Below are 223,114 nucleotides of genomic sequence, written 5' to 3'. Positions count from 1 at the left end.
GGGCTTGCCCGATGTTTCGATCGCCTATTGCCCCGAGCGCGTGCTGCCGGGCCGAATCCTCGAGGAACTGACCAACAACGACCGGTCGATCGGGGGGATCACCCCGCGCTGCGCGCGCAAGGCGCTGGCGTTCTACAAGCTGTTCGTGCGGGGCACTTGCGTCACGACAGACGCGAAGAGTGCCGAGATGACCAAGCTGGTCGAGAACGCCTATCGCGACGTCAATATCGCCTTCGCCAACGAGCTCTCCATGATCGCCGACCGCATGGGGCTGGACGTCTGGGAAGTGATCCGCCTCGCCAATCGCCATCCGCGCGTGAATATCCTCCAGCCGGGGCCTGGTGTTGGCGGCCACTGCATTGCGGTCGACCCCTGGTTCATCGTGCATGGCGCGCCCGAGGAGTCACAGGTGATCCGCACCGCGCGCGCGGTCAACGATGCCAAGATGCATCACGTGCTCGCCCGAGCGACTGCGCTGGTCGAGGCCAATCCGCATGTGCCGGTGGCCTGTCTCGGCCTCGCCTTCAAGGCAAACATCGACGACTTCCGCGAGAGCCCGGCGCGTTTCATCGCCGCCAGCCTGGCGCGCAAGTTCGCCGACCGGGTGCGCGTCGTCGAGCCCTATGCGCAGCAGCTGCCGATCGAGTTCACAGAGACCGGTGCGACCCTCGTGGACATCGATACCGCCCTCGAAACCTGCGGGGTGCTGATCGTTCTCGTCGATCACGACGTGTTCCGCGTCATCCCGATCGAGGAGCGATCGGACGCAGTCGTATATGACACGCGAGGAATCTGGCCGGATGCCGTCAGCGGCGTGGCGCAGACCCCGCTTCGGCTGGCGAGCTGAGCATCATGCGCGCGCGTCGACCAATGCGCGCGGTGTCTCGACGGCAGGAATTCCGATCAGGGTGACGGCGTCGCCGCACGATCGGGTAACCACCGCGTTGGCGCCGACGACGACGTCATCGCCCAGCGAAATTGGCCCGATCACTTTCGCGCCCGAGGCGATGAAGGCCCGATCGCCGACGACCGGCCGATGTTCATGCGCGGGCTCGACCTCTTTCGCGCCGAGGGTGACCTGGTGATAGATGACCGCGTAAGCACCGATGCGGTTGGCGCCGATCACCGTGCCGGACACGTGCGGCATGAAAAAGTGCGGACCGATCTCGCACGCCGAACTGATCTCCACCCCGTGGACATAGAAATTGAGCCAGGTGAGCACCTTTGCAGTGCCTCGCCATCCCCGGACGTAGGCAGCGTGCGCAAGGCGGTACCAGGCGACGGGGGCGCACCTCGGCACTGCAAAACAGCGCCATAGGTCGCGGCTGCGGACCGTCCGGCCAGGCTGCCCGTAATAATGGAAATAGCGTTCTAGGTCGGACGCAAGAAGTGCTCGCAGCGATCGATGTTCGCTCATGTCGTCACCCCCGCCAAAGTCCGGGCTTCAGGTGGATCGCCGATTGATCCTGTTCCGTCAGCAATTCGTCGATCCATCCCGCGATGCTGTAACGATAGCGGATGTCGTCGGCCAGAGCGGGCGTCGGCGCCTCAAGAAACCCGTCGGCGATGCGCGGCCGGGCGCGATCGATCACCTCGATCCGCGCAGGGTCGTAGAACGAATAGGCCCGGATGTCGGCGTTGGTTGTGACGAGCTTCTTGCCTGCGCCAAGGACCTCGAGCGTGCGCATCGTCAGCCCCGTCTGCCGGGCGTGCTCGATGTCGAGGATGGCGCGGCTCGATTCGAATACGCGCTGGCTTTCCTGGCGCGACAGCGGTTCAAACCGGAACGTCCCGGCCTTGGCATCGCGGAAGCTGGGGTTGGTGATGCGATATGCGGAAAGCACCCAGCGCGCCTTCAGGTAAAGGTACCAGAATCGCCGGGCGCCCGCGGGGAGCGTCGCATCGAGTCGCTCGACGACCTTGTGTCGGTCAGTATGCGCGGTGCCGACGAAAGAGATGTCGAATGTGTCCTCGGCGTCCGCGCCACCCGCGTGGTCGTCAAAGAACAATGGGCGGAACCGCATCCCGTGGCGCGCCGCTGTCTCCCGCTCGAACGTGAAGGCGCGGTCGAACATCGGCACCAGGTCGAGGGCACCCGAGCGGTTGGCGAGCGAATCCCACAAGTAGAAGATGAATTGCGCGCGTGCGTTGTCGCGCCGCAACTCACCGAGCAGTCTTGGCGAAAGTGTCTGGCCATTCACGACGATGACGTAGTCGTAAGCTTTACTTCCGAAGTCGGCCAGCAGGCGGCGATAGTGGCGCTCGGTCGCACGCTGGACTTGTCGCGGGAAGAAACGCGCGGCTGCATGATACGAGGGCGAATCGAACGGCCTGTCCGCCATCGCATCGACATGAGCGCCGCGGCGGGCGAGCTCGCGCGCCATCGCCTCGTCGTACCCGAAGAAGCGCGGCGCGATCAGCAGGACACGGGCGCCGTCGAGGGAGGGTACCATAGTTATTCGAACCCGATTACTAGGGCGAAGTCAGCCGGCGGAGGCGAGCTTGCGTTCGCGAAGTTCCGCCATCGCCCTTTCCGAGCGGTCCTCGAACGCCGGCTGGCTCTCTGCCCATGCGCAGAACCGTGCGAGGCCATCCGCCAGCGAGACTTGCGGGGAGTAGCCCAGATACCGGCGGGCCCGGTCGATATCGGCATAGCAGTGCCGGATATCTCCGACCCGGTATTCGCCCGTCACATTCGTCTGAACCGCGTGACCGCTGGCTTCGACCAAGGCTTCCGCCAACTGGGCGACAGTTGTCGGTTCGCCCGCCCCCAGATTGATGGCTTCTTCGTCCGGAACGTCGGCGAAGAGCGAGGCGACGAGGCCGCCGACGATATCGTCGATGTGCACGAAATCCCGGCTTTCGAGTCCGTCCTCGAACAGGGCGATCGGCAGGCCCTGTCGTGCTCGATTGAAGAAGATGGATATGATGCCGGTGTACGGATTCTGCAGAGACTGACCTTCGCCGAAGACGTTTTGGAAGCGCAATACTACGGGCGTGATGCCCAGTGCCGGCGCGGCGGATCGGATGAGCAGCTCCTGTGCGGCCTTGGTCGCTGCGTAGACGGAACCGGGTGCGAACGACAGGTTCTCGGGCGTGGCCACCGGCTGGAGCGGGTGGCCGTCTGTCGCAAGCAATTCCCAGTTACCTGCCGCAAGTTGTTCCGGGGTGCGACTGGTGGGCTGGATAATCCGAGCAGGTTCCCGCGGATCGATGTACGCCCCTTCGCCGTAGACGCTGCGGCTCGAGGCGAGGACCAGCTTTGCGGGCCGACGCTCGCATTTCGCCAGCGCTTCGAGCAGCGCCCCCGTACCCAGTTCGTTCACCGAAACGTAGTGGCGGATCCGGTACATCGACTGCGCGGTGCCGGTTTCAGCGGCCAGATGGTAGACGGCGTCACACCCATCGATCAGTGTGTGATCATCGACGATTTCTTTGATGTCGAGGCGGCGGAGTGAGGCGCCCTCTGGTGTCGTCGCCCGAGGTATGTCCCCGTGGATCTGCGGAGAAAGATTGTCGATCAGAAGGACGTCGTGCCCTCCGCGCAGCAAATTGCGCGCAAGCGCTTGGCCGATGAAGCCCATTCCGCCTGTTATTGCGATACGCACCCTGGAATCCTTGTATTGGCTGCTGCTAGCCGGCCTGCATACCCGCCTGGGGGTAATTCTCCGCCAGTTTCCGCCGGCCACGCATCCTGCGGCCCCATCCGAGCCTCTCGCCCGCTGCTACCTTGCGGGCCAGCACAGCGCCATAGATCAGGCCGAAGCCTGGTGTCGAAATCATGTATTGCGAGAAGAAGACAAAGACGACCGAGCAGACCAGAAGTGTTTCGATGTGCGAACGGAGCCGCGTCATCATGCGCCAGAGCATGAAACCCAAGATTAGCAGCCCGAAGATGCCGAGTTGGTAGATGGCGATCAGAATGCCTGAAGGAATTCCGGTGAGACTGATGAAGATCAACCATCCATTCTCAGACATGATTGGTCCAACTCGCGCAAACCAGGTTTCGTGACTGAGGCCAGCCGGGAAGAAATAATTTGAAACGATCTCCTTGGCGCCAACGTAGATGCCCCCCAAGCGAGCGTTCGCGCTCGCGTCACTCGTGAGCAGGTAAAACGGGTCGTACCAAAACTCGGTCATTAGGCGGGTGATCCGCCACTCGGCGGGCAACATACCTCCGTCAACGAGAAGGCCCACTAAATAGTAGAGCGGAATGATCAGGACCAGCGCGAGACGTGCTCGGCCACCGAAAATGAGGAAATAGATAAGCGCGCCCAAAATCAGGGCGAGCAGCGCGCTCGACGAGCGGGCGATGAGCACCGCCGTGGCGATGCACACTAGCGCCATGACATTGCGCCCCCCCACCAATACCAGCAATGCGGCCATGATAATCATGTGAAAGCCGAAGTGCGTGGGTTCGGGCGCCAAGCCTAGCACACCACGACCCGAATCGATCAGGTCGTCTGCTGCATCGCCAAACTCGCCGACGAGCTGGGTAGCGAAGTCGGGAGCGACCGTCGCCTGCACGATGCCCACCAACACCCAGATGAATGCGCTCAGGGTTATGACCTTGTCGGCAAGGGCGGGGAAAGAGTGAATCGTGGCAAAGCCCGCCATCGCGAACAGGATGGGCGACAGGTAAATGAGCAGGTACTTCACCTCCTGCGGCTTGGGGCTCGGGAAGCAGGTCGCGGCAAAGGCGAACAGGCCAAGCACTGCAAGGGCACCCAGAGCTACCGCGTCCGGGAACGGGAAGCGCGCGGAAATGACCGGCCACATCGCCAGGAGCGCTGCTGCCGAGAAGACAGCTGCATACGGCTGGTTATAGGATTCGAGCGGGATGATCTGCGTGTAGGGAAACATGCAGAACAGCAGCGCCACGATGCAGATGAGTGGCCTCACTTATCCATGGTTCCCGTAATTGCATCGACCTGAGCGAGCCCGGTCGGCACGCGCTTAGTCTGTCCCTTATTGCGGGACGGAGGTGAACGCAACGCGACCAGCAGCAAGGCCGCATATATCAGGCGACATCCCGCCAGCGCCCACAGCATGGCGTAGAGGCCCTGACCGGTCAGGGCGATGGCCATTGCCGCCATCAGGACCAACGCGAGAAACCCCAACGCCGCCCGCAGCAAAGCCGCCTCCCGATCGAGGGCAATGATCAGGAATTCAAGCAGGCCCACGTTCAACAGGACGCCGGAAACCGCGATGGGCGCGAGCAAATCCGGCTCGATGGCGTAGCGCGCGATTCCCTCGGGAAGGCCCTCCCAGGAAAACAGGGTGGCGGCTCCACCAATTGCAAGGAGCCAGACGGCAGAAGCCAAGCCGATCCACAGCGCCATGTGCCGGGCCGCGCTGCGGGAATGACGCTCGCGGTGGACCAGGCGAATGGCATCGGGCCCGACGCGCTGCGCGAGAATTCCGACGAGCAGTGCAGCGAACATGAGGAACAGCGCAAGCACCGCGTAACGGCCGGCCACTTCGCGCCCCATGACCGCGCTCACGTAGAGTCGATCGAGGTAGTACGGAACGTTGACCGCGCCGTAGGCCAGGAACACGGTCACGCCGCTGCGATCGCCTGTCGCCGGGGCTTCGGTCTCGGGTTCCCGGTCGGCACTCTGCGAGGAGCGCGGAACGAAGAGAAATACCGACAACAGGCACACGAACCCTGTCGCGCCGATCTCGGCCGCCAGGATCGCGTCGACACCTGCCACCCAGGCAGCCGCGACGACGCAGGCAAAGACGACCGCAGTTCGCAGAACCGTTCCCAGCGCAAGCTTGCGGGTGTCGTGCATGGCGCGCTGAAGCGAGGCGACGAGCGCCATGCCGGCTGTGACCAGTGCATAGGCGGCGGAGATCGCGAGGTCGGACGCCCATTCGACGTCGAACGCCAGGCCGACCGCGAGCGCGGGAAGACCGACCATGACCGAGCGTTTGGCGAGCACGGCGAAGATCGCGCCTGAACGCCCACGCAACAGGCCCTCCTGCCCGTCTTCGACAAGCCGGGGGAACGCCTTGATCGTCTGCTCGACGGCCCCGAAACTGATGATTGTCGCCAGGTACGCGCCAGTTGCAATTATCGTCGCGTATCGGGCAAAGTCACTCGGGAGGAGCAGGCCCGCGACTACTGCCATCCGCGCCATCGTCAGGGCGGAAGCGCCGAGCATGACGATCAGGAACGCGGCACTTGCCCAACCGGGACGCATGATGTCGCCGCGCGAAGCCATGGGCGCCCGTTCGGCGAGCGGTTCGGGCGATGGGGGCATGGCTCGTGGCCATAATCCATTTTGAAATCGAGGCAATTGCCTTACCTGAATGCGGTGACTAGGCGGGCCGCCGGACGAGACAGCGAGCTTCAATATGAACACGGCACCTACCGCTCTCGCGGTCATCCCCGCCCGGGGCGGCAGCAAGCGCATTCCGCGCAAGAACATCCGGCCGTTCGGCGATCGCCCGATGATTTCCTATGCGATCGGTGCGGCGCTGGAATCGGGCCTGTTCCAGCGCGTGGTCGTCTCCACCGACGACGCCGAAATCGCCGCCATCGCGCGGGCCGAGGGCGCGGACGTGCCCTTCGAGCGACCGGCAGACCTGTCCGACGATTTCACACCCACCGTGCCGGTTATCCAGCACGCGATCACAGCATGCCGCGAAGACGGGTGGTCCGGTGCGATGGTCTGCTGCATCTATCCAGGCGTGCCCTTCATCCGCTCGAGCGACATTGCCGAAGCGCTGGCCCTGCTCGAAAATGCGGGAGGCGCGGGCTATGCCTTTCCAGTCACCCATTTCCCGTCTCCCATCCAGCGGGCCCTTCGTCGCGACGCCGGCGGAGGGGTGGCGCCGTTCGCGCCCGAGCATGTCGCGACGCGCACGCAGGACCTCGAGCCTGCGTATTTCGATGCAGGCCAGTTCTACTGGGGTTCAGCCGAAACGTGGCTCGCCGGTCTGAATATCCACGCCAACGGCCGCGCCATCGTGCTGCCCGAATGGCGGGTGGTCGATATCGACACCCCGGAAGATTGGGATCGGGCCGAGGCGCTGTTTCGTGCGATTGGCAGCGGCTCGCGGAACTAGCCGGTGAGGTGCAACGAGCCGCCGAGAATCGCGATCAGGGCCGATGCCGGCCCGTCGATCGGCATCGGGCACCTCCGCCGCTGTCTCTCGCTCGCGCAGGCGCTTCGCGATCTCGGGGTCCAGGTTCGCTTCGTGACGAGGGTGGATGGCTATCCGAGCGCCGAGGTGATCGAAGGTGCCGGATTTGCCGTCTCATGCCTGCCCGCTGACGGTGACGATGCAGCCGAAACCATCGCTGTGCTTTCCGAATGGAGGCCCGACTGGATCATCGTCGATTCCTACCGGCTCGACGCCGAGTGGCACAGCACGATGCGCGATCGCCTGGGGTGCCGCGTAGCAGCGATAGACGATGTAGCCGATCGCGAATTCGACGTCGAAGTGCTGATCGACCACAACCTCGCGCCCGATGCGCGCGCGAAATATGCCGGGTTGCTCCTTCGCGGATCGCGAATTCTCGCGGGGCCGCGCTTCGCCTTGCTGGGGCGGGTTTACGCCGATGCACGACCTGTCGAGATCGTCGAGAAAGTGCGCAGCATCGGAATTTTCGTGGGCGGATTCGATCAGTCCGGACTCGCCAAGCGAGCTCTCGGTGCGGTGCGCGATGCCGGGTTTTGTGGCCGGGTGGAGGTGGTCGCAGCAAGCGCGGATCCGCGACTGCCCGCGCTCGAAGAGGCAATCGCGGCTGACGAAAACGCCACGCTTTCCCTGGACCTTCCCAACCTTGCCGACTTCTTCGCGCGGCACGACCTGCAGATCGGCGCCGGCGGAGGGGCCACTTGGGAACGCTGCTGTCTGGGTGTACCGAGCGTCCTGGCGGTCGTCGCCGAGAACCAACTCGCCGTTGTCCCCCATCTCGAAGCGGCAGGTGTGATACTTGCCAGCGCCCCCGACCGTGAAAGCCTGGCGGCAGCCGTCGCGAGACTGATCGGCGATGTGTCGTTGCGCCAGGAGATGGCGCGGGCTGCGCGCTCCCTCGTCGATGGTGCGGGATCTGACCGCGTTGCGGTTGCGCTTCTCGCCGACCGGCTCCGGGTGCGCGAGGCGACCGAAGAGGATTGCGAGCTGGCCTATCGCTGGCGAAACGACTCTGCGACGCGGGCCGTTTCGCGCGAGCGATCGGAAATTCCCTTAGACGACCATCGCGACTGGTTTGCGCGGACCCTTGCCGATCCCGCGCGCAGCCTGCTCATCGGCATGATCGGGTCTCGTCCGGTGGGCGTAATCCGCTTCGACCGGGTCGACGAGGCAAGCGTGGAAGTATCGCTCTATCTCGATCCAGACCTCCACGGCATCGGTATCGGCCCGCACCTGCTTGCCGCAGGTGAGCGCCGGGCCGCGGCGGGATTGGACATTGTCGCCGAAGTGCTAGAAGGCAACCGCGGGTCCGCGCGGCTGTTCGAATCGAGCGGCTACTTTCGCGTGAGTCCCGGACATTACCGTAAACCCGGCGTGTTGCCGGCAGGAGACGACTGACGCCATGATGATCGGCAACCGCGAGGTCGGGCGAAACGCGCGCCCCTACCTGATCGCCGAGATGTCGGGCAATCACAACCGGTCGCTCGACCGTGCCCTGGCCATCGTCGACGCAGCCGCTGCCAGCGGAGCGGACGCGATCAAGTTGCAGACCTACACCGCGGAAACGATGACGCTGAACGTGAGCGCGCCCGGATTCGTGATCGAAGATCCGGACAGCCTCTGGGCTGGGCGGCAACTCTATGACCTGTATGACGAAGCGCACACGCCATGGGACTGGCACGGTCCGATCATGGAGCGGGCGGTGCAGCACGGGATCGACTGCTTTTCCACCCCCTTCGACGAGACGGCCGTCGATTTCCTCGAAAGCCTCGGCGCACCGGCCTACAAGATTGCCAGCTTCGAAGTGACCGACCTGCCCCTCATCCGCAAGGTTGCGGCGACGGGCAAGCCGATGATCGTTTCGACCGGCATGGCGACCGTGGCGGAGATCGACGAAGCCGTGCGTACGGCGCGCGATGCCGGGAACGACGACATCGTCATCCTCAAGTGCACCAGCACGTATCCCGCCACTCCGGAGAACACGAATATCTCGACCATTCCCAACATGCGCGAGGCATTCGGGGTCGAAGTGGGCTTGAGCGACCATACGATGGGCTGCGGCGTCGCGGTCGCCGCCGTCGGAATGGGCGCTGTTCTGGTCGAAAAGCATTTCACGCTTGCGCGCGCAGATGGGGGAGTCGATTCGACCTTCAGCCTCGAGCCGGCGGAATTCCGGACATTGCGCGAGGAAACCGAACGCGCCTGGCAGGCCATCGGCAAGGTCACTTACGGCGGTACCAAGGCCGAGGAGAAGTCGCGGGCCTTTCGTCGTTCGCTCTATATCGCGCGGGATATGGCCGCAGGCGACGAGCTGACTTCGGACACGTTGCGCATCGTGCGACCCGGGTTCGGCCTCCCGCCCAAGTTCTACGACCAGATGCTCGGCAAGCGGGTCACGCGCGCGGTAACGGCGGGCACTCCGCTCGACTGGGACCTGGTCGCCTGAGGCCGAATTGCACAGCGCTCTGATAATCGGCTGCGGCCGGATCGCGGGAGGCTTCGACGAGGGCCGCCCGTCCACCGCCCTGGCGCGGACCCATGCCGGAGCGTACCGCGCGCATGGCGGGTTCTCGATCGAAGCATGCGTCGATCCCGACGCAGCGCGCCGCGAGGAATTTGCCCGCAACTGGGGCGTACCCCGGTCGGCTGCGACCCTGGGCGAACTCGGCCCTGCAGCCTATGATGTCGTGTCGATCTGCTCTCCCACCAGCGCCCATCCCGCGGACATCGCTGCGGCGCTGGATCTGGGGCCGAAGCTGATCTTCTGCGAAAAGCCGGTAAGCGGCGACGCCGAACAGACCGCAGAACTTGCAGATCGGTGTGCCGAGCGCGGCATTCTGCTCGCCGTCAACTACACCCGTCGCTGGGCCCCCGACGTGGTCGAACTGGCGCACGACCTTGCAGCCGGTTGTTGGGGAAGCGTGCGCTCGGCCTACGGCATCTATACTAAGGGCGCCGTCCACAACGGCGGTCACATGATCGATCTGCTCCACATGCTGCTCGGCCCGATAGACCTGATGGCGGCCGGGTACCCGGTGTTCGATCATTGGGATGACGACCCGTCGGTGCCAGCGCTGCTTCGTAGTGAGGCCGGCGTTCCGATCACGCTGTCGGTGGGTGATGCCCGCGATTACGCGGTGTTCGAATTGTCGATCGTGACCGAACGGGGCGAGATGGTCATGCGCGACGGGGGACTCTCCTGGACGTACCGATGGGCCGACGAGAGCACCCAGTTCGCCGGTTACCGGTCGCTTGGCCCGTTCGAGCATGTCGCAGGCCGCTACGACGAGGCCATGCCTGCTGCGATCGCCAACATTGCCGCCGCACTGGATGCGGGCGCGGCGCTTGCATCGACGGGGAAAACCGCTCTTGCGGCGCAGCGCGTGTGCGAGCAGATGCGCCGCGCAGCACTCGCGCATGATCACTGATGGAAAGCATTGCATGACCGATACCCTCGCCATCCACGGCGGCACCCCGACGGTCGAGACGCCGCTCGCGCTGTTCAAGGCGATGAGCGAAGACGAGGTCGAGGCAGCCTCGAGGGTCGTCCGCTCGGGCGTGCTTTCGGCCTTTATCGGAGCGCCCGGGGAATTTTTCCTTGGTGGACCGGAAGTGCGCGCGTTCGAAGCGAAGGCCGCCGACTACTTCGGCGTGCGCCACGCGATCAGCGTCAATTCGTGGACGTCGGGCCTCATCGCAGCGGTGGGGGCCGCCGGGATAGCGCCCGGTGACGAGGTGATCACGACGCCGTGGACGATGTCGGCCACCGCGATGGCGATCCTCCACTGGAACGCGATCCCCGTCTTCGCCGACATCGATCCGGAAACCTTCAATCTCGACCCGGACAGCGTCGAAGCACTCGTGGGTCCCCGGACGAAGGCGATCATGGCGGTCGACATCTTCGGCCAGTCCGCGGACATGACCGCGCTGCGGGGCATCGCCGACCGTCACGGGTTGGCGCTTCTGACCGACACCGCGCAGGCGCCCGGCGCCAAGACCGGCAACCGTTTCACAGGCACCTTGGCCGACATCGGGGGCTTCAGCCTCAATTATCACAAGCACATCCATTGTGGCGAAGGGGGCATCCTCGTCACTGACGATGACCGTTTGGCGGAGCGGCTCCAGCTCATCCGCAATCACGCCGAGTCCGTGCTGAAGAGCGAGGACCCGGCCGACTACGTCAACATGATCGGCTACAACTTCCGCATGGGCGAGATCGAGGCGGCAATCGCCTCGGTCCAGCTCGACAAGCTCAAGGAGCGGGTCGAGAGCCGCCAGCGCGCCGCGCGCCAGCTGGACGAAGGCCTCGCCGGCCTCGCCGGCCTGACGACTCCGAAGGTCGAGGCGGACGGGACGCACGTCTATTACGTCTACGGGATGACGCTCGATACCGAGGCTCTCGGCGTGCCGCGCGCCAACATCGTCGCCGCGCTCCAGGTCGAAGGCGTGCCGGGTCTTTTCGCCGGGTACCAGAACCTGCACCTGCTGCCGATCTTCCGCCACCGCATTGCTTACGGCCGGGACCACTTCCCCTTCAGCCTGGCCGAGCGCGAAATCCCGTACGGCCCCGGCACTTGCCCGATCGCCGAAAAGCTTCATGGCGAGACATTCATGGGCCTGAACCTGTGCATGTGCGACTACCCGCCCGAGGACGTCGACGCCGTGGTCGCTGCATTCCGCAAGGTGTGGGCCGGAATGGATGCGTTACGCAAGGGGACGGGCGAGGTCGAAGGAGACTAAAAGATGGAAAGGTTCCTTGTTGGCAAGCGCATATCGCTTCACGGACTAACGCCTGATCAGATGACGCCGGACACGCCATACTATGGCTGGCTCGACGACCTTTCGCTCGACGAGTACACCGAGAGAAGTCATTTTCCCAATAACCCACAGCGAATGCTGGACTATTACACTACTGCGTGTGCAAACCGTTCTCTCGTTCTGCTGGGCATTTTCGACAACGAGTCCGGCGACCACGTCGGGAACATCTCCTTCTCGGACATCAACTGGCTGAACCGGCGTGCATTCATCGGCTATCTTCTGGGCGATGCGAATTATGCCGGGAAGGGGTATGTAACCGAAGCGTGCCTCATGATGATGTACTATGGGTTCAACCGGCTGAACCTGAACCGCATCTGGGGCGGCGTGTCCGCGTTGCACGGAGCATCTCGCAAGGTCTGTGCAAAGGTGGGACTGAAAGAGGAAGGCATTCAGCGCCAGACCCTCCTGCGCAACGGCGAATTCTCGGACAGCATCATGGTTGGAGCGCTGCGCGACGAATGGATGCCCGAGTTCGGCGAAAAGGCGCGTGGCTTCTTCGCCGTGCCTCCGACCTATGACATGCCTTGAACTTTGCCTGCGCTCGACGATCTCTTTGCAATCGGATCCGCGCCGCTTGTCGTAGCGCACGACGCGGGCGCAGCGAACATTGCCCTTTTCTGGCTTCGAGAGTGTACGCGCCAACCCGCCCTTTGCTGCGATGGACCTGCGACCGCTATTGCCGCAAGGTATGGCCTGATCTCCCGCGGTGCCCAGGACCTCGAGTGCATGCTTGGCGAAACCGATTGCCTGCTCACCGGCACCGGCTGGGCGAGCGATCTTGAGCACGATGCGCGGGCATGGGCCAAGGCCAGGGGTGTGCCTGCCATTGCACTTTTGGATCATTGGACGAATTACCGCTCTCGCTTCCGGCGGGGAGGGGTAGAGATACTGCCGGACGAGATCTGGGTGACCGATCCCGCGGCGCTCGAGATTGCCCGTGCCGAATTTCCGGAATTGCCTGTCCGTCTGCAACGGAACGATTATCACCTGGCGCAAGTGAAGGCGGCGGGCCCCACGCCGCCCGACGGGGACCTGCTGTTCATCGGCGAGCCTGCGCGCTCTGGCTGGGGCCTAGATGTCCCGGGTGAAATCCAGGCGCTGGACTATCTCGTGGCGAGCGCTCGGGATGTCGGGATACCGGAGAGTACGCGCCTCCGGATACGCCCCCACCCGGCCGACGAGCCTGGAAAGTACGACGACTGGATCGCATCGCATCCGGTGGCCGCGCTCGACGAAGCGCCGGACCTGTCGACAGCGTTGTCGCGTGCGAGATATGTCGCCGGATTGAACTCGGCCGCTCTGGCGATCGCACTCGATGCCGGACGGACCACGATATCCGCTCTGCCACCCAATGCGCCGCCTTGCGTGTTGCCGCTGAGCCGCCTCATTCACCTGCGCGAGGCGGCGGCCGGTAGTTCACCCGCTTTTCCCTAGCAATCGCCGACGCCTTTCGCCAAAGCCCGCGCCGATGAAGTACTGCTCTCGCTGCCTCCAGCCGGACACGCGACCGAATACGAAGTTCACGTCCGAGGGTATCTGTCCCGCGTGCGACTATTTCGCGCGGTTGCAGGATGTCGACTGGCAGGAACGCTACGAGATTCTTCAGGACCTGCTCGCCGGGTACCGCAAGAAGCCCGGCCAGCACTGGGATTGCATCATCGGCGTATCGGGGGGCAAGGATTCGACCAGGCAGGCGCTCTGGGTTCGCGACAAGCTGGGCATGAACCCGCTCCTGGTATGTCTGACATATCCTCCCGAACAGGTTACCGAGCGCGGCACCGAGAACCTGTCCGCCTTGATCGAGCACGGATTCGATCTCGTCATGAGCGCGCCGGCTCCGCAGACATGGCGCAAGCTAATGCGCGAGGCTTTCGACCGCTTCACCAACTTCGGACGCTCGACCGAAATGGCGCTGTTCAGCTCGGTCCCGCAGCTCGCCATCCGCTATCAGATTCCCCTCATCCTCTGGGGTGAGAACCCGGGTCTCCAGCTTGGCGATCTCAAGACGCTGGGCCGCACTGGATACGACGGCAACAACCTCAGAAACATGAACACCCTCGCGGGCGGGGCGATGGACTGGATGCTCGACGTCGCCGACATGAAGTCGATGATCCCCTACCAGTACCCGAGCCCCGAAGACTTCGAGAAGCACGACCTCCAGATCGTCTATCTCGGCTGGTTCCTGGGCGACTGGTCCCTGACCAATAACGGCATGTATGCCGCCAGCGAAGGACTGCAGCTACGCACCGACACGGTCGAGAACACCGGCGACTTGCGCGGGGTCACCTCGCTCGACGAGGACTGGGTCACCCTCAACCAGATGATCAAGTTCTACAAGTTCGGTTTTGGCCGGGTGACCGATTACGTGAACGAGGAAATTCGCCTCGGCCGGCTGACCCGCGACGAGGGCATCGACCTCGTCACCCGCTACGACGACAGCTGCTCACCCGAATATATCGCGGCCTTCTGCGACTACATCGGGATCTCGGTCGATGCGTTCTGGCAGCAGGTTCACGGCTCCGTGAACAAGGATCTGTTCGATGTGCGGCCCAACGGGCTGATCGAACGCAAGTACACGGTCGGGGTGGGGCTGTGAGGCGCATCCTGATCAAGGTCACGCGGCGCACCGTCGGGATCGTCGACTATGGTGTCGGCAATCATGCCTCGGTGCGGCAGACGCTGCACGCGATCGGGCACCGCTGCCGGATATCGTCCGATCCTGCGGTGCTCGCCGCATCAGATGTCATCTTCCTGCCTGGCGTTGGCGCCTTCGGCGCGGCGATGGAAGCGCTCCGCAATACCGGCCTTGCGGAGTTTCTGCAGGAGCGCGGGCGCGCAGGGCAGCCGTTCGTCGGTCTATGCCTCGGGATGCAGCTCCTCGCCGACGCGGGGCACGAATATGGGTACAATGCCGGGCTGGGGCTGATCCCGGGCGAAGTGATCAGGCTGGACCAGACTCCGTGCCACATCGGCTGGAACGCGGTCGACGCGGTCACCGCCGACTCCATGTTCGCCCCGACCGACGGGCGGGCGATGTATTTCAACCACAGCTTCGTCTTCGACACTCCTCCCGACTACCGCGCCCTGACTGCGCGTATCGATCGGCCGTTCACCGTCGGCGTGCGCCGCGAAAACCTCGTCGGGCTGCAGTTCCATCCGGAAAAGAGCCAGGAAGACGGTCGCGAACTGCTCCGCAACGTCATCAAGGGATTGTGCGGATGATCGCGAAGCGCCTTGTCGGGGTCGTGACGGTCAAGGACGGATGGGCAGTCCAGTCGTTCGGATACTCCCGTTATCTGCCGCTGGGGCGGCCCGAAGTGCTGGTCGAGAATCTCGATCGCTGGGGGGCGGACGAGATCCTGCTCCAGTGCATCGATCGCACGCGCCTTGGCCTCGGGCCCGATTTCGCTTTGCTCGAGCGGATCGCGCGACAGGGCGTGTCGACGCCGATGATCTATGCCGGCGGCATCCGCAGCGACCAGGACGCGGTCGACGCAGTCGGCGCGGCGGCCGACCGGATCGCGGTCGATGCGCTTCTTCGCGACGATCTGGACGCCGTGGCGCGCGCCAGTGCGCGACTGGGCAACCAGGCCATGGTCGCCGCACTGCCGATGTCGCGGACCGGCTGGCTCGATTACCGAACCGGCATTTCCGAGAAACCGGGGCCGGCGCTGATCGAGGCGCTGGCAGACGGCGTTCTGTCCGAAGCGATGGTGATCGACCCGGCGCACGAGGGTCATCCCGGCGCGTTCGACGATGCCCTGCTCGACATTGTGCCGGGCGAGTGCCCCCTTATCGCCTTCGGTGGCATCTCGGAGGGGGAACAGGTGCAAGCGCTGCTGTCCCGTCCGCGTGTCGTCGCCGTGGGAGTCGGGAATTTCCTCGCCTACCGCGAGCACGCGATCCAGGCGCTCAAGGAAGCAGCGGAAGGCGCGCCGACCCGGCCGGCCGCCTATCACGAGACCCGGTACGCATGACCAACCTCGAACAACAGTCCGTGCAGTCGTGCCGCCGCTGCCTGTACACCACCGCACATGCGCTGGGCCTGACGATCGACGCGGACGGTATCTGCTCGGGATGCCGCATCCACGAGGAAAAGGACCGCCTCGATTTCGGCGAACGCTGGCAGAAGCTTCTGGCCATCGTCGAGCCATACCGGGCGAAGTCCGGCACGACTTACGACTGCATCGTGCCGGTGACCGGCGCAAACGACAGCCACTGGATCGTCCACATCGTCAAGGAGCGACTGGGGCTCAACCCGCTCCTCGTGACCTATAACAAGTACTTCAACACGCCGCTCGGGATCCGCAACCTGGCGAACCTGCGGATTCGCTTCGACTGCGATATCCTCGTCCAGAACGTGAACCCCGTTTCGGTGAAGAAGATCACCCGCACCACGTTGCGGATGCTCGGTTCGATGTACTGGCCGTGCCTTGCTGGACAGACTGTATTTCCGGTCCAGACGGCAGTCCGATTCAAGGTTCCGCTGATAGTATGGGGCGCGCATCAGGGCCTCGAGCAGGTCGGGATGTTCAGCCACGAGCACGAGGTCGAAATGACCCGCCGGTACCGCAAGGACCACGACCTGATGGGGCACGAAGCGGACGACCTCACCTCGATCTTCGATACGCTGACGGAACAGGACGTGTGGCAGTATCGCTACCCCGACGATTCCGACCTCAACGCGGTCGGTGTGCGGGGAATCTATCTCGGTAACTATGTGCGCTGGGACCCAAAGGCACAGCACGAGGCCATGGTCGCAACCCATGGATATAAGGGGGCTCGCTTCGCGCGGACCTTCGACACTTATGACTACGTCGACTGCTTCAACTACATGGATCTGCACGATCGGCTGAAGCTGGCGAAGCACGGCTATTCCAAGGTGACCGACCACGCCTGCCGCGAGATTCGCCACGGACGGCTGACGCGGGACGAAGGGCTGGCGCTGGTCCAGCGGTACGAGGATGCCGCCCCGCGCTATCTCGACCTTTTCATGGATTGGCTGGGGCTCGACCGAAGCGGGCTCGAGTTCCTGATCAACGAACACCGCAACCCGCGTTTCTGGCACGAGACCAAGCCCGGCCGCTGGGAGCGGGCGCGGATCCTGCCGGAAGGCGATCCAAGCGCATGCGCCGCGATAGAGGCGCGGTTGGGATTCGCGGCGCAAAGCGACCTCGATTATACCGGACGGGGTGGCTACATCACCATCGGCAAGGGCTATCCGCTTTAGTCCGCAGGAGCTACGCCCCCCCCGGCGCCCCATTCGAAATTCTCTGGAGACCATGTGCATGAATCGCGAGCAGGAAAAATTCTGGGCTGATACGTATTCGAAGGAATACATGGAGAAGAATGCCGCGTTCGATCGCGATCGCGGGGAAGAGGGCTGGTCGAAGATGCTCGCTTCGGCCGGTCCGATCGGCAGCATCCTCGAATGCGGTTCGAACATCGGGCGCAACATCGGCTTCCTCGAAGCCGTGCGGCCGGATGCGCAGAAGTCGATCATCGAGATCTCGAAGGGCGCATACGAAACGGTCACGAACCGCTACCCGCTCGCGTCGTCGTTCAACGGGCCGATCCTCGCGTCCGATTTCCCGCCGGCGAGCTTCGATCTCGTCTTCACGATCGGCGTGCTGATTCACATCAACCCCGACGACCTTGTCGCCACCATGGGCAAGATGTTCGATTATTCGAAGCGCTACGTGCTGATGGGCGAGTACTTCAACCGTACGCCGGTGATGATCGAGTACCAGGGCGAAAAGGACAAGCTTTTCAAGCGCGACTTCGGCAAGCTGTTCCTCGAGAACTTCGACGTCGAGCTCGTCGATTACGGCTTCCTCTGGGGCCACATCTACGACGACGCCGGGTTCGACGACATTACCTGGTGGCTGTTCGAGAAGCGCTGATGGCGGACGCCGCCGGACCGACGATCCTCTGCCTGTCCCGGTCGTACCTTTCGCGGCTCCTTCCGGCGATGGAGGCGCGTCACGATGGTGCGCGCTATCTCCACGTCGTGCAGAACGAACGCGAGCGTGCGTACATCGAAGGCATCGGCGGCAGAGTCGTCATGTCGATCGAGAGCGTGGTGCGCGATGCATTGCGGGACGATCGCGACCGGTGGGAAGAGCCCGCGGATTTTCGCGAGGTTACGGGCTATCCGTGGTCGCCGATCGCGTCGGACCGTTATTTGCCGACGTTCCCACCCGAGATGCAGGGCCGAATCGCCGGCGCTTTATATCACGGTCTCGCCCGCGTGTTCGCAGAGCACCGGATCGACGCGTTCCTGTCTGAGCCGGTCGCGCTATTCGTAACGCATTGCGCCTTCTACCTTTCGCGAAAGCACGGTGCGCGCCGCCTGATGTGGGGCAATGCGTGGTTTCCCGACTGGTTCTTCTTCGCGGACGGGATTCATATCTCCCGGCCCGTGCGCTCGGCGCCATTTCCGGACGGAGAGCGCGAGCCTCTGAAAGCGTCGATCGAGAGCTATTTCGACGGGGTCGTCGCCGACCGCAGAGGCCCTGCGTACCACCCCTCGTTCTTCAAGGGGAAGCTCTCCCCGCTGGCAATCCTGAGGCAGCGACGGGGCGAGCAGGCGCTGATCGTTCAGCCAGGCCTGATGGCCCGCGCAGTGCAGCGGGCCCGCCTCGCGCGGGTCCAGCTGGCGCGGCTTGGCTTTCCCCGGTTCAGCGATGTCCTGACCGCCGGCGCGGTCGACGAACATCGGATGTACCTGCGCGCGCTTTCCACGAAGCCGAGCTGCTACGACTCCGTTCCGACGAGCCATGATCCGCTGCGGGTCGTCTATCCCCTGCAGTACGAGCCCGAGGCCTCGCTGCTCTATTTCGCGCCCGACTTTCGCGACCAGACGGTCCTTGTCGAGAACGCGCTTCGAGCCTTGCCGCATGGGGCAACTCTCTGGGTCAAGGAGCATCCGAACCAGTTCGGCGCGCTGGGGGCGAAACCATGGCAACTCTTGAAGCGAAAGTACGGCGCGTTGCGCTTCGTGCACGGGCGACAGAGCGGCCGCGATCTCATCCGCAATTCGGCGCTCGTCGTGAGCGTGTCGAGCAGCGCGGGGATGGATGCCCTCGCGATCGGGCGCCAAGTCCTGGTCGTCGGTGAGGTCTACTATCGCGATTGGCCCGGGGCGACGGCCATTCGTTCCTATGCCGAGCTTGCCGAGGCGCTCAACTATCCCGCGTACTATCGCCCGGTAGAGAATCGCGAAAGCCTGATCGATGCGCTCGTCGAGCAGGGTACGCGCTGTTACCCGGGCGATCCCCAGCCCCGCAGCGACTTGTTTTCGCCGGAGAATCTCAATCGGCTCGTCGCTGCTGTTGCGGCGGAATGCGCCGCTCCCGTACCGACTTCCTAGCCGAGCGCCTGGCGCAGGACCTCGACGACATAATCCTGCTGCTCATCGGTCAATCGGGGATGGAGCGGGAGCGAGATCGCACTGGCGTAATAGGCCTCGGCTGCGGGGAACTGTCCCTCGCCGAAGCCCAGCCGGCGATAATCCGGTTGCAGGTGGATCGGGATGTAGTGGACGTTCGCTCCGATCCCCGCATCGCGAAGGGCGGCGAAGACCGTGGCGCGGGTGGCGGAGGTCTTCGCTGCGTCGACTTCGATCACGTAAAGGTGGAGCGCGGACACGAGGCCCTCTGCCGTCTGCAACAGTTTGACGGGGAGCGGCGCAAGCAGTCGATCGTAACGCGCGGCAAGCTCGGCACGGCGCGCGTGCATGGCAGGCAGCCGCGCGAGCTGCGAACGGCCCAGCGCAGCCTGCAGGTCGGTCATGCGGTAGTTGTAGCCCAGCGCGACCTGCTCGTAATACCAGCCGCCCTCGGGTTGGCTTTCCATCAACGCGGGGTCGCGCGTGATCCCGTGGCTCGACAGTAGCCGGATGCGCTGCGCGAGCGCGGGGTCCCGCGTCGCGCACAGACCACCTTCGGCCGTCGTGACGACCTTCACGGCGTGGAAGCTGAATACCGTGATGTCCGCCCAGCGGCTGCCGACCATCACCCCGTCGCGCGATGCGGCCACCGCGTGGGAGGCGTCCTCGACGATGTAGAATCCGTACTCGTCGGCCAGCGCGCGGATTGCCGGCAGGTCGGCGGGCAGTCCGGCGAAATCCACGGGAATGACGACCTTGGGCAGCGTACCGTCTGCCTTGGCCGCAGCGAGCTTTTCGGCCAGTCGCTCGACGCTCATGACCCTGGTTGCCGGATCGATGTCGACGAAATCGACCTCCGCGCCGCAATAGCGGATGCAATTGGCCGAAGCGACGAAGCTGTTCGGTACGGTCCACCCGCGATCGCCGGGGCCGAGACCGAGGGCAAGGCATGCGAGGTGCAGCGCCGCCGTGGCGTTGGCGACGGCGATGCAGTGCTCGACCTGATGAAGCGAAGCGAACGCAGCCTCGAACGCCGGGATTTCCGGTCCTTGCGTCAGGAACGGGCTTCGGAGGGCCGTGACCACCGCCTCGACGTCGGCGTCCTCGATCGACTGGCACGAGTAGGGAATGAATTCCATTGCGCCGCCTTTCCGCGACCTAGGGCGTCAATCGCCGCCGAAATCGCCCTCGACATGCCGGGCGATCAGGTCGCGGATCTGCTCGACCGATAGGAAGTCCGGGTTGTCGCCGCTGTTGTAGGAGAAACCCGGATCGACAAGCTGCGCACCGTGGCGATCGCAGTAGTCGGACACGATCCGTTCGTCGCCGGGGGGAAGAATGGCGTAGTAGCGGCCGAGGTCGACCGTGTTCGGGCTGTCCGAACTGGTGATCATTTCCTCGTGAATCTTCTCGCCGGGCCGAATGCCCACGATGTCGTGGCGGGCATCGGCATCGACGGCAGTCGCCACATCGGTGATCCGGTACGACGGGATCTTCGGCACGAGTATCTCGCCGCCGCTGGCCTGCTCGATCGCCCACAGGACCATGTCGACGCCCTCTTCGAGCGAGATATTGAAGCGGGTCATCGCCGGGTCCGTGATCGGCAAAACGCCGCCGCCGCGCCGGGCGATGAAGAACGGGATGACCGAGCCGCGGCTGCCCATGACGTTTCCGTATCGAACGACCGAGAACCGGATGTCCCGGTTGCCGCGTATGTTGTTCGCCGCAATGAACAGCTTGTCCGAGCACAGCTTGGTCGCGCCGTAGAGATTGACAGGGGCGGCCGCCTTGTCGGTGCTCAACGCGACGACGCGCTGGACCCCGGCATCGAGTGCCGCCTCGATCACGTTTTGCGCGCCCATGACGTTGGTCTTAATGCACTCGAACGGGTTGTACTCGGCCGCGGGCACCTGTTTCAGTGCGGCGGCGTGTACGACGATGTCGATCCCTTCAAGCGCGCGGCGCACCCGCGCCTCGTCGCGCACATCGCCGATGAAAAACCGGAGTCCGGGATAGCGGTCTATCGGAAAGACCTGTTGCATTTCGAACTGTTTCAGCTCGTCACGCGAATAGATCACCAGGCGCCGAACATTCGGGTTGGCGTCGAGCACGCGCCGCACGAATGCCTTGCCGAAGGAGCCGGTTCCGCCGGTTACGAGGATCGATTTACCGTTGAGGCCGTCAGTCACGAGGGGGTCTTTTCCAGTGTCGTCGCGCGCGATGATCGCGCAGGCGAGAGATTAGGGATTGGGGGTTTGCCGGGGGCTTGCGGGCACGATTTCGATGTCCCGAACCGATAAGTCAATCGCCGGTTGCCCGAACGGCACGCGCACGACCAGATCGAGGCGCTGTGCAGGGCAGTTTCCGGGAATGACGATCGGACCGAGGCTATCCGGGGCCCGCTCCAGCAGGTTGCCGCTGCGCCACAGGTCGCGCAGTCCAAGGCAGGCTATGCGCCAATAGGCTTCAGCGCCAGCGGTCTCGCCCGACTTGGTGAATTCCTGCCGGATCCGCCAGGTGCCTGGCCGAAGCAGGAGTGTCTTGCTGGCGAGCGCGTCGTTGGCGTTGCCGGCAGCGTAGATCGACAGCGTCCTGGCGCCATCGCCCATGTCCACCGCGCTGGCCGAGCCGGTCGCATCGCTGATCAGGTTCCATGCCGCCGCGCCGAATTGTGGATCGAGATTGCCAGGGCTCAGCGTGAGGCTGGTGAACATGTCCGCACTTGCACCGGGCACCCGCTCGATAAGCTGCGACGCCAGGCGATACTCGCCGGCCTCGAAGGCGCGAGTCACGAACTGGCCGCCGTAGGTCGTCCAGATTCCCGGGCTCACGCGGGCACCGGCGTCGAGCATGATGCGCGCCACATGCCCCGCGTTTTCTTTCTTGGCGCTCGCCTCAGAGAGAAACGAGAGCACCCACGGCGAACGATCCGCGAGCAGGTCAGCCAGGCTTTCGCGCATCTCCGCCTGCCCCAGGGCCTGCTGCAGCCGCGGGAAGAACAGCTGCGCCGAGTCCGGTCGCGCGCGCAGGATCGCATCGAAGTGACGCATGGCTTGCTGCACGTCGCCGGCCTGGAGGGTCGAATAGGACATGACCAGCTGCGAGAACGTCACACGCGGAGACACGCGCGTGGCGACCGAAGCGTACTTGGCGGCTTTCGGCGAACGGCCTTCTGGGTCGGCCACGTAGGCCATCAGGTTGAGCGCATTGGCATCGAGCGGGGCTTCGCGCAGACGATCGCGCGCCGCGCGCATCGCTGCGGCGTCCGACGGCATCTTGTCGGGTTGGCCGAGAAACTGGCTGTATGCCGCGACCTGCGCCTTGGTGGCACCGGGAAGGCTGGCAGCGGCCGCCGGGCTGACCGGTATCAGTGCCGCCCGCGCCGCGTCGAACGCGACGTAGCCGGCCAGAGCCAAGGCGCCTGCAGCCGCGAGCGCAGTGAAGATCGGGGAACGCTTGCCACTCATGCTTCGTCTCAGGCGGCGGCGCGCTCATCGCTGCCGTCACCGGCGTCGCGACGACCGTAGCCGTAGCCGTAGCCGTACCCGTACCCGTAGCCGTAGCCGAAGCGATCCAGCGACAGCTTGGTCAGAACGACGCCGACCACGGTGGCGTGCGCCGCCTTGAGGCGGGCGAGCGCGGACTGCAGACCGCGAACCGGCACGCCCGCCGCTTCGACGACGAACACGGTGGCCTCCGCAGCACGGGCGATCATGGGCGAGTCCGCAAAGCCGAGCAGCGGTGGCGCGTCGATCACGACATGGTCGAAATCCTGGAGCGCTTCATCGAGGACAGTCGCGAAGCGTGCCCCGCTGAGCAGCTCGGCCGCGCTGGGCGGGGTCGGTCCCGCGGTAAGGATGGCGAAGCGCTCCGTGCGGTTCGGCCGGATGTGCGTTTTCCAGTCGGCGTCGCCGGCCAGTGCGTTGCTGAGACCACGCTTGTTGACCGAGCGATCGAGCTCCTGGATCGACGGCGACCGCATGTCGCCGTCCACGAGGAGGACCTTCTTGCCGGTCCGCGCCAGCACGCTCGCCAGCGCATAGGACGTGATGCTCTTGCCTTCGTTGGGCCGCGAACTGGTGACCATGATCGACCGCGGGACGCCGTGATCGGTCGCGAAGGCAAGGCTCGTATGGACGCTGAGATACGCTTCCGACAGCTCGGATTTGGGATCGTCGAGCTGCTCGACGGGCTCCTCCTCGGTCGACATCGGGATCGCCCCGAGCAGCGGATGCTGCAGCAGGCGCTGCACGTCCGACGGCTCGCGGAGGCTCTCGTCGATCTGTTCGAGCACGACCACCACGAAGAAGGCAGCGAGCGCGCCGAAGAACAGGGCGATCAGGAGGTTTACGAGAAGGACGGGCGAGGAGGGGGAAGTCGGCACATCCGCGCGATCGACGATTGAAATATTGTTCGCAGCGATCCCGGCGACACCGATCTCCTTGTAGCTCTGGAGCAGGCTGTCGTAGAGTTGCCGGGTCGTGTCGGCATCGCGCTGGTAGATGTTGTACTGGATCTCGTCGCGGTTTTCCTGGCTCAGGCGCCCGGAGAGCGTAGCGACCTGCGAGCGCAGCGCCGCCTCCCGGCGAGCCGCTTCCGCAAATCCGGTGGACCGCGCACGGTTGACCCGCGATTCCTCCGCCGCGATCGCCTTGTCGAGCGTATCGAGCTTGTTCTGCAATGCGCGGGCGGCCGGGTAGCCCGGTTCGAACTTCTGCATGAGCGCGGCGTAATCGGCTGCGGCTTCCGCGCGCTGCTGGCGAAGCTGCGCCACGGTCGAATTCTCGACCACCGACGAATTGATCGTGTTGCCGGTGCGGGCTTCCGCCGCGATGCGGTCGGCGGTGGCGCGCGCGAGTTCGTTGCTCAGCGCCTCGAGCTGGGCGCCCGCCAGCGTCTGCTGCGTCTGGGTCATGCCATCGGAATTCGAACCGCGGCTGAGCGGAACGATGCCCTTGTTCGACGCAAACTCGGCGGCCTTGCGCTCGGCCTCTTCAAGACGCACCCCAAGGTCGGCGAGTCGTCCTTCGAGGAACTGGCGCGCGCCGACGGTCGACGCATAACGGCGGTCCGCCGTCGCCTGAATGAAGTTTTCGACCCAGGCATTGGCGATGCGCGCCGAAAGCTCCGGATTGGCGCTGGTGTAGCGCACATTGACGAGCCGCGACCGGCTGATCGGAATGATCTCGACATTGGCCAGCAGCAGGGTGCCCGCGCTGCGGACGCGGCTGCGCGCGTCGGCTCCGGCGGCGGGCGGATCGAACCCGTGCGCCGCATAGAAATCGGGGTTGGAAGCCAGGTTCAACTGACGCGCCACGCGCTCTGCGAGCGAGCGTGACTTAAGCAGCGAATACTGCGTTTCGTAGAATTCGGCGTCCTGCATCGCGGTATCGCCTTCGATACCTTCGATCTTGGTCGGGTTGCGCTCGTCGCGACTGATCTCGATCTGGGCGATCGCCTCGTACTGCGGCGTCGCCAGCAAGGTGACCGCCACGCCCACGGCGAGCGCAAGCAGCATGATCGCCAGGATCAGCCATTTGCGGCGAAGCGCCGCACCCCAGTACTGCAGGAGCAGCGGGGCGGCGTTGGGGGATTCGTCGGGCGTCGAAGGCCCCGAGGGGACCTGTGCCGGTCCCTGGAGGTCGGTGATGCTTTGCGAGAGAAGGGTCTTGGCCATGGAGCTGGAATGCCCGTTAGGGAAGGAGTGCCACGAGCGGATAGCTCAGGGTGGAGAAGATCGTGATGGCGTCACGGAAGTACCGCTGGGCCACGTTCTCGTCGACCACGACGATGTCGTTCGGATACAGCGCGGGATCGGCATAGACCCCGCGGCGGATGGCGGTCAGGTTGTAGAGCGCCGCCATCTTCTGGCCGTTCACCGTGCGCAGGACGACCACGGACGAAGGCTTCGCGGTTTCCGTGAGTCCCTTGGCCTTGGCGATTGTCTCGATCAGGGTGGTGCCGCCGATGACGGGATACTGCCCGGGCTCGCGCACCTGGCCATCCACGGTGACGACCTGCGTGGTCGTCTGGACGAGGTTCACCGTGACCTGGGGATCGCGGATGTAGTTCTGCCGCAGCCGCTGCTGAAGGAGGCCCTCGACCTCGGCCGGAGTCAAGCCGACAACCGCGACTTCGCCGGCAACGGGGTACTTGAGAATGCCGTCGGCACCGACCTGCACGCTTTCCAGGCTGAGCGCCGGGAGGTCGTATACATCGACGCGAAGCTTATCGAGCGGCGCGACGCGGTACGTGCGCACGCCCATCGTGTCGGCCGCGGTGGGTTCGGGCAGTTCGGTCAGCGTCTGCGCGACCGAGCCGGCAGACCCGAACTTGGGCCCGCCCCCACACCCGGCGAGAAATGCCGCCAAGAAAGCGGCCAACATTACAGCACGACGCATTGGACCCTCCAGAGAAAACCGTCGCTAGCCCAGTCGGTTGGGAAACGCCATAGCGCTTCGCGCGGCCCCGCCGGACGCGGCACGGGGCTGGGCCAGCCAGACCGCCAGGATCACCACGAAGGCGGCGATCGACGGTACCCGCACGGGGTAGTCGACGGCACTGGCGAGCGCGATGATGCCCAGCGCGAGTGAAGCCGCGCGCGCCAGGTACACGTTGCGCCGCTTCTCCGGCGGAGTCCGCCAGACCGCGAGCGCGCGAAGCGCAAGAAACAAGAGGATCGCGAGCAGTAGCAGCACGCCCGGGACGCCCGTAGTCAACGCCACTTCGAGATAGTCGTTGTGCGCATGGTTGATGTACTGCGGGCCCACCGTGTCTTCGGGCTGGCCCACCTGATACGCCTCGACGAACGATCCTGCTCCCGATCCCAGCGGCAGATAGTCCGGCGTTAGATCCAGCGTCCGCTGCCAGAAACCAATGCGGAATTCGTCGGTACTTGACGCGCCGATGCGATCGATCGCATCCCCCGAGCCTCCGCCGCCGTTCTCGCTCGATCGCACGACATAGGCGACGCCCGCTGCGGCGCCCACGACGAATGCCGCCACCAGGCCGATCAGGACGGGCTTGGTCCACCGGGCCAGGCGCGGGGACTTGGGCGTGATCGCGGAGAGCGGCACCAGGAGGGCCGTGCCCGCCAGCGCCAGCCCAAGCGCGATGAGTCCCGCGCGCGATCCCGCGACGATGATCGCCACGACGATCAACAGGGTCAGCCCTGCGGCCACCGCCTTGCGCATGGCGGCCCGCCGCGCGTGTTCGGCATCGAACGCCCAGACGGTGAGGAGGAGGGGCAGGCACGCGAGGAAAACCGAATTGTGGTTCCTGTTGGCGAATAGACCGACCGGATCCCCCGAATTGGTCACGCGATGGAACCAGAGCGCCGTCGCGCCGGGGGCCGCGTCCTGGGCCAGGGTCAGCATCAGGGACACGGTCGCGATGCCGATTAGGACGGGAAGCAAGGCCCGCCGCTCGTCTCGCGTCAGGTGCAGGAGTCCCAGTCCTACGGCGATCGGTACCGAAAGCGAGAACAGGGCGTTCCATGTGGCGTCGGGTGCGATCGACAGCGGGCGCCACATGCCGGCTATGCCTGCGGCGCGATCGACGTCCACCACGATGTCGTGACCGGGCAATGCCTGCCAGACCGCGGGAGGCAGGGGGACGAGATGCGCGCCCACCAGCAGCGCAACGGCGCCCGCGATGACGATCAGCCAGCGAAACCCCTGAAGTTGCTCGGCACCCAGTCGAAGCGCCCACCAGGCAGCCAGCAAAACAGCGATGGGGCGGATGATGACCAGCGACATCATGTCGGCCCGGGAGCCACCACCGGCGACGAAAACGAACGCCACGAAGATCGAGAGCACGATGAAGTCGGCGCTGAAATGCGTCGTCAGCGAGGGCAGCGCGGCCCCTGTCGCAGGACGTTTTGCGCGGCGATTTCCCGTAAGCGATTGCCAAAAAGCCATTACGCCTGCCTCTGCCCCAACCTCTGACCGGCATAAGTGCCCGAACGGATCGGTTCCCACCACCAGCGATTGTCGAGATACCAGTCGATCGTCTTGCCGAGCCCGCTGTCGAACGTTTCTTCCGGTGTCCAGCCCAGATCGCTCTCGATCTTGCTGGCGTCGATTGCGTAGCGCCGGTCGTGGCCCGGCCGGTCCGCGACGAACGTGATCAGGTCGCGTCGCGAGCCGCCGCTTTCCAGCGGCAGGCGGGCATCGAGCGCGTCGCAGATCGCCTCGACCACTTCGAGATTGGTGCGTTCCTGGTTGCCGCCCACGTTGTAGCTTTCGCCCACGGCTCCGCGGGTGAGCACGGCTTCGAGCGCGGCGGCGTGATCGTCCACATAGAGCCAGTCGCGCACGTTATCGCCCTTGCCGTAGACCGGCAGCGGCTTGCCTTCGAGCGCGTTGAGCAGCACGAGCGGGATCAGCTTTTCCGGGAAATGGTAGGGCCCGTAGTTGTTGGAGCAATTGGAGAGCACGACCGGCAGGCCGTAGGTTTCGTGCCAGGCGCGAACGAAGTGGTCGCTGGCCGCCTTCGAGGCTGAATACGGGCTGGAGGGCGCGTAGGGCGTCCGTTCGGTGAACTTGCTGTCGTCGAACGGAAGGTCGCCGAAAACCTCGTCGGTCGAGATGTGATGAAAGCGGAAGGTCGCCTTGCGATCGGCTTCGAGCTCGCGCCAGTACTCGAGCGCAGCCGACAGCAGGCGGAACGTGCCGACCACGTTCGTTTCGACGAATGCGCCAGGACCGTCGATCGACCGATCGACATGGCTTTCGGCGGCGAGATGCATGATCGCGTCGACATCGTGTTCGCGCAGAAGCGAAAGGACCAGGTCGGTGTCGGCGATGTCGCCCTGAACGAGACGGTGGTTCGGCGCGTTCTCGATCACCTTCAGCGAGGCAGGGTTGCCTGCATAGGTAAGCTTGTCGAGATTGATGACGGTGCGGCCCTGGCGCACCAGGCGGCGGACCACGGCCGAACCGATGAAGCCGGCGCCTCCCGTGACGAGAATGGTCTGCATCGCTATCGGCTCTCGTAGACGAACGGGCTGTCGAAGTCCGCGAGCAAGGGAGCGTCGCGATCCTTGTCGGACAGGGTCGGCGGGACGTCGAGGACAGGCCAGTCGATCCCGATCGACGGGTCGTCCCAGCGGATTGCGCCTTCGTGGTCCTTCGACCAGGGCGCGCTCACCTTGTAGAGCACATGGGTGTCGGGCACGAGCGTCATGAAGCAATGCGCGAAACCGACCGGGACCAGCAACTGGTTGCCGGCTTCGGCCGTCAGTTCGCGGCCCACCCATTTCCCGTAGGTGGGCGACCCGCGCCGCAAGTCGACCGCAACGTCGAATACGGCACCGCTGAGCACCCGCACGAGCTTGTCCTGCGCAACCGGCGGCACCTGGAAGTGAAGGCCGCGCACGGTGCCGGCGGGCGCGGAGAACGACTGGTTGTCCTGCATCCAGTCGATGGCATAGCCGGCCTGCGCGTGTTCGGGGCGCTTGTACACCTCGGAGAACCAGCCGCGGTGATCACCGAACCGTTGCGGCACGATCTCCACGACCGCGGGAATTTCGGTAGGCTTGAACGAGGTCACCCGCGCACCCCGGCAAGCTTTTTCAGATAGTCGGCATAGCCGGTCTTGCCGAGCGTTGCCGCGCGGCGGAGCACGGCTTCGGCATCGAGCCAGCCTTGCTCTAGCGCTACTTCCTCCGGACAGGCGATCTTGATGCCCGTACGGTGTTCGATCGTGCGCACGAAGCTTGCCGCCTCGTGCAGTGAATCGTGGGTGCCAGTGTCGAGCCAGGCGTAACCGCGGCCAAGCCGGGTAATGTGAAGGTCGCCGCGCTCGAGGTAGGTGCGATTGACGTCGGTGATTTCCAGCTCGCCGCGATGCGACGGTTTGATCGACTTCGCGATGTCGACGACGTCGGAATCGTAGAAGTAGAGCCCGGTTACCGCCCAGTTGCTGCGCGGATCGGCGGGCTTTTCCTCGATCGACAGCGCCTTGCCGGTGGCGGGATCGAATTCGGCGACCCCGTACCGCTGCGGATCGTCGACATGGTAGGCGAAAACGTTCGCACCGCCGTTCGCGGCCTCGGCAGCGGCGGCGGCGCACTTCTCGCCCATCTTCTCGCCGTGGTAGATGTTGTCGCCCAGGATCAGCGCGCTCGGGCCGCCGCGCACGAAGTCCGCGCCGATGATGAAGGCTTCGGCGAGACCGTTGGGCGCGGGTTGCACCGCATAATCGAGAGCGATCCCGAAATCGCTGCCGTCGCCCAGCAGGTCGCGGAACATCGGCACGTCTCGCGGCGTGCTGATGACGAGGATCTCGCGAATCCCGGCAAGCATCAGCACCGACAGCGGATAATAGATCATCGGCTTGTCGTAGACTGGCAGCAATTGCTTGGAGACGCTGAGCGTCGCCGGATAAAGCCGGGTGCCGCTGCCCCCGGCCAGAATGATGCCTTTCACGAATCCACGACCGTACTGCCTGTCCGAGTAGCCGGACGCGCGGCGCTTTAGGCAGAGTGCGACGCAGTGACAACCCGTCGCGATGACGTCATTTCGTCAGAAGGCGGTCGAGAACCGTTCCGATGCGGTCGAATTCGACGTCACGCGCGACCGCGTTGGCCGTATCCGACAGGACGCTTGGCCGAAACAGGCTTGCATGGATTCCGGGCTGGAGGCGCTCGACCGCAGCCAGCGCAGGCCGAGGGACGCGCACCACGCGCGCGGCGATACCGGCCCGGCGCGCGTGTTCGGCCAGAAGCGCCGGGGTAAAGGGAATGGGATCGGCAGCCATCAACGTGCCGCCCTTCTCTCCAACGATAATATCGATGATCGTTGCCGCGAGGCCATCGTAACTGAGCATCGATCGCGGCGTCGGCCAGGGAGCGGCCGGGATAACGCGCCACCGACGGGCGAGACCCACGAGCTGCGCAAGCTTGTCCGCTCCGCCTCCGATCAGGATCGGGACCCGCAAGATGGTGAGCCGTCCACCTAGGCCGGTTCCGGCAAGGTCTCGTTCGGCGGCTAGCTTTGAGCGGCCGTAATCCGACGAAGGAGACAGCGGGGTCGTGCCATCCACCGCTTCGGCCGGACCGAATACCGAGAATGACGATATCTGGACGAACCGCCCGGCATCCTGCTCGGCGGCCGCCCGCGCCCACGCGAGCGGCACTGCTCGATTGGCGCGGTCGAGCACCTCGACGCTCCCGAAGGGGGTCCCCGCGCAGTTCACGATCGTGGCGCCGTGGAGGGGAAGATCGCCGGGGCCGTCTTCGTAAGCCGCGACGACGTGCTCGCCGGGAAGTCCCGATGGGGCGCGCACAACCGGGACAACAGGCTGGGCAACGCGGCGCGCCAACGCGCGCCCCGCCTGACTGCTGCCCCCGATAATGACGACGGGTTTGATGGGGCGCGGGCTCGACATGGAGCGACGCCCAACCCAAGTTTTCCGGCAGTGTCAATCCGGCCGGCAAAGGTGGCCGGGTCTAGCGACTTCGAGGGTGGACCTTGTCGAGCGGAGTGCTAAAGGCGGGCCGCTCGATCTGATAGGGACTAGGTCCAATGGTCCGCCCCGATCGTCTCGGTCGGCCATTTGGATAGGGTAATCAATGAATTGTCATCATGCCCCCGACCTTTCGATAGGCGCATTCAGCGATCGGTCTGCACGATGAAGCCGGCAGTCAACCTCGTCGTCGCGGCGCATCCAGACGATGAAATTCTCGGCTTCGGTGCGACCGGAGCCAAGCTCGCAGCCCGGGGCGAAACGATTCAGCCCGTGCTTCTGTGCGGTCATGTCGATGCAAGAACGCAGCGGCCGAGCGATGCCGAACTCGCCGCTGACATCGTAGATGCTTGCAGGACTGTAGGGTTCGCCCAGCCCGTACTTGGCGATTTCCCGAATATTCGCCTTAACACCGTGCCGCACATCGAGCTGGTTCAGTTTCTCGAGACGCAGATCGCTGCGTTCGCACCCGACCGCATCTTTACCCACCATCCAGGTGACCTCAATGACGACCATCGTCAGGTCGCCGCCGCGTGTTTTGCAGCGACGCGACTATTTCAGCGCCGCTCGGACTTGGCCCGTGTGCGATCGTTGCACTGTATGGAGATCCCTTCTGCAACCGACTGGAGTTTTCCGACGTTAGGCCCCGCGTTCGAGGCAAACGAGTATGTCGGGATCGACGATACGCTCGACACGAAGTTGGCGGCGCTGGCCTGCTATCGCAAGGTAATGCGCCCGTTTCCCCATCCGCGCAGTGAGGAGGCGATCCGCGGACTTGCGGCAGTGCGCGGGGCGGAATGCGGCCTAGGCCACGCCGAAGCTTTCCAAACCGTGTTCAGCACCTGGATGGATTGATCGCCCGTGTATCGGGAATTCGGCAAACGGTTGGTCGACATCGTTGTCGCAGGGTCGGCGCTGATCGTCCTTTCGCCGGTCATGCTTTTCTGTGCGGTCGGCGCCAAACTATCGAGCCCGGGCCCTGCGATTTTTCGACAAATGCGCGTCGGGCGCGGGGGAGCGGTCTTTGAGTTCTACAAGTTCCGCAGCATGCCTGCCGATACTCGCGACGTTGCTTCTGACGAACTGGGCGAAGTGCAGCTACGTCCCTTCGGATGGTTCCTTCGCCGCAGCAACCTCGACGAGCTTCCACAGCTCGTTAATATTTTGAAAGGAGATATGTCGCTCGTCGGGCCGCGTCCACCAATCCCCACGCAGTCCGAATTGATCGTGCTGCGCCGGGAAAACGGCGCTCTCGACTGCAGGCCTGGATTGACCGGTCTTGCCCAGATCAACAGCTTTGATGGGATGAGCGCAGCTGAGAAAGCCGCTTTCGACGGGGTTTATGCGCAGCGGATGTCACTCTTGAGCGATATCGCGATCGTCCTGCGCACGTTCGGCTATCTAAAGCGCACGCCGCCGAAGTACTAAGCGCAGGTGACTGAGGAGAAGATTGGTGCGTTTCGGTTTTGTCACCTGCGTTCAACTGGGCCTCTCCTGCATGGAGGCCATTTACGATGTGGGCGGTAAGCTTGACCTCGCCATCACGCTGGAAGACGACATGGCGCAGGCAAAGTCCGGCCGAATCTATCTCGACGATTTTTGCGGGCAAAACGGCGTTGATCTCCTCAAGGTACGCAATATCAACAACCAGACTGCCGTTGCTGCAATTCAAGAGCGCTCAATCGATTGGCTGTTCATCATTGGCTGGTCGCAGATCGCGCGAGCCGAATTGCTGGCATCGCCGACGCAGGGCGTGATCGGCATTCATCCGACGCTTTTGCCGGTCGGTCGCGGAAGGGCGGCGATTCCGTGGGCCATCATCAAGGGCTTGGACCAGACCGGGGTTACCATGTTCAAACTAGACGATGGGGTGGACACCGGACCCATAATCGCTCAGCGGGTGATACCGCTCGCAGCCGATTGCGACGCCGGCAAATTGTATGCTGCAGTGAATGATGCGCACGTCGACCTCATTCGGGAAGTCTTTCCCCGGCTACGCGACGGGACAATCGAGCCGCGGGCGCAAGACGATCGGTTTGCGACAGAATGGCCTGGCCGTACTCCGCAAGACGGCAGCATCGATCTAGCTGGGAGCGTCTTCGAGGCAGAACGCCTCGTGCGCGCAACTACCAGACCCTATCCTGGCGCCTTCGTCGACCGGGCGAACGGTCGACTTGTGATCTGGCGTGCGCATCGCGCCGACCGTATAGCTGACACAACGGAAATGACGGGTGCGCAACCGCCTGTCATACACTTTTCTGACGGCATGCTGGTCGTCGACGAATGGGAATGGCAAGAGAAATCGAATTGATCGTCTGCTGCGCTCATATGACAACTTGCATTCCGAGAACGGTGGTATGAACGGCTGGCAAAGCATTGCCGATGCGGTCCTGCTGATCCCTCGCAGCGTGAAGCGCGCAATCGCGCTCGCGGGCGACGTGGTGATGTGCGCGCTGTCCGTCTGGCTCGCGTTCTACCTGCGGATCGGTTTCTTTCCGCCGATCGACGATGGCCCGCTGCAGCCGATGATCGTTTCGATCTCGCTCGCGCTGCCCATCTTCGTATCGTTCGGCCTCTACCGGGCGATTTTCCGCCATACCGGGCCAGAAGCGCTGATCTCGATCTTCCGCGCCGTGGCGGTCTACACGCTACCGTTCGCCACGGTGTATACCCTGATCGGGGTCACCAACGTGCCCCGCACGCTCGGCCTCATCCAGCCCATCCTGCTCGCCCTGATGGTCAGCGGCACACGGATCGCGGCCCGCGTCATGTTTGCCGAGAACTACACTGCGCGATGGAGCAAGGATTCCGGCCGCCGGGTGGCGATATACGGGGCCGGCAACGCCGGGCTCGAACTTGCGGCGGCGATCGCCGCATCACGCACGATGCGGGTGAAGGCGTTCGTCGACGACGACGCGGCGCTCTGGGGTTCCACCCTGCGCGGGCTCCCCATCCTGCCGCCAAGTCGGATGATGCGGCTCATCGAGCAACACGGAATCGACGACATCCTGCTGGCGATTCCCTCGGCATCGCGCCGGCGGCGGATCGAGATTCTCGAATCGCTGCGCGGCCTTCCCGTCCATGTGCGGACATTGCCCAGTTTCACGGATATCGCGAAAGGGACGATCTCGGTCGGTGACCTGCGTGAGCTCGACATCGAGGACCTTCTCGGCCGCGCTCCGATTCCCCCGGACGAAGCGCTGCTGCGCAGGAACGTCAGCGGCAAGGTGGTGATGGTCAGCGGGGCCGGGGGCTCGATCGGCAGCGAATTGTGCCGCCAGATCCTGCGCCTGCAACCGACCGCGCTGCTGCTCGTCGACCATTCCGAATACAACCTCTACGCGATCCACCAGGAGCTCTCGGCAGCGCTCGCGGAACGGGGCGACGATCCGGAGGCGAGCGTTCCGGTGCTGGTCCCGCTGCTGGCATCGGTCGCCGATGGGCGGCGCATGGCCGAAGTGCTCGCCGCCTGGCGTCCCTCGCTGGTCGTCCACGCGGCCGCCTACAAGCACGTCCCGCTGGTTGAGCAGAACGTGCTCGAGGGGATCCGCAACAACGTCGTGGGCACCCGGACCCTGGCGGAAGCGGCGCACGCCGCGGGCGTCGAGCGCTTCCTGCTCATCTCGACCGACAAGGCGGTTCGGCCGACCAATGTCATGGGCGCGACCAAGCGGCTGGCCGAACTGGTGCTCCAGGCGCTGCAGGCCGAATACCCCGACATGGTCTTCTCGATGGTCCGCTTCGGCAATGTGCTCGGTTCGAGCGGATCGGTGATCCCCCTGTTCCGCAAGCAGATCGCCGAGGGCGGGCCGGTCACGATCACCCATCCAGAGGTTACCCGGTATTTCATGACCGTGCCCGAGGCGGCCCAGCTGGTCCTGCAAGCCGGCGCGATGGCCGAGGGCGGCGACGTGTTTCTGCTGGACATGGGCGAGCCGGTGCGAATCGTCGATCTGGCGCGCAATATGATCGAATTGTCCGGCCTGACGGTGTGCGACGAGGCCAATCCGGAAGGCGATATCGAGATCGCGTTCACCGGGCTGAGGCCGGGCGAGAAACTCTACGAGGAACTGCTGATCGGCGATGGCGGGCGGCCGTCCGACCATCCCCGGATCGTGCGCGCCAACGAGGACATGATGACCTGGCGCGACCTGCAGCCGCATCTCGTGGCGATCGAGCGGGCGATCGAGACGGGAGATTCCCCAGCGGCGCGGGAGATTCTCGGGCGACTGGTCGCCGGATACAAGCCCAGCGGTCGCGGGGTCGACCTGACCCTCGTCCACGACCGCGACGCTGCCGCGGGCTGACCCGTTCCTCTTATCCCAGCGCGATGTCGGGGGCGTCTTCCTGCTTCATGCCGACGACATGGTACCCTGCGTCGACGTGGTGGACTTCGCCGGTCACGCCGCTCGACAGGTCGGACAGGAAGTAGAGACCCGATCCGCCGACGTCCTCGATGGTCACGTTGCGGCGCAGCGGGGAGTTCAGTTCGTTCCACTTGAGGATGTAGCGGAAGTCGCCGATCCCGCTCGCGGCCAGCGTCTTGATCGGGCCGGCGCTGACCGCGTTCACCCGCACGCCCACCGGACCAAGATCGTTGGCGAGGTACTGCACGCTTGTCTCGAGCGCCGCCTTGGCGACGCCCATGACGTTGTAGTGCGGGATGACCTTCTCCGCGCCGTAGTAGCTCAATGTGAGGATCGAGCCTCCCCCGCTGCCGTCCTCGGCGAGCGGCGGCATCATCGCGGCCGCCCGCTTGGCCACCGCGACCAGGCTGTAGGCGCTGATGTTCATCGTCATCAGGAAATTCTCGAGGCTGGTGTCGAGGTATTTCCCGCGCAGCTCGTTCTTGTCGGAAAAGCCGATCGCGTGGACCACGAAATCGAGCGTGTCCCAGCGCGCCTTCAGCGTCTCGAACGCTGCGTCGAGCGCGCCCATCTCCGACACGTCGCAATCGAAGCAGAAGTCGCTGCCGAGCTGCTCGGCCAGCGGGATCACGCGCTTGGCCAGCGCTTCGCCCTGGTACGAGAACGCCAGCTCGGCGCCGTGCTCGGCCAGCTTCTTGGCGATACCCCAGGCCAGCGACTTGTCGTTGGCGAGGCCCATGATGAGGCCGCGCTTTCCCGCCATGAGCTTGGTCATTCGATTCCCTCGTACTCGGCCTTCTGGGCCTCGATCTGTTCGCGCGACCGACCGGCCGCTGCCCGTGCCCGGTCGTCGGCCTGACCGATGCGGTTCTCCGCCTCCTCCGGCGTTTCCGCCAGGGCCGCGTTGAGCTCCGCGCCGATGACCATTCCTAGTCCGACGAGATAGAAAAAGAAAAGCGCGATCATGATGCCGGCCAGGCTGCCGTAGGTCAGGTCGTAGCTGAAGAAGCTGCGGATCGCCGGGGGCAAAGCGACTGTCACGCCGATCCACCAGAGCGTCGTTGCCAGCGCGCCGGGCCACTTGGGATAGCGCCGCTTGCGATAGGCGCTGGGTGTCAGCGTGTAGAACAGCAGGTAGAGCGAGCCGAAAAGGCCGACAGCGGGCACTATCCGGCTGAAGCGCAGCGCATCGATCGCGTTCCCGAGCCGCGGGAGGTAGGCGTCGATGATCTCCTGCGCCGTACCGATCATCACTTGCGCCAGCAGGCTGACGATGAGCAGGATCACTGCCGCGAAGATCACCCCTGCGGACCACATGCGGTATTTCCAGAACGCGTGGGTCGCTCTGGTGCCATAGGCGCGGCGCAGGATGTCGCGGATCGTCTCGATCAGGCTCGACACGGTCCACAGGCCGACCAGCCCACCAAGCCACAGCAGCCAACCGCTCCGTGCCTCGACGACCGACCGCGCAACCGGTTCGATCACGTTGGCGACGATCGGAGGCAGGGCATAGATCACCGCGTTGACGGTCGCCGCACGCTCCCCTTCCTCGCCGATCGCGGAGAACACCGCAGCTCCCAGGATGAAGAACGGGAAGATCGCGATGATCGCCATGTAGGCGAGGTTGCCGGCGTGGATGAACCCGTCGTTCCAGGCACCGATCGACACGCGCTTGACGATCTCGAACACGCGGCTGCCGGGACCCAGGGTGCTGACCGCTCGGCTGCGGAAGCCCGGGCGGTGGCGGATCGCATCCTTGCGGCGCTCCTCCGGGGAAAGCGTGTGTATTTCGCGTTCCGGAGGCTCGGGGATGTCCTCTTCGACCATGGTCTCCCCGGGTTGCGGGATGCTCAAACCCCCATCTTCGCGCGGAGATTGCGGTTGTCCTGCCAACCATCGAGCCGCTTGGCCAGTTCCGTGACATCTTCGGGCAGGTCGATCTCGAGCGTGACGAGCTGGTCGCCCCGCTTGCCGTCCTTCCTGCCGAAACCCTTGCCCCCGAGCCGCATCGTCGTGCCACTCGAAGTGCCGGGCTTGATCGTCAGCATGACCGGTCCGTCCACCGTCGGGACCTTGACCTTGCCTCCGCCAACCGCCTCGGCAAGCGTGATCGGCAGGTCGAGCCGGATGTTGTCGCCTTCGCGGCGGAAGAACGCGTGCTTGTCGATCGAGATCGTCACGATGCCGTCTCCCGCGCCGCCGGGGCCGTGCTGGCCCTTGCCCTTGAGGCGCATCTGGGTGCCGTCCTCGACCCCAGCGGGAAGCTTGAGGTCGATCGTCTTGCCGTCGGCAAGGGTGATTCGCTGGTCCTTGCGCGTCGCCGCGTCGACGAACGGGACGCGCAGCTTGTAGGCGATGTCACCGCCCTTTTGCGGCGGTGGAGGCCGCCGTTGCTGGCCGGCGAAACCGCCTCCGCCACCGAACGGTCCCTGCGTGCGTGCCGAACGTGCCCCGCCGCCGCCGAACAGTCCTTCGAACAGGTCGCCGAGGTCGATACCCTCGGCTCCGGCGCCGCCGGTGCCGAAGGGGTTCTGGCCGCGCAGGTCTTCGGGACGGAAGCCGCCACCCCCGCCGAATCCGCCCCCGAACCCGCCACCGAACGGATTGGCCGGATTGCCCTCGGCGTCGATCTCGCCGCGATCGAACTGCGCGCGCTTCGTCGCGTCGGACAGCAGGTCGTACGCGCGGGTCACTTCCGAGAACCGCTCTGCGGCCTTCGTATTGTCCTTGTTGCGGTCGGGGTGCAGCTCCTTGGCGAGCTTGCGGTATGCGGACTTGATGTCCTTTTCGCTCGCGCTGCGCGGCACTCCGAGGGTTGCATAGGGATCGGCCATGGCGTGTTAGCTAGGTGACACGCTCCGGGTGCGCAAGAAGCGAGACTTTCCTACAGAATGCCGGGGGAGTAGGGCCGCGGCATGGCTTGCACGATCCAGGTCGCCATTCGCCGCTGCACTCGCGGGTGCGAAGGGCGCATGTTTTGCTCCAGGACAGTGTGACAGGTGTGACAGGGATGAGAACTTGACGATGGATGCCGACCGCTCAGCGCTTCCCGATTCCGATCCTCTCGGCCTGTTCGGCACATGGTTCGCCGATGCGCGCGACGCCGAACCCAACGATGCGAACGCGATGGCGCTGGCCACCGCTACGCCCGACGGCGCCCCGTCGGTTCGCATGGTGCTGCTCAAGGAATGGGGTGCGGAAGGCTTCACGTTCTACACCAACGCGCAAAGCCGGAAGGGCGGCGAGATCCTCGCCAATCCGCAGGCCGCGCTGCTGTTTCACTGGAAGAGCCTGCGCCGCCAGATTCGCATCGAAGGACCCTTGACCGAAGTCACGCCCGAACAGGCCGATGCCTACTTCCACAGCCGCGCCTATTCCAGCCAGGTCGGTAGCGCCGCGAGCGACCAGTCGCGCCCGCTCGACGACCGCGCGACCTACATCGCCCGCGTCGAGGAACTCGAAAGCGCCTGCAAGGCCGCAGGGGAAGTGCCGCGCCCGCCCTACTGGACCGGGTTCACGCTCGACCCGCAGGCAATCGAATTCTGGCTGGACCGGCCCAACCGGCTCCATGACCGGCGCCGCTTCGTGCGCACCGCGGACGGCGGCTGGACCAGCACGCTGCTCTATCCATGACCGCGACAGGTCTCACTCCGGCGGATCGCGCGCGGCTCACCCGCGGTGCCGCCTATGCGTCGATCGCGATGGCGACATTCCTGGTCGGTTCGAAGGCGTGGGCGGTGTTGCAGACCGGATCGACCGCGATGCTCGGCAGTCTCGCGGATACCGGGCTCGATCTGGTGGCCAGCATCGCGACGCTCGTCGGCGTGTGGATTGCCGCCATGCCCGCCGACGAAAACCATCGCTTCGGTCACGGCAAAGCCGAGGCACTCGCGGCGATGTTTCAGGTCGTACTGATCACGCTGTCCGCAGTGGGCATTGCGACGCGCGCCATCGGCCAGCTCGTCGCCGGAGGGCGCGTGGAATCGGCGAACGAGGGCATTGCCGTTTCCCTCGTGGCGATCGCGGCGACCTTCGCCTTGCTTGCCTGGCAGCGCTACGTCATCCGGCGAACGGGCTCGCTCGCGATCAAGACCGACAACGTTCACTACAAATCGGACCTTTTCCTCAACCTGTCGGTGATCGCCGCGCTGGTGCTCGACCGGTTGATCGGCGTCGCCGGGGCCGATGCGGCCTTCGGCCTCGGCATCGCGCTGTGGCTCGCCTGGGGCGCGTGGCGCGCGTCCTCCGAAGCGATCGACCATCTGATGGACAAAGAATGGCCCGAGGAAAGGCGCGAGGCCTTCGTTGCGGTGATTGCCTCGCACCCCGAGCTTCGCGGTGTCCACGACCTGCGCACCCGGACCAGCGGAGCGCACGACTTCGCCCAGTTCCACGCCGCGGTCGATCCCGCCATGACCGTCGCCGAAGCGCATCGGGTGATGGACGAGCTCGAGGCGCAGATCGAGGCCGAGTTTCCCGGGGTCGAGGTGCTGATTCATCCCGATCCCGAGGGCCTCGTCGACGAAACCGGCTCCGCAGCCGAGGAACTGCTGCCCGATGCGGGTTCGGCGCCGGCGCGGTGAAGCTGGCGTTCTGGCACGTCGATGCGTTCGCCGACCGGGCGTACGCCGGCAATCCGGCCGGGGTCGTCCAGCTCGATGACTGGCTGCCCGACGCTGCGCTCGCGGCGATCGCCGACGAGCTGCAGCTGCCCGCGACGGCGTTCCTCGTTCCCCGTGCGGATGAGTGGGAGGTCCGCTGGCGGACGCCGTGGGCCGAGCTCATGCTGTGCGGCCACGCCAGCCTTGCGTGCGGACACGTTCTCCTCGGCCGCGATGGCGCCGATCGGGTCACGCTCCTTACGAGGGCAGGAGACGCGGTCGAGGTTCGCCGCGCGTCAGGCGGCTACGAACTGGCGCTCCGGGCGATTCGCACTCAGCCGCGCGAACGGCCCGACGCCGAAGCACTGCTCGGCGCGCGACCGCTCGAAACTTGGCGCAACGCGGACCGCTACGGGATCTACCTCTTCGCCAGCGAGGCTGAGGTCCACGCCCTCTCGCCCGACTTCGAAGCCCTGTCGCACATCGGCAACGACCAGTTCGCGTGCACCGCGCGCGGTTCGGCAAGCGACGTCGTCAGCCGGGTATTCGTCGGCGGGCCGGGTGCGCGGGAGGACGCCGTAACAGGGTCGGCCCACGCGGCGCTTGCGCCGTTCTGGGCGGAAAGGCTCGGGCGCGGCAGCTTCACCGCGCACCAGGCCTCGGATCGCGGCGGCGACCTCACCTGCCGGATGGAGGGAGATCGCGTCTGGCTCGGGGGCCGGTGTACGACGGTTGTGGAGGGCGCGCTCTACGTACCGGGGTAGAGGGCGACCACGTCGGCCAGCTCCTGCAGCATCGGTGGGCGTTCCTCCCGGTCGGAATGCCCGAGCCGGACCACGGTGAGCTTCCGGTCCGGCGCGACGAGGACGTACTGGCCCATGTGCCCGATCATCGCGAAGAGGCTCTTCGGCCCGCGATCGGCGAACAGGGGATCGTTTCCTTCGGGCGGATCGCGGTTGAGCCAGGTCTGGGCACCGTAGTGACCGCTGCGGGGCGATGGAGTGGTCATGAACTCGACCCAGCGGCGCGGGACGACCTGCGTGCCGCGATAGCTACCCTTGTTGCGCAGGAACTCTCCGAACCGCGCCCAGTCGCGCGCCGTGCCGTGCATCAGGCTCCCGCCGACCAGCGTGCCCGCGCGGTCGAATTCGGGGACCATCGACGTCATCCCCAGGGGCCCGAACAGGCGCGTCTGGAGATAGTCCGCCACCGCCTTGCGCCGCACGTCGGGGTCGGTGCTGCGGGTCAGGACCCGCGCGGCGATGTCGGCGAGGATGACCGTCGTGTTGCTGGAATACTCGAACTCGCGGCCCGGTTCGGCTTCGAGCGGCTGCGATTCGGCAAAGGTTGCCATGTCGTCGCGCCCGTCGAGGAAAAGCATCCGCACTTCGCTCGATTCGTAGGGCGGGTCGCCCGATTCGGTGTGGCGCAGGCCGCTGCGCATCTGAAGCAGCTGGCGCAGCGTGATCTCTCCGCGCGGATCGCCGGCCCGGCGCCAGCGCGGGATCGGCGGCGTCTCGTCGAGCGTCAGCCGCCCGTCCGCGACCAGCAGGCCGATCATCGTCGCGGTGACCGTTTTGGCCATCGACCAGCTGACGAAACGGGTCTCGGGCCCGTAGCCTGCTGCATAGCGTTCGGCGGCGAGTTCGCCCGCGTGCATGACGACGACCGCGCGGGTTTCGCCGAGGCCCTCGTTGGCGAATAGGTCGTCGATTTCCCGAGCGAGTTGTTCGGTCGGCGCGCCCGGATCGGCCCGCACTGCCGCAAGCGCTTCCTTGGTCAGCGGATCGGGTGCGGGCGGCTGCGACGAGCAGGCAGCCAACAGGAGGAGCGGGGCTGGCAGCGCGGCCAGTGCGGCGATAAGGGAGGCGGGATGGCGCATCGGACACCGCGGGCAATCGCACGGGAGGAATCGGGTTGGCAACGGTAAAGGCAGGCAAGGCCAATCGTCTTGTCTGGATCGGGGCAACGGTGGTCGCGCTGCTTGCGCTGTGGCTGGCGTTCGGCTCGGCCGCGACCGGTTATGCCAACGCCGCCACCGCCTACAGCGCGCGCGTCGCCTGTTCGTGCCGATATGTCGCCGGACGCCCGCTCGAGGATTGCGCGAAGGACAAGATCGGCGGGATGGAACTCGTCACGCTGTCGGAGGATCCCGATGACAAGAGCGTGACCGCACGCATGCTGCTGTTCAGCGACACCGCGCGGATGAAGCCGGGATACGGTTGCGTGCTGGATCCCTGGAACGGCTAGGCGGGGCCTTCCGTCGAATCGATCCACCCTCCGCCGACGACCCGCTCTCCTGCGTAGATCACCGCCGCCTGCCCGGGTGCCACGCCGAATTCCGGTTGAGCGAAGCGAATGGTGGTCGCGGCATCATCGCCGAGTGGGCCTTCGAGTGTAACGGGCACGGGCTTGGCCAGGCTGCGGACCTTGGCAGTGAGGCCGTGCGAGGGCAGCGGCCCGATACGGTTGGTCTCGACCAGGTGTGCGGCCGTCACCGCCAGCATCGCCTTGGGCCCGACGCGCACCTCGGCCATCTTCGCGTCCAGTCCGATAACGTAGAGCGGCTCGGGCTGGCCGCCTATGTCGAGCCCGCGACGCTGACCGACGGTGTAGTGGATCACTCCGCCGTGCTGACCGAGCATCTCGCCGGTGGCAGCGTGGACGATGCGACCGGGCCGCGCGCCTTCGGGTCGCAGCTTCCTCACGATCTTCGCGTAATCGCCGTCGGGAACGAAGCAGATGTCCTGGCTGTCGGGCTTCGAGGCATTACGCAGGCCGGCGGCTTCGGCGAGCTGGCGCACTTCGCTCTTCGGCAGGCCGCCGAGCGGAAAGCGCAGGAAATCGAGCTGTGCCTCGGTCGTCGCATAGAGGAAGTAGGACTGGTCGCGCGCAGGATCGACCGCGCGGTGCAGTTCCGTCCCCGTCGGCGCCGCCACACGCTGCACGTAGTGCCCGGTCGCGAGACAATCCGCGCCCAGTTCACGCGCCATGCGAAGAAGGTCGGTAAACTTGGGGCCCATGTTGCAGCGGATGCACGGGACAGGGGTGCGCCCTTCAAGGTAGTCATCCGCGAAGCGGTCGATCACCTCTTCGCGGAACTGACTCTCGTGGTCGAAGACGTAATGCGCGATGCCGAGCCGGTCGGCGACAGCGCGCGCGTCGCGGATGTCGTCGCCTGCGCAGCACGCCCCCTTGCGACCGGTGGCGGCGCCGTAGTCATAAAGCTGGAGCGTTACCCCGATGGTCTCGGCCCCGCTGGCGGCGGCAAGTGCCGCCACGACCGACGAATCGACCCCGCCCGACATCGCGACCACGATCCGGCAGGCCTGCGCCGCGCGCGGAAGGTCGAACAGCGCGGCGGCTGCGTCCGGGGTCAGCATGGGCGAAAGGGCGGTGGGTGCATTCACGTCGGCGGCGGCGCATACACTTACCGGGCCAACGAAGCCAGTTTGCACCCTTTCAAACGGTTAGGACCTCCTAACCGGCAGTAAATGGCGGCTTTACCGGTTCTTGACCGGTCGTCGCATATCACACGCTTCATGTTCGAAGCTGCAATCCATTCAAGCGTCCCCGTGAATGGCGCGATTCTGCGCCCGCTAGAGTGGGGCGAACTCGTCGCGCGATTCGGCGCGGCCCGCGATCTGCGCGCACTGACGGCCCGCGCCCCCGGGAACGGGGGCAGCTTCATCATCCACGCTGCGGACGGGCTCGGCTACGACACCGACCATTGCGCAGGTCAGGACCAACCGGGTGTTAACCTTGCTGCTTTAGGGGGCGTGAAACCGCTCGAGGCAATAACCGCCGGCACCACCAATGCCATGGCCGAGAGCGACCAGGGAACGCGATGATCGAGAACCAGAAAATCAGGCCCGCACAGGTAATCGGCCCGCTCGGCGAGCCGCTGACTGTCGCCGACCTGCCGCCGCCCGACACCAAGCGCTGGGTCGTGCGCCGCAAGGCAGAGGTGGTCGCCGCCGTCAATGGCGGCCTGCTGACCATCGACGAGGTGCTGGAGCGCTATGGCCTCACGCTCGAAGAGTTCGCCTCGTGGCAGCGCGCGGTCGACCGCTCGGGCATGCAAGGCCTGCGCGTTACGCGCATCCAGCACTACCGCGATCTCTACGAACGCCAGCTGAAGTACTGATTCGCACGGTCGGCAACCCCGGCGAAATCGCTCGGTAATTATCCCGAAACGGGATAGCTTCCTCCTCCCGGCTCAACGAGGCCGGGGAACGCCTTGGCGCACCCGCCGTTCATAGCGGCATACGGAGCGCAAGAATTGGGCGCATCAACAGGAGGAGTGCCGGAAAATGGGTTGGATTATCGCTATCATCGTCGGCGGCGTCGCCGGCTGGCTTGCAAGCATGGTCATGGCGCGCGATGCGTCGATGGGCATCATCATGAACATCATCGTCGGTATCGTCGGCGCGATCCTCGGCAATCTGCTGGCGGGCCCGCTGCTCGGCATCGACACCACGATTCAGACGTTCAACCTCCCGGGGTTCCTCGTCGCGATCGTCGGCGCCATCATCCTGCTCGCCATCGCCAATCTCGTGCAGCGCAAGCGTATCCGCTAAGCGACGAAGCACAAAGAAAGGGCGGCGAGGCTTCGGCTTCGCCGCCTTTTTCGTGCCTGCGGTTAATTAGCGGTTGCGAAGCACAGCCGAAGGCTGAACCGGTAGCGCATCGAGATCAGGCAGGCCGGAAAGTCATGGCGCCGCCGTTCATGCAATAACGCTTGCCGGTCGGCTTGGGCCCGTCGTCGAACACGTGACCCAGATGCCCCCCGCAATCGGCGCACAGCACCTCGGTCCGCGGGTACCCGATCTTGTAGTCGGTATCGGTCGCGATGGCGCCGGGGAGGGGCTTCCAGAAACTCGGCCAGCCGGTTCCGCTGTCGTACTTGGTGGTCGACGAATAGAGTTCGTTCGCGCAGCCGGCGCACAGGAAGGTGCCAGCGCGCTTTTCCTTGTCCAGCGGATGCGAGAACGGGCGCTCGGTGCCCGCCTCTCGCAGAATCCAGTACTGGTTCTTGGTCAGTTTCGCTTTCCATTGGGCGTCGCTGAGGCCCTTAGGCCACGACTTGGCCTCGGCGGGCGTTCCGCCACAAGCGGCCAGAACGGGGACGGCCACCCCGGCCGACAGCCAGGAAAAGAACGAACGGCGAGACGTCTGCATTTTCATGCCTCCTCTTTCGCGCATCGCCGCCGAACGGTTACTGAACCAGTTTGTACGTCCGCTATCGCGCTTTGCGCTACTTGAGCGCGGATCAGAACTCGGTGATCTCGACTTCCATCTTGCGGAAGCCGTGGACGAAATTCGCCCGCACCCGCTCGACGTTGCCGGCCACGTGCACGCGCATCCGGCGCTTGTGCATTTCCTCGAGCAGCACCTTGAGCTGTAGTTCGGCCAGACGGGCGCCGACGCAGCGGTGGATGCCATACCCGAAGGCCAGGTGACGCCGCGCGTTCTCGCGGGTGATGTCGAGCTTGTCGGGGTTCTCGAACACCGTTTCGTCGCGGTTGGCCGACAGGTACCACAGGATGAGCTTTTCGCCGGCCTTGACGGTCTGCCCGAAAATCTCGCTGTCCTCCGTCGCCTGCCGGCGCATGTGGGCCAGCGGGGTCTGGTAACGGATGCACTCCTGGACCGCGTTGGGGATCAGGTCGGGCTGCTCCTCGAACAGCTTGCGCTGGTCGGGGAACTTGTCGAACGCGTGGACGATGCCGCTCATCGTGTTGCGGGTCGTGTCGTTGCCGCCGACGATGAGGAGGATCAGGTTGCCCATGTACTCCTCGGGGCTCATCTGGTTCATCGCAGGCGAGTGGATCATCATCGAGATGAGATCGGGCGTCGGTTCCTTCTGCGCGCGCTCCATCCACAGCCTGGTGAAATAGGCCCCCATCTCGCGAATGATGCCCTGACGCTGCAGGTCGAGGTCGCGAATCAGGCCGATCTCGGTATCGCCGGCCCAGTCGGACCAGAAGGTCAGCAGGCGGCGATCTTCCCACGGGAAGTCGAACAGGATCGCAAGCATGCCGGTGGTGAGCTCGATCGAGACCTTGTCCACCCAGTCGAACACTTCGCGCCGGGGCAGCGAATCCAGCAACTCACCGGTGCGCTGGCGGATTTCCGTGTCCATGTCGGCCATGTTCGACGGCGTGAACTTCGGCGCGACGGTCCGCCGCTGGCCGGTGTGCTTGGGCCGGTCCATCGCGATGAACATCGGCAGCTCGAACCGGTCGCGTCCGAGTTCGGCAAGCTGTTCGTCGGTCAACCGGTCGAGAATCGTGATCCCCTCGGCAGAGGAATAGAGGTCAGGGAGCGCCTCGATATGCTGGATCGCCCGGTGGCTGACCACGTTCCAGTGTGGGCCGAATGGGCTGTTCTCGACCTTGTGGAGGTCGCCTGCGGCGCGCATTTCGCGGAAGATCGGCTGCCAGCGGTCCTCGAAATAGATGTCCGACCGGCTGACGTCCCACTTTTCCTTGTGCTCGCGGAGGGCCTGCGGATTCTCCTTGAGCGCACGTTCGAGCGCTTCGGTCGCGGTCGGCGAAGTGGTCCAGGTCTTCGGCATTTCGAGTGGCTGCGTCGCCATCGATTCTCTCCTGCTTGGGCGACTCCGTCGAGTGCCGCCTCTTTCAACGCCCATCCTGCCCTTGCTTACCGTGGTGTCAATAGCAGGTTGCGAATTGCGACCGATCAGGCGTTCGCTTTGGCTCTCGCGGGGCGCATTCGCTTCAGGAAACCTTTCGCGCGGGGCTGATGCGGCCCCGACTTCATCACGCGGCGGCGGAACAATTGCGCGCCGAAGCGCACGAACAGCGCGACCCACAAGGCCTGCCAGGACAGCGCGAGCAGATGCGGCCAGATCGCCGCTTCCTGCGCCGCACGGGAGACCATCGCATAGGGGCTGCTCAAGGGGAAAGCGAGTGCCGACATCTCCACCGGCGACCCGAGATCGCTCGTCGCATACGTCGCCAGAAAGAACACGCCGAGCTGCAGCATTGTGGCGGGCATCGACAGCGTCTGCACGTCGCGCACCGTGGGTGCCATCGCGCCGATGGTGAGAAAGATCGAGCCGATGAGGAGATAGGCCATCGCGAAATAGACGAGGAACAGCGCGATGAATGTCGGCCATCCGACCGCCGGGACGGGGAAGGAACCGAGCTGAGCCTGACCCGCCAGGATGCCGAGCAGGCCCACTCCACCCCAGACGGCGAGGCCGACGAAGCTGACCGCGAGCATAGCGAACAGCTTGCCGACGAAGACGGCGTCCATCGGGATCGCCGCCGCAAGAATCTCGATGATCTTGTTCGCCTTTTCCTCGACCAGATTGGACATGACCATGCCCGCGAGCAGCATGGTGAGCAGGAACATCAGGGTGACCGATGCGGTCGCCGTGCCGGTGCGCGCCCGCTTCACGGTCGACTGGCTGCTCGCCGTGGGTGACAGGGCGACCGGCGGATAGGGGCCGGGCGTATCGAGCGCGCTCGCTGCAAGCAACGATACCGGTCCTTGCCAGCGCCCGATCCGCTCGCTGGTCCCTGTCAGCCGCGGCTGTGCGAGAGTGCCCGAGAGCACCGCTCCGTAATTGCGGCCGCTCTCCCGCAGCACTGCCTCCGGGGATGTTGCCTCGCCGGCAGGCACGACTTCGATCGCGGGCAGGTCGACGAGAGGTGATACGCGCGCATGGGCCGCTTCGATCGCCCCTGCGGCTTCTGGCGCCAGCATGACGGCCAACACCGGCGGGTCGCTGTTCTCCGCCGCCTTGCGTCCGACCGAGGCGGCGCCGACGCTGATGAGACCGAAGAATACCGGGCCCAGCAGAAAGAACAGGAAGGCCTTCGAAAACAGGATGGCCGTGAAGTCGCGGCGGGCGATGACGAATGCGGCCGTCACGAGCGGCAATCGACTCATCGGCGCGATATGCGTTTCGGTGCTCATCGGACCTGCTCCGCCGGGCTGTCTTCTTCCAGCGCGCGAGCAGCAGCTTCGCCCGCGATGTGGACGAAGGCGTCGTGCAGGCCGGCGCGCTCGATCGAGAGCGACAGGATTCCCGCGTCGCCTTCGATAAGGGCGCGCAGCAGCGGCTCGATGCCGCTTTCGGGAAGGGAAAACAGCCAGTACCGCCCTTCGTGGCGGGCATCCGTGGGCAGTGCGGCCCGCCATGGCCCGTCCTCGGCGGCGGTCTCGAGCCGCACCTGGGCAGGAATGCGGTCGCGCGCCGAATCGACGCTCCCGGCATAGGGCACCTTGCCGCCGGCAATGATCGCCACGCCTTCGCACAGCCGTTCGGCGTGCGCGATGACGTGGGTCGAGAAGATGACCGTCGTGCCATCGGCCGCGAGGGCGCGGATCATCCGCTCGAGCTTGCCCTGGTTGAGCGCGTCGAGGCCGCTGAACGGCTCGTCGAGGACCACCAGGCGCGGACGATGGACCAGGGTGCCGAGCAGCTGCACTGTTTGCGCCATGCCCTTCGACAGCTGGCGAATCTGCCGGTCGGCCGCGTGGCCGAGCCCGTGCTCCTCTAGCAGTTCGCGCCCGCGTTGCTTCGCTTCGGCAAGCGGCATGCCGCGCAGTGCGCCGAGAAATCCGATAGCCTCGAAGGCCTTCATGGATGGATATAGGCCTCTCTCTTCGGGCAGGTAGCCGATCAGCCGGGCGATATCGTGGGGTCGTTCGTGACCGAATACCCGGCGCACGCCCTCGTCCGGGTCAATGATGCCCAGCAGCATGCGAAGAGTAGTGGTCTTGCCCGCACCGTTGGGTCCGAGCACCCCGTAGATCGCCCCTTCGGGCACGGACAGGTCGACGCCGTCGACCGCGGTCGTCCCGTCGAACTTCTTGACCAGGCCGCGAGCCTCGATCGCGAGCGGACGGTCGTTGCTCGCCGGGGTCCTAGCGCTTAGCGGTGCATGCATCGCAGCGGGTTAACCGTGGCACGTGAACGGGAGCAACCCCAAGATTGGTTAACGCGCTGGTTTCGAGTGATTTGCGCCCGCGACTGATCGAGCGGGCCCGGGCCGAGGGGTTCGTTGCGGTCGGCGTTGCTCCCGCTTCGCTCGATCGGGGCGATGCCTTGCGCGCGTGGCTCGCCGAGGGCGCCCACGGATCGATGGAGTGGATGGAGCAGCGCGTGGCCGAGCGGGCCTCGCCCCAAGGTCTCTGGCCTGCAGCCCGAAGCGTGATCGCGCTGGGCATGAGCTACACACCGGAGAACGACCCGCTCGCGCTCGAAGGACAAACCGACCGGGGCCGCATTTCGGTCTATGCGCAGGCGCGCGACTATCACGACACGGTCAAGAAGGCGCTGAAGCGCCTTGCCAGGTGGCTCGTGGCCGAGGCACCTGGGGCCGAAGTCAAGGTCTTCGTCGATACCGCGCCGGTCATGGAAAAGCCGCTAGGCGAAGCGGCGGGGATTGGCTGGCAAGGCAAGCATACCAACCTCGTCAGCCGGGACCACGGGTCGTGGCTGTTCCTCGGCGCGATCTACACGACGATAGAATTCGCGCCCGATGCGCCTCACGGCGACCGATGCGGATCGTGCGATGCGTGCCAGCGCGCCTGCCCCACCGACGCCTTCCCTTCACCTTACCGCCTCGATGCCCGGCGGTGCATATCGTATCTTACCATCGAACACGCGGGACCCATCCCGGTCGAATTCCGCAAGGCGATCGGCAACCGCGTCTACGGCTGCGACGATTGCCTGGCGGTATGCCCGTGGAACAAGTTTGCCGACGCAGCGGCCGCCAATCGCGCGTTTCTGCCCCGCGCCGAGCTTGCAGCGCCGAGACTCGAAGAACTGCTCGCGCTCGACGATGCGGGCTTTCGAGCACTGTTCTCTGGAAGTCCGATCAAACGGATCGGGCGAGGACGGTTCGTGCGAAACTGCCTGATCGCGGCGGGCAATTCGGCCGACGGGCGCCTCCTGCCACAAGTGCGGACGCTTACTCAGGATGCCGATCCCGTCGTCGCGGAAGCGGCGCAATGGGCGGTGAAGGAACTTACAGCAGCTCCTTGAGCGGCTTGTCGGGATCGGCGAGTTCATCCGGGGCAGGCGCCGCCCTCGCTTCGATGAGCTTGCGGCCCTGGACGTAATCCTTGGTCGAGTTGACGCAGTCGAGAGCGACGACCCGGCCTTCCTTGAGGTAGACAACTGAGAACTTCGCCTCGTCCGGGTTGCCACGAACCACAGTCGCATCGTGGCCGAGCGACAGGCCGGCGGTCTGCAGCTTGAGATCGAACTGGTTCGACCAGAACCACGGGAAGGCGCGGTAGGGTTCCTCCGTGCCGGTAATGTGCTTGGCTACCGTCGTCGCCATGTCAGTCGCGTTCTGGACCGATTCCAGGCGGATCACGGCGCCATCCGCCCAGGCGCTGGCATGGGCCGCGCAATCGCCGATCGCGTAGATATCGGGCAGGACGGTGCGGCAGAATTCGTCGACGTCGACCCCGTTCGCGCCGGCCGCGCCTGCGGCGATGAGGGGGCCTGCCGCGGGAACGATGCCGATCCCCACCACCACCATGTCGCAATCAATGGTGTCCCCGTCGGCGAGCACGACCCTGCGCACCCAGCCGTTCTCGCCTTCGAGTTTTTCGACTGTGGTGTCGAGGCGAACGTCGATCCCGTGCTCGCGGTGATAGGACTGGTAGAAAGTGCTGAGGGCTTCGCCCGCCACGCGGGCGAGGACGCGAGGCAGGGCTTCCAGCAGCGTGACGGTACAGCCGAGTTTGGTCAGCACCGCTGCCGCTTCCAGCCCGATATAGCCGCCGCCGACAACGACCACCCGCTTCGCGCCGTTGTCGAGTTCGGCCATGATGCGATCGGCATCGGCCTTGTCGCGCACCGCGTGGACCCCGGACAGGTCGGCGCCGCCGCAAGACAGTCGCCGGGGATCGCCCCCGGCCGCCCAGATCAGCTTGCCGTAACCCACCTCGCTACCGTCCGATAGCTTGACGGTGTGTGCCGAGGGATCGACGCCGGTGACCGCCGCGCCCGTGCGCAAGGCAACCTCCCGCTCGTCCCAGAATGCGGCCGGACGGATCAGGATGCGCTCGAATGGTTTCTCGCGCGCGAGGTATTCCTTCGACAGCGGGGGCCGCTCGTACGGCAACTCGGGGTCGCGCCCCAGCATGAGGATCGAGCCTTCGAACCCCTGTTGGCGCAAGGCGATCGCCGCCTGCGCTCCACCGTGGCCCGATCCGACGATGACGACATCCGCGCTGTCCATGCGCGGCGGACTTGCCGCAATCTCGACGGTCGTCAAGCGCGCATGCTACCGGGCGAGCAGGTTGCGCGCCTGGCTGGCGATCTGCGCCAGCATCGCGGGGGCGACCGGTGTATGCGCCTGTGCCCGCCCGATCATCGCGCGGAACTGGCGCACCGCGGGCGCGTGCTCCTCGGACCAATTTGCTACGGCAGACGAAGGGTCGTCCTTTGCGCCCTTGCGCCGGGACAGTCGGCGCAGGAACTCGAGCCGCATCTGCTGGAAGTCGCGCGAGAGGCCGGCCACGAGCAGGCGCTCCCACACGTCGGACGGATTCATCATCGCCGAGGTGCTCTGTGCCCAGTCGAGGCCCATCCGCTGCCCGAGGTCGGTAAATGCGGCCGTGAGCGCGCGGGCATCGATCTCCGCGTCCTTCGACAGCTGCGCGAGCCCGATCGAACCATCGAGGTCGTAGAGGTGCGCCACCTTGGTCGCGAGCTTCTCAGGCGCGCCCATCGCGACAAATTCGGCCACGAGCCGGCCTGACTGGTCTCGCGATGCCGTCGTGAGCAAATCCCCGGTGGCATCGGACAAGTCCTGCACGCGCTTGCCGAGCGCGGCGATAAGCGTGCTTGGCGCGGTCGTTCCGGCGCCCGCGCGGATCAGGTCTGCCATCTGGCTGCGCAAGGCACCCGCAGCGTGCCGGAACAGATAAATGCGCGCGTCTTCGGGAATCCTGGCGTTCTCGATTTCGGCCCACAGTTCGCCCGCGCCGAACAGCTTCTCGGCCGCGACGAAGGCGGAACAGATATCGGCGAGACCGGCTCCCTCTTCCTCCGACAGTTCGAACGGATGGATCAGGCCCATCCGGTTGACGATCAGGTTGGCGAGCTGCGTGGCGACAATCGCCCGGCGAAGCTGGTGCCCTTCGATCTGGCGCCTGTAGTCCTTGCGCATTGCTGACGGGAAATAGCTGACAAGCAAATCCAGCAGCGCGGGATCGTCGGCCAGCGGGGATTCCTCGATCGCGTCCTGCAGGACGAGCTTGGTCGAGGACAGGAGCACGGCGAGCTCAGGCCGCGTCAGACCGAAACCGTCTGCCGCGCGGCGATTCAGCGCCTCGCCCGAAGCGAGTCCCTCGGTCCGGCGGTCGAGGGCCCCGCGTGCCTCAAGCCCTTCGATCAGATGGAGCTGCGCGGCCACGGCGGGCGCACCCCCAGCCTTGGCGATCGACAGCGCGAGCGCCTGCAGGCGGTTGTTCTCGAGCACGAGATGCGCGACCTCGTCGGTCATCGATTCGAGCAGCTTGACGCGCTTCGCCTCGCTGAGCTTGCCTGCGCGCTTTGCCGCGGCCAGCGCGATCTTGATGTTCACCTCGTTGTCCGAGCAGTTCACGCCGGCCGAATTATCGATGAAATCGGTGTTGATCCGTCCGCCGCCCAGCGCGAATTCGATCCGTGCGGCCTGGGTGATGCCGAGATTGGCGCCTTCACCGATGACCTTGGCGCGCAATTCGCTGGCATCGACCCGCAGCGCGTCGTTTGCCGGATCGCCGACCTGCGCGGTCGCTTCGTGGCTGGCCTTCACATACGTGCCGATACCGCCGAACCAGATGAGGTCGACCGGGGCCTTGAGGATCGCCGAGATGAGCGCTTCGGGCTCGATCTCGCTCACCTCGAGGTCGAGCGCCTTGCGCACTTCCTTCGACAGCGGGATGCGCTTGAGCGAGCGTGCGAACACGCCCCCGCCCTTGCTGATCAGCGCCTTATCGTAATCTTCCCAGCTCGACCGGGCGAGCCCGAACATCCGCTTGCGCTCCTTCCAGCTCGCGGCGGCGTCCGGGTCGGGATCGAGGAAGATGTGCCGGTGGTCGAACGCGGCGACGAGCTTGATCGCCTTGGACAGCAGCATGCCGTTGCCGAACACGTCGCCCGACATGTCGCCGCAACCGACGACACGTGTCGTGTCGGTCTGCACATCGACGCCCATTTCCAGGAAATGCCGCTGGACCGAGACCCACGCACCCTTGGCGGTGATGCCCATCGCCTTGTGGTCGTATCCGTTCGACCCGCCGCTGGCGAAGGCATCGTCGAGCCAAAAGTCGCGGGATTCCGCGATGCCGTTGGCGATGTCGGAGAACGTCGCGGTGCCCTTGTCCGCGGCGACCACGAAGTACGGGTCCTCGCCATCGTGGATCACGACCGAATCCGGGTGCACAACCTTGTCGTTCACTATGTTGTCGGTGATCGACAGCAGCGTGCGAATGAAGACCTCGTAGCTCGCGCGGCCCTCGGCCGCCCAAGCCTCGCGGTCGCGCGCCGGGTCGGGAAGCTGTTTGGGATAGAAGCCGCCCTTCGCACCCGTAGGCACGATGACCGCGTTCTTGACCCGCTGCGCCTTCATGAGGCCGAGAATTTCCGTGCGGAAGTCGTCTCGCCGGTCGGACCAGCGCAGGCCCCCGCGGGCGACCGGCCCCGCCCGCAGGTGGATGCCCTCGACCCGGCGGGAATAGACGAAGACCTCGCGCCAAGGCACCGGCTTGGGCAATCCCGGCACGAGCGCGGAATCGATCTTGAAGGCGAGCGCTTCGCGGGCGGCAGGGGCAAAGGCGTTGGTGCGCAGGACGGCGCCGATCGCTGCATGGTAGAGCCGCAGGAGGCGATCGTCGTTGATCGCGGCAACCTTCGAGAGGCCGCGCCGGATCGCTTCGTCGTGTTTCGCGGCTTCCGCTTCGCGATCGCCCTTGAAGTCCGGATCATGCCGAGCCGCGAACAGCGCGACGAGTGGAAGGGTGACCTGCGGCGCGCGCTTGAGCGCATCGACCACGGTGTAGATGGTAAAGCCCATCCCGGCCTGTCGCAGGTAGCGGTAGAATGCCCTGAGCCAATCCGCTTCCCTCGCGGACAACCCGGTGCCGACGACCAGCCGGTTAAAGGGATCGTCCTCGGCAAGGCCGTTGAGAACCTCGGCAATGGCTTCCTCGATCTGGGTGCAGCGGTCGAGCAGGCGCTCGACCTCTTCGCCTTCACCGAGGGCCAGGGTGAAGTCGTGGATCGTGCCGCTCCTCGCGATCCCGTCCTCGCCGACGCTGAGGGGCGTGGGGACCTCTTCGAGGACGCGGAACCCGAAGTTTTCGAGCGCAGGCACGGCATCGGACAATGCCAGCGTGCCCGCTAGCTGGTACACTTTGAGCCGCAGCCGCCCATCGGCATCGCCTGGAAGGCGATAAAGCCGCGCGTCACGCAGAGGGAGCAGGCCAACGCCCTCGGTTTCATGGGCGGAAAGGCGACGCAGGCGACGAATGTCCTGCGCCGCTTCGGCAGGACCATAGGCGGTCCGATAAGCGGTCGGGAAACTGTCGGCAAAACGGGCGGCCAAAGCCGCAGCGCGCGATGCTTCCTCGCCGGTCGCGACAAGCTCACTCTCAACGGCCTCGCTCCACCCGCGCAGGAGAACCTGTATCGCTGCCTCGATCGCTTCCGCGTCGGGCGAGCCGGTGCTTTCGCGGTAGTCGAGCACATAGCGCAGCATGGCGAGGTTTCCGCCCTCGACTTGCAGGCTCCAGTCGAGTGCCTTGGCACCGGCTCCTTCTTCGAGCAGGTCCTCTATCCGCATGCGCACCTGCGTCGAAAGCATGTCGCGGGGAAGCCAGACGAAGGCGAACAGGTGGCGCGACAGCGGCGCCTCCACCAGGGCCAGCCGTGGCCGCGGCCGATCGACGAGGCTCATCATCGTCGTCGCGACGCGTTCGATGTCGGCATCGGAAAAGCCGATGACGAGGTCGTGCGGCAGCGCGGTCAGCGCGTGGACGAGCGCCTTGCCGGCGTGACCATGCGGGTCGAAGCCGAACCGGGCGTTGAGGTCTGCAAGCTGGGTCCTGAGCCGTGGTACCTGGGCGGGGGGCGTCGCGAGCGAGGCACTTGTCCACACGCCCGCGTGGATCGACAGGCCTGCCACGGATCCGTCCTCGATGACCGGGACGATGAACAGGTCGAGAGGCACGCGGCGGTGCACATTCGACATGCGGTTGGCCTTGATGATCAAGGGTGCACGACCACCTCCAGCTTTCGGGTCGTTGAACCAGGCGAACGCGCGATCGTAGCTCGGGTCGGCGAGGATGGCCTTGGTGCTCTTGCGGCAGATGCCCAGCACGTTGCTGTGGCTCCCGTCGCGCCAGCGGGTCAGGTGGCCCAACTGCGTGAGCATTCCGCCTTCGAGCCAGCGCAGCAGCGCCGCGCCCTCTCCGTCGGTCAGGCGCGCCGCGTCCTCGAGCATCGCCTCGCGCATTTTCGACCAGTCGGCGACCGCCGCCCGCACATCACTCAGCGTGGTGCGCAGGTCACGCTCGAGATCGCGGCGCTGACGGGCGTCGGTGCGCGGAGTTTCGATGTAGATCATCGATTCGCGGGCCTCGCCGGCCGCCCCGTCGCCTTCCGGAAGACCGGTCAACTTGCCTTTGGCGTTCCGCTGGACAGGGACCACCGGGTGGAGCAGCCGATCGATCGAGAGGCCGTGCGCGGCAACGGTGGCGGCAACCGAGTCGACAAGGAATGGCATGTCGTCGTTGACGAGGGCGATCCGCATGAAGCGCCGCTCCTCGCTCGCCGAAGCAATCACGATCACTGCCTCGCCGGCTTCCCGCTGCGACGCCGCATCGGCCAGGAAATGTGCAGCTTCGGTCAGCTTGCGCGGTTCAAACGTGACGTCGCCTGGAAGAAGCGAGTCGCGCATGCGAACCGACAGTGCACGCTCGATCGCGGTTCCGGCCTTGCGGCGAGACTTCTCGGCAGTGGAAACGGGCTTTTTGGCGGCCATCCTGCGTGCTCCGTCAGCCCGTCGGTGCCTCGCGGGCTGTTATTATATTGTTGCTGCAATTAGCAGCAATCTGACGCGCGTTACGCGCATGCGCGAAGGCTAGCAACCCCGCATCGCGAGCGTCCATACATCACTACGCACGAGGTGCGGCGATTATCCGGCAAGCGCTTCGATTGTCAGCTCGAGCGAGCGTTCTCGGGCGGCCGGATCGTAAGTCGCGCCGGAGACGATAATCTCGTCGGCACCGGTGCGCTCGACGAACCGGCCCATCGCTTCGCGTACCGTCGAGCGAGAGCCGATCGCGCTCGCCTGGCCGATGTGTGCAAGCAGCCCCTGCGCGGGCGCGGGCAGGCTGTCGCGATAGCCTGGGATCGGCGGGGGCAGCATTCCGGGCCGGCCAGTGCGCAGCCGCACGAAGCTCTGTTGCTGGCTGGAGGCAATCAGCTCGGCTTCGCTGTCGGTTTCCGCGGCGAACACCGTCATCGCGGCCATCGCGTATGGCTTCTCGAGCCATAGCGACGGCCGAAACCGTTCGCGATAGACGGCCAGCGCGGCATCAAGGTGGTCGGGCGCGAAGTGGCTTGCGAAGGCGTAGGGCATGCCGAGTTCAGCGGCGAGCTGCGCACCGAACAGGCTGGAGCCGAGCATCCACATTTCGATATTCGCGCCGCGTCCGGGCGTCGCGTGGATGGGCAGATCGGGATCGCCAGCCAAGAGGGCGCGCAACTCGACGACGTCCTGCGGGAAGAACTCGGCCGCTTGGTGCAGGTTCTTGCGCAGCGCCCGCTGTAGCTCGGGACCGGCGCCCGGCGCGCGGCCGAGACCGAGATCGATGCGCCCCGGAAAGAGCGCATCGAGCGTGCCGAACTGCTCGGCGATCACGAATGGATTGTGATTGGGCAGCATGATCCCGCCCGACCCGATCCGGATGGTTGACGTCGCATAGCCGACGTGCCCGATCACCACGGAGGTGGCCGCACCCGCGATTCCTTCCATCGTGTGGTGCTCGGCGATCCAGAAACGCCTGTAGCCGTGTCGTTCGGCCACCTGCGCGAGGCTGGCGGTCGCGGCATAGGCTTCGCCCAGGGTACCGCCCTCGCGCACGGGAACGAGATCGAGGACCGAAAGAGGGATCATTCGCCGAGTTGCCCTAGATAAGTGCGCGCCGTGGCAGCCTGTGGGCTCTCCGGCGCAGTCGCCACGACCGATTCGAATGAGCGGCGGGCTGCATCGGTCCGTCCGCCCAAGGCAGCGATAACCCCCGCTTCGAGACCTATTGCGGGATCGCGTGGGTCGAGCACTGCCGCCCTCTCGATATGCGCCTGCGCCGCGTCGAGCTGGTTCAGCCGCCGTGCAAGCGTTGCGGACAGCAACCATGCGTGCGGATCGTCTGGCACGAGCCGCCGCGCCTCCGCGAGCGCGTCGCTCGCTTCCGGAAGCCGATCGAGCGCCACGAGTGCCGCTGCCCGGTCCTGCGCAACCGACCCGCCCAGAAACGCATCGCCGGTCGCCTCGTCGCGGGCCGCGTCGAGAATATTCAGCGCTTCGCCGGTCTTGCCTTGCGATAAAAGAGCACTTCCCGCGAGCGCGCCCATCCGGGCGCGGAACTGCGGATCGGTCGCTTCTTCGCGTGCGGCGAGAAAGGCATCTGCGGCCGCGCTCCAGTCTCCCAGGTTACCGGCCGCGACGCCCAGGCAATGGTGCCCGGTGGCGCGCTGCAGGCCCGCAGTCCGGGAAACCCACTCGGCGGCGAAGGACCGGGCCCGCGCTGGTTCGGTGCGCGCGGTATCGAGGCACAGCTCGATTGCAGGGCGGTTTGCATCGCGGTCGAGCATCGGGGCGGTGCGCACGCCATTTCGAGGGGGACGGTTCTGCAGTTCGGGGGGCACCGCGGTGATGGGCGATGTCGTCGGCGCGGGGCCGACTTGCATCAGCGCGAGAGGGAGAAGGGCAAGGGTTGCGATCATGGGCCTCTAAAGAGCTTCGATGGTCCGCAGCAGCAGGTCGATGTCCGCTTCGCGGCTCAGCCGGTGATCGCCATCCTTGACCAGCGTCAGGTGAACGTCGGGCGAACGCAGCATCGCGGAGAGCCGCTGCGAGATCGCGTAGGGCACGTCCTCGTCACGCATGCCGTGGATCAGCCGCACCGGGCAGTCGAACGGTATCTCGGCGTTGAGTTGACGCTGGGCCTGGCCGTCGGCCCAGAAGCCGGGATGGGTCGGGGTGGGATCGGGGCCATAGGGGTTGTCCTCGAACACCACGTGATCGTTCGCCAAAGCCGCTTTTTGCGCTGTGTCGTAGCCCCAGTCGGTGAAGTCGGGCGCTGCCGCGATGCCCACCAGCGCCTTCAGACGATCGCTGAGCGCTCGGCCCACGAGCAGCATGAGCCAGCCCCCCATCGACGATCCGACGAGGATCACCGGGCCGTCGACGAGATCCTCGACCAGCGCAAGCACCTCGTCGCGCCAACGCGACAGCGTGCCATCCGCGAAGTCACCAGCCGATTCGCCGCAGCCCGAATAGTCGAGCAGCAAGCAGGTGCGCCCGTTCCGGACCGCCCAATCGAACACTGCGGTCGCCTTTCCGCCCGCCATGTCGGACATGTAACCGGGCAGGAACACGATCGCCGGTCCCTCTCCCGCGCTGTAGCGAAAGGCGATCCGTCGACCATCGATGTCATGAAACTGCAGATCGGCCATGGCAGGCTTCTTGGGCCTGCTGGCTCGGGATGGTCAATCCGCGCGTGACTTCGATTGCGGTTCGGCGCAGCTTGCGATCCAAAGGAGAGACCGTCGATGACCACCCGCATGCCGCCGCCCGCCGTTGGTATTCCTGCTCTGAGCAGGCGGGCTTTGCTGGGGGGCGGTCTGCTGGGGTTCGGCCTTGCGGCGGCCCCGCTGGCCGCACAGGTCGGCGCCGGATTTACCCACGGGGTCGCCAGCGGCGAACCGTCGGCAAAATCCGTGCTGCTGTGGACCCGATTCGTCGGCAGGCGTGCTGCCCGACTGCGGTGGGAGGTGTCCGAAAGCGCCGAGTTCACGCGCATTGCCAGCGGCGGGACCGTCCGCGCGACGCCGGCGAACGACTGGTGCGCCAAGGCCGTCGCGACCGGTCTGGCCCCGGGACGCTGGTATCACTACCGCTTCGTCGCGCCCGACGGGACCATGTCTGCGACCGGGCGCACGCGAACGCTGCCGGACGGGCCGACCGCACGCTTTCGCATGGCCGTCTTCAGTTGCTCCAACATCGGGTTCGGTCACTTCAACGGCTATGCCCACGCGGCTGCCGCCGACGAATTCGAACTCGCCGTCCACCTCGGCGACTATCTCTACGAATACGAACGCAACCAGTACCCGATCGAAAAGGAAATCGTCGACGGCCGGGTCCCCGACCCGACGGGCGAGATCGTCGCCCTGGCGGATTACCGGATGCGCTACGCCAGCTATCGCCGCGATCCCGATCTCGTCCGGCTGCATCAGCTCTATCCGATGATCTCGGTCTACGACGATCACGAATCTGCCAACGATTCCTGGAAGGGTGGGGCTGAGAACCACGACCCGGCTACCGAGGGCCCATGGTCCGCCCGGAAGCGGGCGGCGATGAAGGCGCGCAGCGAATGGCTGCCCGTGTCCGACGATCCGTGGGCACGCTACGATATCGGGGACCTGGCTTCGATCTTCCGGATCGAGACCCGTCTCACCGCGCGCGACAAGCCGCTCGACCTGGCAGGAGCGACGAAGGGACTGTCGCCCGAAGATGCCGATGCCGCACTGCGCGCACTGCGCGAAGGCACGTGGGCCGACCCGAAGCGCACCCTCATGGGCAGGGCCCAGGAGCAATGGCTGTCGGCGGGCCTGAGGTCCTCGGTCCGCTCGGGCCGCAAGTGGCAGGTGCTTGCGCAGCAGGTCATCATGGGCGGCCTTTCGACGCCATCCGACATTGCCGAGCGGGTAGGCAACACGGTGCCCGACTACGTGAAGCGCCGCCTGGTGGCAGCAGTCGCCGCCAGCCGTGCGGGCCTGCCCGCGAGCATGGATACATGGGATGGGTACCCGGCTGCGCGATCGCGCCTGCTCGCCTCCGCGCTCGATGCGGGTGCCAACCTCGTCACGCTCACGGGCGATTCGCACAACGCGTGGGCGTTCGATCTTGCCCATGGAGGCGACGCGGCAGGGGTCGAGTTTGCCGGGCAGTCGGTCACTTCGCCCGGCTTCGAATCATCCTTCCGCCAAACCGCGCCAAAGGACCTTGCCGCCTTGCTCGTCGGTCACAACCCGGGGCTCAAGTGGTGCGACACCAGCAATCGCGGATACATGGCGGTCGAACTGACCCCGCAGGCGGCGACCTGCGAGTGGCGGTTCAGTGATCCCGTGCGCAATCGTTCGGCGGCGCTTGCCGGCGCCCACCGCCTGGTCGCAGCACACGGAGCACGTCGCCTGACCTCCGTCTAATCACCTGTTAAGAGATACAAATTAGGTATCCCTCCGCAATCCGGGGGGACGCAAATGCGCGAGATCGTTATTGGACTGGCCGCACTGACGGGCCTGGGGACTGCCGGCTACATGACCGGCAGTTTTGGTAGTGGAGAATACTACGAGATATCGCCCGCGCAGGTCTCGTCAGATCTGGCCGGAATGCAAATCCCGGCCGAGTTCAGCGAGAAATCCGCCGGGGTTCGTATCGAGGCGATTTCCGCGGACAACGAGCAGGTGCACTGGGAACTGTCGATGGATGGCGGTCCCGTGGCCGATGTCTATGCGCATCTGGATCCTTCGGGCAGCGGCACCAGGGTGAGCATCGATTTTGCCATGCGGGACGGTGAAGGAACCGAGCGCCTCGACCGCATGCTGCCGATGGGAAGCGAATTCTTCGCCGACATGGCGGAACTGGCGCTGACCGAGCAGATCGATGCGACGCTCGACCGTCGTCCGTTCGACAAGGACAAGTTCGCCGGTGCGCTCGTCGGTTACGCCGCCGCCAATCCGGGCAAGATCGTCAAGTTCCAGCAGAACGTCCAGGACCAGGCGCTGTCGAATATGCAGGAGTTCGAAGGGTCTTCCGATGCCGACTCCGGCTTCGATGAAAGCGCCGACTACGCCGCGAGCTCCGAGAGCACCGATTCCGGCGGCGATGGTGGCGACGACTGGGGCAACTGAAGCCCCGGGTTGGCAATCCGGCCAACATCGATTACGTCCGCCGCATGCACAGCGGTCGATCCCTGACGACTACGACTACCACCCCGGTCACCCGGGGGCGGTCGGTCGCGCTTTAGCGAACCAGCCGCCGCCCGGTTGCGGGCGGGCCGGCGTCTTCCCCTGCAGCCGTTTTCACCGAACTGACGCTTCCGGCGCGCGGCCCTTTCTGCCATGGGCGCGCCAAAGGACGGTACGAGGACGATGAGCGAGCTTTTGAAGATCAGCCTGCCCGACGGATCGGTGCGCGAAGTGCCCGCGGGCAGCACTCCGGCGGACATCGCCGCGGCGATCGGTCCGGGCCTCGCCAAGGCGGCGCTGGCAGCGCGCGTCGATGGGGAGCTGCGCGACCTCAACCGGGCATTCGAGGGCGACGCCGAGCTGGCGCTCGTCACCAGCCGCGACGAGGCCGACGCGCTCGAACTGGCGCGCCACGACTATGCCCACGTTCTCGCCGAGGCGGTGCAGGCGCTGTGGCCGGGCACGCAGATCACCTTTGGTCCTGCAACCGACGACGGGTTCTACTACGACGTGATGGCGCCCGCCTCGCGCGAGCCGTTCAGCATGGATGACTTGCCCGCGATCGAGGACAAGATGCGCGAGATCATCCGCGCCGACAAGCCGCTCACGCGCGAGGTGTGGAGCCGCCAGCAGCTCATCGACAAGTGGCAGGCCGAAGGCGAGACGTTCAAGGCCGAGTGGGCCGCAGAGCTTCCCGACGGCGAGGAGCTGACCGTCTATCGCAGCGGTGACGACTGGCTCGACATGTGTCGCGGCCCGCACCTGCCCAGCACCGGCAAGCTCGACCCGCAGGCGTTCAAGCTGATGCGTGTTGCCGGCGCCTACTGGCGCGGCGACCAGAAAAATGCGCAGCTCACGCGCATCTATGGCACCGGCTGGCTCAACAAGAAGCAGCTCGACGCGCACCTTCACCGACTGGAGGAAGCCGCGAAGCGCGACCACCGCCGGCTGGGGCGCGAGATGAACCTCTTCCACCTGCAGGAAGAGGCGCACGGCAGCGTGTTCTGGCACCCGCAAGGCTACACCATCTACCGCATGCTCGAGGATTACATCCGCCGCGCAGTGCAGGGTGCCGACTGCCGCGAGGTGAAGACCCCGCAGGTTATGGACGCGCGCCAGTGGGAGAAGTCCGGCCACTGGGGCAAGTACCGCGAGAACATGTTCGTCATCCCGGATGAGGTGCCGAACACCGAGGAAGACGGGCCGGTCATCAGCGGCGAGGCCGACTGGATGGCGCTGAAGCCGATGAACTGCCCCGCGCACGTCCTCATCTTCAAGCAGGGCATCAAGTCCTACCGCGACCTGCCGCTGCGCCTGGTCGAGAACGGTTGCTGCCACCGCAACGAGCCGCACGGCGCGCTCCACGGGCTGATGCGCGTGCGCCAGTTCACGCAGGACGACGGCCACATCTTCTGCCGCGAGGACCAGATCGTCGAGGAAGTCCGCAGCTTCTGCGAGCTGGCCGACAAGGTCTACAAGGACTTCGGCTTCACCTATGCGGTCAAGCTGGCGCTTCGTCCCGAGCAGCGGTTCGGCTCCGACGAGGACTGGGACAAGGCCGAGAGCGAACTGCGCCAGGCGGTCATCGACGCCGGGCTCGCCACGCAAGAATACGGGTGGGAAGAACTGCCGGGCGAAGGTGCGTTCTATGCGCCCAAGCTCGAATGGCACCTGACCGATGCGATCGGCCGCACCTGGCAGGTCGGCACGATCCAGTCCGACCGCGTGCTGCCCGAAAGGCTCGATGCGAGCTACATCGGCGAGGACGGCGAACGTCACCGGCCGGTGATGCTTCACCGGGCCATCTTCGGTTCCTACGAACGCTTCATCGGCATCCTGATCGAGCACTTCGCTGGCAGGTTGCCGACGTGGCTCGCTCCGACACAGGCGGTGGTGGCGACCATCGTGTCGGATGCCGACGATTACGCGCGCGAAGTTGCCGCGAAGCTGGAAGCGGCGGGCATCCGGGTCGAGACCGACCTGCGGAACGAGAAGATCAACTACAAGGTGCGCGAGCACAGCCTCGCCAAGGTTCCGCACCTGCTGGTCGTCGGCAAGCGCGAGGCGGATGAGGGCACCGTCGCGGTCCGCACGCTCGGCGCCGAGCACCAGAAGGTCATGCCGCTCGCCGAGGCGATCACGATGCTGACGCAAGAGGCAACGCCCCCGGACCTCGCGCGGGATTGATCCTCGGCCTGACCGCCGCGGCGATCGCGACCGGGATAGCGGCGGCGCTTGTTGCCGGTATCGTGCGTGGACTGGCCGGTTTCGGGCTCGCGATCCTGCTCGTTCCCGTGTTCGGCCTTGCCGCCACGCCTCAGGAAGCGGTGGTGGCAGCGAATTGGCTCGGCGTCCTGATGGGTTTCGCCGGGCTGCGGCGAGTGGTTCGCGAGGCCGAGCGTTCGGCCATCCCGATCTCGATCCTGGCCGTCGCGGCCACTCCGCTCGGCGTAATCCTGCTCGGGCTGGTGCCTGCGGCCCCCGCTCGGGTGCTGATTGCGTTCATTGCGATCGCCGCTTTCGTCGCAGTCCTGCTGCCGCAACGCCCGATCGATCACCGCCCAACACGGTTCGAGACCGGGGCGACGGGCATCACTTCGGGATTGCTCACGGGATTTGCAGGGATGCCCGGCCCGCCGGTCGTCCCATACTACCTGCGCCGGGCGCTACCTCCGTCGACGGCGCGATCCTCGATGCTCCTGGTATTCTTCGCCACATCGCTTGCCGGTGCATCCAGTGCGCTGGCGCTTGGCGTGGCCGACTGGCGGGCGGCGATCATCGCTCTACTGCTGTGGCCCGTGGCCTTCGTCGGCAACTGGATCGGATTCAAGGCGCATGATCGCGTCGGGCCCAGGACCTGGCGGATCGTGGCCGGTCTGGTGTTGGGTCTGGCGGCAGGCGGCGCCGTGTTGAAACTCGTCCAGGCCGGGGCCTAGAGCGCGCGTCCGGCAAGGACGGGGCCGCCATCAGGCTCGCGCAGGATCACGGCGTGGCGCTTCCCCTTGGCAGCAAGGGTTTCTGCAGGGATGGAAAACCGGGCCGGGCCGCCGGACCAGCTTCCGATGCGCTGCTCGCCTTCGACGACGTTGGTGTAGGTCACGCGCAGCCCGCCGTTCTCGCCCGACCCTATGCCGACCGTGACGCTGGGACGAAGCGTGAGGAGCATGAGCTCGCCGCCCTTGCCGGGACCGGCAATTGAGATCGCACTGCCGCTAACCGATAACGAAGGCCGCTCGCGCAGGCTCTCCTTGGAAACATGCACGCGGACCGCCCCCTCGTTGGAGCCGACGGCTGCGCGTCGCCCGGCGATGACCATCTGCGGCGTATAGACTCCGTTGCGGTCGAACCCGCGGCGGGCGTAGGCGCGCTGCAGGTCCGTGTTGGCCGGACGCGCCAGGGTATCCTTCCACCCCAACCGGTCCCAGTACGTGATTGGGCGCGTAATCATGAGTACGTCGCTTTCGCGCGCAAGGCGCGCGGCGAAGGCGTCCGCCGGCGGACAGGACGAACAACCCTGGCTTGTGAAGAGCTCGACGACGACCGGATTGGACGACGCGTCCCGTGCGGAACGCGCCTGCGATGCGGGTCCGAGCAGCGCGACGACCGCGATTGCGGCGAGGCCCAACGAACCAGTAGCGAGAATGCGGCGGGACGTTTGGAGGAGGTTTGCCATCGCTATCACCAGCTTCGCCTGCGAAAGGCGAAAGGTTACGCGAGCACTTCAGAAAGGCAACGCGCGTCCCGCGAAGATGAGCGCAAGCGGACAGGCGGTCGCGATGACGAAGCGGGCAACCTCGCAGAAGGGAGAATCGCTTTTCGCAATGAGGGCGACGGCTCGGGCCATGGAGCCGAAGCTGCGCCCGAGTCCCTAATTCCCGGTTAATGCCGGCATTTGCTGGCTGGCGCAGTGGAATCCGCCGCCGCCGGCGAGCACCGCATCGCCGGGGAGGCCGATCGTGGCGCGATCGGGAAACAGCTCGGCGATCGCCGCGACGCCGTCGGCATCGTGGGGCGAACCAAAGGTGGGCACGACGACAAGATGCGTCGTGATCGCGAAGTTGGCGTAGCTCGCGGGCTCGATGAAATCGCCGCGCGTGATCAGCCCGGGCGAGGGGATTTCGACCACATCGACGCCGAATGCTTCGGCGCGATCCCTGGCGTCGGCGTAAATTGCCGCGTTCGGGTCGCCAATGCCGGTGGAGCGCGGCAGCGCGAGACGGTTCGGCCCAACGAACCGGGCGAGGTTGTCGACATGACCGTCGGTATGGTCGTTGATCAGGCCTTCGCACAGCCATAGCACACGGTCGAAGCCGAGATCGCGGTCCAGCCGCCCCTCGATCGCGTCGCGCGACAACCCGGGGTTGCGATTGGGGTTGAGCAGGCATTGCTCGGTCGTCGCGACAAGGCCGGTGCCGTCGCCGTCGATCGCCCCGCCTTCGAGGATCCAGTCGCCCTCGACAACCGGCAGGCCCGCATCGCGCGCGATCTCCGCCCCCACGGTCTGGTCGCCCTCCATGAGGTACTTTCCGCCCCAGCCGTTGAACCTGCAGCGCAGGGCGGTGCCGTCGCGGCGCACGAGCGGGCCGGTGTCGCGAAGCCAGATGTCGCCGAATGTCCGGCGTTCGATCCGGACCGAGCCCGAAACGAGCGACTTCGCGCGCGCCTCGTTGGCGGCGTCGCGGACGAGCAGGCGCACCTCCTGCCCGCTTTCGGCAACCGCGTTGGCAAAGGCAGCGATCTGTTCCTGGGCGCGGCCGAGGTATTCGGGCCACTCGTCGGCATCGTGGGGGAAGCCGATCCACAGCCAGTCCTGCGGCGCCCACTCGGGCGGCATCGAAGCGGTCATGGAGTGATCGTCAGCAACCGCCTTCAGCCGCGCAACTCTTATCACGCGCGCCGCGGAATTCGTCGCCATCGTTCCAGGTGGGCCAGCCGCTGCTCATCGCCATGCTGCGCCCAATCCGGTAATAGAGCTGGAGGATCTGCATGGCGCCGCCCCAATCCCAGTTCGGATCGAACTCGTCGCTCGGCTGGTGGTAAATCTCCTCGGTCCATTTCTTCTGGTACGCTTCGCCCGCTGCGCGACCGCCGGCCTCGAAATCGTCCCCGCCCTTGAGATAGAGCATCGGCACCCCGACCTTGGCGAGGTTGAAGTGGTCGGAGCGGTAGTAGAAGCCCTTCTCCGGCGTCGGTTCGAGGTTGAGCGTGAGCTTCTCGGCCGTGACGAACTTGTCGAGGAAGGCGTCGAGCTGACTCTTGGCGCCGCCGATCGCGACGACGTCCTTCGACCGGCCACCCATCGGCATCCCGTCGATGTTGATACCGCCGACCGTCTGGCTCAGCGGGAAGATCGGGTTGGCGGCATAATACTCGCTGCCGAGGAGGCCCGATTCTTCGGCGGTGACCGCGAGGAACACCTGGCTGCGACGTGCGGGGCCCGCCTTGGCGTTGGCTTCGGCCAGTGCGATCAGCGCGGCCGTCCCGGTCGCATTGTCGATCGCGCCGTTGCAGATGTCGTCGCCGCCAGCATCCGCCTTGCACCGACCAATGTGGTCCCAGTGCGCAGTATAGAGGACGTACTCATCCTTGGCTTCGGTCCCTTCGAGCAGCCCGACGACGTTCTGCGATTCGAAGGTGCGGATCGCATTCGAAAACGACGTCGACGTCTTCACGCCGAGCGACACGGGCTTGAAGCCCTTCTTCTTGGCGGCCGCCGACAGCTTGGCGAGATCCTGTCCGCCCGCGGCCAGAATCTTGCCCGCAACAGCCTTCTGCACCCAGCCGTTCATCATCGTCTGACTCGCGCCCTTGTCGGAGCGCTGCGCGTAGACCTGAGGCCCGGTCCACGAGCTTTCGACGACGTTCCAGCCGTAAGCCGCAGGGAAATCGTCATGAACGATGAGCGCCGCGGTCGCACCCTGACGGGCGGCTTCCTCGAACTTGTAGGTCCAGCGCCCGTAGTAAGTCATCCCCCGGCCGTTGAATTCGCCACCGAGTTCCTTTGCCTCGTAGTCGGGATCGTTGACCAGGATGACCGCGGTCTTCCCCTTCATGTCGATGCCCGCGTAGTCGTTCCAGCCCTTCTCAGGCGCGACGATGCCGTAGCCGACGAAGACCAGTTCGCTGTCCGCGATAGTGACCTCGGGTGCTTCGCGATAGGTCGCGCCAACCCAGTCGCTGCCATAGGTGAACGACTGCGTCTTGCCGTCCTTGCCGGTCACCGTGAGGGGCGCGTGGCCGCTGCCTGCTATTTCGACGAGCGGCGCCTTCTGGATCCACGATCCGTTGTTGCCCGGTTTCAGCCCTGCCTTTTCGAACTGCTCGATCAGGTAGGCGACGGTCTTTTCCTCGCCAAGGGTGCCCGGCGCACGGCCTTCGAATTCGTCCGAGGCGAGTTGCTCGACTGCAGCGCGCATCGTCTCTTCCGAGAGCGCTCCCGCGGCAACGTCCGGCACCTCAAGCGCGTCCGAAGTACCCGCTCCATCGGTTGTGGCCGACATCGAACAGGCGGCCAACGAAAACGCCGCGGCGGCGGCAAGCAAGGTGCGAACGGTCATCGGGAATCCTCTCTGCGTGGCGCGCTTCTCGCAAAGCAAGCGCGTACGCGCAAGGGCGCGCGCTTGCGCCGAGAATGCGATGCAGGCACTGCCGCAGACGATGGCAGCAGACTGGACATCGGCACTGGCGAGGGCACGCGCGAACGCGCCTTTCCTTGCGCACGCGCTGGAGCGCCAGCCGGATGTCGCCGCCTTGCTCGCCGATGGGCAGGGCGAGGAAGCAATCGCTTGGGCCAGGGACCTCGGCCGGTCCGGCTTTCCGGCGCCCGTGGCGTTGCGTCGCGAGAAGCTGGCACTCGCCACCGCACTGGCGATCGGCGATCTCGCCGGAGAATTTCCGCTGGCGAGGGTCGTGGCGGAGCTTTCCGACTTTGCCGACCGTGCGCTCGACACCGCGTTCGCGTCGGTGATGCACGCGCGTGTACCCGAAGCCGAGCCGGCGGGCATGATCGTACTTGCCCTCGGCAAGCACGGCGCATGCGAGCTCAACTACAGCTCGGATATCGACCCGATCCTGTTGTACGATCCCGCGTTGCTCTCCCGGCGTGAGCGGGACGAACCGGCCGAAGCCGCACAGCGTTATGCGCGGGAGGCCGTCCGCATGCTGAGCGAGGTCACTCCGGAAGGATATGTCTTCCGCGTCGACCTTCGCCTGCGTCCGGCCAGCGAGGTCAGCCCGCCCGCCATCCCGATTGGCGCGGCGCTCACTCATTACGAAAGCTCGGCTCTGGCGTGGGAAAGGGCGGCCTTCATCAAGGCGCGGGCCGCCGCCGGCGATGTGCCCGCGGGCGAGCGCTTCCTTGCCGCGATTCGCCCGTTTGTGTGGCGCCGGAGCCTTGATTTCGGCGCCATCGGCGACATCCGGCGCTTGTCGGTGCGCATCCGGGCGAGCCATGCTGGGCCGCGCGAGCCGGGACCCGGCTACAACGTCAAACTGGGCCGCGGCGGCATCCGCGAGGTCGAGTTCTTCGCCCAGACCCACCAGCTCATCCACGGGGGGCGCGACCCATCGCTGCGGGTCCGCGGCACGCGCGCCGCGCTCGATGCTCTCGCCGCGGCCGGGATCGTCGGTGCCGACGATGCGCGGGTGCTGGGCGAGGCGTACGACCGACTGCGCACAATCGAGCATCGCCTGCAGATGGTCGGCGACCAGCAGACCCACTCGCTTCCCGATGGAGCCTCGCTCGACGCGATGGCGAGGCTGGACGGGTTGGCTGACGGCGCCGCGCTCGTTCGCGAGCTCGGTGCGGTGACGGCAGCGGTCGCAGCACGCTACGACGCGCTCATCGCCGAGGACGAGAGTGCTCCGGGTGTAGTGGTTTCCGGTGGCGACGGGCTTGCCCGAAGGCTCGGGGAACTGGGGTTTTCCGATCCCGACCGGCTTGCGGAGCGGATTGCCGGATGGAGCGACGGACGCATCCGCGCGCTGCGTTCCGAGCCCGCGCGCGCGGCGCTGGACGCGCTGCTCCCTGCCCTCCTCGAGCGCTTCGCGGCCGCGCCTGACCCCGATCAGGCCCTGAACCGGTGGGAGCGCGTCCTCGGCGCCGCCCCGAGCGCGCTCAACCTGTTCAACCTGCTGCTGCAGCGCCCCGCATTGCTCGACCAGCTGGCGCGCATTCTGGTTCTCGCCCCGACGCTGGCCGACGAGCTGGGGCGTCGCCCGGAACTGCTCGACATCCTGATCGGCCAGCAGGCGCTCGACTTGCCGGGAGATGTGACCGAGATCGCCGCGATGATGTTCGCCGGCGAGGAGGGCGACGACTACGAACGCCAGCTCGATCGGATCAGGCGCGTAACCGGCGAGCTCCGCTTCGCGCTGGGTCTCCAGACCGTGGCAGCGGTCCACGATCCGCTCGATATCGGCAAGGCCCTGTCCCGAACTGCGGAAGCCGCGCTGGCGGTCGCGCAGGACGCGGCGGTGGCGGAGTTCGAGCGGGCGCACGGAAAGGTGCCGGGGAGCGAGCTGGTGGTGCTCGGTCTCGGCCGTCTGGGCGGCGGGACGCTCACTCACGCTTCGGACCTTGACGTCGTCTACCTGTTCGGCGGCGACTACGAGGGTGAATCCGACGGCCGTCGGCCCTTGGGCGTGACGCACTACTTCAATCGCCTGGCGCAGCGGGTCACGGCGGCGCTCAGCGTTCCGACCGCGGAGGGCGCGCTGTACGAAGTCGACACCCGCCTCAGGCCGCAAGGTGCGCAGGGTCCGCTTGCGGTCAGCTTCGGCAGCTTCGCCCGCTACCAGCGGGAAGAGGCGTGGACGTGGGAACACATGGCGCTCGCGCGGGCCCGTCCGCTTACCGGCACCCCGGCGGCGCGCGACGAACTGCGCGCGATCATCGCCGGAGAGCTCGAGCGGCCGCGCGACCCCGACACATTGCGGGGTGACGTCCTGCGGATGCGTGCGGAAATGGCGGCGCACAAGCCGCCGCAAGGCCCGCTCGACGCAAAGCTGCTGCGCGGCGGGCTGGTCGATCTCGAGTTCCTGGTCCACTATCTCCAGCTTCGCGAGCGGACGGCGTTCGATCCCGATCTCGGCAGGGCAGTAGACATGCTGGTCGAGGCGGGGCTTGCCAGACCAGGCGTGCGCGACTCGTTGGCACTCATGACGCGCATGCTCATCGCCGGCCGCCTGCTTGCGCCGGACCTGTCCCAACCAACGCAAGCCGCAGCGGCAGCGCTGGCCGAAGCTTGCGGCGCGCCGGCTCTCGACGCCCTCTTGCGGATGTTCGCTGACGCACGGCAGGAGGTCGCGGCCGCCTGGGCCGATTCGCTGGGCGAGGCGCTGGCCGAATCCGATCTGGGAGAAATTGAATGAGCCGACCGTCCGTGGGCGACCCGATGCCCGACATCGCTATGGAAACGCCCGACGGGGGTTCTATCCGTCCGTCCGACTTCAGGGGAAACCCTGCGGTCATCTGGTTTTACCCTAAGGACAACACGCCGGGGTGCACAGTGGAGGCGAAGGACTTTACGTCTCTCTCCGATGACTTCGCAAAGGCCGGAGTCGCCCTTCTCGGAGTCAGCAAGGATTCGCCCGAGAAGCATCGCAAATTCATCGAGAAGCAGGCGCTTGCGGTCCCGCTCGCGACTGACGCTGCGGAGGGCGGCCTCAGCGATGCGCTTGGGATCTGGACCGAGAAGCAGCTCTACGGAAAGAAGTTCATGGGCATGGTGCGAACGACCTACCTGCTCGATGCGCAAGGTCGCATCGCCCGGTTGTGGGACAAGGTAAAGGTCAAGGGCCACGCCGAAGAGGTGCTTGCAGCATCCAAGTCCCTGTGACCCGCGAAAGACCGCCCGTCGGTGACGCCATACGCGCCGCATTGTCGGCAACCGAACCGACCGAAAAGGTCATGGCGGCGCGCAAGGTAGCGCGCGACTGGCGGCTCGGGAGGCTGATCTTCGGCTTCGATCGTGCGATGCCGAATCGTCCCGGTCGGCCTGCCGAACCCGAACTCCTGCCGCCAAACCGCATGCCCAAGCGCGGTCGCGGCGGCTCTTTGCAGGGGCGAATAGCCCTGTGGCATGCCTTGGCACATATCGAATTCGTCGCGATCGACCTCGCGCTCGACATGGCGGGTCGTTTCGGCGCCGAAATGGGGCCCGGTTTCGTCTCGGACTTCCTGGCCGTCGCGGCGGACGAGGCGATGCATTTCGTCCTGCTCGACCGGCATCTGCGCACGTTGGGCAGCCGCTACGGAGCGCTGCCGGCGCACGACGGACTGTGGCAGGCGGCCGCCGATACGTCCCATGACGTCGCGGCACGACTGGCGGTGGTTCCGATGGTACTGGAGGCACGCGGTCTTGACGTCACTCCGGCGACCCTGTCTCGCGTACAAGCACAGGGTGATGCCGTAGGCGCGCGGATCCTCGAACGAATCCTTGACGACGAGATTCGTCACGTTGCCGTGGGCGTCAAATATCTTAACGTTTGCGCCGAACGGATGGGCTGCGACCCCGAAAAGTTATGGATTTCCTTGGTGCGCAGGCATTTTCCCGGGGCACTTAAGCCACCGTTCAACGACTCGGCGCGTTCGACAGCCGGTTTGTCGCTCAGTGCGACGCGCGCACTTGCTTCGTAAATCTTTCGCCGGTTAACCCCCAACTCACGAGACGGCGGGGGGTTCCGATCAGTCTCAGTAAATTGTCGCGAAGGCGGTTTTTCCTCCTTTGTCGTACACGGGTTCGCTGCGGCACCGGGGGGTGTCGTGAGATAAAAAGGACGGGAATCTTGGTCGCAAAGCTTATCCAGCGCCGGATCGTCGCAGTACTCGCAGCAGCGGGTGCATTCTTCTCGATGGGCGCATCGCCTGCCCTCGCCAATTCCAGCTCTGCCGCATCGGCCGATATCGTCGCACCGGTCCGTGATGCGCGCGCCACCGGGGTCAACGCCGGTGACGAGCAGTTCAAGCAGCTTTTCTCGAGCTGGCAATCGCTCGACAATTCCCGCTCGCCGAATCCGGTTGCGCCGACCACCGGCGTTGCCATTCCGTCGCGTGCGCCGCTTGCCATTGGCAGCACTTCGAGCGGATATGGAATGCGCTCGCACCCCGTTCTTGGCGGCATGCGCGCTCACAAGGGTATCGACCTCGCGGCGCCGACCGGCACGCCCGTCTATGCGACCGCCGACGGCACCGTCGGCAAGGCGGAATGGTTCTCGAGCTACGGTTTGTTCGTTTCGATCGACCACGGTGCCGAACTCGAGACCCGCTATGCCCACATGTCGCGCCTCGCGGTTGGTCCGGGCGAGCGCGTCCGCAAGGGTGACGTGATCGGTTACGTCGGTTCGACCGGCCGTTCGACCGGTCCGCACCTTCACTATGAAGTTCGCGTCGCCGGGCAGGCGGTCAATCCGATCCCCTACATGGCCGAAACCGACAAGGCGCCGGCCCGCCTCGCCCTCGCCGGCGAGTAAGCGGAAACAGGATACGGCCCGCCGCACGACAGCGGGCCTCGGACACTCGGGGAGGGTGCCGGAAAAAGGGCGGTGGACCGGTGGGTTCGCCGCCCTTTTCTCTTGCCCGGGCGAGACGAGGCGATAGGTTTCTCGATGAAACGAGGGTGCCTCGACGCGCCCCTTCAGAGAGGCGACCATGCATCCCATCGAACACGCCCGCACCCGGCCAGACCATCCAGCCGTGATCATGGCGGGAAGCGGAGAACGGATGACCTATGGCGAGATGGATCACGAAGCGAACCGCTTCGCCCAGCTCCTGCGCGCGCGTGGCCTGGAGGCAGGCGACGCCTTCGCCGTCCTGCTCGAGAACCGGCTCGAATACTACACTGTCTATTGGGGCTCGCAGCGCGCCGGGACCGTGCTCGTGCCGATTTCGACGCGGCTGACTGCGCCGGAAATCGCCTACATCCTGACCGACAGCGATGCGAAGCTTCTGATCACATCGACGAAGTACGGTGGAATTCTCGGCGGTATCCGCGAGCGATGCCCCGATCTTTCCGTGCTGGTGCTCGACGGCGAAGGTGACGAAGCCTTCGGCCCCGCACTGGCCGCCCAGCCTGCGGAGCCGATCGCCGACCAGAGCGCCGGTCTCGGCATGCTCTACAGTTCGGGCACCACCGGACGGCCGAAGGGCGTCCGCCCGCGCGCGCCCGAAGATCCTTCGCCGACGGCGCCGGTTGCGCTCATGGGTCTTGCAATCATGGGCGCCGGGATGCCCGCGGACGGGTCGATGGTCTATCTCTCGCCCGCCCCGCTCTATCACGCCGCCCCGCTCGGCTGGAGTACCGCAGCCCAGAGGCTCGGCGGCACGGTCGTGATGATGGAGAAGTTCGATCCCGAGGGCGCGCTCGCAGCGATCGAGAAGTACCGCGTGACCGACAGCCAGTGGGTGCCCACGCATTTCGTGCGGATGCTCAAGCTCGATGACGAGGTCCGCGGCCGTTACGATCTCTCCAGCCACCAGCGCGCGCTCCATGCCGCCGCGCCGTGCCCGGTCCCGATCAAGCAGGCGATGATCGACTGGTGGGGCCCGATCGTGAACGAATACTACGCAGGGTCGGAAGGCATCGGCATGACGCTGGTGCGGTCGGCCGAGTGGCTGGAACGGCCCGGCACCGTGGGCAAGGCGATCTTCGGGACGATCCACGTGTGCGGGCCCGACGGCGAGGAACTGCCGGCAGGGCAGGACGGACTCATTTATTTCGAGAACGCGGTCCTGCCGACCTACCACAACGACCCGGAAAAGACCGCCGAGGCGATGCATCCGCGGGGCTGGATGACCATCGGCGACATCGGCCACGTCGATCCCGAAGGATATCTCTTCCTGACCGACCGCAAGAGCCACATGATCATCTCGGGCGGGGTCAACATCTACCCGCAGGAGGTGGAGAACCTCCTCGTCAGCCACGAGAAGGTGATGGATGCGGCGGTGATCGGCGCGCCCGATGCCGACCTTGGCGAGCAGGTCGTCGCCGTGGTCCAGCCGGTCGACATGGCCGATGCCGGCCCGGCGCTCGAGGCGGAACTGCGCGCGTATCTCGAGCCGCAGCTCGCGCGCATCAAGATGCCCAAGCTGTTCGATTTCCGCCCCGAGCTGCCGCGCGAAGCCAACGGCAAGCTCTACAAGCGCGAGCTGCGCGACGAGTTCGCGGCCAAGGCGCGGGACGAGGCGGCCGCCAGCGCCTGACGCGCGCACGACCCGAACGATGTCACGCGTGTCACGGTGTCCAGGGCGGAACCGGATTGCCCCGCAACATTGCAAACATCGCCCACGTGGCACGCCGCCGCCGAAAGGCGACACGAAAGCGACACCTGAACCGGCTGGCCGAACCGGGCAGCCCGGTGCGCGGGGGATCGACGGTATGAAAGAGCCGACGCGAGGCTAGCGCGCCGAGACCCTTGTAGGAAAATGGTTTCTTGCGAGGCGATTGCGGGGCGGTAGAAGGGCCGCGAGGGGGACGCATGACCGTCGACGAACTGCTCGAAAAATGGCTCGGCAAGGAAGGCGGGGCCGAGCGCGCCAATTACCAGATGTTCCTGACCGAGCTGACCATCGCGCTCGGGCTGCCGACCCCGCACGCGAAGGGCATGGGGCTGGGGGATTACGAATTCGAAGCGCCCGTGAAGTCCGAAGCGATCTACGGAGGCAAGGGCACCAAGCGGATCGACCTCTACAAGCGCGATCACTTCATCCTCGAAGCCAAGCAGAGCCAGCTGCAAGAAGGCGAAACCGCGCCGGACGATCCCGCGGAAGAGCCGCAGACCGAAACCGAATTCGACCTGTTCGGCGCACCGGTCCGCACTGTCCGGAAGGCGGGCAAGCCGCGCCGCCGTTACGACCGGCTGATGGAAGACGCGCGGTTGCAGGCCCAACGCTATGCGCTCGCGCTGCCCGACGATCACGATACCCCGCCATTCCTCATCGTCGCCGACATCGGTCGCGCGTTCGAACTCTATTTCGACTGGGCCGGCAACGGACGCGGTTATCGCCCCTTCCCCGACGAGCGCGGCTACCGCATTGCGCTGGCGGACTTGGCGTCCGACGCTCCGATCGACGGCATCGAAAAGACTGCGGCCGACACGTTGCGGGCGATCTGGACCGATCCCGCCAGCATCGACCCGCGCACGCGCTCGGCCCGCGTCACCCGCGACATCGCCGAACTGCTCAGCCGGGTCGCCAAGACGCTGGAGGAGGACCAGCGACGGGGCCGCGCCGACGACGAGGTGACCGCGCTCGGCATCGAGGCGACCAGCCTGTTCCTGATGCGCACGCTGTTCTGCATGTTCGCCGAAGACGTCGAATTGCTGGAAAAGGACAGCTTCAAGCGCTTCCTCAGCGATGCGGAGGGGCGCTCCGACCAGTTCTGGCGAACGGGGCTGGAAAACCTGTGGCACCGGATGAACGATCCGGAACCGCACGGTCGCTACTGGTCGCAGGGCGACACGATCGTCCGCTACTTCAACGGCAACCTGTTCTCCGGCGCGAAGGTTTACGACCTCGCGCCCGAGGCGAAGAATATCCTGCGCATCGCCGCCGACCAGGACTGGCGCGCGGTCGAACCGGCGATCTTCGGCACGTTGCTCGAACAGGTACTGACCCCGTCCGAACGCGCCAAGCTCGGCGCGCACTATACCCCGCGGCCCTATGTCCAGCGGCTGGTGCAGGCGACGATGATGGACGTGCTGGAACCGGAGTGGGAAGCGGCGCTGGCCGAGGCGCGCGACGCCGCCGACAAGGGCGACGAAACCCGCGCGATCGAGATCGCCTGCGCTTTCCACGCGCGGCTGGTCGCGCTGGAGGTGCTCGATCCGGCGTGCGGCACCGGCAACTTCCTCTACGTCGCGATGGAGAACCTGCTGCGGCTGGAATCCGAAGTGCGCCAGTTCGTGATCGGGCTGGGCGGCACGCTCGAACCGGCGGTCCATCCCAACCAGTTCCTCGGGCTCGAACTCAACCCACGTGCGGCGGTGATCGCGGAGCTGGTGCTGTGGATCGGCTGGCTGCGCTTCCGCCTCGCCAACACGCCCGAAGCGATCGGCGAACCGGTGCTGCCGCCGCTTTCCAACATCAATCGCGGCACCCACGGCGGCTACGACGCGGTGCTCGCGTTACTGCCAACCGGCGCGCCGGACACCGAGAACCCGCGCCGTCCCGAATGGCCGGAGGCGGATTTCATCGTCGGCAACCCGCCCTTCATCGGGGGCAAGGACATCCGCGACCGGCTCGGCAGCGCCTATGCCGAGGCGTTGTGGAAGGCGAACCCGCGCGTGCCCAAAAGCGCCGATTTCGTCATGCAGTGGTGGGACCGCGCGGCGGATATTCTCACCCGCGAAGGCACGCGGCTGCGGCGGTTCGGGTTCGTAACTACCAACAGCATCACCCAGGTGTTCAGCCGCCGGGTGATCGAACACTGGCTGGCGGAAGAAGAAAGCGGGACCCCGGATCAAGTCCGGGGTGACGGTGAGAAAGAAACCCAACCATCTTCGTCACCCCGGCCCCCGAGCCGGGGTCCCGCTTCCTCTCCCGGCAAACTCCACCTCACGCTCGCCATTCCCGATCACCCGTGGACCCGCGTGGGCGAAGGCGCGGCGGCGGTGCGGATCGCGATGACCGTGGCCGAAGCAGGACCGGGCGAAGGGCGGCTCGTCGAGATCACCGGCGAACGCGGGCTCGACACCGACAAGCCCGAACTCGGCGAGCGCGACGAGCGCGGGCGGATCAATGCCGACCTGTCGGTGGGCACCGACGTGACGCAGATCGTGCCACTCAAGGCTAATCATGGACTGTGTGGGCGCGGGGTTCAGCTCATGGGCGCGGGCTTCATCGTCACCCCGGCGAAAGCGCGCGAGCTGGGACTCGGGCGGCGGCCGGGGCTCGAAGCCCACATCCGCGACTACCGCAACGGCCGCGACCTCCTCCAGCGCCCGCGCGGGGTGATGGTGATCGACCTGTTCGGTCTGACCGAGCAGGAGGTGATGGACCGGTTTCCCGAGGTGTATCAGCACGTGCTCAAAGAAGTGCGAGACACTCTTGATGAAGATGGGAAACCAAACGGGCGAGCAGTGAACAATCGGCAAAGCTACCGTGATCTTTGGTGGATATTCGGAGAACCACGCCGCGATTTGCGACCCGCCTTGACAGGTCTGCCGCTCGTCATCGGCACCTCTGAGACCTCGAAACACCGAGTTTTCCATGCGCTCCCAGGCGAAATCCTGCCGGACAACATGATTGTGGTTCTCGGGTCGAGTGAATGGAGCGACTTCGGTGTCCTCTCTTCATCAATCCATGACGAGTGGGCACTGGAGCAAGGCGCAACTTTGGAGGATCGACCGCGGTATACCAAGGGGAGCGTCTTCGACCCCTTTCCCTTCCCGGACCGCTCCGAGGCGGTGGCAGCGATCGCCGAGCGGCTTGACGCGGCGCGCAAGGCGGCGCTGGCGGAGAACCCCAGGCTCACCATGACCGGGCTCTACAACTTCGTCGCGCCGATCCGCGAGGGGAACCTGCCACCAAGCCAAGAGGCCGCCGCGACCGCCGCGCGCGCCTATATCGTCGCCAAGCTGCACGACGATCTCGACCAGGCGGTGGCCGATGCCTATGGCTGGGGCGAGGAATGGCGCCGCGCGCCTCTGCCCCCCCGCCGAGATCGTCCGGCGGCTGGTGGCGCTCAACGCCGAGCGCGCGGCGGAAGAGGCGCAAGGCCACATCCGCTGGCTGCGCCCCGATTACCAGATCCCGCGCTTCGGAGCGAAGAAGGGATAGCGGTGCTCCGGGTTGGGGTGGGCGGGGGCTAGCATCCTTCTACACCCACGCCCCATCGGCCTTACTCGCCGACAAGGTGTTCGGGTTATGGGCCCGACGATGCTTTGGCTAAACTATCAGGAAAGCAACCGCTCCGCCATCGCCCGCACTTCCGCGCCCATGTCCTCGCGCTCCAGCGCCAGCGCCAGGGTCGCCTCGACGAAGCCCACTTTGCTGCCGCAGTCGAAACGGCGCCCGTCGAAGGTCACCGCGTGGAACGGCTGGTCGCCGATCATCCGTGCCATCGCATCGGTAAGCTGGATCTCGCCGCCTGCGCCGGCCTCCTGCGCCTCGAGCGTGCGCATGACCTGGGGCTGGAGAATGTAGCGGCCCGAGATGATCTTGTTGCTCGGGGCCTCGGCGCGCGGGGGCTTCTCGACCAGCCCGGTCACTTCGGTGAGGGCATCGGAGACCTGCGCTCCGGGCGCGATCACGCCGTAGCTGCTGACTTCCTCCTCGGGCACCTCAAGTACCGAGATGAGGTTGCCGCCGACCTCTTCGTAGGCCGCGACCATCTGCGCCAGGCACCCGGGCGAGCCGTGCATCAGCTCGTCGGGCAGGAGGATCGCGAACGGTTCGTCGCCGATGATGTCGCGCGCGCACCAGATCGCATGACCGAGCCCGAGCGGCTCCTGCTGGCGAACGTAGGCGCAGTTGCCGGGGCCGAGGCGGGTGGGCCCGAGCGCTGTCAGGTCCTTGCCGCGCTCGCCCATCGTCTTCTCCAGCTCGAACGCGATGTCGAAATGGTCCTCGATCGCGCCCTTGCCGCGCCCGGTGACGAAGATCATCTGCTCGATCCCCGCCTCGCGCGCCTCGTCGACCGCGTACTGGATCAGCGGGCGATCGACGATCGGCAGCATCTCCTTGGGGATCGCTTTCGTCGCGGGAAGGAAGCGGGTCCCGAGCCCGGCGACGGGGAACACGGCCTTGCGGATGGGTTTGCGACTGCTCATGGGGCGTGCGAATCGCAGGCCTCGTTGTGCGCGTCAACCGGAACCCAACAGAGCGCTCGCAGAGGCGCAGAGGCGCGGAGCGGTCTCACCCGCGGCGAAGCCGCACTTGTTGTACATTGCCTGTTTGTCGATGGGCCTGCGGCCCGGCGGAACCCCCTCTGCGCCTCTGCGAGCGCCTAAACCTTGTGCCCCCGACAGGTGCCGCTAAAGCGCCACGATGGACAAGATCATCGTCGAGGGCGGCAAGCGCCTATCCGGAACCATCCCGATCTCCGGCGCGAAGAACGCTGCGCTCACGCTTATCCCGTGCGCCCTGCTGACCGACGAGCCGATGACACTCAGAAACTTGCCGCGGCTGGCGGACATCGACGGGTTCCAGCACCTGATGAACCAGTTCGGCGTCACCACTGTGATCCAGGGCAACCGGCCCGAGGATTTCGGCCGGGTGATGACGCTTGAGGCGACGCGGATCACCGGCACGGTCGCGCCGTACGACCTCGTGCGCAAGATGCGTGCCTCGATCCTCGTGCTTGGACCGATGCTCGCGCGGATGGGCGAGGCGACCGTCTCGCTGCCCGGCGGTTGCGCGATCGGCAACCGCCCGATCGATTTGCACCTCAAGGCGCTCGAGGCATTCGGGGCGCGGATCGAGCTCGCGCAGGGCTATGTCCGTGCTCACGCGCCCGACGGCGGGCTTCCCGGGGGCGAGTTCGATTTTCCGGTGGTCTCGGTCGGTGCGACCGAGAATGCCCTGATGGCGGCCGTCCTGGCCAACGGCACCTGCCGCCTGTTCAACGCGGCGCGCGAGCCCGAGATCGTCGACTTGTGCAACCTGCTCGTCGCGATGGGTGCGGAGATCGAAGGCATCGGTTCTTCCGACCTGACGATCCACGGCGTGCGCCGGCTCCATGGCGCCACCTACCGCGTGATGGCCGACCGGATCGAGGCCGGCAGTTATGCCTGCGCAGCGGCGATCACGGGCGGAGAGGTCCTGCTCGAAGGCGCGAAGGCTGACGAGATGCAGGCGACGCTCCATGCCTTGCGCAACATCGGCGTATCGGTCGAAGCGGAGAAGGGGGGCGTGCGCGTCGCCGCCGAGGGCAAGCTCAAGGCGGTCAACCTCACCACCGCGCCGTACCCAGGGCTCGCCACCGACATGCAGGCGCAGCTCATGGCGCTGCTGACGGTCGCCGAGGGGACCAGCGTGCTCACCGAGACGATCTTCGAGAACCGCTACATGCACGTACCCGAACTCAGCCGGATGGGCGCTCATATCGAGACCTCGGGCCGTACTGCCATCGTCCATGGCGTTGCCGGACTGACAGGGGCCGAAGTCATGGCGACGGACCTGCGGGCGTCGATGAGCCTGGTCATCGCCGGTCTGCGGGCTGAAGGCCGGACCGAAGTCCGCCGACTCTATCACCTCGACCGCGGTTACGAGCGGCTGGAGGAGAAGCTTGCGCTGGTCGGCGCACAAGTCGAACGAGTCGGCGACGAGTGAAGTAATTCTGTGGACCCGAACCCTCGTCTGCCGCGTTGGTCAGGCAGAAAGAGAGGTTCGCACATGGCACTGATCAAACTCGCCGCGCTCGGAGCGCTTGGCTACGCCGGCTACAAGTACCTGCAAAAGAACAATGCGGAGCACGCTGCGTTCGCGGGCAACCAGGGCAACGCGAAAATTCGCGATGCCGGACCCGAGGCGATGCGTGACAAACCCGTTCGTTCGTGGGACAAGACCGACCAGGCAAGCGACGAAAGCTTCCCCGCCAGCGATCCCCCGGCGACCTATTAAAGGAGCAACGGGACTGGATCGCTCCTGACGGGGCGAGAGGCGGGCGGTACCTTCGGGCACCGCCCGCTTTTTATTTTGCGCGGACTGGCGCGAGCGCCGATGACGTACAGGTGAATTCCGCGACTCCCAGCTTCCGCGATCTTGCCCGCGTGAGTGCGCGAGTCGGCGTGCTGAGTTTCGGCGGTCCCGCCGGGCAGATCGCGCTGATGCACCGCGAATTCGTCGAGGAGCGGCGCTGGATCGAGGACGGCGCGTTCCTGCGCGCGCTGAACCTGTGCCACCTGCTTCCCGGTCCCGAGGCGCAGCAGCTTGCCACCTGGATCGGATGGCGGCTGCACGGGGTCCGCGGCGGACTGACCGCCGGGCTGCTGTTCGTAATTCCTGGCGCGCTCGTGATGCTGGGGCTCTCGCTGGTTTATGTTTTCGCCGCCGGGCTCGGGTGGTTCGCCGGACTGTTCCTCGGGATCAAGGCGGCGGTCCTCGCCATCGTCGCGCAAGCGCTGGTGCGTGTCGCAGCACGGGCGCTGCGGACGCGGTTGAATCTGGCGCTCGCGGGCGCCGCTTTCCTCGCATTGGCGCTCGCCGGCGCGCCGTTTCCGCTCGTGATCGCCGTCGCAGCGCTGATCGGCGCGATCGTGAGCAGGGCGCGGCCCGACTGGCTTGGCGCGCACGGGCCACCGACAGGTGGCGGAGACGGGCGGAGCGGTCGCAAGCTGGTTCGCGCGACCCTGGCGACGGTCGTCACCTGGGGCGCGATCTGGGTTGCACCGATGCTCCTCGTCGGGGCGACAGTCGGAACCGGCCACGTGCTGTGGGACGTCGGGGTGTTCTTTTCCAAGCTGGCGGTGGTGACGTTCGGCGGCGCCTACGCGGTGCTCGGCTACATGGCGCAGGAAGCGGCGGGCCCGCTCGGCTGGCTGTCTCCGCGCGAGATCGTCGATGGGCTCGGCCTTGCCGAGACGACGCCGGGGCCGCTGATCATGGTGACCCAGTTCGTCGGCTTCCTCGCCGGCTGGCGCGAGGCGGCGCCGCTCACCCCGCTCGGCGGCGCGCTGGCGGCGGCGGCGCTGACGACGTGGGTCACTTTCGCGCCGTGCTTCCTGTGGATCTTCGCCTGCGCCCCGTGGATGGACCGGATCGAGCGCAGCCCCGCGCTGCAGGCCGCGCTGGCGGCGATCACCGCGGCCGTCGTCGGGGTCATCGCCAACCTCGCGTTGTGGTTCGGCTGGCACGTGCTGTTCCCGGCATTCGACACCTCGGTGCCGGGCTGGCAATTCGACTGGCGCGCCGGGTTCATCGCGGCAGTCGCGGCGGCGATGATCTTCGCGTGGAAGCGCGGGATCGTGACGACGCTGGCGGTGTGCGCCGCGCTAGGCCTGGCGCTCGTCCTCGCCTTCCCCGGCGCGTGAGGCGAGCCACAGCCGTATCGCGCCGGCCAGCCCGCAGGGCGTTTCGCTCGCGATGCGTTCCTCGTCGATCCGCGCGACAAGGGCGTTGACGGGCACCTGCTCGCGCGCGGCGGCCTCGCGTAGCATGTCCCAGAACAATGGCTCGAGGCTGATCGAAGTCTTGTGCCCGGCAATCTCGACCGAACGCTTGACCGGGGGGTGATACGGCGCCGTCATGCACCGTCCTTGGCGGTCGACGGACGCCATGTCCATCATAACGCCGGCAACGGTTCGCCGCATCCGGCGCTCCGGCCGCCCCGACGCAGCGGGGCCTTAAGAGTTGCGTTCATTCGATAGACAGGAAACCGGCAACAGGCGCGAGGGACAGGAGAGCGGGCGCGGTTCCGTGTCGTTCTTGCTGCGCATAGCACCGAAGGGGGCGCCAGAATTCGCGAACGCGCATCGCAGGGGAGGCGGGCGCAAGCTGGAACGGACACGATCCGCCCGGTTCGCATCGATCGAAGGAGTACCTTTATGAATGTAGCTTCCAACCGACCGGCGATCCTTGCCGCGTTGGCCGCCCTCGCAGTGGCTGCCCCGGCCAGCGTCGTTGCCCAGCAGGCGACCACCGTCAACGAGGATGGCCTGATCGTTTACGGCAACGCGCCGGAAAGCCTCGAAGGACTGCCCGAGGGGCCGGAGATCGAAGGCTTCATTTCGGCGCGCAAGGGCGACCGGATGCAGGTGACCGGCGAAACCGGCACGAAAACTGCCCTTGCCATCAGCCCAGCGACCACGGTCAAGGGCAGCGGCGGCTTCCTCGGCGGCAGCAAGAAGATGACCACTGCGGACCTGCTCAACGGCCTGCCGGTGTCGGTCAAGACCGTGCAATGGAACGGCGGCCTCGTGGCCAGCGCGGTCAAGTTCAAGAAGGGCGATTTCAAGACCGCCGCGATGATTCAGCGCGGTACCGCACAGGGCTTCGCCGAGCAGACCGCCGCGACCGAGGCGCTCCGCAGCCGCGTGGCGGACATCGACAACTACAACGTCAAGGGCGTCACCAACGTCTATTTCGACACCGGCAAGTACAACCTTTCGGGCCAGTCGCAGGCCGAGCTCTGCGCCGCCGCGAACCAGGCCCAGGGCATGGACAACGCTTTGCTGCTGGTGGTCGGATATACCGACTCGACCGGCGACTACGAGTTCAACCAGGAACTCAGCGAGAAGCGTGCGACGCGGGTGGTGAACTACCTGCAGCAGGCCTGCGGCTGGAAGCCCTACCGCATGCTTACGCCAACCGGCATGGCCGAGGCCGACCCGGCGGCGGACAACACCACCGAGGCCGGCAAGGCGCAAAACCGCCGCGTCGCGGTGAACATTCTCGTCAGCAAGGCCGTCGACGGCATCTGACGCGTGCCGGCACCTTGCCGGACCGAAGTTAGGTTACGGGGGGCGGGCCAGCGGGTCCGCCCCTTTCTTGTCCACCTTTGTCGATCAGGGCTCAATACATGTGCTGACCGCCGTTGAGGCTCATCGTCGAGCCGGTGATGAAGCCTGCGTCATCGCTGGTCAGAAACGTCACGCCTCGCGCGATCTCGTCGGCATGACCGAGGCGGCCGACGGGAATCTTGGCGATGATTTTCTCGAGCACGGGGGCCGGCACGGCGGCGACCATGTCGGTGTCGATATATCCGGGCGCGATCGCGTTCACCGTCACGCCCTTCTTGGCGCCTTCCTGCGCCAAGGCCTTGGTGAAGCCGTGAATGCCGCTCTTGGCGGCGGCGTAATTGACCTGGCCGTACTGGCCCGCCTGACCGTTGATCGAGCCGATGTTGACGATCCGTCCCCAGCCGCGCGCGACCATGCCCGGGAAACAGGCCTTGGCCATGTTGAAGCATCCGCCGAGGTTGATCCGCATGACATCGTGCCAATCGTCGTAGGTCATTCGCGCCAGCGTGCCATCACGGGTGATGCCGGCGTTGTTGACCACGATGTCGACCGGGCCGACTTCCTCCTCGACCTGCCTGCATCCGGCAAGGCACGCTTCGTGGTCGCCCACGTCCCACTTGTAGACCCTGATCCCGCGCGCTTCGGCAAAGGCCTTGGCCTTGGCGTCATTGCCTGCGTAGTTGGCGACGACGGTACGCCCCTGTTCCTTGAGCGCGAGGCTGATCGCCTCGCCGATGCCCCGGGTACCCCCGGTGACGATTGCCACGCGTGTCATGCCAGCTCCTTAGCCTGTCAGTTTCAACCTCTCCGCCGACCGGCCTAGGCGAAGGCGGCGCGCAGGCAAAGAAAAACCCCGCCGAAGCGGGGTTTGCGCATACCAATTCCGTAACGTCAGAAGCGGAACTGGGTGCCGACGTAGACTGCCTGGTCGTCCCGCACGGCATCGGTCAGGGGAGCAAGGCGGTCGCGCTCCTGGCTCAGGCGGACGCCTGCAGTGACGTTGAGGTTCTTGGACAATCGGTACCCCGCCCCGAGGTCGACGGCCTGCTCACCCGCGCCTTCGAGCGTTCGCGGGCTGCGCCCGGTGATTGTGCCCGATTCGAGTGCGAGGCGCGGCTGAAGCCGCCCCGGCGTTTCCTTTACCCCCTCGCGCGGGCGGAAACTGGCGAGATCGGGCATCTCGATAGGCTTAAGATTGAGCGACGGCACTGCCGGCTTGGCAAAGGTCTCGTAACCGCGCGAAATGCCCAGATTGTACCTGCTCTTCGCAAGCGTTGCGATCGAAGGACCGGCTCCTGCTTCACCTTTGGCGGCGGCAATCGCGCTGCGGACCGAGATCGCGCGCGCCTGCTCGGGCGCTACGCGAATCGCCACGGTCACCGTCCGGTTCTTGCCGGGCGCGCTGCCCGCCGGAGTGAAACGCAATGTCTGACCCCGTGCCGCGATCTTGGCGGCGAGGCTGCGAGCGACCGCCGGATCGACGTTCGCAGGCGTGAACGGGACGATCTGGGCGACCGCCCCGCGTGAAAGGCTCTCGTCGGGAATAGCGAAGACGGCCGTGGGCGCGCCGACCAGCAGCGCACCCGCGGCGAACAGAAGCGAAGCGCGCGCAGCGCGGCCTTCCTGTCGTCCTGCAATGATCCGCGTCTGCTTCATCGTGCGAAGCCCCAGTACTCCCCCGGTCGTTCGGCCCGGACATTCCAATGGCCGCGCGACCTGAACGCTTGATGACCGAACCGGTTTCAGTTTCAACCGACTCACCCGAGTCCGATCCTCGAAAGAGAATGCTAGAATCAAATCAATGGTTTTTCCACCTTTTCCACAAGGTTACCCCGGATTGGGATTCGCTGTTGCGCCCGGTCCACAGCCCGCAGGTTTCCGCCGATTCAGCGGCGGTTCACGGCCGGGGGATGCAAGTCCGCGCTGACGCCTTGCCCGCGCCGCGCGGGCGCACTAGAGGCGAATGCGACAAATCTGATCCCGAGGATTTCTTCTTGAGCATGACCGCCACTTCGCGTTCCGCCCGCCTGACCCGCACCGCCGTCGCCTTGGCCGCGCTCGCCGCGCTCGCCGCATGCGGTGGGAAGGAGCGCCCCAAGGCCGACCTCGCCGCAAGCCAGGTCACCACGATCGGCGTCAACGCCTATCTCTGGCGCGCCGCGCTCGAGACGGTCAGCTTCGCGCCGCTGCTGCAGTCCGACAGCAACGGCGGGGTCATTGTGACCGACTGGTATGCGAATCCGCGCAACCCGAACGAACGGGTCAAGGTAACCGTGTCGATCCTCGACCAGGACCTGCGTGCCGACGCGGTGCGCGTCGCAGCGAGCCGGCAGGTGGCACAGGGTGGCCAGTGGGTCGATGCGCCGGTCCAGGCGGCAACCGTGCAGAAGCTCGAGGACATCATCCTCACAAAGGCGCGTCAGCTTCGCCGCCAGGCTATCGCTGGTTGATCGAAACAAGGGTTTTACAATGACAGACCAGCGTTTCGATCCGTCGGCGGCGGACGGGCGCTGGCAGCGCGCCTGGGACGAAGCCGACTCCTTCCGCGCCGACAGCGGCAGCACGAAGCCCAAGAGCTATGTGCTCGAGATGTTCCCCTACCCATCGGGGCGGATCCACATCGGGCATGTGCGCAACTACACGATGGGCGACGTCTTCGCGCGCTACAAGAAGCTGACCGGGCACGAGGTGCTCCACCCGATGGGGTGGGACGCTTTCGGCATGCCGGCAGAGAATGCCGCCATGGAGAAGGGTGTCCACCCGGGCGGCTGGACCCGCGCCAACATCGAGCACATGAAGGCACAGTTGAAGCGGTTGGGCTTCGCACTCGACTGGAGCCGCGAACTGGCCACCTGCGACCCCGAATATTACGGGCACGAGCAGGCGCTTTTCCTCAAGCTCTACGAGGCAGGGCTCGTCTACCGCAAGGAAAGCGAGGTCAACTGGGACCCGGTCGACATGACCGTGCTCGCCAACGAACAGGTTATCGACGGACGCGGCTGGCGGTCGGGCGCAGAGGTTGAGCGGCGCAAGCTCGCTCAGTGGTTCCTGCGCATCACCGATTTTGCGCAAGGCCTGCTCGAAGGGCTCGGCGACCTGGCCGACTGGCCCGACAAGGTCCGGTTGATGCAGGAAAACTGGATCGGCAAAAGCCAGGGTCTGCGCGCTACCTTCAAGCTCTACGGCGGGGACGAACGCGGGATCGACGTCTTCACCACTCGCCCCGACACGCTTTACGGCGCGAGCTTCGTCGCCATCGCGGCCGATCATCCGCTGGCGCGCGCGCTGGCCGAGGACGCGCCCGGGCTCGCCGCCTTCATCGCCGACTGCAAGAAGGGCGGAACCACCGCCGCCGAGATCGAGACGCAGGAGAAGAAGGGCTTCGATACGGGCCTTTCGGTCGCGCACCCGCTCGATCCGGAATGGCACCTGCCCGTATACGTCGCGAACTTCGTGCTCATGGACTACGGAACCGGCGCGATCTTCGGCTGTCCCGCGCACGACCAGCGCGACCTCGATTTCGCGCGCAATTACGACCTGCCGGTCCACCGCGTCGTCGCCGACGGGGATGCGGACTACATCGTGTTCGAGGGCGACGAGGCCTATACCGGGCCGGGGCGGATCGTGAATTCGCACTGGATGAACGGCATGTCGGTCGACGAGGCGAAGGCTGCAGTGATCGCCAAGGCCGAACACGATGGCTGGGGTCAAGGCGAAACCCAGTGGCGCCTGCGCGACTGGGGGGTGAGCCGCCAGCGGTACTGGGGCACTCCCATCCCCTTCATCCATTGCCCTTCCTGCGGCATCGTGGCGGTGCCCGAAGAGCAACTGCCGGTCGTCCTGCCCGAGGATGTCGACTTCACCGTACCTGGCAACCCGCTTGAGCGGCATCCGACCTGGAAGCACGTCGCATGCCCCAAATGCCATCAGGCGGCGGTGCGCGAGACCGACACGCTCGATACGTTCACCAACAGCTCGTGGTATTTCCTGCGCTTCGCCAGCCAGCCGGCGGACAAGCCGTTCGACCGCGACGAGGTGGCCAAGTGGATGCCGGTTCAGCAGTACATCGGCGGGATCGAGCACGCGATCCTCCACCTGCTCTACGCCCGCTTCTGGACCCGTGCGCTCCGGCATATCGGCATGATCGACTTTGCCGAGCCGTTTGCGAGCCTGTTCACACAGGGCATGGTGACCCACGAGACCTACCAACTCGGCGATGGCAGCTGGTTGTCGCCCGATGAAGTCCGCAAGGACGGCGAGGACTACGTACACATCGAGAGCGGTGCGCCGGTGACCCCGGGACGCGTGGTCAAGATGTCGAAGTCGAAGAAGAACGTCGTCGACCCCGACACGATCGTCGACCGCTACGGCGCCGATGCCGTGCGCTGGTTCATGCTGTCGGACAGTCCGCCGGAACGCGACCTGCCGTGGTCGGAGGCGGGGATCGAGGGCTGCTGGCGCTTCGTCCAGCGGTTGTGGCGCCTGTTCGGCGAACACGACGAAAACGCGAGCGGCGAAGACAAGGCGGTCGCGCGCAAGCTGCACCAGACTATCGACGCGGTCGGCGGCGACATCGAGGCGTTGGCTTTCAACAAGGCGGTTGCGCGGATCTACGAACTGACCAACGCGATCGAGAAAGCCGCGCCTTCGGCCAGCCGTTCCGAAGCGATCTGCACGCTCGTTCAGCTCGTCGCGCCGATGATGCCGCATCTCGCCGAAGAGGCATGGGCGGCGATGGGGCAGCAGGGTCTGGTCGCCCAATCCGACTGGCCCCAGGTCGATCCGGCGCTTCTGGTCGAGGACGAGGTGACAATCGCAGTGCAGGTGAAGGGGAAGCTGCGCGACACGCTGACCGTCGCCAAGGGCCTGCCTCAGGACGAGCTTCAGGCGCTTGCGCTCGCCTCCGACAAGGTCCAGCGTTCGCTGGACGGGGCGGAGGTGCGCAAGGTGATCGTGGTGCCTGACAGGCTGGTCAACATCGTCGCATGATGCGGACGGCGATCCTTGGTCCGGCCCTTCTCATGCTCGCCGGGTGCGGGCTCCAGCCGATGTACGCGGGTGGATCGAGTGGCGCTGTGGCCAGCGGCCTCGCGGCGATCGAGGTGCCGGCGATCGAGGGCCAGGCCGGGTGGCTTGTGCGCAATGCCCTCGTGGACCGGCTCGGCGCCGGGGGGCAGGCGAGCCCGCGTTACCGCCTCGATGTCCGTCTCGACGACAAGCTCGAAGGGCTCGGCGTCCTGAGCGACGACACGACCGGACGCGAGCGGCGGACGTTGCGCGCACGCTACCAGCTCGTCGACCTCGCCAGCGACGCGATCGTGGTCGATGCGACCGCTGGGTCGGACGCCGGGATTGACGTCGTTTCGAGCGAGTACGCCACGATCGCCGCCGAACAGACCGCCCTCGAGAACCTCTCGCGCGAGATCGCCTCGCAGATCACCACGCGGGTCGCGCTGGCGCTGCGCGACCGCCAGTAGGGACTCGCCAGTGAAGGCGAACCAGAAGGACTTTGCCGCAGTTGCCCCACGGGCCGTGCGCGCCTGCCGGACCTTCTTCTTCTGTGGACCCGATGAGGCGGGGGCTGCCGCCGCGGCCCAGCGTATCGCTGCGATGCTCGAGGACCCGGGCGAGCGGGTCGACCTTTCCGGTGCCGATCTGCGCCGCGATCCCGTTCTCCTGGCCGACGAGGCGCGCTCGAGTTCACTCTTCGCCGGTGCGCGGCACATCATGGTGCGAGCCAGTGGCGAAGAAGCGCACGATGCGCTTGCCAATCACCTGGCCGCGATCGACGCCGGCGAGGGCCAGGCTTGTCCGGTTCTGATCGTGGCGACGGCGGCGACCGACAAGTCGCGCACCGCCAAGCTGCTCGATGGACGCGGCGATGCGCTCGTCGCCATGTTCTATCCGCCCGACCTGGGGCAGCTGCGTGACGCGATCCGGACCGCAGGAGAGGAACGGGGGTTGCGCATGTCGGGCCCGATCGCCGAACGCATCGCGCGCGCGACGGGCTTCGACATCCGTCTCGCGCGGTCGGAGGTTGAAAAGCTGGCGCTCTACCTCGATGCCAGCCCCGAGGCGCCGGTGACGCCCGATCCCCAGGCGCTCGACGCGATCGGTGCGCGGACCGAGGACGACGGGTTCATGCCGCTCGTCAACGCCGTGCTCGGCGGCCAGACCGATCGGCTCGCCGGGGAACTGGCACGGATGCGCGAACTGTCGCTCAATCCTGTCGGGCTCCTGCTCGCGTTCGAGCGCCGTGCAGCCCAGCTTGCCCAGCTCAACGCCAGGCTCGGTCCTCGCGGCGCGGTCGGACCGTTCGTGGATGCGGAAACCAAGGCCCGGCGCATATTCTTCAAGGACAGCCGTGACATCGGGGTCCAGCTCGAACGCTGGCGCGGCAAACGGCTGGAGCGGCTGGTGGCGCGACTTGTCGAACTGCACCGGGCATTGCTGGCCAACAGTCCGGCCAGCGAGACGCTGCTTGCGCAGGCACTGGCCGGAATTGCCGCTGCGGGCCGTCGCTAGCGGGCGGCGACAAAGATCTCCGAAACATTACTTCGAATTCTTGGGTAATATTGTCCGCCGGGTTGCGTAGAACTACGTAATTGTGCATCGCACCAGCGCGCCTCCAGCAATCGGGGGGAGCGGTAATTTTTCCGGTCAATCGCGGAGCCGGGCATGAACGCGCCGACCAAGGTATTCATTGGCGACAAGCACGTGGGCGGTCCTCTGGCACGCTCGCTCGAGCAGCGGCGCGTGCGCTATTACCTTGCGATGGTCGTGCTCGACGTCGCGATCCTTCTGGCCGCGTTCGCTTTGGTCGAAATGGCCTACCTCGGTCGCGTCAAGCTCCTCGAAGGTCAGCTTCTGCTGCCGCTTTACCTCACCCTCGCGCTCTACACGCCGACATATTCGATCCGCTCGCTTCAGGACTGGCGCTTCGCAGGGCGAACGGCATTGGCGGCACTTGCGCTCTCGGCCGCCCTGTTGCTGTTCGTCATGTTCTACGCAAAGGCGACCGCCGAGTTTTCGCGTGTGATCTTCACGGGCAGCCTTGCTTTGTCGGCAGCACTTCTGGGCGCGTCGCGCTACGCATTGACCCGCTCGATCCGCCGCCGATGGGGGCCGAGCGTAACCAACAAGTTGCTGGTGCTCGCTGGCGGACCGACAATCGATTGGCCCAATGCGATCGTGATCGATGCCGCCGAAAGCCGCATCGTCCCAAACCCCGGCGACCCGCGTTCGCTCGACCGGCTTGGCCGCTGCCTCCTCAATATGGATCGCGTGGTGGTGTCCTGCCTCTACGAACAGCGCAGCCAGTGGTCGCAGGCGCTGCGCGCGGCGGGAGTAAGGGGCGAGATCGTCACGGATCGCCTCGATGAGCTGGCACCCATCGGCCTCAGCGTCGAGGACGGCTGGCGTGCGTTGGTCGTCTCGACCGGCCCACTGGGCTTGCGCCAGCGCGTCATGAAGCGGGTGTTCGACATCGTAGTGGCCACCGTGGCCCTCGTGGTCACGGCGCCGATTTTCCTGGCCACCGCGATTGCGATCAAGCTCGAGGACGGCGGCCCGGTGCTTTTCGTCCAGCGCAGGCTGGGGAGGGGTAACCGCTTTTTCGACATGCTGAAGTTCCGCTCGATGCAGCAAACGCACAGCGATTTCGCCGGCGTGCGCTCGGCGGCGCGCGACGACGACCGGGTTACGCGCGTCGGGCGCTTCATTCGCAGGACGAGCATCGACGAGCTTCCGCAATTCATCAACGTCCTCCGCGGCGAGATGAGCGTCGTCGGTCCGCGGCCGCATGCACTGGGCTCGCAGGTCGGAGACAAGCTGTTCTGGGAGGTCGACCGCCAATACTGGGATCGCCACACCCTCAAGCCCGGGATAACCGGCCTCGCCCAGATCCGCGGGCATAGGGGCGCGACCGACGAAAAGCGCGACCTGACCGACCGGCTTGCCGCCGACCTCGAGTACATTGCCGGGTGGAGCCTGTGGGGCGACGCCTGGATCGTTGTCAGGACGCTCGGAGTGGTCGCCCACCCGCGTGCGTTCTAGCTGCCTCTGACAGGGGCGCCCGGCTCAGTTGCCCTGCGGCACGCTGAACGAGCCGCTCACCCGACCGCTGCCGGAACCGCTTACGGTACCCGTCACCGACGACGAGCCGTTGGCCCGTCCGTCGACGCTCGATACCCCGCTCTTGAGGTCGATCACCAGTCGCCCGCCGTTGAGCGTGTCGCCACCGCGGTTGAGCCGGACGTTACCCGCCATCGTGATGACCCGGCGGTTGAAATCATAGACCGCCACTTCGCCCGCCGCCCGCTCGCTGCCGCGGGTCACGGTGACCCCGCCGGTCGCAGTGATCCGCTGGATCCTGAGCGATCCCGCATCGGTGTAGTTGACCTGGGTCCGTGCGGCCTGGAGCCGGAGTCCTGCCTGCGTGATGTCGACATTTCCCGACAGTACGACCCGGTTCTGCCGGTCCTGCAGCTCGATCCGGTCGGCGGCGTAATTGACCGGTGCATTGGAGTTGTGCCCAGCGATCGCCTGCGCTCCGGCCTGGATGCCTGCCATGGCGACGAGCGTCGCGGTGAAGCCGGCCATGCCCCAGCGGGCCGCCGTTGTGGAAAGACGGGTCATCAAGGCATCCTCAGCTTGCCGGGGATCATGTTGAGCCGGGCGTTGCCGGCAAGGGACACGGTGCGAGCTTCGAGATCGGCCTCGAGCCGGTTGGCGGAAAAGGTGCCGGCGGGCACGGCGCCGCTCACACCGCCCGTACCGACCATGCGCTTGTTGGGGATGTCGACCGACACCCCGCTGGCGGTCATCCGATAGCCGTCGGCAGCGGTGACGAGGATCGTGCCGGGCACGCTGACGATCTCTTCCCGGATGTCGTATTGCCCTGCATCGGCGCTGACGCTCGCGGGACCTTCCGGCAGCAGGATGCGCGCGACGAGCTCCTGCATCCGTACGATCCCCTCGCGCCCCGAGCGCTGCACGGCCTCTCCAGCGGTCAGCGAAAACGGCCGCCCGTCGGCGTCCGCGCCGCGGTACATCGCGTTGTCGACCCGCAGGCGCTCGTCGATCACCTGCACTTTCGTGCGGTCGAGCAGGAAACTGACCTCGCCGCGCGGCGACAGGGGCGTGATGATCATGAGCGCGGCGATGACCCCGATGCCCATCGGCAAGGCGCGGGCGAGGAAGGCCACCACCTTGTCGTGCGTTCCGCCGGGCGCGGCGAAATGCTGCCGCGCACTGCGCAGCGCCTTGGCCTCCTGGGTCTCGATGCGGGCGGAAAGGGTCATGATGGTGGCTTAACGCGCGAGGCCCCTAATCGTGGCTGAATATGTCCTTGTCGGCCCAGCCGGCAAGGTCGAGCCGCGCACGGGTCGGCAGGAAGTCGAAGCACGCCTGCGCCATTGCGGTGCGCTGTTCGCGCTCGAGCCGCTCGACGAGAACGTCGCGCAGGCGGTGGAGATAGCGCACATCGCTCGCCGCGTATTCGCGCTGCGCTTCGTTGAGTTCCGGCGCGCCCCAGTCGGACAGTTGCTGCTGCTTGGAAATGTCGGCAGCGAGCAGCTCCGAGACGAGGTTCTTCAGTCCGTGGCGATCGGTGTAGGTGCGCGTGAGCTTGCTCGCGATCTTGGTGCAGAACACCGGTGCGGCCGTGACACCGAGGTAGAACTCGATCGCCGCAAGATCGAAGCGGGCGTAATGGAACAGCTTGAGCCGGTCGGGATCGCCGAGCAGCGCCTTTAACCGCGGTGCATCGTAAGTCGAACCGGAGCCGAACCGCACGAGATGCTCGTCGCCGTGCCCGTCGGAAATCTGGACCACGCACAGCCGGTCGCGATGGGTGATAAGGCCGAGCGTTTCGGTATCGACCGCGATCGGGCCATCGGCGAACGCCACGCCCTCGGGCAGGTCTTCTTCGTGAAAATGGACTGTCATGCGGGCTCGCCCTTAGGCCGAATGGGGATAGAGGGAAAGGGGCGCTGGCGGCCGGCCGCCGGTGGGAGTAGCCGAGGGCGATGGGCAGCGAAGCCGTTCCCGAAAGCTGGCGCCCGGCGCTGGGCAGCGTTCTGGCTGGCTCCGAGGCGCGCAGGCTCGGTGGCTGGCTGCGCGGCGAGGAGGATGCGGGCCGCACGGTCTATCCGCCACGCGGCAGCCGGCTCAGGGCGTTCGAGCTGACGCCGCTCGATTCGGTCCGGGTCGTGATCCTCGGCCAGGATCCCTATCATGGGGCGGGGCAGGCCATGGGCCTGTCCTTCTCGGTCCCGCGCGGCGAGCGGGTGCCGCCAAGCCTCGCCAACATCTACAAGGAGCTGGAGAGCGACCTCGGCCTGCCGCGCCCGGCGCACGGCGACCTCACCTCCTGGGCCATGCAAGGCGTTCTGCTCCTCAATGCGAGCCTGACGGTGGAGGCGGGCAAAGCGGGCAGCCATGCGGGTCGGGGCTGGGAGGCGGTGACCGACGCCGCCGTCGCGGCAGTCGCCGCGCGCAGCGAGCCGAGCGTTTTCGTGCTCTGGGGCAGTCACGCGCAGGCCAAGGCCGCGCGCATCGCCGGACTGAAGGCCGCCTCTCCCCACCTCGTCATTCGCAGTCCGCATCCGAGCCCGCTGTCCGCCCACCGCGGGTTCTTCGGTTCGAAGCCCTTCAGCCGCGCGAATGCCTTCCTGCGCGAGCACGGGCGGGGCGAGATCGACTGGCGCGTGGCACACTGAACCCGGGTGAATGTGAAACTGTGGTAAGGGGAATTCTCCAAGTCTATCAGGGGGATAAAGAGAATCGTCGGGTGTAAGGTGTGACTTTTGCCCGATCCCGGTCGATGGGCCTTCAACCCGAGCGGTCACGCAAAGTGCAGTCATCCGGCACGCGAAGCACGAAGGGGGCACTGTAGGAAAACGATTTCCGGTCAGGCGCGTCTGGTTGCGGCGTGCTTAACCACTAGATCGAACGATTGGCTTATCCCTGCGCGCCCACAATGCGCAGATGGCCCGTCGCGCGATCCTCCTTGTGCCCATGCTCAGCACTGCCTGTGCAGGAGGGGCTCCGGATTACGTCGTGCGCTACGACCTCGAGCAGGTGGCCTTCGAAACCTCGCTGCGCGATGCTTCGCCCGGGTTCAGCGAACTGCCCCGGTCATCCCCGGAAACGAAGGCCGAACGACCATCGGCGTGATCTGCGAAGTCAGCGGCAAGAAGGGGGGCGCGCCGCCCAGTCTTCGAGGAACGTGCGGCGCGCCAGACACCCGGGTGCGGCCCGAAGGGCATCCTGCGACCGTACTAACAAATCATACGATTCGCGCATGTCGCCCAATCACCTGACACCGTTTAACCGCGCTTGCCGGGATACCTGCCGGTGACGACCAGGCCGAGGGCAAGAGCGCGTACCGAGGCGCTCGTGCGATCCGATACGCCGAGCTTTGCGAAGATGCGTTTCAGGTAGACGTCGACCGAACTCGGCGCGATCTCGAGCAGCTGGGCGATCACCCCGTTGCTCTTTCCTTCGGCAACGAGCTGAAGGACTTCGGTCTCGCGCGAAGACAATGCGACAGGTCTTTCCGGGAAGGGCTCGAGAAAGCGCGAGTAGCGCTCGAAAGACAGGCGCGAGGCCAGCTCGATCTTCAGCCGCGACGACGCGTCGAAACGGGCGCTCGCGTCCGGCAGGGTCACTCCGACCAGACCGGTCCACGCGAATGGGCCGAAACACGGTACCGCAATGCCGCGCGCCATCCCGTGAACGGAGAGCCGGTCCATGTATCCCTTCTCGGCCTGCGACAGGGTCTTGCGGTCTATGTCGTCGGTCCAGGCGAAAGCGCTGCGCCGGCTCAGACCCAGACGGGGCAGGGGATCGACGAGGATATCCTGCTCGCGGTAACGCGTTTCCCATTCGGCTGGCAGGCCGACGTTGGTCAGGACGCGTGCGATCCGTGGGTCGCTGACCACCGGAAAAACGAAATAGGCACCATGAAATCCGGCGTGGGCGAAGGCATCCATCGATGCATCACGCAGCTCGGCATTGGTCGGGGCCCGCCCGATACGCTCCAGAAGCGCCCAGAACTGGCCGTCGGCCTCCCGGGATTGCCCCCCACCCAAGCCATCCTCGCTTGGTCGAGTCATGGCGGCAGTGTGCACCTGTGGCCCTGCCGGCACAACCCCTGTCCCCCGATCAGGGGACAAAGAGCAATGTGGCACGTCAGTCGACCGGGATTGCGCGGGATGCGATCGGCGCTAGCTTGCGTCGATGTCCAGAGCCGCTGTCGATCCCGATGACTGCAACGCGGGCCCTGCCGAAAGAATGCACCTGGTGCATCCTTCGGCCGCCATGCTCCCCTCCTTCATCGACGCGCTCGAGAAGGGCTGGTCACCGCGCAACGTCGATAGCGAGCGTGCCAGGCTCGCGACGCTTGCTCGCATCGAGGCCGGTCGCGAGGCCTTTCTGGCTGAATTCGTGGACGGAGCTACGGACGGTCCGCCGATCGAGTTGCCGGACGGCCGGACGGTACCCCGCCTGCCCGACCTGGTGCGATGGATGTGGGACGGCGAGTTCTGCGGGGTGATCAACTTGCGCTGGCAGGAGGGCACCGACGCCTTGCCGCCCCATACGCTGGGGCATGTCGGCTACGCCGTGGTGCCGTGGAAGCGAGGTCGCGGCTATGCCAGCGCGGCGCTTCGCGGAATCCTTCCGCTGGCCCGCTCGGTTGGGCTGCGCCGGATCGAGCTGACGACGACGGCGGACAATGTTGCCTCGATCCGGACGATCCTTAACGCGGGCGGCCGGCATGTGCGCGACATGACCGATGTCGTGCACCACGCACCGGACGAGATCGTCGGCCTTTACGAAATCGAGCTTTAGCGAGGCAGCTCGGAGGTTCCCATCAGGGCCTCGTCGACCGCGCGGGCCGCCTGGCGGCCTTCGCGGATGGCCCAGACGACCAGGCTCTGGCCGCGTCGCATGTCGCCACAGGCGAAGACCTTGTCCTCGCTCGTCGCATACTTGCTCGTATCGGCGAGCACGTTGCCGCGGGAATCGAAATCGACACCTGACTGGTCGAGCAGCCCGGACTTTACCGGGCCGGTGAATCCCATCGCCAGGAGGATCAGGTCTGCCGGGATGACGAAGGCGCTGCCTTCGACGTCCTGCATCTGGCCGTCCTTCCACTCGACGCGGACGCATTCGAGGCCGGTGACTTCGCCGCCTTCGCCGATCACGCGCTTGGCGAGTACCGACCAGTCGCGCTCGACGCCTTCCTCGTGGCTCGACGAGGTGCGCAGCTTCAGCGGCCAGTCGGGCCAGGTCAGCGCCTTGTCTTCCTTTTCGGGCGGGCGCGGCATGATCTCGAGCTGGACGACGCTTTCCGCGCCCTGCCGGTTGCTCGTGCCGACGCAGTCCGATCCGGTGTCGCCGCCGCCGATGACGATGACCTTCTTGCCCGTCGCGACAAGGCTGCCGCGCGGGGCCGCGCGGACCTCGTCGTCGCCGGCGTTGCGCTTGTTCTGCTGGGTCAGGAATTCCATCGCCAGCCGCACGCCGGGCAGTTCGGCGCCCGGTATGAGCAGCCGCCGCGGCTCTTCCGCGCCGCCCGCGAGCACCACCGCGTCGAAGTTCTCTTTCAGCGAGGCGAACGACACGTCGACGCCGACTTCGGTCGAGGTTTTGAAGGTGACGCCTTCGGCCTCCATCTGCACCGCGCGGCGGTTGATGAGGTGCTTTTCCATCTTGAAGTCGGGGATGCCGTAGCGGAGCAGCCCGCCCAGGCGATCGTTCTTCTCGAACACCGTCACCGAATGGCCGGCGCGGCCGAGCTGCTGTGCGCAGGCGAGCCCCGCCGGGCCGCTGCCGACCACCGCGACGCGCTTGCCGGTCTTCTCGGTCGGCGGCTCGGGGACGATCCAGCCCTCGTTCCAGCCGCGGTCGACGATCGCGCATTCGATCGACTTGATGGTCACCGGCTGGTCGATGATGTTGAGCGTGCAGGCCGCCTCGCACGGGGCGGGACAGATGCGACCGGTGAACTCGGGGAAGTTGTTGGTGCTGTGCAGCACCTCGAGCGCGTTCCGCCAGTCCGCCTCGTAGACGAGGTGGTTCCAGTCCGGGATCAGGTTGTTCACCGGGCACCCGTTATGACAGTACGGGATGCCGCAGTTCATGCACCGTGCGGCCTGGAGCTTCAGGTCGGGCTCGGCGTGCGGGACGACGAACTCCTTGTAGTGCCGCACGCGCTCCTTCGGATCGGCGTAGCTGCGATCCTTGCGCTCGTATTCGAGGAAGCCGGTTTCCTTGCCCATTATTCTGCCGCTTCCATCGCTGCTTCGTTGCGTTCCGCCTCGAGTTGCTTGAGCGCGCGCGCGTAGTCCGTCGGCATGACCTTCACGAACTTGCCGATCGCCTTGTCCCAGTCGTCGAGGATCGCCGCAGCCTTCGTGCTGCCGGTGTGGAGCTTGTGCCGCTCGACCAGCACCTTGAGCCGCTCGGCATCGTGGTACAGCATGTCGCCGAGGCCCATGTCGTCGACCGACCGAGGACGTTGCAGCGGACGACCCGTGCCGTCCTCCTCGTCGCGCTTCGCGCTGACCGGCGAAAGTTCGACCTGCGCCATGTTGCACAGCTTCGCGAATGTGCCGTCCTCGTCGTAGACGTAGGCGACGCCGCCGCTCATGCCGGCCGCGAAGTTGCGCCCTGTCTTGCCGAGAACGACCACCGCGCCGCCGGTCATGTATTCGCAGCCGTGGTCGCCGCAGCCCTCGACCACCGCGATGGCGCCCGAGTTCCGCACCGCGAAGCGTTCGCCGGCGACGCCGTTGAAATAGGCTTCGCCCGCAATCGCGCCGTAGAGCACCGTATTGCCGACGATGATGTTCTGGCCCGGATCGCGGCTCACGCCTTCCGGCTGGCGTACCACGATGCGGCCGCCGGACAGGCCCTTGCCGACATAGTCGTTGGCATCGCCGGTGAGGCGCAGGGTCACGCCGTGCGCCAGCCAGGCGCCGAAGCTCTGGCCCGCGACACCGGTGAATTCGATCCGGATCGTCTCGGGCTTGAGGCCCTGGTGCCCGTGCGCCTTGGCGACTTCGCCCGACAGCATCGCGCCGACCGTGCGGTTGACGTTGCGGACCGAGCGGGTCAGCTGCACCGGTTCGCCGCTATCGATGGCCTTGCGGCAGGCGGCGATGAGCTCGACGTCGAGCGCACCCTCGAGCGCGTGGTCCTGCACCTGCGAATGGTAGAGGGTGTGCCCTTCGACCGGCTGTACCTGGTGGAGCAGCCGCGACAGGTCGACGCCGTGCGCCTTCCAGTGACGTTCGCACCGCGCCATGTCGATCCGGTCGACCCGGCCGACCATTTCCTCGACGGTGCGGAAGCCCATCTCGGCCATGATCGCGCGCAGTTCCTCGGCGACGAAGAAGAAGTAGTTGATCACGTGCTCGGGCGTGCCGGTGAAGCGCTTGCGCAGCACCGGGTCCTGCGTGGCGACGCCCACCGGGCAGGTGTTGAGGTGGCACTTGCGCATCATGATGCAGCCTGCCGCGATCAGCGGCGCGGTAGCGAAGCCGAACTCGTCCGCGCCGAGCAGTGCGCCGATGGCGACGTCGCGCCCGGTGCGCAGGCCGCCATCGACCTGCACCGCGATGCGGCTGCGCAGGTCGTTGAGCAGCAGCGTCTGCTGCGTTTCGGCGAGGCCGATTTCCCACGGACTGCCGGCGTGCGTCAGCGACGTCAGCGGAGACGCACCGGTGCCGCCTTCGTAGCCCGAGATGGTGACGTGGTCGGCCTTGCACTTCGATACGCCCGCGGCGACGGTCCCGACGCCGACTTCGGACACCAGCTTCACCGAGATGCGGGCGACCGGGTTCACGTTCTTGAGATCGTGGATAAGCTGCGCGAGGTCCTCGATCGAGTAGATGTCGTGGTGCGGCGGCGGGCTGATGAGGCCCACGCCCGGGGTCGAATGGCGGACCTTGCCGATCACCTTGTCGACCTTGTGCCCGGGCAGTTGGCCGCCCTCGCCGGGCTTCGCGCCCTGCGCCATCTTGATCTGGATATCGTCCGAATTGACAAGGTACTCGGTCGTCACGCCAAAGCGGCCGCTGGCGACCTGCTTGATCTTCGAGCGCATCGTGTCGCCGCTGGGCAGGGGCACGAACCGGTCCGGCTCCTCGCCGCCCTCGCCGGTGTTCGAACGGCCGCCGATGCGGTTCATCGCGATAGCGAGCGTAGTGTGCGCTTCTCTGGAGATCGAGCCGAAGCTCATCGCGCCGGTGCTGAAGCGCTTGACGATCTCGGCCGCCGGCTCGACCTCGTTGATCGGAACCGGAGCATCGGCGGGCTTCAGTTCCATCAGCCCGCGGATCGTCAGCAGCCGCTCGGACTGCTCGTTGATCGCCTGCGCGAAGGCCTTGTACCGGTCTTTCGAATTCCCGCGCACCGCGTGCTGCAGGTCGGCGACGGTGCCCGGGGTCCACGCGTGGTCCTCACCGCGCAGGCGGAACTGGTAGATGCCGCCGACGTCAAGCATGTGCTCGTAGATCGGGTTGTGGCCGTAGGCGAGCGCGTGGCGCTTGCAGGCTTCCTCGGCGACTTCATCGAGGCCGACGCCTTCGATCGTCGTCGCGGTGCCGGTGAAGTACTTGTCGATGAATGCACTCGACAGCCCGACCGCGTCGAAGATCTGCGCACCGCAATAGGACTGGTAGGTCGAGATGCCCATCTTGGACATGACCTTGAGGATGCCCTTACCGATCGCCTTGATGTAGTTTTTCTGCACCTCCTTCGCGTCGAGATGTGACAGCTTCGTCACGCGAATCTGCTCGAGCGTCTCGAACGCGAGGTAGGGGTTGATGGCTTCCGCCCCGTATCCCGCCAGCACGCAGAAATGATGCACCTCGCGCGCCTCGCCGGTCTCGACGACGAGGCCGGTCTGCATGCGCAGGCCCTGGCGGACGAGGTGATGGTGCACCGCGGCGGTGGCGAGCGCGGCCGGCAGCGGAATGCGGTCAGGCCCCTGCGCCCGGTCGCTGAGGACGAGGATGTTGTGGTCCTGCAGCACCGCTTCGGTCGCGGCCCAGCACATTTCGCGGATCGCCAGCTCGACGCCTTCGACCCCGGCGCTGGCATCCCAGCAGATGTCGATCGTCTCGCAGCGGAACGCCCCGTCGAGCGCCGCCTCGACCGAGCGGATCTTGGCGAGGTCCTCGTTGGTGAGGATCGGCTGGCTGACCTCGAGCCGCTTGTGCGTGCCCGCGTCGTGGCCGAGGAGGTTCGGGCGCGGGCCGATCATGCTGAGCAGGCTCATCACCAGCTCCTCGCGGATCGGGTCGATCGGCGGATTAGTGACCTGGGCGAAGTTCTGCTTGAAGTAATCGTAAAGCAGGCGCGGCTTGCTCGACAGAACCGCGATCGGCGTGTCGGTGCCCATCGACCCGATCGGATCGTCGCCCGCCTGGGCCATCGGCTCGAGGAACTTGGCGATGTCTTCCTGGGTGTAGCCGAACGCCTGCTGCCGCTGCAGCAGGTCGGCGGCGGGCTCGGGCACGGCGGAGAGTTCCGGTTCGATGTGGTCGAGGTCTTCCAGCTTGTACTGCGCCGCCTCGAGCCATTCGGCATAGGGCTCGGCCGCGGACAGTTCGGCCTTCAGCTCCTCGTCCTCGATGATGCGGCCCTGTTCGAGGTCGACGAGCAGCATCCGCCCCGGTTGCAGCCGCCACTTGCGGACGATGTCCTCTTCCGCGAACGGCAGCACGCCGCTTTCCGAAGCGAGGCAAATGTAATCGTCGCTGGTCACGCAATAGCGCGCGGGGCGCAGGCCGTTGCGGTCGAGCGTCGCGCCGATCTGGCGGCCGTCGGTGAAGCAGACCGCAGCCGGGCCGTCCCACGGCTCCATCAGCGCGGCGTGGTATTCGTAGAATGCGCGCCGCTCGGGATCCATCAGCGGGCTCTTCGCCCACGCCTCCGGGATCAGGATCATCATTGCGTGCGCAAGGCTGTATCCGCCGAGCAGCAGCAGCTCGAGCGCGTTGTCGAGGCACGCAGTGTCCGATTGGCCGTGCGGGATGATCGGCCACAGCTTGTCGAGGTCGGCGCCGAGCAGCGGCGATTCCATCGTGCGCCGGCGGGCGTTCATCCAGTTCACGTTGCCGCGAACGGTGTTGATCTCGCCGTTGTGCGCCATGAAGCGATAGGGGTGCGCGAGCCGCCAGCTGGGGAAGGTGTTGGTCGAGAACCGCTGGTGGACGAGGCCCAGCGCCGAAACGCAATCGGGATCGCGCAGGTCGTCGTAAAAGCTGCCGACCTGGTTCGCGAGCAGCAGGCCCTTGTAGACGATCGTCCGGCTCGAAAAGCTCGGGATGTAGAGCTGGGTCAGCCCCGGGATGCCGAGCTTCTCTTCCTGCTTGCGCAAGGGATTCTGGGTCTGCTTGCGGATGACGATCAGCTTGCGTTCGAACGCATCCTGGTCGGCGCAGTTGGGGCCGCGGGCGATCACGCATTGGCGCATGACCGGCATCGAGGCGACCACTGCCTTGCCCAGCCCGTCGAGCGTGACCGGCACGTCGCGCCAGCCGACGAGGCGCTGGCCTTCCTTGGCGACGAACTTCTCGAACTGCTCGGTAACGAAGGCGCGCGCCTCTTCGCCCTGCGGCATCATGCATTGCGCGATCGCATAGTCGCCGGGGGGCGGCAGGTCGTGGCCCTCGGCAAGCGCCCACTTGCGGATCAGCGGATCGGGAATCTGGATCAGAATGCCCGCGCCGTCGCCCAGCAGCGGATCCGCGCCGACCGCGCCGCGGTGATCGAGATTGGCGAGGATTTCGAGCGCGCGGGTAACGATGTCGTGCCGCTTCTCGCCCTTGATGTGGGCCAGCAGCCCGACGCCGCAGGCATCGTGCTCGTTACGCTGGTCGTACAGTCCCTGGGCAGGCGGAAACCCCATCGCTCGTCAGTCCATCCCGTCTTCGTTCGAGTGCGAAGGGTGGGAGGTCGGGCAATGAAGCACGACTCGCCATGTCACCCCGCGCAGCAAAAATGTCGCGAGGCTCGGCAATGGCGAAACGAACGGTTTTCCGCAACCGCGAAGGACTTTGAGCGGGCTAAAGCGCGGCTTTCGCGCCTCGGAACCGGCGCATGAATAGGTATGTCAGGCGGCGCCGCTCATCCGCTGGAGCTTTTCGAGCGCTTCGCGAAGCGCTCGCTCGGTCTCGCCGGGGTTGGCCGGGGCGGCCGATCGAGGCGATGCGGACGATACCGCGACGCGGTCGGCAGGCGCGTCGAACGGGCGGATGCTGGCGGGCGTGGCGTCGCGCGCCGGGCCATCCGCGGCAGGCATCGCGCGGCGCGTGGCCTGGCCGGGAAACACCACGACCGGTTCGATCGCGGCGTCCAGTTCCTCAGGGTCGTCCTCGACCCGAGCCGCCTCGCGGGGCAGACCGAAGGGACTTTTCATCGCCAGGAGCGAGGAATACCCCTCGTCGACCGGCTCGCTTGCCGCTTCGTCTTCGTCATCTTCCGCGACCGGACCGGCGGCCGGAGGAGGCGCGAAGGGGCGAGCGCTCTGCGACAGCGAGAGCGACAGCTCGAGCGACGGGATGCCGTCGTCATCCTCGTCGTCCTCCGCACCGATGGCGTCGTCGTCAAAGCCGAACGGGCGCAGCGCTGCGGGTATCGACGGGATCACCGGTGCCGGTGCACCGTCGAAGGGGCGATCGGGGGCGAGCGTGGTCACCGCTGGCTCGCTGGCTACCGGCCCGGCACTCTTGGGGGCCAGGGCGAACGTGAGGTCGATCACGGATTCGCCTTCGGCGGTGACGTCGTCTGCGACATCGTCGCGAATCTCTTGACGGCGGCGCTGGAGCGCGCGGGCGAAACGCTCGACCAGGTCGACGATCGCCGGTTCGGCGGCCACCGGTGACGAATCGCCAGGCCCGGAATGTTCAGGGTCCTGGCCCAGCTGCTGCGGCGCAAATTCCGCCATCTCGATTTCCTTGCGAACGTCGGACGGGGCCTGCGTCTTGGCCACGTCTACGGGGGATTCGAAGCGCATCGACGGTGCGAAAGACGATTGGCTGACCGGCGGGCTGTTGAGCGAGGTCGTGCCGAACATCTCGAAGCGCCGCGGATCGTCGAACCGCCGCGCGCCCGACTCGTCGCCCGTCTGGCGATCGTCAGGGCTGGCTTCGTCCGCGGGATTGAAGTCGCCGAGGTCGAGCGGTTCCACGTCCGTGTCGGTCGCCGCTTCGTCCTGGCCCGCTTCTTCTGCGTCGAATTCCCCGGCGATGGGCAACGGTTCGTCCGAGGCATGGCCGGGGAGCGGTACACTCTCGAGGTACTCGCTGCGGGCACTGTCGTCGGTAACGGACAGCGCGCGGCGCCGGCCGGGAATGGAATCGCGAATCGGCGCATCGTCGTCGTCGCCGTTGTCGATTCCGTCGAGGCCGAGTTCCTCGTGCGCCGAGATGGGCCGCTTGGCACCGTCGTCCTGCGCCCGTGCGGTCGGCACGATTGCGGCGACCCGGCGCGGTGTGGTCCTGGGAGCATTTGCCGCGACCACCCGTCCGGCGAGCGCAAGGCCGATGAAAACGCCTACGACCGCTGCTGCACCGGCAATCGCCATGCGAGCGGTGAGCCCGAGTGGCGCCTGCGCGGCAAGGAAAACCGATGAGAGCCCGCTGGCTTCGCTCAGGCGCTCGAACAGCGTAACGGGAAGAACGAGGCTGCCGATCCCGAGCAGTGCCGCGAACCACAGCGCGACGATTGCGGGAAATGCCGGATGCGCGCTGACCGGCACTTTCGCCGCCGTCTTGCGCCTGGGCTTCTCGGTCACTCTTCTACCCCGTTTCAGCGGAAGCTTTCAGTCGGCTTGGGCCCTCAGGCTGCAGCCGACAGCTTCCCGTCCGCTGCCCGGGTTAGCAGCAGTTGGTAAACGTCCTGATAACGACGAATGTTGCGCGCCCAGTCGTGCTTTTCGCGGACATGGACGCGTGCGCGTTCGCGCATGGCGGGCCACGCGGAGCGCGCGTCGAGCACGTCGGCGAGCGCGTCTGCGCAGGCCTCGGCGTCGTGGGGCGGGAACAGCGTTCCGGTTTCGTCATCGACGATGAGTTCGCGGTGCCCGCCGACGTCGCTTGCGGCGACGAGCTTGCCCTGCGCCATCGCCTCGAGCGGCTTGAGCGGCGTGACAAGTTCGGTCAGGCGGCTGGCCTTGCGCGGATAGGCGAGCAGGTCGACAAGCGAGTAGTAGCGCTCCACCTCGTGGTGCGGGACGCGGCCCGTGAAGTGGATCGCGTCTGCCACAGGCGACCTGGCGGCCTGGGCGCGGAGCATCCCGTCCCTCGGTCCCCCGCCGACCAGCAGCAGCCGTGCACCCGGGTGGCGTTCGCGCAGGTGCGGCAGAGCCTCGATCAGCACGTCGAGCCCCTCGTAGTCGTAGAAGCTGCCGATGAACCCGACGACCGGGTCTTCCGCGCCGAAGCCGAGTTTGCTGGCGAGCGCCTCGTCGCGGGGCGGCGGGTCGCCAAACATCGAAAGGTCGACGCCGTTGGGCGAAAGGCCGATTTTCCCGGCGGCATGGCCGCGGTCGACCAGGTCGTCGCGCAGGCCGTGGCAGATCGTGAACACCGCATCGGCATCGTCGACCACGCGGTCCTCGAGCGCGCGGGTCAGGCGGTACTTGACCGATCCGGCGCGGCCCGTGCCGTTGCCGACCGCGGCATCCTCCCAGAAGGCGCGGATCTCGTAGACCACCGGAATGCCGAGCGCGCGACCGGCGCGCACCGCGGCGAGGCCGCAAAGGGCGGGCGAATGGGCGTGGATCACCTCGGGGCGCCAGTCCCGCGCCAGCGCGACGATCGCATCGGCAAGGCGGCCGATCTCGCGCCACTCGCGCATGCCGGACGGGCCCGTCACCTCGCCCCGCGTTCGATGGAACAGCAGGCCATCGGCGACCTCCGCCACGGGACCGTCGGCGGCATGGCGCAGGCCGGTGATCCCGCGAACCTCCAGCCCCGAGGCGGCCTGCGCCGCCATGATCGCACGCGTGCGGAAGGTGTATCCGCTGTGGAGCGGCAGCGAGTGGTCGAGGACGTGGAGCACCCTGGTCATGCGCCGCTTGTCGCACGACAGGCTTAACGGCGCGTCAACCGCAAGCGTGTAGGCGCGAGGACCTTGCGATGATCGACCTCTTTGCCCTTGCGCTGTCGCACGGCCTGCTGCTGCTGATGGTTCTGCGGCTGATGAGCCGCGACGATCTCGACCGCGACCCGCTGGCCCCGGGCGAGGCCGAGCCGCCGCGATGATCGACCTCGCGCTGTTCCTGTTCATCGCGGCTGTGCTGCTGCTCGGGCTGCGTCGTCCGTTCGTGTGGGTGCTCGCCTACATCTATATCGATACCCTCGCGCCGCAGGACATCGGCTGGCGATTCGTCGCCGCCCTGCCGGTGTCGCTCATCGCCTTCTGCGCGGCTTTCGCCGGGTGGTTGCTCGCCGACCCCAAGCACGGCGCCCGGTTCGGTTCGCGCCAGTGGCTGCTGACCATCCTGCTCGTCTGGTGCGCGATCACCACCGCCAACGCCGATTTCCCGGTCGAGGCGGCGCACAAGTGGGACTGGGTCTGGAAGGCGCTGGTCTTCGCGATCTTCCTGCCGCTGACGCTGACCACGCGGTTGCGGATCGAGGCGGCGGTGCTGACGATGGTGCTGACCGCGGGCGCGATCATCATCAACGGCGGGATCAAGACCGCCGCGGGCGGCGGCGGCTACGGCGTGCTCTACCTGTTCGTGAACAACAACACCGGGATGTACGAAAGCTCGACCATCTCGACCGTGGCGATCGCGATCATCCCGCTGATCCTCTGGGCGATGAAGCACGGCACGGTGTTCCCCCCCGACTGGCGCGTGAAGACCTTCGGCTATGCGCTGATCCTCGCGTGCCTGCTCATGCCGATCGGCACCGAGGCGCGTACGGGCCTCCTCTGCATCGCCGTGCTCGGCGTCCTGATGCTGCGCGACGTCAAGCGGAGGTTCGTCTACGTGGGCGCCGCGGTCGCGCTCGGCGTGGTCGCGCTGCCGTTCCTGCCGCAGAGCTGGTACGCGCGCATGTCCACGCTCGAGAGCCATGAGGAAGACACGTCCGCCTCGACCCGCGTCGCGGTGTGGGAATGGACGATCGACTATGCGAATAGCCACCCGATGGGGGGCGGGTTCGACGCCTATCGCGGCAACGAGTTCACCTACAAGGTCCCGGTACGCACCGGCGACGGCAACACGAGCTCGGTGAAGTTCGAGGATCACACCGACCGCGCGCGAGCCTATCACTCGGCGATCTTCGAGATGCTGGGCGAGCAGGGCTGGCCGGGCCTTGGCTTGTGGCTGCTGATTCACGGCCTCGGGCTTTGGCATATGGAGCGAATCCGGCGACGGTGGCGCAGCCGCGCGGCGCCCGGGCAGCGGTGGCAGGCCCCGCTCGCGGTGGCGCTGCAATTCGCGCAGGCGATCTACCTCGTCGGTTCGCTGTTCCAGGGTATCGCTTACCAGCCTTTTATCCTCACGCTCGTCGGCGTGCAGTGCGCGCTTTGGTCGTGGTGCCGCAATGCCGATTCGGAGCGCCGCGTTCGGCCGGGCCGCGCCGCGCGGCGACCGGCAGCGCGCGATGCCGTAACGGCAGGGGCTGCGCCGTTGCGCTAGGGCCGGACATGCGCCATGAGGCTGGCTGCTTTACGTTAGCGGCAAGTCGCAAAGGAGAGGCGCAATGTCCCCGCAGGAACTCGCAGCCAAGGTCGGCGAAACCATCGGCACCAGCGAATGGGTCGAAGTGACCCAGGAAAAGATCAACCAGTTCGCGGATGCGACCGGCGACCACCAGTTCATCCACGTGAACGAGGAAGCCGCCAAGATGACGCCGTTCGGCGGCACCATCGCGCACGGGTTTCTCACCCTGTCGCTGATCCCGATGCTGCGCGCCAAGTCCGACTGTCCGCGCCCCGACGGGGTCAAGATGGGCGTCAACTACGGCGGCAACAAAGTCCGTTTCCTCGCGCCCGTCCGCTCGGGCAAGCGCGTGCGCGGCCACTTCAAGCTGCTCGAGCTGGTCGAGAAGCGCCCCGGCCAGTGGCAGGAAACCATGGAAACCACGATCGAGATCGAGGGCGAGGACAAGCCCGCCCTGATCGCCGAGTGGATGAGCCAGTTCTTCGTCTGATCCACCTCCTCCCCGGGACCGGACCGACACTCAAGCAATCAGGAATTCATCATGCGTGACGCCGTCATCGTTTCCACTGCCCGTACTCCGCTGACCAAGGCGGCGCGCGGCGCTTTCAACAACACCACCGGCGCGACGCTGGGCGCGTGGTCGATCAAAGCCGCGGTCGAGCGCGCCGGGATCGAGGGCGCCGAGGTCGACGACGTCCTGATGGGCTGCGCGGTGCAGCAGGGCTCGACCGGCGGCAACGTCGCGCGCCTCGCGGCGCTGCGCGCCGGCCTTCCGGTGACCGTGCCGGGCATGACCATCGACCGGCAGTGCTCGTCGGGCCTGATGAGCATCGCCACCGCCGCCAAGCAGGTGATCGTCGACAACATGGACATCTGCGTCGCGGGCGGCCTCGAATCGATCTCGAAGGTCGTCGGCGCGGGCAAGATGTTCGTGGAGCCCGACCGCGAGCTGCTCGAGATGCACCCGCATATCTACATGCCGATGATCGGCACCGCCGAAGTCGTCGCCAAGCGCTACAACATCAGCCGCGAAGCGCAGGACGAATACTCGCTCCAGTCGCAGCAGCGCACCGCCGCGGGCCAGGCCTCGGGCAAGTTCGACGACGAGATCGTCGCCTGCACCGCGACGATGGCGGTCGTCGACAAGGAGACCAAGGAAGTCTCCTACAAGGAAGTCACCGCCACCAAGGACGATTGCAACCGTCCCGACACCACCCTCGAAGGGCTCGCCAGCCTGAAGCCGGTGATGGGCGAGGGCGGGGTGATCACCGCGGGCAACGCCAGCCAGCTTTCCGACGGTTCCTCGGCCTGCGTGGTCATGGAGGCCAAGGTCGCCGAGAAGCGCGGTCTTTCGCCGCTCGGCCGCTACGTCGGCATGGCGGTCGCGGGCACCGAGCCGGACGAGATGGGCATCGGCCCGGTCTTCGCGATCCCCAAGCTGCTCGAGCGATTCAACCTGAAGATGGACGACATCGGCCTGTGGGAGCTCAACGAGGCCTTCGCGGTGCAGGTGCTGTATTGCCGCGACCAGCTCGGCATCGACAACGACAAGCTCAACGTCAACGGCGGCTCGATCTCGATCGGGCACCCCTTCGGCATGACCGGCGCGCGCTGCGTCGGCCACGCGCTGATCGAAGGCAAGCGCCGCGGCGTGAAGTACGCCGTCGTGACGATGTGCATCGGCGGCGGGCAGGGCGCTGCGGGTCTGTTCGAGGTGCTTTGAGCGGCCTACCGCTTCGCTACTTGAGGCCGGGGACTGACCTCGTTGTAATCCTGCGAAAACAGGCGCATCCTCCCGCTGGATAACAGCGGGAGGGTCGCTCCATTGGGCATCATCGAAATCCTGGGCGTGGCGACGAGCGTCAGCTTGCTGGCGGGCTGGCGGCTCTACCTGACGATCTTCGCCACCGGCCTCGCCATGCGGCTGGGCGCGCTGCCGGTGCCCGACCATCTCGCTTCGCTCGACGTGCTGGCGAACCCGTGGGTCATGGGCATAGCCGCCACCGCCGCCCTGGCCGAGTTCCTGGCGGATAAGGTCGCCTGGCTCGATAGTGCGTGGGATGCGGTCCACACCTTCGTCAGGCCGATCGGCGGAGCGCTGCTCGCGCTCGCGGTGGTCGACCCGGGCGACCCGGCCTTCCAGGTCATGGCCTTCATCCTCGGCGGAGGAGCGGCCTTCGCGGCCCACGCCGGCAAGGCGGGATCGCGCGCGGTGGTCAACGCGAGCCCCGAGCCGTTCAGCAACATCGCCGTTTCGACCGTCGAGGACGTCGCGACGGCAGGGCTCCTGTGGGCGGCGTATGAATACCCGGTCGCCGCGGTGGGCATCGCGCTGGCGCTGCTCGCGCTGACAGTCGCCCTGCTGATGATGGCGCGGCGGGTGTTGAAGAGGCTGTTCGGGCGCCCGAAGCCGTCGCCCGAAGCACCGCCCGCGAGTTAGGCGACCGCCTTAAGCCGCTTCGCGCCGTGGCGCTCGATGAACGCTTCCACCTGCGGGGCGATCTTGTCGCGCCATCGGCTCCCGTTGAAGATGCCGTAGTGGCCCGCTCCCTCCGCAAGAAGGTATTGCTTCTTCGTCTTGGGTAGCCCGGTCGCAAGATCGAGCGCGGCCTTCGTCTGGCCGATGCCCGAGATGTCGTCGCGCTCGCCTTCGATCGCGAGGATCGCGGTGTCGCGGATCGCGCCGAGGTCGATCGCTTTGCCGCGGTGGACGAAGGTACCGTTCGGCAGCGAGTGCTTCTGGAACACCTCCTCGACCGTCTGGAGGTAGAATTCGGCGGTCATGTCGCAGACCGCGCGATACTCGTCATAGAACGCCTTGGTTGCGTCCGCGCTCGCCTCGTCGCCGATGGTGAGGTGCTTGAACATCTCGTAGTGGCTGATCATGTGGCTGCCGAGGTTCATGCTCATGAACCCGGCAAGCTGGAGGAAGCCCGGATAGACCCGGCGCCCGTGGCCAGGGTACTGCATCGGCACCGTCGCGATCACGTTCTGCCGGAACCAGGCGATGGGTCGTTCCATCGCGAGGTCATTGACCGAGGTCGGCGAGCAGCGGGTGTCGATCGGGCCGCCCATCATCGTCAGCGTGGCCGGGCGGGCCGGGTGGCGCGCGGCGCCCATGACCGCGGTAGCCGCAAGGGCCGGGACCGAAGGCTGGCAGACGGCGATGACGTGGGTGCCCTCACCGATGTGCTCGAGGAAGCCGACGAGGTAATCGATATAGTCGTCAAGGTCGAAGCGGCCCTCGCGCTCGGGGACCATCCGCGCGTCGGCCCAGTCGGTGATGTAGACCTCGGCCCGCTCGACCATGCGCGCGACCGTGCCGCGCAGAAGGGTGGCGTAATGCCCGCTCATTGGCGCGACGATCAGGACCTTGGGGGCATCTTTGGCCAGGCCGTCGTGCCGGAAACGCCGCAGGTCGCCGAAGGCGCGATGAAGGATCACCGCTTCCTCGATCGCGTGCGGGTGGCCATCGACGGTCACGGCTTCGATCCCGAAATCGGGCTTGCCGCGCGGCTGGGTCGCGTGGGCGAAGACCTCGAGCGCGCTCGATGCGATCGGGCTGAGCCCAAGATAGCCCCCCATGTATCCCAGCGGATAGCGGGGATTCGACATGAGTTCGGCCCCGATTGAGGCCCATGCGCTGACTCCCGTGAGCCAGGCGCGCTGCATTTCATAGGCGTGATAAAGCAACCGTGGTCCCCTGCTTGCCGCGCTTCTCCCGAACGCTTGCTGCGTTGCACCGTGCCCGCATTCGTTTCGTTGTGCAACGCACAAACGTGGATGAGGGGTCCGGGAAGGGGCAGGCGCGGTGGATTTCCGTCGCCAGCCCCCTTATGTCCGGCGCCGATGGACGCGAGCAATCCCGGCGAAGCACCCGAAACCGATGAGACGCTGCCGCCGGACGATCCGGTAGTGGCGCCCAAGGCGCGAAGCATCCGTCCGCTGGTGATGATCTGGCGCCAGGCGCTGAAATACCCGGCCCAAGTTGCCCTGGCGCTCGTCGCCCTGTCGATCACCGCGGCGGCGACGCTCGCCATCCCGGCCTATTTCAAGGTCCTGATCGACCGCGGTTTTTCGCGCGGCGGCGACATCGAAGGCATCAACCACGCGGTCGAACTGCTGTTCGGCGTGGTCGTGGTGCTGGGGATCGGCACCGCGCTGCGGTTCTACTTCGTCAGCTGGCTCGGCGAGCGCGTCGTCGCGGACATTCGCGAAAAGGTGCAGGAAAACCTGCTGCGCCTTGCCCCCGGTTTCTACGAGGAGAACAGCCCCAAGGAAATCTCCAGCCGGATGACCAGCGATACCACGCTGATCGAGCAGGTCGTCGGCACGACTGTTTCGGTGGCGCTGCGCAACACGCTGATGGCGATCGGCGGGACGGCCTACCTGTTCTATCTCGTGCCCCAACTCACCATGTGGATGGTCTTGGTAATCCCGGCGGTGGTGATCCCGATCACCGTTTTCGGCCGGCGGCTGCGCAACGTCTCGCGGACGAGTCAGGACCGTGTGGCCGACATCGGGGCGATGGTTACGGAGGTGCTCGGCGCGATGAAGATCGTCCAGGCCTTCAACCAGGAAAGCCGCGAGCGCGCCCGCTTCAACGCAGCGGTCGAGGACTCCTTCAACACGGCGCGTCGGCGCATCATGATCCGCGCCGCGATGACCGCGCTCGTCATCATGGTCGTGTTCGGTGCGATCGTGCTGCTGCTGTGGCGCGGCGCGGTGGGCGTCGCGAGCGGGGAAATCTCGGGCGGCACCATCGCCGCGGTGGTGCTGACCGCGGGCCTCGTCGCCGGATCATTCGGCGCGCTGACGGAAGTGTACGGCGACCTGCTGCGCGGTGCGGGTGCGGCGAGCCGGCTCGCCGAGCTGCTGCACGAGGAGCCTGCCATCGCGCCGCCTGCCCGGCCCGAGGCGCTGCCGGTGCCTCCGCGCGGGTCGCTGAGCTTCCGCAACGTCAGTTTCCGCTATCCCACCCGGCTCGAAAGCCCCGCGCTGCGCGACTTCACGCTCGAGGTGCAGCCGGGCGAGACGGTCGCGATCGTCGGCCCCTCGGGCGCGGGCAAGAGCACGATCTTCCAGCTGGTCGAACGGTTCTACGATCCCCAGGCGGGCACCATCCGGCTCGACGGCGTGCCGCTGACCAGCGCAGACCCGGCGGAGATTCGCAAGCGTATCGCCTTCGTGCCGCAGGAAGGCGTGCTGTTCAGCGCCAATGCGCGCGACAACCTGCGCTATGGCAACTGGGAAGCAACCGACGACGAGATCTGGGAAGCGGCCCGCGCCGCCAATGCCGAACGGTTCCTGAGCGAGCTGCCCGACGGGCTCGACACGTTCCTCGGCGAAAACGGCACACAGTTGTCGGGCGGCCAGCGCCAGCGCGTCGCCATCGCCCGCGCCCTGCTGCGCAAGGCCCCCATCTTGCTGCTCGATGAGGCGACGAGCGCGCTCGACGCGGAAAGCGAGCGGCTGGTGCAGGACGCGCTCGAGCGGCTGATGGCCGACCGCACCACGCTGGTGATCGCGCATCGCCTCGCCACCGTGCGCGCCGCCGACCGGATCGTGGTGATGGACGAAGGCCGCATCGTCGAACAGGGCAGTCACGGCGTTCTGGCCAGCGCCGGCGGGCTCTATGCGCGTCTCGCCGAGCTTCAGTTCGGCGCGACCGAAGCGGCCTGAGCCGGAATCGGACCTCGCCTTGACTTGTCCTTCGGTTGCGCCATGAGCCCGCGCGCATGGAAATGATCCTCACCGCCATATTGCTCGGACTGCTCGAAGGTCTGACCGAGTTCCTGCCCGTGTCGTCGACAGGACACCTGATCCTGGCGCAGGCCATATTCGGCTACAGTCCGGAGGAATGGTCGCAGTTCAATATCGTGATCCAGTTGGGAGCGATCGCGGCGGTCCTCGTCACCTATCGCAAGTTGTTCTGGTTCGCGGGTATCGGCCTTTTTCGCGGCAAGGGGGAATCGATCCGATTCGTTCGCAACATCCTCGCCGGTTTCATGCCCGCGGCCGTCATCGGACTGCTTGCCAAGGACGCGATCGATGTGATGCTCGGCAGCCCGCTCGTCGTTGCGAGTGCGTTGCTCATCGGGGGCGTCGCGATGCTGGTGCTGGAACGCACGATCCCGGCACGCGAGGATACCGGAGTCACCGAGATGCCCGTGCGCACCGCGATCCTGATCGGCTTCGCGCAGTGCCTGGCGATGATCCCGGGCACGAGTCGCTCGGGCGCGACGATCCTCGGCGCTCTGGCGCTGGGGGTGGGGCGCAAGACTGCTGCGGAGTTCTCGTTCTTCCTCGCTGTTCCCACCATGCTCGGCGCCGCGACCGTCAAGATCCTCGACGATCCCGCCCTGCTCGCGGGAGAAGCGACGATTGGATGGGGAGAGATCGCGGCAGGGTTCTTCGCCGCCTTCATCATGGCGATGATCGTCATTCGTGCTTTCGTCGCCTACGTGTCCCGGCGGGGTTTCGCCCCGTTCGCCTGGTATCGCATCGTCGTCGGCCTCGCCGCGCTGGCGTGGCTGACCCTCGCATAGGAGCCATCGGTTCGTCGCATCGGGCGGAACCATCCCTTCCTTCGCGGCTTGTTGCTGGGAAGTGACACGAATTTTTGCGAGTAAGTGGTGGGTTTGATCGTTCTTCTGGCCGTCGGCGCCGTCCTTGGATGGCTCGCATCGATCGTCACGCGAAGCGACGATGCGCGCGCCATCGTGCTGCACGTGATCGTAGGGATCGCCGGCGCACTCCTCTTCGGCTCTCTGGTGAGCAGCGAATCGCTGCTTGTCGGCATTTCGGCCACCACCCTTCTCGCAGCCGCGGTCGGGGCAAGCGTTCTACTCGCGATCCTCGCATTTGCCCGCTTGCGCCTTGCGCGCTGAACTTGCCTTATTTTTGACTTACCACCCGGGGCCAGCCTTGATAGAGAGGCCCCCCATCCAAAAAGGGGAAGACTGAAATGAAGAAACTCATTGCTATCTCGTCGGCGCTCGCCCTCGGCCTCACCGTCGCTGCCTGCGACGGCCCGCAAGAAAATGCCGCCGAAGACGCCGGCGAGCAGGCTGCCGAGGCCGTGAACGAAGAAGCCGAGGCGATGGAAGACGCCGGCACCATGACCGACGAGCAGGCCGACGCGATGACCGACGCCGCCGAGGACAAGGCCGACGCGATGGAAGAAGCCGGCGAAGCCGCCGACGAAACCACCGCGCAGTAAGCCTTTCGGTTCGAACAGGAGACGGCCCCGGAGAGGGGTCCCCACAAAGTACTACTTTGTGGGGTTCCCAGGTTTCCGGGGCCGTTTTCTTTTGCCTGCGGGCGGCGTCCTAGACCGGCCGGGCGCCGCTCCCGCGTCCACCGCGCAGCAGGTATTCCTGCGTGCCTCGATGCAGCACGTTATCGAGGTCGATCACCGCGCTGTTGGCATAGGTGAAGCCGGGCGAGAGCGATCGGTAGAGACGGTCGAAATCGCGCTCCACTGTCTGGCGGTAGAGATCCTCGAAACTCTCGATGACGAAGTAGGTCGGCTGCAGGTCGCTGATCACGTAGTCGGTACGCATGACCCGGTCCACGTTGAGCATGATCCGGTTGGGGCTTTGCGCCTCGGTCGCGAAAACGATCTCGGTGGGTCCCGAAAGAATGCCCGCGCCATAGGCCTTGATCCCGCTGGCTTCCTCGATCAGCCCGAATTCGACCGTGTACCAGTAAAGCGACCCCAACGACTTCAGCCGGTTGTAGCGCATCGCCTTCCAGCCGGCGCGGCCGTATTCCTGCATGTAGTCGGCATAGACCGGGTCGGTCAGCATCGGCACGTGCCCGAACACGTCGTGGAAGACGTCGGGTTCCTCGATGTAGTCGAACGTCTCGCGCGTGCGGATGAAATTGCCCGCCGGGAAGCGCCGGTTGGCGAGGTGCCAGAAGAACACGTGGTCGGGGATCAGCATCGGCACCGGCACGACCGACCAGCCGGTCAGCGCGGTCAGGTCCTCGCTGAGCTTGCCGAACTCGGGCACGCCGCCCCGGTTGAGGTTCAGCTTCTGCAGGCCCGCCATGAAGGCCGAGGCGGCGCGGCCGGGCAGGACGTCCATCTGGCGCGCGAACAGGTCGTTCCAGATTGCGTCGTCGTCGGAGGAATAGTCGGCCTGCTTCGGTTCGAGCCAGTCGTCACCGACATGCTCGGGCTTTTTCAGCGGCGCGGTGAAGACCTCCGCCGGAAGCTCCGGCAGGGTCGAGAAGTCGGTGTCGGGTTGCACAAGCGTGGGCATGGTTTCTTCTGAAACTTCTAGCATCCCGCGAAGGTGCCCGCAAATCGTCTAGGCGGCGCGTTCGAAGACCGCGGCGATGCCCTGGCCGCCGCCGATACACATCGTCTCGAGGCCGTAGCGCACCTCGCGTCGCTTCATCTCGTGCGCCATGTCGGCGAGGATGCGCCCGCCGGTCGCGCCGATCGGATGGCCGAGCGAAATGCCCGAGCCGTTGACGTTGAGGATGTCGCGGCGCGAATCGTCCTCCGACCAGCCCCACCCCTTGAGCACAGCGAGCACTTGCGGCGCGAACGCCTCGTTGAGCTCGATGAGGCCGATCTCGTCCCACCCCATGCCGGTGCGCGCGAAGAGGCGCTCGACCGCGGGGACGGGCCCGATGCCCATGCGGCTGGGATCGCAGCCGGCCGCGGCGTAGCCTGAGAACCACAACATCGGTTCGAGACCGAGTTCCTCCAGCTTGTCCTCGGCCACGACCAGGCACGCGGCGGCGGCATCGTTTTGCTGGCTGGCGTTGCCGGCGGTGACCACGCCGCCTTCCAGCGCGCGCAGCTTGCCCAGCGATTCCATGCTGGCATCGGCACGGAAGCCTTCATCCTTTGCGAAGACCAGCGGGTCGCCCTTGCGCTGCGGCACTTCAACGGTGACGAGCTGGTCGTCGAACTTGCCCGCGTCCCACGCGGCGGCAGCGTTCTGGTGTGAACGGACCGCGAAGGCGTCGGCTTCCTCGCGGGTGATGCTATAGTCTTTCGCGAGGTTCTCGGCGGTCTCGATCATCCCGCTGATCACGCCGAAGCGCTCGATCGGCTGGCTCATCAGGCGACCGCGGGTGAGGCGGTCCCACAGCTCGACGTTCCCCGCCTTGACCCCGCCGCGCAGCGCGGTGGTGTAGTGCTCGACGTTCGACATGCTCTCGCACCCGCCCGCCACCACGACATCGGCGTGGCCGCTCTCGATCATCATCGCCGCGTTGACCACCGCCTGCAGCCCCGAGCCGCAGCGCCGGTCGAGCTGGTATCCCGGCACCTCGAGCGGGAGCCCGGCGGCAAGCCAGCTCCAGTGCCCGATCGCGGGCGCCTCGGCGTTTCCGTACCCCTGGCTGAAGACGACGTCGTCGACGCGCGAAGGGTCGATCCCGGTCCGCTCGATCAGAGCCTTGAGGATCACCGCACCCAGCTCTCCCGCGCCCAGCGGCGACAGGGTGCCAAGGAACCTGCCCACCGGCGTGCGCAGGGGGCTGACGATGGCGGCGCGGCGCTTGCTCATGACTGTTTCCTCGGTTGGTTCTGGTCGCTTCGGGCCACGACCCCCCGGTCGATCAGGTCGCCGATCTGGCCGGAGGACAGGCCCAGTCGCTCGGCGAGCACGTCCTCGCTGTGCTGGCCGAGGTAGGGCGCGGGCTCCGGATCGGCCGGTGCGACCCCGCCGAGATGCGCCAGCGAGCGCGGCGCGGGATAGGCGAATCCGCTCGGGTTGGCGGGCGAGGGGCCGAACAGCGGGTTGTCGGCCACCAGCACCGGATCGCGGGCCGCCTCGTGCATGGTGCGATATCGTTCGAACGTCGCGCCCGCCTTGCCCAGCCGCGCCGCGATCTCTTCGTAATCGAGCGCGCCGGCTGCCTCCTGAACCACAGCAAACAGGGCATCGCGGTGGACGAAGCGGTTGTGGTCGGACCGGGCGAACCGGACGCCCGTTTCGGCTTCGAGCACGGCGACCGGCGCGGCGATGTCGAGCGCCGCGACCATCGCGTTCCACTGGTTGGGCGTCAGGACGGCGACCATGAAGCGGACCCCGTCGCGGCTCGTGAAGTCGCGGCCAAGCGCGCCCCAGATCGCGTTGCCGAGCCGCGGGCGGTCGGCGCCGCGATAGAGCATTTCGGCCAGCGCGCCCGAGTTCGCGACGGTGCCGATCATCACGTCGCCGAGCGGCACGCGGACTTCGCTGCCCTCGCCGGTCGCCGCGCGGTGGTGGAGCGCAGCCAGCAGCGAGAATGCGCAATAGGCACCGCAAATGAAGTCCCACGCGGGCAGGACCTGGTTGACCGGCGGGGCAGTCGCCGGATCCCATTCCTCCGGCCCGGTCATCAACGGATAGCCGCTGGCGGCGTTGACCGTGAAGTCCATCGCCTGCCGTCCGTCGTGCCAGCCCATGATCCGCACGCTGATCATGTCGGGCCGGCCTTCGCTGACCGCGGCATGGCTGAGAAAGCTCTTTTCGGGCAGATTGGTGATGAGCTGGCCGGTCGTGCGCGCCAGTTCGACCGCAAGCTCGCGCCCTTCGCCCGAGCGCAAGTCGAGCGCGACCGACTTCTTGGCGCGGTTGAGGTTCTCCCACGCGAGGCTGCGACCCTCGGTGGTTTGCATGTAGCGATCGTAGTCGAGCCCCCCGCCGATCTGGTCGATCCGGATGACCTCTGCCCCCATCTGCGCGCAATAGAGGCCCGCGGTGGGCGAGGCGACGAAGCTCGAGACTTCGACGATCGAGAGGTCGGAGAGGAGGCGGTACATCTACGCTTGCGCGGCGAAATCGCGCAGCATGTGCTTGGCGATCTGCAGCTGGAGGATCTGCGTGGTGCCTTCGTAGATGCGATAGATGCGCGCGTCGCGGAAGAAGCGTTCGGCATCGTATTCGGCCAGGTAGCCCGCGCCGCCGTAGATCTGGACCACGCGATCGACCACGCGGCCGCACATCTCGGATGCGAAGACCTTGAACGCGGCGGCCTTGCGCAGGATGTTCTCGCCTGCGTCGGCGCGCGCTGTGACGTCGGCCATCATGCACTCGGCGGCGTAGATCTCGGTCTCGCTCTCGGCGAGCATCTGCTGGATGAGCTGGAAGTTGGCGATGGGCTCGCCGAACGCCTTTCGCTCGGTGGCATAGCGGAGCGCGGAATCGAGTGCGCGGCGGGCGTAGCCCGTCGACGCCGCGCCGACCGAAATGCGCCCGTTGTCGAGGCTCTTCATCGCGAAGACGAAGCCCTTGCCGGTCTCGCCGCCGAGCAGCGCTTCGCCCGACACGTGGACGTCTTCCAGGATCACGTCGGCGATGTGGCTGCCCGATTGGCCCATCTTGTGGTCCGGGCTGCCGACCGTGACGCCTGGCGTGTCCATCGGCACGATGAAGGCGGACACGTGCGCGTTCTTGGGCAGGTTGTCCTTTTCGGTGCGGGCCATGATCAGGCCGACCGAGGCGTGGGGCGCGTTGGTGATGTAGCGCTTCGTACCATTGAGGATCCAGCCGTTGCCCGAAGGGTCGGGCTTGGCGGTGGTCGCCATCGCGGCGCTGTCGGACCCCGATCCGGGTTCGGTCAGCCCGAAGCAGGCGATCTCGCCCGCGGCGATCCGCGGCCACCACTCGGCCTTCTGCTCGGCGGTGCCGCCGTTCTTGATCGCGCTGTTGAACATGCCCACGTTGATCGAGAAGATGCTGCGAAACGCCGGCGCGGCGTAGGCCATCGTCCTGACGACCCGCGCGTACTGCGAGGTGCTGAGGCCCGCGCCGCCGTACTCCTCGGGAACGGTCAGTCCGAACAGGCCCATGTCGCGCATTTCCTGGACGATCGCGTCGGGAATGCGATCGTTGGCGATGACTTCGCGCTCGGCCGGGATGAGCCGTTCGCGGACATAGCGTTCGAGCTGGTCGATGAACTGTTCGAACAGCTCCGGGTCCATACCGCTCATTCTTCCCCTCCCTCTCGTGTCACATCCGCCGTGGCCGAAGGCGATGGCTGCGGCAAGGCTTCGGGCGGCAACCGCCGCTGCTCGAGCATCTCGGCAGCTTCGTCGAGCGCCTTGGCTTCACCGACGGTCACGCCGCCCGGACCGGGATCGGTGTCCGACGGAGCGCAGGCGGTCAGAAGAACGAGCGGGAGAAGGCCGATGACGCGCATGGCCCCTGCCATACCTTGCCCACGAAAAAGGAAAAGCGGGCGAATCGCCGATATGCGATTCGCCCGCTTCCAAGCATTCGCTGGTCGCGCGGAATTATTCCGGCGTGTCGGTCGCCGCTTCGGCGGCGGCAGCGGCAGCCTGCGCGCGGGCCGCGACGTCGGCGGCATTGGCGCCGGCTTCCTCGGCGGTCGCCTGCACCGTTTCCTCCGGCTCGGCAGAAGCGACGTCGGCGGCGTTGGCGTTCGGGTCGGCAGCCGGTTCCTCGGTCACGCCGGCCATGGCCTCGTCGGCAGGCATTTCCACCGTATCGGCCTCGGCCGCAGTCGAGGCGTCGTCGGTGCTGCCGCAGGCGGCAAGGCCGAGGGTCAGCGGCAGGGCGATGAGGGCAATCTTCTTCATGGGATACTCCTTGGATGGGATTGCCGCCCTGATACCCGCGCCACATTCGCGCCGCAATCTCCGCTTTTGCACAGGAGCGGCATTTCCCTCCCGGTCGCCCCTGTGCAAAGGCGAACCGATGGACGCGGTCGCCACCACACCCCCGATGGACCAGGCCCGTGCGCGCCTTCGCGAAGTGTTCGGCTTCGACGACTTTCGCGGGGTCCAGCCGCAGGTCGTCGCCCGTGTTCTGGCCGGGCAGTCGACGCTGGCGGTCATGCCGACGGGCGCGGGCAAGTCGCTGACCTACCAGCTCCCCGCGACGATGCTCGATGGCACCTGCGTCGTCGTCAGCCCGCTGATCGCGCTGATGCACGACCAGCTTCGCAGCGCGCGGGCCAACGGGATCGCCGCCGCCACGCTGACCAGCGCGGACGCCGACTGGCGCGAGACGATCGAGGCGTTCCGCGCCGGCGAGCTCGACCTGCTCTACGTCGCGCCCGAGCGGGCCAGCCAGCAGGGGTTTCGCGAACTGCTCGGGCAAGCGCGGATCGCGCTCTTCGCGATCGACGAGGCGCACTGCGTCAGCGAGTGGGGGCACGACTTCCGCCCCGATTATCGCCTGCTGCGCCCGCTGATGGACGCATTTCCGGACGTGCCCCGCCTCGCCCTTACCGCGACGGCGGACGCCCATACCCGGGCCGACATCCTCGCGCAGCTGGGCATTCCGGACGACGGTTTGATCGTGGCGGGGTTCGACCGGCCGAACATTCGCTACGCGATCCGCCATCGCGACAATCCCGTGCGGCAGATCGCCGACCTGATGCGCGCCGAGCAGGGGCCGGGGATCGTCTACGCACCCACGCGGGCGAAGGTCGAGGCGCTCGCCGAAAAGCTGGCCGCGGCCAGCGGCCGCCCCGTCCTGCCCTATCATGCCGGGCTCGACCCGGCGGTCCGCGCGGGGAACCAGGCGGCCTTCGTCGAAAGCGAGGACATGGTGATCGTCGCGACGATCGCCTTCGGCATGGGCATCGACAAGCCCGACGTGCGGTTCGTGGCCCACGCGGGAGTGCCGAAGTCGATCGAGGCGTACTACCAGGAGACCGGCCGCGCGGGTCGCGACGGCGATCCGGCGCAGGCGGTCATGCTGTGGGGCGCCGACGATTTCGCCCGGGCACGCCAGCGATTGTCCGAAGTGCCCGAAGACCGGCGGACGGGCGAACGCATCCGGCTCGATGCCCTCGCCGGGCTCGTCGAGACGCCGGGTTGCCGCCGCGCGGTCCTGCTGCGGCACTTCGGCGAGGAGCCGCCCGACCAGTGCGGCAACTGCGACAACTGCCTCGAGGCGCCCGGCGTGACCGACGCGACCGAGCTGGCGCAGAAGCTGCTCAGCGCGGCCTATCGCACCGGGCAGAGTTTCGGTTTCGGGCACCTGCAGAAGGTGCTGACTGGGGTCGAGGACGACCGCGTGGTCCAGCGCGGGCACGACCGGCTGAGCGTGTTCGGGATCGTCGCGGCGGACGAGGCGCGGCTGCTCCAGCCGCTCGCCCGCGCGCTCCAGGCTCGCGGTGCGCTGGTCGCGACCGAGCACGGCGGGCTGCAGCTGGGCGGGGAGGCCAAGGCCATCCTCAAGGGCGAGCGTCGGTTCGAGATCGTGGTGCCTCCGCCGCGCGAACGGTCGCGGCGACGGGGAGGCGGTGGAGAGGCGAATCCGGTCGGCGATCCGCTGTTCGAGGCGCTGCGCGAGGCGCGGCGGGCCATCGCGCGCGAGGCGGGCGTGCCGCCCTACGTGGTGTTCCACGATGCCACCTTGCGCGAAATGGCCGGGCTCAAACCGCAGTCGCTATCGCAGCTCGGCGAAATCGCGGGCGTGGGGGCGAGGAAGCTTGACGCCTATGGCGAGGCGTTCCTGAAAGTGATCCGGCAGCACTGACCGCCGGGAGGAAGAGAAGGGCGACCCTCGGAGTGTTCCGAAGGCCGCCCTCGCCCGTCCTATTTCGCCATGTAGGGCAGCGACGAGTGGTGCAGGACGATGCGCAGCTTGCCCATCCCGTCGCGCACATAGCCCCAGGTCTTGTCGACCTTGGTCATGTTGCCCTTGTCATCCCACATCGAGACGTTGCCCATCGACTTCGCGCTGTTGCCGGTCACGAGGATGCCTGCGTTCTCGCTCTTGCAGCTGCGCCAGTTCTTGAGCGCGAAGCCGCTGTCGCCCGGATAGGTCTTGTCGTCGCCGACGAAGTACGACAGCGCGCCGTCGCGGGTGGTGCGGAAGGTCTGCGGTGTGACCGTCAGGGTCGGCTTGAACAGCACCGGGCCCATTGCATAGCCGTAGGCGCTGTCGATGACCTGTCCGGCAAGCGTCTTGGCAGCAGCCAGGCCCTTGGTGTCGGCTTCGGTGGATATGGCCACCAGTGCGTTGCACCACGCGGTCTGTGCCGCCTCGACTTCGGCGACGGTGATCGGCGCATAGGGCGCGACGTGGGCGGCGTGACCGCCTTCGTGGTGTTTCGCCTGGACCGGGGCGGCGGCCAGCGCGAGGCCGGCAGCGAGCGGAGCAAGCAGGTAGGTCGGCTTCATGGGTATTCTCCTTTCAGTACAGTCGGCTTGAGGTTTCAGTTTCAGGGTCGGATCGCGTCGTGCGGGAGTTGGGGTGCGGCGTCCTCGCCGTGACGGGTCTTCCACAGTGAGTAGAATACGCCGCCCGCGATCAGCGCGGCGGTGACGCCCAGGCTCAGCACCGGCGGGAACTTGTCGCCGCCGAGCAGGAAGTCGGAGACGAAGATCTTGCTGCCGATGAACACTAGCACCGCGGCGAGCGCGTACTTAAGATAGTAGAACCGGTGGATCATCGCCGAGAGCGCGAAGTAGAGCGCCCTGAGGCCCAGAATGGCCATGATGTTGCTGGTGTAGACGATGAAAGTGTCGGTGGTGATCGCGAAGATTGCCGGCACGCTGTCGACCGCGAAGACGAGGTCGGCGAGGTTGATGACGACCAGCGCCAGGAACAGCGGCGTCGCCGCGGTCACCAGCCGACCCGTTTTCTCGTCGGGTACCTTCACGAAGAAGTGCTGGTCGTGGAGCTGCGGGGTCACCCGCATGTGATTCGATATCCAGCGGACCACCGGGTTCTTCGCGATGTCGGGCTCATGGTCGCCGGCGAAGAACATCTTGATGCCGGTGAACACGAGGAACGCGGCGAAGATGTAGAGCACCCAGTAGGCTTCGGCGACCAGCGCCGCGCCCCCCGCGATCATCAGGCCGCGGAGCACGATCACCGCGATGATGCCCCAGAGGAGCGCGCGGTACTGGTACTTCGGCGGGATCGCGAAATAGGTGAATATCAGGCTGATCACGAAGACGTTGTCGATCGACAGCGCCTTTTCGATGAAGAAGCCCGTGTAGTACTTCATGCCGAGGTCGGCGCCGCGCTCGAGCCAGATCCACGCGCCGAACGCGAGTGCGATGCCGATGTAGAACGCGCTGAGCTTCAGGCTTTCGCCGATGCCCATCTCGCGGTCTTCCTTGTGGAGGACGCCGAGGTCGAACGCGGTCAGCGCGACGACGATGCCAAGGAAGGCAAGCCAGAACCAGGCAGGCGTGCCCAGCCAGTCGGCGACGAGAAATTCCATCATGGGATGTCCGATCGATTGGGGCCGCGCAAGGCGGAGTGCCGGCGGATACCGGCACCCCGCTCACGCAGGTCGTCAGGCGCGCGAAGGCCGCTTGCGCATCAGCGCAGCGATTCGATCCTTGATCGCGAGCTTGAGCTTCTTGAGACGAAGCAGCTCGAACGCGTCGCCGGACTTGCGCCGCTGGACGGCGGCGATCAGTCGGTCGAGCTTCTGGTGGCGTTCCATGAGGCTGTAGAGCCGGTCGGACATGGCAGTTTCCCTTTCGAACGGGTTGGTGTTCGATCGGATGCGCCGAGCCGGCGGGAAGGGGGGAGGGAGATATCCCGGGCCCGGCATCGGCAACATCCGATGCGGTCCGACATCACGAGGCGCTGGGCTTGAGCCGCTGCGCCGCGCCAGAGGGGCCCGGTCCGCACCGCCATAATGGGTATGCCTCGATTTGGTTCCAAGACCCCCTTGCCAAAATTTTTCGCTCGATATAAAAACGATATCACAATTATATCGGAGGAGTGATTCGTCATGTCGGTCGAACTGAAGGGGATGAACCGGAGCCAGGAACGGCCCGCGTCGGCGTTCAACGGCTATGTCATGCTGATCGTCCTGCTCGCCGCGATCGCGTTCGGCGTGTGGATGGTCACCGGCGGTTTCCCGCCCGATGGCGCCACGAAGGCGATGAAGCTGGCCTTCGTCGGGCAGATCGTGATCTCGTTCCTTGCCGCGCTTCTCGTCGCGTGCGGGTTCTACATGATCCAGCCGAACCAGGCCGCGGTGATCACGCTGTTCGGCGCGTACAAGGGCACCGACCGCACCGAGGGGCTGCGCTGGGTGTGGCCGTGGATGATGCGCAAGAAGATCTCGGCGCGCGCGCACAACGTCCATTCGGACCGGGTCAAGATCAACGATCTCAAGGGCAACCCGATCGACATCGCGTGCAATGTCGTCTGGCGCGTCCAGGACACCGCACAAGCCGCGTTCGACGTCGACGACTACAAGCAGTTCGTCGAGATTCAGATCGAGGCGGGCCTGCGTACGGTCGGTGCGCGGCACCCCTACGACGACCTCGAGGAAGAGGAAGTGACGCTGCGCGGCAGCCCGGACGTAGTGAACGGAGAGCTTCAGGCGGAGCTCAACGAGCGGCTCCACGTGGCGGGGATCGTGGTCGACGAGGCGGGCCTCACCCATCTCGCCTACGCCGCCGAAATCGCCGGCGCGATGCTTCGCCGCCAGCAGGCCGAAGCGGTTATCGCCGCCCGCGCCAAGCTGGTCATGGGCGCGGTAAGCATGGTCGAGATGGCGCTCGCGAAGCTGTCGGCCGACGGGATCGTGGATCTCGATGACGAGCGCAAGGCGACCATGGTATCCAACCTGATGGTGGTGCTGTGCGGCGAGCGCGAGGCGCAGCCGGTGGTCAACGCCGGAACGCTCTACCAGTAGGATCGCCCGGTGGCCGCTTCGTCCCGCAAGGCATTCCCGCTCCGCATCGACCCGGCGGTCTTCGCCGCGGTCGAGCGGCTCGCGGGTGCCGAGCTGCGCAGCGCCAACGCCGAGATCGAGATGCTTCTGCGCGAAGCCCTCAAGGCGCGGGGGATCGAGGTCGCCCGGACCGACCCGCCGCGGCGCGGTCGTCCGCCGAAAGAGGATTGAGATGAAGAAGACCATCATGGCCGCCGCGCTCGCCGCCACGTTTGCCGTCGGCGCCAACGCGCAAGAGCCGCTGACCGCGCCCGGACCCGCAGGCGACCTTGCCGGCACCCTGATCCGTCCGGCCGAAGGGGGTGCGGTGGTGATCATCATCCCAGGATCCGGCCCGACCGACCGCGATGGCAATAATCCCGGCGGTATCACCGCTTCGTCCTATCGCCTCCTGGCGGAGGCTCTTCACGCGCGCGGCATCGGCAGCCTGCGGATCGACAAGCGCGGCATGTTCGGGAGCAAGGCGGCGATCGCCGACCCCAACGCGGTGACCTATGCGGACTACGCGCAGGATGTCGCCCGATGGGTCGAGGCGGCGCGCCGGGCGAGCGGCAATGACTGTGTATGGGTGGCGGGTCACAGCGAAGGCGGTTCGATCGCCTTGCTCGCCGCCCAGTCCCCGCAAGGCATCTGCGGGGTGATTCTCCTTGCAGCGCCGGCGAACAGATTCTCCACGATCCTGCGCAAACAACTCTCCGCGAATCCGGCGAACGCCCCGATCCTGCCGGATGCGCTGACCGCGATCGACAGCTTCGAGAAGGGCGAGCGCGTGGATGTCGCGAATTTCCACCCCGCTCTTCAGGCGATGTTCGCGCCAGCCGTGCAGGGCTTCTTGATCGATGCGATGCGCTACGATCCCGCGGATCTTGCGGCAAAGCTCGCCGTTCCGCTTCTCGTGATCCAGGGAGAGGCCGACATCCAGGTTCCGCGCGAGAACGGCGATGCGCTTGCCAAGGCACAGCCCGACGCCCGTTACGTCGTCCTGCCGGCGATGAACCATGTCCTGAAAGCGGTACCGGCGGGTGACATGCAGGCAAACCTTGCCGCCTATGCCGACCCTTCCAGGCCAGTGATGCCGGAGATCGTCGATGCGATCGCCGGGTTCGTCACCGCTCCCCATGCGCAAGCGACAAAGGAGTAGTCGATGCTGCACAAGTTCTTCGAACCCGGCGACTGGTTCGCGCCCAAGAAACACGGACGCGGCTCGGGCTTTCCGACCGCGTGGCAGGGCTGGGTGGTGATCGCGGCCTATGTCGGGATCGTCGCGGGTCTCTCGCTCCTGCTCGAGCGACCGAGCATGGAGGGCTATATCCTCTACGCATTGGGTCTCATCGTATCGACCGCGGCGCTGATGCTGATCGCCCGTGCCCGAACTCCCGGTCGATGGCGTTGACGAAGGACAAGCCTTAGCGCGGCGTTAACCCTTATTCCCTAGGTCGGGCCTCATGGACAGCCTCGCCCGCCCTCCGCTCGCCCGCCCGTCGCTCAAGCTCGTGCTGGCGCTCGCCGTGCTGGCGGTGGCGGCGATCCCGGCGGCCGCGGTGCTGGCCCAAGGCGGACCTGCGCTTCCCTTTACCGTGATCGAGACCGGGCGTGCCTATGGCAGCCTCCAGCAGGCCGTCGATGCGATCGGCAGCGCGCGCGGCACCATCGCGATCGCCCCCGGATCGTATCGCCAGTGCGCGGTGCAGAAGGGCGGCGAGATCACCTTCCTCGCCGCCGAGCCCGGCAATGCCGTGTTCGATCGCACGACCTGCGAAGGCAAGGCCGCGCTGGTCCTGCGCGGTCGCAGCGCGCGCATCTCGGGCCTCGTCTTCCGCGGCATGGCGGTGCCCGATGGCAATGGCGCGGGCATTCGGCTCGAGCAGGGCGACCTCACTGTCGCGCAGAGCTGGTTCCTCGACAGCCAGCAGGGCATCCTCACGGCCAACGATTCCGCGGGCACGATCGTGATCGACAAGAGCACGTTCTCGGGCCTCGGCACCTGCGAGAATTCGGCCGGCTGTGCGCATTCGATATACATCGGCGACTATGGACGTCTGCGCGTGACCCGCAGCCGCTTCGAGCGCGGGACCGGGGGGCACTACGTCAAGGCGCGCAGCCGCACAGTCGAGATTGCCAGCTCCAGCTTCGACGATTCGGCCGGGCGGGGTACCAACTACATGATCGACCTGCCCGCGGGCTCGACCGGCCAGATCACCAACAACTGGTTCGTCCAAGGGCAGGACAAGGAGAATTACTCCGCCTTCATCGCCGTCGGCGCGGAGGATCGCCTGCATCCTTCGGACGGTTTGAAGATCGCCGGCAACGATGCCCGCTTCGCACCGGGCGTGCGCCGGTCCAGCGCCTTCGTCGCCGACTGGTCGGGCGAAGCCCTCGCGGTCGGACCCAATGCCCTCGGCACGGGGCTGGAGCCTTTCGAGAAGCGCTGAGGCATTCAGCGGGCCGCAAGCGCCGGAGGCTCATTCGGCTTTCATGAAGTATCGCACTATGGCTGCGCTGGCACTTGCCGCACTTCCCGTGGCGGCACAGGCAGACTCGTTCATGCCGCCGACGCTCACGGAGGCGCGCAGTCCGTCGGGCGAATGGATAGCGACCGTTATTCCTGCTCGCCTTTCCTGTGCGCAAGGCGAGATACGGTGCGCGCCCGCGGCGCGCGCGGTGATCGAATACGTCGGCAAGGGTACCGACCGGATGGCGAGCACTACGGTGCGGCTGGTCAACCCCGAAGCGCCCGGACGTACGCTGCTGACCGACGACGGTGAGCGGCTGCTGACCGTCGATGACTACGCTAGCATGGGTTTCGGGCCGAACGCGCTGGTTATCTACCGCCGCGACGGCAGTGTGGTCCGGCGGCTGGCGCTCGCCGACATGGTGCCTGCTGACTATATCGACGGACTGCCGCGCACCGCGTCCTCGCTGCTATGGATCGCCGAGGCCCCGCGCATCGAGCCGGACAGCCATCGTGCGATCGTGCCGCTTCTTCTCATTGGCCCAATGGGGCAGGAGTACCGGGGCCGCCGCAGCCTTGCGCTCGCGCTCGATCTCGACACCGGCGAGATCGAGCAGCCTGCGGGACCGGAGTGGGAGCGTGCCCGGAACTGTGCGCGCGCGAACAGCTGGATCGTGCCGGACCGCCACGCGATGCGCGAGCGCGAGCGGTTCCGGAAGCTCTGCCGCTAGCGTCACGGTCCGGGATGCCATAGGGCGGGCGCATGTCGCAGTTCTTCATTCGCGCCCAGCATATCGCGCCCCAGCACGCGCTCTCGAAGCTTGCCGGGCGGTTCGCCGACAGCCGCGTGCCCGCCATTCGCGATCCGCTGATCCACCGCTTCGCCGCGGCCTACGGCGTCGACATGGACGAGGCGGAGCGGCCACTCGGGCAATACGAGACGTTCAACGACTTCTTCACCCGCGCGCTCAAGCCGGGCGCGCGGCCGCTCGCGGATGCGGCGACACACGTGCTCAGCCCGGCCGACGGCGCGGTGAGCCAGATCGGGCGCATCGCGGGCGGGCGGGTGGTCCAGGCCAAGGGGCGCGACTACTCGGTCGCCGAACTGCTCGGCGGCAACACCGAGGATGCCGCGCGGTTCGAAGGCGGACGCTTTGCGACGATCTACCTCAGCCCCAAGGACTACCACCGCGTGCACATGCCCGCCGCGGGCGCGCTTTGGCAGACGATCTACGTCCCGGGCGACCTGTTCTCGGTGAACGGCGTGACGGCCGAGGGTGTCGATCGCCTGTTCGCGCGCAACGAACGGCTGGTGTGCCTGTTCGACGGCGAGATCGGCCGGTTCGCGAGCGTGATGGTCGGCGCGATGATCGTGGCTGGCATTGCCACCGTGTGGGGCGGGCGCGTCAAGCCCCACGGGCGCGAGGTCATCGGCGAGAACTTTGCCGACGGTCCGCGCTTCGAGGCGGGCGACGAAATGGGTCGTTTCTTCCTCGGATCGACCGTGGTGCTGCTGTTCGAGCCCGGTCGTATCGAGTGGCTCGAGGAACTCGGCCCCGGCAGCGTGCTGCGCATGGGCCAGGCGATCGCCACCCGCACTCAGTAAAAGGCGGGCGCGTAAGTGACGATGCCGCGTGGTGGCTCGTCCGCAAGGACAAGGCGCTGGAAATAGGGCGCGGGCGGTCCGGGAAACTCCAGCGACGGATCGTGTTCGAAACCGAAGCGCCCGTAGTATTCCGGGTTGCCGAGGAGGACCATACCGCGCGCCCCGCGATCCTTCAGATCAGCGATCCCGCGCACGATCAGCGCGCTGCCGATGCCCTTGCCATGCAGCTCCGGCCAGACGCTCACCGGGCCAAGGCCGTACCAGTCGCGGCTGCCGTCGGCGATCTTCACCCCGGAAAAGGCGATGTGACCGACGATCCGCCCGTCGCCTTCCGCGACGAGCGATAACGCGAGGTCCCCATCGCGGCGCAAGCGGTCGATCACGTCCTGCTCCGTGCCGTCGGAGTGGGGCTGGGTGCGAAAGGCTGCTTCCGTGAGCGAATGGATCGCCCGTTCGTCGCCGGGCCGTTCGGGCCGGATCGAGATGCTCAAGGCAGGAGGTGCCCGGTCCGGTCGCGCTTGGTCGCGAGGTAGCGCGTGTTGTGCGGATTATCGGGCAGGCTGTGCGGCACGCGTTCGGTCACGCTTACCCCGGCGGCCTCGAGCGCGGCGACCTTTTCCGGATTGTTGGTCATCAGCCGAACCGTCCCTGTGCCGATCAATTCGAGCATGCGGGCGGCGACGGGGAAATCGCGTGCTTCGTCCGGCAGGCCGAGCCGCCGATTGGCGTCGATCGTGTCGAAGCCCTGATCCTGCAACCGGTAGGCCCGCAGCTTGTTGACGAGGCCGATGCCGCGGCCTTCCTGCCGGAGGTAGAGCACGACGCCCCAACCGCCATGTTGAACCTCTTGTGCGGCAGCGTGGAGCGCCGCGTCGAGTTGCGGCCCGCAATCGCACTTGAGGCTGCCCAGCACGTCGCCGGTCAGGCACTCGGAATGGAGCCTGACCAGTGGTGGCCGGTCGCTGGACGGCATACCGAAGACGAGCGCGACATGTTCGCGCAAGTCGTCGGGCGCGCGGAAGGCGACGATCTCGCAATCCTCTCCGGCTGCGACCGGAAGGCGTGCCCGCGCCGCGATCGCCAGCCGCGCCGGATCGGTGAAGGAAGTCAGGTCGGCGGGAGCGAACGGCTGTGCCTCGCCGGCGCCCGACGGATCGACGAGGAATGCGGGCAAGATACCCGCGATCCGCGCGAGCTCGAGCGCGGCCGCCGCGCTTTCGGCCCAGTCGATCGGCTCGGCGCGAAACGGGCCTTTCAGGGGATGAGCGAGGTCGAGCGCCGGATCGGCGACCGCGCGCGCCGCGGCAAGGTCGAACCGCTCGGCCCCATGGAGAAGAACCGGGGCATGCGGCACCGCAGCCTCGCGCTGGTTGACGAGCTTCAGGGTTTCGGCACGCGCGGCGCCGATCAGCATCCGCTCGGCGGTCGCGCCCGGGGCGAATGCGGTCTCGGCTGGGAGCAGGACGGGTCCGTTTGCCAGCGCGATCGGCCAGCCGTGGCGCAGCGCATCGACGGCCTGCGCCGCCCGGCGAGACGGGCTCGCGCTCAGAGATCGAACTCCGTCACCAGCGGCACGTGGTCGCTGGGCTGGTCCCACCGGCGGGTCTCCTCGACGAACCGGTGGCTGCGGGCCTGAGGGGCGAGGTCGGGGCTGGCCCACATGTGATCGAGCCGACGCCCCTGGTCCTTCTCGCGCCAGTAGCTGCGGTAGGACCACCACGAATAATTGCGTTCCGGCGCCGGGATGAAGGTGCGGCCCAGGTCGACCCAGCCGTGCGCGTCGGTCAGCCGCCCGAGCGCCTCGACCTCGATGGGCGTGTGGCTGACGACCTTGAGCAAGGCCTTGTGGTCGTAGACGTCGCATTCGAGCGGGGCGACGTTGAAATCGCCGACCAGCAGCGTCGGCCGGTCCAGCGCGTCCGCCCAGCGAGTCATCCGCTCGAGGAAGTCGAGCTTCTGTCCGAACTTGAGGTTCGCCTCACGGTCGGGAATGTCGCCGCCCGCGGGAATGTAGACGTTGTCGATGACGATACCCGACTGTTCGAGTTCGACCGCGACGTGCCGCGCTTCGCCGTTGTCCTGCCAGTCGTGGCGGTGCAGTTCGCGCATGGGCAGGCGGCTTACGGTGGCGACGCCGTGATAGCCTTTCTGGCCGTGCACCGCCTGGTGGACATACCCGAGGTCGGCGAGAGCCTTGGCCGGGAACTGCGCCTCCTGGCACTTGATCTCCTGCAGGCACAGCACGTCGGGGGCCTGCTCGCGCAGCACCCGCTCCACCTGCGGCAGGCGTAGCCGGACCGAATTGATATTCCAGGTGGCGACGGAGATCATGGGCAGCGATTAGCAGGGAGACCGCGCGCCGCAAGTGGACGGAAGGCCCCGCAAGAGACGGTCGACGACCAGTCGACCGCAAGGCCAACCGGCCGTCCGAGCCAATGCGAGGAAAGCCAAGCGACGCGGACGCGTCGCGCCCGGCGCTTGAGAACGAAACGAACAACGAAAAAACCCCCGCGCCGGGGGCATTGGCGCGAGGGTTCGTTCTGAGCGTTCGTCACGCTTGCGGGCGGCCTCTGGTGAGGTCGGGCAACAGGGGGGAAACCCGCCTCGAGCCGTTCCGCGATCTCAGTGATACGACGCCGTGGCTGTCGCTTCCATGAACCGCCGAAATCCGTTCGTCGCAGGCGATAAACGCCTCCGCGACGAAGCGACGATCACCGACGACGAGACGAAGGCCGGGGATCCCTGAAGCTGAACGCGCTGTCGGCCACCGCGACGCCGTAGCGCTGGTTCGAAAGCCGGACGGTGGTCCGGCCGTTCTGCGAATCGAGCGCCACCCAACTGGTCAGCTGGAGCCCGCCGGGGGCCGACGGGTTCTTGACGAAGATCAGGGTGATCACGCCGTATTCGGGATGCTTGCTGTCGCGCACCTCGACACCCACGACGTTGTCGCTGCCCGCGGGGACCAGCTTGCCATACCGCTTCACGTCGCGGCTCGGGTCGAGCAATGCGCCGAGCGGCGAGCTGCCGATCGGCCAGCGCTGGACCTGCTTGACCTCGTAGTCGACGAGATAGAGCGACTTGCCGTTCGAAACGACCAGCATGTCGGCGCCCTTGCCGTATTCGAAGCGGATCTTGCCGGGGCGCTTCAAGGTGAGCACGCCCGAGAGGGTCTGGCCCTTGCGGTCGGTCTGCGTGAAATCGGCCTTCATGGTCGAAATGCCGCGCAGTGCGGCGACCGCCTGGTCGAGCTGGCTCGATTGCGCCGCCACCGGGGCGGCGGGAACGGTGAGGAGCGCCGCGGGCGCACCAACGGCCAGCGCGCCGGCAATCGCGGCACGCAGGGTGGTTTTCGAGAAATTTTTCAACTTAGCCATGCTCCGGAAATTGCGTGCGGAGCGTTGAACCACCACTGAACCTGAACGGTTCCGGCGGTTCAGCAAGATCACTTGATCTTGGCTTCCTTGAACTCGACGTGCTTCTTCGCAACCGGATCGTACTTCCGGAAGGTGAACTTCTCGGTGTGGTTGCGCGGGTTCTTCTTCGTCACGTAGAAGAAGCCGGTGTCGGCGGTCGAGACCAGCCGGATCTTGACGGTTGCGGGCTTCGCCATGGCAAATTCCTGTAGGTTTCTGATTCGGCCACAGCTGGCCTGAAATACCAAGGGCGGCGCACGTGCACCGCCCGTCGGGGCGGGCCATTGGTCCAAAGGGCCGCGAAAGTCAAGCCGACTCGGGGGTGGCTACCACTCGACCTTGCCGCGATTGGCCTTCACCGCGCCGCGAGTCTTCTTCGCCTTTATGCGAGCTTCCTTGCCTACGCGGTTGAGCCGGCTCTTGGCGCGCGGCGCGGGCGCTTCGAAAGCGCCGCGAATCAACGCCTCGAGCCGCTCGCGCGCGTCGGCGCGGTTGGCTTCCTGCGTCCGGAAGCGCCGGGCGGTCAGCACGATCTCGCCCGCGGCGGTCATCCTGCTGCCTGCCGCGGCCTTCAATCGCGCGAAGACCTGCGGCTGGAGCCGCAGCGCGAAGACGTCGAGCCGCACCTGCACCGCGGTCGCCACCTTGTTGACGTTCTGCCCGCCGGGGCCCGAAGCGGCGATGAAGCTTTCCCGCGCAAGGTCCATTGCGCGCGCCACCGCCGAATCGGCATCACTCATGCGCAAAACCCAGCTGCGCGAAATCGACCGGAAGGGGAGCGTGCGCGAGTATGGCCGGCTTGCCGTCGCGCGGAACGACGAGGTCGGCGGCGTGGAGCATCGTGCGCGGGCCGGTGCGCTTGCTGCCATAGACGGGATCGCCGGCGAGGGCGGCTCCCAGGCCACTCGCGGCGTGGACGCGTATCTGGTGCGTCCGCCCGGTTTCCGGTCGAAACTCGACGAGCGTCAGTTCGCCGTGGGCGGCGACCTTGCGCCAGTGGGTGATCGCCGGCTTGCCCTTCTTTGCGGGGATCATCCGCCAGCCCTTTTCGGCGGAGCTGATCTTGCTGAGCGACAGTTCGATCGTCCCTTCGTCGTCCGCGACGTTTCCGGCCACGATCCCGAGATAGCGCTTGGTCACCGCCCGCTCCTCGAAAGCGCGATTGAAGCGGACGAGGGCCTTGGGATTGCGCGCGAGCAGCAGGCAGCCGCTGGTGTCGGTGTCGAGGCGGTGGACCGCGACCGGATCGCGCTGGAAGCCCAGCCGCAAGGTCGCGAGGTGATCCTCGAGCGAGCGGCCCCCGGCGCGCGGTCGTTCGATCGGCAGGCCGGCGGGCTTGTCGATCACCAGCGCCTCGCCATCCTCGAAGAGGATCGGGATGGTCATGCAAGCCTCGCCTGCATCAACCCGCGCACCGCATTGCCGAGCAGGAAACCGTCCGCGAGATCGTCGAGGGTCAGCTGCGCTTCGCGCGCCTTGCCCGCTTCGACCAGCGAACGCCGCAGCACTCCCGGCAGCAGGCCGAGCGCGGTCGGCGGGGTGAGCAATGTCCCGTCGCGCTCTACGAACAGATTCGCGCTCATCGCCTCGGTCACCAGGCCATCGTCGCGTACGAACAGCGCGGTATCGGCGCCCGCTTCGCGCGCGGCCTCGGTGCCGGCATCGTAGAACCAGCGGTCGGTGGTCTTGTGCTGCAGCCGCAGGTCGCCCGGATCGACCGGCAGGGGGAGCGTCAGGCAAGTCGTGAGGGGTGGCACCTCGCCCAGTGCCTGCGCCTCCAGCGCGGTCGCGCCGCTGCGGGCGAGGAGCAGGCGGAGCTTGGCGGGCGCCTCCAGCTCAAAGCAAAGCGCCTGGATGCGGTTGCGCGCTGCGTGCCGGTCGAACGAAAATCCGAGCGCGGCTGCGCTCGCCTTCATCCGTTCGAGGTGGAGCTCGAGCAGCGCGATGCCGCCTTCCGGATCGAAATGCATCGCCTCGATCAGGTCGAAACCTGCAGCTACCCCGCGTGCGAAGCCCGCCTTGACATGGCACTCGCGCCACTCGGCGAGCGGCTCGCTGTCGGCAACGATGGCCGAGCCGATCCCCATGACCGCGGTCCCGTGCGCATTCTCGATCTCCGTGAGCCGGAGCGTCCGGATCGCGACGTTGAAAGCGGCGTCCCCGTCATTTCCGATACGCCCGATCGCGCCGCAATAGGGCCCGCGTGCGTCGCGCTCGACTTCGCAGATGAGTTCCATCGCGCGGATCTTGGGTGCGCCGGTGATCGAGCCGCACGGGAACAGCGCCCGCACGAGGTCCATCGCGCCCTTGCCGGGCGAAAGCCGCGCGCGCACCGTCGAGACCATCTGGTGGACCGTCGGGTAGCTTTCGACCGCAAAGGGCGCATCGACCCGCACGCTGCCGGCTTCCGCTACGCGCGAAAGATCGTTCCGCATGAGGTCGACGATCATCAGGTTCTCGGCCTTGTCCTTGACCGAACGAGCCAGCTCCTCCGCCATCGCCGCGTCTTCTTCGGGCGTCGCACCGCGCGCGCGGGTGCCCTTCATCGGCTTGGCCTTGGCTTCATCGCCCCTGAGGCTGACGAACAGCTCGGGCGACAGGCTGAGCAGCCAGTGCTGGCCATCGAATACGAGCCCGCCGTAGCCAGCCTTCGCATCGTCCCGGAGCGCCGCGTAAAGCGCCAAGGGATCGCCGCGAAAGCTGCCCGCCAGCGGGAAAGTGAGGTTGGCCTGGTAGATGTCGCCTGCGCGGATCGCCTCCTGCAGCGCGGCGAACGCGTCCGCGTAGGCACCCGGCGATATCTGCGGTTCTAGCGGGCCGAGGCTTGCCGGGCCGCTGCCGCGCTCGGCGAGCCATTGTTTGACTTCGCCGGCGGGGACGACTTGCGGCCGATCGAACAGTCCGAGCCAGACGAGCGGTCCGCCCGCACCGCTGCGGCCAGCGACATGCGGGGCAAGCTTCGGTTCGAGCGCCAGCCCCGCCTCGTAGGCGATATATCCCGCCAAGGTGCCGCCGCCCCGCCGGGCGGCATCGGCATCCTCGAGAACATGCGCGACCTCGTCCGCGCGGCGCGCGAGAAATACCTTCGAGGGGTTCTCGAACAGGTGCGCATCCGCGGCGCCGTCGGCGCGCGCGTCGTCGAGCAGTACGAATGGGGTGCGCCCGGGCATCGCACTCGCCTTAGCGCCTCCGGCTTTCGTGTCGAGGGCGCTTGACCGCGTTGGCGCGCGTTGCGACACCGTTCGCCAGTCAAAGGGAGTGCACAGCGCAGTGGGTCAGATCTTCATCGGCCTCGCCGAAAACGGCGAGAAACAGTACCTCGAACTGGGCCGCGCCAACCGCCATGGACTGATCGCAGGGGCCACCGGCACCGGCAAGACGGTAACCCTGCAGGGCCTTGCCGAAAGCTTTTCCGCCGAGGGCGTGCCCGTGTTCGTCGCCGACGTGAAGGGAGATCTCGCGGGCATCTCGATGCCCGGCTCGCCTGCCTTCAAGCACGCCGATAAGCTGGAGGCGCGCGCCAAGGAACTCGGGATAGACGACTACGCCTATTCCGACAATCCGGCGGTGTTCTGGGACCTCTATGGCCAAAAGGGCCACCCGATCCGCACGACGATCTCGGAAATGGGTCCGCTGCTCCTCGGCCGCCTGCTCGACCTCAACGAGACCCAGCAGGGCGTGCTCGACATCGTGTTCCGCTTCGCCGACGAGCAGGGACTGCTGCTGATCGACCTCGAGGACCTGCAGGCGATGCTGGCGCACACCAGCGAGAATGCGAGCGCGCTGTCGGCCCGGTACGGCAATGTAACCAAGCCCTCGGTCGGCACCATCCAGCGGCAGGTGCTGAGTCTCGACAGCCAGGGAGGTGCTGAATTCTTCGGTGAGCCGGCGCTCGAGATCGCCGATTTCATCCGCGTCGACGAAAAGGGGCGCGGCGTCATCAACGTTCTCGCCGCCGACCAGCTGATGCGCAGCCCCAAACTTTACGCGACCTTCCTGCTGTGGCTGCTCGCCGAACTGTTCGAGGTCCTGCCCGAAGTCGGCGACCCGGAAAAGCCGAAACTGGTGTTCTTCTTCGACGAGGCGCACCTCCTGTTCGACGACGCACCCAAGGCGCTGCAGGACAAGATCGAGCAGGTCGTCCGCCTGATCCGGTCGAAGGGCGTCGGCGTCTATTTCGTCACGCAGAACCCGATCGACATTCCGGAGGAGGTCGCCGGCCAGCTCGGCAACCGCGTCCAGCATGCGCTCCGCGCCTTCACGCCGCGCGACCAGAAGGCGATCAGGGCGGCCGCCGAGACTTTCCGCATCAACCCCAATCTCGACGTCGAGACGGCCATCACGGAACTGATGACGGGCGAGGCGCTGGTTTCCACCCTGATGGAAGACGGCGCACCGTCGGTGGTCCAGCGCACGCTGGTCAAGCCGCCGCGCAGCCGGCTGGGCCCGATCGACGCCAAGGAACGCGCGATCATCCAGTCGATCAGCCCGTACGACGGCAAGTACGACGAGCGGATCGACCGCGAGAGTGCGGCCGAGGTGCTCGAGCAGAAGGCCGCCGATGCCGCCGCGACGGCCGAGGAAGTGGAAGCGTCCAGCCGCGAGGAAGTCGGCAAGCGCGAGCGCAAGAGCACATCGATTTGGGGCAAGGCGGCCAAGCGCGCGGCGGGGGCGGCGCTCGGCTCGGGCGCGTCGATCGCGGCGGGTGCGATCCTCGGCAAGAAATCGCGGGCCAATCCGGTGAAGACCGCCACCAGCTCCGCCGTCGGCTCGATCGCGACCGACCTTGCCGGGCCCTATGTGGGCCGTTTCGTCCGCAACCTCATCGGAGGGCTGATGCGCTGATGGCCGACTTTACCGACACCCTTCTGCCCGATCACATCGCCATGATCGAAGCGCAGCCGATGTTCTTCGTCGCCACGGCGGCGGCGGGCGCGCGAATCAACCTCAGCCCCAAGGGCCTGCACGATACGCTGAAGGTGCTGTCGCCCAGCCGGGTCGCCTACCTCGATCTCGGCGGGTCCGGAAACGAGACCAATGCGCACCTGCTGGCGGACGGGCGGATCACCGTGATGGTCTGCAACTTCCAGCAGCCGGCGCTGATCCTGCGCATCTATGGCACGGGACGCCCGGTCCTGCCCGCCGATGCCGAATGGGACGAGCTGGCAGCGCATTTCACGATGCTGCCCGGCACGCGTCAGATCTTCGACATCGCGGTCGAGAGCGTGCAGACGAGCTGCGGCTGGGGCGTGCCGCTGATGGAATACGACAAGGACCGCCAGACACTTGTGAAGTACCACGCACAGGCCAACCCAGCGGAATGGGCGGCCAAGATGTCGACCCGCATCGCCAGCATCGATGGCCTGCCCGCGCGCCCCACCGATCGCTACATTGCCGGCGACACGGGACCCCAAGCCGGTTGAGCGGCGTTTCATTCCACGCGTGCAACTGACTTTCGCCAGCTACAACATCCACAAGGGCGTGGGGAACGACGGTCGGCGCGATCCCGACCGCATTATCACCGTGCTGCGCGAAATCGATGCGGACGTGATCGCGCTGCAGGAGTGCGACCTGCGTTTCGGGACACGGGCCAGCGTCATCGAGCGGTCTGCGCTCGACGATACGCCCTGGCGCCCGCTTCCGGTGGCGCGGCGCGCGCGCAGCCTGGGCTGGCACGGCAATGCCCTGCTCGTACGGCGGAATTTCGATCCGGTGGAGGCGCATCCGGTGGCCCTGCCCATGCTTGAGCCGCGCGGGGCCGTGCGCGGCGACTTCGTGGCGGAAGACCGCCTCATACGGGTGCTGGGGATGCATCTCGACCTGTCCGGCCTGCGGCGGCGCGACCAGGTGCGCGCTATCCTCCACCACGTCGACGGGTGCGACGAGCCTTGCCCCACCGTCCTGCTCGGCGACTTCAACCAGTGGGGCGTCGATACCGGGGCCATGCGCGAGTTCGGAGCGGGCTGGCGGTCGCTCGCTCCCGGTCGAAGCTTTCCCAGTCGCCAGCCCATCGCGCACCTCGACCGGATCGTCGCCTCACGCGATTGGTCTCTGGTCGAAATGGGCGTCCATCACTCGGCCATGGCCGCCCAGGCCTCGGACCATTTGCCCGTCTGGGCACGGCTCGAACTGCACAAATAGCGGGCAATCGCCTAAAAATTGAGCATCGGCCTCATCGTTCCGAGTGCGCGCCTTAGCCCCCAGCGGGTTCAAGTCGTTCATAACCCGCCATAAAGCCAGGCTGGCACGGCTCTTGCTGCACCTGCGAAGCCGGAAAGCTGTCCGGTGGTATCGTGGGGGCATCGATGAAATTCATCATCGCCGTAATCAAGCCATTCAAGCTCGACGAAGTGCGCGAAGCGCTGTCGGGCATCGGCATCGCCGGCATGACCGTGACCGAGGTCAAGGGGTTCGGCCGGCAGAAGGGCCAGACCGAGATCTATCGGGGCGCCGAGTATTCGACGAACATGCTTCCGAAAGTGAAGCTCGAGATCGCCGCGTCCGACGCCGTCGCGCCGCAAGTGGTCGAGACGATCCAGCAGGTCGCCCGCACCGAAGCCATCGGCGACGGCAAGATCTTCGTGCTCGACCTCGCCTCCGCCACGCGCATCCGCACCGGCGAAACCGGCGACACCGCGCTCTGACGCGCTCCGAATTCATGAGGGGTAACCAGATGATCCGCACATTCCTTTCCGGCGCGGTCGCCACGGGAGTTTCCATGCTCGCCGCCACCGCAGCCTATGCCCAGGAAGCCGCCGAAGCGGTGGCCGAAGCGGCCGCCGAGGCCGCGCCCGCTGCTGCCGAAGCAGCCGCCGCGGTGCCCAATCCGGGCAACAACGCATTCATGATGATCGCCACGGTCCTCGTGCTGCTGATGATCCTGCCAGGCCTCGCGCTGTTTTATGGCGGCCTGACCCGCAGCAAGAACATGCTCTCGACGATGACCCAGGTCGGCGGCGCGGCGTGCCTCGCCATGCTCATCTGGGTGATCTACGGCTACGGCCTTGCCTTCGGTCCCGAAGGCAATGCCTTCATCAGCTGGGGCAAGTTCTTCCTCGCCGGGGTAACCTCCGACAGCACCGCTGCGACCTTCTCCGACGAAGTCATCAGCGAGTATGTCTTCATCAGCTTCCAGATGACCTTCGCGGCGATCACCGCCGCGCTGGTCCTTGGTGCGACGGTCGAGCGGCTGAAGTTCTCCGCCGCGATGCTGTTCACAGCGATCTGGCTGACGATCGTCTACTTCCCGATCGCGCACATGGTGTGGGCGGGCGGCGGCCTGCTGTTCGAGATGGGCGCGCTCGACTTTGCCGGCGGCACCGTGGTGCACATCAACGCGGGTGTTTCCGCCCTCGTGCTCGCCATGTTCCTCGGCAAGCGCAGCGGCTACCCGGCCGAGCCCATGCCGCCGCACAGCCTGACGCTGACGCTGGTCGGTGCCGGTCTCCTCTGGGTGGGCTGGTTCGGCTTCAACGCCGGGTCGGAACTCGAAGCCGACGGCACCGCCGGCCTCGCGATGATCAACACCTTCGTCGCCACCGCGGCGGGTGCCCTCGCCTGGATGCTCATGGAGCGGTTCGCCGGTCACAAGGGTTCGGCGCTCGGCTTCGCCTCGGGTGTCATCGCGGGTCTCGTCGCGGTCACTCCGGCCGCCGGCAACAGCGGACCGTTCGGTGCGATCGTGCTCGGCATCGTCGCTTCGGTGGTCGCCTACTTCGCGGTCTCCAAGCTCAAGGCGAAGCTCGGTTACGACGATGCGCTCGACGTGTTCGGCATCCACGGCATCGCCGGGATCGTCGGCGCGATCGGCACCGGCATCGTCTACCAGCCGGGCTTCGGTGGACCGGGCGACGGTTCGACCGCGATGGCCGCGCAGGTGACCACGCAGGTCATCGCCGTCGCCGTCGCGATCGGCTGGGCCGCCGCGGGCACCGCGCTGGCCGCCGTGGTCACCAAGCTCATCACCGGGCTGCGCGTCACCTCCGAAGTCGAATACGACGGTCTCGACATCGGCGAGCACGGAGAGCGCGCCTACAACTGATTACCAAGCTTGGTGAGGTCGGGGGATCTCCTCTCCTTTCTCCCGACCTCGCCATCCGATGTTCCTCCTGCGAACACCGCCTTCGATGGGCCGGAAGCCAGCCGCTTCCGGCCCCTTTTTTCTTCTTTTCGAGCCCGCCTCCGCGGGCTCGTCCTCGCCTCTGTGCTTCGCTTCGCGCAGCCGGCTGCGGGCGGCCGTTCGGCCTTGCAATCGACTGGTCGTTGACCGCTATCGGGTAAGCAGCCAGGCGGTGAGGGATATCGCTGCAATCCAAACCGCGATGATCGCGACAGCGGCGGTCTTCGACACCGGTCGCTCCGCCAGGTCCGCGGCTTCCTCGCGATATTCTGCCAGCAGCGGCGCAGGGATCATCCGCAGGACGAGCCAGATCCCGATCGGCACGATCAGCACGTCGTCGAGCAGTCCCAGCACCGGGATGAAATCGGGGATGAGGTCGATGGGGCTAAAGGCGTAAGCCGCCACCGCGCCGGCGAGCAGCTTCGCGGCGAGCGGGGTGCGCGGGTCGCGGGCCGCGACCCACAGCGTCAGCGCTTCGCGCTTGAGCGCTTTCGCGCGATCCCTAAGCCCCAAGCGCGGCCTGCACGAACCCGGCGCAGCGTTCGCCGATCATGATGCTCGGCGCGTTGGTATTGCCCGAAACGAGGCGCGGCATGATCGATGCGTCGGCGACCCACAGCCCGTCCACCCCTCGCAGCGCCAGAGTCGGATCGACCACGCTGTCCTCGTCGCCGCCCATCCGGCAGGTGCCGACGGGGTGATAGATCGTGTCCGCGATCTGGCGGATGCGCGCCTCGAGCGCAGTGTCGTCCTCGTAGTCGATCGGGTTGCGGTCCTTTGCGCCGAGGGCCTTGAACGAAGGGGACTCGGCGATCCGCACCATCAGGCGCGATCCCTTCTTGAGAAGGTCCATGTCGCGCTCGTCCGACAGGAAGTTGGGATTGATCGCCGGCGCGGCAGTGGGATCGGCGGAATGCAGCTTGACCCACCCGCGGCTGTGCGGGCGCAAGACGCAGGCGTGCAGGCTGAAGCCGTGCTCGCGCAGCTTGTCGCGGCCGTGGTTCTGGATGATCGCGCGGATGAAATGATACTGGACGTCCGGTGCAGGGGCGTTGGGCTCGATGGTCACGAAACCGCCGCTCTCGGCGAAGTTGGTGGTGAGCATCCCGGTGCGATGCCGCCGGTGTTCGACGAACGCCTTGGCCAGCGCCCAGATGCCCTTGAGCGAGCCGCCGAAAAGGCTGGTGTCGTCGAGTTCGTAGCTGGTCAGGAAGTCGCAGTGGTCCTGCAGGTCCGCGCCGACCGCCGACCGGTCGAGCCGGACCGGAATGCCGTGGCGCGCCAGTTCTCCGCCCGGGCCGATACCCGAGAGCATGAGAACCTGCGGGCTGCCGAATGCGCCTGCGCTCAGCACGACGCCGCCCGAAGCATGGATCGTATGGGTGCCGTTGCCTCTGCGAATGGTCACGCCGGTCGCGCGGCCATCCTCGATCTCGATCCGCTCGACGACGACGTTGGTCCGCACATCCAGGTTGGGATTGCCCTTGAGCGGTTCCACGAACGCGCGCGAGGAGGACCAGCGCTCGCCACCCTTCTGGGTCACCTGGTAGAGCCCAAAGCCCTCCTGCTTCGGGCCATTGAAGTCGTCGTTGCGCGGTAGTTGCAGTTCCGCGGCGGCATCCACAAATGCCTGCGCGACATGGCTGGGGCTGACCTGCTCGCTGACGTGCAGCGGGCCGCTGGCGCCGTGCCACGCGTCGGCACCGCGCGCATTGTTCTCCTGCCGCTTGAACACCGGCAGCACGTCGTCCCACGACCATCCGGTGCAGCCTAGCGCCGCCCAGTTGTCGTAGTCCCACGGATGCCCGCGGATGTAGACCATGCCGTTGATGGCGCTCGATCCGCCAAGCCCGCGTCCGCGCGGCTGATAGCCGATCCGCCCGCCGAGCGATTCCATCGGCTCGGTGTCGTACTTGTACATGCTCTTGTCGGGCATCATCGCCAGAAGGCCCGGGGTGCGCGTGAAAACGTGTTCGTTGGTGCCACCCGCGTCGAGCAAGCAGACCCGGCGCCCGGCCTCGACCAGCCGTCCGGCCGCCGCGCTGCCCGCGCTGCCGCCGCCGATAACGATGATGTCGAATGTATCGCTCACCCCAACCTCTCCTTTACGGAAACGTTAGGCAGCCTCGCGCGGCTCCGCAATCGGGTTTTCGCTCGCAACCGATTTGCGCGCCACCCATCGCGCGCGGATCATGTCGCTCGTCTCCCGGCTGCCGTCGTGGGTCCAGCCGGGTTCGCGCAGCAGGTACGAAAGCTTGTGCTTCCACGGCGCGCGCCACATGTCCTGCGCGATGCCAATCCATTCGTGGAACACGCTGTAGAACAGGTTGAACGTGCCCAGTTGCCGCACGATGCCGTAACGGATGCGCTCCTCGTCCGGGCGTTCTTCCTCGAACGTGCCGAACAACCGGTCCCAGACGATGAACACCCCGGCATAGTTGCGGTCGAGGTAGCGGGGGTTCGTCGCGTGGTGCACGCGGTGGTGGCTCGGCGTGTTCATCACCGCCTCGAACCAGCGCGGCATCTTGCCGATCGCCTCGGTGTGGATCCAGAACTGGTAGATCAGGTTGAACCCGCCGCAGATCGCGACCATCACCGGGTGGAAGCCCGCCAGCACCAGCGGCAGCTTGAACGCGAAGCCCAATGTCAGGAAACCGGTCCAGGTCTGCCGCAACGCCGTACTGAGGTTGTAGTGCTGGCTCGAATGGTGGTTGACGTGGCTCGCCCAGAACCAGCGCATGCGGTGCCCGAAGCGGTGGATCCAGTAATAGGCGAGGTCGTCGAGCACGAAGCAGAGCGCCCATGCCCACCAGGTCCACGGCACGTCGAACAGGCGGAACTGCCACAGCCAGAGGAACAGCGCGACCACCGCGCCGCCGAAGAGCAGGCCCGACACGGTGCTGCCCAGCCCGAAGGCGAGGCTGGTGAGCGTGTCCTTCGGCTCGTAGGCTTCGCGGCGCATCTTCCGCGCCCAGATCATCTCGATCAGGACCAGCAGCACGAAGCCGGGAACGGCATAGTCGACGGGCGAGAAATTCGGCATCTCGGTTGCCTTATAGGCGCCGCAGGCTCGCAGCCCAAGCGGAAGCCGCATCGCCCAGGTCGAGCGTGATCTCGCCGAACCGCCGGTCGCTCGTCCCGACGATAAGGAAATGGCGATCGAGCCGGACGTGCGCATGGCCGTCGAGCAGGCGCGAGGCGAAATGCGCGCCGTGGCGCCGAAGCAGCATGACCCGCCCGTCCGCGTCCCGCGCAAGCGCGGCCAGTCCGGCCCTGTCGATGGCGATATCGACCGGGTCGAAGCCGCAAAGCGCTTCTTCGGCGAGTTCGCGCAGGTGATCGTCGTCGCGGATGCGCGTGTCTCCGCCGAGGCCGAGCTTCAACGCTATCCACGCAAGGGCGAGGATCGCGATCAGCGACGCGCCCATCTGGATCAGCTTCCCGGTCATGTGCGGGCGATTGCCACAGCCGTGCGGGCCGCGCTAGGCTGCACATAACAAGGGAGATATCGCGCATGACCATCCGCCTCGCCACGCTTTCGGGCGTTGCCCTGTTCCTCGCCGTCCCCGCCGCGGCGGAGGCGCCCGACCCGGTCGCGCTGGTCGATGCCCGGGCGGCCGATACGGCGAGGGTGGCGCGGCAGATCTGGGAGTGGGCCGAGGTCGGCTACAAGGAAGAGAAGTCGAGCGCGCTGCTGTCTTCCGAGTTGCAGAAGGCCGGGTTCAAGGTGACCAAGGGCGTCGCCGGAATTCCGACGGCATTCACCGCCGAGTGGGGATCGGGCGGACCCCTCATCGGCGTACTCGGCGAATACGATGCGCTTCCGGGTATCAGCCAGGATGCGGTGCCGGATCGCTCGGTGCTGGAAGGCAAAGCCGCAGCCCACGCCTGCGGGCACAACCTGTTCGGCGCCGGATCGGTCACGGCGGCGATCGCGATCAAGAAATGGCTCGAGGCGAGCGGGACCCCGGGGCGCATCCGCTTCTACGGTACGCCTGCCGAGGAAGGCGGATCGGGCAAGGTCTATATGGTTCGCGACGGCCTCTTCGACGACGTCGATTTCGCGATCCACTGGCACGCCGACGACGAGAACAGCGCCGCCGCGCGCACCTCGCTCGCCAACCGCTCGGCCAAGTTCCGGTTCAAGGGCAAGTCGGCCCACGCCGCCGGTGCTCCCGAACAAGGGCGCAGCGCGCTCGACGGGGTCGAGGCGATGAACATGATGGTCAACATGATGCGCGAGCACACGACGATGGATTCGCGCATCCACTACGTCATCACCGAAGGCGGCAGCGCGCCCAACGTGATCCCCGATTCCGCCGAAGTGTTCTACTACGTCCGTCACTCGCGGACCGACGAGGTCGAGGCGATGTGGACCCGGCTCGAGGCGGCGGCGAAGGGCGCGGCGATGGGTACGGGAACCGAGGTTTCGTGGGAGGTGATCCACGGCAACAATCCGCTGCTCGTCAATGAGACGATGGCGCGGATGATGGATACCGAACTGCGCAAGGTCGGCGGGGTCGACTACACTGCGGACGAACGCGCCTTCGCCGGCAAGCTCGCTCCGACATTGGCCCGGGCGAAAGCACTCGAGACCGCGCAGTTGGTCCAGCCATACGAAAAGGCGCTGGGCTACGGGTCGACCGACGTCGGCGACGTATCGTGGGCCACGCCCACGGTCGGCGTACGCACAGCGACCTGGGTGCCGGGCACGCCGTCGCACTCGTGGCAATCGGCCGCGGCGAGCGGGACGACAATCGGCTTCAAGGGCGCGCAGGTGGCGGCGAAGGCGATGACGCTCGCGGCCATCCGGCTCTACACCGACCCGGCGCTACGCGACGCGGCGAAGGCGGAATTCGATGCCGCGCGCGGGCCCGGCTACACCTACAAGTCGCTGCTCGGCGACCGGAAGCCGCCGCTCGATTACCGCGACTAGGACTGGCGCGACTGGGCGACGAGCGCGTCCATCGCCGGGCGCACCGGGCCCACGTCGTAGCCGGCCGCCGCTGCCGCTGCCGCGATGGCATCGGGCGATTCGCCCTGGCTCGCGCGCGCCAGGGCCCAAAGGAGCGTCGAACGCGTGCCCGAGCGGCAGTAACCGAGGACCGGCCCGCCGGCACTCTCGAGCGCTTCGGCGAGCGCGGTCACCTGCGGGTGGCTGAACCCGGCGTGGGTAATGGGAATCGCGAGGTAATCGATCCCCGCCGCGCGCGCGGCGGCCTCGATCTCGGCACCCGGCACCTGATCGGGGCTCTCGCCCTCGGGCCGGTTGTTGACGATCAGGGCCACGCCCTGCTCCTTCGCCTGTGCGACGTCGTCGAGGTCGATCTGCGGACTTGCGAACATCGTGTCCGACAGTTTGCGGAACTCGTTCATGACATCGAGGCCTCCTCAGCCTTTCGCAAACGCCTGCGCCGCTGGACGATGTTCAGGATCTCGACCCCGACCGAGAAGCCCATGGCCGCGTAGATGTAGCCCTTGGGCACGTGGAAGCCGAATCCGTCGGCGATCAGGACGAGGCCGATCATCACGAGGAACGCGAGCGCCAGCATGACCAGCGTCGGGTTCTTCTCGATGAAGCGCGCGAGCGGGTCGGCCGCGACCATCATTACGCCGACGGTGATCACGACCGCGGCGACCATGATCGGCACCTCGTCGGTCATGCCGACAGCGGTGAGGATCGAATCGACCGAGAAGACGAGGTCGATGGCAATGATCTGGGCGATTACCGCTCCGAAGGTGGCCTTGGCCGCGGTCGCAACGCCGGGAGTCTTGTCGAGCAGCTCGCCCGAATCGTCGCTGGGCTCCATCGAGTGATGGATTTCCTTGGTCGCCTTCCACAGCAGGAAAAGCCCGCCGGCGAGCAGGATCAGATCGCGTCCGGAGAACGACGTCTCGAAGCTCGGCTCTCCATACTGGTTGGCAGAGCCGACGAGCCCCAGGTCGAACAGCGGCTGCGTCAGCGTCACTAGCCAGCCGATCAGCATCAGGAGCCCGATGCGCATGATCAGAGCCAGCGCGAGCCCGATTCTCCGCGCGCGCGACTGCTGCTCGACCGGGAGCTTGTTCGACAGGATCGCGATGAAAATGAGGTTGTCCACGCCGAGCACGACCTCGAGCGCGATGAGCGTGAGAAGGGCGAGCCAGGCAGCCGGATCGCTCAGGAGGGCGAGGATATCCATGGCCGACGCCATGCCGCGCACGCGCGCGTCGTGCAAGCGGTCTCACGCCGACGCAAAGACCGGGTTGGTGCGGCCACAGTTAAATCGTTCGCAACACGGCAGGACTTGCGCTATGAACCGCCACTGACTCACGGGGGAGGGCGCCTATTCCGGTTGTCCCGATCCGTCCCGGCGCGCTCCGCTCGCGCGTCTCGGGGGCGAATAACGGGCGGCTAGAATACGAAGGTACGTTTCAGGTTATGGGTTACGATAGAGGGAAACGTCGGGGCCGGGACAAGCGCGACGGGTTCGGTGAAGACGGTTTCGATCCCTTCGGCGGCGGCGGCGATTTCGCCCCGCGCGACAGCTTTGGCGGTGGCGACCGTGGGGGATTCGGCGGCGGTGATCGCGGCGGCTTCGGCGGCGGCGGCGGCGGTGGCGGTGGCTACCGCGGCGGCGGCGGCGGTGGTGGCGGCTTCGGCGGCCGCCCGGGCGGCGGCGGTGGCGGTGGCGGCGGCGGTTTCAACCGCATGCCTCCCCAGGTCGTCGGTGCCGGCAAGGGAACCGTGAAGTTCTTCAATGGCCAGAAGGGATTCGGCTTCATCGCCCAGGAAGAAGGCGGTGAAGACGTGTTCGTGCACATCAGCGCGGTCGAACGCGCCGGGCTCGAAGGGCTCGGAGAAGGGCAGGAGCTCGCGTTCAACCTCGTCGATCGCGGCGGCAAGATCTCGGCGCAGGACCTGCAAATCATCGGCGACGTGGTCCCGGTGCAGGCGCGGGCTCCGCGCGAAGATCGCGGTGGTCCGGGCGGCGACCGGGGCGGCTTCGGCGGCGATCGCGCTGCCGCGCCGCGGCGGGAGCTGACGGGCGAGAAGGCGACCGGAACGGTCAAGTTCTTCAACTCGATGAAGGGCTTCGGCTTCCTGGTCCGCGACGACGGCCAGCCGGACGCATTCGTGCACATCAGTGCTGTCGAGCGGTCCGGTCTTGCCGGCCTCAACGAGGGCGAGAAGTACGAGTTCGACCTCGAGGTCGATCGACGAGGCAAATACTCGGCGGTCAACCTGGTGCCCGTCCAGGGCTGATCCGTCGGCGAACGGACGGTCGTTCGACCGTTCCGACGCATGACCATAAACGGCGCGAATGGCGGCCCCCCTCCATGTGATTGGCGGGGCCGCCATTCGTCGTTTTCAGCTTATCGAATTCTTGAAGAGGACCTGTCCGATGTCGATCACCCCGCTCATGCCCGTGTATCCCCGGTGCGGCGTTCGTCCCGTGCGCGGCGAACACTGCCACCTGATCGACGAGGACGGCACGCGCTATCTCGATTTCGCCAGCGGCATTGCGGTGAACCTGCTCGGCCACAGCCACGAAGGGCTGATCGGTGCAATCCAGGAGCAGGCGGCGACGCTGATGCACGTTTCGAACCTCTACGGCAGCCCGCAGGGGGAGAGCCTTGCCCAGCGGCTGGTCGACCTGACTTTCGCCGACACGGTGTTCTTCACCAATTCGGGCGCGGAGGCGGTCGAGTGCGCCATCAAGACCGCGCGCGCCTATCACCAGCACGTCGGCAACGATGACAAGTTCGAGCTGATCACGTTCAAGAACGCGTTCCACGGCCGCACGATGGCCACCATCAGCGCCTCCAACCAGGAGAAGATGCACAAGGGCTTCATGCCGCTGCTCGCCGGGTTCAAGTATGCCGAATTCGACGATCTGGAGAGCGCGAAGGCGCTGATGGGTCCGAACACCGCGGGCTTTCTGGTCGAACCGATCCAGGGCGAGGGCGGCATCCGTCCGGCGTCCGATGCGTTCATGCAGGGCCTGCGCGCGCTGTGCGACGAACACGATCTCATGCTCGTGCTCGACGAGGTCCAGTGCGGCGTTGCGCGCACCGGCAAGATGTACGCCTATGAGCATTACGGGATCGAACCTGACATCATGGCGACCGCCAAGGGCATCGGCGGCGGCTTCCCGATGGGCGCATGCCTCGCCACCGAAAAGGCGGCGCGCGGCATGGGCCTGGGCACGCATGGCTCGACCTATGGCGGCAACCCGCTGGCGATGGCAGCGGGCGAGGCCGTGCTTGACGCCGTCGGCAACGAGGAATTCCTCGCCGAGGTTACCGAGAAGGGCGAGCGGCTGCGGGGCCGGCTCGAACAATTCATCGGCAACTATCCCGAACTGTTCGAAGGCGTGCGCGGAAAGGGCCTGATGCTCGGGCTCAAGATGAAGAGCGAGAGTCGGCCGTTCTACGTCCACTTGCGCGATGGACACCAGCTGCTGACGGTGGCCGCAGGCGACAACACCCTGCGCATCCTGCCGCCGCTCGTTGCCGGTGACGCCGAGTTCGACGAATTCTTCGACAAGCTTTCGGCGGGCGCGGCGAGCTACGTCGTGCCCGAGGCAGCGTGATGGCCTGCCGGCATTTCCTCGACTTGTCGAATGCGGGGTCCGACGCGCTGAAGACGATGCTGGCCGACGCGCATGCGCGCAAGGCGGCGCGCCGCGACTGGCCCAGGGGCCGCGCTGATGACGACGCCCCGCTGGCAGGCCACGTCCTGGCGATGATCTTCGAGAAGAACTCGACCCGCACGCGCGTCAGCTTCGACATGGCCATGCGACAGCTCGGCGGCACTGCCCTGATCATGGATGCGGGGAGCACCCAGCTCGGCCGCGGGGAATCGCTCGCCGATACGGCGCGCGTGCTCAGCCGGATGGTCGATGCAATCATGATCCGCACCGATGATCACGCCAAGATCGAGGAACTGGCGCGGCATGCCACCGTGCCGGTCATCAACGGCCTGACCGACCGGTCGCACCCGTGCCAGATCGTCGCCGACCTGCTGACGATCGAAGAGCAGGGCAAGGCGCTGAAGGGTCTGGAACTGGCCTGGCTCGGCGATGGCAACAACGTGCTGCATTCCATCCTCGAGGCCGCGGCGCTGCTCGGCTTCAACGTGCGCGTGGGCGTTCCGCAAGGCTACGAGCCCGAGGCCGAGTTCGTCGACATGGCGCGCGCGGCGGGCTGCACTGTCACCCTGACCCGCGATGCGCCCGAAGCGGCAGCAGGCGCCGACATCGTCGTCACCGACACGTGGGTCTCGATGGGGCAGGAGCACGCGCACAACAAGCTTGCCGCCATGGCGCCGTACCAAGTCGATGGGCGACTGATGGCGCAGGCCAAGCCCGATGCGCGATTCCTCCATTGCCTCCCCGCGCACGTCGGCGATGAGGTGAGCGAGGACGTGTTCGAGAGCGACCAATCGGTCGTATTCGACGAAGCGGAAAACCGCATCCATGCGCAGAAATCGGTGCTGCTCTGGAGCCTCGGCCTGCTCTGACCTAGCGCCTGGGGACAACCCACCCCATATCGCGGCGCGATGACCGAAGCCCTGCCCGAAACCTATGCCGGCCGCCTGCTCGGCTTTTCGATACCCTCGCGCCATGCGAGGGGCCGTGCCGTGCGGCTCGACAGCGTACTCGACGAGATTCTCTCCGCGCACGCCTACCCGGCCGCGATCACCCACCTGCTGGCGGAGGCGCTGGTTCTCACCGCGCTGATCGGCGGACTGCTTAAGGAAAACGCCAGCGTGGAAGGCGGCGGCCAGCTGACCCTGCAGGCCCAGACCGAAGGCGGCGTCGTCCGTCTGCTCGTCTGCGACTGGCGCGGCGGCGAATTGCGCGGGTACGTCGACTTCGATCGCGATCGCCTCGCAGCGCTGGGAGCGAACCCGTCGCTCTACGCCCTGTTCGGCAAGGGCTATCTTGCGATGACGTTCGATATGCCGGCCGGCGAGGGCCGGTACCAGGGGATCGTTCCGCTCGAAGGCGAATCCCTGGCCGAGGCATGCGAGACCTATTTCAGTCAGTCGGAGCAGGTCCCCACCCTGATCCGTGTCGCCGTCCGCGCAAGCGGAGCCGGAGCGGTGGCCGCGGGCATGCTCGTCCAGCACCTTGCCGATGGCGAGGAAGGCCGGGAGCGGCTTCACGTCCGTCTCGACCATCCCGAGTGGGAGCACGTGGCCATCCTCGGCGGCAGCGTGAGACATGACGAGCTGCTCGACGAGGGCCTGTCTCTCGAAGCGATCGTCTGGCGCCTGTTTCACGAGGAAGACGAGATACGCGTGCAGCCGGGTGCGCACCTGTCGCGTGGCTGCCGCTGTTCGCCCGAGCATTATGCCAAGGTCATCGCGCGCTTCCCGCCCGAAGAACGGGCCGAGATGCGAAACGAGGACGGAGTGATCCTCGTCGACTGTGCGTTCTGCTCGAAGCAATTCCCGATCCGGGACTAACGGCTCGTCGCACGCACGGAACACTTTGCCGACGCGGCCGTTCTTGCTATACTGTGCGCGACAGAAACTCGCGGGCGCAGAGCGGAGTTCGATTTCAATGAGATTGCCGATTGTCGCGGGGGCGCGGGCGATTGTGATCGCTACCGGCCTTTACGCAACCGGATTGCTGACGCCGGCCGCGGCGCAGGGCCCCTCGCTGGCCATGCTCGGCGCGCTCGATGACGGGCAGTGGGAGGTTCGCTTCCGCGACGGAAGCGAGAGCCGGCGCGTCTGCGTGCGTTCGGGGCTCGAGCTTATTCAGCTCCAGCACGCCAGCCCCGGCTGCAGCCGCTTCGTCGTCGAGGACGGCGCGAGCGAAGTGACCGTGCAGTACACCTGCAAGGGCAACGGGTACGGCCGCACCAATATCCGGCGCGAGAGCAACAGCCTGGTCCAGATCGACAGCCAGGGGATCGCCAGCGGATTGCCGTTCGAATTCTCGGCCGAAGCGCGCCGCGTCGGAGCCTGTCGCTAGAGCCGGTTGCCGTCCGCGGCGTGAGAGCCTAGCGCGGCGGGATGGCGGACAATTCGCGAATAGCCGTGATCCTGCTGTCTGGCGGGCTCGATTCGATGGTGTCGGCGGGGATTGCGCGCGAGCGCGGTTTCACGCTCCACGCGCTGTCCATCGACTATGGCCAACGGCACGTTCGCGAACTCGACTGCGCACGCGACATCGCCCGCAGGCTGGGCGCGGAACGTCACGTGGTCCTGCCGCTCGACCTTCGCGCGTTCGGTGGGTCGGCGCTGACCGCCGATATCGCCGTGCCGAAGGACGGGGTGACGGATGATATCCCGATAACGTACGTCCCCGCCCGCAATCTCGTTTTCCTCGCGCTTACGACCGCGTTCGCGGAATGCTCGGGCGCGCGGGACATATTCATCGGGGTCAACGCGCTCGATTATTCGGGGTACCCGGATTGTCGCCCGGAGTTCATCGCCAGCTTTGCCGAGACCGCCCGGCTGGGGACCAAGGCGGGGGTCGAGGGCGAGCCGTTCGCCATCCACGCGCCGCTACAACACATGACCAAGGCGGATATCGCCCGCGAAGCGGCACGGCTCGGTCTCGATCCGGGCTGGAGCTGGTCCTGTTACGATCCGGCGGATGACGGACGGGCCTGCGGTTTGTGCGACAGTTGCCGTCTGCGCCAAAAGGGCTTCGCGGAAGCCGGGTTGCCGGATAGGGTCGCCTACACCGACGCATAGAACGCCACAGGGAGAGCACGCTTGAACCAGGACGCAGGGGCCGCCGTCGGCGTGCCGGACGATACCAAGGTCCCCGCCTATAGCTGGTACGCGCTCGGGGTTCTCGTCCTCGTCTATGTGCTCAATTTCATTGACCGGCAGATTCTCTCGATCCTGGCCAACGATATTAAGGCGGACCTCGGGGTCGACGACGCCTTCCTCGGCTTCCTTTACGGAACTGCCTTCGCGATCTTCTATGCGCTGTTCGGAATTCCTCTCGGGAAACTCGCGGACAGCTGGCACCGGGTGCGGCTGCTGACGATCGGCCTCGCGCTGTGGTCCCTCATGACCGCGGTGTCGGGCTTTGCGAAGAACGCATCGGTGCTGACCGGCGCACGGATCGGTGTCGGTGTAGGCGAAGCCACTGCCGGCCCTTCGGCCTATTCGCTGATTTCGGACTGGTTTCCCGCCCGGCTGCGCGCCACGGCGCTGGCGATCTATTCTTCGGGGCTGTACATCGGTGGCGGTGTCTCGCTCCTGATCGGCGGCCTTATCGTCGAGGGCTGGAACGAAGCCTATCCGGGCGGTGGTCCGCTTGGCCTCGTCGGATGGCAGGCCGCATTCATCTCCGTCGGCTTGCCGGGGCTCCTGCTCGCCGCTTGGGTGTTCACATTGCGCGAGCCTGTACGCGGCGCGATCGATGGCCTGCCGACACCGCGCGATCCCGCACCGTTCCGGGGCTTCTTCGACGAATTGGTGCAGATCATCCCGCCCTTCACGCTTCTCGGCGCCCTGCGGCGGGGACCGCTGGCTCTCGCTTTCAATGTCCTCGGTGCTGTGTTCTTCGCTCTGGCCGCTGTTGCGCTGACCCATCTGGTGCCCGCGGGCGAAGGCAACTTCGTGAAGGCGGTTTCGGATCAGTGGCTGTTTCTGGGCGTCGGCTATTACGCCGTGTTCAGCTGGGCGACCGGGCAGCGAAGTCGGGATCTGCCCACGTTCCGCCTTACCTGGGGATCGCCCGCGTTCATGACGACGATCCTAGGCTATGGAGCCGTCTCATTCGTATCCTACGCGGCGTCGTTCTTCGCCGCGCCGTATGGAGAGGTAGCCTTCTCGATTCCCAAGACGCAGATTGGCTGGCTGGTCGGTGCGCCAGCCGCGGTCGCAGGTTTTCTCGGCGTTATCGCCGGAGGGCGGATGGCGGACTGGCTCTTCACGCGCTTTGCGTCGGGGCGTCTGTTCGTCGTCGTCTTCGGACTGCTCGCACCGGTGCCGGTGATCTGGATCACGTTCACGACGCAAAGCGAGACGATGTTCTACATCTTTGCGGCCATGGGTCAGTTCCTCGCGGCGAGCGCACTCGGTGCGGCGGCTGCAACCAGCCAGTCCTTGGTCCTGCCGCGCATGCGCGGCGTCGCGACGGCGACCTTCTTCATCGCTACGACGCTGGTCGGATTGGCGCTGGGACCGTTCCTCGCAGGGTGGGTCTCCGCGACCAACGGGGGCGATATATCGCTGGGCGTCAGGTCGACGCTGTGGGCCGTCCCGCTCGGGCTGGCCTGTCTTTTGATAGCGATACGGCTCGTTCCGAAGGCTTCGGCAAGCCTTGTCGAGCGGGCCGGCGCGGCTGGCGAGCAGGTCCTCAAGCCGGCTTGAGGACCCCGCAGGCCACGCGGCCGCCGGCATTGCCGGTCGGATCGGTGCGATAGTCGTCCGCCTCTGCGTGGACCACCACTGCCGCGCCATCTGCGTCGAACAACCACTCGGCCACTTGTGCCCGTGTCCCGGGGAGATCGGCAGTCAGGGTGCCTGTCCCGCCGGATTTAACCTCCAGATTGGGCAGGTCTCCGACATGGCTGCCGGCAGGGTTGGCCGATCCATGCTGGTTCGCGAGGGGGTTGAGGTGGCCGCCGGCCGAGGTGAAATCCGGGCCGGTGCATCGTCCCGTGGTGTGCAGATGGAAGCCGTGCATACCCGGCGCGATGCCCGTCACGACCGCAGAGAGGGTCACCCGGTCGCCGCTGGCGAGAATCTGCACCGTTCCCGCGGGAAGTCCGTTTGCCAGGGCAAGCGACGCCCCAGCGACGCGTTCGGTCGGGAGGTCGGCCATTGTCGAGCAGCCTGCAAGCGCAACGAGGGCGAGTGGGGCGACGAGGCGAACTATGGTGTGCATCGGGGACTACTCCGGCTTGCTGGTTCTAGCTCTCCAACGAAAAAGGGGCCGGATTTCTCCGGCCCCTGATCCACTTTTCGACTTTAGCCGAAGATTACATGCCCGAACCCGGACCGTAGGTGATTTCCACCCGGCGGTTCTGGAGTTCGCGCACGCCGTCCGCGGTCGGAACGCGCGGTTGCGATTCGCCGAACGCCTCGGTCGAGATCCGGGTGTCCGGAACCCCGCGACCAGTCATGTACGACCGGACAGCATCCGCACGGCGCTGCGAGAGGCCAACGTTGTAGGTGGTGGCACCCGAACGGTCCGCGTGACCGGCCAGCATGACCGCGGCGCTGCCGCAGTTGGCGTAGGCCGAAACGGCGTTGTTGAGGATGGTCGCGGCTTCCGGAGTGATGTCCGACTTGTCCCACTCGAAGAACACGATGTACGGGCCCTTGTTGCAGACCGGAGCAACCACCGGCGGCGGCGGCGGCGGCGGGGGCGGCGGCGGCGGCACAGGACGGGCCGGGCAGGTCGCGTCCATGGGCAGCTGGGTGCCGTCCCAGCAGGTCTGCATCGGGGCCGGAGCGCCACCGAAGTTGAAGCCGATCGTGCCGAGCAGCGAATGCGAACGCCACTTCGTCTCGACGTCGCGGCCGCGGTTGTCCACGAGGTCCAGCGACGAGGTGTTGAAGAAGCGATACTTCAGGCCGACGTCGATCGTTTCGGTCAACGGAGCCCGAACGCCCGCGAGAATCTGCCAAGCGAAACCGCTGTCGGAATCGTCGAGGAAGCCGGGGCTCGAGAGGTCGACGGTCGCACCGCTGACCTTCGTGCGAGCAACACCGACACCACCGCCGACGAAGCCCTGCAGACCATCGTCCGGACCGAAGTCGAGCAGGCCGTTGAGCATGAAGCTCAGGACGCTGGCGTCGCCATCCGATACGTACGTGCCAGCGAAATCGCGGGCCGAGTTGACCGGAAGAAGCGCAGTCGCAGCAGTCAGCGTATCGATGTCAGCTTCACGATAGCCGGCTTCGGCCTCGAGCCGGATGAAGCCGAAATCGTAACCGACGACACCACCGAAGTCGTAGCCGGTTTTGGTGTCGGCCGTGACCGCGTTTGCTGCGCCGTTCACATCGAACTCGATGTCTTCGACGATCATCGGTCCGCCGTCGAGTTCGACGTACCAGGCGCCGTCGCGCGCGAGAGCAGGCGAAGCGATGGCAGTCGATGCCAGCGCCATGCCAATGACGAGTTTCCGCATTATGTAATTCCCCTTTTTAGCGAATTTGAGCCATCGAGCGGTTCAATTTCTAACTTTTCCCCACATGGGTGGCAAGCGGGCTTTAGCGCCAAACTGTTGCAGATAAGCATCGGTTTGGGTGCCTGACCGAAATATTCTGACGTTCAAGCCCTCCTTGTGCCGCCTCAACGTCCCGGCCAATCGCAGGTTCCCATCAATTTTGAGGCAATATCCCATGCCGTTTCAAGACTCCGATGAGCCCGGCGATGGCCTGTCTGGCCTCATCGTCGACATCGGCGCCACCGGAAGGCGGCTCGACGTCGGGTTCTCGCCGCCAGCCACCAAAGTAGATCAGGTATTGTCCGGCGGACTTGTCGAAGATGCGCATGCCATCGCTCGGCGAGGCAAAGCACCAGCTCCCGGCTTGTCGGAATGCGATCGCCCCTTCCTTTCCGGCGAAATCGCTCGAGGCGGTTCCCGACACCAGCCAGCACACGCCGTCCTCGGCGGTTGCCGGCGGGGATCCGGTCTCGCCTTCGATCGCGGGGTGGAGCAGGGCATCGCACCGGGCCAGCGCGGCATTCACGAAAAAGTCTTTCTGCGATTGCCCGGCAAACAGCAGGGGCAAGTCGTGCCGGGGGGTGGAATACGGGAACTGGAACGGCTCGCTCATATGATTTCTCCGTCGATGTCAGCGTAACGTGGTGAGGAAGAGCGAAACCGATTGAGCGAAGCTGCCGATCTGCCGGACCCACAACGACGCGCCCGGATAGGCCGTGCGAAGAGGTTCGAGCACCTCGGCTGTGAGATCGAGTTCCGCCGAGCCCGTCTGCCATTCGGCAAAGGGGCTATCGACCGGTCCCAACCCGATCCGGTAGCGCTCCTCCTGTTCCACCAGCGGAACCTCGACCGTATCGGGCCAGTGCCACGCGCCGCGCGCTCGCCGCGTCCACGCGAGCGAGAGGTTGCCTGACGAGGACCAGCGCACGCGGGGGTGCACCGGGCACGCCGGGCGCCGCGCGATTCCGGCATTGGCCAGCCGGGCGTAGACCGGTTCCGGATCGCCCAGCCCGATTGCCGCAAGAATTGTCGAGGGATCGGACGGGACCGTCGCCGAATCGAGGGCAACGAGGTCGTCGTCGATCAACGCGATATCGGTGCCCGCCAAATGGCCGGCGATGGCTTCCGGCTCGGTTCCTCCCCGCCCGCGCAGGAGGCCGGTGAGTTGCCAGATGCTCGGCGAAACCTGCTCCGCCATCGCGAACTGGACGATCTCGCCGCCAACGCGCAAGCGGTTGGCGCCCTGGGCGATCGCGGACAGCGAGGCGGGTGTGAATGAGCCCTTCGTCGATGCCAGATCGACCCGGAGAGAAGCGTCGGGTTCGAAATGGAGGCCCGCCGACCCGGACAAGCCCTCTATCAGGTGTCCGACGGTCGCCCGAGCCCGCCCGATGTTGCCGATCGGCACGAGTTCACCCGCACGATCGAAGTAGAGCGCCGCGCCAGACCAGCCCCCCGATGCAGCGGTAGCGGCGGCGAACAGCGTTGCTTCTCCCGCGCCGAGGCCGGCAGCCGGTACTTCGAACACCGACAGCACTGTCGGCCCGGGAAGCGCGTCGTCCGGTAGCGGGATCGCACCCGGATCGCCTTGCGCCGGTAGCCCACCCGACGGGTTGCGACGGACGAGGTCGACTTCGATCCCGCGCGAGCGCCACTCCCAGCTTTCGATGCGCCAGACGCCCGACCGGCCCGGGATTCGCACGTCGTTTCCCGGCGCAAGGTCGGGATCGAGCTCTGCCATGCGCCATTGGACATGGTCGCGGCCCCACGCGCTCCGGCGGGCGGCCGTTTCGGCGAGCCCGCGGGCCCCGTCAGCTGCGAGCGCACCGGGAAACTCGACAGTGCGACCCTGTCCGGCGACGGCGCGACGCGCAGGCCGCTGGATGCCCGGCTGGAAGTCGCGCGCGACGTCGTAGTAGCGCAGGGCATCGATCTGGCTTCGTTCACCGGCTTCGCGCCCGCTTCGCTCGCCATCGTCGATCCCGAAGTCGTCGTCCGACCACGCCCGGGATGCAGCGGGCAGGACGCGGGCGCCCGGGCCCGGTCGGTCGCCGGCAAGGGTGATCGCAAGGCCGCTACCGCCGCAATCGCAGGACAATGGAAACAGCGCGTCGATCGTGGAGAGGGTCGATGCGAAGGGCCCGCCCTCGCTCGCGAACCCCGCGAGCGCCACCAGCGGCTGGGTCGATCCGGAGACGAGATCGCCGACGGATTCGGTCAGTCCAGCCAGCGACATCGCCCCTTCGTCGGCGACGATCTCGAAGCTCAAGGCCGGAATGCGGTTTCCGAAATCGCCCAGCGCAAGATCTTCGAAGACGACGTAGGCGCAGCCGCGAAATGCGGGACAGCCGGAGCCCTCGGCGGCCGCGATAAGAGGGTCCGGCCGCTGGTCTCCATGACCGGTGTGGATGCGCATCGATCCGGCCACTTTCAGGTCTCCGCCGGCACCGCGGAGCAGGTTGCCGTCTGCCCAGATCCGTCCGACCCCCTGGATTGGGCGGCTGGACAGCACGACCGCGAACGACGTGGTGTAGGAATAGCTGGTGACCGAAGGCTGGCCCTTCTTGCCGCCGCTCTTTTCCCTGCGCTCGACGAGGTCGGTCGCCCACACGATCGTTCCGCCTGCACGCATGCGTCCGTGGAATCGGGGGATCGGTTGTCCATAGCTCGACGTGGTGACCGCAAGCTCTTTGAGGCGGGGGCCTTCGCGCCTGCCGCCTCCGAAAAGCGCTCCGTCGACCGAGCGGCCGGCGAGTGCGCCGATGGCGCCGCCGATGGGGCCGCCGAGCAGCGTGCCGACGGTCGTGAGAACGAGTGTGGCCATGGGAGAATCCTAGTTGGCGAGGCGCCAGCGCTTCACGACGGGCCAGCCGAGCGGGCCCGGCTGGACGACGACCCGCCGAAGTCCGGCATGTGCGTGGAGAAAGCGACCGGCCGGGAGCGTGATCAACAGGTGATGCTGCCCGGGCCCGGGTCGCACCAGGATGATGTCGCCGGGGCGCGGATCGCCTGATGCCTCGACGAAACCCGCTTCTTCCGCGAGGCCGAGCCAGCGGGTGATGCCGCTGTTGTGCAGGCCGTAGCCGACCGGTCCGGCCAGCCGGACCCCGCAGGCTGCGAACGCCGCGACGACGACCCCGACGCAATCGAGTCCGGTGGCGGGGTCGCGGCCATGGAGGCGGAACGGGGCGCCCTCCAGCCTCGCGGCGGCTGCCGCGACATCCGCTCCGGTCATGCGGGACTCGGATAGCGCGACAGCAGGTCGTTGCCTGGCAGGAACGGCTCGCCGCGAAAGTTGGCGGCGTTGCCGAAGCGATCGGCGCAAGTCGCGATCGTGTGGTCGCAGCCCTCGCGCAGGATCGCACGCACTCCGGCGGAAGGCGGCGGGTCGAGCGCGGCGTCGATCACGATACCCGCGGCATCGAGCGCGACGATGTCTGCTGTCAGCCCCGCGTCCGGCCCGTCGAGCCAGCGGACGGTGCCGTGGAGCACGGCCGCGGGATCGGGATGGTCGAAGGACACCACGCCCTCGTCGGAATCGCTGCTCACTACTACGCCCCGGTGGGTGAAGCGCGCCGCGGACAGTCCGCAATCAGGGCCGCAGAACTCGGCGCGGCACGTGGGACTCGTGCGCGGGATCGGGTCTGCCTCGAGCGCCGCCTTGGCCGAGCGCAGTTCCGCGGTGAAGCCGGCGCCTTCCTGCGCCACTTCGCCGATGCTCCCGTTGTAGAGCACCGCGTGCTGGAGCGTTTCCCAGTCGACCGCGCCGACTTCGACCCGCGCGCCATCGAAGCGGCCCTGGGCAAGGTCCGCCGACGAGATCGAATCGTGCGCGAGCGCCCCCTGCATCTCGGCGCTGTCACCATCGAGGCCCGCCGTGCGTCGGATCGCGCTCGGCAAAAGGCCGGGGGCGGCGCGATGGCGGACCCCGCCGAACACGAGATCGCGGTCGTGGCTGGTGAACCCGAGCGTGACTCCGTCCTTGCGATGGATGCGCCAGAACGTGGCAACGCCTTCGAGTTCGGTCGCAAAGAAAACGTGGCTCACGCTGGGGTCTCGCGCACTTCGATGAGCGGGACTGAGGGCGCCTCGCCCGCAGCGAAGGCCGCGCCGGTCACGTCCAGCCGGTCCTCGGCAAAGCGCACAGGCACATCGAACAGGAAGCCCGCACGCACTTCGACACCTGCCGCCGGGGCCGAGCCCAGCACGACGCGTCCGCCCGGATCGAGCGTGAAGTCGGTCGTCTCGACCCCGCCCACGCTGACCCGCACGGTTTCCGCGCGCGGCCGGGTGATCGGGCGCACCTGCGGCTCGTCGCCTTCTCCGTAGAGCTTGGCGAGCTGGAAGGTGGAAATGAGCCCGTCGCCGGTTCCGATGGGCTGGTCGAGCGGGCCGGGTACGCCGGTCATTCCGTTCGAGCTGTGATCGAACGGGTCCGACAGACGGAAACCGCGCGCCGCACCGCGCCGGGCGCGGAAGAATGCGATGAGCACGCCGAGTTCGGCCTCGGAGCGGATACCGGGCCCGACATCGAACCGCAGCCGCGCGTCCGACCACAGCGAATTGCGCCGCTCGTGGCCCGAGGCGGTGACCGCAACGCTGGTCAAGAATTCGGGGCTCACCCCAGCATCGCGGCCGAGCGCCAGCGGGTAGAGCACGTCGTCGAAGCTCTGCACCTCGTTCTCCTCAGATGATGGCAACCGCACGTAACCGTCGCGGGCGACCTGCGGCGCGGCCCACACGAACGTGCGCGGCACGCCGCGCGCGGCGGCTTCATCGAGCCCGGCATCGATCCGCGCCCAGAATGGTTCGGCGTCGGCAGGATCGAGCACGAAACCGGCGATGTAGTCCTGCCGCTCGAGCGGGTAGCCGAGCCGTTCGTCGAGCTTCGCATAGCCCGCGCGCCGCAGCGCCTCGGCTCCGCCGGTCAGCCAGTCGTAGTCTTCGACCTGGAGCCGGTCGTAGGCGGGGAAGGCCCATCCCCCGGGCAGGTTCGCCCGGCGCGCATCGGGCATGGCAGGATCGAGCACCGTCGGCGTGAAAACGAGCAGCATGACCTCCGCGCCGCCGCTCCAGGCCGCGCGCACCGCATCGGCAATCCCTCGCGTCGCTGCGGCGAGCAGCGCGCCCGCGGCATCGAGCAGGTCCTGTTTCGGCTTGTTGAGGTTCGCCCGCATGTCGGCGATCACCGGCGGGTTGCCGCCGAACGCCGCTTTCGCCGCATCGTCGTAGAGGCACGGCCGACCGTCGGGGAGGATCCACCACCACGGTTCGCCGATCTGGAAGCGGACGTGCGCGACCGCATCGACCATCAGGCCGACGAACCGCGTCGCCACCGCGCGCAACCAGGCCATTGCCGGCTCGCTGGCAGGCGACAGCAGCGCGGACGGCGGCACCCAGCCGGTCCGCGCCGGGGTCCCGTCGCTGGCGCGCTGCTGCCATGCCTCGGGGCAGTGCTGTGCCAGCAGCTCGAAGCTCAGCGAGGCAATCGGCTCGAAGCCCATTCGCGCGGCTTCGGCGAAGAAGCTGCGGTGCCACGCTTCGGCGGGTGCGCAAAGCGTGCCGTCGGCGAGCGCCAGCCCGTCCGCACCAAGACGGAAGAAGTGGCTCATGCCGACATAGTGGACGAGCGCGCCGCGGTAGCCGAGGCATTCGGCCATGCGCAGCAACCGCGCCGGGGTCTGGTCGAAAGCATCGTCGTAGGCGGTCGCGAGGCCGGTCCCGTGCGGCGGCACGAGCACGTCGCCGATCGCCAGCACCGCCCGCGCGCCGTCACACGCGATGTCCGAAAGCTCGACCCAGCCGTCCGCCCGCGCGGGAAGCGCATCGGTGCTGCCGGGCGCGTAACCCGGCGGCACCAGGCTGATGAACATGCGGTCGATGTCCGCGGCGTGCACCGCCTCGCCCGGCAGCAGGAACCCGCTTTCAAGCGCCTGGAACGGCAGTTCGATGGCCGCGTCCTCGGGCGTGCCGGCGGCGTAGTTCCACAGCCGCACGTACCAGGCCCGCGGCGCCCCCGACGCGTCGCGACCTTCGATGGTCAGTGTCGGCCCGTGCACCGCGTCGAGCGGGATCACGCCCGACGAACGCCAGCGGAACCGCAGCGTCGTGCGCGAATAGTCGCGATCGGTCGCATAGGCGGCGAGCGGGTGATCGTGCCGGTCCTCGCTCGACCAGATCAGCCCCGCGAGCTCACCGGCGTGGTGGAATTCGCAGTCGACGCGGAGCGAATCCGGACCGGTGGTCACGACCGATGCCATCATCGGGCGCGGGAAGTTGACCGTCCAAAACCGCGGGTCGAACCGCTGGATCCAGTCGCTGTCCTGCCCGCAGCGTTCGCGGGCGAGCCAGAAAGGCATTTTCTTATCTCCTCAAGCGCCGGCGGGCGCCTCCGCGCCCTTGGCTATCCTTCGCGGCTATTCCTCCCGATGGTCGGGCCGCTACGGGCGCGCGTTCGCGCTTGCGGTTCGCTGGTCGCGAACCGGCTCAATACTCCATCAGCGAACGGCGGACGGCGCTCGCCACCTGGCGGCTCGATCGTTCGAGCGCGGTGGGGGTGCTCGCCCCCCGCGGGGCGTTGAGGCTGATCGCCACGCGCACATCGCGCGCGGGCCGCGCGGCGCCGGTCTCGATCCGTCCGGCGCTGGTCGGTACGAAGACCTCTGGCCCGCGTTCGCCCACCATGAAGGCGCGCCCCGGACTGACCGGACCGCCGGTGGCACGGCCGGGCAGGCCGAGCAGGCCGCCGACGAGACCGGCGATCCCGCCGCCGATCCCGCCGCCGGGAGATCCGATGCCGCCGAACAGCTTGTCGAAGCCGAGCTGCAGCGCCTGCGCCGCGATCTGGTCGAGCGCCGAAAGGGCCACGCGCTTGAGATCGTCGAACCCCAGGCTGCCGCTGCGGATCGCCGAGAGCAGCCCACGTTCGAGCACCCGGCCCGCCCGTTCGAATCCGTCGACGAGCGTCGTGTCGAAGGTGGATTTCATCGCCGCGATGTCGCGGGAAAAGCCCTGCGTGCTGGCGCGGACTTCGACCAGCAGTTCGTCAACGGTGTCCATCGGGCCCTCCCATCGAATCGATTTCCATCAGGCGTTGCAGGTCGGACCGGTCCAGCGGAGCAAGTGGTGCGGCGGGGTCGGCCAGGCAGGCGACGAGTTCGGCGGGTGTCGCGGACCAGAACTCGTGGGGCCGCCAGCCGAGCGCGCGTGCGGCCAGGGCGCAGAGGGCGAGGGCGGACTCGCCGAAGCTCTCGGTCATTTCCCCTGCAGGATCGCCGCCAGCAGCGCGCGCAGGGGCTTCGTGGCTGCGGCGAGGCCCCGCTCGGATACGGCATTGCCGACCATTTCGCGGGTCAGGCCGTCGCGGTTCTCGATGCAGTGCCAGAACAGCGCGACCATCTCGGTGAGCCGCAGCTGCCCGCTCCCCGCACGCTCGACCAGCGCAAACAGCGGGCCGAGTTCCTCCTCCGCCGCGACCAGCGCGGTGAAGGTGGGACGGAGCGTGCGTGTAGTGCCGTCGATGACGAGCGCGGTCTCTCCGCGATGCGGATTCGGGCTTTTTGTTGCGCTACCGCCTCCGGCTACTTGAGCGCTCATGCGGAAACCACCGCGCCCGAACTTTCGAGCTGCAGCGTGTAGGTGCGCTCGCCGTTGAAGTCGCCGGCGTAGTCGAGCCGCTGGACGAGGAAGCGTCCTCGCATCCTTTCGCCGTCTTCGAACGAGAGTTCGTAATCGGCGATCGTCCCGCCGAGCGCATGGCCGCGGATCGATGCTTCCGCCGCGCTGCCCAGGAAAATGCCGCTCGCCGAGACGGAGACCGAGCGGGTGCCCGCACCCGACAGCAGGTCGCGCCAGCCGCCGCTCTCCTTGTGGGTGACGACGACGGTGTCGCCGTTGATCGACATCTGCGTCGTGCGCAGGCCGGCGACGGTCTGGTAGGCGGGCGGCTGGTTGCCGTCGCCGATCTTGAGCAGGAAGGCGGCGCCTGTCTGGGCGGTCATCACGGGTTCTCCGGTAAGGCTGCGAGGCAGCGGAAACGGTATTCGAGCAGGGTGGCGCGGGCGTTGTTTGCGCGGCGCTCGGTCCGGGCGCGCAGGAAGCGGATGGAGGCGATCTCGAGCCCGTCCTGCGCCTTCGGAAACGCTTCGATCCGCCGGTCGAGCGCGCTCACCAGCGGTGCATCGGCCCTCGGATCGTCGGCGCGGCTGTGGAGTTCGATCGCCAGGCGCACCTCGCGGCCCACGCGGTCCTTGGTGGACCAGTCGGCGCTCGCGCTGGCGACCACCGCGAGCCAGGGCGGGGTGGCGCGCGCAGGCACTTCCTCCTCGATTGCGGTCACGTCGCCGAGCGCGGGGTCCGTGCGCAACCAGTCGAGCAGGGCGGGACGAAGGAGTTCTTCCATCTATCGATCTCCGTTCTCGGGCTGCGATCAGCAGCTCACAAGCGCGAACGCGCGCCGGCCGGTTAGGCCGAAAGCCAAGCGGCCCGGACGGGCCGCGCCCGGCGTTTGAGGGCGCATCAAAAATGCGGCCAGAGCAGGCGAGCTTCGCGCCAGCGCCAGGCGTCGCTGCGGACTTCGCGAGCGCGGTTCTCGGCGGCGGCCTGTCCCAGGGCTCGCGCCTTGGCCGCGAGCGAGGCGACGAAGGCGTGCGACGCGGGCTCGGACTTCGCCGAGATCACAGCCGCATCCTGCGCCATGGCCGCCACAGCGCGGCTACCGCCGCGGGCGGACCTGCATCGGATGCATTGTCACGCTCGCGCCAGTGATGCGCGGCGAGGCGGATCACCCCGTGGCGCACCGCGTCGGGGAGCAGCTCCCACGCCGGGGCGAGTCCGGCCGTGAAACGCACGGCGACGCGGCCCGCGCTGCCCTGGCCGACCACCCGCACACGGCCGGAACCGTCGGTGTCGATGTCGATCTCATAGGCGTCGGCTGCAAGCGGGAACCGGGCACCCTCGGCTGGAATGCCTTCGATCCCCGCGATCGCGACGACCGGCCGGGCCGACAGGGTGCGCCAGTCGGCGCATGCGGGGAGTATCTCCTCGCACAGGCAGGCCAGCGGCACCGAGCCGGTGAAGGCTTCGCACGTCTCCAGCGCGGTACGCACCAGCGATATCAGCGCGGCGTCGTCGCCGGTCGACCGCACGCCGAGCCACTGCTTCAATTCGTCGAGAGCCGCAGCCGGCAGTTCCGCCGGCGCGACGATTGTCCGCTGCATGCGGCTTCTCCCGATATGTCAGAAAGGGTCCCGCGCCGGGGAAGGGCCCGGCGCGGGCGTTTGATCCTCCCCGTTTCGGGGAGGACCGATCACGCTTCGATGCGGAGCAGCTTGATCGCCGCGCTGTCGAGCACCTGGCCGCCCACGCGCTTGGTGGCGTAGAAGTGGACGAACGGCTTGTGCGTGAACGGATCGCGCAGGATGCTTGTCGCGGAGCGTTCGGCGATCAGGTAGCCGGCGCGGAAGTTGCCGAAAGCGATCGGGAAGGCGCCGTTTGCCACGTCGGGCATGTCTTCCGCTTCGACCACCGGGTAGCCGAGCAGGCGGTCGGGCTGACCCTCGACCAGACCCGGCTGCCACAGGAACGCGCCGTCCGCGGTCTTCAATTTGCGGACCTCGCTGAGCGTGGCCGAATTCATCACCCAGCTCGCGCCCTGGCGGTGACCTGCCTTCAGCGTGTGGACGAGGTCGATGAGCCGAGCTTCGGGTTCGCTGCCGAAGCCGGCATCGTCGCCGGTGCCGATGTACTGGAGGGTGCCGAACGGCCGCGCGCCGTCGCCGATCACCGATACGGGCGACTGGAGGAAGCCCTTCGGCATGTTCACCCCGGTGCCGTTCACGAACGCGGCGCCTTCCGCGCGGGCGAACTCCATCGCGATCTCGCTGGCGAGCCACGATTCGAGGTCGAACGCCGCGTCGTCGAGCATCGCCTGGCTCGCTGCCGGGTTGGCATAAAGCTCGCCCGAGGGCGGAGCGATTTCGGCAAAGGACGGCGCGTCGGTTTCGGGGCGGCCCGCGGTCTCGCTGACCCAGCCCGACGCGGTGCCGCCGGTCGAGACGAGCTTGCGATAGCCGCTGCTGCCGGTCTGCACGACCTGCGCGATGGCGCGGATCGGGCTGATCTCGATCAGCTCGCGGGCGATCATCGCGTCGATCTCGCGCGGGACGGCGTAGCCTCCGTCGGCGGGGACGCCGGCGGTGAGCGACTTCAGCTCGGTGGTGCGGCCCGAGCGGAGGTAGCCGTCGACGAAGCCCTTTACCTCGGGGGAGGCGGTTTCGCTGCCGATAACCGGGCGCTGCGCGGCGCGGCCGACCCGGTCGAGGCGGGATTTGACCTCGTCGACGTCGGTGCGCAGCGCCTTGATCTCGGTCTCGGCCGCATCCTGGCGGGCGACGATGTCGAAGCTCGTGTCGAGCTGGTCGGAAACGACGATATCCATACGTGATTTACCTTTCTTCGGGGGACTCTTGGGGGGCAATGAAATGGACCCGCGCGCCGTGCTGGAGCGGGTGGGTGACGAGGCTGACCTCGACGAGATCGACCTCTTCGAGCAGGCGGCCATGAGACGAGTGACTCGCAGCGCGAGTGCGGTACCCGAAGCTGAGGCCGCTCACCGAATTGGCACGCAAGAGCGTTCCCGCTCGTCCATCGGGGTTATCGATTGTCGCGACCACGCGCAGCCCGCGGTCGTCTTCCGACACCTGCCGGATCCAGCCGATCCGCTGGTCGGGCCGGTGTTGCCAGTAGAGCGGCAGCGGGTCCCGCCTTTCGGTGAGCGTGCGCGCGAAGGCACCCTTGCGTATCGTGTCGCGCGCGGCATCCGCCTTGTCGAACAGGGCGGCGTAGCCGGCGAAGCGCAGGGTCACTTGAGCAGCCCCGGCACGCCGAGGCGCACCGCGATGCCGATCAGCAGCAGCGCGAGGAGCCCGCGCGTCAGCCACTCGACGGCGGCTTTCCATGCGCTCGCCTTTGCGTCGCGCCAGGCCTTGAGCAGCTCGCGCAGCTCGTCGATATCGTCCTGCGCGCCGGCATCGCTGAGGCCGAGGCGATCGAGGGTGCGGGTCGCCCCCACCTCGCCCGCTTCCTCCACGATGGCGCGCAACGTCACGAGGTCCGAACCCTCGCTGGCGGCCTGCGCGATCAGCCGCGCGAGCATGTCTTCTCGCGTCATTTCGCATCTCCGATGTTGAGCAGGCGGCGCTTCTCGGCATCCGACAGGAAGTCGGCGGCGGAGACTTGCGCCCACAGCTTCTCGCGGTCCTCGGCGAGCGCGGGCACCCGATCGAGGTCGACCGCCAGCCGGGCGCCAGAGTCATTGGGCGCAAACCACGGCGAGAGCCCTTCCGAAATCCCGCCGAGGATCTTGCTCGCCAGCGGCAGCAGCGTGAGCCGCCACAGCGCGCGGTTAGCCTCGCGGTAGTTGGCATAGGTCGCGTCGCCGGGCAGGCCGAGCAGCATCGGCGGCACCCCGAAGGCGAGCGCGATGTCGCGCGCGGCGGCCGCCTTCAGCGCGGCGAAGTCCATGTCCGCCGGGGTCATCGCCATCGACTGCCACTTGAGCCCGCCTTCGAGCAGCATCGGCCGCCCGGCATTGCCCGCACCGCTGTAGGCGCTCGCAAGCTCGGCTTTCAGCCGGTCGAACTGGTCGGGGCTGAGCACCCCGCCGTCGACCGGGTCGAACACCAGCGCGCCCGACGGCCTCGCCGCGTTCTCGAGCAGCGCGCGGTTCCAGGCGCTCGCCGCGTTGTGGATCGCCACGGCCTGTTCCGCGGCCGCGAGGCACCCTGCGCCGTAGTGGTCGTCCGCCGGGTGGAAATGCTTGATGTGGATGAGGTTGGGCCAGCCGTCCGCGTCCTCGATCGGAATCGTCAGGCTGCGATCGGCGAGCTTGTACGCGAAGGCGACCGGCCAGCCGTCGCTGCCCGCGACCACGCTCATCCGCTCGGGCCTGAGGGCGAACAGCTCGACCGGCTTGCCCGCGGCGTCCTTCATCACCTGGACGAAGGCGTTGCCGTGGAGCAGCAGTTGCGCGGCCAGCGTCTCGAGCAGCGATTGCCCTGCGCTTGTGGCACCGACCAGCGCGCCGAGCCGCTCGTCGCACGGCATCAAGGGCGCCGATCCGACGCCTTCGGCCACCAGCCGCACGCTCCTCTGCGCGACCGGGTTGTCGAGATAGGCCCCGCGCACCGACCGCGCGTATTCGTACGACGGCGGCCCGCTTTCGAACGCGGTCGCCCAGGGCGATACGAACCCGCGGCTGATCGGCACGCGAACGGGCTCGTCCCCGCCCTTGAAGGCGGAAGCGAGGCTGTCGAGGAAGGACATGCTCAATTCTCTCAAAAGAAAACCCCCGGATGTGGAACATCCGGGGGCTCATGATTGGTGGGGGACTGACCTTAGGCGGTAGCGTGTCTCCGCAGGCCGTCATGCCAATTACCGTCACGGTTGAGATACATCTCAACCCGGCGCGGGGTTAGATCGTCCATGTCCTCAATATCTTTCAGAATATCGAGGAAATTCTCGCGTTCTTCGGGGGCCATCGTTCGCAGAAGAAAAATAGCGCGCAGAAGCCGGTCTGCAACCGTTGGGATATCGGTTTGACCCTTCTCCCAACGAGCTACAGTCTGGCTATCTTTGCCCATCCATCGGCCTAACTCAGATTGCGTTAGGTCCATGGTCTTGCGCAGGAATCGGACTTCGTTCGGGGCCAGTTCCTTCTTCTGGACTACTAGAAATTCACCAATACTCCGGTGAAGGCTCTCCGTATCCACTACGGACACAAAGCGCTCCCCTTCGTGCTCAATGATGTCGTAGCCGTTATGAAGGAAGATACCCTCAAGCCCGCATTCCTTATACTCATAAGGCTCCGCTGCTACAGCTTCCCCCTCGCGCATAAGGTTTACATTGCAGTTCATAGGTCTTCCCATTCTACGGTCTTGACCAAAATTCGGTCTCCACCGATAACTAGTGTTACAACTCCGATATCTCGACTGCCTCTTACATTTGCGACTACCTTACATTTCCATTCGCCCGGGCTTTGACCCGCGATAATCTCGCCATCGATGTGACCCGTGCGCAGAACACGGACTACGTCCACGCGAGTGATCGACCTCAGGTCCATTCGATCGATCGCATGGCTGCTGAGATAGACCCTGCGATCTTCTTCAGCTAACCGCCGGATCGTCGCATGAAGATCGGCCAAGCGTGGGCGCATTTGGATGACTCGATGTTCGGGCTGCTCCGGCATGCACCTATCATAGTGATAGGTTATCGTCTCGGTCAATGAATAATTCCTTAAGGCGTTCCGGAATTAGTACGGCAGCGTCACCCGCGGCCCCACCCTCTTCCCCACCATCAGGTCGGTAAGCGCCCAGACCAGCGCGTCGGCGCGGTCGGGTGAGCGGCCCGGGCCTTCGTAGCGGCCCGCGGCCATCAACCCGCACATCTGGTCTTCCAGCTTGCCGAACAACCCCGCGTGGCGGACCTTGCCCGCTTCGTAGAGCGCGGCGACCGGTTCGGCCCGCGCGGCCTTGCCTTTCGAGGCATGGACCAGCGTCACCGGCAGCATCTCGTCCGCGGCGCGCAGGACCGACCTGACCATGGCGCCGCCCTGGTTGGCTTCGGCGACCACGCGGTCGGCCTGCCAGGCTGCGGCGGCGCCGGCGGCGGCGCGGGCCCAGCGCTCGGGGCTGGCCTTTTCCACGCTCGCATCGGCGAGCACCACCGCGGTGCCGTCCTCCAGCAGCGCGGCGACGACGATGCCGCAGGCGTCTCCCTGTTCCCCGGCGGGAGGATCGACCCCGACCACGGTGCGCACCCGCTGCGAATGCGGCATCTCCTCGCGGCAGCGGTCGAGCAAGGTGCGGTTCCACAACGCGCCCTCGACCTCGTCGAGCATCTCGCCGTCGAGTTCCTGGCGCCCCAGCGCAATCCCTCCGAACTGGTCGAGCACCGATTCGTAGTAGCTGGCAGGCAACACGCCGGCATTGTCCGCGGTCCGGCCCTTGGCGATCATCACGCGCCCGCTCTTCGCCTCGTCATAGAGGCGGGACATCAGCGGCACCCGGCGCGGGGTGCTCGTGGCCAGCACCCGCGGATGTTGGCCCAGCCGCATACCCAGTTGCAGGTTGTCCCACGCCGCCATCGCGCGGCTGCCGGCATTCTCCCATTTGGCGATCTCGTCGCACCAGGCATGGCTGTGCTGCGGCCCGCGCAGCGTGTCCGGCTCGGCCGCCGAATAGAGATAGGCCTGCGCGCCGTTGGGCCAGACGAGCCGGCGCAGCGAGGGTTCAAACTCGGGCGCGAGCGCTCCGGGCGATGCGGCGAGGACGCCGCTCTCCCCCTCCACCATGACCGCCCGCGCTTCGGGCAGGCTCGCCGCGACCAGCGCGATGCGTGCCTCGGGATCGTTGCGAGCGACGTTGCGCACCCATTCGGCACCGGCGCGGGTCTTGCCGAAGCCGCGCCCCGCGCAGATGAGCCACACGCCCCAGTCGCCTTCGGGCGCGAGCTGTTCGTCGCGGCCCCAGATTTCCCAGTGCCACGTGCCGAGCGCATCGATTTCGTACGGCGTCAGTTTCTTGGCCAGGGTCAGACGATCCTGCAGCCCCTGGTCGTCGGGGCGACGGAACCATGCGCCGCGACTTGTCCGGCGGCGGCCGCTACCCGTCATCGCGCACCACGATCACGCCATCGCGCGCCGCCTTGCGCGCAATGGCATTCTCCTCCTTGCGCCGCATCTCGTCGATCTTCTCGTTGATCGCCTTCATCGTGACGAGCTCGTCCGCCAGCTTCTTGCGCCCCTTCTCGCGCGCGACCGCCTCGCGGTGCGCGGCGATGCAGCGAAACGCGGCCGAGACATCGAACTTGCGGCGGTTGCCGTCCGCGTCGACATCCTCGAGACGGCCGGTGCGCAAGCGCTCGAGCAGGTCCATTTCGAGCCTGTCGTATCCTTCGGCGAGCGCTTCGAACCATTTCTGCGCGAACACCGGGTCCGACCGCCGCCTGGCATAGACGGTTGCGGTGGTCAGGTTCGCCTCGCTGGCGGACGACGACACGTTCGACGTCTCGGACAGCAGGGTCAGGAACCGCTCCAGCTTGAAATCCATCTTGACCGGCGGCGGCGGCGCATCGGACTTTGCCTTGCGCGGCGTCGATCGCGCGAACGCCAGCTCTGCGGCGAAGCGCGGATCGCGCTTGGCGAGGTCTCGCACGGTCGTCCGGTGGATGCCCGCAATCTGCGCGGCGCCGACTTGCGTCTCCCCGGCGCGCACGGCGTCGAGGAACGCCTGTTCCCATGGTCGTGGAGAGCCCTTGCCCTCGGTCATAGCGATCGATCCCGTCCCTATTGCGATAGCCACGAAAAAGGGCGGCTCCGTTGCCGGACCGCCCCGAATCACACCATCGCGATGCTCCCTTTCTCTAACCAATGAGCGTCACGATGTCAAACGAAAAGTGCCAAATAGGTTATTTGAGCGACATGATTGTCTGTCGTCGCCCCTTCGCGTAGAGGCGCGCAGCCGCAAGGGAAGGGACGCGCCGGATGCTTCGCAGCCTCTACGACTGGACGATGGAAAAGGCCGCGCACCGCCATGCCGTGTGGTGGCTCGGCGCGATCTCGTTCATCGAGGCGAGCTTCTTTCCGATCCCGCCGCACCCGCTGCTCGGCCTGATGTGCCTGGCCGAGCCCAAGAAGGCGCTTCGCTTTGCCGCGGTGGCCACTCTCGCCTCGGTGGCGGGCGGCCTGTTCGGCTATGCCATAGGCTATCTGCTCTACGAAGCGGTCGGCCAGCCGATGCTCGCGATGCTGGGGCTGACCGAGGCTTTCCCGGTCGCCGCCTGCCACCTGCGCGAGCGCGACTGGGAGGTGATCTTCCTGGCCGGTGCCACGCCCGTGCCGTTCAAGCTGCTGACGATCACCGCCGGCTTCATCGAGATGGCGCTCGTGCCGTTCATCCTCGCCAGTCTTGCCGGCCGGGCGCTGATCTTCATGACGGTGGGCGTGCTGTTCCGCGTCTTCGGCGCGCCGATCAAGCGGATGATCGACAAGTACCTGGGCACCCTGACGACCGTGTTCGCGGTGCTCGTCGTCGGCGGCTTCGTGGCGCTCGCCTACCTGTCGGACGGCAAGGACGATCCGGCCGACAAGTGCTCGCAAGCGACGGCGGTGGAGCGCTCGGCCTAGAGCGCGCTCGCCGTGACGAACAGTCCGACGGCGATCACCACCGCGGCGAACCCGCGCTCGAGCAGGTTCTTGCGGGCCGCGAGGCGCTTTCCGGCGAGCCGGCCCAGCACCGATCCGCCGACGCCGCCCGCCGCGAGCACGAGGACCAGCGGCCAGTCGACGTATCCGGACAGGGCGTAGGAGCCGGCGGTCGTCGCGCCGAGCGCGGTCACCACCACCAGCGACGTGCCCACCGCGATCCCGATCGGCATCGCGGTGGCCGCGATCAGCCCGGGAACGATGAGGAACCCGCCGCCGATACCGAAGAACCCGGCCAGCAGGCCGACTGCGAGCCCGTATCCGGCAAGGCGCGGGAACAGGTACGACGCGCTCTCGCGGGTCAGCCGTACATCGGGGTTGGCGCCGCCCTTGCGGCCGCGCAGCATCAGCGTGCCGACCACGATCATGAGCGCGCCGAAGGCGGCGAGCAGCGCCTGTCCGTCGATCGCCTTGCCGATCTCGGCTCCGCCAGCGGCGCCGAGCATTCCGGCACCCGCGAAGACCAGCGCGCAAGGCCATTTCACGTTGCCCGCGCGGGCGTGACCGGCAAGCCCCGCCGCCGCGTTGAGCGCGACCGCGACCGCCGCCGTGCCGATCGCCGCGTGCGGGCTTGCGACCCCGACGACATAGACGAGCAGGGGCACCGCGAGGATCGATCCGCCGCCACCGACAAGGCCGAGGACGAAGCCGATCAGCGCCCCGCTGAGGAGCGCGAGCGCGATCGTCGCGGGGTCCACCGGATCAGGCCTGCGCGGCCTGCCGGTTCCACGGCATGATCGCGAGCAGATGCGCCATGCCGCACCAGCCGCTGACGCCGGCGAAGGTCAGCCCGGCGCCGACGAAGGCGGAGAGGCCGAACCATGCGGGGGCGACCAGGAAGCCCAGGATCACGCCGACAAGGACCAAGGTCCCGGCCGCAATCTGGACCTGGCGCATGATTTCCAGCGGAGCGCCCTTGGTTTCCTCGACCGGCAGGCCGGCCTTGCGCCAGCCCTCGAGCCCGCCTTCAACGATATAGACCGTGCCGGGGGCCGCAGCCGCCAGCCGGTCCGCATTGGCGGCGGTGCGCATGCCGCTCTTGCAGTGGAACACCACCGGGCCGTCATGCGCGACGGAGCCCAGCGCATCGAGCGGCCGGTTTTCGGCACCGGGCAGGCGGGCGCGGGCGAACTCGTCCGGTCCGCGCACGTCGATCAGCTTCGCGCCCTGGCTGACGAGCCGCAGGGCTTCGGCGGGGGTAATTGTCTGGCAGGTCATCGGATCAGTCCTTTGCGCAGTATAGTTGGTAGAGCGTGGCCATCAGCGCTTCGCAGCGCGGGTCGGCGATGCGGTACCACGCCGATTGCGACTCGCGCCGGAACGCGACGAGGCCTTCCTCGCGCAGCCGCGCCAGGTGCTGCGAGAGCGCCGACTGCGACAGCCCCACCTCGTCGGCGAGATCGCCCACGGTCATCTCGCCGTGCTCGGCGAGCTTGCACATGAGCATGAGCCGCCTCTGGTTGCCGAGCGCGCGCAGCAGGTTTGCGACCGTCGCGGCATTCGCCTCGAACGTGGCCAGGTCCATGGGGGGGTGAACAAGTTTTTCCATTAGCCCTTGCTAAATAAGAACACGCTAATATATGTCAAGGGCAATGGAGGTATCCGTGACCAGCCCCGCGATTCGTGCGTTCTTCGACGAGCCGACCAATACGGTCAGCTACCTCGTGTCCGATCCGGCCACGGGCCGCGCCGCCGTGATCGACCCGGTGCTCGATTTCGATCTCGCGAGCGGCGAGGCCGACGTGCGCTCGGCCGACGCGATCCTGGCCGCGGCGGGCGAAGCGGGCCTGCAGATCGACTGGGTGCTGGAAACCCACGCCCACGCCGACCACCTTTCGGCCGCGCCGTACATCAAGGCGAAGACCGGCGCGGCGATCGGCATCGGCGAGCATATCCGCGACGTGCAGAAGATCTTCCGCCCGATGTTCCACGCCGACGACCTCAGGACCGACGGCTCGGACTTCGACCGGCTGTTCAGCGACGGCGAGACGTTCGCGATCGGCTCGCTCGAGGTCGAGGTGCTCCATGTGCCCGGCCACACCCCCGCCGACGTCGCCTACCGCATCGGCGACGCGGTGTTCGTGGGCGATACGCTGTTCATGCCCGACTACGGCACCGCGCGCGCGGACTTTCCGGGCGGCGACGCGCGCCAGCTCTACCGCTCGATCCGCCGCCTGCTGGACCTGCCGGGCGAGACGCGGCTGTTCATGTGCCACGACTACAAGGCGCCGGGCCGTGACGACTACGCGTGGGAGACGACCGTCGCCGAACAGCGCCGCGCCTCGGTCCACGTGAGCGACGCTGTGAGCGAGGACGACTTCGTCGCGATGCGCGAAGCGCGCGATGCGACGCTCTCGGTCCCCAAGCTTCTGCTGCCCTCGGTGCAGGTCAACATCCGCGCCGGGCGGATGCCGCCTGCTGAAGACAACGGCGTCAGCTACCTGCGCATTCCGATCAAGCCGGTGAATCGCGCGGTATCGGTTGGAGGAGAGGCGGCCGACTAGGAGCCGTCCACCTTCGGGCGCGGCGGTGGGGGGCATGCGACCTCGCCCCCCACCGCCATTTGCAGGCCCCTTCTATCGCATCGACAGCACACGCAGCCGCGCGGGATCGGTCACCCCGATGGTGCCGTAACCGCGCGCGATCAGGCCGCCATCCTCGAGTTCGGCGAGCGCCGCGTTGGCGGTGGCCCGGGTCACGCCCAACAGGTCCGCGATTTCCTGCTGGGTGATGGTAACGCGGCGGTCGTGGCCGCCGGAGAGGTTGACGATCAGCGCCGCGGCGCGCGCGGCGGTCGATCCCCGACGCAAGCCCGCGAGCAGGTCGAGCGTTTCCTGCAACTGCGCGGCCATCGTGCCGAGCATGGCGCGCATGGCGCCAGGATCGCCTGCCAGCACCCGCTCGAAAGTGGCGGCCGAGATCAGGCGGACCACGGCCGGCCCTCGCGCGACCGCGTCGACGATCCGCGGCCGACCCGAAAGCACCGCCAGTTCGCCATAGGAGTCGCCCGCGCCGAGCACACCCACGGCGCGGAAATCCCCGCCTTCGGTGAACTGGCCAACCGAAACCATGCCCTCCTCGATAAGCCAGAACCCGTCGGCTGCCTCGCCTTTCTGCTGGATCAGCTGGCCGTCGCCAAACCGGCGGGGCGGCGCCCGTTCCACGAGGGCGGCGCGCAAGGGCTCTGGCATGGCCTCCCAGAGCATCGGGACGACGAACGAACGGCTCGATCCGGATTGTCGAATTCTTGACATTTCGCATCGCCGGATAGCGCTATCGCGGCGGCAAGGGAAGGAGACGCCTCATGCCGTCCTACACGATCGCCATCCTTGCGGTGTATTTCGGCTTCGCGCTGCTGGAGCTGGTGCGCTCCAACCTGTTCGCCAAGCCCGAGCAGACCCGCAACGACGCCATCGTCGAGGCGGTGAGCATGATCGTGCTCCTTGCGGTCACCCAGCCCGCCGTCGTGTTCGGATCGGCCGCGCTGGCGGGTGCGATCGCGCCGCAGTGGGCCGGGGCGCTGGCAAACCTGAACGTGTTTGCCGGGATCGCGCTGTTCCTGGTCTTCGATGACCTGACCCAGTACCTCTGGCACCGCGCCAGCCATTCGACGCCGTGGCTCTACAACCTCCACCGCGCGCACCACGACGGCCGGTACATGTCGGTCCGCCTCGTGTACCGCAACAACCTGTTCTACTACGCGATGATGCCCGGCCTGTGGCTGTCCGGCGTGCTCGTCTACCTCGGCCTGGGGTGGATCTATGCGGGCTGCCTGGTGGTCAAGATGACGGTGATCATTGGCGCCCATTCGGACGTGGCGTGGGATGCCCCGCTCTACCGGATCAAGTGGCTGTCGCCGGTCATGTGGGTGGTCGAACGGACGATCTCGACCCCCGCGACGCACCACGCGCACCACGGTCGCCATGCCGACGACCCGGCGGTCCACTACAAGGGCAATTACGGCAACCTGCTGTTCTTCTGGGACGTGCTCTTCGGCACCGCCAGGATCACGCGCAGCTATCCGCGGAGCTACGGGGTCGAGAACCTCGCCCCGGCATCGCTCGGCCAGCAGCTGATGTGGCCGATCTTTCCGGAGAACAAACTGATCGAACACCCGGTTGGAGAGGAGGCGGCCGCCTAAAGGCCGCCCGCTTCGGGCGCGGCGGCGGGGGCAACGATCGCAGCCCCTGCCGCCCTTTGCGCCCGGTCTGCGCTCACTCGATCGGGATCGGCCAGGCGCCGGTGAACTTCCGTCGGCGCTTGACGAAGCGGGTTTCGTAGCGCTGCATCGCCGGATCCTCTGCCAGCACGCTATCGGCGAAGGCGTTGAACGCGTCCATGTCCTTGACCGCGACCAGCAGCAGCAGGTCGTAGGGGCCCGCGACCTCGAGGATGATCTGGACTTCGGATCGCACCTCGAGCCGGCGTAGCAGCTCGTCGACCGACTGGCGTGCGTGGCGATCCAGCTGGACGAGGACGACCGCCGAAAGAAACGGTCCGATCCTCTCGCTCACTTCCGCCCGGTCGGCCACGATCGTGCCATCCTCTCGCATCCGCCGCACCCGGCGGGCTATCGCAGAGGGCGACAGCGCCACGTCGTTCGCCAGGTCTTCGGCGGAACGCAGCGCATCGTCCTGCAGCAACTTCAGCAACTTGCGATCGTAGGCGTCCCACTCGCGCATTTCCCGGCGATCGTCCTTCCCCAAACGCCCGTGACAGGCAAATCGGCGGCCATCTTTGCCGGGACCGGGCGCGGGGGCCAAGATAAAACAACGATCGGGGACTGGATTGGAAAGGGAAATGTCGATGTTTGATCCGTCTCGTTTGCTGATGACCACTCTTGCCCTGGCCGTTGGTCCGGTCGCCCTGGCGGCTGCGGTGCAGCCCGCCCGCGCGCAGGGTTCCGCGACCGCGGTCGATTCCCGCGAAGTGGTCGACGCCGCCCGCGCGCTCGTGCGCGACCATTACGTGATCCCGGAAACAGCCGCGGCGCTCGACCGGGCGCTGGCGGACGCGCAGGCCGCCGGTACCTTTGCCGGTCTGTCCGCGCAGGACCTGTCGGAAGCGATCAACCGCACGATGAAGGCGGTCACGCCGGACGGACACCTCGGCGCGTCGTACAATCCTGCCCGCGCTGCCGACCTTGCCGTGCAGCATGCCGCCGGCGGCAGCCAGGACCAGGGGCTCACCGCGGCAATGCAGCGGATGATCGCGCTGAACAACGGCGGCGTGTCGAAGCTCGAAGTGCTGCCCGGCAACGTCCGCTACATGGATTACACCGGCTTCATGTGGGGCGCGCCCGAAGCGCAGGCCGCGATCACCCACGCGATGGAATTCATGCGCCAGGGTTCGGCGGTGATCATCGACCTGCGCCGCAATGGCGGCGGTTCGGCCGAAGCGGTCGCCGATCTCGCCAGCTGGTTCCTTCCCGCAGATACGCCGCTGATGCAGTTCCAGACCCGCGAGGGACCTGTCGAGACCACGAAGTCGAGCGCGAAGGCGTTCTCGCTTTCCGACCGCCCGGTCTATGTGCTGACGTCGAAGCGGTCGTTCTCTGCCGCGGAAGAATTCGCCGCGCACGTATCGGCCTTCGGCTTCGGCAGCCTTGTTGGCGAGACGACCGGGGGCGGGGGCTTCAACAACACCTTCTATCCCCTTCCCGGCGGGCACGTCATCTCGATCTCGACCGGGCAGGCGCTCCAGCTCAAGAGCGGCAAGGGCTGGGAAAGGACCGGCATCGCGCCGGCCATCGCCGTGCCGCAGGACCGCGCGCTCGTCCGCGCGCAGGCCGAGGCGCTGACCGCGCTGGCCGCGAAGGCGGAGGCAGGGGAAAAGGCCGCGCTCGATCGTATAGCGCCGGTCTTCCGCGCACAGGCCGAACCGGTCGACCCCGCCCGCGCGCTGGCAGCTTACGTCGGCGATTACGGCCCGATGAAGGTCACATTGGAAGGCGACCACCTCGTCGCGCTGACGCCGACCGGTCCATCCGAACTCGTCGAACTCGGCGGCGACCTGTTCGCGCCGGTGGTGCAACCGACGTTCCGCGTGCAGTTCGTGTTCGAGGGCGAGACGGCCAGCGCAATCGAGCTCGTCACCGGCAACGGCACCCGCCGCATGCCGCGCAGCTAGCCTGCCCCCCCCTGACCCGGCCGCGCGGCGAGGCGGACGACGAACTCCTCCGCCCCAGACCTTATTTCGACATTTATCGAAATATCGCTTGACTTGCCGCTCGTCATTTCGAATATTGTCGAAATGAAAGCCGACTCAGTCATCCTTTCGCTTGCCGCGCTCGCCCAGGAGCATCGCCTTGCGGCGTACCGCCTCCTGGTCGAGGCCGGACCCGATGGCCTGCCCGCGGGGCAGGTCGCCGGAACGCTCGGACTGCCCAATTCCTCGCTGTCGCACCACCTCGCCCAGCTCCACGCCGCGGGCCTCGTGATCCACCGGCGCGAGGGACGCAGCCTGATCTATTCCGCCGACTATGCGGCGATGGAGAACCTGATCGGATACCTCACCGAGAACTGCTGCCGCGGTGCGGACTGCAGTTCGGCCCCCTCCAGCAAGGAGTTAGCGACATGAAGCGCCTGCACGTCCACGTCGGGGTCGATGACCTCGCGGCCTCGATCCAGTTCTACAGCATCCTCTTCGCCGCGCAGCCGAGCGTGACCAAGCCCGATTACGCCAAGTGGATGCTCGAGGACCCGCGGGTCAATTTTGCCATCTCGCAGGGTCGCGACGGCGCCGGCGTCCGCCATCTCGGCATCCAGGTCGAAAACCGGGCAGAGCTGGCCGAGGTGTACGGCCGCCTCGAAGAAGCGGCGCGTCCCGTCCTCGAGGAAGGCAAGACGACCTGCTGCTACGCCAGGAGCGAAAAGAGCTGGATCGCGGATCCCGACGGGACCGTCTGGGAGACGTTCCTGACCGAGGGCGAAGCGACCCACTACGGCGCCGGACCCGAGCTCGCGGCCATTGCCCCCGCCGATGGCCATGCCGCTTCCTGCTGCGGCTGATAGCCGGATGAAGCGGGTCCTGTTCCTCTGCACCGCCAACTCGGCGCGATCGATCCTGGCCGAAGCCATCCTTGCACGGAAGGGCGCAGGCCGGTTCCAGGCGCTGTCGGCGGGAAGCAAACCGCGCGGGGAACCCAATCCGCTCGCGCTGCGCCTGTTGGTTGAAAGAGGCCATGAGGTTCGCGACCTTCGCTCCAAGAGCTGGGACGAGTTCGCTGGCTCCGGCGCGGCGGCGGTCGATCTCGTGATCACGGTCTGCGACAACGCGGCGGGAGAGAGCTGCCCGGTCTGGCCCGGCCACCCGGTCCAGGCCCATTGGGGCATTCCCGACCCGGCGGGCGAGGGGCATGACGGCGCGCTGGATGATTTCGCGCTCGCCTACGACAGGCTCGCCGAGCGCATCGATCGCCTGCTGGCGCTCGACGAGGCGCGGCTGGAGCCGCGCGAGTGGCGGGACGCCGTGGCTGCGATCGGTCGCGAATGCGAGGGCGCGACAGGTGGCTGACAAGGAAATGCGACGGCGGCTGGCGGCCGAGGGGCTGGGCAGCGCCTTCCTGTTCGCCGCCGTCATCGGGTCGGGCATCATGGCCGATCGCCTTTCCGGCGGAAGCGTGGGTCTTGCCTTGCTCGCCAACGCGGTGGCGACCGCCGCCATCCTCTATGTCCTGATCGAGGTACTGGGGGCCGTGTCGGGCGCTCACTTCAACCCGGCGGTCACGCTCGCCTTCCGCCTCGACCGCGAGATCGGAACCGGGATCGCGCTTGCGTACGTTGGTGCGCAGATCGCTGGCGGGATCGTGGGCGCTCTCCTGGCGCACCTGATGTTCGACCTGCCGCTGTGGCAGTTCGGCGCGAAGGAGCGCGCGGGAATCGGCCAATGGACCGCAGAGTTCGTTGCGACCTTCGGGCTCGTGTTCTTCATCCTCGTCGCCGCGCGGCGCAAGCCGGCGACGGTGCCCGCGGTGGTCGCGCTCTACATCGCCGCTGCCTACTGGTTCACCTCGTCGACCAGTTTCGCCAATCCCGCGATCACGCTGGTCCGGTCGCTGACCGCCACGTTCGCGGGGATCGCTCCCGCCGACGTACCGGCCTTCATCGCTGCCCAGCTCGCAGGCGCGGTGACGGCGGTGGCCGTCGCCCGCTGGTTCGGCGTGCCGGCCGCTAGATAATCCCGACAGCCTTGCCCGCGCGTTCGAACATGCCGAGGATGGTCTCGACTTCCTCTGCCGAATGCTCGGCGCAGAGCGAGCAGCGCAGCAGGGTCATGTTCGCAGGCGTCGCAGGCGGGCGGGCGAGGTTGACGTAGAGGCCTTCCTTGAGGAGCGCCTCCCACATCGCCGCGCCGCGTTCGAGGTCGGGCATGATCACCGCGACGATCGCGCTCTGCGGCTCCTTCGTCCCAAGCTCGAAGCCGAGCGCGGTCAGGCCCTGGTGCAGGCGCTTGGAATTCTCCCACAGGTGCGCGCGCTTGTTGGAGCCGTGCATCAGCTTGCGGATGCTGGTGGCAGCGGTCGCCACCACGCTCGGTGGGAGGCTGGCAGTGAAGACGTAGGGGCGGCAGACCAGCCGCATGATCTCGAACTTCGGGTGGTTGGACACGCAGAACCCGCCGACTGTCCCGACGCTCTTGGAAAAAGTGCCGATGATGAAATCGCAGTCGTCGATCACGCCCGCCGCTTCGCACACCCCGCGGCCATGCTCGCCGATGAAGCCCATCGAGTGCGCCTCGTCCACCAGCACCATGGCGCCGTGTTTCTTGGCGACCGCGACCATCTCCTTGAGCGGGGCGATGTCGCCGAGCATCGAATAGACGCCTTCGAGGATCACAAGCTTTCCCGCGCCTTCGGGAATGCGGCCCAAACGCTTGTCCATCGCCTCGATATCGTTGTGCTTGAACGGCACCACCTCGGCGTCGCCCAGCTTGCAGCCGTCCCAGATGCTGGCGTGGCTGTCGATGTCGAGCACGATGTAGTCGCCCTTGTCGGCGATCGTGCTGATGATGCCGAGGTTCGCCTGGTACCCGGTGGAGAACACCATGGCGTGGTCCATGGCGTAGAACTCCTTCAGCGCTTCCTCGACCGCCTTGTGGCCGGAGTAGGTGCCGTTGAGCACGCGGGAGCCGGTGGTGCCGCTGCCGTAGTCGTCGAGCGCCTGCTTGCCCGCGGCGATGACGTCGTCGTCGAACGTCATGCCCATGTAGTTGTACGTGCCGAGCAGGATCGTATCGCGCCCGTTGCAGATCGCGCGGGTGGGCGAGAGGACTTTCTCCATCACCAGGTTGAAGGGATCCTCCTGCCCGGTCGAGAGCAGGCCTTCGCGCATGGCGATGAGGTCGTCGAACTTGGAGAACAGGTCGCGCCCTTCTCCGTCACGCTCCACCGGCCGGTCCGGCTGCGACACGCCTTCGCTCATTTGGACTGCGTCTCGTGCACGGCGTCGATCAGGTCGCCCCAGGTCTCGATCTCGGCCTGCTGGTTCATGCTGATGATGATGTCGAATTCGTCCTCGATCGCGGCGACGAAATCCATCACCGTCAGGCTGTCGAATTCAAGGTCACCGGCGAACGAGGTGTCCTCGTCGATCGCGACTTCCTTCTTGTTGAACGGTTCGGCGAGACCGCGGATGCGGGCGTCGACTTCTGCACGGTCCATGGGGCTGGGCTATCCTGTTTTCTTCTCGACGGCGACCTGGCTGCCGCCCGCCACGCCAATGCGACGCTAAAGGCGGCTCTTGCCAGACTTCGTAGGGCATCGCTTGTCAAGCGCGAGGCGCGCTGGCAAGCCCCTCTCTGCAGGGAGGCAGTCCATGGAAGCGAGCGAAACCCCGACCCGGAATCCCCACGTGATCTATTCGGCGAACGCCATTCACATGGTCCGAACGACCCAGCAGCAGACGCTGCAGCTCTCTGCCATGGCCGACCAGAAGGCGTCGATCCTGATGGGTGCGAGCTTCCTCGTGTTCTCGATTTCGGTCAGCCGAGCGTTTGCCGGAAACCTGCCGGTCAGCCTCGCGATCCTTGCAGCGTTCGCATTCATGAGCTCGGTCTGCGCGGTGCTCGCGGTGCTGCCTACGCTCTCGCGGGCCAAGGGGCCGGTCGGGGCCAACCGCCTGTTCTTCGGCCATTTCGCCGAGCGCGACGAAGAGGAATGGACCGCAGACGTGCTGCACCAGTTGCAGGACGACGAAACGGTGTTCCGCACGATGCTGCACGACATCTACCAGAACGGCACCGTGCTCCAGCGCAAGAAATACCGCTTCATGGGTCTGGCCTACCGGATATTCGTGATCGGCCTGGTGATGACGCTCGCCTCGTTCGTCATCGAGATGTCGGCGCGCTGACCGCGCGACCCTGCTTTCAGGCGGGAACCAACCCCCGCACGGACGCCATGAACGGTCCGATCGAGACCGGCTTTGCAAGATAGCCCGTCGCACCGGCATCGCGGATTCGGTCTTCGTCGCCCTTGCCGGCGTAGGCGGTGACGGCGAGCACGGGTATTTCGCGCAAGGCTCCGTCGCGGCGCATCGCGGTGATCAGGTCGACGCCCGAAACGCCGGGAAGCTGGATGTCCATGATGACGAGGTCGGGGTCGAACGCGCGCGCGGCGTTGAGCACCAGCTCCCCGTCGGCAACCGGCTCGACCTCGAACCCGCTTGCGCGCAGCACGTCGCAGAACAGTTTGCGGTTGAGGTCGTTGTCCTCGACAACGAGGATTCTCTTTGCCACTGCGAATGGGCTCCGGCTGCGTTTCCCCGCCGCGACTAGGGCCTACAGTTCATCAAAACAATGGGACGCTGACAATCACCGCCGAAACCCATCATCACTCCGGAGATGCCGATACCCTGGCGCTGTCCGCGCTCGGCTGGGTGCTGGCCGACGACGATCGTGCGGAGCGGCTGCTGTCGCTCACCGGCCTGACGCCCGAGACGCTGCGCGACAACCTGACCGAGCGGTCGACGCTCGCCGCGGTGCTCGACTACCTCGCCGGGCACGAGCCCGATCTGCTGCTGGCGGCCGACGCGCTCAACGTCGCACCCGACAGGCTGGCCGCGGCGCGGCAGGAGCTGTCCGCATGAGCCGCCCGCTGGTGATCTCGGACTGCGACGAGGTGCTGCTCTACATGGTGGCGCACTTCCGCGACTGGCTGGGCGAAAGCCAGGGGGTCGAATTCAGCATGGTCGGCAACGACTTTCGCGAATCGATGCGCTGGCGGCAGAGCGGGGAGCTCGTCGATCCGGCGGAAATCTGGGGCTTCCTGCGCGCCTTCTTCGATACGGAGATGCACCGCCAGAACCCGATCCCCGGTGCGGTCGAGGGGATCAGGACACTGAGCGAACATGCCGACGTGGTGGTCCTGACCAACCTCTCCGACGACCATCGCGACATGCGTGCCGCGCAGCTTGCCGAGCATGGCATCCATGCGCGCGTGTTCACCAACCAGGGACCCAAGGGTCCGGCCCTGAAGGCGATCGTGGACGAATACGCCCCGAGCCGCGCGATCTTCATCGACGATCTGGCGCAGCATCATCGCTCTGCCGCCGAGACCGTCCCGCACGTCGACCGCCTGCACCTGTGCGGCGAGCCCATGCTGGCCGGCCGCATTGCCTGTGCGCACGAGGCGGGGCACGCGCATGCCCGGATAGACACCTGGGAGCACGCGCTCCCCTGGCTGATGGACCGAACCTTGGGAGTGGACGCATGACTATCGAAACCCGGCTGAACGAACTCGGGATCGTATTGCCGGAACCCGCCGCACCGGTGGCTGCCTATGTCCCGGTGGTCGTCGCAGGCGGCCTCGCGCACGTTTCGGGCCAGCTGCCGTTCGTGAACGGTCACCTGGTCAAGGGGCGGCTGGGCGAAAGCGTGCCGCTCGACGATGGCGTGGCCGCCGCGCGCGCCTGCGGCCTGATGATCCTTGCCCAGCTCAAGGCCGCGCTCGGTTCGCTCGACCGCGTCGAGCGGGTGGTGAAGCTCGGCGCCTTCGTGAACTCGACGGCGGATTTCGACGCCCAGCCGAAGATCGCCAATGGCGCGAGCGAGCTGATGGTCGAGGTTTTCGGTGAAGCGGGCAAGCACGCCCGGAGCGCCGTCGGCGTGCCGGTCCTTCCGCTCGGCGCCGCGGTCGAGGTCGATGCGATTGTCGCCGTTCGCGCTGATTGATGCGCTGCTGGCCCCCGCGCCCGATCCGGCGCGGGTCGGCTGGCTGCGTGACTGGGAATACGCGCATCGCGGCCTGCATGACGAGGCCCTGGCCGAGAACTCTCCCGCCGGCTTCAGCAATGCCATCGCCCGGGGGATGGGCATCGAATGCGACGTCCAGAAAAGTCGCGACGGGCACGCGATGGTATTCCACGACTGGACCCTCGAGCGGCTGACCGGGGAGGCCGGTGCGGTCGCTGCGCGCGATGCCCGCGATCTGGAAAAGATCGCACTTCGCACGGGGGGCGATCCGATCCCGAGGCTGGAAAGCCTGCTGGACCTGATCGATGGCAGGGTTCCGCTCCTCGTAGAGATCAAGTCGAAGCGCGAGGTGGACCCGGTTCCATTGTGCCTTGCGGTCAAGCAGGCCCTGGTGGATTACCGGGGTGCCGTTGCGGTTATGAGTTTCGACCCGCGCGTGCCACGATGGTTCGCGCGCCATGCGCCCGACGTGATCCGTGGGCTTGTCGTCACCGAGAACGGCAAGGGCGAGGCGCTTGGGCCGCTACGGCGGCGGCTCGCGCTCTGGCACGGAAAGCCGCAGTTCCTCGCCTACGACGTGCGCGACCTGCCGAGCCCGTTTGCTGCCGCCCAGCGCGCGCGCGGGCTGCCGTTGCTCACCTGGACCGTGCGTTCGCCGGAGCTCCGCGTGGTCGCGGCGGCCCATGCCGATGCGCCGATTGCCGAGGGGGCCGGGCTGGCGTGAGCGACGGTTCGCTTGTCGCGCGACTGGCGCAAGGCGTCGCGGGCCTGCCGGCGGATCAATGGGATGCGCTGTCCGGCGGCGGCAACCCGTTCATGACTCATGCCTTTCTTTCGGCGCTCGAGGATTCGGGCAGCGTCGGTGAAGGCACCGGCTGGCTCCCCACGCCGCTCGTGCTGGAGGATGCGGGACGGCTGGTCGCCGCTCTCCCGGCCTACCTGAAATCGCACAGTCAGGGCGAATACGTCTTCGATCATGCCTGGGCGGATGCATGGCACCGTGCCGGCGGTCACTACTATCCCAAGCTGCAGGTCGCCGCGCCGTTCACTCCGGCGAGCGGACCGCGGGTGCTGACCCGCGAGCCCGCGCTGGCGCCGCACCTCCTGCGTTTCGCCGAACGCTTTGCCGAGGCGAACGCCCTGTCATCGATCCATGCGACTTTCCTCGAGCCGGACCAGGTGCCGCTTTTCGAAGCGGCAGGCTGGCTCGTCCGCCGGGACATCCAGTTCCACTGGGAGAACCGGGGTTACGCCTCGTTCGACGATTTCCTCGGCGATCTTGCCAGTCGCAAGCGTCGCGCGATCCGCAAGGAACGCCTCGCGGCGCAGGACGGCGTCGTCATCCGCCGCCTGTCCGGAGCGGAAATCCTTGCCGAACACTGGGACGCGTTCTGGGAATTCTACCAGGACACCGGCAGCCGCAAGTGGGGCCGGCCTTACCTGACGCGGTCGGCATTCGACCTGTTCGGGGAGCGGATGGGGGATCGGATCGTGCTGGTCATGGCCTTCGATGGGACCAGACCGGTCGCTGGCGCGCTCAACTTCGTGGGCGAAGATGCGCTCTACGGCCGCTATTGGGGATGCCTGGAAGAGCGCCGCTTCCTGCACTTCGAGCTGTGCTATTACCAGGCGATCGACGAAGCGATCGAGCGGAAACTGTCGCGGGTCGAGGCCGGGGCGCAAGGCCAGCACAAGATCGCCCGGGGGTACGTGCCGGTCCAGACGACTTCGGCGCACTGGATCGCCGATCCGGGCTTTCGCGCGGCGGTGGCCGATTTCCTCGATCGCGAACGCGAAGGTGTTTCGGTCGATGCCGAATGGCTGGCCGCGCGGACTCCGTTCAGGAAAGCGTGACGGTCACGCCGCGCGGCGTTCGCCCGCGATCAGCCATTCACGCGCCCGGCGTTGGGCTTCGGCGATCTCGCGAGCGGTCATTTCTTCCGAAATGTCGGCCCGGCACCACGCAGCCTCCTCGTGGCCCCGCGCTGCGGCGAGATTGAACCATTTGTGCGCTTCGATAAGGTCGCAGGCCACGCCATGGCTACCGGTCGAATAGGCAACACCGAGATCGTAGAGCGCCGAGACGTCTCCCTGCGACGCTGCGGCCAGGCAATGCGCCACGAGCAGGTCGTCGGCGCGCGGTCCCCTGATAATCGAACCGCTTTCGATCTTGCGAAGTTCCATTGTCTTCCCCCTCCGGCGAGCCCCCATGCCGCCGTTGACGGTGAATCACCCTGATATGGTCAACAAGTGGTTAACGAGCGCGCGAGAAAATTCGCCCGAGGGGCATCTCGTTCGGCCCTGCTTAAGTTTTCCCCGCATAGTGGCGCGCAACCGGCAAGCTGGCTTGTGCCGGTCCGGACCCGACCCTATAGGCGCGCCAAGCCGCCGGGAGCCGAGGTCGTGGGGATGCGGCTCCGGATAGCAATCCGGTCGGGACTGGATGGATTGAGGACGACGATGGCCACCTTGGCGAACGAAGACATCGATGTACTCGAAAAAGCCCGGCGGGCGCTTGCCCCCGACTATACCCCGTCCGAGGACGAGGATTACATGAACCCGGCGCAGCAGGATTATTTCCGCATGCTGCTGCTCGAATGGAAGCGCTCCGTCCTCTCCGCGGCCAATGCCACCCTCCAGTCGCTTCAGGACGGTCCGATCCGGGAAGCCGATCTCAACGACCGCGCGTCGAGCGAGACCGACTGGGGCATCGAGCTGCGCACCCGCGACCGGCAGCGCAAGCTGATCGCCAAGATCGATTCGGCGATCCGCCGCATCGATGCGGGCGAATACGGCTACTGCGAGGTCACGGGCGATCCGATCGGCCTCAAGCGCCTGATCGCACGGCCCGTCGCGACCATGACGGTCGAAGCGCAGGAAGCCCATGAGCGCCGCGAAAAGGTGTCGCGCGACGATTGAATCCGGACCCCGAACGGCTCCGCGATTAAATCTTCTTTAGATTATTCCGGCTAACAGCGGACCGAGGCGTCGCTTGCGGCGCGTCGGGTCGAGAACAGATACCGGAGAAATCGCGCGCCATGTCTGGTGTGGATACGAGGCACGTCAACCGGGACAGCTTGTTCCTGAGCGCCGAACTCCAGTTCGAGGGCGATACCATTACGCACCGCGTCCGCGTGCGCAACCTTTCCGCCCTGGGCATGATGGCCGAGGGCGAATTCCGTGTCCTGCCGGGTACCCGCGTCAAGGTCACGCTGCGCAATGTGCCTTCCGTTGAGGGAAGCGTAGCGTGGGTACAGGGCCAGCGCTTCGGAATCGCGTTTGCCGAGGAAATCGATCCCAGGGCGCCGCGCAGTGCGGTCGGGAATGGCGACCTTGCCAGTCCGCGCTATGTCCGTCCCTCGACGATTGCGCCTCCGAGTTTCGACACCGAACCGAAGCATCTGCGCAAGATCTGACATAAACGCGATAGCACCCCGCTGACGGCTGCGTACCGACCTGCTAACCGGGTCGGCAATGCAGTTTCACTTTCGTGCCCTTACGTTCGTAGCCGCACTGTCCGCCCTTGCAGCGTGCGGCTCGGGCGATGATGCCGACGTGGTGCGGATCGCGCTGATCGGAGAGCCTGACGCCGTCTTCGAGACGGGGCTGCGGCTGTCGATGCCCGCCCAGCAGGTCCGCGCGGCCACGGTCGAAGGATTGGTCGCCATCGACGAGACGGGCGCGGTGGTGCCTGCGCTTGCCGAGCGGTGGATCGTCACCGACGACGGCATGTCCTACATCTTCCGCTTGCGTAATTCCGACTGGCCGGACGGAACGACCATGACGGCCGAGCAGGTCCGCGATGCCCTGAAGCGGACCTTGCGCGACCTCTCCGGTACTTCGCTGGGGCTCGATCTGGCGCCCATTTCGGAAGTGCGCGCCATGACCGGCCGTGTCATCGAGATACGATTGTCGAGCGCCATGCCGGATTTCCTCCAGCTTCTGGCCCAGCCTGAGCTGGGCATCTTCCACAAGGGGAAGGGAACCGGGCCGATGGAGCTTACGCAGGCCGGGACCGCTGCCCGCCTGTCGCTCCTTCCTCCCGAGACTCGCGGTTTGCCCACCAGCGATGACTGGCGGGAAGGCACGCGCGTTCTCGCACTCGAAGCGATGCCGGCGAGGCAGGCCGTCGATGCCTTCTCCGCCGGCGATGTGGACATCGTGCTCGGCGGCACGATCGTCGACCTGCCGCTGGCTCCCACCGGACCTCTGTCTCGCGGCAATATCCGGCTCGACGCGGCGCGCGGGCTCCTTGGCCTGCGCGTCCTGAGGGCCGAAGGACTGCTCGCCGAACCGGCCCGGCGAGAGGCGCTGGCCCTGGCGATCGAGCGCGAGACCCTGCTTGCACCGTTCAACATCGCCGGCTGGATCCCCAGCACCCGGATCGCGCCGGTCGCGGTCGTCGGGGAGGGGGCGGCCGAACGCTGGACCAACGCCTCGATCGAACAGCGCCGTGCCGATGCGCGTCGCCGGATCGCCGGTTTCGAAGGCCCGAAGACGATCACCGTCGCGCTGCCCGAGGGGCCAGGCGCCGACCTGCTTCTGCGGGAGATCGCTGCGGACTGGCGCGAGGTCGGAGTGAACGCCGTACGCGCCCGAAGCGGGCAGCCGGCCGATCTCGAGCTGGTCGATACCCTGGCGCGCTACGGCAGCCGGCGATGGTTTCTCAACCAGTTTGCCTGCCGCGTGCGGCGCGTGCTGTGCGATCCCAAGGCCGACGAGCTTGTCCAGGCCGCCAACCGCGAGGCAGACCCCGCCGCGCGCGCGACCCTGCTCGCCGAGGCCGAAACCCGCCTGACCGCGCAGCAGGGATATATCCCTTTGGGCGCGCCCGTGCGCTGGTCGCTGGTGCGGGGCGATATCAGCGGATTCATCGAGAACAACTGGGCGATCCACCCGTTGTACCCGCTGGCGCTCGCTCCCAGATAAGGGAGAAGCGAGGCAGGAGAACATGACGATGGAGCCAGGTACCCCCGCCGAAGGAACCCGCCCGGAATTCGGTCGCCCGCGCGCGATGGGGATCGAAGTGCCGATCGGTACCGACCCGGTTTCGATCCGCCGCCGGATCGAGGCGATGGAGCAGTTGCTCGAGAACAGCTTCGTCATCCCCGGCGTCAACTACCGCGTCGGACTGGATTCGATCATGGGCCTCGTCCCGGTGATCGGCGACTTCGTCAGCGCGGCGATGGGCATGTACATCGTGTGGGAGGCAAGGAACCTCGGCATGCCGAAGTGGAAGCTGTGGCGGATGACCGGCAACGTCGCGCTCGACACCGCGGTGGGCGCAGTGCCGCTGGTGGGCGACGCGCTCGACTTCGTGTTCCGCTCGAACACCCGCAACCTCAGGATCGTCAAGCGCCACCTCGACAAGCACCATCCGGCGGCGCGCACGATAGAGGGGTAGTTTCAACCGCTACCGCTTTGCGATAGGCGTCGCGCATGGCCCGCGACGTCACCTATTCCTCGTATCTCGACCTCGAGAAAATCCTCTCGGCGCAGCACCCCGCGTCTGGCGCGCACGACGAGATGCTGTTCATCGTAGTCCACCAGGCGAGCGAGCTGTGGCTCAAGCTGTGCCTCCACGAACTCATGGCGGCGCGCGAGGAGATCATCGCCGACGACCTGCGCCCCGCGTTCAAGATGCTCGCCCGCGTGGCGCGTGCGCAGGGGCAGCTGATCTCTTCGTGGGAAGTGCTGAGCACGATGACTCCGGCGGATTACTCGCAGGTCCGTCCGCACCTTGCCAGCTCGAGCGGTTTCCAGAGCGCGCAGTACCGGCTCATGGAATTCCTGCTGGGCGGGCGAAATCCGGACATGGTGACGATGCACGAGGCGACCCCCGAGGTCGCTGCGGAACTGCGCGCCGAACTCGCGCGTCCGAGCCTCTACGACGAGGCGGTGCGGCTGCTGGCGCGGCGCGGCTTCGCGATCCCGCCTGAAGTCCTCGAGCGCGACCATTCCGGGGTCTGGACCGCGTCATCGGCAGTCGAGGCCGCCTGGGCCGAGATCTACCGCGACCCCGAGGCGCACTGGGACCTCTACGAACTCGCCGAGAAGCTGGTCGACCTCGAATACCACTTTCAGCGCTGGCGCTTCGGGCACCTGAAGACGGTCGAGCGCATCATCGGCTTCAAGCGCGGAACCGGGGGCACGGCGGGCGTGCCATACCTCGAGGGCGTCCTCAAGCAGGCGTTCTTTCCCGAACTGCTGAGCGTGCGGACGGCTATCTAGGCCGTCCTGACCGAAACCATCCCGCTCTCCGCCCGTATCGATTGCGTGCAAGGAGAGTCAGAATGGACAAGCATGACACGATGAGCATGAGCTGGGGACGCTTCGCGGCGATGATAGCCGCGTCCACAGCGATAATGTTCTTCCTGATGTACCAGCTCGTTTACAGCAGCGAGCACGCTCTGTTCAGCATCACCCGCTTGCTGTCGTCGCTCATAATGGGCGGCGTCATGACCGCGGTCATGCTGGCCTTCATGTGGAAGATGTACCAGCCCGCCACGACGAAGGTGCTGGTCTTGCTGGGAGGGCTGATCTTCGCCGCCGTCCTTCTTGTCGCCAACCGCAGCCAGGCGCTCGTGGACGACACCCGGTTCATGAAGTCCATGATTCCGCACCATTCGATCGCCATCAACAATGCCCGCAAGGCTAAAATCAGCGATCCGCGGGTTCGTCGTCTGGCCGACAAGATCATCGAGGCTCAGGTGAGGGAGATCGCCGAGATGAAGCTCTTGCTCGACGATATCGATAGGAACGGAGAAGAAGGCTCGACGCCACTTCCGCCACGTTCCGCGGACTTGACCCCGGAGCTTCTCGCGGAGGCGCGCAAGGTGCTGGAGTGAGGCGTCAGGCCTCCAGTTCGATGTCCCAGTAAAGCCAGTCCCGCCACGTCTCGTGAAGATAGTTCGGCGGGAAGGCCTTGCCGTGCTGGTGGAGCTGCCAGCTCGTCGGGCGGATCGGGCGGACGAGGTTCATGTGCGCCTGTTGCGGCGTGCGGCCGCCCTTCTTCATGTTGCACGGCGCGCAGGCGGTGGCGATGTTCTCCCACGTCGTCCGGCCGCCCAGGCGGCGGGGGATCACGTGGTCGAAGGTCAAGTCCTTCTCGCTGCCGCAGTACTGGCAGGCGAAGCGGTCACGCAGGAACAGGTTGAAGCGGGTGAAGGCGGGAAATTCGCTTGGGCGAACGTATTGCCGCAGCGCGATAACGCTGGGGATTTGCATGTCGAGGCTGGGCGAGTGGACGCAGCGTTCGTAGCTCGCGACGATGTCCACTCGTTCGAGGAACACCGCCTTGATCGCGGTCTGCCATGGCCACAGGCTCAGCGGATAATACGATAGCGGCGTGTAGTCGGCGTTGAGCACGAGCGCGGGGCAGCTTTCCAGGCTGCGCGAAGGATCGTCCTCGGCGCGGCGAAAATGCGCGGCTCGCTCGATCAGATCGGCCTTGAACACGTGTCCTTTGCCCTCCCGATTGGTGCGAAGGGACCATTTGCCGATTCGGGAGTCAAGTTGATGACACCTGCTGAATCCACAGGCATTTGCCGCTAGGGCGAGAGGATGGAGGTTACCCGCTTCGCCCCCAGTCCCAACGGTTCGCTGCACTTGGGCCACGCCTACTCGGCGATCGTCGCGCACGATCTGGCGACGGAACGCGGTGGACGCTTCCTGCTGCGGATAGAGGATATCGACGGAGCACGCTCCCGGCCCGAGCTGGCCGATGAGTTCCTCGCCGACCTCGCCTGGCTGGGGCTGACGTGGAACGAAGTGCCTGCGCAGGCGACCCGCCTGGCAAGCTACGACGCGGCGGCGGAGCGCTTGCGCAGCGCGGGCCTGCTCTATCCCTGCACCTGCACGCGCGCCGAAGTGGCGGGGCCGGTCTACCCCGGCACCTGCCGGGGACGCACCGACCGGCCCGCCGGAGCGGCCTGGCGGCTCGATGTCGGCAGGGCGATGGCGTCGACCGGCGCCATTGAATGGGAGGACGAGCTCGCCGGCGTCCAGCAGGCCCGCCCCGATCTTGCCGGTGACCCGGTTCTGGTCCGCAAGGACGCGCCCGCGAGCTATCACCTTGCCGCGACGCTCGATGACGCCGCCGACGGGGTTACGCTGGTGACGCGCGGCCGTGACCTGTTTGCCGCCACCCATATCCACCGGCTGCTCCAGGCGCTGCTCGACCTGCCGGTGCCGCGGTGGCATCACCATCTCCTGCTGGTGGAAGACGATGGCCGCAAGCTCGCCAAGCGCCGTGGATCGCCGGGATTGCGCGATCTGCGCCTGGTTGGAGAGGATGGGCCCGCGCTTGCAGATTCCTTGCGCGCGCATCGCTTCCCGGCTGGCATTTCGCTCGGCGAATACCTAGATTGACGGCATGCAGACCGTCCTCGTCATCGTCCTCGTCGCGCTCATGGCGCTGGTGCTATATTCGCTCGTGCGCGGGATCGTCGCATTCCTGCAATCGCACAGGGCGGACATCGAGGCCGGCTCCGAACGCCAGCACGAAATGCAGCTCCTGCAGAACAAGATGATGTTCAACCGCATCAAGTACCAGGCGCTCGCGATCGTGGTGGTCGCGGTGATCATCATGATGGCGCGCTGAGTTCGCTCGCGCCTTGGTCAAGCTCAACAAGATTTACACCCGCACCGGCGACGATGGCACCACCGGGCTCGTCGACGGATCGCGCTGTCCGAAGCACTCGGCGCGGATAGAGGCGATCGGCGCCGTGGACGAGGCGAATTCCGCGCTCGGTCTGGCGGCGGTGGCGCTCACCGGCGAGGCAGGGTCCGACATCACCCGCATCCAGAACGACCTGTTCGATCTCGGTGCCGACCTCGCTACCCCGGGTGACGATTTCGAGCCCGGCGAAATGACCCTGCGGATAGTGCCGACGCAGGCCGATTGGCTCGAGGCGAGAATCGACGCGGCAACCGAGCGTCTCGAACCTCTGACCAGTTTCGTCCTACCCGGCGGCAGCGAGGCGGCTGCCCGCGTCCACGTCGCCCGCGCCGCGGTCCGGCGCGCCGAGCGCGCCATGACCGCCCTTGCCGACCACGAGCCGGTCAACCCGGCCGCGCTCGCCTACGTCAACCGCTTGTCCGATCTGCTCTTCCAGCTCGCCAGGCTGGAGAACGACGAGGGCCGTGCCGACGTGACCTGGGTACCGGGCGCTAATCGCTAGCCATCGGGCGGGACCCTCGCTAACCGCGGCTCTTGCTGCAAGTGCGAAGGAGGCAGGCATGGACACGATCGGCGTCATCGGGGCGGGGCAGATGGGCTCGGGCATAGCGCAGACCCTCGCCCAGCACGGCTATCGGGTGTTTCTGTCCGACATCGATCTTGCCGCCGCCGATAAAGGCAAGGCCGGGATCGCCAAGGGGCTTGCCCGGCTCGTCGGCAAGGGCAAGCTCGATACCGCCGATGCGGATAGCGCACTCGCGCTGATCGAGCCGGTCGCCGATCTTGCGCAGATGAGCGACGCGACGTTCATCATCGAGGCGGCAACCGAAAACGAGCGCATCAAGCAGGCGATCTTCGAAAGCGCAGGAAAGGTCCTCGGCGCGGGCGCCATACTTGCCAGCAACACCAGCTCGATCCCGATCACCCGCATGGCCAACTGGTCGTCCGATCCGGCGCGCTTCATCGGGCTGCATTTCTTCAACCCCGTGCCGGTGATGGGGCTGATCGAGGTGATTGCAGGCCTCGCCACCTCGGCCAAGACGATCGCGCGAACCAAGGCGCTTGGGCAGAGCCTCGGCAAACACGTGGTCGAGGTGCAGGACGCGCCGGGCTTCGTGGTCAACCGGGTGCTGATGCCGATGCTCAACGAGGCGGTCTTCGCGCTTGGCGAGGGCACCGCGAGCGTGGCGGACATCGATGCCGCCTGCCGCCTCGGCCTCAACCACCCGATGGGACCGCTGCAGCTGGCCGACTTCATCGGGCTCGACACCTGCCTCGAGATCGTCCGCGTCCTCCATGGCTCCACCGGCGATCCCAAGTATCGGCCCGCACCACTGCTGCTCAAATATGTCGAGGCTGGCTGGCTGGGCCGCAAGGCGGGCAAGGGTTTCTACGACTATTCCGGTGAGGAGCCGGTGCCGACGCGCTGAAATCGGGGAACGCGGCGCGCCTCACGCGGGTTGATGCGGCAAAGGAGTCCCGTACCCATGCCCACCGATCCCGAACTCGCGCCCGAACTGCACAATTCCGAGCAGGACGATGAACAATCGCAGGCGCAGACGGTCGCCGAACAGGCGCAGGCGCTGCGCAAGGGCGATCCGACCGCGAGCGTGAAGCACGACACGACCGAGACGCCGGACCTGGTCGATCACATGCGCGACATGGAAGCTTCGGGCCGGATCGATATGGGCGCGTTCAAGGGCGAGCCAAGCATGGACGACGATGAGGACTACTACGGCAAAGAGCCTTCCGACGAAGAGGGCTAGATCGCGCCAAGATCGCCGTCGTTCAGGATCCAGAGTCCCGCGACCAGCACCAGCGCACCGACCACCACCGCGTAGGCGAGAAGGCGGAAGTTGGGCGCGGATGGCCCTTCGAGCTTATGCGAGTGAAGGCGTGCCAAGGTCGCGCACATCCTTCGCTGGGCGGACCAAGCCAGCGCGGCTCCGGCGAGAATGAACAGGGTCGCGATCGCGCGCGCCAACCACGGCGGGTCGAAAGCACCGAAAACCGCCCGGAATGCCAAGCCGATGCCGATCGCGGCGAATGCGGTACGAATCCACCCGGCGAAAGTTCGCTCCATCGCCATGATGTTGCGGTCTTCGGCGAGTTCGGTCCGCTCTGCCGCCAGATCGTTGCTATTCGGCTTGTCCTGTTGCTCCCGCGTCATCGTCCATGACGATAACGAGTTCGTCCGAGGGCACAACCTCGGGGTCCTCGTTGACCTCTGCGCCGAAGGCGTCGGAGGGTGTCGGATCCTCCCCGCTTGCGGAATCGATCAGTTCCTCGTCTGGCGTAAACTCGTAGATGACGCTGTCGTCGGACGCGGAATCGGAGTGTTCGGAGGAAAACTGATCCGCCTGCGCCTTTTGGGATTCGATTTGCTGTTTCGCCTGATCGAGCGCGCCGTCGCCCTTGCCCGTGCCCACGACTTTGGTCACGCTTGCCAGCACGATGCCGACGAACAGCAGGGCTAACCAGCGATTTCGAAACATGTATCCGCGCATGGCGCGAGCATACCCTGCGAAAGTTAAGGCTCGCTTTCACCTGCTTCGCGCTTGAGCGTGTAGAGCACGTCGAGAGCTTCGCGCGGCGACAACGCATCGACGTCCAGCGTGCGCAAGGAATCGCGCAGGGTGTCGCAGGCTTCCTCCTCGGCATGCGCGGCTGCGGCGAACAGCGGCAGGTCGCCAAGCCCTGCGGCAAGCCCGCCGGTTTCCGCGCGTCCCTTCTCGAGCTTGTCGAGAACGGTCTTGGCGCGCGCCACGACATTGGGAGGCACCCCGGCCAGACGCGCGACCGCCAGTCCGTAGGATCGGTCGGCCGGCCCCTCGGCCAGCTCGTGCATGAGTACGAGATCGCCCTTCCATTCGCGCGCGCGCACATGGTGGAGCGAGAGCGCCTCGCAGCTTTCGGCAAGTCGCGCGAGTTCGTGATAGTGGGTGGCGAACAGGCAGCGACTGCGGTTGCCCGTATGGACCGCCTCGGCAACGGCCCAGGCCAGGGCAAGCCCGTCGTAGGTCGAGGTACCGCGGCCGACTTCGTCGAGGATGACGAAGGAGCGCTCGGTCGCTTGGCTGAGGATCGCCGCGGTCTCGACCATTTCGACCATGAAGGTGGATCGGCCGCGCGCAAGCTGGTCGCTTGCGCCGACCCGGCTGAACAAACGGTCGGTCAGGCCGATCGTCGCCGCGCTCGCGGGAACGAAGGCGCCTGCCTGTGCAAGCAACACGATCAGCGCGTTCTGGCGCAGGAAGGTCGACTTGCCGCCCATGTTGGGCCCGCCGATCAGCCACAGCCGGTCGTCCGGACCCAGCGCGCAATCGTTGGCGACAAATCGTTCGCCTGAAGCGGCGAGCGCAGCCTCGACCACCGGATGCCGTCCGCCTTCCACCTGAAGCACGGCGTCCTCGACGATACGCGGTCTCGCCCAGCCGCCCTCGGCCGCCCGCTCTGCGTGACTGGCAGCGACATCGATGCGGGCGATCGCGGCGGCCGTCCTCGCGATAGCCTCGCGCGCTGCAACGGCCCGTTCGACAAGGTCTTCGAAGTGGGCTTCCTCGGCGGCGAGCGCGTGACCGCCCGCCTCGGCGATCCGGCTCGCCTCTTCGTGGAGCGACAACGAGTTGAACCGCACCGCGCCTGCCATCGTCTGGCGGTGGGTGAAGCCGCTTTCCGGAAGCATCAGCGCGTCGGCGTGTTTCGCGGGCACCTCGATGAAATAGCCGAGCACGCCGTTGTGCCGGATCTTGAGCGCGGCGATGCCGGTCTCTGCGCGGTACTTCGCCTCCAGCGCAGCGATCGCGCGGCGGGCGTTGCCCGATGTGCGCCGAAGATCGTCGAGTGCGGCGTCGTAGCCTTCGGCGATGAAACTGCCCTTGCCACGCTCGGTGGGCGGCGAGGGGACGAGCGCGCGGGAATAAAGATCGGTGAGTGCGCCGTGGCCGCCCAGCCGGGGCAGAAGCTCTTCCAGCAAGGCCGGGCGATCGTCCAGCCCGGCCAGGTGGTCGCGGAGACGTCGCGCCCCGTCCAGCCCGTCGCGCAACTGGCCAAGGTCGCGCGGGCTGCCGCGCCCGGCCGCCACCCGTCCGATCGCGCGCCCCAGATCGGGCAGGGCGCGTAACGCCGCGCGAATATCGGCGCGAAGCAGCGGGTCGTCGTGAAGCCAGGCCACCAGCGCCAGCCGGTTCTCGATCGCGGTACGATCGGTGAGCGGGGCGGAAAGGTCCTCTGCGAGCTGCCGTGCGCCCGCTCCGGTCGCACACCGGTCGATCGATTCGATCAGGCTACCGCCACGCCCGCCGCGGCTCCCCTCGACGATCTCCAGACTGGCCCGGGTCGCGGCATCCATTCCCAGCGTAGTACCGCTCTCCAGCGCGACCGGCGGCAGGAGCAGGGGCAAGCTTCCCCGGCCTACGTGTTCGAGATAGGCGACCAGTCCGCCGGCCGCGGCGAGCATGGCACGCGAAAAGACACCGAAGCCGTCGAGAGTCGCGACGCCGTGGACCCGGCACAGGCGCTCCGCCCCCGCATCACTCGAGAATTCGTGTCGCGGGCGCGGCATTACTTCCCCGGGAGCGCTCTCCCAGCCTTCGGGCGAGACGATCTCGCTCGGTCCCAACCTGGCGACCGCCGCAGGCAAGTCGCCAATCGCACACTCCTCGAGCGTCATGCGCCCTGTCGAGATGTCGACTGCTGCGACGCCGCAGGTCCCGCGCAGTTCGCAGGCCGCGGCAAGCACGTTCGCGCGGCGCGGTTCGAGGAGCGATTCCTCGGTCAGCGTGCCTGCGGTCACGAACCTGACGATGTCGCGCGCGACCAGCGCCTTCGATGACGGCGTGCCTTCGCGCTTGGCCCGAACCTTCGCTTCCTCGGGGGTCTCGACCTGCTCGGCGATCGCCACCCGCTGGCCCGCCTTGATCAGCCGGGCGAGATAGCCTTCGGCCGAATGGACGGGCACGCCGCACATCGGGATCGGCGCCCCTCCGTGCTCGCCCCTGCTGGTCAGTGCGATATCGAGAATCTGCGCGGCGATCTTCGCATCGTCGAAGAACAGTTCGAAGAAATCCCCCATGCGGTAGAACAGCAGGCACCCTTCGGCCTGCGCCTTGAGCGCAAGGTACTGCGCCATCATCGGAGTCGAACCGCCCGCCACGCTGCGGGGGTTAGCCGGTGGGCTTCCGATTCGGAACGGCAAGCCGCGCGCCTTTCCCCTGTTGCCGCCCGCCGGTTTCCGTTAGGGCCTCAAGCGACAGCCGATGACAGGGGGAAACTTTGGCCGACGAGAAGCCCACCGCCTTCACCACGCGCGAAGCGCTGTTCTATCACGAGACTATCCGCCCGGGTAAGATCGAGATCATCGCTTCCAAGCCGATGGCGACCCAGCGCGATCTCAGCCTTGCCTATTCGCCAGGCGTGGCCGCTCCCGTGCAGGCCATTGCCGACGACCCGGCGAATGCCGCGAAGTATACCGCCCGCTCGAACCTGGTCGCGGTAATCTCGAACGGCACGGCGATCCTGGGGATGGGTAATCTCGGCGCGCTCGCCTCGAAGCCGGTGATGGAAGGCAAGGCGGTCCTCTTCAAGCGCTTCGCCGACGTCGATTCGATCGATATCGAGCTCGATACCGAAGACCCCGAGAAGTTCATCGAAGCGGTCGCCCTGATGGAGCCGAGCTTCGGCGGCATCAACCTCGAGGACATCGCCGCGCCGGAATGCTTCGTGATCGAGGCGGCGCTGCGCGAGCGCATGAACATACCGGTCATGCACGACGACCAGCACGGCACGGCGATCATCGCGGCAGCGGGACTCATCAACGCGTGCCACCTGACCGGGCGGGACCTCAAGGATGTCCGCATGGTGGTCAACGGCGCCGGCGCATCGGCGCTTGCCTGCACGGCGCTGATCAAGTCGGTCGGCGTCCCGCACGAGAACGTGATCGTCTGCGACCGCAGCGGGCCGATCTACCCGGGCCGCGACGGGGTCGACCAGTGGAAGAGCGCGCACGCGGTGCCGACCGAGGCGCGCAGCCTCGAGGAAGCGCTCGACGGGGCTGATATCTTCCTCGGTCTGTCGGCGAAGGGCGCGCTCAAGCCCGAGTGGGTCAAGAAGATGGCCCCGAACCCGATCATCTTCGCGATGGCCAACCCGGACCCGGAAATCCGCCCGGAGGATGCAAAGGCCGTACGGCCGGATGCGATCGTCGCGACCGGGCGCTCGGACTATCCCAACCAGGTCAACAATGTGCTCGGCTTCCCGTTCATCTTCCGCGGCGCGCTGGACGTGCAGGCGACCGCTATCAACGAGGAAATGAAGGTCGCCGCGGCGCAGGCCATCGCCGGTCTCGCCCGCGAACGCGTGCCGGACGAGGTCGCCGCCGCCTACGGCGTCAATCACAAGTTCGGTACCGATTACATCATTCCCGCGCCGTTCGATCCGCGGCTGATGGAAGTCGTCTCGAGCGCGGTGGCCAAGGCGGCGATGGATTCGGGCGTCGCGCGCGCGCCGATCGCGGATTTCGACGCCTATCGCCTCGCGCTGAAGGCCCGCCTCAATCCGACCACGTCGGTACTCACGCTGGTCTACGAGGAAGCCAAGGCCAATCCCAAGCGGGTCGTGTTTGCCGAGGCGGAGGAAGATGTCGTGCTGCGCGCGGCAATCCAGTTCCGCGACTTCGGTTACGGCACGCCGATCCTCGTCGGCCGGACCAAGGCGATCGTCGACAAGCTGCACATGCTGGGCGCGTCTAACCCGCAGGATTTTGAAATCCAGAACTCGGCGGACAGCAAGCTCGTGCCGCAGATGGTCGATTATCTCTACAACCGGCTCCAGCGGCGCGGCCGCACCATCCGCGACGTCAGGCGCATGGTGAACCAGGAACGCAACGTCTTCGCCGCTCTGCTCGTCGCGCTCGGCCACGGCGATGCGCTGATCTCCGGCCTGACCCGCACCTTTGCGCAGACGGCGCGGGAGGTGAACCTGGTGCTCGATGCCAAGAAGGACGCGATCCCGTTCGGCATCCACCTCATGATCGGCAAGAATTATACGGTGTTCCTTGCCGACACGACGATCAACGAACGTCCGTCGGCGGCGCAGCTTGCGCACATCGCCAAGGAAACCGCCGCGGTCGCCAGGCGCCTCGGCCACGATCCCCGGGTGGCGTTCCTGTCCTATTCCACTTTCGGCAACCCGCCGGGGCAATGGCTCGGTAACATCCGCGATGCGGTGGCCATCCTCGATGCCGAGGATCCGGGCTTCGAGTACGAAGGCGAACTGGCGCCCGACGCCGCGCTCAATCCGAAGGTCATGGAGCTTTATCCGTTCAGCCGCCTCTCCGCACCGGCGAACGTGCTGATCATGCCGGGGCTTCAGTCGGCGAACCTGTCGGCCAAGCTCCTGCGCGAACTCGCGGGCGCTTCGACCATAGGGCCCATGATGGTGGGAATGGAAAAGCCGGTACAGATCGCACCCATGACTGCGCTCGCGCCCGACGTGCTGACGCTGGCGGTTCTCGCGGCGGCGGGCGTGGTGGGCTGATCGCGACCAGCCGATACAAATCGCTACGCCGCGGTTCAGCCTGATGCGCTAGAATGGCTTCTCCCGCGAAGGAGAGGCCGCGCATGACGGGTGAGAAGACCATCGCGTACAACCGTTTCGGGCTGGGTGCTCGCCCGGACGACTCGCTCGGAGGCGATCCGCGCGGCTGGGCTGCGTCACAGTTGTCCCGTTTCGTCGCATCGCCGCCCGCGATCGCTGCGCAACCGAGCCGTGCCGAACTCGTGACGCGCTTTCGCGAGTATCGCGAGCAGGTACAGGAAGAGCGAAGCCGCAAGCGCGAGGATGCGGCCATGGCGCCCGGAATGGACGCCGCGATGGACAGCGTCCAGGAATCGGAAAACCGTCCGGCCAATATCCAGCGCGTCAACGGGCTGCGCATGGCCTATATCGGTGCGGTCAACGCCCGGCTGGCGTCTGCCGTTGCGACCGACACGCCGTTCGCCGAACGCCTCGTCCACTTCTGGTCCAACCACTTCGCCATATCGGCCGACAAGCAGCCGGTGGTTCCGCTCGCGGGCAATTACGAATTCGAAGCGATCCGCCCGCATGTGATGGGAAACTTTCACGACATGCTGGTGGCCGCGGTCCTGCATCCGGCGATGCTGCTGTTCCTCGACCAGGCGCAATCGGTGGGACCCAACAGCCGGATCGCGCAACGCGGCAATCGCGCGAACGGGCGCCAGCGCGGCCTCAACGAGAATCTCGCGCGCGAAATCCTCGAATTGCACACGCTTGGCGTGCGCACCGGATACAGCCAGGCAGATGTTACCGAACTTGCGCGCGCTCTGACCGGATGGTCGCTGGCAGGCCTGCGCGCCGGACCCCTCGCGCGGCTGATGCCGAATGCGGCGCCCGGGGAGACCGCCTTCGTCGAACCGCTGCACGAACCGGGCACACGCACGATTCTCGGAAAGCAATATCCCGACGATGGAGCCGAGCAGGCGCTCGCGGTCCTGCGCGACCTCGCTCGCTCGCCATCGACCGCGCGCCATGTCGCGACGAAGCTCGCCCGGCACTTTGCTGCCGACGATCCGCCGCCCGCAATGGTCGCGCGGCTCGAAAAGGCGTTCCTGGAAGGACAGGGAGACTTGCCGACGCTCTATCGCGCGCTGATCGATTCGCCCGAGGCTTGGAACGGCGATGCAGCCAAGTTCCGGAACCCGTGGGACTGGACGGTCGCGGCCCTGCGGGCGAGCGGTTCGCCGCAATTGCCCCAGCAGAGGGCCGCGCCTGCGCTCTTCCAGCAGCTGGGGATGCCCGTCTGGCGACCGGGCAGCCCGGCAGGGTTCGGCGATACCGCAGCCGACTGGGCCGGGCCCGGAGCGCTGATGACTCGGGTCGAGGTTGCCCAGCAGATCGCCAACCGGCGCGGAAACGCCGTCGATCCGCGAGCGATCGCCGAAGCTGTCGCGCCCGATGGCCTATCGCCGATGACCAATCAGGCGATCGCGCGGGCCGAACAGCCCTCGACCGGCCTGGCGCTCCTGTTCGCCAGCCCCGAATTCCTCCGGAGGTGATGTCGATGACCACGCAGATCGATCGCCGACGCCTGCTTGCAGCGGGCGGGCTGCTGGGAGCGATCACGCTGCTTCCCTCGGCAGCCTTCGCGGCCGCCCAGACCGACAAGCGGCTTGTTTTCCTGATCCAGCGCGGCGCTGCCGACGGGCTCGCGATCGTGCCACCGGTCGGCGATCCGGCGCTGGCCTCGCTGCGCGGCGCGTTGCGCGACGATGCACCGATCCCGCTCGACGGGATGTTCGGGCTTCACCCGGAGATGCAGGCAACCGCAGGCCTGTTCGCCGCCGGCGAAGCGCGTGCCTTTCATGCTGTCGCGACCGCCTATCGCGACCGGTCGCATTTCGACGGGCAGAACGTGCTCGAAAGCGGGGCCGCGGCGCCATACGGTCTGAGGACCGGCTGGCTGGGGCGGCTCCTCCCGCTGCTTCCCGGCGAGAACGAAGCGCTCGCGCTTGCGCCAGCCGTGCCGCTGGCGCTTCGCGGCAACCAGCAGGTCGCGACCTATTCGCCCAACCGTCTGCCCGACGCGAGCCAGGACCTGCTGCTCCGTTTGGGCGACTTGTATGCCGCAGATGCGCAACTGGCCCCGATGTGGGCCGAAGCGATCAAGACGAAGGAGCTCGCTGGCGACCTTGCCGGCAATGACGGCCGCAACGGCGGCGACCTCGGCAAGCTTGCCGCATCGCTTCTTGCCCCTGCGGATGGTGCGCGGGTGATGATGATCGAAACCGGAGGGTGGGATACCCATTCCAACCAGAAGGGCAGGCTCGCGGGTCAGCTGCGCGGGCTCGACCGACTGCTCGCCGAGCTCAAGGCAGGCCTGGGTGCGGCCTGGAGCGAAACTCTGGTTATCGTCGCGACCGAATTCGGGCGGACGGCGGCGGTCAACGGAACGCAGGGGACCGACCATGGTACCGCCTCGGCCGCGTTCCTCCTTGGCGGAGCGCTCGGCAAGGGCCAGCCGGTGGTCGCGGACTGGCCCGGGCTTTCGCACGATTCGCTGTTCGAGGGGCGCGATCTCAAGCCGACCGCAGACCTTGGCGGAGTGATCTCGGGCGCACTGGGCCATCACTACGGCATCGACCGGACAGCACTGGCAGGGTTGTTCGCGACTGCCTGACAGCTTCGCAATGGTTCCTTTACCCCGGACCGCCACAGTGCACGCATGGGGATCGCGAAACGGCCGAAACTGGCCACCAGCTATAGCGGACCGCGCGCGGGCGAGCGCGAGCAGGTGTCCTTCGATGCGCAGTGCAGCGTGGCCTCCGGCGCGGAGTTCCCCGTGGCGGTGCTCGACCTCGACACGCGCGGCTGCCGGGTTCGAGGGATCAATTCGGCAGTCACCAAGAACCAGCAGGTCGCCTTGCGCCTCGGATCGACAACGGTAACCGCGCGGCTCCGCTGGCTGAAGCGGGGAAGCGCCGGGCTCGCCTTCGACGAGCCGCTCGACGAGGCAACGCTGGTCGCCGCGAGAGCTGGCCAGACGGACAAATCGACATCGCGCGTGGTGCCGTTGCGCCGGCCGCCAACGGGCGGTGGTCAGTCCTCCTCGACGTAATCCGACAGATCGACGAAGTAGTCCTCGGGATCGGTCGGGTCGCACAGCACCCGGACAGGCTTGCCATTGAGCGAATCGCTGAGGTCGACCCAGATGTAATCGCTGTCGAAGCGGTGCAGCTTTCCGGTAGTGGGATGCGTCGCCTGGGCCGACACGCGGTAGGGATGGCGTCCGTTTATCGTCGTCGATCGATCGATCTGGCATGAAAGGAACTTGGCCTGGATCGGCATTCCGGCCGACTTGAGGCTGGCGATCGTGCGGCGCCGACGCAGGTGAAGCACGACCAGCGTCAGCCCGACGATGGCGAAGAGGCTGCCCATACCGCCGAAGATGGCGGGTCCCATGTGCCGTTCGGTGAAGCTGTCGACGCGCGCCTGTCCCGGCAAGCCGCGGTGATACGTCACGTCCACCGCCTCGCCCCGGTCGTATGCGGCCGGATTGCTTCCTACGCCGCCGACGAAGCGCTGCGGCGTGCCATTCTGGTCGCGCCATTCGACGATCGGCGCATAGACGTAACCGTCGTCGGAGGTGCGTTGCTCCAGATCGACGACCGTGCCGCGTGCATGGAGGGCGTCTTTCTGGAAATCGAGGTCGTCGAAAAGCATCCAGCCGCCCACTCCGGCGAACAGCAGACCGAACGCAGCGAACGCGCTGCCGAACCACAGGAAGAAACGGTCCCTCATCGAATCACCTCCGGCGGAAGCGGAAGTACCACACCTCGTGACCGTATACGGTACGCGCCTTGTGCTCGTAGCGGGTCTCCGGCCAGCCCGACGGGCGCTGCTGCCAACTGGCCCTGCTGTCCGCGACCCACTCGAATTCGTCGGTGAAGCGCCGCATGACCATCAGCGCGTGGCGCAGGTAGACCGGGTGGTCGGTACCGAAACGGAACTCGCCGCCGGGCTTCAGCTTGTCGGCGATCATCTGCACCGGACCGTCGTTCATCATCCGGCGCTTGGCGTGCTTGGCCTTGGGCCAGGGATCGGGGTGCAGCAGGTAGAGCATCGTCAGGCCGCCGTCGGGCACGCGGCGCAGCACCTCGAGTGCATCGCCGTGATGGATGCGCACGTTGGCAAGGTTGCCGTCGCGCACGTGGACGAGGGCTTGCGCCACCCCGTTGACGAAGGGCTCGGCGCCCAGAAAGCCATGATCGGGCAACAGGTCCGCGCGGTAGGCCATGTGCTCGCCCCCGCCGAACCCGATCTCGAAATGCAGCGGGCGCTCATCGCCGAACAGCCTCCGCGACGAGATCGGACCCTCGGCGGGCGGAGAGATTTGCGGCAGCAGCGTGTCGACCAGCGCCTGCTGTCCCGCGCGCAGCGGCTTGCCCTGGCTGCGGCCGTACAGCCGGTTGAGCGTGGTCGGATCGCCGGGTTTGTGCGCAGTCATCGCGTGCGCGCCTAGCGCTATTTCAACCAGGCGGTCCAGACTCCGTAGCCGCTGGTGAGGGTGAGCACGATGCCGACGAGGATGAGCATCCACTTGGCCGGCACGTGCTTGGCTGCCCAGGCACCGAAGGGCGCACCGAGCACGCCGCCGACCAGCAGGCCCAGCGTCGGTCCGGCGAGATCGGCCACGCCGAGGTGATAGATGAACGCGGCCGAGATCGTCAGCGTCAGGAAGAACTCGACCGAGTTGACGGTGCCCACGACCTTGCGCGGGTCCGCGCCCTGGACGAGCAGGTTCGACGTCACCACCGGGCCCCACCCGCCGCCGCCCGCTGCGTCGAGAAAACCGCCGACGAGGCCGAGTGGAGCGACGTATTTCGCCTCGCGCTGCTTGGGCGGGTAGAGGAGGCCGCGAACCAGCAGGTACACCCCGATGCCGGTCAGGTAGAGAAGTACGAAGGGCTTCACCAAGCCCGCGTCGAGGTTGGACAGCAGGTACGCACCGCAGATTCCGCCGATGACACCGGGTATCAGGAGCCGGAGAAACAGCCTCGCGTCGATGTTGCGGTGATAGAGATGGCTCAATCCGCTCGTCGCGGTCGTGAAGCACTCGACGACATGAACCCGCTGCGAGGCGACCGCGGGCGGGACCCCGAGAAAGCCGACGAGCAGGGTATTCATGATCACCCCGAACGCCATGCCCAGCGCTCCGTCGACGAGCTGCGCGGCAAAGCCGACCGCGATGAAGGGCAACAGGGCCCAGAGATTGAAATCGCCGAAGTCGATCATCGTGGGCCCTCGCTGGAGTTGCACGAAATACGTCGCCGTGTCGGGGGCACGGAACAAAGAAATTCTCTCAACGTGCTGCGGGAACGATCTGCTGCCGGTTGCGCTGTTTCGCGTTGTTCAAATGGCGGCCGCGGACGCGAGCCCTTATGATTCGTACCAAGACCTGCGATCCGGTCCCGCGGCTGGCCCTGGCCGTGTGTGCGGCGGTCGTCGTCAATGGAACGAAAACCGCCCGGGATGCGAACACCCCGGGCGGCTCTTCCCCCGTCCAAAGAGAAAGAAATCTCGTCGCTAGGTCAGGCGGCTTCCGCCTCGTCGTGCGGATCGCGCAGCACGTAGCCGCGGCCCCACACGGTTTCGATGTAGTTCTCGCCGCCGCACGAGTGGCTCAGCTTCTTGCGCAGCTTGCAGATGAACACGTCGATGATCTTGAGCTCGGGCTCGTCCATGCCGCCATAGAGGTGGTTGAGGAACATTTCCTTGGTGAGCGTGGTGCCCTTGCGGAGCGAGAGAAGCTCCAGCATCGCATATTCCTTGCCGGTGAGGTGCACGCGGGCACCGTCGACCTCGACCGTCTTGGCGTCGAGGTTCACGGCGAGCTTGCCGGTGCGGATGACCGACTGGCTGTGGCCCTTCGAGCGGCGGACGACGGCGTGGATGCGCGCCACCAGTTCCTCGCGGTGGAAGGGCTTGGTCACGTAGTCGTCGGCACCGAAGCCGAACGAGCGGATCTTGGAATCCATCTCGGAGATACCCGAGAGGATCAGCACCGGCGTCTGCACCTTGGCGACGCGGAGCTTCTTCAGAACGTCGTACCCGTGCATGTCGGGCAGGTTCAGGTCGAGCAGGATGATATCGTAGTCGTAGAGCTTTCCGAGGTCCAAGCCTTCCTCGCCGAGATCGGTCTGGTAGACGTTGAATCCTTCGGTTGTCAGCATAAGCTCGATCGCCTTGGCCGTGGTCGGCTCGTCTTCGATCAGCAACACACGCATGGCCAGGTTCCCCCCAGAGTGCCCCAAGTCCCGTGGTAACGACCCATCAACGGGTGTTGCCGCGGATTAACCACAAAACGTCTGAAGGAAAAAGGTTAACGGCGGGTAAAGCCGACGAGCAGAAATTAACGAGTCTTTTCGGCAACAGTGACTTACGGGACCGCTGGAGGCAGTCCGATGCCCCCAACGACTAGGGTTGACCGATACCGGCGAGCTTCTTCGCCCGGCGTCGCTGCACGCTCGATCCGATCCCCATCGCTTCGCGGTACTTGGCGACCGTGCGCCGCGCGAGGTCGAAGCCTTTGGCCTTGAGCAGGTCGACCAGCGTGTCGTCGCTGAGGATGGCTCCGGGATCCTCCGCTTCGATCAGCTGCCGGATGGCCGACTTGACCGCTTCTGCGCTGGCACCCTCGCCGTCGGCCGACGCGACACCGCTGGTAAAGAAGTACTTCAGTTCGAACGTGCCGCGCGGGCAGGCGAGGTACTTGTTGCTGGTCACCCGGCTGACGGTGCTTTCGTGCAGCTCGATCTCTTCGGCGACGGCGCGCAGGGTGAGCGGCTTCAGCTCCGACACGCCCTTGCGGAAGAAGCCGTCCTGCCGCTTCACGATCTCCGCGGCGACCCGCAGGATCGTTCGTGCCCGCTGGTCGAGTGCTTTCAGGAGCCAGTTCGCCTCGGCCAACTGGTCGCGCAGCCAGGCGTTGGCCGCCTTGTCGCCCGCCGCGCCGTCGCGCAGCTGCGCATAATAGGAGCGGTTGACGATCAGGCGCGGCAGGGTCGCCTCGTTGAGCGTGATGTCCCACCCCATGCCCGACGGGACGAGCAGGATGTCGGGCACGACCGCGGCCTCGCCGCTGCTGCCGAAGCGCAGTCCTGGCTTCGGATCGTAGCCGCGAAGTTCGGCGAGCATCTCCGCAAAATCCTCGTCGTCGACTTCGCACATGCGCTTGAGGCGCGCGACCTCGCCGCGGGCAACAAGGTCGAGGTTGTCGATGAGGCGCGCCATGCACGGGTCGTAGCGGTCGGCCTCGCGGGCCTGGAGTGCGATGCATTCGGCAAGCGACCGCGCGCCGACCCCGGTCGGGTCGAGCGACTGGACGACGGTGAGTGCTCGCTCGACCTCTGCGGTCGGCACGCCGAGCGCCTGTGCGACCTCGCCGACCGACAGCGAAAGGTAACCCGCCTCGTCGAGCTGGTCGATCAGCGCGCGGGCGATGAACTCCTCGCGCCGGTCGCGTGCCACTATGCCGACCTGGGCGTGGAGGTGTTCGGGAAGGCTCGGCCCGTCGGCAGTGCCACGCTCGTCGATCGAGGGCCCGTCTTCGCCTGCTCCGGAAGATGGAGCTGCACTCCAGTCGGCATCGCCGGTGTCGCGGTCCCGGTCGAGCGCCGAAGGGTCGATGTCGAGCGCTGCGTCGCCTTCGCCGGCGCTGTCGGCCCCGGCTTCCTGCGGCATCGCTTCAATGGGCGCATCGGGTGCCTCGTCCCGGCTGACTTCGCCCATCTCGAGCAACGGATTGGCTTCGAGCGCTTCGCCGATGAACGCCTCCAGCTCGAGGTTAGACAGCGCGAGCAGGCGGATCGCCTGCTGCAGCTGCGGCGTCATCACCAGCGATTGCGATTGCCTGAGGTCGAGACGGGGACCGAGCGCCATTATGCGTCGATCCGGTTCGCGCTTCGCACGAACCTGCGCGCGGTGCCGGCCCACTCCAGGGTTCCCGCAAAGTAATACTTTGCGGGATACCGCTCCCCCACCCGGCCACCCAAACAGGGTATCGTCATGGGTGGCCGGGTGGGGGAGCGGGCTGGTGCCGCCCCGGCGATCAGACGGTTGCTAAGCAGTGACACCTTGCCGATCGCCGGAAATCATAACGTGAAGTTCTCGCCCAGGTAGAGCCGCCGCACGTTCTCGTCGGCCACGAGATCCTCGGGTGTGCCCGCGAAGAGGACCTGGCCGCCGTAGATGATGCAGGCCCGATCGACGATCTCGAGCGTCTCGCGCACGTTGTGATCGGTGATGAGCACGCCGATGCCCCGGGTCTTGAGGTCCTTCACGAGGTCGCGGATGTCGCTGATCGACAGAGGGTCGATGCCCGCAAAGGGCTCGTCGAGAAGCATGATCGAGGGCTTGGCGGCAAGTGCCCGCGCGATCTCGCAGCGGCGGCGTTCGCCGCCCGACAGCGCCATCGCAGGGCTTTCGCGCAAGCGGGTGAGCCCGAATTCGTCGAGCAGGCGGTCGAGTTCCTGTGCGCGGGTCGCCGCGTCCGGTTCGACCAGCTCGAGCACGCAGTTGATGTTCTGCTCTACCGTCATTCCGCGAAAAATGCTGGTCTCTTGCGGCAGGTATCCCAGCCCGAGCACCGCACGGCGATACATCGGCAGCTTGGTCACATCCTCGCCGTCCATCAGGATACGGCCCGAATCGGGGCGGACGAGACCCATGATCGAATAGAAGCAGGTCGTCTTGCCGGCGCCGTTGGGGCCGAGCAGCCCGAGAACCTCGCCCTTGGCGACGGTCAGCGAGATGTCGGTCAGGACCGATCGCTTGTCGTAGCTCTTGGCGATCGAGATCACCTCGAGCCCGCCGTTGGGCATCGGGGCGTTGGCGTCGGTTGCAGGATTGGCGTGCACCGGGGCTTCAGGGTCGAGCATGCTCATGCGAGCCAGCATGTAGCATCCCTCCGGTGCCTGAAAACCCCGTTCGTGCTGGATTGGCAGGATTCGTGCATGGCAGGCCGGGCGAATTGTTGCGGTTTGGTTACCCGCACTTGCCCCGGGCCCCGCAATTTGAGATAGTCGCCCACGGAGAGAGGACAGGGGAGATAGGCTTCATGGCCAAGGCGTTCGATCGCAACGACGCTCACTCGCATGTTTCAGGAACGCGCAAGCTCGACTGGCGCAAACGAATGAGCGACAACATCGCCTATGCCTTGCTGGTTTACACCGCATTGCAGATCTTCGTGACAGTCGGCGCCCTGAAGGCCGGATCGACCTCGCTGCTGCCCTATCTCGCGCTCATCGTGCTCGTGGCGGCTATCATCCCCGCGTGCCGCATGTTCGAAGCGCGCTGGTTGCAGATTTCCGACGAATCCGCCGCCGATCCCGAATTCAGGTCCGCCTTTCGCCGGGACCAGATGATGCTGTGGACCCTGGCGATCGGGCTCCCCTTTGCCCTCACCGGTCTTTTCAAGCTCATCGCCTCGTTCGCCTGAGTCGCTTGCCCCGGCGGTTTTCGCCGCGTAGCGGCCGGGCATGAATTCTCAGCATTTGCTCGATGCCGCCGAGGCGCTGGTGGCGGCTGCGCGCCGCCACGGGGCGGACGCCGCCGATGCCGTCGGCCGCGGCGCCCTGTCCCGCGGGGTCGGAGTCCGCCTCGGGAAACTCGAGGACGTCGACAGCTCGGAAAGTCTCGAAGTCGGCCTGCGCGCCTTCGTCGGCCGGCGATCGGCAAGCGTTTCGAGTGCAGACCTGTCGCGTGCCGGGATCGAGGAGCTTGCCGAACGCGCGGTCGCGATGGCACGTCTCGCTCCCGAGGACCCCTTCGCGGGGCTTGCCCCGGCGCGAGCGTTGGCGGGCGGACCTTTCGCGGACCTCTCGATTGCCGATGAAGCAGACCCGAGCCCCGAGGACCTGCGCGCGCGCGCGCTCGAGGTCGAGGATGCGGCGCGGGCAGTCTCCGGCGTGACCAATAGCGAAGGCGGCTCGGCCAGCGCGACGCGCGCGGCTGCCGCACTGGTCACGAGCGAAGGGTTCGCCGGCTCCTACACCGGGTCTGCGTACAGCCTGTCCGCCGTGGTCATCGCGGGCGAGGGAGAGGGCATGCAACGCGACTACGAGGCGCGCAGCGCACGCCATCTCGCCGATCTGCCCGATCCGCAGGAGATCGGACGATTGGCCGGGGAGCGTACGGTCGCGCGCCTTGCCCCGGGATCGCTGTCCAGCGGGCCGATGTCCGTCGTGTTCGATCGCCGCGTTTCGGCCTCGCTCGTCGGGCACTTGCTCGGCGCGATGGGCGCGCCTGCGGTCGCTCGCAAGTCCAGCTTTCTTGCAGGGCGCGAGGGCGAGGCGATCTTCGCGCCCGGCATTCGCGTGGTCGAGGATCCGCTGCGTTTGCGCGGACTTCATTCGCGCCCCTTCGACGGAGAAGGCCTGGCCTGCCGCCCGCGCGTGCTGGTCGAGAATGGAATGGTCACCGGCTGGCTTACCAACGTCGCCTCCGCGGCGCAGCTTGGCCTGCCCCTGACCGGCCACGCCACGCGTGGCGGCGCGGGCGCGCCCGGAGTCGGCGCAACCAACGTCGATCTTGTCGCGGGCGATGAAAGCCTTGCCGAACTCATTGCCGATATCGAGGACGGCGTACTGGTCGATTACCTGATCGGGCAGGGCGTCAATCCGGTGACGGGCGACTACAGCCGCGGCGCGGCGGGACGAAGGATCGTGAAGGGCAAGGTCGAGGGGCCGGTGGCGGGGTTCACGATCGCGGGCAACCTGCTAGAGATGTTCGCGAATATGCGCGCTGCCAGCGATCTTGAAACCCACCGGGCGGTGAACGCGCCCAGCCTCCGGATCGACGGAATGACGGTCGCCGGCGGATGACGCGGCTTATCGTCGCGCTGCTGCTGTCACTCGTCGCCATTTCGCCGGCATCGGCGCTTTCCCCTGTCACGCCGACGCCGGACGTTCCTGCCGCGACCGCAGCATCGCCGGCGATCTCGACGGTCGCCGAAGACGGCTCCGACGAACGGATCGGCCGCAGGCTCCAGGGCATCTTCGGTGAGCTGCCCGCCTTTGCCGATGTCGAAGTGGCGGTGAATGAAGGCGTGGTCACCCTCACGGGCACCGTCCCCGCGGACGACGACATCGACCGCGCCGAAGGGATCGCGGGCCGGGTCGCGGGTGTGGTCACGGTCGAGAACCGCCTCGAACGCGATGTCTCGATCGACGGCGGTGCCGCGGTCGGCGGGCTGGCCGAAAGGGTCGCCGAATTCACCCGCCTCCTGCCGCTGCTCGGCCTGGCCCTGGCGGTGTGGCTGGGCATCTCGCTGCTCGGCTACCTTATCGCGGGCATCGGCGCGCTCTGGCAGCGGCTCGCGCCCAACTCGTTCCTTGCCGAACTGATCGCGAGCGCGATCCGCTTCGTGTTCGTCGTGGGCGGGCTCGTCGTCGCGCTCGACATCGTCGGTGCGACGGCTCTCCTCGGTGCCGTTCTCGGCGGTGCGGGCCTCGCCGGCATCGCGCTCGGCTTCGCGATGCGCGACACGATCGAGAACTACGTCGCCTCGCTCATGCTCTCTTTGCGCCAGCCATTCCGCGCGAACGACCACGTGGTGATCGACGGGTCCGAGGGGCGGGTCATTCGCCTGACCAGCCGGGCGACCGTGCTGATGACGCTCGACGGAAACCACCTGCGGATTCCCAACGCCAACGTCTTCAAGGCGACGATCCTCAACTACACCCGGAACCCGAAGCGGCGCTTCGATTTCCTGCTCGGTATCGATGCCGACGACGATCCCGAAGTCGCGCGCTGCGTCGGGCGCGACGCGCTTGCCGCGCTGCCCTTCGTGCTCGCCGAACCACCGCCCGAGGCCCGCACCGAGGAGGTGGGCGATTCTAACATCGTGCTGAAGTTCCTCGGCTGGATCGACCAGCAGGACAGCGACTGGTTCAAGGCCAAGAGCGGAGCAATCGCTGCGGTGAAGTCTGCCCTTGAGGACGCCGGCTTCGCCTTGCCCGAGCCGATCTATCGCCTGCGCTTCGACGCGCGCACGACCCCGCTCCCGTTCGAGCAGGTAGAGCACGGCGAGGTGCGCAGCGCGGGCAAGCCCAAGAAGAAACCGGACAGCAAGGCCGTCTCGCCAGAGCCGGAGGACGTCAGGCCGAACAGGGAAATCGCGGAAATGGTCGCCGACGAGCGACGCACAGCGCCAGCCGAGCAGGAGCGCGACCTGCTCGACGAAGGCCGCCCGGTCGAATAGGTCAGTCCTTGGCGGCCTTTGCCCGCTCGATGCACTCGAGCACGATGCGGCGCGCTTCGGCGGCGTCGCCCCACTTGCCCACGCGCACCCACTTCTCGGCCTCCAGGTCCTTGTAGTGGGTGAAGAAGTGCTCGATCTGCTGGAGCACGATCGACGGCAGGTCCTGCCGCTCTCCGACATCCGAATAATAGGGGAAGGTCGTGTCGACGGGGACGCAGATGAGCTTCTCGTCGCCGCCGTGCTCGTCTTCGAGATTGAGCACGCCGATCGGACGTGCGCGGACGACGCAGCCGGCGATAAACGGCGAGCGCGAGATCACCAGCGCGTCGAGAGGGTCGCCGTCGTCTGACAGCGTGTGCGGCACGAACCCGTAGTTCGCAGGATAGCGCATCGGCGTGTGCAGGATCCGGTCGACGAACAGCGCGCCGCTCGCCTTGTCGAATTCGTACTTCACCGGCTCACCGCCCGTGGGCACTTCGATGATGACGTTGAGGCTTTCGGGCGGATTGTCGCCCGTGGGGATCATGTCGATACGCATGACGCGGGCCCATAGGGCCGGCGATGCTGCATCGCAACACGAATACGTCGGAATGGTCCTATTGCGTGCGCGGGGCGAGCAGGCGGTCGAGCGGCTGTTCGCCTTCACCGGCCGGTTCGATCCATGGGAAACGCAGCCCGCCGGTCCACTTGAGGTCGACCGTGTCGAACCGGTCGCCGCGCTTCACGATGAGCCGTATCGGCGCCTTCCCGTCCCTCGCTTCCTTGACCGCGGTCGTCAGCCGGTCGCGGCTGAAGGCGAAGCCGTCGACCGCCTCGATCACGGTGCCGGGAACGAGGCCTGCATCATGGCCCGGACTGCCCCAGCGGGTGCCCGAGACCGTGCCGTCGCTGCCGACGGAGAAGCCAAGCGACCAGGCGAAGTCGCCCGCCGCGCCGCCCTGCTTGGTGAACGGGTTGGGCTCGTCCTTCCACACGAGGCGGTAGCCCGCCATCTCGATACCCCGCGTCGGCGCCGGCTGGCCGGGCTTGCGGAAGCGCGTGTCGAGGAAGCCCGCCCAGTCATATGGATGGACCGCGTTCAGCGCCGCGACGACATCGTCGAAGGTGTAGGTCTTCACGCCCCAGTCGCCCTCGGAGGTGCCGAAGAACACCTTGGCGAAATCGTCGAGCCCCCTGGCCTCGCCGGTCCCGCGGCGGATGATCTGGTCCGCCTCGAGCCAGATCAGCGCGCTCTCGCTGTAATAGTCGGTGCCGCGCGAGAGCGTGGGGAAGGGCTGAGGCTTGCGATAGGCGAGCGCGGGATTGAAGGTCGTGTCCTCGACCGAGCGCCATGCCCGGCCCGCCTGCGCCGAATAGTTTGCCGCATTGGTCGCGATCTCGCCGAGTGCGACGTCCTTGGGCTGCACGCCCGAGCGCGCGGCCAGCACGCTGTCCCAGAAGCTCGTCTGGCCTTCGTAGACCCACAACAGGTCGCCGTTGACCTGCGTGTGATAATCGGGCGCCCAGAGCGCGGCCGGGCGGCGGTGCTTCCCGTTCCAGCTGTGCACCATCTCGTGCGGCAGCAGTCCGCGGCGGTGCGCCTGGTTCTTCCAGTCGGTGAAGGCGTTGCCCGAAAAGGTGTTCTCGCTCGACCGGTGATGCTCGAGCCCGATCCCGCCGAGTTCGTCGGTCAGCGCGACGAGGAACTCGTAGCGATCGAACTGCCGCGTGCCGAACAGGTGGGTGATCTCGGCGACCATCTTGCGGTGGGTCGGCAACAGCTCGTCGGGCGCGGCAAGCTGGCGCGGGTGATCGGCGAAGACGTTGAGGGTGACGTTCTGTCCCAGGTCGAAATTCGTCCGGTGCGCGCCGGCGAACACCGGCGAATCGACCAAGGTCTCGTAATCGGTCTCCGCCCATTCGACCGTGCGCCCGACCTGCCGGGCGCCGTCGAGCGCGGCGGCGGCGGTCCAGCCCTCGGGCAGCGTCAACCGGGGACGCACCTTGATCCGCCGGACCGCGTGCCCGGCGGGATAGAGGCTCATCTTCTCCCACTGCACGTTGGCCAGCGCCTGGGTCATCAGCGGGCGCCAGTCTGACGAAGAGAACGGCGAGGTGTAGGTCAGAAACGCGTTCACCTCGCGCGCGCCGGCCGGCACCGCGATGCGGAAGGCATAAGGCTCGCCCTCGTCGCGTTCCCACGAAAGCGTGCGGCTGCCGCTGGTGAACTTGATGTCGCCCAGGCGATGGATCTGGCCGGTGGGGCCGTGATTGCCCGGCAGCCACTTGGGATACACGAGCACGAGTTCGCGCGTTCCGGCGGGCAGCGGGATCGTCTGCTGGGTGCGGAACGCGCGGCCGATCGTATCGCTGGCGTCGACCGCGAGGGTCATCGTGCCGCCCGGCCACGGCACGTCGCGGCTCGGCGGCAACGCAGGCACGCGCGCGTTTGCGGACACCGGAGGCATCGATCGTTCGGCGACAGCGGGGGCGGCGAAGGCGAGGACGGCGGCGGCGGTAATCAGGCGTGCGAACATGGCGCGCCGCATGGGGCAACAGCCCACCGCGCGCAACCCTCAGCTCGACGAGCGGCTTTCGCCTGCGTGCCGAACGCGCTAACGGCCCCGCCATGAGCAAGACCCCGCAAGCGATCCGCGGCACGCAGGACATCTTCGGCGCCGAGGCCGAGGCCTTCGCCTTCGTGGTCGAGACCTTCGAGCGCGTGCGCAAGCTGTACCGCTTTCGGCGCGTGGAAATGCCGGTGTTCGAACGGACCGAGGTGTTCAGCCGCGCGATCGGCGAGACGACCGACGTGGTCTCGAAGGAGATGTATTCTTTCGAGGATCGCGGCGGCGAGAGCCTGACCCTGCGACCCGAATTCACCGCCGGGATCGCCCGCGCCTTCATCACCGACGGCTGGCAGCAGCACGCACCGCTCAAGATCGCCACCCACGGCCCGCTGTTCCGCTACGAACGCCCGCAGAAGGGCCGCTACCGCCAGTTCCACCAGCTCGACGCCGAGATCATCGGCGCGGGCGAGCCGCAGGCCGACGTCGAGCTGCTCGCGATGGCCGACCAGCTCCTGAAGGAACTGGGCATCGCCGACGGGGTGACCTTGCACCTCAACACGCTGGGCGATGGCGACAGCCGCGAAGCCTGGCGGTCGGCGCTGGTCGATTACTTCCGCGCGGTGCGGGGCGAACTCAGCGAGGATTCGCAGGAGCGGCTCGAGAAGAACCCTTTACGCATCCTCGACAGCAAGGACCCGCGCGACAGGGCGTTCGTGGCGGACGCGCCGAAGATCGACGATTTCCTGTCGGGCGAAGCGCAGGACTTCTTCGGCAAGGTCACCGCCGGCCTCGACGCGGCGGGTGTCGCGTGGGAGCGCAACCCGGCCCTCGTCCGCGGCCTCGACTATTACCGCCACACCGCGTTCGAATTCGTCACCGACCGGCTGGGCGCGCAGGGGACGGTGCTGGGCGGGGGCCGCTACGACGGGTTGATGGAATCGCTTGGCGGTCCGCCAACGCCTGCTGTGGGCTGGGCCGCCGGGATCGAGCGGCTGGCGATGCTGGTCGGGGAGCCTCCCCGGCATACCTACGATCACGGATCGATCGTGGTCGTTCCGGTGAACGAAGCGGCGACGGGCGCCGCTCTCCAGATGCTGGCCGATCTCCGCCGCATCCAGGTCCCTGCCGAAATGGCCTTCAAGGGCAACATGAAGAAGCGCATGCAGAAGGCCGCGTCATCGGGTGCGACCCACGCGGTCTTCGTCGATGCGGAACGGTGGGCGTCCCGGCAGATCGAAATCCGCAATCTCAAGACGGGCAAGCAGACCCTGATCGAGGAAATCGAGATGGATGGCCTGCGCCCCGAACAGATCAGCGATCTTGCACGGCAGGTTACCGAACACCTCCAGATGGACGATTTCGAGGAGAACCCGCGCGGAGAGGATGCGTGGTACGGCCCGTATGATCTGGCCGAGCGTATGTTCGTACCCAAGCCATGACCATCCCCGCCGAAAGGCTCGGCCAGATCGCGCGCCGGGTCGCCGAATTCTAGACAGTCACCCATACCCCGGCCCCCGCTTTTCTTCTCGCGACATTCGAAGTGATCCGGGATTCGGATCATGTGCGGGATGAGATAGCGTGGGTCGAAAATCCTTTCCTACAGGCCCCTGCCTCGCCTAACCCCCTCCCATTATGCCCCCGAGCCAAGCGACCATGCAGTTTTCTCTTTCCCCTCAGCAGGTTGCGACGATCTCCGCGGCCCGTTCAGGTGTATACTTCGTGTCGCCTTTCGCCGGAAATGCCGCGTGACCATCCCCGCAGAACGCCTCGACCAGATCGCGCACCGGTTCGCCGAGCTCGAGGCGCGAATGGCCTCGGGAACGCTTGAGGGCGAGGCCTTCGTGCAGGCGAGCCGGGATTATGCCGAGCTTGAACCAATTGTGCGTCTGGCCGAGCAGGTCCGCACGATGCGCGCCGAGCTGGCCGAGCTCGAAGGCCTCGACGACGCCGATCCCGAGATGAAGGCGCTCGCCGAGGAAGAGATCATGCGCCTGCGCAATGCGCTTCCCGAGACCGAGCGCGCACTCTCGATCGCGATGCTTCCCCGCGATGCCGCCGATGCGCGGCCCGCGATGCTGGAAATCCGCGCCGGCACCGGGGGCGACGAGGCGGCGCTGTTCGCCGCCGACCTCTTCCGGATGTACGAGCGCTACGCCGCCGAGCAGGGCTGGCGGGTCGAGCCGGTGAGCATGAATGCGAGCGACATCGGCGGCTTCAAGGAAATCGTCGCCAACGTCGCCGGGTCGGGCGTGTTCGCGAAACTGAAGTTCGAAAGCGGCGTCCACCGCGTCCAGCGCGTGCCGGTGACCGAAAGCGGCGGGCGCATCCACACCAGCGCTGCGACGGTCGCGATCCTGCCCGAGCCCGACGAGGTCGACGTGCGGATCGAGGACAAGGACCTCAAGATCGACGTCTATCGCGCGTCCGGCGCGGGCGGTCAGCACGTGAATACGACGGACAGCGCGGTGCGGATCACCCACCTTCCGACCAATACGATCGTCACCTGCCAGGACGGCCGCAGCCAGCACAAGAACAAGGAAAAGGCGATGCAGGTCCTGCGCGCCCGCCTGTTCGAGCAGCAGCGCGAAGCCACCCAAGGCGCCGAGGCCGAGGCGCGCAAGGCGATGGTCGGCTCGGGCGACCGGTCCGAACGCATCCGCACCTACAACTTCCCCCAAGGCCGCGTGACCGACCACCGGATCGGCCTGACTTTGCACAAGCTAGATGAGGTGCTCGCAGGGCCGGGTCTTGGCGAGCTGGTCGACGCGCTGATCGCGGAGGACGAGGCCAAGCGGCTCGCCGCGCTTGGTGAGTAGAGAGAGGGGCGAGTGAGCGTCCGCGTCGCCATACTCGAGGCCGCCGAAGCGCTTTCGGCGACCTCGGATACGCCCCGGCTCGATGCCGAACTGATGATGGCCGCGCTCCTCCAGACCAGCCGTAGCGACATGCTGCTGCGGCGCATGGCCGACGAGGTGCCCTCGGGCTGGGGACACCTCGTCCGGCGGCGAATGGAGCACGAGCCGGTCGCCTATATCCTCGGCGAAGCGGAATTCCGGGGCCTCACTCTCGAGGTCTCGCCCGCGGTGCTGATTCCGCGCGGCGACAGCGAAACGGTCGTCGAAGCCGCGCTGGAGGCGAAACCGGATGCGCGGCGGGTGCTGGACTGCGGGACAGGATCGGGCGCGCTGCTGCTCGCCCTGCTCGCGGCGCTGCATGAGGCCCAGGGCATCGGAATCGATCGGAGCGAAGCCGCCGTCTCGGTGGCGCAAGCGAATGCCGAGGCAACCGGCTTGGGCGATCGGGCGCTGCTGATGGTGGCCGACTGGACCGCGCCAGGTTGGGCAGCCGAGCTTGGCACGTTCGACCTCATCGTCGCCAACCCGCCCTATGTCGAAGCCGATGCCGCGCTCGATCCCGACGTCCGCGAGCACGAACCGGCGGGTGCGCTGTTCGCAGGTACCGACGGTCTCGACGACTACCGAATTCTGGTCCCGCAGCTGCCGGCGCTGCTGGAAAAGAAGGGGATCGCAGTCCTCGAGATCGGGCACGAACAGGCCGAATCCGTCGGCCGGATTGCGTCCGATGCGGGGTTCACATCCGAATTGCGGCGCGACCTCGGCGGGCGACCGCGCGCGCTTATCCTCCGCCAAATCTGACTTTGGGCTTGGCAAAGCTTCGCGCGATGGCTAACTCGGACACAGACCCACCGGTCATGGCATGATGCCTCCCGGCCGGGTCTAGCTCCGACATTTGCTAGGCCGTCCGGGTGCGAACCCCGCTGGACAGGGCAAATGGGGCACCGCGCGCCCTGTGGGTCCGCGGCGAAAGGGGTCATGCGGCGGTACCCGGTATCAGGGAGATCATCGGGCCGCCTCCATACGAAGGAAGCGTTTTTCCTTGAATAACAATCGCAACAATCGCCGCCGCGGTCGCGGTAACCGCCAGCAGGGCGGGGGCAACCAGAATCGCATCGACAGCCGGGCGCGCGGCAACGCGCCGCAGCTGCTCGACAAGTACAAGAAGCTTGCGCAGGACGCCGCCCACAACGGCGACCGGGTGCAGGCCGAGTACTACCTGCAGTTCGCCGACCACTATTTCCGCGTCATCGCTGACAACAAGGCGCGCCAGGACGAGCAGCGCGGTGGCGGACGTCGCGACGAGCAGTTCGAGGACGACGGCGACGAAGAGGATTTCGACGCGCCGCGCCAGCAGCAGGGGCGCCAGAACGACCGGGGCGGCGATCGCCAGCGCGGTCGCGGCCGCCGCGACGAGCGCGACCTTCGTGACGACGGCGGTCGTTCGCAGCGCGACGATGCCGAGCAGGGCGACGAGGGCGACGAAGGCGAAGAGTTCTCGCCGAACGAGAACCCGTTCACCCGCGGCAATCGGGACCGTGATCGTAATCGCGGCCGCGATACGCAGGAAGAACCGCGCCGTGCGCGCGGGCGCCGGGGCAACGGCCGCGACGAGACGCTTGCCGATAATGCGGGCGAAATCGATGTTGCGGCGCTGCCGCCATCGATCTCGAGCGTTGCGACCGACGACGAGCCGGAAGAAAAGCCCAAGCGCAAGCTTCCGCCGCGCCGCCGTCGCCCCGCCGCCGACGACGCGGACGGCAACGACGAGAGCCTGAAGGCCGTCGGCTGATCGGATAGAAAGGGCGCGCGCGGTGGAGGAACGGCTTTCCCGCGCATGGTCGCTCGCCCTGACGCATCCGCGGCTCTGGGCGCTGGCGTGCGGAGTGCTCGCCGCAGGTGGATTCCCGCCGCTTCGGCTGTGGCCGCTGGCCCTGCTCGGCATTGCCGGCTTTGCCGCGCTGATCGTCGCTGCCTGCGACTGGAAGCATGCCGCGCGGCTCGGCTGGCTGTTCGGGGTCGCGCATTTCACCTTCGCGAACAACTGGATCGCGGACGCGTTCACCCACCAGTCGGAAATGCCCGCGTTCCTCGGCTGGATCGCAGTGCCGCTCCTGTCGCTCTACCTCGCGGTCTATCCTGCGATTGCCGCCGGGCTTGCCCGTGCGCTGGCCGGTCCCCGGCCCCTGGCGCTGGCCTTCGCGTTCGGCGGATCGTGGGCCTTTGCCGAGTGGCTGCGGAGCTGGGTCTTCACCGGATATGCATGGGATCCGCTCGGTCTCGTCGTGCTGGGCGCCTGGGACCGGCAGGGCCTTGCCGCGCTATTGCCCTGGCTCGGCACCTATGCGCTGTCGGGCCTCGTGGCGCTCATCGGCGCGGGCATCGCTGTCCTCCTTGCGAAACGCGCGTGGCTGAGGGCGGCGGCGGTGCTTGGACTGGTGGGGGTCGCCATGATCCTGCCTGGACCGGCCGCACAGCCGGGCGGGTTGCGCGTCACGCTGATCCAGCCGGGTTTCCAGCAGCGCGACCTCGACGATCCGGCCCAGTACGAGGATCAGTTCCAGGCCCTGTCAGCGCTTACCGGACCGCGCCGCGACGCCGGGAAGCGGCTCGTCCTGTGGCCGGAATCGGGGCTCCCTGATTACCTGCGGCCGGGGTATCCCAAACGCTACTATCTGGCGACGACCGCGGGCGGCGATCCCGGGTTCGCGCGCGAGCGGATCGCGCAGGCGATCGGCAAGGGCAGCCTGTTGCTGACCGGCGCGGTCGACCTGAAAGTCGAGGGCGGGCGCGCGGTCGGCGCGTACAACGCCATCACCGCCCTCGACGACGAGGGCGAGTTCGCCGGGTCCTACTACAAGGCGCACCTCGTTCCCTACGGCGAGTACCTGGCGCTGCGGTGGCTGCTCGAACCGCTCGGCGCGACGCGGCTGGTGGCGGGAACGATCGACTTCATTCCCGGCCCCGGACCGCGGACGATCGACCTTGGCGCCTATGGCCGCGCCGGGATGCAGATATGCTACGAGATCGTCTTTGCCGGGCAGGTGGTCGATCGGTCGAACCGGCCCGACTACATCTTCAACCCTTCGAACGACGGATGGTTCGGCGCCTTCGGGCCACCGCAGCATCTCGCTCAGGCGCGCATGCGGGCGATCGAGGAAGGGCTTCCGGTCCTGCGGGCGACCGTCAACGGGATCAGCGCGGTGATTGATGCCCGCGGGATCGTCCGCGGGCACCTTCCCACGAGCTTCAAGGGCGGGCGCATCGATGCCGCGGTTCCCCCCGCGCTCGCGCCGACGCCGTTCGCGCTGTTCGGCAATCCCCTTTCGCTGGGATGGGCGGGCCTGATGATCGCGCTTTCGCTGCTTGTCAGGCGAAGGCTGGGCGGCTAGGCCGCACCCGTATCCACACATAAAGCTTTCCTTATATCGGGGTCCCTACAGCCATGCGTTCCGACTTCCTGTTCACGTCCGAATCCGTATCCGAAGGTCATCCGGACAAGGTCTCCGACCAGATTTCCGACGCGATCGTGGACCTGTTCCTGTCGAAGGACCCGCATGCGCGCGTCGCGTGCGAAACGCTGACGACCACGCAGAAGGTCGTCCTCGCCGGGGAGATCCGCGGCGAAGGGATCATGGATACCGAGGGCAACTGGGCTCCCGGGGTAGAACAGGAAATCGAGGACACCGTGCGCGGCGTCGTCCGCGAAATCGGGTACGAGCAGGACGGGTTCCACTGGGAAACGCTCGACTTCTCCAACAACCTGCACCCGCAGTCGGCGCACATCGCGCAGGGTGTCGACGCGGGCGCCGACAAGGACGAGGGCGCAGGCGACCAGGGGATCATGTTCGGTTTCGCGTGCGACGAGACGCCCGACCTGATGCCCGCCACGCTCGACTACAGCCACAAGATCCTCGAGCGGATGGCCGCCGACCGCAAAAGCGGCAAGGCCGCTTTCCTCGAGCCCGACGCCAAGAGCCAGGTCACCCTTCGTTTCGCCGGCGGCAAGCCCGCCGCGGCCACGGCCATTGTCGTCTCCACCCAGCACGCCAAGGGCTACGACGAGGGTGCGAAGGAGGCCGAGCTGCACAACTACGTCCGCGGGGTGGTCGCCGACGTCCTCCCGCGTGAGCTGCTTACCAACGAGACGGTCTACCACATCAATCCGACCGGCTCGTTCGAGATCGGCGGACCCGACGGCGACGCGGGCCTCACGGGCCGCAAGATCATCGTCGACACCTATGGCGGTGCCGCTCCACATGGCGGCGGCGCGTTCAGCGGCAAGGACCCGACGAAGGTCGACCGGTCGGCCGCCTACGTCACGCGCTACCTTGCCAAGAACGTCGTCGCGGCGGGCCTGGCGCGGCGCTGCACGATCCAGATCGCCTATGCGATCGGCGTGTCGCAGCCGCTCTCGCTCTATGTCGACACGCACAGCACGGGCACCGTCGCTGACGAGAAGCTCGAAGAGGCGATCAAGGCCGTCGCCGCCGAGAAGCTGGGCGGCCTCACGCCGCGCGGTATTCGCGAAGGCCTGGGGCTGAACAAGCCGATCTACCGCAAGACCGCGGCCTATGGCCACTTCGGACGCAAGGCGTCGGGCGACGATTTCCCGTGGGAAAAGACCGACCTGGTCGACGCCCTAAAGGCCGCGACGAGCTAAATCCGGCCTTCGCGTACGTCGGCAAGATCGCCGGCGATCGTTCGCGCGGCAAACAGGTAGTGCGCGCCCGCCCACAGGTAGATTGCGCTGCAGATCGCCATTGAAAGGGCGAGCGCGGTGCCCGTGTCGTAGCCCGTGGCGAGTAATCGGTCGCTGCCGGCACCGATCATCAGCGGCCCGATCCCCCCGGCGAGCCCGCCGAGCACGTTGGTGAGCGCGTTGACCGTTGCGCGCGAACGATGGTGCACGAGGTTCGCCACGGTGCCGGTGGTCAGCCCGAGATAATTGAACTGCAGCAGCGTCGAAAACATGATCAACGCGATCACTTGCCACAACTCGTCGCGGGTGACCGCGAAGCCATACACCGGAAAACTCAAGAGCAGGCTGATGCCGGGAAGCCAGCCGTAGACCCGGGGAAACTTGGGCGCGAGCCGGTCCGCGACGAACCCGCCGAGCCCGATCGCAAGTGCGGCAGGCACGGTCGCCATGAGCGCGGTGGTCAGGCCCGCTTCCCCCGTCGAAAGCCCGAAACGGCGGCTCAGCAGGGCCGGCATGAAGGCGAGCAGGCCGAAACCCATGAGGGCGGCGAGCGACGAGCCGAACACCAGGTGCCGCGCGCTGGCTACGTTCCAAAGACGGCGTAA

At 66.7% G+C, this 223,114-nt stretch carries 229 protein-coding genes (2 of these 229 only partly in view); 117 read left to right on the top strand and 112 right to left on the bottom strand.

Features of this window, described 5'->3' with window-relative positions:
• A protein-coding gene (gene wecC, locus A6F68_RS02120; protein ID WP_067675682.1) for a UDP-N-acetyl-D-mannosamine dehydrogenase crosses the window boundary here: on the top strand, positions 1–847 show its 3' portion. It extends 455 nt beyond the left edge of the window; the window shows 847 of its 1,302 coding nt (coding positions 456–1,302); its start codon lies beyond the left edge, outside the window; it ends in the stop codon at positions 845–847.
• A 3-nt stretch (positions 848–850) separates the two neighbouring features.
• Here wecC and A6F68_RS02115 read toward each other — a convergent pair whose 3' ends face one another.
• From A6F68_RS02115 to A6F68_RS02095, 5 genes are all read right to left on the bottom strand, one after another.
• Complete coding sequence (locus A6F68_RS02115) at positions 851–1,222, bottom strand: serine O-acetyltransferase (protein ID WP_198152652.1); 372 nt, start codon at positions 1,220–1,222, stop codon at positions 851–853.
• A gap of 199 nt (positions 1,223–1,421) precedes the next feature.
• Positions 1,422–2,453 (bottom strand): WaaS/CpsH family glycosyltransferase, encoded by a 1,032-nt coding sequence (locus A6F68_RS02110; RefSeq protein WP_067675676.1) that lies wholly within the window; start codon positions 2,451–2,453, stop codon positions 1,422–1,424.
• Between the two features lie 30 nt (positions 2,454–2,483).
• A complete protein-coding gene (locus A6F68_RS02105; RefSeq protein WP_067675673.1) occupies positions 2,484–3,608 on the bottom strand; it encodes an NAD-dependent epimerase/dehydratase family protein in 1,125 nt (374 codons plus the stop codon).
• 25 nt (positions 3,609–3,633) lie between these two features.
• Entirely contained in the window at positions 3,634–4,881 is a 1,248-nt protein-coding gene (locus A6F68_RS02100) for a hypothetical protein (RefSeq protein WP_157096618.1), read from the bottom strand.
• Positions 4,882–4,898: 17 nt separating this feature from the next.
• Positions 4,899–6,227 carry a polysaccharide biosynthesis protein gene (locus A6F68_RS02095; RefSeq protein WP_198152651.1) on the bottom strand — a complete coding sequence of 443 codons (1,329 nt, stop codon included), beginning with the start codon at positions 6,225–6,227 and terminating at the stop codon, positions 4,899–4,901.
• A gap of 133 nt (positions 6,228–6,360) precedes the next feature.
• Here A6F68_RS02095 and pseF point away from each other — a divergent pair, with 133 nt between their 5' ends.
• The 13 genes from pseF (at position 6,361) to A6F68_RS02030 (ending at position 19,339) form a co-directional block, all read left to right on the top strand.
• Complete coding sequence (gene pseF / locus A6F68_RS02090; RefSeq protein WP_067675665.1) at positions 6,361–7,074, top strand: pseudaminic acid cytidylyltransferase; 714 nt, start codon at positions 6,361–6,363, stop codon at positions 7,072–7,074.
• A gap of 3 nt (positions 7,075–7,077) precedes the next feature.
• Complete coding sequence (gene pseG, locus A6F68_RS02085; RefSeq protein ID WP_067675662.1) at positions 7,078–8,547, top strand: UDP-2,4-diacetamido-2,4,6-trideoxy-beta-L-altropyranose hydrolase; 1,470 nt, start codon at positions 7,078–7,080, stop codon at positions 8,545–8,547.
• Positions 8,548–8,551: 4 nt separating this feature from the next.
• Positions 8,552–9,595, top strand: coding sequence for a pseudaminic acid synthase (pseI, locus tag A6F68_RS02080; protein ID WP_067675659.1), 1,044 nt, complete (start codon positions 8,552–8,554; stop codon positions 9,593–9,595).
• A gap of 7 nt (positions 9,596–9,602) precedes the next feature.
• The gene (locus A6F68_RS02075) at positions 9,603–10,577 is read left to right on the top strand and encodes a Gfo/Idh/MocA family protein (protein WP_067675656.1); all 975 of its coding nucleotides are present in this window, start codon (positions 9,603–9,605) and stop codon (positions 10,575–10,577) included.
• Between the two features lie 13 nt (positions 10,578–10,590).
• On the top strand, positions 10,591–11,889 hold the full coding sequence (locus A6F68_RS02070) for a DegT/DnrJ/EryC1/StrS family aminotransferase (protein ID WP_067675653.1): 1,299 nt from the start codon (positions 10,591–10,593) through the stop codon (positions 11,887–11,889).
• A gap of 3 nt (positions 11,890–11,892) precedes the next feature.
• Positions 11,893–12,495, top strand: coding sequence for a GNAT family N-acetyltransferase (locus A6F68_RS02065; RefSeq protein WP_084001513.1), 603 nt, complete (start codon positions 11,893–11,895; stop codon positions 12,493–12,495).
• A gap of 198 nt (positions 12,496–12,693) precedes the next feature.
• Positions 12,694–13,401: a hypothetical protein gene (locus tag A6F68_RS02060; protein ID WP_157096617.1), complete on the top strand. Its 708-nt coding sequence runs from the start codon at positions 12,694–12,696 to the stop codon at positions 13,399–13,401.
• A 34-nt stretch (positions 13,402–13,435) separates the two neighbouring features.
• Positions 13,436–14,563, top strand: a complete 1,128-nt coding sequence (locus A6F68_RS02055) for an N-acetyl sugar amidotransferase (RefSeq protein ID WP_067675644.1) — start codon at positions 13,436–13,438, stop codon at positions 14,561–14,563.
• Positions 14,560–15,189 (top strand): imidazole glycerol phosphate synthase subunit HisH, encoded by a 630-nt coding sequence (hisH, locus tag A6F68_RS02050; protein WP_232308181.1) that lies wholly within the window; start codon positions 14,560–14,562, stop codon positions 15,187–15,189. Before A6F68_RS02055 ends, hisH begins: the two co-directional genes overlap by 4 nt.
• A complete protein-coding gene (locus tag A6F68_RS02045; protein WP_067675640.1) occupies positions 15,186–15,944 on the top strand; it encodes a HisA/HisF-related TIM barrel protein in 759 nt (252 codons plus the stop codon). The genes hisH and A6F68_RS02045 overlap by 4 nt, the downstream gene beginning before the upstream one ends.
• Complete coding sequence (locus tag A6F68_RS02040) at positions 15,941–17,197, top strand: N-acetyl sugar amidotransferase (RefSeq protein WP_067675637.1); 1,257 nt, start codon at positions 15,941–15,943, stop codon at positions 17,195–17,197. The genes A6F68_RS02045 and A6F68_RS02040 overlap by 4 nt, the downstream gene beginning before the upstream one ends.
• A 58-nt stretch (positions 17,198–17,255) precedes the next feature.
• The gene (locus A6F68_RS02035) at positions 17,256–17,870 is read left to right on the top strand and encodes a pseudaminic acid biosynthesis-associated methylase (protein WP_198152650.1); all 615 of its coding nucleotides are present in this window, start codon (positions 17,256–17,258) and stop codon (positions 17,868–17,870) included.
• On the top strand, positions 17,849–19,339 hold the full coding sequence (locus A6F68_RS02030) for a capsular polysaccharide export protein, LipB/KpsS family (RefSeq protein WP_157096615.1): 1,491 nt from the start codon (positions 17,849–17,851) through the stop codon (positions 19,337–19,339). Before A6F68_RS02035 ends, A6F68_RS02030 begins: the two co-directional genes overlap by 22 nt.
• Here A6F68_RS02030 and pseC read toward each other — a convergent pair.
• From pseC to A6F68_RS01980, 10 genes are all read right to left on the bottom strand, one after another.
• Positions 19,336–20,496, bottom strand: coding sequence for a UDP-4-amino-4,6-dideoxy-N-acetyl-beta-L-altrosamine transaminase (gene pseC, locus A6F68_RS02025; protein WP_067675626.1), 1,161 nt, complete (start codon positions 20,494–20,496; stop codon positions 19,336–19,338). The genes A6F68_RS02030 and pseC overlap by 4 nt on opposite strands.
• A 27-nt stretch (positions 20,497–20,523) precedes the next feature.
• Positions 20,524–21,546, bottom strand: a complete 1,023-nt coding sequence (gene pseB / locus A6F68_RS02020) for a UDP-N-acetylglucosamine 4,6-dehydratase (inverting) (protein WP_067675623.1) — start codon at positions 21,544–21,546, stop codon at positions 20,524–20,526.
• A 51-nt stretch (positions 21,547–21,597) separates the two neighbouring features.
• Positions 21,598–22,824 carry a tetratricopeptide repeat protein gene (locus A6F68_RS02015; RefSeq protein ID WP_067675620.1) on the bottom strand — a complete coding sequence of 409 codons (1,227 nt, stop codon included), beginning with the start codon at positions 22,822–22,824 and terminating at the stop codon, positions 21,598–21,600.
• An 8-nt stretch (positions 22,825–22,832) separates the two neighbouring features.
• Positions 22,833–25,034 (bottom strand): GumC family protein, encoded by a 2,202-nt coding sequence (locus tag A6F68_RS02010; protein WP_074428260.1) that lies wholly within the window; start codon positions 25,032–25,034, stop codon positions 22,833–22,835.
• Between the two features lie 16 nt (positions 25,035–25,050).
• Positions 25,051–25,743: a polysaccharide biosynthesis/export family protein gene (locus A6F68_RS02005; protein WP_232308180.1), complete on the bottom strand. Its 693-nt coding sequence runs from the start codon at positions 25,741–25,743 to the stop codon at positions 25,051–25,053.
• A gap of 39 nt (positions 25,744–25,782) precedes the next feature.
• A complete protein-coding gene (locus A6F68_RS02000; RefSeq protein WP_067675614.1) occupies positions 25,783–27,276 on the bottom strand; it encodes an O-antigen ligase family protein in 1,494 nt (497 codons plus the stop codon).
• Positions 27,276–28,337 carry a dTDP-glucose 4,6-dehydratase gene (gene rfbB / locus A6F68_RS01995; protein WP_067675610.1) on the bottom strand — a complete coding sequence of 354 codons (1,062 nt, stop codon included), beginning with the start codon at positions 28,335–28,337 and terminating at the stop codon, positions 27,276–27,278. Before rfbB ends, A6F68_RS02000 begins: the two co-directional genes overlap by 1 nt.
• Positions 28,338–28,339: 2 nt before the next feature.
• Positions 28,340–28,909 carry a dTDP-4-dehydrorhamnose 3,5-epimerase gene (gene rfbC, locus A6F68_RS01990; protein WP_067675607.1) on the bottom strand — a complete coding sequence of 190 codons (570 nt, stop codon included), beginning with the start codon at positions 28,907–28,909 and terminating at the stop codon, positions 28,340–28,342.
• Positions 28,906–29,787, bottom strand: coding sequence for a glucose-1-phosphate thymidylyltransferase RfbA (rfbA, locus tag A6F68_RS01985; RefSeq protein ID WP_067675604.1), 882 nt, complete (start codon positions 29,785–29,787; stop codon positions 28,906–28,908). Before rfbA ends, rfbC begins: the two co-directional genes overlap by 4 nt.
• 88 nt (positions 29,788–29,875) lie before the next feature.
• Positions 29,876–30,748 carry an NAD-dependent epimerase/dehydratase family protein gene (locus tag A6F68_RS01980; protein WP_067675602.1) on the bottom strand — a complete coding sequence of 291 codons (873 nt, stop codon included), beginning with the start codon at positions 30,746–30,748 and terminating at the stop codon, positions 29,876–29,878.
• Between the two features lie 243 nt (positions 30,749–30,991).
• Between A6F68_RS01980 and A6F68_RS01975 the strand changes: the two genes are divergently transcribed.
• The 4 genes from A6F68_RS01975 to A6F68_RS01960 are packed head-to-tail and all read left to right on the top strand — an operon-like array spanning position 30,992 to position 35,133.
• Positions 30,992–31,681 carry a PIG-L deacetylase family protein gene (locus A6F68_RS01975; RefSeq protein WP_067675599.1) on the top strand — a complete coding sequence of 230 codons (690 nt, stop codon included), beginning with the start codon at positions 30,992–30,994 and terminating at the stop codon, positions 31,679–31,681.
• A 30-nt stretch (positions 31,682–31,711) separates the two neighbouring features.
• Complete coding sequence (locus A6F68_RS01970; protein ID WP_198152648.1) at positions 31,712–32,254, top strand: sugar transferase; 543 nt, start codon at positions 31,712–31,714, stop codon at positions 32,252–32,254.
• A 25-nt stretch (positions 32,255–32,279) separates the two neighbouring features.
• Entirely contained in the window at positions 32,280–33,137 is an 858-nt protein-coding gene (locus A6F68_RS01965) for a formyltransferase family protein (RefSeq protein ID WP_067675593.1), read from the top strand.
• Positions 33,138–33,183: 46 nt separating this feature from the next.
• Entirely contained in the window at positions 33,184–35,133 is a 1,950-nt protein-coding gene (locus A6F68_RS01960; RefSeq protein ID WP_067675591.1) for a polysaccharide biosynthesis protein, read from the top strand.
• A 10-nt stretch (positions 35,134–35,143) separates the two neighbouring features.
• On the opposite strand, the gene fabI is transcribed toward A6F68_RS01960, so the two are convergent.
• Genes fabI through A6F68_RS01945 form a run of 3 tightly spaced genes read right to left on the bottom strand, consistent with a single transcriptional unit; the run spans position 35,144 to position 38,027 of the window.
• Positions 35,144–35,968, bottom strand: coding sequence for an enoyl-ACP reductase FabI (gene fabI, locus A6F68_RS01955; protein WP_067675588.1), 825 nt, complete (start codon positions 35,966–35,968; stop codon positions 35,144–35,146).
• Entirely contained in the window at positions 35,965–37,020 is a 1,056-nt protein-coding gene (locus A6F68_RS01950) for a YihY/virulence factor BrkB family protein (RefSeq protein ID WP_067675585.1), read from the bottom strand. The genes fabI and A6F68_RS01950 overlap by 4 nt, the downstream gene beginning before the upstream one ends.
• 23 nt (positions 37,021–37,043) lie before the next feature.
• On the bottom strand, positions 37,044–38,027 hold the full coding sequence (locus A6F68_RS01945) for a DnaJ C-terminal domain-containing protein (RefSeq protein WP_067675582.1): 984 nt from the start codon (positions 38,025–38,027) through the stop codon (positions 37,044–37,046).
• A 190-nt stretch (positions 38,028–38,217) separates the two neighbouring features.
• Between A6F68_RS01945 and pdxH the strand changes: the two genes are divergently transcribed.
• Genes pdxH through A6F68_RS01930 form a run of 3 tightly spaced genes read left to right on the top strand, consistent with a single transcriptional unit; the run spans position 38,218 to position 40,558 of the window.
• Entirely contained in the window at positions 38,218–38,826 is a 609-nt protein-coding gene (pdxH, locus tag A6F68_RS01940; protein ID WP_067675579.1) for a pyridoxamine 5'-phosphate oxidase, read from the top strand.
• Complete coding sequence (locus tag A6F68_RS01935) at positions 38,823–39,776, top strand: cation diffusion facilitator family transporter (RefSeq protein ID WP_067675576.1); 954 nt, start codon at positions 38,823–38,825, stop codon at positions 39,774–39,776. The genes pdxH and A6F68_RS01935 overlap by 4 nt, the downstream gene beginning before the upstream one ends.
• The gene (locus tag A6F68_RS01930; RefSeq protein ID WP_067675573.1) at positions 39,773–40,558 is read left to right on the top strand and encodes a PhzF family phenazine biosynthesis protein; all 786 of its coding nucleotides are present in this window, start codon (positions 39,773–39,775) and stop codon (positions 40,556–40,558) included. Before A6F68_RS01935 ends, A6F68_RS01930 begins: the two co-directional genes overlap by 4 nt.
• Here A6F68_RS01930 and A6F68_RS01925 read toward each other — a convergent pair.
• Complete coding sequence (locus A6F68_RS01925; protein ID WP_067675570.1) at positions 40,543–41,676, bottom strand: serine hydrolase domain-containing protein; 1,134 nt, start codon at positions 41,674–41,676, stop codon at positions 40,543–40,545. The two genes, A6F68_RS01930 and A6F68_RS01925, sit on opposite strands and share 16 nt — an antisense overlap.
• A gap of 35 nt (positions 41,677–41,711) precedes the next feature.
• Between A6F68_RS01925 and A6F68_RS01920 the strand changes: the two genes are divergently transcribed.
• Entirely contained in the window at positions 41,712–42,044 is a 333-nt protein-coding gene (locus A6F68_RS01920; RefSeq protein WP_067675567.1) for a hypothetical protein, read from the top strand.
• Here A6F68_RS01920 and mnmA read toward each other — a convergent pair.
• The gene (gene mnmA, locus A6F68_RS01915) at positions 42,041–43,177 is read right to left on the bottom strand and encodes a tRNA 2-thiouridine(34) synthase MnmA (protein ID WP_067675564.1); all 1,137 of its coding nucleotides are present in this window, start codon (positions 43,175–43,177) and stop codon (positions 42,041–42,043) included. The two genes, A6F68_RS01920 and mnmA, sit on opposite strands and share 4 nt — an antisense overlap.
• A gap of 159 nt (positions 43,178–43,336) precedes the next feature.
• Here mnmA and A6F68_RS01910 point away from each other — a divergent pair, with 159 nt between their 5' ends.
• The 3 genes from A6F68_RS01910 (at position 43,337) to A6F68_RS01900 (ending at position 44,374) form a co-directional block, all read left to right on the top strand.
• Positions 43,337–43,645, top strand: a complete 309-nt coding sequence (locus A6F68_RS01910; RefSeq protein WP_067675561.1) for a hypothetical protein — start codon at positions 43,337–43,339, stop codon at positions 43,643–43,645.
• Positions 43,642–43,941: a CtrA inhibitor SciP gene (gene sciP / locus A6F68_RS01905; RefSeq protein ID WP_067675559.1), complete on the top strand. Its 300-nt coding sequence runs from the start codon at positions 43,642–43,644 to the stop codon at positions 43,939–43,941. Before A6F68_RS01910 ends, sciP begins: the two co-directional genes overlap by 4 nt.
• Before the next feature lie 166 nt (positions 43,942–44,107).
• Positions 44,108–44,374, top strand: coding sequence for a GlsB/YeaQ/YmgE family stress response membrane protein (locus tag A6F68_RS01900; RefSeq protein WP_067675557.1), 267 nt, complete (start codon positions 44,108–44,110; stop codon positions 44,372–44,374).
• A 115-nt stretch (positions 44,375–44,489) separates the two neighbouring features.
• On the opposite strand, the gene msrB is transcribed toward A6F68_RS01900, so the two are convergent.
• From msrB to A6F68_RS01880, 4 genes are all read right to left on the bottom strand, one after another.
• The gene (msrB, locus tag A6F68_RS01895; RefSeq protein WP_418368987.1) at positions 44,490–44,975 is read right to left on the bottom strand and encodes a peptide-methionine (R)-S-oxide reductase MsrB; all 486 of its coding nucleotides are present in this window, start codon (positions 44,973–44,975) and stop codon (positions 44,490–44,492) included.
• Between the two features lie 91 nt (positions 44,976–45,066).
• Positions 45,067–46,395, bottom strand: a complete 1,329-nt coding sequence (locus tag A6F68_RS01890) for a cytochrome P450 (RefSeq protein ID WP_067675552.1) — start codon at positions 46,393–46,395, stop codon at positions 45,067–45,069.
• 104 nt (positions 46,396–46,499) lie between these two features.
• Complete coding sequence (locus A6F68_RS01885; RefSeq protein WP_067675549.1) at positions 46,500–47,744, bottom strand: ABC transporter permease; 1,245 nt, start codon at positions 47,742–47,744, stop codon at positions 46,500–46,502.
• Positions 47,741–48,721 carry an ABC transporter ATP-binding protein gene (locus A6F68_RS01880; protein ID WP_067675546.1) on the bottom strand — a complete coding sequence of 327 codons (981 nt, stop codon included), beginning with the start codon at positions 48,719–48,721 and terminating at the stop codon, positions 47,741–47,743. Before A6F68_RS01880 ends, A6F68_RS01885 begins: the two co-directional genes overlap by 4 nt.
• A gap of 44 nt (positions 48,722–48,765) precedes the next feature.
• Here A6F68_RS01880 and queG point away from each other — a divergent pair, with 44 nt between their 5' ends.
• On the top strand, positions 48,766–49,821 hold the full coding sequence (gene queG / locus A6F68_RS01875) for a tRNA epoxyqueuosine(34) reductase QueG (RefSeq protein WP_067675542.1): 1,056 nt from the start codon (positions 48,766–48,768) through the stop codon (positions 49,819–49,821).
• Here the strand turns inward: queG and A6F68_RS01870 are convergent.
• From A6F68_RS01870 to A6F68_RS01850, 5 genes are all read right to left on the bottom strand, one after another.
• Positions 49,805–51,031: an NAD(P)/FAD-dependent oxidoreductase gene (locus A6F68_RS01870; protein ID WP_067675539.1), complete on the bottom strand. Its 1,227-nt coding sequence runs from the start codon at positions 51,029–51,031 to the stop codon at positions 49,805–49,807. The two genes, queG and A6F68_RS01870, sit on opposite strands and share 17 nt — an antisense overlap.
• 45 nt (positions 51,032–51,076) lie before the next feature.
• Positions 51,077–55,822: an NAD-glutamate dehydrogenase gene (locus tag A6F68_RS01865; RefSeq protein ID WP_067675537.1), complete on the bottom strand. Its 4,746-nt coding sequence runs from the start codon at positions 55,820–55,822 to the stop codon at positions 51,077–51,079.
• A gap of 153 nt (positions 55,823–55,975) precedes the next feature.
• Complete coding sequence (locus tag A6F68_RS01860; RefSeq protein ID WP_067675535.1) at positions 55,976–56,959, bottom strand: LLM class flavin-dependent oxidoreductase; 984 nt, start codon at positions 56,957–56,959, stop codon at positions 55,976–55,978.
• Positions 56,956–57,789, bottom strand: a complete 834-nt coding sequence (locus A6F68_RS01855; protein ID WP_067675533.1) for a tetratricopeptide repeat protein — start codon at positions 57,787–57,789, stop codon at positions 56,956–56,958. Before A6F68_RS01855 ends, A6F68_RS01860 begins: the two co-directional genes overlap by 4 nt.
• A 6-nt stretch (positions 57,790–57,795) precedes the next feature.
• A complete protein-coding gene (locus tag A6F68_RS01850; protein ID WP_067675530.1) occupies positions 57,796–58,521 on the bottom strand; it encodes an alpha/beta fold hydrolase in 726 nt (241 codons plus the stop codon).
• A gap of 96 nt (positions 58,522–58,617) precedes the next feature.
• On the opposite strand from A6F68_RS01850, the gene A6F68_RS01845 reads away from it, so the two are divergent.
• From A6F68_RS01845 to A6F68_RS01830, 4 genes are all read left to right on the top strand, one after another.
• Positions 58,618–60,273: an alkaline phosphatase D family protein gene (locus tag A6F68_RS01845; protein WP_067675528.1), complete on the top strand. Its 1,656-nt coding sequence runs from the start codon at positions 58,618–58,620 to the stop codon at positions 60,271–60,273.
• A gap of 54 nt (positions 60,274–60,327) precedes the next feature.
• Positions 60,328–60,978, top strand: coding sequence for a hypothetical protein (locus A6F68_RS01840; protein ID WP_067675525.1), 651 nt, complete (start codon positions 60,328–60,330; stop codon positions 60,976–60,978).
• A 240-nt stretch (positions 60,979–61,218) separates the two neighbouring features.
• A complete protein-coding gene (gene thrS, locus A6F68_RS01835; RefSeq protein ID WP_067675522.1) occupies positions 61,219–63,222 on the top strand; it encodes a threonine--tRNA ligase in 2,004 nt (667 codons plus the stop codon).
• Complete coding sequence (locus tag A6F68_RS01830; protein WP_232308179.1) at positions 63,219–63,971, top strand: sulfite exporter TauE/SafE family protein; 753 nt, start codon at positions 63,219–63,221, stop codon at positions 63,969–63,971. Before thrS ends, A6F68_RS01830 begins: the two co-directional genes overlap by 4 nt.
• Here A6F68_RS01830 and A6F68_RS01825 read toward each other — a convergent pair.
• From A6F68_RS01825 to A6F68_RS01815, 3 genes are all read right to left on the bottom strand, one after another.
• A complete protein-coding gene (locus A6F68_RS01825; RefSeq protein ID WP_067675520.1) occupies positions 63,968–64,708 on the bottom strand; it encodes a DUF1223 domain-containing protein in 741 nt (246 codons plus the stop codon). The two genes, A6F68_RS01830 and A6F68_RS01825, sit on opposite strands and share 4 nt — an antisense overlap.
• A 195-nt stretch (positions 64,709–64,903) precedes the next feature.
• Positions 64,904–65,881 carry an agmatine deiminase family protein gene (locus A6F68_RS01820; protein ID WP_084001509.1) on the bottom strand — a complete coding sequence of 326 codons (978 nt, stop codon included), beginning with the start codon at positions 65,879–65,881 and terminating at the stop codon, positions 64,904–64,906.
• A gap of 10 nt (positions 65,882–65,891) precedes the next feature.
• The gene (locus A6F68_RS01815) at positions 65,892–67,592 is read right to left on the bottom strand and encodes a M28 family metallopeptidase (RefSeq protein ID WP_067675514.1); all 1,701 of its coding nucleotides are present in this window, start codon (positions 67,590–67,592) and stop codon (positions 65,892–65,894) included.
• A 16-nt stretch (positions 67,593–67,608) separates the two neighbouring features.
• Between A6F68_RS01815 and glnE the strand changes: the two genes are divergently transcribed.
• From glnE to A6F68_RS15130, 6 genes are all read left to right on the top strand, one after another.
• Positions 67,609–70,407, top strand: coding sequence for a bifunctional [glutamate--ammonia ligase]-adenylyl-L-tyrosine phosphorylase/[glutamate--ammonia-ligase] adenylyltransferase (gene glnE / locus A6F68_RS01810; protein WP_257784457.1), 2,799 nt, complete (start codon positions 67,609–67,611; stop codon positions 70,405–70,407).
• Complete coding sequence (locus tag A6F68_RS01805; RefSeq protein ID WP_067675511.1) at positions 70,404–70,874, top strand: peroxiredoxin; 471 nt, start codon at positions 70,404–70,406, stop codon at positions 70,872–70,874. The genes glnE and A6F68_RS01805 overlap by 4 nt, the downstream gene beginning before the upstream one ends.
• Positions 70,871–71,674, top strand: coding sequence for a ferritin-like domain-containing protein (locus A6F68_RS01800; protein ID WP_067675508.1), 804 nt, complete (start codon positions 70,871–70,873; stop codon positions 71,672–71,674). The genes A6F68_RS01805 and A6F68_RS01800 overlap by 4 nt, the downstream gene beginning before the upstream one ends.
• A 146-nt stretch (positions 71,675–71,820) precedes the next feature.
• Positions 71,821–72,507 carry a M23 family metallopeptidase gene (locus A6F68_RS01795; protein WP_418368997.1) on the top strand — a complete coding sequence of 229 codons (687 nt, stop codon included), beginning with the start codon at positions 71,821–71,823 and terminating at the stop codon, positions 72,505–72,507.
• A 178-nt stretch (positions 72,508–72,685) separates the two neighbouring features.
• Complete coding sequence (locus A6F68_RS01790) at positions 72,686–74,236, top strand: acyl-CoA synthetase (protein WP_067675505.1); 1,551 nt, start codon at positions 72,686–72,688, stop codon at positions 74,234–74,236.
• A gap of 275 nt (positions 74,237–74,511) precedes the next feature.
• The gene (locus A6F68_RS15130; RefSeq protein WP_067675503.1) at positions 74,512–77,844 is read left to right on the top strand and encodes a class I SAM-dependent DNA methyltransferase; all 3,333 of its coding nucleotides are present in this window, start codon (positions 74,512–74,514) and stop codon (positions 77,842–77,844) included.
• Between the two features lie 84 nt (positions 77,845–77,928).
• Here the strand turns inward: A6F68_RS15130 and galU are convergent, their stop codons facing one another.
• Positions 77,929–78,804, bottom strand: coding sequence for a UTP--glucose-1-phosphate uridylyltransferase GalU (galU, locus tag A6F68_RS01780; RefSeq protein ID WP_067675500.1), 876 nt, complete (start codon positions 78,802–78,804; stop codon positions 77,929–77,931).
• Between the two features lie 217 nt (positions 78,805–79,021).
• Between galU and murA the strand changes: the two genes are divergently transcribed.
• The 3 genes from murA to chrA all read left to right on the top strand — a co-directional run bounded on the left by murA (position 79,022) and on the right by chrA (position 82,005).
• Positions 79,022–80,305: a UDP-N-acetylglucosamine 1-carboxyvinyltransferase gene (murA, locus tag A6F68_RS01775; RefSeq protein ID WP_067675498.1), complete on the top strand. Its 1,284-nt coding sequence runs from the start codon at positions 79,022–79,024 to the stop codon at positions 80,303–80,305.
• 63 nt (positions 80,306–80,368) lie between these two features.
• The gene (locus A6F68_RS01770; protein WP_067675496.1) at positions 80,369–80,596 is read left to right on the top strand and encodes a hypothetical protein; all 228 of its coding nucleotides are present in this window, start codon (positions 80,369–80,371) and stop codon (positions 80,594–80,596) included.
• A gap of 149 nt (positions 80,597–80,745) precedes the next feature.
• Complete coding sequence (chrA, locus tag A6F68_RS01765; protein ID WP_232308178.1) at positions 80,746–82,005, top strand: chromate efflux transporter; 1,260 nt, start codon at positions 80,746–80,748, stop codon at positions 82,003–82,005.
• On the opposite strand, the gene A6F68_RS01760 is transcribed toward chrA, so the two are convergent.
• On the bottom strand, positions 81,967–82,221 hold the full coding sequence (locus A6F68_RS01760) for a ribbon-helix-helix domain-containing protein (RefSeq protein WP_157096613.1): 255 nt from the start codon (positions 82,219–82,221) through the stop codon (positions 81,967–81,969). The genes chrA and A6F68_RS01760 overlap by 39 nt on opposite strands.
• A 297-nt stretch (positions 82,222–82,518) precedes the next feature.
• On the opposite strand from A6F68_RS01760, the gene A6F68_RS01755 reads away from it, so the two are divergent.
• Positions 82,519–83,394, top strand: a complete 876-nt coding sequence (locus A6F68_RS01755) for an OmpA family protein (protein ID WP_067675490.1) — start codon at positions 82,519–82,521, stop codon at positions 83,392–83,394.
• 91 nt (positions 83,395–83,485) lie between these two features.
• Here A6F68_RS01755 and phbB read toward each other — a convergent pair whose 3' ends face one another.
• Positions 83,486–84,208: an acetoacetyl-CoA reductase gene (phbB, locus tag A6F68_RS01750; RefSeq protein ID WP_067675487.1), complete on the bottom strand. Its 723-nt coding sequence runs from the start codon at positions 84,206–84,208 to the stop codon at positions 83,486–83,488.
• Positions 84,209–84,324: 116 nt separating this feature from the next.
• Positions 84,325–85,089, bottom strand: coding sequence for a hypothetical protein (locus A6F68_RS01745; RefSeq protein ID WP_067675484.1), 765 nt, complete (start codon positions 85,087–85,089; stop codon positions 84,325–84,327).
• 344 nt (positions 85,090–85,433) lie between these two features.
• Between A6F68_RS01745 and A6F68_RS01740 the strand changes: the two genes are divergently transcribed.
• The 5 genes from A6F68_RS01740 to A6F68_RS01720 all read left to right on the top strand — a co-directional run bounded on the left by A6F68_RS01740 (position 85,434) and on the right by A6F68_RS01720 (position 91,488).
• Positions 85,434–85,883 (top strand): DUF3576 domain-containing protein, encoded by a 450-nt coding sequence (locus A6F68_RS01740; protein ID WP_067675481.1) that lies wholly within the window; start codon positions 85,434–85,436, stop codon positions 85,881–85,883.
• Positions 85,884–85,902: 19 nt separating this feature from the next.
• On the top strand, positions 85,903–88,422 hold the full coding sequence (gene leuS / locus A6F68_RS01735; protein WP_067675478.1) for a leucine--tRNA ligase: 2,520 nt from the start codon (positions 85,903–85,905) through the stop codon (positions 88,420–88,422).
• On the top strand, positions 88,419–88,910 hold the full coding sequence (gene lptE, locus A6F68_RS01730; RefSeq protein WP_232308177.1) for an LPS assembly lipoprotein LptE: 492 nt from the start codon (positions 88,419–88,421) through the stop codon (positions 88,908–88,910). Before leuS ends, lptE begins: the two co-directional genes overlap by 4 nt.
• A 10-nt stretch (positions 88,911–88,920) precedes the next feature.
• On the top strand, positions 88,921–89,958 hold the full coding sequence (locus A6F68_RS01725) for a DNA polymerase III subunit delta (protein ID WP_067675476.1): 1,038 nt from the start codon (positions 88,921–88,923) through the stop codon (positions 89,956–89,958).
• Between the two features lie 153 nt (positions 89,959–90,111).
• On the top strand, positions 90,112–91,488 hold the full coding sequence (locus A6F68_RS01720; RefSeq protein ID WP_067675473.1) for a sugar transferase: 1,377 nt from the start codon (positions 90,112–90,114) through the stop codon (positions 91,486–91,488).
• Between the two features lie 24 nt (positions 91,489–91,512).
• Here A6F68_RS01720 and A6F68_RS01715 read toward each other — a convergent pair whose 3' ends face one another.
• Genes A6F68_RS01715 through A6F68_RS01705 form a run of 3 tightly spaced genes read right to left on the bottom strand, consistent with a single transcriptional unit; the run spans position 91,513 to position 93,381 of the window.
• Complete coding sequence (locus A6F68_RS01715) at positions 91,513–92,070, bottom strand: LptA/OstA family protein (RefSeq protein ID WP_067675469.1); 558 nt, start codon at positions 92,068–92,070, stop codon at positions 91,513–91,515.
• The gene (gene lptC, locus A6F68_RS01710; RefSeq protein ID WP_067675466.1) at positions 92,070–92,735 is read right to left on the bottom strand and encodes an LPS export ABC transporter periplasmic protein LptC; all 666 of its coding nucleotides are present in this window, start codon (positions 92,733–92,735) and stop codon (positions 92,070–92,072) included. Before lptC ends, A6F68_RS01715 begins: the two co-directional genes overlap by 1 nt.
• Before the next feature lie 25 nt (positions 92,736–92,760).
• Positions 92,761–93,381 carry a ribonuclease D gene (locus A6F68_RS01705; RefSeq protein WP_067675463.1) on the bottom strand — a complete coding sequence of 207 codons (621 nt, stop codon included), beginning with the start codon at positions 93,379–93,381 and terminating at the stop codon, positions 92,761–92,763.
• Between the two features lie 80 nt (positions 93,382–93,461).
• Here A6F68_RS01705 and ung point away from each other — a divergent pair, with 80 nt between their 5' ends.
• Positions 93,462–94,154, top strand: a complete 693-nt coding sequence (gene ung, locus A6F68_RS01700) for a uracil-DNA glycosylase (RefSeq protein ID WP_067675460.1) — start codon at positions 93,462–93,464, stop codon at positions 94,152–94,154.
• 268 nt (positions 94,155–94,422) lie between these two features.
• Complete coding sequence (locus tag A6F68_RS01695; RefSeq protein WP_067675457.1) at positions 94,423–94,611, top strand: hypothetical protein; 189 nt, start codon at positions 94,423–94,425, stop codon at positions 94,609–94,611.
• A 152-nt stretch (positions 94,612–94,763) separates the two neighbouring features.
• Here the strand turns inward: A6F68_RS01695 and A6F68_RS01690 are convergent, their stop codons facing one another.
• A complete protein-coding gene (locus A6F68_RS01690) occupies positions 94,764–95,552 on the bottom strand; it encodes a helix-turn-helix transcriptional regulator (RefSeq protein ID WP_084001508.1) in 789 nt (262 codons plus the stop codon).
• Positions 95,553–95,676: 124 nt separating this feature from the next.
• Between A6F68_RS01690 and A6F68_RS01685 the strand changes: the two genes are divergently transcribed.
• A complete protein-coding gene (locus A6F68_RS01685) occupies positions 95,677–96,288 on the top strand; it encodes a GNAT family N-acetyltransferase (protein WP_157096609.1) in 612 nt (203 codons plus the stop codon).
• On the opposite strand, the gene A6F68_RS01680 is transcribed toward A6F68_RS01685, so the two are convergent.
• The 4 genes from A6F68_RS01680 to A6F68_RS01665 all read right to left on the bottom strand — a co-directional run bounded on the left by A6F68_RS01680 (position 96,285) and on the right by A6F68_RS01665 (position 105,525).
• Positions 96,285–97,721, bottom strand: a complete 1,437-nt coding sequence (locus A6F68_RS01680; RefSeq protein ID WP_067675451.1) for a glutamate synthase subunit beta — start codon at positions 97,719–97,721, stop codon at positions 96,285–96,287. The genes A6F68_RS01685 and A6F68_RS01680 overlap by 4 nt on opposite strands.
• Positions 97,721–102,361 (bottom strand): glutamate synthase large subunit, encoded by a 4,641-nt coding sequence (gene gltB, locus A6F68_RS01675; protein WP_067675448.1) that lies wholly within the window; start codon positions 102,359–102,361, stop codon positions 97,721–97,723. The genes A6F68_RS01680 and gltB overlap by 1 nt, the downstream gene beginning before the upstream one ends.
• A 204-nt stretch (positions 102,362–102,565) precedes the next feature.
• Complete coding sequence (locus A6F68_RS01670; RefSeq protein ID WP_067675445.1) at positions 102,566–104,248, bottom strand: hypothetical protein; 1,683 nt, start codon at positions 104,246–104,248, stop codon at positions 102,566–102,568.
• A gap of 44 nt (positions 104,249–104,292) precedes the next feature.
• Positions 104,293–105,525, bottom strand: a complete 1,233-nt coding sequence (locus A6F68_RS01665; RefSeq protein WP_067675442.1) for a TIGR04063 family PEP-CTERM/XrtA system glycosyltransferase — start codon at positions 105,523–105,525, stop codon at positions 104,293–104,295.
• A 68-nt stretch (positions 105,526–105,593) separates the two neighbouring features.
• Here A6F68_RS01665 and A6F68_RS15360 point away from each other — a divergent pair, with 68 nt between their 5' ends.
• From A6F68_RS15360 to A6F68_RS01645, 5 genes are all read left to right on the top strand, one after another.
• On the top strand, positions 105,594–105,719 hold the full coding sequence (locus A6F68_RS15360) for a hypothetical protein (protein ID WP_257784456.1): 126 nt from the start codon (positions 105,594–105,596) through the stop codon (positions 105,717–105,719).
• Positions 105,716–107,104: a DUF5935 domain-containing protein gene (locus A6F68_RS01660; protein WP_067675434.1), complete on the top strand. Its 1,389-nt coding sequence runs from the start codon at positions 105,716–105,718 to the stop codon at positions 107,102–107,104. Before A6F68_RS15360 ends, A6F68_RS01660 begins: the two co-directional genes overlap by 4 nt.
• Before the next feature lie 64 nt (positions 107,105–107,168).
• A complete protein-coding gene (locus tag A6F68_RS01655) occupies positions 107,169–107,618 on the top strand; it encodes a MaoC family dehydratase (protein ID WP_067675431.1) in 450 nt (149 codons plus the stop codon).
• A 51-nt stretch (positions 107,619–107,669) separates the two neighbouring features.
• Entirely contained in the window at positions 107,670–108,851 is a 1,182-nt protein-coding gene (locus tag A6F68_RS01650; RefSeq protein WP_067675428.1) for an acetyl-CoA C-acyltransferase, read from the top strand.
• Between the two features lie 102 nt (positions 108,852–108,953).
• Positions 108,954–109,568, top strand: coding sequence for a DUF4126 domain-containing protein (locus A6F68_RS01645; protein WP_067675425.1), 615 nt, complete (start codon positions 108,954–108,956; stop codon positions 109,566–109,568).
• Here A6F68_RS01645 and A6F68_RS01640 read toward each other — a convergent pair.
• Positions 109,565–110,821, bottom strand: a complete 1,257-nt coding sequence (locus tag A6F68_RS01640; RefSeq protein ID WP_067675423.1) for a polyhydroxyalkanoate depolymerase — start codon at positions 110,819–110,821, stop codon at positions 109,565–109,567. The two genes, A6F68_RS01645 and A6F68_RS01640, sit on opposite strands and share 4 nt — an antisense overlap.
• Before the next feature lie 156 nt (positions 110,822–110,977).
• On the opposite strand from A6F68_RS01640, the gene A6F68_RS01635 reads away from it, so the two are divergent.
• The 4 genes from A6F68_RS01635 to A6F68_RS01620 all read left to right on the top strand — a co-directional run bounded on the left by A6F68_RS01635 (position 110,978) and on the right by A6F68_RS01620 (position 114,350).
• Positions 110,978–112,810 carry an ABC transporter transmembrane domain-containing protein gene (locus tag A6F68_RS01635; RefSeq protein ID WP_067675420.1) on the top strand — a complete coding sequence of 611 codons (1,833 nt, stop codon included), beginning with the start codon at positions 110,978–110,980 and terminating at the stop codon, positions 112,808–112,810.
• Between the two features lie 56 nt (positions 112,811–112,866).
• The gene (locus A6F68_RS01630) at positions 112,867–113,676 is read left to right on the top strand and encodes an undecaprenyl-diphosphate phosphatase (protein ID WP_067675417.1); all 810 of its coding nucleotides are present in this window, start codon (positions 112,867–112,869) and stop codon (positions 113,674–113,676) included.
• An 87-nt stretch (positions 113,677–113,763) separates the two neighbouring features.
• Positions 113,764–114,018, top strand: coding sequence for a GlsB/YeaQ/YmgE family stress response membrane protein (locus tag A6F68_RS01625; protein ID WP_067681837.1), 255 nt, complete (start codon positions 113,764–113,766; stop codon positions 114,016–114,018).
• A gap of 77 nt (positions 114,019–114,095) precedes the next feature.
• Complete coding sequence (locus tag A6F68_RS01620; RefSeq protein ID WP_067675414.1) at positions 114,096–114,350, top strand: hypothetical protein; 255 nt, start codon at positions 114,096–114,098, stop codon at positions 114,348–114,350.
• 109 nt (positions 114,351–114,459) lie between these two features.
• On the opposite strand, the gene phhA is transcribed toward A6F68_RS01620, so the two are convergent.
• From phhA to A6F68_RS01590, 6 genes are all read right to left on the bottom strand, one after another.
• Positions 114,460–115,398, bottom strand: a complete 939-nt coding sequence (gene phhA, locus A6F68_RS01615) for a phenylalanine 4-monooxygenase (RefSeq protein WP_067681834.1) — start codon at positions 115,396–115,398, stop codon at positions 114,460–114,462.
• 48 nt (positions 115,399–115,446) lie between these two features.
• Positions 115,447–116,661, bottom strand: a complete 1,215-nt coding sequence (locus tag A6F68_RS01610) for an acetyl-CoA C-acetyltransferase (protein ID WP_067675411.1) — start codon at positions 116,659–116,661, stop codon at positions 115,447–115,449.
• Positions 116,658–117,902 carry a CoA transferase gene (locus A6F68_RS01605; RefSeq protein WP_067675409.1) on the bottom strand — a complete coding sequence of 415 codons (1,245 nt, stop codon included), beginning with the start codon at positions 117,900–117,902 and terminating at the stop codon, positions 116,658–116,660. The genes A6F68_RS01610 and A6F68_RS01605 overlap by 4 nt, the downstream gene beginning before the upstream one ends.
• Complete coding sequence (locus A6F68_RS01600; protein ID WP_157096763.1) at positions 117,903–119,063, bottom strand: acyl-CoA dehydrogenase family protein; 1,161 nt, start codon at positions 119,061–119,063, stop codon at positions 117,903–117,905.
• 5 nt (positions 119,064–119,068) lie between these two features.
• Positions 119,069–119,281 carry a hypothetical protein gene (locus A6F68_RS01595; protein ID WP_067675403.1) on the bottom strand — a complete coding sequence of 71 codons (213 nt, stop codon included), beginning with the start codon at positions 119,279–119,281 and terminating at the stop codon, positions 119,069–119,071.
• Positions 119,282–119,375: 94 nt separating this feature from the next.
• Positions 119,376–119,681: a hypothetical protein gene (locus A6F68_RS01590; protein ID WP_067675400.1), complete on the bottom strand. Its 306-nt coding sequence runs from the start codon at positions 119,679–119,681 to the stop codon at positions 119,376–119,378.
• A gap of 118 nt (positions 119,682–119,799) precedes the next feature.
• On the opposite strand from A6F68_RS01590, the gene recQ reads away from it, so the two are divergent.
• On the top strand, positions 119,800–121,593 hold the full coding sequence (gene recQ, locus A6F68_RS01585; RefSeq protein ID WP_198152646.1) for a DNA helicase RecQ: 1,794 nt from the start codon (positions 119,800–119,802) through the stop codon (positions 121,591–121,593).
• A gap of 59 nt (positions 121,594–121,652) precedes the next feature.
• On the opposite strand, the gene A6F68_RS01580 is transcribed toward recQ, so the two are convergent.
• The 3 genes from A6F68_RS01580 to A6F68_RS01570 all read right to left on the bottom strand — a co-directional run bounded on the left by A6F68_RS01580 (position 121,653) and on the right by A6F68_RS01570 (position 123,544).
• Complete coding sequence (locus A6F68_RS01580; protein WP_067675397.1) at positions 121,653–122,240, bottom strand: phosphoribosyl-AMP cyclohydrolase; 588 nt, start codon at positions 122,238–122,240, stop codon at positions 121,653–121,655.
• A gap of 41 nt (positions 122,241–122,281) precedes the next feature.
• A complete protein-coding gene (locus A6F68_RS01575) occupies positions 122,282–123,292 on the bottom strand; it encodes a TerC family protein (RefSeq protein WP_067681829.1) in 1,011 nt (336 codons plus the stop codon).
• Positions 123,293–123,367: 75 nt separating this feature from the next.
• Complete coding sequence (locus A6F68_RS01570) at positions 123,368–123,544, bottom strand: DUF465 domain-containing protein (RefSeq protein ID WP_067675394.1); 177 nt, start codon at positions 123,542–123,544, stop codon at positions 123,368–123,370.
• 270 nt (positions 123,545–123,814) lie between these two features.
• Between A6F68_RS01570 and A6F68_RS01565 the strand changes: the two genes are divergently transcribed.
• Genes A6F68_RS01565 through asd form a run of 7 tightly spaced genes read left to right on the top strand, consistent with a single transcriptional unit; the run spans position 123,815 to position 128,826 of the window.
• Entirely contained in the window at positions 123,815–124,729 is a 915-nt protein-coding gene (locus tag A6F68_RS01565) for an SPFH domain-containing protein (protein ID WP_067675391.1), read from the top strand.
• A gap of 9 nt (positions 124,730–124,738) precedes the next feature.
• Positions 124,739–124,939: a type II toxin-antitoxin system antitoxin gene (locus tag A6F68_RS01560; RefSeq protein ID WP_067675388.1), complete on the top strand. Its 201-nt coding sequence runs from the start codon at positions 124,739–124,741 to the stop codon at positions 124,937–124,939.
• 1 nt (position 124,940) lies between these two features.
• Positions 124,941–125,909 carry an alpha/beta hydrolase gene (locus tag A6F68_RS01555; RefSeq protein WP_067675385.1) on the top strand — a complete coding sequence of 323 codons (969 nt, stop codon included), beginning with the start codon at positions 124,941–124,943 and terminating at the stop codon, positions 125,907–125,909.
• 3 nt (positions 125,910–125,912) lie between these two features.
• The gene (locus tag A6F68_RS01550) at positions 125,913–126,161 is read left to right on the top strand and encodes a hypothetical protein (RefSeq protein ID WP_067675382.1); all 249 of its coding nucleotides are present in this window, start codon (positions 125,913–125,915) and stop codon (positions 126,159–126,161) included.
• A 52-nt stretch (positions 126,162–126,213) separates the two neighbouring features.
• Positions 126,214–127,200: a right-handed parallel beta-helix repeat-containing protein gene (locus A6F68_RS01545; RefSeq protein WP_067675379.1), complete on the top strand. Its 987-nt coding sequence runs from the start codon at positions 126,214–126,216 to the stop codon at positions 127,198–127,200.
• 43 nt (positions 127,201–127,243) lie between these two features.
• Positions 127,244–127,951, top strand: coding sequence for a hypothetical protein (locus A6F68_RS01540; protein ID WP_157096608.1), 708 nt, complete (start codon positions 127,244–127,246; stop codon positions 127,949–127,951).
• Between the two features lie 32 nt (positions 127,952–127,983).
• On the top strand, positions 127,984–128,826 hold the full coding sequence (gene asd, locus A6F68_RS01535; RefSeq protein WP_067675371.1) for an archaetidylserine decarboxylase: 843 nt from the start codon (positions 127,984–127,986) through the stop codon (positions 128,824–128,826).
• Here the strand turns inward: asd and A6F68_RS01530 are convergent.
• From A6F68_RS01530 to pabB, 8 genes are all read right to left on the bottom strand, one after another.
• Positions 128,820–129,317: a GNAT family N-acetyltransferase gene (locus A6F68_RS01530; protein ID WP_067675368.1), complete on the bottom strand. Its 498-nt coding sequence runs from the start codon at positions 129,315–129,317 to the stop codon at positions 128,820–128,822. The genes asd and A6F68_RS01530 overlap by 7 nt on opposite strands.
• Entirely contained in the window at positions 129,314–130,423 is a 1,110-nt protein-coding gene (gene ribA / locus A6F68_RS01525) for a GTP cyclohydrolase II (RefSeq protein ID WP_232308176.1), read from the bottom strand. Before ribA ends, A6F68_RS01530 begins: the two co-directional genes overlap by 4 nt.
• Positions 130,372–131,157 carry an exodeoxyribonuclease III gene (locus tag A6F68_RS15290; RefSeq protein WP_067675365.1) on the bottom strand — a complete coding sequence of 262 codons (786 nt, stop codon included), beginning with the start codon at positions 131,155–131,157 and terminating at the stop codon, positions 130,372–130,374. Before A6F68_RS15290 ends, ribA begins: the two co-directional genes overlap by 52 nt.
• 380 nt (positions 131,158–131,537) lie before the next feature.
• A complete protein-coding gene (locus A6F68_RS01515) occupies positions 131,538–132,200 on the bottom strand; it encodes a LolA family protein (RefSeq protein ID WP_067675362.1) in 663 nt (220 codons plus the stop codon).
• Positions 132,201–132,268: 68 nt separating this feature from the next.
• Positions 132,269–132,436 (bottom strand): 50S ribosomal protein L33, encoded by a 168-nt coding sequence (rpmG, locus tag A6F68_RS01510; protein WP_057882031.1) that lies wholly within the window; start codon positions 132,434–132,436, stop codon positions 132,269–132,271.
• Positions 132,437–132,565: 129 nt separating this feature from the next.
• Entirely contained in the window at positions 132,566–132,979 is a 414-nt protein-coding gene (gene arfB / locus A6F68_RS01505; RefSeq protein WP_067675360.1) for an alternative ribosome rescue aminoacyl-tRNA hydrolase ArfB, read from the bottom strand.
• Entirely contained in the window at positions 132,972–133,625 is a 654-nt protein-coding gene (locus tag A6F68_RS01500) for an RluA family pseudouridine synthase (RefSeq protein ID WP_067675357.1), read from the bottom strand. The genes arfB and A6F68_RS01500 overlap by 8 nt, the downstream gene beginning before the upstream one ends.
• A complete protein-coding gene (pabB, locus tag A6F68_RS01495; protein WP_067675355.1) occupies positions 133,622–135,409 on the bottom strand; it encodes an aminodeoxychorismate synthase component I in 1,788 nt (595 codons plus the stop codon). Before pabB ends, A6F68_RS01500 begins: the two co-directional genes overlap by 4 nt.
• On the opposite strand from pabB, the gene A6F68_RS01490 reads away from it, so the two are divergent.
• From A6F68_RS01490 to A6F68_RS01470, 5 genes are all read left to right on the top strand, one after another.
• The gene (locus tag A6F68_RS01490; RefSeq protein ID WP_335673623.1) at positions 135,396–137,084 is read left to right on the top strand and encodes a helicase HerA-like domain-containing protein; all 1,689 of its coding nucleotides are present in this window, start codon (positions 135,396–135,398) and stop codon (positions 137,082–137,084) included. The two genes, pabB and A6F68_RS01490, sit on opposite strands and share 14 nt — an antisense overlap.
• Positions 137,084–137,662 (top strand): pyridoxamine 5'-phosphate oxidase family protein, encoded by a 579-nt coding sequence (locus A6F68_RS01485; protein ID WP_067675350.1) that lies wholly within the window; start codon positions 137,084–137,086, stop codon positions 137,660–137,662. The genes A6F68_RS01490 and A6F68_RS01485 overlap by 1 nt, the downstream gene beginning before the upstream one ends.
• Positions 137,663–137,681: 19 nt before the next feature.
• Entirely contained in the window at positions 137,682–138,380 is a 699-nt protein-coding gene (locus A6F68_RS01480) for an endonuclease/exonuclease/phosphatase family protein (protein ID WP_067675347.1), read from the top strand.
• Between the two features lie 164 nt (positions 138,381–138,544).
• Positions 138,545–138,883: a P-II family nitrogen regulator gene (locus A6F68_RS01475; RefSeq protein WP_067675344.1), complete on the top strand. Its 339-nt coding sequence runs from the start codon at positions 138,545–138,547 to the stop codon at positions 138,881–138,883.
• A 29-nt stretch (positions 138,884–138,912) separates the two neighbouring features.
• Positions 138,913–140,280 (top strand): ammonium transporter, encoded by a 1,368-nt coding sequence (locus A6F68_RS01470; protein ID WP_067675341.1) that lies wholly within the window; start codon positions 138,913–138,915, stop codon positions 140,278–140,280.
• A 228-nt stretch (positions 140,281–140,508) separates the two neighbouring features.
• Here the strand turns inward: A6F68_RS01470 and A6F68_RS01465 are convergent, their stop codons facing one another.
• From A6F68_RS01465 to A6F68_RS01450, 4 genes are read right to left on the bottom strand one after another with little or no spacing between them, the layout of a single operon-like run.
• Positions 140,509–140,871: a YkvA family protein gene (locus A6F68_RS01465; protein WP_067675338.1), complete on the bottom strand. Its 363-nt coding sequence runs from the start codon at positions 140,869–140,871 to the stop codon at positions 140,509–140,511.
• On the bottom strand, positions 140,861–142,450 hold the full coding sequence (locus tag A6F68_RS01460; protein ID WP_067675335.1) for a GMC family oxidoreductase: 1,590 nt from the start codon (positions 142,448–142,450) through the stop codon (positions 140,861–140,863). The genes A6F68_RS01465 and A6F68_RS01460 overlap by 11 nt, the downstream gene beginning before the upstream one ends.
• A gap of 24 nt (positions 142,451–142,474) precedes the next feature.
• The gene (locus A6F68_RS01455; protein WP_067675332.1) at positions 142,475–143,401 is read right to left on the bottom strand and encodes a sterol desaturase family protein; all 927 of its coding nucleotides are present in this window, start codon (positions 143,399–143,401) and stop codon (positions 142,475–142,477) included.
• Positions 143,402–143,411: 10 nt separating this feature from the next.
• Complete coding sequence (locus A6F68_RS01450) at positions 143,412–143,807, bottom strand: hypothetical protein (protein ID WP_067675329.1); 396 nt, start codon at positions 143,805–143,807, stop codon at positions 143,412–143,414.
• A gap of 65 nt (positions 143,808–143,872) precedes the next feature.
• On the opposite strand from A6F68_RS01450, the gene A6F68_RS01445 reads away from it, so the two are divergent.
• Positions 143,873–145,294, top strand: coding sequence for an amidohydrolase (locus A6F68_RS01445; protein WP_067675326.1), 1,422 nt, complete (start codon positions 143,873–143,875; stop codon positions 145,292–145,294).
• Here A6F68_RS01445 and A6F68_RS01440 read toward each other — a convergent pair.
• Both A6F68_RS01440 and A6F68_RS01435 read right to left on the bottom strand, forming a co-directional pair.
• Positions 145,291–145,734, bottom strand: coding sequence for a protein tyrosine phosphatase family protein (locus A6F68_RS01440; protein ID WP_067675323.1), 444 nt, complete (start codon positions 145,732–145,734; stop codon positions 145,291–145,293). The two genes, A6F68_RS01445 and A6F68_RS01440, sit on opposite strands and share 4 nt — an antisense overlap.
• Positions 145,731–146,540 (bottom strand): TerC family protein, encoded by an 810-nt coding sequence (locus A6F68_RS01435; protein ID WP_067681824.1) that lies wholly within the window; start codon positions 146,538–146,540, stop codon positions 145,731–145,733. Before A6F68_RS01435 ends, A6F68_RS01440 begins: the two co-directional genes overlap by 4 nt.
• A gap of 239 nt (positions 146,541–146,779) precedes the next feature.
• Between A6F68_RS01435 and A6F68_RS15395 the strand changes: the two genes are divergently transcribed.
• The 7 genes from A6F68_RS15395 to A6F68_RS01400 all read left to right on the top strand — a co-directional run bounded on the left by A6F68_RS15395 (position 146,780) and on the right by A6F68_RS01400 (position 153,691).
• Positions 146,780–147,604: a cold-shock protein gene (locus tag A6F68_RS15395; protein WP_067675319.1), complete on the top strand. Its 825-nt coding sequence runs from the start codon at positions 146,780–146,782 to the stop codon at positions 147,602–147,604.
• A 139-nt stretch (positions 147,605–147,743) separates the two neighbouring features.
• On the top strand, positions 147,744–148,934 hold the full coding sequence (locus tag A6F68_RS01425; RefSeq protein ID WP_067675316.1) for an aspartate aminotransferase family protein: 1,191 nt from the start codon (positions 147,744–147,746) through the stop codon (positions 148,932–148,934).
• Positions 148,934–149,863: an ornithine carbamoyltransferase gene (gene argF / locus A6F68_RS01420; RefSeq protein WP_067675313.1), complete on the top strand. Its 930-nt coding sequence runs from the start codon at positions 148,934–148,936 to the stop codon at positions 149,861–149,863. The genes A6F68_RS01425 and argF overlap by 1 nt, the downstream gene beginning before the upstream one ends.
• 39 nt (positions 149,864–149,902) lie before the next feature.
• Positions 149,903–150,814, top strand: a complete 912-nt coding sequence (gene hslO / locus A6F68_RS01415) for an Hsp33 family molecular chaperone HslO (protein WP_067675310.1) — start codon at positions 149,903–149,905, stop codon at positions 150,812–150,814.
• Between the two features lie 97 nt (positions 150,815–150,911).
• Positions 150,912–151,328, top strand: a complete 417-nt coding sequence (locus tag A6F68_RS01410) for a DUF3617 domain-containing protein (RefSeq protein ID WP_067675307.1) — start codon at positions 150,912–150,914, stop codon at positions 151,326–151,328.
• A gap of 41 nt (positions 151,329–151,369) precedes the next feature.
• A complete protein-coding gene (queC, locus tag A6F68_RS01405; RefSeq protein WP_067675304.1) occupies positions 151,370–152,056 on the top strand; it encodes a 7-cyano-7-deazaguanine synthase QueC in 687 nt (228 codons plus the stop codon).
• 21 nt (positions 152,057–152,077) lie between these two features.
• Positions 152,078–153,691, top strand: a complete 1,614-nt coding sequence (locus A6F68_RS01400) for an MFS transporter (RefSeq protein WP_084001502.1) — start codon at positions 152,078–152,080, stop codon at positions 153,689–153,691.
• On the opposite strand, the gene A6F68_RS01395 is transcribed toward A6F68_RS01400, so the two are convergent.
• From A6F68_RS01395 to A6F68_RS15435, 20 genes are all read right to left on the bottom strand, one after another.
• Positions 153,678–154,208, bottom strand: coding sequence for a superoxide dismutase family protein (locus tag A6F68_RS01395; RefSeq protein WP_067675302.1), 531 nt, complete (start codon positions 154,206–154,208; stop codon positions 153,678–153,680). The two genes, A6F68_RS01400 and A6F68_RS01395, sit on opposite strands and share 14 nt — an antisense overlap.
• Before the next feature lie 94 nt (positions 154,209–154,302).
• Positions 154,303–155,457 (bottom strand): OmpA family protein, encoded by a 1,155-nt coding sequence (locus A6F68_RS01390; RefSeq protein ID WP_067675299.1) that lies wholly within the window; start codon positions 155,455–155,457, stop codon positions 154,303–154,305.
• A gap of 193 nt (positions 155,458–155,650) precedes the next feature.
• Positions 155,651–156,109 carry a DUF2793 domain-containing protein gene (locus A6F68_RS01385; protein ID WP_067675296.1) on the bottom strand — a complete coding sequence of 153 codons (459 nt, stop codon included), beginning with the start codon at positions 156,107–156,109 and terminating at the stop codon, positions 155,651–155,653.
• An 18-nt stretch (positions 156,110–156,127) separates the two neighbouring features.
• Complete coding sequence (locus tag A6F68_RS01380; RefSeq protein ID WP_067675293.1) at positions 156,128–158,320, bottom strand: phage tail protein; 2,193 nt, start codon at positions 158,318–158,320, stop codon at positions 156,128–156,130.
• Positions 158,321–158,329: 9 nt separating this feature from the next.
• Positions 158,330–158,731 (bottom strand): NlpC/P60 family protein, encoded by a 402-nt coding sequence (locus tag A6F68_RS01375; RefSeq protein WP_067675290.1) that lies wholly within the window; start codon positions 158,729–158,731, stop codon positions 158,330–158,332.
• Complete coding sequence (locus tag A6F68_RS01370; RefSeq protein ID WP_067675287.1) at positions 158,728–159,543, bottom strand: DUF2163 domain-containing protein; 816 nt, start codon at positions 159,541–159,543, stop codon at positions 158,728–158,730. The genes A6F68_RS01375 and A6F68_RS01370 overlap by 4 nt, the downstream gene beginning before the upstream one ends.
• Positions 159,540–161,855, bottom strand: a complete 2,316-nt coding sequence (locus tag A6F68_RS01365; RefSeq protein WP_067675284.1) for a DUF2460 domain-containing protein — start codon at positions 161,853–161,855, stop codon at positions 159,540–159,542. Before A6F68_RS01365 ends, A6F68_RS01370 begins: the two co-directional genes overlap by 4 nt.
• A 127-nt stretch (positions 161,856–161,982) precedes the next feature.
• On the bottom strand, positions 161,983–162,555 hold the full coding sequence (locus tag A6F68_RS01360; protein WP_067675281.1) for a tail tape measure protein: 573 nt from the start codon (positions 162,553–162,555) through the stop codon (positions 161,983–161,985).
• Entirely contained in the window at positions 162,542–162,754 is a 213-nt protein-coding gene (locus A6F68_RS01355; RefSeq protein WP_067675278.1) for a phage tail assembly chaperone, read from the bottom strand. The genes A6F68_RS01360 and A6F68_RS01355 overlap by 14 nt, the downstream gene beginning before the upstream one ends.
• Positions 162,751–163,092 (bottom strand): gene transfer agent family protein, encoded by a 342-nt coding sequence (locus tag A6F68_RS01350; RefSeq protein ID WP_067675275.1) that lies wholly within the window; start codon positions 163,090–163,092, stop codon positions 162,751–162,753. The genes A6F68_RS01355 and A6F68_RS01350 overlap by 4 nt, the downstream gene beginning before the upstream one ends.
• Entirely contained in the window at positions 163,089–163,496 is a 408-nt protein-coding gene (locus A6F68_RS01345; RefSeq protein ID WP_067675272.1) for a phage major tail protein, TP901-1 family, read from the bottom strand. Before A6F68_RS01345 ends, A6F68_RS01350 begins: the two co-directional genes overlap by 4 nt.
• Positions 163,496–163,897 (bottom strand): DUF3168 domain-containing protein, encoded by a 402-nt coding sequence (locus A6F68_RS01340; protein WP_067675269.1) that lies wholly within the window; start codon positions 163,895–163,897, stop codon positions 163,496–163,498. Before A6F68_RS01340 ends, A6F68_RS01345 begins: the two co-directional genes overlap by 1 nt.
• A 116-nt stretch (positions 163,898–164,013) precedes the next feature.
• Positions 164,014–164,175: a hypothetical protein gene (locus A6F68_RS01335; RefSeq protein WP_157096606.1), complete on the bottom strand. Its 162-nt coding sequence runs from the start codon at positions 164,173–164,175 to the stop codon at positions 164,014–164,016.
• Positions 164,172–164,714, bottom strand: coding sequence for a head-tail connector protein (locus A6F68_RS01330; protein ID WP_067675263.1), 543 nt, complete (start codon positions 164,712–164,714; stop codon positions 164,172–164,174). Before A6F68_RS01330 ends, A6F68_RS01335 begins: the two co-directional genes overlap by 4 nt.
• Before the next feature lie 89 nt (positions 164,715–164,803).
• Positions 164,804–165,934: a phage major capsid protein gene (locus tag A6F68_RS01325; protein WP_067675260.1), complete on the bottom strand. Its 1,131-nt coding sequence runs from the start codon at positions 165,932–165,934 to the stop codon at positions 164,804–164,806.
• A 7-nt stretch (positions 165,935–165,941) separates the two neighbouring features.
• A complete protein-coding gene (locus A6F68_RS01320; protein WP_067681819.1) occupies positions 165,942–166,355 on the bottom strand; it encodes an HK97 family phage prohead protease in 414 nt (137 codons plus the stop codon).
• Between the two features lie 2 nt (positions 166,356–166,357).
• Positions 166,358–166,666, bottom strand: coding sequence for a DUF6127 family protein (locus tag A6F68_RS01315; RefSeq protein ID WP_067675257.1), 309 nt, complete (start codon positions 166,664–166,666; stop codon positions 166,358–166,360).
• Entirely contained in the window at positions 166,663–167,820 is a 1,158-nt protein-coding gene (locus A6F68_RS01310) for a phage portal protein (RefSeq protein ID WP_067675254.1), read from the bottom strand. The genes A6F68_RS01315 and A6F68_RS01310 overlap by 4 nt, the downstream gene beginning before the upstream one ends.
• Positions 167,821–167,891: 71 nt before the next feature.
• Positions 167,892–168,389, bottom strand: a complete 498-nt coding sequence (locus A6F68_RS01305; protein ID WP_157096604.1) for a helix-turn-helix domain-containing protein — start codon at positions 168,387–168,389, stop codon at positions 167,892–167,894.
• Positions 168,390–168,406: 17 nt separating this feature from the next.
• Entirely contained in the window at positions 168,407–168,592 is a 186-nt protein-coding gene (locus A6F68_RS15435; protein WP_418368996.1) for a hypothetical protein, read from the bottom strand.
• On the opposite strand from A6F68_RS15435, the gene A6F68_RS15355 reads away from it, so the two are divergent.
• Positions 168,533–168,667 carry a hypothetical protein gene (locus A6F68_RS15355; RefSeq protein ID WP_257784455.1) on the top strand — a complete coding sequence of 45 codons (135 nt, stop codon included), beginning with the start codon at positions 168,533–168,535 and terminating at the stop codon, positions 168,665–168,667. The genes A6F68_RS15435 and A6F68_RS15355 overlap by 60 nt on opposite strands.
• A gap of 138 nt (positions 168,668–168,805) precedes the next feature.
• Here the strand turns inward: A6F68_RS15355 and A6F68_RS01300 are convergent, their stop codons facing one another.
• Both A6F68_RS01300 and A6F68_RS01295 read right to left on the bottom strand, forming a co-directional pair.
• Entirely contained in the window at positions 168,806–170,167 is a 1,362-nt protein-coding gene (locus tag A6F68_RS01300; RefSeq protein ID WP_084001500.1) for a DNA-packaging protein, read from the bottom strand.
• Complete coding sequence (locus A6F68_RS01295; protein WP_067675247.1) at positions 170,157–170,822, bottom strand: hypothetical protein; 666 nt, start codon at positions 170,820–170,822, stop codon at positions 170,157–170,159. The genes A6F68_RS01300 and A6F68_RS01295 overlap by 11 nt, the downstream gene beginning before the upstream one ends.
• Before the next feature lie 215 nt (positions 170,823–171,037).
• On the opposite strand from A6F68_RS01295, the gene A6F68_RS01290 reads away from it, so the two are divergent.
• The gene (locus A6F68_RS01290; protein ID WP_067675242.1) at positions 171,038–171,679 is read left to right on the top strand and encodes a YqaA family protein; all 642 of its coding nucleotides are present in this window, start codon (positions 171,038–171,040) and stop codon (positions 171,677–171,679) included.
• Here the strand turns inward: A6F68_RS01290 and A6F68_RS01285 are convergent.
• From A6F68_RS01285 to A6F68_RS01275, 3 genes are read right to left on the bottom strand one after another with little or no spacing between them, the layout of a single operon-like run.
• The gene (locus A6F68_RS01285) at positions 171,676–172,455 is read right to left on the bottom strand and encodes a sulfite exporter TauE/SafE family protein (protein ID WP_067675238.1); all 780 of its coding nucleotides are present in this window, start codon (positions 172,453–172,455) and stop codon (positions 171,676–171,678) included. The two genes, A6F68_RS01290 and A6F68_RS01285, sit on opposite strands and share 4 nt — an antisense overlap.
• Positions 172,456–172,459: 4 nt before the next feature.
• Entirely contained in the window at positions 172,460–172,975 is a 516-nt protein-coding gene (locus A6F68_RS01280; protein WP_067675235.1) for a rhodanese family protein, read from the bottom strand.
• A gap of 4 nt (positions 172,976–172,979) precedes the next feature.
• Entirely contained in the window at positions 172,980–173,282 is a 303-nt protein-coding gene (locus A6F68_RS01275; RefSeq protein ID WP_084001498.1) for an ArsR/SmtB family transcription factor, read from the bottom strand.
• A gap of 79 nt (positions 173,283–173,361) precedes the next feature.
• Here A6F68_RS01275 and A6F68_RS01270 point away from each other — a divergent pair, with 79 nt between their 5' ends.
• Positions 173,362–174,261: an MBL fold metallo-hydrolase gene (locus A6F68_RS01270; RefSeq protein WP_232308175.1), complete on the top strand. Its 900-nt coding sequence runs from the start codon at positions 173,362–173,364 to the stop codon at positions 174,259–174,261.
• A gap of 72 nt (positions 174,262–174,333) precedes the next feature.
• On the opposite strand, the gene A6F68_RS01265 is transcribed toward A6F68_RS01270, so the two are convergent.
• Positions 174,334–175,011: a Crp/Fnr family transcriptional regulator gene (locus A6F68_RS01265; RefSeq protein WP_084001496.1), complete on the bottom strand. Its 678-nt coding sequence runs from the start codon at positions 175,009–175,011 to the stop codon at positions 174,334–174,336.
• A 50-nt stretch (positions 175,012–175,061) separates the two neighbouring features.
• Between A6F68_RS01265 and A6F68_RS01260 the strand changes: the two genes are divergently transcribed.
• Positions 175,062–175,898: a sterol desaturase family protein gene (locus A6F68_RS01260; protein WP_067675223.1), complete on the top strand. Its 837-nt coding sequence runs from the start codon at positions 175,062–175,064 to the stop codon at positions 175,896–175,898.
• Between the two features lie 73 nt (positions 175,899–175,971).
• On the opposite strand, the gene A6F68_RS01255 is transcribed toward A6F68_RS01260, so the two are convergent.
• The gene (locus A6F68_RS01255) at positions 175,972–176,439 is read right to left on the bottom strand and encodes an Lrp/AsnC family transcriptional regulator (protein WP_157096602.1); all 468 of its coding nucleotides are present in this window, start codon (positions 176,437–176,439) and stop codon (positions 175,972–175,974) included.
• A gap of 124 nt (positions 176,440–176,563) precedes the next feature.
• Between A6F68_RS01255 and A6F68_RS01250 the strand changes: the two genes are divergently transcribed.
• The 5 genes from A6F68_RS01250 to A6F68_RS01230 all read left to right on the top strand — a co-directional run bounded on the left by A6F68_RS01250 (position 176,564) and on the right by A6F68_RS01230 (position 179,936).
• The gene (locus tag A6F68_RS01250; RefSeq protein ID WP_198152644.1) at positions 176,564–177,886 is read left to right on the top strand and encodes a S41 family peptidase; all 1,323 of its coding nucleotides are present in this window, start codon (positions 176,564–176,566) and stop codon (positions 177,884–177,886) included.
• Between the two features lie 123 nt (positions 177,887–178,009).
• Complete coding sequence (locus tag A6F68_RS01245) at positions 178,010–178,336, top strand: ArsR/SmtB family transcription factor (RefSeq protein ID WP_067681811.1); 327 nt, start codon at positions 178,010–178,012, stop codon at positions 178,334–178,336.
• A complete protein-coding gene (locus A6F68_RS01240; protein ID WP_067675215.1) occupies positions 178,333–178,767 on the top strand; it encodes an ArsI/CadI family heavy metal resistance metalloenzyme in 435 nt (144 codons plus the stop codon). Before A6F68_RS01245 ends, A6F68_RS01240 begins: the two co-directional genes overlap by 4 nt.
• On the top strand, positions 178,739–179,272 hold the full coding sequence (locus A6F68_RS01235; protein ID WP_335673622.1) for an arsenate reductase ArsC: 534 nt from the start codon (positions 178,739–178,741) through the stop codon (positions 179,270–179,272). Before A6F68_RS01240 ends, A6F68_RS01235 begins: the two co-directional genes overlap by 29 nt.
• A gap of 7 nt (positions 179,273–179,279) precedes the next feature.
• Entirely contained in the window at positions 179,280–179,936 is a 657-nt protein-coding gene (locus A6F68_RS01230; protein ID WP_067681813.1) for an aquaporin, read from the top strand.
• Here A6F68_RS01230 and spt read toward each other — a convergent pair.
• The gene (spt, locus tag A6F68_RS01225) at positions 179,929–181,179 is read right to left on the bottom strand and encodes a serine palmitoyltransferase (RefSeq protein ID WP_067675209.1); all 1,251 of its coding nucleotides are present in this window, start codon (positions 181,177–181,179) and stop codon (positions 179,929–179,931) included. The two genes, A6F68_RS01230 and spt, sit on opposite strands and share 8 nt — an antisense overlap.
• On the bottom strand, positions 181,176–181,418 hold the full coding sequence (locus A6F68_RS01220; RefSeq protein ID WP_067675206.1) for an acyl carrier protein: 243 nt from the start codon (positions 181,416–181,418) through the stop codon (positions 181,176–181,178). The genes spt and A6F68_RS01220 overlap by 4 nt, the downstream gene beginning before the upstream one ends.
• Before the next feature lie 154 nt (positions 181,419–181,572).
• Between A6F68_RS01220 and A6F68_RS01215 the strand changes: the two genes are divergently transcribed.
• Positions 181,573–182,106 (top strand): Pycsar system effector family protein, encoded by a 534-nt coding sequence (locus A6F68_RS01215; RefSeq protein ID WP_067675197.1) that lies wholly within the window; start codon positions 181,573–181,575, stop codon positions 182,104–182,106.
• Positions 182,107–182,122: 16 nt separating this feature from the next.
• Here A6F68_RS01215 and A6F68_RS01210 read toward each other — a convergent pair whose 3' ends face one another.
• The gene (locus tag A6F68_RS01210) at positions 182,123–182,491 is read right to left on the bottom strand and encodes a response regulator (RefSeq protein ID WP_067675194.1); all 369 of its coding nucleotides are present in this window, start codon (positions 182,489–182,491) and stop codon (positions 182,123–182,125) included.
• A 5-nt stretch (positions 182,492–182,496) separates the two neighbouring features.
• Here A6F68_RS01210 and A6F68_RS01205 point away from each other — a divergent pair, with 5 nt between their 5' ends.
• The 5 genes from A6F68_RS01205 to A6F68_RS01185 are packed head-to-tail and all read left to right on the top strand — an operon-like array spanning position 182,497 to position 185,800.
• Positions 182,497–182,841, top strand: a complete 345-nt coding sequence (locus A6F68_RS01205; protein WP_084001492.1) for a DUF3572 domain-containing protein — start codon at positions 182,497–182,499, stop codon at positions 182,839–182,841.
• Positions 182,838–183,467: an HAD family hydrolase gene (locus A6F68_RS01200; protein ID WP_067675191.1), complete on the top strand. Its 630-nt coding sequence runs from the start codon at positions 182,838–182,840 to the stop codon at positions 183,465–183,467. The genes A6F68_RS01205 and A6F68_RS01200 overlap by 4 nt, the downstream gene beginning before the upstream one ends.
• Positions 183,464–183,925, top strand: coding sequence for a RidA family protein (locus A6F68_RS01195; protein ID WP_067675188.1), 462 nt, complete (start codon positions 183,464–183,466; stop codon positions 183,923–183,925). The genes A6F68_RS01200 and A6F68_RS01195 overlap by 4 nt, the downstream gene beginning before the upstream one ends.
• Entirely contained in the window at positions 183,897–184,670 is a 774-nt protein-coding gene (locus tag A6F68_RS01190; protein ID WP_067675185.1) for a glycerophosphodiester phosphodiesterase family protein, read from the top strand. The genes A6F68_RS01195 and A6F68_RS01190 overlap by 29 nt, the downstream gene beginning before the upstream one ends.
• Positions 184,667–185,800 carry a GNAT family N-acetyltransferase gene (locus A6F68_RS01185; RefSeq protein WP_067675182.1) on the top strand — a complete coding sequence of 378 codons (1,134 nt, stop codon included), beginning with the start codon at positions 184,667–184,669 and terminating at the stop codon, positions 185,798–185,800. Before A6F68_RS01190 ends, A6F68_RS01185 begins: the two co-directional genes overlap by 4 nt.
• A gap of 3 nt (positions 185,801–185,803) precedes the next feature.
• On the opposite strand, the gene A6F68_RS01180 is transcribed toward A6F68_RS01185, so the two are convergent.
• Entirely contained in the window at positions 185,804–186,130 is a 327-nt protein-coding gene (locus tag A6F68_RS01180; protein WP_067675179.1) for an SEL1-like repeat protein, read from the bottom strand.
• Positions 186,131–186,406: 276 nt separating this feature from the next.
• On the opposite strand from A6F68_RS01180, the gene dksA reads away from it, so the two are divergent.
• From dksA to A6F68_RS01150, 6 genes are all read left to right on the top strand, one after another.
• Positions 186,407–186,865, top strand: coding sequence for an RNA polymerase-binding protein DksA (gene dksA / locus A6F68_RS01175; RefSeq protein WP_067675176.1), 459 nt, complete (start codon positions 186,407–186,409; stop codon positions 186,863–186,865).
• A 158-nt stretch (positions 186,866–187,023) separates the two neighbouring features.
• Complete coding sequence (locus tag A6F68_RS01170; RefSeq protein ID WP_335673621.1) at positions 187,024–187,362, top strand: PilZ domain-containing protein; 339 nt, start codon at positions 187,024–187,026, stop codon at positions 187,360–187,362.
• Positions 187,363–187,420: 58 nt separating this feature from the next.
• Positions 187,421–188,875: an ABC transporter substrate-binding protein gene (locus A6F68_RS01165; protein WP_067675170.1), complete on the top strand. Its 1,455-nt coding sequence runs from the start codon at positions 187,421–187,423 to the stop codon at positions 188,873–188,875.
• Between the two features lie 85 nt (positions 188,876–188,960).
• Positions 188,961–189,350 (top strand): DUF4112 domain-containing protein, encoded by a 390-nt coding sequence (locus A6F68_RS01160; RefSeq protein WP_067681805.1) that lies wholly within the window; start codon positions 188,961–188,963, stop codon positions 189,348–189,350.
• Positions 189,351–189,385: 35 nt separating this feature from the next.
• A complete protein-coding gene (locus A6F68_RS01155; protein WP_067675167.1) occupies positions 189,386–190,177 on the top strand; it encodes a tryptophan 2,3-dioxygenase in 792 nt (263 codons plus the stop codon).
• 62 nt (positions 190,178–190,239) lie between these two features.
• Entirely contained in the window at positions 190,240–190,794 is a 555-nt protein-coding gene (locus A6F68_RS01150) for a DUF305 domain-containing protein (RefSeq protein WP_067675164.1), read from the top strand.
• A gap of 4 nt (positions 190,795–190,798) precedes the next feature.
• Here A6F68_RS01150 and A6F68_RS01145 read toward each other — a convergent pair whose 3' ends face one another.
• Complete coding sequence (locus tag A6F68_RS01145; RefSeq protein ID WP_232308232.1) at positions 190,799–191,386, bottom strand: HNH endonuclease; 588 nt, start codon at positions 191,384–191,386, stop codon at positions 190,799–190,801.
• 123 nt (positions 191,387–191,509) lie between these two features.
• On the opposite strand from A6F68_RS01145, the gene gluQRS reads away from it, so the two are divergent.
• The 5 genes from gluQRS to A6F68_RS01120 are packed head-to-tail and all read left to right on the top strand — an operon-like array spanning position 191,510 to position 194,392.
• Positions 191,510–192,316: a tRNA glutamyl-Q(34) synthetase GluQRS gene (gluQRS, locus tag A6F68_RS01140; RefSeq protein ID WP_067675158.1), complete on the top strand. Its 807-nt coding sequence runs from the start codon at positions 191,510–191,512 to the stop codon at positions 192,314–192,316.
• A gap of 4 nt (positions 192,317–192,320) precedes the next feature.
• Positions 192,321–192,548: an HIG1 domain-containing protein gene (locus tag A6F68_RS01135; RefSeq protein WP_067675155.1), complete on the top strand. Its 228-nt coding sequence runs from the start codon at positions 192,321–192,323 to the stop codon at positions 192,546–192,548.
• A gap of 13 nt (positions 192,549–192,561) precedes the next feature.
• Positions 192,562–193,128 (top strand): cob(I)yrinic acid a,c-diamide adenosyltransferase, encoded by a 567-nt coding sequence (locus tag A6F68_RS01130; protein WP_067675152.1) that lies wholly within the window; start codon positions 192,562–192,564, stop codon positions 193,126–193,128.
• Between the two features lie 58 nt (positions 193,129–193,186).
• Positions 193,187–194,056 carry a 3-hydroxyacyl-CoA dehydrogenase family protein gene (locus A6F68_RS01125; protein WP_067675149.1) on the top strand — a complete coding sequence of 290 codons (870 nt, stop codon included), beginning with the start codon at positions 193,187–193,189 and terminating at the stop codon, positions 194,054–194,056.
• Between the two features lie 57 nt (positions 194,057–194,113).
• Positions 194,114–194,392, top strand: a complete 279-nt coding sequence (locus tag A6F68_RS01120) for a hypothetical protein (RefSeq protein WP_067675146.1) — start codon at positions 194,114–194,116, stop codon at positions 194,390–194,392.
• On the opposite strand, the gene A6F68_RS01115 is transcribed toward A6F68_RS01120, so the two are convergent.
• From A6F68_RS01115 to mutS, 3 genes are read right to left on the bottom strand one after another with little or no spacing between them, the layout of a single operon-like run.
• Positions 194,389–194,796 carry a YidH family protein gene (locus A6F68_RS01115; protein ID WP_067675143.1) on the bottom strand — a complete coding sequence of 136 codons (408 nt, stop codon included), beginning with the start codon at positions 194,794–194,796 and terminating at the stop codon, positions 194,389–194,391. The two genes, A6F68_RS01120 and A6F68_RS01115, sit on opposite strands and share 4 nt — an antisense overlap.
• The gene (locus A6F68_RS01110) at positions 194,765–195,133 is read right to left on the bottom strand and encodes a hypothetical protein (protein WP_067675140.1); all 369 of its coding nucleotides are present in this window, start codon (positions 195,131–195,133) and stop codon (positions 194,765–194,767) included. Before A6F68_RS01110 ends, A6F68_RS01115 begins: the two co-directional genes overlap by 32 nt.
• Before the next feature lie 23 nt (positions 195,134–195,156).
• The gene (gene mutS / locus A6F68_RS01105) at positions 195,157–197,760 is read right to left on the bottom strand and encodes a DNA mismatch repair protein MutS (protein ID WP_067681803.1); all 2,604 of its coding nucleotides are present in this window, start codon (positions 197,758–197,760) and stop codon (positions 195,157–195,159) included.
• Between the two features lie 140 nt (positions 197,761–197,900).
• On the opposite strand from mutS, the gene A6F68_RS01100 reads away from it, so the two are divergent.
• The 4 genes from A6F68_RS01100 to A6F68_RS01085 all read left to right on the top strand — a co-directional run bounded on the left by A6F68_RS01100 (position 197,901) and on the right by A6F68_RS01085 (position 203,259).
• Complete coding sequence (locus A6F68_RS01100) at positions 197,901–200,162, top strand: NADP-dependent malic enzyme (protein WP_067675137.1); 2,262 nt, start codon at positions 197,901–197,903, stop codon at positions 200,160–200,162.
• 83 nt (positions 200,163–200,245) lie between these two features.
• Positions 200,246–201,700, top strand: a complete 1,455-nt coding sequence (locus tag A6F68_RS01095; protein ID WP_067681800.1) for a DUF1800 domain-containing protein — start codon at positions 200,246–200,248, stop codon at positions 201,698–201,700.
• Positions 201,701–201,705: 5 nt separating this feature from the next.
• Positions 201,706–202,821: a DUF1501 domain-containing protein gene (locus tag A6F68_RS01090; RefSeq protein ID WP_067681797.1), complete on the top strand. Its 1,116-nt coding sequence runs from the start codon at positions 201,706–201,708 to the stop codon at positions 202,819–202,821.
• A gap of 45 nt (positions 202,822–202,866) precedes the next feature.
• A complete protein-coding gene (locus A6F68_RS01085; RefSeq protein WP_067675134.1) occupies positions 202,867–203,259 on the top strand; it encodes a hypothetical protein in 393 nt (130 codons plus the stop codon).
• Here the strand turns inward: A6F68_RS01085 and A6F68_RS01080 are convergent.
• The 6 genes from A6F68_RS01080 to lptB form a co-directional block, all read right to left on the bottom strand.
• Positions 203,241–203,942, bottom strand: a complete 702-nt coding sequence (locus tag A6F68_RS01080; protein WP_084001490.1) for a DUF3592 domain-containing protein — start codon at positions 203,940–203,942, stop codon at positions 203,241–203,243. The genes A6F68_RS01085 and A6F68_RS01080 overlap by 19 nt on opposite strands.
• 4 nt (positions 203,943–203,946) lie before the next feature.
• Positions 203,947–204,648, bottom strand: coding sequence for a tRNA (guanine(46)-N(7))-methyltransferase TrmB (gene trmB / locus A6F68_RS01075; protein WP_067675131.1), 702 nt, complete (start codon positions 204,646–204,648; stop codon positions 203,947–203,949).
• Between the two features lie 17 nt (positions 204,649–204,665).
• Positions 204,666–205,436, bottom strand: a complete 771-nt coding sequence (locus tag A6F68_RS01070) for a sulfite exporter TauE/SafE family protein (protein WP_067675128.1) — start codon at positions 205,434–205,436, stop codon at positions 204,666–204,668.
• A gap of 296 nt (positions 205,437–205,732) precedes the next feature.
• Complete coding sequence (gene ctrA, locus A6F68_RS01065; RefSeq protein WP_067675125.1) at positions 205,733–206,428, bottom strand: response regulator transcription factor CtrA; 696 nt, start codon at positions 206,426–206,428, stop codon at positions 205,733–205,735.
• A 190-nt stretch (positions 206,429–206,618) separates the two neighbouring features.
• Positions 206,619–208,082 (bottom strand): RNA polymerase factor sigma-54, encoded by a 1,464-nt coding sequence (gene rpoN, locus A6F68_RS01060; protein WP_067681793.1) that lies wholly within the window; start codon positions 208,080–208,082, stop codon positions 206,619–206,621.
• A 212-nt stretch (positions 208,083–208,294) separates the two neighbouring features.
• Complete coding sequence (lptB, locus tag A6F68_RS01055; protein WP_418368995.1) at positions 208,295–209,080, bottom strand: LPS export ABC transporter ATP-binding protein; 786 nt, start codon at positions 209,078–209,080, stop codon at positions 208,295–208,297.
• Between the two features lie 179 nt (positions 209,081–209,259).
• On the opposite strand from lptB, the gene A6F68_RS01050 reads away from it, so the two are divergent.
• From A6F68_RS01050 to A6F68_RS01040, 3 genes are read left to right on the top strand one after another with little or no spacing between them, the layout of a single operon-like run.
• Positions 209,260–209,640, top strand: coding sequence for a hypothetical protein (locus tag A6F68_RS01050; RefSeq protein WP_067675119.1), 381 nt, complete (start codon positions 209,260–209,262; stop codon positions 209,638–209,640).
• A gap of 40 nt (positions 209,641–209,680) precedes the next feature.
• Complete coding sequence (locus tag A6F68_RS01045; protein ID WP_067675116.1) at positions 209,681–211,024, top strand: TldD/PmbA family protein; 1,344 nt, start codon at positions 209,681–209,683, stop codon at positions 211,022–211,024.
• Positions 211,021–212,403: a mechanosensitive ion channel family protein gene (locus A6F68_RS01040; protein ID WP_067675113.1), complete on the top strand. Its 1,383-nt coding sequence runs from the start codon at positions 211,021–211,023 to the stop codon at positions 212,401–212,403. The genes A6F68_RS01045 and A6F68_RS01040 overlap by 4 nt, the downstream gene beginning before the upstream one ends.
• Before the next feature lies 1 nt (position 212,404).
• Here A6F68_RS01040 and ppa read toward each other — a convergent pair whose 3' ends face one another.
• Together ppa and A6F68_RS01030 are read right to left on the bottom strand one after the other, a co-directional pair.
• Positions 212,405–212,941: an inorganic diphosphatase gene (gene ppa / locus A6F68_RS01035; RefSeq protein ID WP_067675110.1), complete on the bottom strand. Its 537-nt coding sequence runs from the start codon at positions 212,939–212,941 to the stop codon at positions 212,405–212,407.
• A 58-nt stretch (positions 212,942–212,999) separates the two neighbouring features.
• A complete protein-coding gene (locus A6F68_RS01030) occupies positions 213,000–214,919 on the bottom strand; it encodes a M61 family metallopeptidase (RefSeq protein ID WP_084001488.1) in 1,920 nt (639 codons plus the stop codon).
• 92 nt (positions 214,920–215,011) lie between these two features.
• On the opposite strand from A6F68_RS01030, the gene hisS reads away from it, so the two are divergent.
• The 6 genes from hisS to metK all read left to right on the top strand — a co-directional run bounded on the left by hisS (position 215,012) and on the right by metK (position 222,470).
• Positions 215,012–216,391, top strand: coding sequence for a histidine--tRNA ligase (gene hisS / locus A6F68_RS01025; RefSeq protein WP_084001486.1), 1,380 nt, complete (start codon positions 215,012–215,014; stop codon positions 216,389–216,391).
• 306 nt (positions 216,392–216,697) lie between these two features.
• Entirely contained in the window at positions 216,698–217,768 is a 1,071-nt protein-coding gene (prfA, locus tag A6F68_RS01020; protein ID WP_067675104.1) for a peptide chain release factor 1, read from the top strand.
• 12 nt (positions 217,769–217,780) lie between these two features.
• Positions 217,781–218,608, top strand: a complete 828-nt coding sequence (prmC, locus tag A6F68_RS01015; RefSeq protein ID WP_067675100.1) for a peptide chain release factor N(5)-glutamine methyltransferase — start codon at positions 217,781–217,783, stop codon at positions 218,606–218,608.
• Between the two features lie 241 nt (positions 218,609–218,849).
• Positions 218,850–219,599 carry a DUF4167 domain-containing protein gene (locus tag A6F68_RS01010; protein ID WP_067675097.1) on the top strand — a complete coding sequence of 250 codons (750 nt, stop codon included), beginning with the start codon at positions 218,850–218,852 and terminating at the stop codon, positions 219,597–219,599.
• A gap of 22 nt (positions 219,600–219,621) precedes the next feature.
• Positions 219,622–221,199 carry an apolipoprotein N-acyltransferase gene (gene lnt / locus A6F68_RS01005; protein WP_067675094.1) on the top strand — a complete coding sequence of 526 codons (1,578 nt, stop codon included), beginning with the start codon at positions 219,622–219,624 and terminating at the stop codon, positions 221,197–221,199.
• 53 nt (positions 221,200–221,252) lie between these two features.
• Positions 221,253–222,470, top strand: a complete 1,218-nt coding sequence (metK, locus tag A6F68_RS01000; RefSeq protein ID WP_067675091.1) for a methionine adenosyltransferase — start codon at positions 221,253–221,255, stop codon at positions 222,468–222,470.
• On the opposite strand, the gene A6F68_RS00995 is transcribed toward metK, so the two are convergent.
• On the bottom strand, positions 222,467–223,114 hold the 3' portion of the coding sequence (locus tag A6F68_RS00995) for a spinster family MFS transporter (protein WP_084001485.1). 624 nt of this gene lie beyond the right edge of the window; the window shows 648 of its 1,272 coding nt (coding positions 625–1,272); its start codon lies beyond the right edge, outside the window; it ends in the stop codon at positions 222,467–222,469. The two genes, metK and A6F68_RS00995, sit on opposite strands and share 4 nt — an antisense overlap.

The sequence above is a fragment of the Tsuneonella dongtanensis genome (genome assembly GCF_001698205.1).
Taxonomy (GTDB): Bacteria; Pseudomonadota; Alphaproteobacteria; order Sphingomonadales; family Sphingomonadaceae; genus Tsuneonella; species Tsuneonella dongtanensis.
This window is presented reverse-complemented; position numbering and strand designations above follow the sequence as displayed.

Bases quoted from the DNA above. Each gene is read 5' to 3' on its own strand.
- A6F68_RS02110 (WP_067675676.1), bottom strand. From the start codon at position 2,453: ATGGTACCCTCCCTCGACGGCGCCCGTGTCCTGCTGATCGCGCCGCGC.
- A6F68_RS02095 (WP_198152651.1), bottom strand. From the start codon at position 6,227: ATGGCTTCGCGCGGCGACATCATGCGTCCCGGTTGGGCAAGTGCCGCG.
- pseF (WP_067675665.1), top strand. From the start codon at position 6,361: ATGAACACGGCACCTACCGCTCTCGCGGTCATCCCCGCCCGGGGCGGC.
- pseI (WP_067675659.1), top strand. From the start codon at position 8,552: ATGATGATCGGCAACCGCGAGGTCGGGCGAAACGCGCGCCCCTACCTG.
- A6F68_RS02070 (WP_067675653.1), top strand. From the start codon at position 10,591: ATGACCGATACCCTCGCCATCCACGGCGGCACCCCGACGGTCGAGACG.
- A6F68_RS02065 (WP_084001513.1), top strand. From the start codon at position 11,893: ATGGAAAGGTTCCTTGTTGGCAAGCGCATATCGCTTCACGGACTAACG.
- A6F68_RS02060 (WP_157096617.1), top strand. From the start codon at position 12,694: ATGCTTGGCGAAACCGATTGCCTGCTCACCGGCACCGGCTGGGCGAGC.
- A6F68_RS02055 (WP_067675644.1), top strand. From the start codon at position 13,436: ATGAAGTACTGCTCTCGCTGCCTCCAGCCGGACACGCGACCGAATACG.
- A6F68_RS02045 (WP_067675640.1), top strand. From the start codon at position 15,186: ATGATCGCGAAGCGCCTTGTCGGGGTCGTGACGGTCAAGGACGGATGG.
- A6F68_RS02040 (WP_067675637.1), top strand. From the start codon at position 15,941: ATGACCAACCTCGAACAACAGTCCGTGCAGTCGTGCCGCCGCTGCCTG.
- A6F68_RS02035 (WP_198152650.1), top strand. From the start codon at position 17,256: ATGAATCGCGAGCAGGAAAAATTCTGGGCTGATACGTATTCGAAGGAA.
- pseC (WP_067675626.1), bottom strand. From the start codon at position 20,496: ATGGAATTCATTCCCTACTCGTGCCAGTCGATCGAGGACGCCGACGTC.
- A6F68_RS02015 (WP_067675620.1), bottom strand. From the start codon at position 22,824: ATGAGTGGCAAGCGTTCCCCGATCTTCACTGCGCTCGCGGCTGCAGGC.
- A6F68_RS02010 (WP_074428260.1), bottom strand. From the start codon at position 25,034: ATGGCCAAGACCCTTCTCTCGCAAAGCATCACCGACCTCCAGGGACCG.
- A6F68_RS02005 (WP_232308180.1), bottom strand. From the start codon at position 25,743: ATGTTGGCCGCTTTCTTGGCGGCATTTCTCGCCGGGTGTGGGGGCGGG.
- A6F68_RS02000 (WP_067675614.1), bottom strand. From the start codon at position 27,276: ATGGCTTTTTGGCAATCGCTTACGGGAAATCGCCGCGCAAAACGTCCT.
- rfbB (WP_067675610.1), bottom strand. From the start codon at position 28,337: ATGCAGACCATTCTCGTCACGGGAGGCGCCGGCTTCATCGGTTCGGCC.
- A6F68_RS01980 (WP_067675602.1), bottom strand. From the start codon at position 30,748: ATGTCGAGCCCGCGCCCCATCAAACCCGTCGTCATTATCGGGGGCAGC.
- A6F68_RS01975 (WP_067675599.1), top strand. From the start codon at position 30,992: ATGAAGCCGGCAGTCAACCTCGTCGTCGCGGCGCATCCAGACGATGAA.
- A6F68_RS01960 (WP_067675591.1), top strand. From the start codon at position 33,184: ATGAACGGCTGGCAAAGCATTGCCGATGCGGTCCTGCTGATCCCTCGC.
- fabI (WP_067675588.1), bottom strand. From the start codon at position 35,968: ATGACCAAGCTCATGGCGGGAAAGCGCGGCCTCATCATGGGCCTCGCC.
- A6F68_RS01950 (WP_067675585.1), bottom strand. From the start codon at position 37,020: ATGGTCGAAGAGGACATCCCCGAGCCTCCGGAACGCGAAATACACACG.
- A6F68_RS01945 (WP_067675582.1), bottom strand. From the start codon at position 38,027: ATGGCCGATCCCTATGCAACCCTCGGAGTGCCGCGCAGCGCGAGCGAA.
- pdxH (WP_067675579.1), top strand. From the start codon at position 38,218: ATGGATGCCGACCGCTCAGCGCTTCCCGATTCCGATCCTCTCGGCCTG.
- A6F68_RS01935 (WP_067675576.1), top strand. From the start codon at position 38,823: ATGACCGCGACAGGTCTCACTCCGGCGGATCGCGCGCGGCTCACCCGC.
- A6F68_RS01925 (WP_067675570.1), bottom strand. From the start codon at position 41,676: ATGCGCCATCCCGCCTCCCTTATCGCCGCACTGGCCGCGCTGCCAGCC.
- mnmA (WP_067675564.1), bottom strand. From the start codon at position 43,177: ATGCTGACCCCGGACGCAGCCGCCGCGCTGTTCGACCTTCCGCGCGCG.
- A6F68_RS01910 (WP_067675561.1), top strand. From the start codon at position 43,337: ATGTTCGAAGCTGCAATCCATTCAAGCGTCCCCGTGAATGGCGCGATT.
- sciP (WP_067675559.1), top strand. From the start codon at position 43,642: ATGATCGAGAACCAGAAAATCAGGCCCGCACAGGTAATCGGCCCGCTC.
- A6F68_RS01900 (WP_067675557.1), top strand. From the start codon at position 44,108: ATGGGTTGGATTATCGCTATCATCGTCGGCGGCGTCGCCGGCTGGCTT.
- msrB (WP_418368987.1), bottom strand. From the start codon at position 44,975: ATGCAGACGTCTCGCCGTTCGTTCTTTTCCTGGCTGTCGGCCGGGGTG.
- A6F68_RS01890 (WP_067675552.1), bottom strand. From the start codon at position 46,395: ATGGCGACGCAGCCACTCGAAATGCCGAAGACCTGGACCACTTCGCCG.
- A6F68_RS01885 (WP_067675549.1), bottom strand. From the start codon at position 47,744: ATGAGCACCGAAACGCATATCGCGCCGATGAGTCGATTGCCGCTCGTG.
- A6F68_RS01880 (WP_067675546.1), bottom strand. From the start codon at position 48,721: ATGCATGCACCGCTAAGCGCTAGGACCCCGGCGAGCAACGACCGTCCG.
- A6F68_RS01870 (WP_067675539.1), bottom strand. From the start codon at position 51,031: ATGGACAGCGCGGATGTCGTCATCGTCGGATCGGGCCACGGTGGAGCG.
- A6F68_RS01865 (WP_067675537.1), bottom strand. From the start codon at position 55,822: ATGGCCGCCAAAAAGCCCGTTTCCACTGCCGAGAAGTCTCGCCGCAAG.
- A6F68_RS01860 (WP_067675535.1), bottom strand. From the start codon at position 56,959: ATGATCCCTCTTTCGGTCCTCGATCTCGTTCCCGTGCGCGAGGGCGGT.
- A6F68_RS01855 (WP_067675533.1), bottom strand. From the start codon at position 57,789: ATGATCGCAACCCTTGCCCTTCTCCCTCTCGCGCTGATGCAAGTCGGC.
- A6F68_RS01850 (WP_067675530.1), bottom strand. From the start codon at position 58,521: ATGGCCGATCTGCAGTTTCATGACATCGATGGTCGACGGATCGCCTTT.
- A6F68_RS01845 (WP_067675528.1), top strand. From the start codon at position 58,618: ATGACCACCCGCATGCCGCCGCCCGCCGTTGGTATTCCTGCTCTGAGC.
- A6F68_RS01840 (WP_067675525.1), top strand. From the start codon at position 60,328: ATGCGCGAGATCGTTATTGGACTGGCCGCACTGACGGGCCTGGGGACT.
- thrS (WP_067675522.1), top strand. From the start codon at position 61,219: ATGAGCGAGCTTTTGAAGATCAGCCTGCCCGACGGATCGGTGCGCGAA.
- A6F68_RS01825 (WP_067675520.1), bottom strand. From the start codon at position 64,708: ATGGCAAACCTCCTCCAAACGTCCCGCCGCATTCTCGCTACTGGTTCG.
- A6F68_RS01820 (WP_084001509.1), bottom strand. From the start codon at position 65,881: ATGACCGCTTCGATGCCGCCCGAGTGGGCGCCGCAGGACTGGCTGTGG.
- A6F68_RS01815 (WP_067675514.1), bottom strand. From the start codon at position 67,592: ATGACCGTTCGCACCTTGCTTGCCGCCGCCGCGGCGTTTTCGTTGGCC.
- A6F68_RS01805 (WP_067675511.1), top strand. From the start codon at position 70,404: ATGAGCCGACCGTCCGTGGGCGACCCGATGCCCGACATCGCTATGGAA.
- A6F68_RS01790 (WP_067675505.1), top strand. From the start codon at position 72,686: ATGCATCCCATCGAACACGCCCGCACCCGGCCAGACCATCCAGCCGTG.
- A6F68_RS15130 (WP_067675503.1), top strand. From the start codon at position 74,512: ATGACCGTCGACGAACTGCTCGAAAAATGGCTCGGCAAGGAAGGCGGG.
- galU (WP_067675500.1), bottom strand. From the start codon at position 78,804: ATGAGCAGTCGCAAACCCATCCGCAAGGCCGTGTTCCCCGTCGCCGGG.
- murA (WP_067675498.1), top strand. From the start codon at position 79,022: ATGGACAAGATCATCGTCGAGGGCGGCAAGCGCCTATCCGGAACCATC.
- A6F68_RS01770 (WP_067675496.1), top strand. From the start codon at position 80,369: ATGGCACTGATCAAACTCGCCGCGCTCGGAGCGCTTGGCTACGCCGGC.
- A6F68_RS01760 (WP_157096613.1), bottom strand. From the start codon at position 82,221: ATGACGGCGCCGTATCACCCCCCGGTCAAGCGTTCGGTCGAGATTGCC.
- A6F68_RS01755 (WP_067675490.1), top strand. From the start codon at position 82,519: ATGAATGTAGCTTCCAACCGACCGGCGATCCTTGCCGCGTTGGCCGCC.
- phbB (WP_067675487.1), bottom strand. From the start codon at position 84,208: ATGACACGCGTGGCAATCGTCACCGGGGGTACCCGGGGCATCGGCGAG.
- A6F68_RS01745 (WP_067675484.1), bottom strand. From the start codon at position 85,089: ATGAAGCAGACGCGGATCATTGCAGGACGACAGGAAGGCCGCGCTGCG.
- A6F68_RS01740 (WP_067675481.1), top strand. From the start codon at position 85,434: ATGACCGCCACTTCGCGTTCCGCCCGCCTGACCCGCACCGCCGTCGCC.
- leuS (WP_067675478.1), top strand. From the start codon at position 85,903: ATGACAGACCAGCGTTTCGATCCGTCGGCGGCGGACGGGCGCTGGCAG.
- lptE (WP_232308177.1), top strand. From the start codon at position 88,419: ATGATGCGGACGGCGATCCTTGGTCCGGCCCTTCTCATGCTCGCCGGG.
- A6F68_RS01720 (WP_067675473.1), top strand. From the start codon at position 90,112: ATGAACGCGCCGACCAAGGTATTCATTGGCGACAAGCACGTGGGCGGT.
- A6F68_RS01715 (WP_067675469.1), bottom strand. From the start codon at position 92,070: ATGACCCGTCTTTCCACAACGGCGGCCCGCTGGGGCATGGCCGGCTTC.
- lptC (WP_067675466.1), bottom strand. From the start codon at position 92,735: ATGACCCTTTCCGCCCGCATCGAGACCCAGGAGGCCAAGGCGCTGCGC.
- A6F68_RS01705 (WP_067675463.1), bottom strand. From the start codon at position 93,381: ATGACAGTCCATTTTCACGAAGAAGACCTGCCCGAGGGCGTGGCGTTC.
- ung (WP_067675460.1), top strand. From the start codon at position 93,462: ATGGGCAGCGAAGCCGTTCCCGAAAGCTGGCGCCCGGCGCTGGGCAGC.
- A6F68_RS01695 (WP_067675457.1), top strand. From the start codon at position 94,423: ATGGCCCGTCGCGCGATCCTCCTTGTGCCCATGCTCAGCACTGCCTGT.
- A6F68_RS01690 (WP_084001508.1), bottom strand. From the start codon at position 95,552: ATGACTCGACCAAGCGAGGATGGCTTGGGTGGGGGGCAATCCCGGGAG.
- A6F68_RS01685 (WP_157096609.1), top strand. From the start codon at position 95,677: ATGTCCAGAGCCGCTGTCGATCCCGATGACTGCAACGCGGGCCCTGCC.
- A6F68_RS01680 (WP_067675451.1), bottom strand. From the start codon at position 97,721: ATGGGCAAGGAAACCGGCTTCCTCGAATACGAGCGCAAGGATCGCAGC.
- gltB (WP_067675448.1), bottom strand. From the start codon at position 102,361: ATGGGGTTTCCGCCTGCCCAGGGACTGTACGACCAGCGTAACGAGCAC.
- A6F68_RS01665 (WP_067675442.1), bottom strand. From the start codon at position 105,525: ATGACCAGGGTGCTCCACGTCCTCGACCACTCGCTGCCGCTCCACAGC.
- A6F68_RS15360 (WP_257784456.1), top strand. From the start codon at position 105,594: ATGATCGACCTCTTTGCCCTTGCGCTGTCGCACGGCCTGCTGCTGCTG.
- A6F68_RS01660 (WP_067675434.1), top strand. From the start codon at position 105,716: ATGATCGACCTCGCGCTGTTCCTGTTCATCGCGGCTGTGCTGCTGCTC.
- A6F68_RS01655 (WP_067675431.1), top strand. From the start codon at position 107,169: ATGTCCCCGCAGGAACTCGCAGCCAAGGTCGGCGAAACCATCGGCACC.
- A6F68_RS01650 (WP_067675428.1), top strand. From the start codon at position 107,670: ATGCGTGACGCCGTCATCGTTTCCACTGCCCGTACTCCGCTGACCAAG.
- A6F68_RS01635 (WP_067675420.1), top strand. From the start codon at position 110,978: ATGGACGCGAGCAATCCCGGCGAAGCACCCGAAACCGATGAGACGCTG.
- A6F68_RS01630 (WP_067675417.1), top strand. From the start codon at position 112,867: ATGGAAATGATCCTCACCGCCATATTGCTCGGACTGCTCGAAGGTCTG.
- A6F68_RS01620 (WP_067675414.1), top strand. From the start codon at position 114,096: ATGAAGAAACTCATTGCTATCTCGTCGGCGCTCGCCCTCGGCCTCACC.
- phhA (WP_067681834.1), bottom strand. From the start codon at position 115,398: ATGCCCACGCTTGTGCAACCCGACACCGACTTCTCGACCCTGCCGGAG.
- A6F68_RS01610 (WP_067675411.1), bottom strand. From the start codon at position 116,661: ATGAGCAAGCGCCGCGCCGCCATCGTCAGCCCCCTGCGCACGCCGGTG.
- A6F68_RS01605 (WP_067675409.1), bottom strand. From the start codon at position 117,902: ATGTACCGCCTCCTCTCCGACCTCTCGATCGTCGAAGTCTCGAGCTTC.
- A6F68_RS01600 (WP_157096763.1), bottom strand. From the start codon at position 119,063: ATGGACCCGGAGCTGTTCGAACAGTTCATCGACCAGCTCGAACGCTAT.
- A6F68_RS01595 (WP_067675403.1), bottom strand. From the start codon at position 119,281: ATGCGCGTCATCGGCCTTCTCCCGCTCGTTCTTCTGACCGCCTGCGCT.
- A6F68_RS01590 (WP_067675400.1), bottom strand. From the start codon at position 119,681: ATGAAGAAGATTGCCCTCATCGCCCTGCCGCTGACCCTCGGCCTTGCC.
- recQ (WP_198152646.1), top strand. From the start codon at position 119,800: ATGGACGCGGTCGCCACCACACCCCCGATGGACCAGGCCCGTGCGCGC.
- A6F68_RS01580 (WP_067675397.1), bottom strand. From the start codon at position 122,240: ATGAAGCCGACCTACCTGCTTGCTCCGCTCGCTGCCGGCCTCGCGCTG.
- A6F68_RS01575 (WP_067681829.1), bottom strand. From the start codon at position 123,292: ATGGAATTTCTCGTCGCCGACTGGCTGGGCACGCCTGCCTGGTTCTGG.
- A6F68_RS01570 (WP_067675394.1), bottom strand. From the start codon at position 123,544: ATGTCCGACCGGCTCTACAGCCTCATGGAACGCCACCAGAAGCTCGAC.
- A6F68_RS01565 (WP_067675391.1), top strand. From the start codon at position 123,815: ATGTCGGTCGAACTGAAGGGGATGAACCGGAGCCAGGAACGGCCCGCG.
- A6F68_RS01555 (WP_067675385.1), top strand. From the start codon at position 124,941: ATGAAGAAGACCATCATGGCCGCCGCGCTCGCCGCCACGTTTGCCGTC.
- A6F68_RS01550 (WP_067675382.1), top strand. From the start codon at position 125,913: ATGCTGCACAAGTTCTTCGAACCCGGCGACTGGTTCGCGCCCAAGAAA.
- A6F68_RS01545 (WP_067675379.1), top strand. From the start codon at position 126,214: ATGGACAGCCTCGCCCGCCCTCCGCTCGCCCGCCCGTCGCTCAAGCTC.
- A6F68_RS01540 (WP_157096608.1), top strand. From the start codon at position 127,244: ATGAAGTATCGCACTATGGCTGCGCTGGCACTTGCCGCACTTCCCGTG.
- asd (WP_067675371.1), top strand. From the start codon at position 127,984: ATGTCGCAGTTCTTCATTCGCGCCCAGCATATCGCGCCCCAGCACGCG.
- A6F68_RS15290 (WP_067675365.1), bottom strand. From the start codon at position 131,157: ATGATCTCCGTCGCCACCTGGAATATCAATTCGGTCCGGCTACGCCTG.
- A6F68_RS01515 (WP_067675362.1), bottom strand. From the start codon at position 132,200: ATGGCTAAGTTGAAAAATTTCTCGAAAACCACCCTGCGTGCCGCGATT.
- rpmG (WP_057882031.1), bottom strand. From the start codon at position 132,436: ATGGCGAAGCCCGCAACCGTCAAGATCCGGCTGGTCTCGACCGCCGAC.
- arfB (WP_067675360.1), bottom strand. From the start codon at position 132,979: ATGAGTGATGCCGATTCGGCGGTGGCGCGCGCAATGGACCTTGCGCGG.
- A6F68_RS01500 (WP_067675357.1), bottom strand. From the start codon at position 133,625: ATGACCATCCCGATCCTCTTCGAGGATGGCGAGGCGCTGGTGATCGAC.
- pabB (WP_067675355.1), bottom strand. From the start codon at position 135,409: ATGCCCGGGCGCACCCCATTCGTACTGCTCGACGACGCGCGCGCCGAC.
- A6F68_RS01485 (WP_067675350.1), top strand. From the start codon at position 137,084: ATGGCCGACTTTACCGACACCCTTCTGCCCGATCACATCGCCATGATC.
- A6F68_RS01475 (WP_067675344.1), top strand. From the start codon at position 138,545: ATGAAATTCATCATCGCCGTAATCAAGCCATTCAAGCTCGACGAAGTG.
- A6F68_RS01470 (WP_067675341.1), top strand. From the start codon at position 138,913: ATGATCCGCACATTCCTTTCCGGCGCGGTCGCCACGGGAGTTTCCATG.
- A6F68_RS01455 (WP_067675332.1), bottom strand. From the start codon at position 143,401: ATGCCGAATTTCTCGCCCGTCGACTATGCCGTTCCCGGCTTCGTGCTG.
- A6F68_RS01450 (WP_067675329.1), bottom strand. From the start codon at position 143,807: ATGACCGGGAAGCTGATCCAGATGGGCGCGTCGCTGATCGCGATCCTC.
- A6F68_RS01445 (WP_067675326.1), top strand. From the start codon at position 143,873: ATGACCATCCGCCTCGCCACGCTTTCGGGCGTTGCCCTGTTCCTCGCC.
- A6F68_RS01440 (WP_067675323.1), bottom strand. From the start codon at position 145,734: ATGAACGAGTTCCGCAAACTGTCGGACACGATGTTCGCAAGTCCGCAG.
- A6F68_RS01435 (WP_067681824.1), bottom strand. From the start codon at position 146,540: ATGGATATCCTCGCCCTCCTGAGCGATCCGGCTGCCTGGCTCGCCCTT.
- A6F68_RS15395 (WP_067675319.1), top strand. From the start codon at position 146,780: ATGGGTTACGATAGAGGGAAACGTCGGGGCCGGGACAAGCGCGACGGG.
- A6F68_RS01425 (WP_067675316.1), top strand. From the start codon at position 147,744: ATGTCGATCACCCCGCTCATGCCCGTGTATCCCCGGTGCGGCGTTCGT.
- argF (WP_067675313.1), top strand. From the start codon at position 148,934: ATGGCCTGCCGGCATTTCCTCGACTTGTCGAATGCGGGGTCCGACGCG.
- hslO (WP_067675310.1), top strand. From the start codon at position 149,903: ATGACCGAAGCCCTGCCCGAAACCTATGCCGGCCGCCTGCTCGGCTTT.
- A6F68_RS01410 (WP_067675307.1), top strand. From the start codon at position 150,912: ATGAGATTGCCGATTGTCGCGGGGGCGCGGGCGATTGTGATCGCTACC.
- queC (WP_067675304.1), top strand. From the start codon at position 151,370: ATGGCGGACAATTCGCGAATAGCCGTGATCCTGCTGTCTGGCGGGCTC.
- A6F68_RS01395 (WP_067675302.1), bottom strand. From the start codon at position 154,208: ATGCACACCATAGTTCGCCTCGTCGCCCCACTCGCCCTCGTTGCGCTT.
- A6F68_RS01390 (WP_067675299.1), bottom strand. From the start codon at position 155,457: ATGCGGAAACTCGTCATTGGCATGGCGCTGGCATCGACTGCCATCGCT.
- A6F68_RS01385 (WP_067675296.1), bottom strand. From the start codon at position 156,109: ATGAGCGAGCCGTTCCAGTTCCCGTATTCCACCCCCCGGCACGACTTG.
- A6F68_RS01380 (WP_067675293.1), bottom strand. From the start codon at position 158,320: ATGGCCACACTCGTTCTCACGACCGTCGGCACGCTGCTCGGCGGCCCC.
- A6F68_RS01375 (WP_067675290.1), bottom strand. From the start codon at position 158,731: ATGACCGGAGCGGATGTCGCGGCAGCCGCCGCGAGGCTGGAGGGCGCC.
- A6F68_RS01365 (WP_067675284.1), bottom strand. From the start codon at position 161,855: ATGCCTTTCTGGCTCGCCCGCGAACGCTGCGGGCAGGACAGCGACTGG.
- A6F68_RS01360 (WP_067675281.1), bottom strand. From the start codon at position 162,555: ATGGACACCGTTGACGAACTGCTGGTCGAAGTCCGCGCCAGCACGCAG.
- A6F68_RS01355 (WP_067675278.1), bottom strand. From the start codon at position 162,754: ATGACCGAGAGCTTCGGCGAGTCCGCCCTCGCCCTCTGCGCCCTGGCC.
- A6F68_RS01350 (WP_067675275.1), bottom strand. From the start codon at position 163,092: ATGAGCGCTCAAGTAGCCGGAGGCGGTAGCGCAACAAAAAGCCCGAAT.
- A6F68_RS01345 (WP_067675272.1), bottom strand. From the start codon at position 163,496: ATGACCGCCCAGACAGGCGCCGCCTTCCTGCTCAAGATCGGCGACGGC.
- A6F68_RS01340 (WP_067675269.1), bottom strand. From the start codon at position 163,897: ATGGAAGAACTCCTTCGTCCCGCCCTGCTCGACTGGTTGCGCACGGAC.
- A6F68_RS01330 (WP_067675263.1), bottom strand. From the start codon at position 164,714: ATGCAGCGGACAATCGTCGCGCCGGCGGAACTGCCGGCTGCGGCTCTC.
- A6F68_RS01325 (WP_067675260.1), bottom strand. From the start codon at position 165,934: ATGGATATCGTCGTTTCCGACCAGCTCGACACGAGCTTCGACATCGTC.
- A6F68_RS01315 (WP_067675257.1), bottom strand. From the start codon at position 166,666: ATGACGCGAGAAGACATGCTCGCGCGGCTGATCGCGCAGGCCGCCAGC.
- A6F68_RS01310 (WP_067675254.1), bottom strand. From the start codon at position 167,820: ATGTCCTTCCTCGACAGCCTCGCTTCCGCCTTCAAGGGCGGGGACGAG.
- A6F68_RS01305 (WP_157096604.1), bottom strand. From the start codon at position 168,389: ATGCGCGAGGGGGAAGCTGTAGCAGCGGAGCCTTATGAGTATAAGGAA.
- A6F68_RS01300 (WP_084001500.1), bottom strand. From the start codon at position 170,167: ATGACGGGTAGCGGCCGCCGCCGGACAAGTCGCGGCGCATGGTTCCGT.
- A6F68_RS01295 (WP_067675247.1), bottom strand. From the start codon at position 170,822: ATGACCGAGGGCAAGGGCTCTCCACGACCATGGGAACAGGCGTTCCTC.
- A6F68_RS01290 (WP_067675242.1), top strand. From the start codon at position 171,038: ATGCTTCGCAGCCTCTACGACTGGACGATGGAAAAGGCCGCGCACCGC.
- A6F68_RS01280 (WP_067675235.1), bottom strand. From the start codon at position 172,975: ATGACCTGCCAGACAATTACCCCCGCCGAAGCCCTGCGGCTCGTCAGC.
- A6F68_RS01275 (WP_084001498.1), bottom strand. From the start codon at position 173,282: ATGGACCTGGCCACGTTCGAGGCGAATGCCGCGACGGTCGCAAACCTG.
- A6F68_RS01265 (WP_084001496.1), bottom strand. From the start codon at position 175,011: ATGTCAAGAATTCGACAATCCGGATCGAGCCGTTCGTTCGTCGTCCCG.
- A6F68_RS01260 (WP_067675223.1), top strand. From the start codon at position 175,062: ATGCCGTCCTACACGATCGCCATCCTTGCGGTGTATTTCGGCTTCGCG.
- A6F68_RS01255 (WP_157096602.1), bottom strand. From the start codon at position 176,439: ATGCGCGAGTGGGACGCCTACGATCGCAAGTTGCTGAAGTTGCTGCAG.
- A6F68_RS01250 (WP_198152644.1), top strand. From the start codon at position 176,564: ATGTTTGATCCGTCTCGTTTGCTGATGACCACTCTTGCCCTGGCCGTT.
- A6F68_RS01245 (WP_067681811.1), top strand. From the start codon at position 178,010: ATGAAAGCCGACTCAGTCATCCTTTCGCTTGCCGCGCTCGCCCAGGAG.
- A6F68_RS01240 (WP_067675215.1), top strand. From the start codon at position 178,333: ATGAAGCGCCTGCACGTCCACGTCGGGGTCGATGACCTCGCGGCCTCG.
- A6F68_RS01235 (WP_335673622.1), top strand. From the start codon at position 178,739: ATGGCCATGCCGCTTCCTGCTGCGGCTGATAGCCGGATGAAGCGGGTC.
- A6F68_RS01230 (WP_067681813.1), top strand. From the start codon at position 179,280: ATGCGACGGCGGCTGGCGGCCGAGGGGCTGGGCAGCGCCTTCCTGTTC.
- spt (WP_067675209.1), bottom strand. From the start codon at position 181,179: ATGAGCGAAGGCGTGTCGCAGCCGGACCGGCCGGTGGAGCGTGACGGA.
- A6F68_RS01220 (WP_067675206.1), bottom strand. From the start codon at position 181,418: ATGGACCGTGCAGAAGTCGACGCCCGCATCCGCGGTCTCGCCGAACCG.
- A6F68_RS01215 (WP_067675197.1), top strand. From the start codon at position 181,573: ATGGAAGCGAGCGAAACCCCGACCCGGAATCCCCACGTGATCTATTCG.
- A6F68_RS01205 (WP_084001492.1), top strand. From the start codon at position 182,497: ATGGGCTCCGGCTGCGTTTCCCCGCCGCGACTAGGGCCTACAGTTCAT.
- A6F68_RS01200 (WP_067675191.1), top strand. From the start codon at position 182,838: ATGAGCCGCCCGCTGGTGATCTCGGACTGCGACGAGGTGCTGCTCTAC.
- A6F68_RS01195 (WP_067675188.1), top strand. From the start codon at position 183,464: ATGACTATCGAAACCCGGCTGAACGAACTCGGGATCGTATTGCCGGAA.
- A6F68_RS01190 (WP_067675185.1), top strand. From the start codon at position 183,897: ATGCGATTGTCGCCGTTCGCGCTGATTGATGCGCTGCTGGCCCCCGCG.
- A6F68_RS01180 (WP_067675179.1), bottom strand. From the start codon at position 186,130: ATGGAACTTCGCAAGATCGAAAGCGGTTCGATTATCAGGGGACCGCGC.
- dksA (WP_067675176.1), top strand. From the start codon at position 186,407: ATGGCCACCTTGGCGAACGAAGACATCGATGTACTCGAAAAAGCCCGG.
- A6F68_RS01165 (WP_067675170.1), top strand. From the start codon at position 187,421: ATGCAGTTTCACTTTCGTGCCCTTACGTTCGTAGCCGCACTGTCCGCC.
- A6F68_RS01160 (WP_067681805.1), top strand. From the start codon at position 188,961: ATGGGGATCGAAGTGCCGATCGGTACCGACCCGGTTTCGATCCGCCGC.
- A6F68_RS01155 (WP_067675167.1), top strand. From the start codon at position 189,386: ATGGCCCGCGACGTCACCTATTCCTCGTATCTCGACCTCGAGAAAATC.
- A6F68_RS01150 (WP_067675164.1), top strand. From the start codon at position 190,240: ATGGACAAGCATGACACGATGAGCATGAGCTGGGGACGCTTCGCGGCG.
- gluQRS (WP_067675158.1), top strand. From the start codon at position 191,510: ATGGAGGTTACCCGCTTCGCCCCCAGTCCCAACGGTTCGCTGCACTTG.
- A6F68_RS01135 (WP_067675155.1), top strand. From the start codon at position 192,321: ATGCAGACCGTCCTCGTCATCGTCCTCGTCGCGCTCATGGCGCTGGTG.
- A6F68_RS01125 (WP_067675149.1), top strand. From the start codon at position 193,187: ATGGACACGATCGGCGTCATCGGGGCGGGGCAGATGGGCTCGGGCATA.
- A6F68_RS01120 (WP_067675146.1), top strand. From the start codon at position 194,114: ATGCCCACCGATCCCGAACTCGCGCCCGAACTGCACAATTCCGAGCAG.
- A6F68_RS01115 (WP_067675143.1), bottom strand. From the start codon at position 194,796: ATGACGCGGGAGCAACAGGACAAGCCGAATAGCAACGATCTGGCGGCA.
- A6F68_RS01110 (WP_067675140.1), bottom strand. From the start codon at position 195,133: ATGCGCGGATACATGTTTCGAAATCGCTGGTTAGCCCTGCTGTTCGTC.
- mutS (WP_067681803.1), bottom strand. From the start codon at position 197,760: ATGATGGCGCAGTACCTTGCGCTCAAGGCGCAGGCCGAAGGGTGCCTG.
- A6F68_RS01095 (WP_067681800.1), top strand. From the start codon at position 200,246: ATGACGGGTGAGAAGACCATCGCGTACAACCGTTTCGGGCTGGGTGCT.
- A6F68_RS01090 (WP_067681797.1), top strand. From the start codon at position 201,706: ATGACCACGCAGATCGATCGCCGACGCCTGCTTGCAGCGGGCGGGCTG.
- A6F68_RS01085 (WP_067675134.1), top strand. From the start codon at position 202,867: ATGGGGATCGCGAAACGGCCGAAACTGGCCACCAGCTATAGCGGACCG.
- A6F68_RS01080 (WP_084001490.1), bottom strand. From the start codon at position 203,942: ATGAGGGACCGTTTCTTCCTGTGGTTCGGCAGCGCGTTCGCTGCGTTC.
- trmB (WP_067675131.1), bottom strand. From the start codon at position 204,648: ATGACTGCGCACAAACCCGGCGATCCGACCACGCTCAACCGGCTGTAC.
- A6F68_RS01070 (WP_067675128.1), bottom strand. From the start codon at position 205,436: ATGATCGACTTCGGCGATTTCAATCTCTGGGCCCTGTTGCCCTTCATC.
- ctrA (WP_067675125.1), bottom strand. From the start codon at position 206,428: ATGCGTGTGTTGCTGATCGAAGACGAGCCGACCACGGCCAAGGCGATC.
- rpoN (WP_067681793.1), bottom strand. From the start codon at position 208,082: ATGGCGCTCGGTCCCCGTCTCGACCTCAGGCAATCGCAATCGCTGGTG.
- lptB (WP_418368995.1), bottom strand. From the start codon at position 209,080: ATGCTCGACCCTGAAGCCCCGGTGCACGCCAATCCTGCAACCGACGCC.
- A6F68_RS01050 (WP_067675119.1), top strand. From the start codon at position 209,260: ATGGCCAAGGCGTTCGATCGCAACGACGCTCACTCGCATGTTTCAGGA.
- A6F68_RS01045 (WP_067675116.1), top strand. From the start codon at position 209,681: ATGAATTCTCAGCATTTGCTCGATGCCGCCGAGGCGCTGGTGGCGGCT.
- A6F68_RS01040 (WP_067675113.1), top strand. From the start codon at position 211,021: ATGACGCGGCTTATCGTCGCGCTGCTGCTGTCACTCGTCGCCATTTCG.
- ppa (WP_067675110.1), bottom strand. From the start codon at position 212,941: ATGCGTATCGACATGATCCCCACGGGCGACAATCCGCCCGAAAGCCTC.
- A6F68_RS01030 (WP_084001488.1), bottom strand. From the start codon at position 214,919: ATGTTCGCACGCCTGATTACCGCCGCCGCCGTCCTCGCCTTCGCCGCC.
- hisS (WP_084001486.1), top strand. From the start codon at position 215,012: ATGAGCAAGACCCCGCAAGCGATCCGCGGCACGCAGGACATCTTCGGC.
- metK (WP_067675091.1), top strand. From the start codon at position 221,253: ATGCGTTCCGACTTCCTGTTCACGTCCGAATCCGTATCCGAAGGTCAT.